The following is a 224,955-nucleotide window of genomic DNA, read 5'->3' on the forward strand; positions in this document are numbered from 1 at the left end:
CTAGGCGTCCAGCTCATGATCCCACATTGCTCCTGGGAGGTGTTTGATGTATTTGACCCGGCTCCGTGTTAACACCGCCCGCGTAGGTGCCAGGCAGCTGCTGTCATCACCACAGCGGCTGCACGCTGCGGTGATGTCGTCATTCGCGGAGATCCCGGTTACCGGAGACGACGGCCCGAGAGTGCTGTGGAGAGTCGACGCCACCAGTCGAGCCGAGACCTATCTCTACATCGTCGGTCCGGCCAAACCTGATCTGACCCACCTGGTCGAGCAGGCCGGCTGGCCGGACACGGGCCGGTGGGAAACCTACGACTACGCGCCCCTCTTGGACCGGCTTTCCACGGGGGATCGTTGGTCGTTTCGGCTGACCGCCAATCCAGTGCACACTGCCCGTCGCCGCGACGACGAGCCCACAAAGATCACACCGCACGTGGGACTACGTCACCAGTCGCGCTGGCTTCTGCAACGTCAGGAGGGCGCGGGATTCAAGGTCATGGAGAAGCCTCAGCAGCAGCGCCTCATCCCGGAAGGTGATGAGTACGAACTGGTGATCCATAACCGGCGTCAGCTCAACTTCGGCAAGGGCGGGCAACAGCAGCGGGTGTCATTGGTTACCGTTACCTTCGACGGGCTCCTGGAAGTAACCGATCCCGACGCCTTTCGGCGTACCCTCACCCGAGGGCTTGGGCGGGCGAAGGCATACGGCTGCGGTTTGATGACACTCGCGGCGGTGTGACCGTGGCTACCATCGGCCAGCGCGGGAACTCCTCACCGCGCGAACTCACGCGCATGGGAGATCGAATCTCCTTCGTCTACCTGGAACGATGCACGCTGCACCGCGAAGACAACGCGCTCACCGCCGAGGACGCGGAGGGCGTCATCCACATCCCGTCCGCCACGATCGGAACGTTGCTGCTCGGCCCCGGCACCCGGGTCACGCACCAGGCGATGAGTGTGCTCGGAGACAGTGGGGCCGGCGTGGTGTGGGTCGGCGAGCAGGGTGTGCGGTTCTACTCAGGCGGCAGATCGCTGACTCGCTCGTCTGCGCTGGTAGAGGCACATGCGACGAAGTGGGCCAACCGTCGCACGCGGCTCGAAGTAGCCCGTGAGATGTATCGGCTTCGATTTCCCGATGAGGACCCGGCCGGTTTCACCCGGCACGAACTCCTCGGGCGGGAAGGCCGACGAGTAAAGGAGTGCTACCGCAGGGAGGCTGCGAGAGTCGGCCTCCCCTGGAACGGCCGGCAGTACCTCCCCGGTGACTTCAACTCGGGCGACCCCGCCAATCAGGCGGTGACCGCGGCCGCCCAGTGCATGTACGGCATCGCCCAGACTGCTGTCGCCGCTCTGGGCTGCGCTCCCGGTCTTGGTTTCATCCACTCAGGGCATGAACTGGCGTTCGTGCTGGACATCGCTGACCTGTACAAGACCGAGATCGCCATCCCCATCGCTTTCGATGTGACAGCACAGAGCCCGGAAGATGTGGGCTCCCGCACCCGTAGAGCGATCAGGGATCGGGTCAACGATGTCGGTCTGCTGAAGCGGTGCGTGAGCGACATCAAGCAGCTTCTTCTGTCGACAGAGACAGAAGAAGATCCCACCGGGGACGACACTGACCGCGTCACGCTTCAGAGTGATCATGGAGTGGAAGTGGCGTCCGGTCGTAACTACGCGGACGAGTACACCTACACCTATCCGGGAAGTGACGAGGTGATCTGGTGACGGTGATCGTGCTCACCCGCTGTCCAGTAGGCCTGCGCGGCTTCCTGACCCGCTGGCTGACTGAGATCTCGCCAGGCGTCTTCATCGGCGGTCCGTCCGCCCGAATCAGGGAAGCGTTGTGGAAGGAAGTCCGGCAGTACGCGGATACCGGTCGTGCCCTCCTCGTGCATAGCACGAACAACGAGCAAGGGTTTACATTCGACACCCATGATCACAAGTGGCATCCAGTCGACCATGAGGGTCTTGTCTTGATCCGTAGGCCGAAGGAGCAACCTGCCATCTCTTCGGCTGCCCCTCCGAGCGGCTGGAGCAAGGTGGCAAAACGTCGCCGATACGGCCGGTGAAGGAAGTGACGAGCGCTGCCCTGAGCCCGTCAATCCGGGCTCCGGATGAAACGCATCACCGGGGGATGCCTGCCCGAAATGTCTGAACCTTTAAAAGTGCTCGAAAACTGCTTCCTGTCCGTCTAAACGTGCAGGTCACGCAGTGTGCTCCCCGCGCACGCGGGGATGGTCCTGTGACCGTCGATCGCCGCCAGGTCGGCAAGGTGTGCTCCCCGCGCACGCGGGGATGGTCCCATCACGCGGCCTCCTTCACGGTCTCGCGGGCGGTGCTCCCCGCGCACGCGGGGATGGTCCCAACACCGGCGTGCCGATCCTGCATCCCGAGGCGTGCTCCCCGCGCACGCGGGGATGGTCCCCATAGGGGAGCGCCGCGCGGCGCTCCCCGCAAGTGCTCCCCGCGCACGCGGGGATGGTCCCCGTCTTGCGTGCTCGGTTGTCCCTGATCAGGGGTGCTCCCCGCGCACGCGGGGATGGTCCCAAGCTGGGCGGGGGTGCGGGCCTCCGGGCCGAGTGCTCCCCGCGCACGCGGGGATGGTCCCAGCTCCCCCGGCAAAAGCGAGAGGGCCGGGCAGTGCTCCCCGCGCACGCGGGGATGGTCCCGGAGCGTCGGGTACGGGGCATGCCGCCTGACCGTGCTCCCCGCGCACGCGGGGATGGTCCCCCTTCCTTGGTCACGTAGGTGTTGGCCGGGTCGTGCTCCCCGCGCACGCGGGGATGGTCCCTACGCCTACACCGTGACCGAGCAGCCCAGCGCGTGCTCCCCGCGCACGCGGGGATGGTCCCCGCCGCAGATCCTCCGACAGGATCGGCCACTCGTGCTCCCCGCGCACGCGGGGATGGTCCCGGTGCCGTTCCCGCGCTGGAGTTCGGCCGCCTGTGCTCCCCGCGCACGCGGGGATGGTCCCGGCGGTGCTTCGTCGGTCGTCCCGGTCCGTTTGTGCTCCCCGCGCACGCGGGGATGGTCCCAGCGACGACAAGCTGTCACAGGCCGAGTGGTCGTGCTCCCCGCGCACGCGGGGATGGTCCCCAACCCCTCGGCGCCCACGAGCGGACGGAGACGTGCTCCCCGCGCACGCGGGGATGGTCCCCCTTCCGATCGACCTTGGCCCAGAACCGCTCAGTGCTCCCCGCGCACGCGGGGATGGTCCCGCCGAGTGGGAGCTGCTCAAGGAGTGGGCCGGTGCTCCCCGCGCACGCGGGGATGGTCCCTCCGAGTCCGTGTCCACGACGTTCGGATCTTTGTGCTCCCCGCGCACGCGGGGATGGTCCCGTCAGCTCCCGCCGGTTCCCCTCAGCGTCCAGGTGCTCCCCGCGCACGCGGGGATGGTCCCGGCCACGACTGCCGGGGATCCCGCAACGACGAGTGCTCCCCGCGCACGCGGGGATGGTCCCCAACCAGCACCACTAGCGATAAAGATTCCCGTGTGCTCCCCGCGCACGCGGGGATGGTCCCAGAGGGATCGCGCAACGAAGGGGGCGGCCATTGTGCTCCCCGCGCACGCGGGGATGGTCCCCTCGGCCTCCTCCTCCAGCCCGGCAGCAGCGGGTGCTCCCCGCGCACGCGGGGATGGTCCCTTGTGGATCGCGGTCCGCAACGCCGGCACCCAGTGCTCCCCGCGCACGCGGGGATGGTCCCTGCCCGATGGGGTGCGGCGAGTCCTTGGTCGTGTGCTCCCCGCGCACGCGGGGATGGTCCCCCTCTACCCGATCCTGCGCCGCCTCGAAACGGGTGCTCCCCGCGCACGCGGGGATGGTCCCCGGGCGGATGCGCTCTCATGATCGGCGACCGTGTGCTCCCCGCGCACGCGGGGATGGTCCCTCCTTGAGCGCGTCGACGAACGCCAGCTCGTCGTGCTCCCCGCGCACGCGGGGATGGTCCCGCGACCCACGAGGCGATCGACGCCGTAGCGTCGTGCTCCCCGCGCACGCGGGGATGGTCCCCGCAGGGCTTTCGCCCGCACCGGCGTGATCCGGTGCTCCCCGCGCACGCGGGGATGGTCCCGCGCCCAGGGCGTCGCCGATCGCCCCCGACAGGTGCTCCCCGCGCACGCGGGGATGGTCCCGTCGCCACGGATACGATCCGGGCGATGCTGCTGTGCTCCCCGCGCACGCGGGGATGGTCCCAATCAGCCGGTGACGATCAACGGCTCGGTCGTGTGCTCCCCGCGCACGCGGGGATGGTCCCGTCAACGACCAACGGAACGCCAACGCCCCCATGTGCTCCCCGCGCACGCGGGGATGGTCCCAGGCGGGTCACGAACTCCTCCTCGGAGTCGACGTGCTCCCCGCGCACGCGGGGATGGTCCCAGGCCGACTACGACGACGACACCGAAGGAGACGTGCTCCCCGCGCACGCGGGGATGGTCCCAAGGCTACCGAGACCTTCCAAGTCGCCGGCCGGTGCTCCCCGCGCACGCGGGGATGGTCCCCACGTCGGCCTATCGGGCGTCGGACTGGGATGGTGCTCCCCGCGCACGCGGGGATGGTCCCGACGCCCCCATGTCCGTGCCTTCCGCCTCGAAGTGCTCCCCGCGCACGCGGGGATGGTCCCACCTCGACCCGCCCATCGGCCGGCTGAACACGGTGCTCCCCGCGCACGCGGGGATGGTCCCCACACTCGGCATGACGAAGAAGGTTGGTGTTTGTGCTCCCCGCGCACGCGGGGATGGTCCCGTCAACGGGAAGCTCGACGGCCGGATCAGAGCGTGCTCCCCGCGCACGCGGGGATGGTCCCCGAACCCTGAGCATTTCTTGGGGTGACAACTGGTGCTCCCCGCGCACGCGGGGATGGTCCCTGCGAGCGGAGCACACGCGGGGCGAGCGTCTTGTGCTCCCCGCGCACGCGGGGATGGTCCCTCGGCCGGGTCGGCAGCGCTATTCTGCGGCCGGTGCTCCCCGCGCACGCGGGGATGGTCCCCGCCCTCCGGACGGGTAGATCCGCAGGACGCGGTGCTCCCCGCGCACGCGGGGATGGTCCCGAGCGGGGCGGCCCGTCCAGCGCCGCCCGCCAGTGCTCCCCGCGCACGCGGGGATGGTCCCCTCGCCCAACGCGCCGAACAGGCACGCGGCGTGTGCTCCCCGCGCACGCGGGGATGGTCCCGGAGGCACCACGACACCCCTGCACGACGGGCAGTGCTCCCCGCGCACGCGGGGATGGTCCCGCTGATCACGAGGAATATCAGTTTCTCGTCAAGTGCTCCCCGCGCACGCGGGGATGGTCCCCTAGAGACCGTTTGGCAGGTCCACGAGTCTCTGTGCTCCCCGCGCACGCGGGGATGGTCCCTGCTCCGCCTTCCGGATCTCCGTCAAGACCTTGTGCTTCCCGCGCACGCGGGGATGGTCCCCGGACGAGGAGACCGGGCTCGGGTGCGGCAAGGTGCTCCCCGCGCACGCGGGGATGGTCCCCATCGGTGCATGAGCGACAACTGGGGATGGTTGTGCTCCCCGCGCACGCGGGGATGGTCCCACCAGACCGATGTACTTCAGCTCGCCGAACATGTGCTCCCCGCGCACGCGGGGATGGTCCCGGTCCGCGATGCCGTCAAGATTGGCGAGGACGGTGCCCCCCGGGCGCAGGAATGAACCCTCTGTTTGTCATTCTGTGTCTGTACGATGACGGATAGTGCTCCCCGTGGACGCGGGGATGGCTCCCATTTGGCGTGGTGCATGGCTCGGGAAATAAAGCCGTACACCACGCCTATAGTCAGGCGAAAAGGCTGTTGCCCCAGTAGTCGCCAGCGTCGGCGAGGCCGGGCGGGCAGGCGAAGATGCCGCTGGAGACGTGCTTGATGTATTCGTTCAGCGAGTCCTTGGCGGCCAGCGCCTGCTGGATCGGGACGAACTGCTTGTGGGGATCGCGCTGGTAGGCCATGAAGAACAGCCCGGCATCGAGGCGGCCCAGTCCGTCGGAGCCGTCGACATAGTTGTAGCCGCGGCGCAGGATGCGGGCGCCGCCGTGGAGGGACGGGTGGGCGAGCCGCACGTGCGAGTCGTCGGCGATGACGGGTTTTCCGTCGGAGCCGGTTTTGGCGAGATCCGGCTCGTCGAACTCATCCCGGCCGGTGAGCGGCGCGCCGACGCCCTTGTCGCGGCCGAAGATGGCCTCCTGCTCCGACAGCGGGGCGCGATCCCAGGTCTCGATGTGCATGCGGATCTTGCGGGTGACCAGATAGGTGCCGCCGTCCATCCAGGCCGGGCCGTCGCCGGGGGCGGCCCACAGGTGCTCACGGAGCATTTCGGTGTCCTCGAGCTTGAGGTTGGCGGTGCCGTCCTTGAAGCCCATCAGGTTGCGCGGCGTCGCCTGGGCGCGGGAGGTGGAGGACGTGCGGCCGAAGCCGAGCTGGGAGTAGCGGACCGCGACCTTCCCGAACCCGAGCCGGGCCAGATTCCGGATCGCGTGGACGGCCACCTGGGGGTCGTGGGCGCAGGCCTGGATGCAGATGTCGCCGCCCGAGATCTCCGGAATCAGCGCGTCGCCGGGGAAGGCCGGCAGGTCGGCGAGCGACGACGGCCTGCGGTCTGCGAGCTCGAATTTGTCGAACAGGGAGGGGCCGAAGCCGATGGTGAGCGTGAGGCCGGAGGCGGGCAGGCCGAGGGCCTCGCCGGTGTCGTCCGGCGGGGCCTCCGGGTCGCCGCCGACCGCGCCGAAGGTGCCGGCATCCTTGCCCTGGGTCATCCGGGCAGCGGCCGCGGTCCACTCCTGGAGCAGCTCGACCAGCTCGGCCTTCTTCTCCGTGGTCACGTCGAGCGCGACGAAGTGCAGCCGGTCCTGGGCGGGGGTGGTGATGCCCGCCTGGTGGGCGCCGTAGAACGGTACAGGGGCGGAAGCCGAGGACTCATCGCTCGTCACGGTGGCCGAGTCGCCGCCCAGGGAGCGCCCGGCCAAGGCGCCCGCGCCGACGGCGCCGGCGGCGGCCACACCCGCCGCTCCCAGGCCGAACAGCTTCCGCCGGCTTATCCCGCTCATTTCGCGACCACCGCGGCGACCTTGCTGATCGGCTCGGACAGGGCGTTGATGGCGTCAGACAGCAGGCGCAGGTCGTCCTTGGACAGCTCGGTGTGCAACTGCCACCCGTCGCCGGACCGGTGCCGCCCGAGAGCCTGCTCGGCCGCGGCGAACTTCGCGTCGAGCGTCTTCACCAGGTCGGGGGCCCGCTCCTCCAGTACCGGGCGCAGGGCCTGGACGGCGGCCTTGCTGCCCTGCAGGTTGGCGTCGAAGTCCCACAGGTCGGTGTGGGAGTAGCGGTCCTCCTCGCCGGTGATCTTCCCGGTGGCGACCTCGTCGAGCAGCTCCTTGGCGCCGTTGGCGAGCTGCACGGGCGACAACTCGGTCGCGTTGGCCTTCTCGACGATCGTGGTGACGTCGGCCATCAGCTTGTCGGCGAGCGGCCCGTCCCCGCTGACGTTCTTCTTGACCCACAGGTCCTTTTCGATGCGGTGGAAGCCGGTCCACTCCTCGCCCTCGGCGACGTCGTTCTCCCGGGCGTCGATGGCCGGGTCGAGGTCGCCGAAGATCTCCGCCACCGGCTCGATGCGCTCCCAGTACGTCCTGGCCACCGGGTAGAGCTGCTTGGCCTTGTCGATGTCGCCGGCCTTGACGGCATCGGCGAACTCCTTCGTCTTGACGAGCAAGACGTCCGACTGGCTCTTGACGTACCGCTTGTAGCCGGCGACGGCCTCGGCGAGCTGTGCGTCGTCCGTCAGCGGCTTGTGCTCGCCGCTGACCTTGAGCGGGTTGCGGATGCCCTTGCCGGTCATGCCCGGCTTGCAGGTCGCCTCGTACATCCCGGGCGGGAGCTCGACGACCATGTCACGGGTCAGGCCGGGGACGATGTTCTCGACCTCGCCCATCACCCGGTCGCCCGCGGCGTAGACGTAGAACTCGGTGACCTTGCTGCCGTTGTTGGTCACGGTGAACGTCGAGGTCCCGGCGGCCAGGTCAGCGGTGGCGACCTTGCACTCGGTGTCGGTGGCCGCGACGGCGATCTTCTTGTCCGCGCCGTCCGTCCCGGAGGACGTCTCCGACGACGAGCAGGCGGTGAGACCGGTGAGGCCGCCGAGGGCGAGCACGGCGACGGCCGCGGTGATGGGGGTGCGCATTGGTGGACTCCGTCAATTCCGGATCAGGAGGCGGGCTGGGCCGAGGCGGGAACGGGGCGGGCGGGCGTCCGGCCGGAGGGCCTCAGGAAGAGGAAGAGGACCGGTGCCGCGTAGGCCACCCAGGCGATGGTCTCCAGCACGCTGGGCTGCGGGGTGATGTTGAACATGCCGCTGAGCAGCGTCGAATACCAGGCTCCCGGGTCGAGGACGCCGCTGATGTCGAACGCGTGGGTGGCGAGGCCGGGCAGCACGCCCGCCTCCTGCAGGTCGTGCACGCCGTACTTGAAGATGCCCGCGGCGACGAGGATCAGCAGCAGCCCGGTCCAGGTGAAGAACTTCGTGAGGTTGATCCGCAGGGCGCTGCGGTACAGTCCCCAGCCGAGCGCGACGGCGGTCAGCAGCCCGAGGCTGATGCCGATCAGCGGGCTGGCGCTGGTGGTCGCGCCCTGGACCGCGGCGAACCACAGCAGCGCGGTCTCCAGCCCTTCCCGGACGACCGCGAGGAAGGCGACCACGGCGACCGCCGTCGCGCCGAGCTGGAGGGCGTCGCTCAGCTTCTCGCGGAGCTCCCCGGACATCCGCCGTGCGGCCGTGCGCATCCAGAACACCATGAAGGTCACGAAGACCGTCGCGGCGAGGGAGGTGACGGCGTCGAACAGCTCCTGCTGCTGCGAGGCGAGGTGCGCGGCGGTGAAGGTGAGCAGCGCGCCGAACCCGATCGACAGCACGACCGCGGAGCCCACCCCGGCCCACACGAGCGGCAATCGGTCGCGGCGCTCGCTCTTGACCAGGAAGGCCACCAGAATGGAGACGACAAGGGCCGCCTCCAGGCCTTCGCGCAGGCCGATCAGGTAGCTCGCGAACACGATGCCCCCCTCCGAGGAGTCGGTAAGCCTAACCTTATTTAGGCCAGGATTACCTTACGCCTAACTTCTCATGGCGATGTAGAGGGGGTAGCCGTTTCTAACTTCCCCCGGGCGGCGCGGCGATAAGCCGGGGGCGCGGTAAATCAGTGGCGTCCCTGGTCGTCGGCCCTCTAACCTGGTTCGCGTCCTGCCGCCTCCTTTCGGAGGGTTCGTTGAAGCTCTGAGGTCACGACACCGCGCTGTTTCCACCGCCTCGTCGGTGGTCGTCGGCGCAGCGACCTCAGGACCCTTCTTCGCGGCGTCCAACCCCGGCCTGTGCCCGCGGTGTCTCCATGCGTATCCGCCGTCACCGTCCACGTCTGGGGAGCCGCCCATGTCTTCTGCGTCTTTTTCTATCGTCTGTACGGAATTGTCCTTCGGCTGGCCTGACGGCACGGCCGTGTTCGAGGACCTCCGTTTCGCATTCGGCGCCGGTCGTATCGGTCTCATCGGGGCCAACGGGTCCGGAAAGTCGACACTGCTCAGGATCATCGCCGGAGAGTTGACCCCCTCGGCAGGCTCCGTCGGCGTGCGCGGCGCGGTCGGCTACCTGCCGCAGAACCTGCCGCTCGGCGCGAGCCGTACGGTCTCTGACCTGCTCGGGATCAGCCCGGCCCGGCAGGCCCTGCACGCGATCGAGCGCGGGGACCTGAGCGAGGCGAACTTCGACGTGGTGGTCTGGGACGTCGAGGAGCGCGCCCGCGCCGAGCTCGACCGCCTCGGCCTCGGCGAGGTGGATCTCGACCGCACGGTCGCCACGCTCTCCGGCGGAGAGACGGTGCTGGTCGGGCTGGCCGCACGGTTCCTCGCCGAGCCGGAGATCCTGCTGCTCGACGAGCCGACCAACAACCTCGACCTGGACGCCCGGCAGCGGCTGTACGACGCCGTCTCGTCCTGGACGAGGACGCTGGTCGTGGTCAGCCACGACCGGGCGCTGCTCGAACGGGTGGACCAGATCGCCGACCTGCCGGCCGGGCGGACGTTCGGTGGCACGCTCAGCGAGTACGAGGAGGTGCTCGCCATCGAGAGGGAGGCCGCCGAGCGGGCGGTCCGGGCCGCCGAGGGCGACGTACGGCGGCAGCGGCGCGAGCTGGCCGAGGCGCAGACCAAGCTGGCCCGCAGGGTGAGGTACGGCAACAAGATGTACGAGAACAAGCGCGAGCCCAAGATCATCATGCAGGAGCGCAAGCGGCAGGCCCAGGTGTCGGCCGGCAAGCACCGCACGATGCACGAGGAGAAGCTGTCGGAGGCACGCGAGCGGCTCACCGAGGCGGAGGACGCGGTCCGCGACGACGCCGAGATCAGGGTTGCGCTGCCCGCCACCGAGGTCCCGGCCGGACGCACGGTCCTCGTCCTCGACGGGGTCCGTACGGACGCGGGCCCCATCGGCGATCTGATCGTCGGCGGACCGGAACGGGTCGCGCTGCTCGGACGCAACGGGGCGGGCAAGTCCACGCTGCTCCGCACGATCACGGGAGAGATCCCTCCGGTGGAGGGGACGGTCAAGGTGGGGGTCCCCATGCGTTACCTGCCGCAGCGGCTCGACGTGCTCGACGACTCACTCAGCCTGGTCGACAACGTGCGGGCCGTCGCCCCGGCCGCGTCGGTGAACGAGATCAGGGCGGGGCTCGCCAGGTTCCTGTTCCGCGGCGACCGGGCCGAGCGGCCGGCCGGGACGCTGTCGGGCGGGGAGCGGTTCCGCGCGGTGCTGGCCGCGCTCCTGCTGGCCGAGCCCGCCCCGCAGCTCCTGCTGCTGGACGAGCCGACCAACAACCTCGACCTGGCGAGCGTCCGGGTGCTCGCGCAGGCGCTGTCGGCCTACCGCGGCGCGCTGATCGTGGCCGCGCACGACCTGCCGTTCCTGGAGTCGATCGGGATCACCAGGTGGCTGACGGCGGGACCGGAGGGGCTGGCCGTGACATAGCCGTTCCTCCGCCCCGCCGGGCTCGCCGAGGTCAGCTGGAGAACAGCATGCCCACCCAGCTGCGGTTGCGGTGGTGGCCGTAATGCCCGTGGTGCGGCGCGCCCCAGGCGGGGCCGCCGGGGGCCGGCGGCGGCGCGTGGTGCTGCTGTGCCCACTGGGACTCCATCCGGGTCAGCGCCTCCAGCTCGCCGTGGTCCAGGAAGATCCCCCGGCAGTTGTCGCACTGCTCGATGTGGACGCCGTTACGCTCGTACGTCCGCATGTGGCCGCGGCACTTGGGACACTCCATCAACTCATCTCCCTACGTCGTTCATGTCCGTGATCGGGCGGTCGCCGCGATCCTCTCGCAGGAGGACAGCATGGCCGTGGCCGCGTCGTCGAGGGGGTCACCCGCCCTCGCCGCCGCCGCCACGGCCGTCGCCGCCAGTTGGACCGTCAACGCCCGGGCGGGCAGGTCGAGTTCCCGCCACGGATCGCGGGCCGACACGGCGGTGCCGCCCGCCGCGAGGTAGGCCGACAGGAACCGGTCCCAGGCATCGGGCTCCAGCAGCCCGGCGGCGAACCACGCGGCGGGGCGGGCCAGGTCCCACGCCGGGTCGCCCACGCCGAGGTCGTCGGGGTCGATGAGCAGCCAGCGACCTCGGTGCTCGACGAGCTGGCCGAGGTGCCAGTCGCCATGCGTCAGCCTCGGCGCCCGCTTCCCCGCCGGAGCGGAGAACGGGAACGGCGGCAGCGTGCCGTACGCCGCCCGGATCGGAGCCAGGACCCGGGAGGGGAGGCCCACCTCGGCGAGTCCGGCCACGGCCCCGGCCACCCTGGCCGGTCCCCCGGCGGGCGGCAGGCCGGTCGGCGGGGGATGGGCGTGCAGCCGGGCGAGCAGCCGGCCGCCCTCCTCCCACGGCGCTCCGCCGCCGTCACGGCCGCCGTCACGGCCGCCGTCACGGCCGTCGGCGCGATCAAGGTCATCGGCCTCGTTCAGGTCATCGGGGCTCAGCGCGACACCGGCCGGCCAGATCGTGACGAGCCGGCCCCCGTGCGGTGAACCGCCGTCCAGCCACTCCAGTGCGAGTGGGGCGAGCATCACCTCCGGCAACTCCTGGGCGACCCCCAGCCGGGCACGCAGCCACGCCTCGTCGGTGCCCGGCTGGTGGGCCTTGACGACGACGTCCCCGACCCGGACCACGAGCACCCGGGTCTCCTTGAGCACGGTCACCGGACCGGCTCGGCGAGCATCTGGCGGCGCGAGCCGTACGAGGTCGTCGAGCAGGGCCGGGGCAGACGCGCGGGAGCCGTTCACGGCTTGAACTCTAAGATCCCGACGGCCGCTACGGCATGCCGTACGCCTTGGCGATCAGCTCGTAGTTGCGCAGGCGCGCGGCTCCGCCGTGCACCTGGGTAGTGATCATGAGTTCGTCCGCGCCGGTGCGCTCACGCAGTTCGTCCAGCCCGGCCCGCACCCGCTCGGCGTCGCCGTACACGACCGTGGACAGCCGTTCGCGGACGAACTCCATCTCCAGCGGGCTGTAGGGGTAGGCCCCGGCCTCCTCGGGGGTGGGCACCCGGCCCGGGCGGCCCGTGCGCAGGCGCAGCCACGACAGCGCGCCCGGCATGGCCTGCCGCAGCGCCTCCTGTTCGGTGTCGGCGGCGACGGCCGCCACGCCGATCATCGCGTACGGCTCGGCGAGCACCGCCGAGGGCTGGAAGCAGGACCGGTAGAGCTCGAGGGCGGGCTCGGTGTTGGCGGCGCTGAAGTGATGGGCGAAGGCGAACGGCAGGCCGAGCAGCCCGGCCAGGCGGGCGCTGAACCCGCTGGAGCCGAGCAGCCAGATCGGCGGCCGGTCGGCCTCCCGCGGCACGGCCTGGATCTTCCCGTACGGGTGGCCGGGCGGGAAGGATCCGTCGAGGAAGCGGGTCAGCTCGTCGAGCTGCTGCGGGAAGTCGTCGGGGTTCACCTCGGCCGAGCGGCGCAGCGCGTTCGCCGTGGCCATGTCGGTGCCGGGGGCGCGGCCGAGGCCGAGGTCGATGCGGCCCGGATGCAGCGCGTGCAGCGTGCCGAACTGCTCGGCGATCACCAGTGGGGCGTGGTTGGGCAGCATGACCCCGCCGGAACCGATCCGGATCGTGCGGGTGGCGGCGGCCAGGTGCGCGATTAGCACGGCCGGCGAGGAGCTCGCCACCCCCGGCATCCCGTGGTGCTCGGCCACCCAGATGCGGTGGTAGCCCCACTCCTCGGCACGCCGGGCCAGTTCGGTGGCGACGCCCAGCGCCTCGGCCGGGGTGCCGCCCTCGCCGACGGTCGCGAGTTCGAGGATCGACAGCGGCACCGTGGCGGTCCCGCGCGGCACGCCGCGGATGGTGTCAACGCTCATGGTTTCGGCAACCCGGGAGGTCAACTGAAAATTCCAACAGGGGTGTTCTGTCTGATTCGTCTGGGATAGGGGGGAGCTGTCATCCTTGGACCCATGAGCGAGCGAAAGCCGATCGAGTCGTGGCTGTCCGACATGGACGGCGTGCTGGTCCACGAGGGGCACCCGGTCCCGGGGGCGGACGAGTTCATCAAGCGGCTGCGCGATTCGGGGAAGCGGTTCCTCGTGCTGACCAACAACTCGATCTACACGCCTCGCGACCTGTCCGTACGGCTGCGCGCGGCGGGCCTGGAGGTGCCGCCGGAGGCGATCTGGACATCCGCACTGGCCACCGCCCAGTTCCTGGCCGACCAGCGGCCGGAGGGGTCGGCCTACGTGATCGGCGAGGCGGGGCTCACCACCGCGCTCCACCAATGCGGATATGTGCTGACAGATCTTGATCCCGACTATGTCGTGCTCGGCGAGACCAGGACCTACAGCTTCACCTCGATAACGCGGGCGATCCGGCTGATCGAGAACGGCGCGCGGTTCATCGCCACCAACCCCGACCCGATCGGGCCCTCGCACGAGGGATCGCTGCCCGCGTGCGGCGCGGTCGCCGCGATGATCACGAAGGCGACCGGAGTGGAGCCGTACTTCGTGGGCAAGCCGAACCCGATGATGATGCGCAGCGCGCTCAACCGGATCGACGCGCACAGCGAGAGCACCGCGATGATCGGCGACCGCATGGACACCGACGTGGTCTGCGGCATGGAGGCGGGCCTGCACACGTTCCTCGTGCTCACCGGGGTGACCCAGAAGGATCAGATCGACCGCTATCCCTTCCGCCCCTCCCAGGTCGTCGACTCCGTGGCCGACCTCGTCGACCTCGTCTGAAGCGTCGGTCAGTCGGTCGTACGGCGCAGGCGTTTGAGGTCGGAGCGGTGCTTCTTGGCGGCGAGGCGCCGTTCGATCGAGCCCTTGGAGGGTGCGGTCGGGCGGCGTTTCCTCGGCGGTGGCGCGATCGCCTCACGCAGCAGGTGTGCCAGCCGCGCCCGTGCGGCCTCACGGTTACGTAGTTGCGAGCGGTGCTCGGAGGCCGCCACGGTCATCACGCCGTCGACGAGACGGGCGGCGAGCCGGTCGAGGGCGCGGGCCTTGAGCGCCGGCCCGAGCGCGGTCGTGGCCGCCACGTCGAAGCTCAGCTCGACCCGGCTGTCGGTGGTGTTGACGCCCTGGCCGCCGGGGCCGGAGGATCGCGAGAAGCGCCAGGCGAGCTCGGCCTCGGGGACGACGACCGAGCCGCGGATGTGCAACGGGCCTGGCATGATCCTCCCTCTCCACTGGGCTGTCAGGTCGACCGGGTAAGTCAATTTATCCCTTGTAAGGCAGCTTTCGCCCGCCATTTAGCGCCTCGCTGGAGGTTGTCGCGGGCCACCGGCTGGTGCAGAGTGGCGCGAGATCGGTACGACCCAGGGAAGGCGGCTGCCGCAACATGATCGTCGGAGTCCACGGCATCGGGAAGTACCGCTACTACGAGGAGGCCGGCGGCTCACCGGGCAGGGCGGCCGAGACCATGCGGCTCAAGTGGAACGGCTACCTGGGCAAGGGGCTGGGCAGGGGAATCGGCCGGGGAAACGGTGAGTACTTCTCTGAGATCGCCTACTACGCCCATCATCTGCGCCCTGCCGCCCAGACGCCGGGCCCGGCACGGTCGGTGAGCCAGCCGGAGTTGAAGCAGATGGAGGCGCCGGCCAGGCTCGTGTTCGCCGACTGGGCGGCCCAGCTGGACGGGCGGCTGCGCGGCGCGGCCGCGGCCGGGGAGTCGCTGACCGGTGTGGTCCACCGGCTGACCGGGTGGCTGCTGGACTCCCTCGGCCCGCGCGCGGTGCGCTTCGCCGAGAGCTTCTGTCCCGAGGTCGCCGCCTATCTCGGCGGTGGCGACCCGCGAAGCCGGGCCCGCGACGCGGTGGCCGACACGATCCGGCGGCGCGCGCCCCGGGTCGTGGTCGCCCATTCGCTCGGCAGCGTGGTGACGTATGAGGCGCTGTGGGCGCAGCCGGAACTGGAGGTCGAGCTGCTGGTCACGCTGGGCAGCCCGCTCGGCATGCGGAACGTCGTCTTCGAGCGGCTGCTGCCCGCCCCCTTGAACGGGTGGGGCACCCGGCCGCCCGGCGTCCGCCGTTGGATCAACGTCGCCGACAAGGACGACATCGCGGCCATCCCGTCGGACCTGGGCGGCTGCTTCGAGGGTGTCGAGCGCGACCTGCCCTGCAATATCGATGCGCTGGACTTCCACACCGTGCGCAACTACCTCGGTTGCGGAGTCGTCAACGATTATCTGAAGCCGTATGTCCCGTGAAACGAACAGAGGTTATGATCGAACAATCATGAAGATTGTTCTTTTCGACTACGGCAATGTCATCTCCCTGCCCCAGGCCGAGGCGGACGTCGCCCGGCTGGCCACACTGCTGGGCGGGCCCGAGACAGAAGGTCCGCCCGGTTTCGAGGAGCGCTACTGGGCGGCCCGCCTCGACTTCGACCGCGCTACCCTCGATCCCGGGGCGTACTGGTCGTTCGTGTACGGCAGGCCGGTGACCGGCGGCGAGCTCGACCAGGCCGTCGCGCTGGACGCGGCGAGCTGGTCGCGCCCCAACGAGGACACCGCGGCGGTGATCGAGGAGTTGGCCGGCCAGGGAGTGCCGATGGCGCTGCTGTCCAACGCCCCGATCTGCATCGCGGACGGGATCGACCCGCTGCCGTTCCTGGCCCCGATCGGTCCGCGCTTCTACAGCGGCCGGATGGGCATGGTGAAGCCCGACGCGGAGATCTATCTCAAGGTGATCGAGGAGCTGGGCGTGCCGGCCGGGGACGTCGTCTTCGTCGACGACCGCACCGAGAACGTCGCCGCCGCCCAGGCCGTGGGCGTCCACGGCGTCCACTTCCGCGACGGGCAGACCCTCCGCGAGGAGCTGAAACCGCTCCTCGCCTGACCGTCGGCCCGCGGGCACGGGGACATCCCCGGTCTCCCGGCTGGACTCGGGGCAGGCCTCGGCCGCCACCCTTGATTACACGATTACGATCGCTCACAGCGAACTGGCGCAAAAGATGGAACACGCCGAGGCTCCTGTTAGTTGAGTCGACATAACTCAACTCATGGGAGTGCTCATGACCCAGATCCTTCCCGTTCTCCCGCTGGACGACGCGGTCGTCCTGCCCGGCATGGTGGTTCCGCTCGACCTGTCGGCCGCCGAGGTGCGCGCGGCCGTGGACGCGGCGCGGGCCGGCGGTGAGAGCACGGTGCTCCTCGTGCCCCGTCTGGACGGCCGGTACGGCGCGATCGGGGTGTCCGCGGTGATCGAACAGGTCGGGCGCTTACCCGGCGGTGAGCCGGCCGCCGTGGTCCGCGCCGTGGACCGGATGCGCGTCGGCACCGGCACCACCGGGCCCGGCGCCGCGCTGTGGGTGGAGGCCGCGGTGCTCGAAGGAGTGGCCTCCGGCCCCAGAGCGGAGGAGCTCGCCAAGGAGTACAAGGCGCTCACCACGACGATCCTGCAGAAACGCGGCGCATGGCAGGTCGTCGACGCGGTGAACCAGATCGACGATCCGGCCGTGCTGGCCGACAGCGCCGGCTACGCCCCCTGGCTGTCCCTGCCGCAGAAGCAGCTCCTGCTGGAGACGGCCGACCCGGCCGAGCGGCTGGACAGGCTCGTCGGCTGGGCTCGCGATCACCTGGCCGAGCTGGACGTCGCCGAGACCATTCGCAAGGACGTCCAGGAAGGCATGGAGAAGCAGCAGCGGGAGTTCCTGCTCCGCCAGCAGCTCGCCGCCGTACGCAAGGAGTTGGCCGAGCTCAACGGCGACCCGTCGGACGAGGAGGAGGACTACCGGTCGCGGATCGAGGCCGCCGACCTGCCGGAGAAGGTCAGGGATGCCGCGCTGGAGGAGGTCGGCAGGCTGGAGCGGACCTCCGACCAGTCTCCCGAGAGCGGCTGGATCCGCACCTGGCTCGACACCGTCCTCGAGATCCCCTGGAACACGCGCACGGACGACGAGTACGACATCGCCGGCGCCCGTGCGGTGCTCGACGCCGATCACACCGGCCTCGACGACGTGAAGGACCGGGTCGTGGAGTACCTCGCGGTCCGCAAGCGCCGGGCCGACCGGGGTCTCGGTGTGGTGGGCGGCCGGCGCAGCGGCGCGGTGCTCGCCCTGGCCGGCCCGCCCGGCGTCGGCAAGACCTCGCTCGGTGAGTCGGTCGCCCGAGCGATGGGGCGGAAGTTCGTCCGGGTCGCGCTCGGCGGCGTGCGCGACGAGGCGGAGATCCGCGGCCACCGGCGCACGTACGTCGGCGCGCTGCCCGGCCGCATCGTCCGGGCCATCCGCGAGGCGGGCTCGATGAACCCGGTCGTGCTGCTCGACGAGATCGACAAGGTCGGGGCCGACTATCGGGGCGATCCGACGGCGGCGCTGCTGGAGGTGCTCGACCCGGCGCAGAACCACACCTTCCGCGACCACTATCTGGAGGTCGAGCTCGACCTCAGCGACGTGCTGTTCCTCGCCACGGCCAACGTGCTGGAGCAGGTGCCCGGCCCGCTGCTGGACCGCATGGAGATCGTCACGCTCGACGGCTACACCGAGGACGAGAAGGTGGCCATCGCCCGCGACCACCTGCTCCCGCGCCAGCTGGAGAAGGCCGGGCTCACCGCCGTGGACGTGTCGGTGGAGGACGCCGCGCTGCGCCGCCTGGCGGGGGAGTACACCCGCGAGGCCGGCGTCCGCTCGCTGGAGCGGTCGATCGCCCGGATCCTGCGCAAGGTGACGGCGAAGGCCGCCCTCGGCGAGGCCGAGCCGCCGGTCGCGGTCACCGCCGACGACCTGGTCTCCTACCTGGGCCGGCCGCGCCACGTGCCCGATTCGTCCCTGCCGGAGGCCCGGCAGCGTACGGCGGTGCCGGGCGTGGCGACCGGCCTCGCCGTCACCGGCGCCGGCGGTGATGTCCTGTATGTGGAGGCCTCGCTGGCCGACCCGGAGACCGGAGGGACCGGGGTCACGCTGACCGGTCAGCTCGGCGACGTGATGAAGGAGTCGGCGCGGATCGCGCTGTCCTACCTGCGGTCACGGGGAGCCGAGCTGGAGCTGCCGGTCGGCTCGCTGAAGGACAGGTCCGTACACGTCCACGTCCCGGCGGGCGCGGTGCCCAAGGACGGGCCCTCGGCGGGCGTCACGATGACCACGGCCCTCGCCTCGCTGCTGTCGGGCCGCGCGGTCCGCGGCGACGTGGCGATGACCGGCGAGGTCTCCCTCACCGGGCGGGTCCTGCCGATCGGCGGGGTCAAGCAGAAGCTGCTGGCGGCGCACCGGGCCGGGATCACGACCGTGCTCATCCCGGCGCGCAACGAGCCCGACCTGGACGACGTGCCCACCGAGGTGCTGGCCGACCTCACCGTCCACGCGGTGAGCGACGTCAGGGAGGTCCTCGAGATCGCGCTGACCCCGGCGTCGGCGGCCCGGCCGGCCGCGGCCTGACCAGCACGGCGGCGCAAATCGGGACAAGATGAGCAAATCATTTATCTGTTTGACTGGATGATTCGGGCGTGCTGTCATGGCGGCATGCTGTACGGCACGCCCGTGCTCGACGGGATCGACGATAAGGTCCTCGCGGAGATCGAGGAGATGCGGACGGACCTGAAGTACCGGCTGGCCGAGCCCCACCGCTGGGACGGCCAGCTGCGCCGCCAACTGCAGGCGCGGGCCATTCAGGGATCGAACTCGATCGAGGGCTACCGGGCCAGCGTCGAGGACATCGAGTCGATCATGTCCGGGGAGGAGCCGCTGGACACCTCCGATTCGGTGGCGAAGGAGATCGCCGGCTGTCAGCGGGCGCTGACGTACGTCAACGTGCTGGCCAAAGCGTGGACGTTCCGGTTCGACGTCGGGCTGCTGCACGGGCTGAACTTCATGATCATCGGTCATCACCTGGAGAAGACGCCGGGCACCGTACGGCCCGGCGGGATCTACATCCGCAACTCGGCCACCGGGCAGGTCGTCTATGAGGGGCCGGATCATCAGGCCGTGCCGGAGCTGCTCGACGAACTGGCGGACTGGCTCGACACCGGCGACCTCGACGCGCCGAGCTACGTCCGCGGCGCGATGGCGCATTTCAACCTCGTGAAGATCCACCCGTGGCGGGACGGCAACGGCCGCACGTCGCGCGCGCTGCAGACGCTCGTCCTTGGCCGCGACGGGATCACCACCCCCGAGTTCTGCTCGATCGAGGAGTGGCTGGGCGAAGCAGAGATCACTTTCGACTACTACAGGGTGCTGGGGGAGGTCGGGCGGGGACGGTGGAGCCCGCACGACGACACCCTGCCGTGGGTGCGGTTCGTGCTGCGCTGCCATCACATGCAGGCCCAGCGGGTGCGGCGCAGGCTCGCCGAGGCCGGTGAGGTGTGGACGCTGCTGGAGGAGCGGACCGACGCCGAGGGGCTGCATCCGCGCACGGTCTCCGCGCTCTACCAGGTGTTCGTGTCCCGGCGGCTGCGCCGCGGCATGTACCAGGCCGACGAGGGGCTCAGCCAGGGCCAGGCCGCCCGCGACCTGCGCGAGCTCGTCGCCAATGGGTGGCTGCGGCCGTACGGCGAGACCAAGGGGCGCTTCTACGCGCCGGGGGCGAAGATGGCGGCCATCAAGGAGGACTTCGCCGCCCGCGTGCAGCCGCTGCGCGACCCGTACCGGGCCCTCGGCGACGGCTGACAGCCGTACGAGAGCCGGGATAAAGCCGGTATGCGGCTTCTGTCCTTTCCCATCGTAGATCGCTTAACGCCGCCTTATCGCTCATTTGCGATGCTGAAGACGTACCGGCGGAGAGCCGGGAGCACCGGCGAATCCATCGAGGGGGATTGACGATGAGCGGACCCAACGACGTTCCCAACGACAGCACCCAGGAGTTCCCGGGCCACGGCTGGAGCCAGTTCGGCAGCACTCCGCCGCGGCACGGGCAGTACGGCGGGGCGTTCGGGGGCGGCGGCCAGGGCTACGCCTCGATCGACCCCATGGGGTTCCCCGCCCCGCCGGCCCGGCCCAGGGGCACGCTGACCGGCAGGCAGAAAGTGGGAGCGGGCCTCGCCCTGGTGGCCGTCGCACTGGGTGGTGGCGCCGCGGGGGCGCTGATCACCAATGCGGCGAACGGTGAGCGGACCGTGATGTCCAGCCCCATCGTCAACCCGGTGTCGAACTCCGCGGGGAACACCATCGCCGAGGTCGCCAGGAACATCATGCCGTCGGTCGTGTCGATCCAGGTGAGGACCCAGATGGGCGGCGGCGAGGGCTCCGGGGTGATCCTGTCGGCCGACGGCCTCATCCTGACCAACAACCACGTCGTGGCGCAGGCGGACCAGTCGGCCACGATAACGGTGAAGTTCAGCGACGGCAGGACGGCATCGGCCGTCGTCAAGGGCACCGACCCCACCACCGACATCGCGGTCATTCAGGCGCAGGGCGTCTCCGACCTGGTCCCGGCCTCGCTCGGTGACAGCGACAAACTCCAGGTCGGCGACTCGGTGCTGGCGATCGGCAGCCCGCTCGGCCTGGAGGGCTCGGTGACGTCGGGGATCGTCAGCGCGCTCGACCGTACGCTGACCGAGAGCGGTGAGGACCAGCAGCAGCCGTTCCCCGGCTGGGGGCAGCAGCGCCGGAGCCGGGGCGCGACGATCGGCGGCATGATCCAGACCGACGCCGCGATCAACCCCGGTAACTCGGGCGGCGCCCTGGTCAACGGGGCCGGTCAGGTCATCGGGATCAACACGGCCATCGCGACCTCCGGCGGCGGCTCGGGCAACATCGGCGTGGGCTTCGCCATCCCGATCAACATGGCCAAGCAGGTCGCCGACCAGCTGATCAAGACCGGCAGGGCCAGCCACGCCTTCCTCGGGGTGAGCGTCGCCGACGCGGTCGGCGGCACCGCCGGGGCGGTGATCGCCTCGATCACCGTCGGCAGCCCGGCCGAGAAGGCCGGCCTCAAGGGCGGCGACCTGATCACCAAGATCAATAACAAGAGGGTGGACAGCGCGGAGGCGCTGGTCGGCACGATCCGCAGCTCCAGGCCGGGCGACAAGGTGACCATCGACTACACGCGCAACGGCAAGGCGTCGACGGTCTCCATCACGCTGGCCGAGCAGACGGCCGCGAGTTGACACCGGGCCGGCGCCGAAAGCCGCGGAGGCGTGCGGAGCCGGCGCCGCGAAGCGCGACTCGGTGAACCAGATCGCCGGTGGGCCTCAGAGGGGGAGGGCCCACCGGCGATCGTCATTCACGGCCGGCCTCCCCCTCTGTCCGCCCGGCCGTGCGCCGCCGTCATCCGCGACGGGTCAGCGCCTCGGACTCCCACAGGTCCCGGTAGTACCCGGGCGCGGCGACCAACTCGGCGTGCGGCCCCCGCTGGATCACCCGCCCGCCCTCGAGGACGACGATCTCGTCCACCTGCTCCAGGCCACGCAGCCGGTGCGTGACCAGCAGCGTGGTGCGGCCCCGGGTCGCGTCGAGCAGGTCGGCCGTCAGCAGGTCGGCCGTCTCCTCGTCCAGCGCCTCGGCGGGTTCGTCCAGCAGCAGCACCGGCGGGTCGAACAGCAGCGCCCGGGCGAGCGCGAGCCGCTGAAGCTGGCCGCCGGAGACGGTGCGCCCGTCCTCGCCGAGCACGGCGTCCCAGCCGGTCCGCTCCACCCACCCGTCCAGCCGGGCCCGCCGTACGGCCAGGGCGAGCTCGGCGTCCGAGGCCTCCGGCCCGGCGAGCCGCAGGTTCTCGCGCAGGCTCGCCTGGAAGACGTACGGATCCTGGGTCAGGCCGGTGATCCGGGACCGTACGGCGTCGGAGGCGACTCGCCGGATGTCGACGCCGTTGATCCGGATTTCGCCCGACTCGATGTCGACCGTCCGCATCAGCGCCGCCAGCAGGGTGCTCTTTCCGGCGCCGCTCGGGCCGACCAGCGCGACGCGCCTGCCGGGCGTCAGCGTCAGGTCCACCCCCTTCAGGGCGGGTTCGCGCTCTCCGTGCCGGACGACCAGGCCCTCGATCTGGATCGTCAGCGGCGGCTCGGGCGGGGGAGCGGGCACCGCCGGCTCGGCCACCGCCGGGGGCGTCGCCGCGATCTCCCGGAGCCTGCCCAGCGCCGCCAGCACCCCGGCGAACCGCTCACCGGCCGCGGCCAGCGGCAGCACCGGCTCGAACGCGACCAGCGAGGTGAGGGCCAACACCGCGCTCGCGACCCGGTCCACGGCCGCGGCCTGGGCGACCATCACCACCGCGATCACGGTGAGCCCCTGCGCGAGCATACCGACGGCGAGGGCGACCGCGTTGATCCGCGCCCGTCCCCGTTCCAGCCGGGCCAGTCGGCCGTCGGAGGCCATCGCCGCGTCGATGGCCCGGTCGCGGGCTCCGCAGGCGGCGAGGTCGGCGGCGCCGTGCACCAGGTCGGCCACCCGCGCGGCCAGTTCGGCCCGGGCGGGTGCGAGCCGCGCCGACCACCGCCGGGCGGCGGTGGCCGTGCCGGCCGGCAGCAGGAGCCCGGCGACGAGCAGCCCGGCGCAGAGCGCGAGCCCGGCCGCGGGGTGCAGGAAGATCGCGACGGTCACCGCCGCGATCCCGGTGAGCAGGGCGGCGACGGCCGGGAGCAGGCAGCGGACGAGCAGGTCCTGAACCGCTTCGGTGTCGTCGACCATCCTGCTGAGCAGGTCGGCCCCCCGCCGCGGCAGCGGCCCGGCGGGGATCAGCGACCGGTAGAGCCGCTCGCGCGTGCCCGTTTGCGCGCGCAGCGCCACGTCGTGCCCGGCGAGGCGCTCGCCGTACCGGAAGAGTCCTTTCGTGGTGGCGAACGCCCGGACGGCCACGATGGCGACCGACAGCGCCGCCAGTGGCGGCTGCTCGGCGGCCCGGGTGATCAGCCAGGCGGCCGCCGCGATCAGCGCGACGCCGGCGAGGTCGGCCGCCGCCCCGGCCAGCGCGGCGAGGACCAGCCGGCGGGAGAGCCCGCGGATCATGAGGTCGTCTCACCCCCTACGAGGGAACCGGCGCCGAGCCGGACGACCCGGTCGGCCAGGTCGATCATGGCGGGACGGTGGGCCACGATGATCGCGGTGCGGCCCTCGCACAGCTTGCGCGTGGCCTCGATCACCGCCGCCTCACTGCGGCCGTCCAGCCGGGCCGTCGGCTCGTCGAGCAGCACCACCTGGGCGGAGGGCCGGCAGAACGCCCTGGCCAGCGCCACCCGCTGCCGCTGGCCGGCCGACAGGTTCGCCCCGCGTTCGCCCAGCGAAGTGTCGTAGCCGTCCGGCAGGGCGGCGACGAACCCGTCCGCCTGGGCCGCGGCCGCGGCCGCCCTGATCTCGGCGGGCGTGGCCGCCGTACCGAGCGCGATGTTGTCGGCCACCGAGGCGGCGAACAGGTGCGGGCGCTGCGGGACGAACGCCAGGCGTCGCCGCCAGGTGTCGAGATGCAGATCGGTGAGGTCGGCGCCGTCGATCAGCGCCCGGCCCTCCGCCGGCGTGACGAACCCGAGCAGGACGTGCAGCAGTGTGCTCTTGCCCGCCCCGCTCGGGCCGACGATCGCGACTCGTTCACCCGGTGTGACGGTGAGCTCGACGCGGTCGAGCGCCGGGGTGTCGCGTCCGGGGTAGCGGACCGTCACGCCCTCCAGCCGGATCTCCGGCGGATCGGCGGGCGCGACCGGGACCGCCCGCGTTCGGGGCCTCTGGGGCGTTCCGGGCTGCTGAGGCTCTTGGGGCATACGGCCGTCGATGACGGCGAAGGCCTCGTCGGCCGCGGCCACGCCCTCCATCGCCGCGTGGAACCGGGTGCCCATCGCGCGCAGCGGAAGGTACGCCTCCGGAGCCAGGAGCAGGACGAGCAGGGCGGTGTGGAGATCGAGCGAACCGGACAGCAGCCGCAGCCCGACGGGCACCGCGACGAGAGCCAGCGACAGCGACGCCACCAGCTCCAGCACCAGTGACGACAGGAACGCCACCCGCAGCGTCCGCATGGTGGCCGCCCGGTGGTCCTCGGCGACACGGCGGATCACCGTGGCCTGGTAACGGGCCCGTCCGAAGGCCCGCAGCGTCGGCAGGCCGCGCATCACGTCGAGGAAATGGCCGCCCAGCCGGGTCAGCGCCCGCCACTGCCGCTCGGTCACGGTCTTGGTGGTCCACCCGACAAGGGCCCCGAAGATCGGGATGAGCGGCAGCGTGAGCACGACGATCACGGCCGTGCCGAGGTCGGCCACCAGCAGCCGGGCGACCACCGCGAGCGGCACCACCCCGGCCACCGCCACGGCGGGTAGATATCCGGTGAGATACGGGTCGAGCGCGTCGAGTCCCCGGCCGGCGAGCGTGACCAGTTCCCCGGACCGGACCCCGGACCCCGCCGCTGATCCGGTGGCGCCGGCCTCCGTATCGTCCCTCGCACTCGCTGTGGTGCCGGCGGCCGTGCCGTCCGGCGCGCCGAGCCGGGGCAGCAGGCGCCGGCGCAGCGCGGACTTCAGCGTGGTGGCCGCGCGGCCCGCGAAGATCCCCTGTGCCCAGCCGAGCAGTCCGCGTGCCGCGACGACGAGCGCCAGCAGGAGCAGGGCCGAGGAGACTCCACCCGTCACCACCCCCTGAGACGCCCCGCCCGACAACACCATGGCGAGCAGTTCGGCCTGGGCGAGCACGAGCAGCCCGGCGGCCACCGCTGCGGCCAGGCATCCGGCCAGATGGAGACGGACCGCCCGCTCGGTGCGGGCCAGCCGCAGGAGATCCTTGTGCACAGATGCCCCAATCAGAAGCCGGCAATCCGGTCGGCAGCCCGCTCAGAAGAACGTCGGCACCGCGCCCCTGCCGAAGGTGCGCCATATCCATAGTTGTGCGCCCACCATGATGGGAACGCACGGCAACACCATGACACTCAGCACACTCAGTGTCGCCGCCGGGGCGGCGTGATCGAGGATCGGGGAGGCCAGGGCGGCGACCGCCACGACGGCCGGTGCCGCGGCCAGGCAGCCGGAGCCCAGCAGGGCCCGTCCGGTCCGCCGCCTGCCGCCGACGGCGGGCTCTCCGGGAAGCCGCCAGGCGGCGAACGTCCAGCCGTGGCAGGCGAACACCGCCGCCACGACGATGCCGCCCGCGATGCCCGGCGGATCGAGCAGGGCGCCCGGCGGCAGCCCGCGGGCGACGGCGGTCAGGGCCGTCCCCCAGGTGATCGCCAGCCCGGCGGAGCCGAGGCACAGCGCCCAGTCCCACAGGGACCGCCAGGCCGCCCCGCCCAGGCGGCGGCGGAACCACAATCCGGCGTCCCGCAGGATCCACGACAGCAGCAGCGCCACCACCAGCGGGTAGAGCCCGCTGATCACCTTGCCCTCCAGCAGCGGGAACGCGCCGAACAGCACACCGGCCAGAGCCACCAGCCACACCTCGTTGGCGAGCACGAACGGCGCCATCGTCCCGACGAGCCGGTCTCGGGCGGCAGGCGTACGGCCCAGCACCGGCAGCAGCATGCCGAGCCCGATGTCGAAACCCTCGAGGGCGAAGTAACCGGTCAGCAGGACGGCGAGCACGCCGAACCACAGGATCTCCATGAGGCCTGTTCCTCTACAGCGAGCGGGCGGGGACGGGGGCGGGTTCGGCCGGGAGGTCCGGCGCGCCGAGGGCGACCTGCTGCGGGCCGCGCCGTACGACCCGGGCGATCAGGACGTAGTCGACCACGGCGAGCAGCCCGAGCAGGCCGGCGAAGGCGGCGAGGGAGACGGTCAGCCCGCCCGTGGTCATGCCCGGGGTCAGCGCGTCGGCCACGCGGAGCCTGCCGTACACGATCCAGGGCTGGCGGCCGACCTCGCGGGCGATCCAGCCGGCGATCGCCGCCACGAACGGCAGCGGCGTCATGAGCATGAGGATCGGGTGGAGCCATCGCCAGCGGGCCAGCAGGTCGCGGAAGAGCAGCGGCAGCAGCACGAACATCACGGCGAACTGCCCGAGCTGCCCTATCATGATCATGATGCCGAGCGCCATGCCCGGAGCCACCCCGTGGAACTTGTCCGGCTGGATGACGCCGACCGGTCCGAACTGGGCGTACCCGAACCCCACGGTGAACAGCGAGCCGACGAACGCGGTCACGACGCCGATCCGCAGCGACCGGACGAAGAACTCACGTTCGGCTGTCCTCCTGAAGAGGTGATAGGCGCTCGCTCCCATGACCACGAAGCCGCCGGTCCACAGCCCGGCGCTGATCACGTGGGGGAGTGAGAAGGCGAGGCTCGGGTTGGTGAGCAGCGCGCCGAAGTCGCGCAGTGCCAGCCTGCCTCCCTGCTCGACCGCGGCGGCGGGATGTTGCAGGAAGGAGTTGGCCACCATGACGAAGAACGCGGAGGCGTAGGCGGTCAGCGTCACCAGCCAGATGCAGGCCAGATGCGCCCTCTTGGGCAGCCGGTGCCAGCCGAAGATCCACAGGCCGAGGAACGTGGATTCGAGGAAGAAGGCCAGCAGCGTCTCCATGGCGAGCGGGGCTCCGAAGACGTCGCCCGCGTAGTGCGACAGGCCGCTCCAGTTCAATCCGAACTGGAACTCCATCACCAGGCCGGTGAAGATGCCGAGTGCGTAATTGATCACGTATATCTGCCCCCAGAAGCGGGTCATCCGCTCGTGCAGGGGGTTACCGCTCAGCACGTGACGGGTGTTCATGATCGCCACGAGGGGGGCCAGTCCCAGCGTGAGCACCACGAACAGGAAGTGGAGGCTTCCCGTCACGGCGAACTGCAGCCGGGCGAGGTCGACGACGTCCATACGACTCCCTGATAAGTAGACAGCCTACATGTAGGTAGCCTACTTATAGACTGGACGTATGGAGGACCGGGATAGGCTGCGAGCGTGAACGCCGACGAACTCCGCGGGCACATGGACGCCCTGCTGCTCTCCGTACTGGAGGGGGAGTCGCTGCACGGCTATGCGATCATCGAGGAATTGCGCGAACGTAGCGGCGGCGAGCTCACCGTGCCGACCGGCACTGTCTATCCGGCGCTGCGGCGGCTTGAGAGTGCGGGACTGCTCGCCGGTGAATGGGTGACCGCGGGAGGTCGCAGGCGCCGCACCTACCGGCTCACCGACGCGGGCCGCAGAGCTCTGGCCGGGGAGCGCTCGGCGTGGCGGTCGTTCACACGTACGATCGGGAGCGTGCTTGATCCGCTGCGCTGAGGGCGGCGGGAGAGGTGAACCGGAGGCAGAGTGTGGCGCTGCGGAGCTGCCACAGCCATATGGCGTAGCTGACGATGGTCAGGGCAATGCCGGGCCATTCGTCCGCGATGTCCGATGTGCCGCGGGTGAGGCTCAGGGCCGCGCACATCGCGACGAGCACCGGCATCCCAAGCCACACCAGAAGCCCCAGCGCCCGAGTGATCAGCGCGGGGCGGTGCAGCCGCCGCAGCCCGCGGCCGAGTGCCAGCAGCGCGAGAGCACCGACCACGCCCGTGAGGAGCTGGCTGTAGTCCACCACCCTGGCCAGCACGCCGAACCAGGCGGGCTTGACCGCCATCACGGAGGGAGGCTCGGGGAAGATCTTCCACATGAGGTTCCACATCAGCGTCATCGGCGGCACGCTGAGGAACAGCAGGAGCGCGGTCCGGCGGCCCTGCCCCACCGCGAGCTCCCGCTGGAACTCCGGCGCGACCTCGGGCACCCGGCCGAAATCCTCGACTGCCAGCCGTTCGGCCTCCGCCCGTGTGAAGCCCTCGGACTGGTAGGCATCTGCGGCGTCCAGCAGGCCGTCGCGTGCCTCGGCGATCAGGTCCCGCTTGGTCCCTCCCGGCCCCCTCAGGGTGGAGCGCAGCGCGGTCACGTACTCATCGATCGGATCCGCTTCGGGCATCATCCTTCCCACCTCGCAAGCGTATTGCGAGGAACGACAGGGCGGCATCAGGGTCAACCCTGATGCCGCCCCGAGCGGGGTGACGAGCCTGCGTCAGATGCGCTGCCAGAGGGCCGGGACGATCGGGGGCTCCCAGCCGACCAGGGCCGTGTGCCCCTGGATGCACCGGTAGGTCGAGCCTCCGTAGGTCACCGTGGCGCCGGCCTGGTAGGTCGTACCGGCCTGCCAGGTGCCCCCGCCGGGCGGCGGGCTGTTGGGCGGCGTGGGGGTCGGGGACGGGCTGTTGGGCGGCGGGGTCGGGCCGGGGCTGGTCGGCGGCGTGCCGACGACGTTGAGCACGAAGTCGAACGTGGCCTCCCTGCCGGAGCCGTTCGCCCGCACGTTCATGAGCAGCCGGGAATCGTAGAGCGAGTCCGTGTTGTTGCGCGGCTCGCCCGGGAAGTAGGTCTGCGTGGTGAGGATCGGCTTGTTCGGGGCCTGGAGCTTGACGTGGAGGTGCCGGGTGCGGCCGGGGTAGAGGCCGGGCACGATCGTGGTGAGCTTGTACCTGCCCTGGGAGTCCGTGAACTGGTGCCCCCGGAAGGTGTAGCCCTGCATGTCGTAGTTGCCGTACGCGTCCGCCTGCCAGAAGTCGAGCAGCACGTTGGCGAGCGGCACGCAGTTGACGCCGAACACGTAACCGCTGACGGTGAGCAGCGTGCCGGAGCCGGGCAGGGTGGAGCGCAACGGTGAGCTGGGCTTGAAGTAGGGGCCCTCCATCTGCGCCGGCGTGTTCCCGCCGCTGTCGCCGCAGAATGGGGTGGGCTCCAACGGCTCACCCTTCTCCACGGCGGCCCGGGCCAGCGGGGTGGCCCCGAGGAGGAGGGGGATCGGGGCGGCCACGAGGGCCGCCTTCATGAAGGACTTGCGGCTGATGCCCTCGGGTTCGTTGGCGCTGTCGGCGGCCATGACTGTGTGTCTCCTTCGACCTGGGGGGATGAGCGCGATCGCAACCTGTCGAACGGTGACGACCCGACGAGGCTGGTCGAGGACAGGCACCGCTCGTGCGTGGGTAGATCGCGGTGCCTGGCGTGATCGATGCTAGCTCCGGGCGGGAAACGTGAATACTAGATAAAGCTCCATAACGCCGTGATATGATCCCATATAGCAAATAGCTTATCTGTGGGCAAATGTCCGATTCTGTGGAAAACGACGGTGGCCCCTGCGTGCGGGGTCCAACGTCCCGCCGGTCTCGTGACCTTGTGACTCTCGATCCAGGGCCGTACAGCAGGCGATGAGCGGGGATCGCCCATGGCAATGTGAGGGCCGTGGGGGACTGGACATCCCCGGAAATTGGGAGATGGCGGGGCGGAACCGGACCGTTGCCCGGATACCCTGGCTGAGAGGAATCCCGGCTTCCCGAACCGTCGCCCGTCCCCCCGGGGCGAGGTGACGGGCAGCCGTCATTGTGGCGGAAGTGGAGAGCGAGGCGGGACGTGGACCAGCCGAAAATCGTCGTGGGCATCAACGGGTCGATGGCATCGCAGGCCGCCCTGCGGTGGGCCGCCGCCGAGGGCCTGCTGCGCGGAGCGCGGGTCGAGGCCGTGTACGCCTGGGAGTGGTCGGGCGGTCTGCACGCCCCCTATGCCCCGCTGTCGAACCGAACCTGCCGGGAGGACGAGCACGCGGCCGCCATCGGCGTCGCCGAGCGGGCCGTCCGGGAACTGGGGGAGAGTCACGTCGCGCCCGCCGTCGTCGAGGGCCCGCCGGCCCAGGTCCTGCTGCGCGCGACTCTCGACGCCGACCTGCTCGTCCTCGGTGCGCACGAGGCCGAGAGCGAGCCGTACCCGGTGATCAATCCGGTGGTCACCGCCTGCCTGCTCAGGGCACACTGCCCGGTCGTCGTGGTGCTGCCGGGCGGAGAGCAGGAGCGCCACGCCGAAGCCGTGCTCGCCGGCGCCCGCTCCTGACCCACAGCCCCCCGGCCGTGATCTTGCGAATACTCGCAGCCGCGGAACCCGCGTCGTCACACGTCGATCGCGTCGCGTTCGGTCTGCGGGGGCTGACCGGGCCCGCCGCCGAGGCGCGGGTAGTGGAGATCGAACGCGGGCCGCTCCGACCGGATCGGCGGGATGGAGACGAAGTTGTGGCGCGGGGGCGGGCATGAGGTGGTCCACTCCAGGGAGTTGCCGGAACCCCAGGGGTCGTCCACGGTGACGCGCTCACCGCGCCGCGCGGTCAGCCAGATGTTGAGCAGGAACGGCAGGTTCGACAGCCCGAGCAGGAAGGCGCCCACGCTGGAGATCTGGTTGAGGGTGGTGAAGCCGTCGACCGGCGAGTAGTCGCCGTACCGCCGTGGCATGCCGATGACGCCCAGCCAGTGCTGTACGAGGAACGTCACCTGGAAGCCGATGAACACCATCCAGAAGTGGACCTGCCCGAGCTTTTCGTTGAGCATCGTGCCGGTGAGCTTCGGCCACCAGAAGTAGAAGCCGGCGAACATCGCGAACACCACGGTGCCGAAGACGACGTAGTGGAAGTGGGCGACGACGAAGTAGGTGTCGGTGACGTGGAAGTCCAGCGGCGGCGACGCCAGGATCACCCCGGTGAGCCCGCCGAACAGGAACGTCACCAGGAACCCGACGGCGAACAGCATCGGCGTCTCGAACGTCAGATGGCCCCGCCACATCGTGCCGACCCAGTTGAAGAACTTCACCCCGGTCGGCACCGCGATCAGGAAGGACATGAGCGAGAAGAACGGCAGCAGGACCTGGCCGGTGGCGAACATGTGGTGCGCCCAGACGGTCGCCGACAGCACGGTGATGGCCATCGTGGCGCCCACCAGGCCGACGTAGCCGAACAGCGGTTTGCGGCTGAACACGGGGATGACCTCGGTGATGATCCCGAAGAACGGCAGCGCGATGATGTAGACCTCGGGATGGCCGAAGAACCAGAACAGGTGCTGCCAGATGATCGGGCCGCCGGTCTGCGCGTCGAAGATGTGCGTCCCGAGCTTGCGGTCGGCCTCCAGGGCGAGCAGTGCGGCGGCCAGCACCGGGAACGCCAGCAGCACGAGGATCCCGGTGAAAAGCACATTCCATGTGAACAGCGGCATCCGGAACATCGTCATGCCGGGGGCGCGCATCCCGACGATCGTGGTGATGAAGTTGACCGAGCCGAGGATCGTGCCGACCCCGGCCAGCGCGAGCCCCATGATCCACAGGTCCCCGCCGATCTGCGGACTGTACGCGGAGGTGGCCAGCGGCGCGTAGGCCGTCCAGCCGAAGGCGGGGGCGCCGCCCATCGCGAAGCCGCTCATGGTGATCAGTCCGCCGAACAGGAACAGCCAGAAGCTCACCATGTTCAGCCGGGGGAACGCCACGTCCGGAGCGCCGATCTGCAACGGCATGATCGCGTTGGCGAAGCCGGCGAACAGCGGTGTCGCGAACAGCAGCAGCATGATCGTGCCGTGCATGGTGAACATCTCGTTGTACGCGCTCAGGTTGACGAACTGCAGCCCCGGCTGGAGTAACTCGGCGCGGATCACCATGGCCATCGCGCCGCCTATCAGGAAGAAGGCGAACGAGGTGATCAGATACATGTGCCCGATCACCTTGTGATCGGTGCTGGACAGCCAGGAGGCGACGACCGAGCCCAGGCGGCGTCCCCGCTCTGGAAGGATGGTGGGCCGAGCGGCCTGCGTGGTCATGTGGCACGGCTCCTTTCGGTGAAGGAGATCCCCCTGCCCAGTGCCCTGCCCCGTCAGGCGTGCGTCACACGAGCCTCACCGGGGTAGGAATGCCCGAATCCTGGGGTTGGTTATGCCCGCTGAAGACCGGATGAAAGGAGTCGCCCGTGGCGACCATTGAGGTGACCGAGAAGAACTTCAACGAAATCACCGAAACGGGCATCGTACTGCTCGACTTCTGGGCCTCCTGGTGCGGACCCTGCCGCTCCTTCGCACCGATCTTCGAGAGCGCATCCGAACAGCACTCGGACATCAAGTTCGGCAAGATCGATACGGATGCGCAGCCTGCGCTGTCTCAGGCGTTCAGCATCCAGGCGATTCCCACGATCATGGCGATCCGGGACGGCATCCAGGTCTTCGCCCAGCCCGGCGCGCTGCCCGCCCCGGCGCTCGAAGACCTGATCAAGCAGCTGCGCGCCCTCGACATGGACGCGGTCCGCGCCGAGGTCGAGGCCCAGAGCGGCGGCAAGTGACGGACCCCTCACCCCCAGGGCGTGATCTTGCGATTGCTCGCAGAAAACGCCCTGACCTGCGCCGTTCACTTCTGTGATCTTGTAGAAACTCGCAGCAAGCCCGCCTGACGTGCGGAAACATCGTTCGTGATCTTGCAGTTAGATCACGGACGATGTTCCGGCGCCTCGGCCGCTAAATTCGGGGTCTCGGCGGCAGCCCGGCCGCCTGGTAGCAGCCGTCGATCAGCCGCATCGTGGCCACCGCGTCGTCGGCGTCCGTCGGCACCGGCGTGCCCTTCCGAACGGCGGCGATGAACGCCTCCAACTGGTAGGCGAAGGACGGACGCGTGCCCGGGCGCTCGATGCGGCGGCCCGCCTCGGTCTCGATCACGATGCGGTCGTCCAGATGCGGCAGGACGTAGTTGGCCGCGGTCGCCTCACCCCGGCTTCCGACGATCCGGCAGCTCATCTCCAGGCTGTCGGCGGCCATGTGGCAGCGCGCCAGGCCGGTCGCGCCGGAGGGGAAGACCAGTTCGGCGTCGAGCCACTCGTCCACTCCCTCGGCTCCGGCGCGCTCACCCGCCCTGGCCGACACCAGGGTGGGCTCGCCACCGCCCCAGGGGGCGAGGACACGCTGGGCGTGCAGGCTGTAGCAGCCGACGTCCATCAGCGCGCCCCCGGCGAGGGCCAGGGACCACCGGGGGTCGTCCTCGGCGGGGGCCTCGATCGCCGTCGTCGTCTCGATCCGGACCAGTTCGCCCAGCTCACCCGACGCCAGCAGTTCGTGGAGCCGCCGCGTCACCGGGTGATAGAGGTAATGGAATCCCTCCATCACCGTCACCCCCGCACGCCGTGCCGCGTCGCGCACCTCGGCGGCCTCCTCCGCGTTCGAGGCGAACGGCTTCTCCGACAGCACGTGCTTGCCGGCCTCGACGGCGGCCAGATTCCACGGGCCGTGCAGGGCGTTGGCCAGCGGGTTGTACACCGCCTCGACCTCGGGATGGGCGAGCAGGTCGGTGTAGGTCTCGACGACGTGCTCCACGCCGTGCTCGGCGGCGAAGGCCTCGGCTCGCCGCCGGTCGCGCGCCGCCACCGCGACCAGGCGGGTGCCGGTCTGCCGCGCCGGAGCGACGATGGCGAGCGCCGAGATCCGGGCCGCGCCGAGAACGCCGAGCCGCAACGGTTCCATGGTGTCCGGTCCCTTTCCCTTCCCTGACCGCAAAAGGATCATATCGGGCCCTTTTCCCCCACGACCCCTAGAGTGAAGGCGCGGCGGAAGGCGCGCAGGGCCGCGGCGCTGTCCCCGGAGGCCCAGCTCTCCAGGCCGATCGTGCCGGTGAAACCCATGTCGGCCAGGGCACGTGCGACGGCCGGATAGTTGATCTCGCCGGTCCCGGGCTCGCATCGCCCGGGTACGTCCGCCACCTGGATCTCACCGATCCACGGCAGAGCCCGGCGGCACAGCTCGATCAGGTTCCCCTCGCCGATCTGCGCGTGATAGAGATCGAGCATCAGCCGCAGATTGCCGCTGCCGACCGACTCCACCAGCGCCAGGCAGTCCCGGGCGCGCCCGAAGGGCACCCCCGGATGGTCGACCTCGGCGTTGAGGTTCTCCAGCACGAAGACGACCCCGTGCTCCTCGCCCAGGCGGGCGATCCGCTCGAGCGTACGCCGGGCGGCCGGCCACATCGCGCCGGTCACCTCCGGGACCGGCGTCACCGGCAGCCCGTCGCCGTCCAGGCCGGTCCCGTGCAGGTTGAGCCGGGGGATCCCCAGTCGCCGCGCCACCGCGACCGACTCCTCCGCCGTCGCGAGCAGTTCGTCCGCGCCGGCCGGATCGATGAGGCTTCCCCGCACATAGCCGGTCATCGACGAGTAAACGGCGCCCTCCTCCCGGAGGGCGGCCAGCGCTTCGATGTCGTGGCGCGTCCAGTCCCAGATCTCCACCTGGAAGTCCAGCTCGGTGATCCGCCGGACCCGCTCGGCCACCGGCAGTTCCCGGAAGACCATCTCCGCGCAGACCGCCAGCGTGAAGGGCCCCTGCGTCCCGCGCGCGCTCATGCCCCGGCTCCGCTCAAGGCGTCGATCTCGGCGAGCCGGACCGGCGCGCCGCGCTCGACCGAGGCGACGCAGGCCAGCGCGATCCGCAGTGCGGCCCGGGCGTCCCGCCCGCCGACCGCCGTCGGTTCGCCCCGCCGTACGGCTCGGCAGAAGGCGGCCAGTTCGGTGGTGTAGGCGTCGGGGAAGAGATCGGTGTCCGCCCGGACGGTCGGACCGGCCACCCCGGCGGCGCTCCAGTGCCGTACGGCAGGCCGCGCGGCGGTCCCGGCCGTCACCATGCCGGCCGAACCGAAGACCTCGCCGCGCACGTCGTAGCCGTACGCCGCCGAGAAGCTGGCCTCGGCCGTCGCCAGGGCGCCGTTGTCGAACCGGATGGTCACCACGGCCGTGTCGAGGAGACCGGAGGCCTTGAACGCGGGCGCGACGAGCGCGTCCGCCATCGCCGTCACCTCCACGGCCGTGGCGCCGGAGTTGAACCAGTTGAGGGTGTCGAAATCGTGGATGAGCGTCTGGGTGAAGATCGTCCAGGGTGGAACGGAAGCGGGATCGGCCAGGCCGGGATCACGGGTCAGCGAGCGGAGGAGCTGCGGCGTGCCGATTCCGCCCGCGTCGACGATCCGCTTGGCCTCGGCGAAGTCGGCCGCGAACCTGCGGTTGAAGCCGACCTGCAGGGGCACGCCCGCCCGTTCGCAGGCCGCGATGGCCGCGTCGGCGTCCTCGAGCGTCATCGCCATCGGCTTCTCGCAGAACACGGCCTTTCCCGCGGCGGCCGCTCGGCTCACCAGGCCGGCGTGCGCGGTCGAGGAACAGGTGATGGCGACGGCCTCGACCCGGTCGTCGGCCAGCACGGCCTCGGGGTCGGCGGTCGCCCCGACGCCGAGCGGGCCGGCCAGGCGCTCGGCCGCCCCGCCCGCCGGGTCGGCGAGGACGAGCAGTTCGGCCTCCGGCAGGCGCCGGGCGAGCGTGGTGGCGTGGAAGGCGCCGATGCGGCCGGCGCCGATGAGCCCGAAGCGCACCGGCTCGGGCAGGGGAGAGGGGAGCGGCACGGGGACTCCTCACTGGCTGGAGCTGACTAGAGCGCTCTAGCAGAAGACTGGCGTGAGCGGCCACACCACGTCAAGGCCGAAACTAGAGCGCTCCAGCTAGAGTTCCCTCATGAGTGCGACCCGCCCGACCATGGAGGACGTCGCCGCCCGCGCCGGCGTCTCCCGCGCTCTGGTCTCCATCGTGTTCCGCGGCGTGGCGGGCGCCTCACCGGCCACCCGGGAGCGGGTGCTCGCCGCCGCCGCCGACCTCGGCTACCAGCCGGACCGCAGAGCCAGCCGCCTGGGCAGGGCCCGCACCCGGATGATCGGCGTGGTCTTCCACCTCGGGCACGCCTTCCACGGCGACCTCGTCGACAGCCTGTACGTCGCGGCGGCCGAGTCCGGGTACGAGCTGGTGCTGAGCGGCGTCACCGCGCGCCGACCGGAGGAGGAGGCCGTCCGCGCCCTGCTCGGCGAGTGCTGCGAGGCGGTCGTTCTGCTGGGCTCGGCGCTGCCGGCCCGCGCGCTCGCCGAGTTGGCGGCGCGGCTGCCGACGGTGAGCGTGCTGCGCGACGTACGCGCCGACGGGGTGGACGTGGTCCGTACCGACGACACGGCAGGCCTGCGCGCGGCGGTGGCCCACCTCCACGGGCTCGGCCACCGGCGCGTCATGCACGCCGACGGCGGTCGCGCCCCCGGCGCCGCCCAGCGCCGCCGCGGCTACCGAGACGCCGTACGGCGGCTCGGCCTGCCGGAACCGCCGCTGCTGCCCGGCGGCCTCACCGAGGAGGACGGCGCGCGGGCCGCCGACACGCTGCTGGCGCTGCCGCCGGGGGAGCGGCCGACGGCGGTGACGGCCTTCAACGACCGCTGTGCGCTCGGCCTCCTCGACGCGGTACGGCGTGCCGGGCTGGAGGTGCCGCACATGCTGTCGGTCGTCGGATTCGACGACATCCGGGCCGCGTCCTACGCCCACATCGGCCTGACGACCATCCGGCAGGACGCGGACGCGCTCGGCCGCCTGGCCGTCGGGCGGGCCGCGGCCCGGCTCGACGAGGGTGAGCCGCCGGGGCGGCCGCTGGTCGTGCCGCCGGCGCTGGTGGTGCGCTCCACCACGGCACCGCCGTAGCGTCAGGTGATGCGCCATCACCGGCTGCTCCCGGGTGCGCCGACGTCGGTACCGGCCGGCGTCGAGGTGATCACGCCCCACAACGTCCCGGCCCGGCTTAGGCCCAACGTAAGCGGAGGGCGTCGCCAACCTCGACCGTGATCAGCCGATCGGGGGCATGGCCCCGCCCACCCAGGCCGAGCTCGTCGCGCGGGCGCTCGCCTCGGGCACGCCCGCGCGGGAACTGGCCGAGCGCCTGGCCGCGCAGACGGCGACCAAGCTGAGCCACTGAGCCGGAGCCGGATCGGCAGGCTGACGGGTGGCGGCCCAATGGGCTTCCGTGCTGTCCGGAACGGCTGGTGCTCGTCGATCGGCTGAGCATTCCTCCCCGCGTTCGGCGGTCATCCTGTTCGCAACTCACGCGTGGTCAGATCCGTTATCTTTCTTGCTAGCGCGTCGAAGTCCATATAGGCAGCGGTTACAGCCGCCGCATGGCCGCCGAACACGCCGTCCGCGGAGCGTAGTGCGAAGACCGGCTTATGGGCCTCATGACTGAGTGGAAGCAGGCTGTGGTAGTGCTTGAGCTGCGCCAGGCAATACGGATCATCGTCCACACTCAGTCTGCTCGCGACGCTTTCGCCGAGGACTGCGGAATGGAACACCCCTGGAATCTGATCCACCCAACGGCGATATGCGAGGACGGGCCGGCTGGAGCGCACTCCATGTCCGAGAACAACATATCCCAGCGGAAGCATGTGGCCCGCCGGCAGATCGAGTTCAGAGACCTTGTTGCGAACCAGGCGATCCTTCCATTCATTCCGCCAGGCAACAAGGGCAGGCCCGAGGTTGCGCAGTCCTTGTAGGCTGAACAAGTCGGGGGCAAGTGGTATGACCACGAAATCGGAGGCGATGAGGGCGGCACGGTTGATCGCGCCGAGATTCGGGCCTACATCGACGAGAATCACATCGGAGCGTTGCCGTTTCGCGGCGGTACGAACCAGGCGACTGAATGAGGAGATAACACGAAATGCCCGTTCCTTGCCATCCAGGCAGGAAGGCCATTCGCTGCTCAGCTCGTCCTCAAATGAGGATAGCTGCAAGTCTCCCGGGATCAGCGCCAGCTCGCCCCGTGCCTCGGGAAGATTCTCCAGCACACGGACCGGTGGGGTGCCGATGTCGCCAAGTCCTCGCTGCAATGGGCTTATGCTGCCGAAGATCGTCGCGCGTGGGCCTTCGTCCGGCCAGAGTTGCTCCAGTTCGTCCTCGGTAAGGAACGCGGCGGTGAGGTTGGCTTGCGGATCAAGGTCGGCCGCGAGAACGCGTTGCCCCTGGAAGGCGAACATCCAGGCCAGGTGGTAGGCCAGCGAGGTCTTGCCCACTCCACCTTTGTTGTTGAAAAATGCGATGACCGGCGCGTTCATGCTCGCGCTCGCAAAGCTACGGCGACGTGGGTGGGGGAGGGAAGTATGTTTCCGTCAGAGCGTATGGCACCCAGCGTTTGCAGCAGTTGGTCCGTGATCGGAAGGCCCTTCGGGCGGCCGTCGTCAGTCGCGCCGATGAAGATGACCCCGGCTTTCTGATAGTCCGGCAGATCGTTTGCAAAGGCACAAACGGCCTCGCATATCTTCTCCTTGTCGGTGAGAGATTCCTTCCGCTCGACCAGGTCGGACTCGACGTCTACGAGCAGCCTGCCAAGTTCGTCTTCGCTCAGTGCCATGCTCGCATACTAGTTCGAGGTGCGATCGTGACAGGCGGTAATCGGCATCCCCGAAACGGCGGCTTGCGCTCGGCCTCGACCACGCGCAGCGACGAGGCGGCGTCCATCGTCGAAGCGGGCGGCCGGCGCGGCGGCCCGGGCTGTGCCGGGGTCGCAGACCGTCACCAGGTCCGCTGCGGCGATCCGGTGGGCGAGTCGTTCGGCGTGGTCGGCGCCCATCAGGCCAACGCCGATGACCCCGACCCGCAGCGGCGAATCGCTCATTTCCTCCGCTCTTCCTGATCGGCTCCGCGCAGCTCGTGGCCGAGCTCGGCCAGCTCCTGGCCGCCGGCCATCTCCGTGGTCAGCTGCTCCAGCGTCAGCTCGTCGCGGCGGGCGTCGAGCACGACCCGGCCCAGCTTGAGGATGACGAAGTGGTCGCCCACCAGATAGGCGTGGTGCGGATTGTGGGTGATGAGGATGACGCCGAGGCCGGCGTCCCGGGCCTTGACGATGTACTTGAGGACGACGCCGGACTGCTTGACGCCGAGCGCGGCGGTCGGCTCGTCGAGGATGATGACCCTGGCCCCGAAGTAGATGGCGCGGGCGATCGCGATGCACTGGCGCTGGCCGCCGGACAGGCTCGCCACCGGCCGGTCGAGATCGGGAATGATCACCCCCATCTTGACCAGCTCCTCGCCGCAGATCCGCTTCATCCGGGCGATGTCGAGGATGCGCAGCGGGCCCCTGCGCAGCTCGTTGCCGAGGAAGAAGTTCCGCCACACCGACATGAGGGGGGCGAGCGCGAGATCCTGGTAGACGGTGGCGATGCCGCGGGACTGGGCGTCGCGCGGCGACCCGAACCGGCACGCGACGCCGTCGAGTCGCATCGTGCCGTCGGTGTGCTCGTGCAGTCCGGCGATGATTTTGATCAGGGTCGACTTGCCCGCGCCGTTGTCCCCCAGCACGCAGGTGACCTCCCCCTGCCGGACGTTGAGGCCGACCCCGCGCAGTGCGTGCACGTTGCCGTAGCTCTTGCCCACATCGTCCAGTTCCAGGATGGGGGCGTCGGCCACGCCGGCGTTGTCCACGACGCTCATCGAAGATCCGCCTTCCGCTTCACGTACACGTTCACGACGGTCGCCAGCAGCAGCATCACGCCGAGGAAGGTCTTGAACCAGTCGGGGTTCCATCCCGCGTAGTTGATGCCGAGCTGGGTCATCCCGAAGATCAGTGCGCCGACCGACGCGCCGACGACCGAGCCGTAGCCGCCGGTGAGCAGGCATCCGCCGATCACCGCGGCGATGATGAAGATGAACTCCTTGCCGATGCCCTCGCCGGACTGGACGGTGTTGAACTGGAACAGCAGGTGCATGCCGGACACCCAGCCGCAGAAACCGACGGCCATGAAAAGGCCGATCTTGGTCGCCCTGACGGGGACGCCCATGGCACGGGCGGCCCCCGCGTCACCGCCGACCGCGAAGATCCAGTTGCCGACCCTGGTGCGCAGCAGGACGTAGGCCGCGACGACGGTCAGCACGACCCAGTACAGAACCGTGACCTTCAGCGTGACCGGCCCCAGCGCCACCTCCGACCCGAAGACCTTCTGGGCGGCGGCGAAGCCGTCCATGTCGCTGATGTCGGCGGTCGCGACGTTGCCGGTGAGCAGCCGCGTCACGCCCAGGTTGACGCCCTGCAGGATGAAGAACGTGCCCAGCGTGACGAGGAAGCTCGGCAGGCCGGTCCTGAGCAGCAGCCACCCGTTGAAGGCGCCGATGGCCAGGGAGACGGCCAGCGCCAGGAGAACGCCCATCCACACGTTCAGGCCGAAGTTCCAGGCGATGAGGGACGCGGACAGGCCGGAGGTGGTGACCGCCACCCCGGCCGACAGGTCGAACTCGCCGCCGATCATGAGCAGCGCCACCGGGACGGCCATGATGCCGATGGCCGAGGCGCCGTAGAGGATGGTCCCGATGTTGGCGACGTTGCGGAACGGCGCCGCCACCGCCATGAAGAGCAGGAAGATCACGACTGCGCCGACGAGCGACCCGACCTCGGGACGGCTCAGCAGCCGCGCCGCCAGGGACCGGCCGGCGACCCGGTCGTCCCGGGTCGCCTCCGTCCTGCCCGGCTCCGTTGCCGCAGCAGTCATGTCAGATCACCTCGTGCCGTTGCCGGCGAACTGCTCGACCGCGGCGACGTTGCTCTTGTCGATGAACGCGGGCCCGGTCAGCGTCGCCTGACCACCGCCGATCATGTTGCCGTTGGTCTTGTAGAGCCACAGGCTGTCGACCGCCAGGTAGCCCTGCAGGTACGGCTGCTGGTCGACCGCCCACTCGACCTGGCCATCCTTGATCGCGCTCACCAGTTCCTTGTTGGTGTCGAAGGTGACGACCTTGGCCGAGGTGCCCGCGTCCTTCACCGACTTGACGGCGGTCATCGCGAACGGCGCGCCGAGCGTCAGCACGTGGTCGATGCCCGGGTCCTGCTGCAGTTTCGAGGTGATGGCCGCCTGGACGCTCGGCATGTCGGTGCCGGTGACGTAGATCTTCTCCATGTCGGAGAAGGCGGACTTGGCGCCGTCGCACCGGGCCTCCAGGCCGACGTGGCCCTGCTCCTGGATGACGCACAGCGCCTTCTTGGCGCCGTCCGCCTTGAGCCGCTCACCGGCCGCCTCACCGGCGATCCGCTCGTCCTGGCCGAAGTAGCCGAGAACGCCCATGCTCTTCCACGCGTCGATGCCGCCGTTGAGCGCGACGACCGGCACCCCGGCCTGGGCGGCCTTCTCCACGTTGGCCTTCATGGCGTCCGGTTTGGCCAGGGTGACCGCGATGCCGTCGACCTTCTTGTCGATCGCCGACTGGACGAGGTTGGCCTGGTTCGCGCCGTCCGGGTCCGACTGGTACTGCAGGTCGATGTTGTCCTTGCGGGCCGCGGCCTCGGCGCCCTTGCGGACCAGGTCCCAGAAGGTGTCGCCGGGGGCGGCGTGGGTGATGAAGGCGACCGTCATCTTCGGGGTGTCCGCGGCCGCCGCAGCGGGCGCGTCCTGGTCGGTGGACTGCTTGCCTCCGCCGGAGCTGCACGCCGCCAGGGCGAGCGCCGCCACGGCGCCGGTCACCAGCATGGTCATACGGGAGGTACGGGCCACTGCTATCTGCCTTTCCTCATCCGTCACCTCGTCGGGACGGATCGGGGGTGTTTCCTGGGTGTTTCCGGGGGTGTTTCCTGGGGTGTTTCGTGCTCGGTTGCTCGTGCTCGTTCGCTCTGGTCGGTTCGGGGGCTCAGGTCGGTTCGGGGCTCAGAGATCGGTCCTCTCGCTCGGCGCCAGGAGGGGGCGCTGGGCCGTCTTGTGCGCGACATACTCCTCGTACGCCCGCCGGGTGCTGTCGAGGTCGCTGACCTGGCTGACCGGGACGTCCCACCAGGCCGCGCTGCCGGGGGCGTGTACGGTGGGGTCGGTCTCGACGTGGATGACGACCGGACCGCCGTCGGCGGGAGCGGCCTTGGCATCCGCGATCGCCTGATCGAGCTCCCCGCGGCCGCGCACCTCGATCACGGTGGCGCCGAGGCTGCGGGCGTTGGCCGCCAGGTCGACGGGCAGCCGTGCCCCCTCCAGACGGCCGGTCACCCGATCACGGAAGCGGTAGCCGGTGCCGAACCGCTGCGACCCGAGCGATTCGGACAGCGATCCGATCGAGTGGAAGCCGTGGTTCTGCACCAGGACAACGATGATCTTGATGTGTTCCTGCACGGCGGTGACCAGCTCGGTCGGCATCATCAGATAGGAGCCGTCGCCCACCAGCACGAACACGTCCCGGTCGGGGTCGGCCAGCCGCACGCCGATGCCGCCGGGGATCTCGTACCCCATGCAGGAGTAGCCGTACTCGACGTGGTAGGCCCTGCGGTCCCGCACCCGCCACAGCTTGTGCAGGTCGCCGGGCATGGAACCGGCGGCGCAGACGACCACGTCACGGGGGTCGGACAGCTCGTTGACCCGGCCGAGCACCGTGCCCTGGGTGAGCACACCGGGGGCGAGCGCCGAGGTCACCTCCTCGGCCGGGTTGTACGCCGCCTCGACCAGCGCGTCCCAGTCGCGCCACAGCCTCGCCTGGAGATCCCGATAAGCCGGCTCCACGGCGTATCCGCCGAGCGCGGCGGCGAGCGAGGTGAGCGCCTCGCGAGCGTCCGCGACGACCGCCAGCCCGGCGAGCTTCCCGGCGTCGAACCGGGCGATGTTGACGTTGACGAACCGGACGCCGGGGTCCCGGAAGGCGCTGCGTGAGGCGGTGGTGAAGTCGCTGTATCGGGTGCCGACGCCGATCACCAGGTCGGCCTCGGCGGCGAGCGCGTTGGCGGCCGTCGTGCCCGTCGAGCCGACCGCGCCCATCGCCTGCGGATGGCCGTGCGGCAACGAGCCCCTGCCCGCCTGCGTCTCGCCGACCGGGATGCCGGTCGCCGCGCAGAACGCGCGCAGCGCGTCCTCGGCGCCCGAGTAGTGCACCCCGCCGCCGGCCACGACGAGCGGCCGCCGCGCGGTGCGGATGAGCGCGGCCGCCGCCGCGATGTCGGGCGCCTCGGGGAGGGGCCGGCCCACCCGCCACACCCGCTCGCCGAACAGCTCCACGGGCCAGTCGTACGCCTCGGCCTGCACGTCCTGCGGCAGCGCGAGAGTGACCGCCCCCGTCTCCACCGGATCGGTGAGCACCCGCATGGCGCCCAGCAGCGCCGCGGGCAGCTGCTCCGGCCGGGCCACCCGGTCGAAGAAGCGCGACACCGGGCGGAAGGCGTCGTTGACGGACACGTCACCGGCGTACGGAACCTCGAGCTCCTGCAGCACGGGCGCGGCCACCCGCGTCGCGAACGTGTCCGAGGGCAGCAGCAGCACCGGCAGCCGGTTGACCGTGGCGAGCGCCGCCCCGGTCAGCATGTTCGTCGAGCCGGGGCCGATTGACGCGGTGCACGCCCACGTCCGCAGGCGGTCCTTCTGCCGTGCGTACGCCACCGCCGTGTGGACCATCGCCTGCTCGTTGCGGGCCAGCACGTACGGCAGCCGCTCGTCGCCGCCGCCGAGCTCGTTCTGCAGCAGCGCCTGGCCGAGACCGGCGACGTTGCCGTGCCCGAAGATCCCCAGGCATCCGGCGAACAGCTGCTGCCGCTCGCCGTCGCGTTCGGTCCACTGGGCGGCCAGGAAACGCACGATCGCCTGGCCCACGGTCAGGCGTGTCGTGTCCGCTCGCGAGGTCATCGGGCTCCTCCCATCGGCAGTCTCGGGTCGGCGTCCTGTCCCGCCCAGGAGTCCCGCACCCACCTGTGGGCGGGATCGTCGCAGATCAGCCAGGCCCGGACCGGGCCGGGACCGGCCATCACGTTGAGGTAGTAGAGGTCGTACCCGGGCGGGGCCATCGCCGGGCCGTGCCAGCCGTGCGGCACGAGCACGACGTCGCCGGAGCGGACCTCGGCGAGCACGTCGATGGGCCGCTCGGCGGTGCCGTACACGCGCTGGTAGCCGACCGGGTCGGCGCCCGGCGGCGCGCCGTCGTCGGCCCGGACCTCGAAGTAGTAGATCTCCTCCAGCTCGGTCTCCACCCCGTCGCGCTCCTCGTCGTGCTTGTGCGGGGGATAGGAGCTCCAGTTCCCGGCCGGGGTGATCACCTCGCAGGCGATGATCGAGTCGGCGTCGAGCACTCCCGGCACGCCGAAGTTGCGCACCTCGCGCGAGGCCCGGCCGGCGCCGCGCAGCTCCACCGGGACGTTCGCCGCGGCCAGGTACCGGAACGGAAGCGGCGCCGGCCGCCTGGCCGCCCTGGCGCCGCAGAGGGCGACCCTGGCCGGGGCGCCGTCGCCGCGCACGCCGATGCCGCGCACCCCGTCGCCGCGCACCGCGCGCACCGTCAGGCTCGCGCCGGGCGGCACGTAGGCGATGTCGGTCGGACTCGCGAAGACGCTCTCCCGCCCGGCGAGCCGGACCTCGTGCCGCTCACCCGCGTGATCGACCACGGTGACGTCGCAGCCGCCCTCCAGCGGCACCACGATGATCTCGTCGTCTCCGGTGGCGAGCTCCACGCTGCCACCCGGCTCCAACGCGGCGACCCGCAGGCGCGTGTGCCGCCATCCGTCGAGGGCGTCGGTGATCGAAACCTGGAAGTCGCCCTCGACGGCCGTGCCGTACGGGTGGACCCATCGCCTGGCGTCGTTCATGACCTGCCCCTCCTGGCCTGCGTACTCATGATTCGGGCCCTCATGACCTGGGCCCGTGCACGAGTCGCGATGCGATGTCGACGGCGGCCGCCACGTCGCCGTCCGGAGGGAAGAGCAGCGCCCGCCCGACCACCAGGCCGCGTACGGCGGGCAGCTCCAGGGCCCGGCCCCACGCGGCGAACGTCTCGTCTGGATGGCCGCTCGGATCACCGCCGAGCAGCAGGGTCGGCAGCGTCGTCGCGTCCATCACCCGCTCCAGCTCGTCGACGACCGGCAGCTTCAGCCAGGTGTGCCGGCTCGTGACCCCGAGCCCGGCGGCGATGTTGATCGACGTGATGGTCGAGTCGGGGTCGAGCAGGTTGCGCACCCGGCCCTCCTGACGAACCGAAAGGAACGGCTCCACCATTGCCATCACACCATGGGACGCCAGCTCGGTGACCGCGCGGGCACTGGCTTCGAGGGTGGCCGCCGTGCCGGGGTCGCCCAGGCAGATCCGGGTGAGCATCTTGCCGCCGTCGAGCCCCCGGCCGGCGATCTCGCCGGCCGTGTAGGCCGTGAAGCGGTCGTCGAACTCGAAGACCGAGCCCTGCAGCCCGCCCCGGTTCATCGAGCCGATGACGAGCTTGTCCTCCAGGGCGCCCATCAGCAGCAGGTCGTCGAGGACGTCGGGCGTGCCGAGCACCCCGTCGACGCCCGGGCGCGACAGCGCGATGGCAAGGCGGCGCAGCAGGTCGCTGCGGGAGGCCATGGCCCGCCGGTCGCCGCGTACGCCGAGCGCGCCCCGGGCCGGATGGTCGGCCGCGACGATGAGCAGCCTGCCGTCCTCACCCGCGAGATCTCGACGTCCCCGGGCGGCCCACCCCTCGGTGATCCGCTGCGGCTCGCGCACCCGGATCTCGGTCAGCTCGGCGATGCCCGCGCGGCCGCGCCCCGGGGCTGTCGGGGTCGTCGGTGTCGTCGGGGTCGTCGGGGTCATCGTCCCCCCTCCTTGTCCTCGCCGGCGAGGACGGCCTCGACCTCCGCCTCGTACGGCATGGCACTCGAGCATTCGAGCCGGGACGCGACGATCGCGCCGGCCACGTTGGCGAACCGCAGCACGCGGTGCAGGTCCCACCCGCTCAGCAGGCCGTGGACGAGGGCGCCGCCGAACGCGTCACCGGCGCCGAGGCCGTTGACGACCTTCACCGGGAACGGCGGCACCTCGACGCACTCGTCGGCGGTCGCGGCGAGCACCCCCCTGGGGCCCTGCTTGACGATCGCGAGCTCGACGCCGCGTTCGAGCAGCGCGTCGGCCGCGCGCCGGGGGTCGGTCTCGCCGACGGCGACCTGGCACTCCTCCCGGTTGCCGACCGCGACCGTGACATGCTCCAGGGCGGCGCCCGTCTGCGTGCCCGCCTCGGCGGGGTCGGGCCAGAACATGGGCCGGTAGTCGAGGTCGAGGACGGTGTGCGCCCGCCGGCCGCGCGCCCGCCAGGCGGCGAAGTGCGCGGCACGCGAGGGCTCCTGCGACAGTCCGGTGCCGGTCGCCCAGAAGACGGCGGCCTCGCGTACGGCGTCGAGCGGGATCTCGTCCGGCTCGATCATCAGGTCCGGGGCGACGGGGTAGCGGTAGAAGTACAGCGGGAAGTCGTCGGGCGGGAAGATCTCGCAGAAGGTCACCGGCGTCGGCGGCCCGTCCACCTCGGTGACGAAGCGGTCGTCGACCCCGAAATCGCGCAGCGCGCGGTGGACATAGCGGCCGAAGGGGTCCCGCCCGGTCCGCGTGATGATCGCGGCTCGGCGCCCGTGGCGGGCCGCGGCCACCGCGACGTTGGTCGCGCTGCCGCCGAGGAACTTCTCGAAGCGTTCGACGTCTTCGAGGCCCACGCCGTGGTCGAGCGGGTAGATGTCCACCCCGCACCGGCCCACGGCCACCAGGTCGTACGCCGTCATCGTCAGGTCCCCATTTCGCCCGTCTCGCCCGCTACGGAGAGCAGGTGCTCCAGGCTCGCCCGCACGTCCCGCGCGGGATCCGCGCCTCCGGGTCCGGTGAGGATGGTGTCCTGTTCCAGGACGTACCAACCCTGATATCCGCCGCCCTCCAGAGCCGACACGATGGCCGCGATGTCGACGTCGCCCCGGCCGAGCGGGACGTACATCCCGCCGGCCACCGCCTCGGTGTAGGTCGCCTCGCCGTCGCGGACCCGCCGCGCCCAGTCGGTGCGGACGTCCTTCAGGTGGACGTGGGCGATCCGGTCGGGATGCCGCCGGGCGACGGCGACGGGGTCGCCGCCGCCGATGAGGAGGTGGCCGGTGTCGAGGCACAGGCCGATGCGGCTGCCGTCGAGCACCCGGGCCGTCTCCTCCCCGCTCTCGATCATCGTGCCGACGTGCGGATGCAGCGTGGCCACGAGCCCGCGGTCGGCGGCCGCGCCGGTGATCCGGTCGAGGTTGCCCAGCAGCGTCGACCAGCCGGAGTCGTCGAGCTCCGGCCGGGCGTCGTAGCCGGCCTGCCCGGTGGCGGCCGCGATGACGACCGTGGACGCCTGGGCGGCGACCAGCCCGCCCATGGCTCGCTCCACCTCGGGCAGCGGATCGTGGGCGGGGTCGTGCAGGACGACGGGGACGAACTGCCCGACCGCCTTCAGGCCGAATCCGGCCAGCGTCGAGGCCTTGGCCTCCGGCGTGTCGGGCAGGAAACCGTCGGGGCCGAACTCGGTCGCGGCCAGGCCCAGCTCGCGCATCTCGCGCAGCACGGTGGCGGGCTCGAGCTGGTGGCCCCACCCCGGCACCTCGCAGACGCCCCACGAGATGGGCGCCCCGGCCACGCGGTTCGCCAGGGGGGCGGCCGCCGCGGTGCCGGTGGTCGTGTCCTCAGCGCTCATGTCCTACATCCCCTCGATCTCGTCGATGCCCGCTGTCCCCGGACCCTCTATCCCCGGGCCGCTTATCTCCGAAAGGGCGACGGGCCTGCGTTCCGCACGTGACAGCTCGCACGCCTCGGCGATGCGGAAGGCCTCGAGGGCGTCCCGTACGGTGCACGGGGACGGCCGCAGGCCGCGGGCGACGTCGGCGAAGGCGGTGAGCTCGGCCTGGTAGGCGGGCAGGAAGCGCTCCATGAACGACCACTTCTGGGGGCCGCGCGGGAAGTCGGCGCCGTCCTCGGCCGATCGCATGGCCAGCGAGTGGTCGAGCCCGACGGCGATGGTGCCCTCGCTGCCGTGGATCTCCATCCGGACGTCGTGGCCGCCGCCGTTGTAGCGGGTGGAGGAGACCAGCGCGATCGTGCCGTCGTCCAGGGTCAGCAGCGCGCCGCCGGTGTCGACGTCCCCGGCCTCGGCGAAGAAGTCCGCGCCCTTGTTGGCGCCCGTGGCGTACACGGTGACGACCTCCCGGCCCGTGACGAACCGGAGGATGTCGAAGTCGTGCACGTTGCAGTCGCGGAAGATGCCGCCGGAGGTCGGGATGTAGGACGCGTGCGGCGGGGCCTGGTCGTGGGTGTTGGCGCGGATGGTGTGAACGAAACCCAGCTCCCCGGACTCGACCGCCTGCCGGGCCCGCCGGTAGCCCGCGTCGAAGCGCCGCTGGAAGCCGACGTGGACCGGCACGCCGGCGTCCGCGACGAGCGTGGTCAGCGCGAGCGTCTCGTCGAGGGTGGCCGCCACCGGCTTCTCGCAGAAGGTCGGCACTCCGGCGGCGATGCCCAGGCGCAGCAGCGGCGCGTGGGCGGGCGTGGCGGTGGCGATCACGAAGCCGTCGACGCCCGACGCCAGCAGCGTCTCGGCGTCCGGCGCGACCTCGGCGCCCAGTTCGTCCCCGACGGCCTTGGCGGCCTCCAGGTCGGCGTCCGTCACCACGAGCTCGTCGACGAAGTCGAGACCGGCCAGTGTCCTGGCGTGGAAGGCGCCTATCCGTCCGACACCCGCAAGCCCGATGCGCATCCGCGTTCCAATCACTCGAGGACGGTGATCCGGCGGCCACCGTGGTCAGCCGGGCCACGGCGGCGATGGGTGAAGCCTGCCCCGCCACCAATGTCGCGTCAAGAGTTTGTCCTAACATGTTTTCATAACGTCGTACGTACATGTTCGAGGTAAACTTTTCGCCGTGGCAATCCAAGTGGGCGTGACGATCGACCGCTCCTCCCCAGTGCCCCTCTACCACCAGCTCGCCGAGCAGCTCAGCTTGGCGATCGCGAGTGGCACGCTGCAGCCCGGCGACCCGTTCGAGAACGAGATCGCGCTCGCCGAGCGGCTCAACCTGTCGCGGCCGACGGTGCGGCGGGCGATCCAGGAGCTGGTGAACCAGGGCCTGCTGGTACGGCGACGCGGCCTCGGCACCACGGTGGCCAATCGCAAGGTGCACCGGCGGGCCGAGCTCACCAGCCTCTACGACGACCTCATGCGCGTCGGCGGCCGGCCGTCCACCGTGGTGCTCAGCCACGAGGTGGTGTGCGACGAACGCGTGGCCGCGGCGCTGGACCTACCGGCCGACGCCGAACTGCTGTCGATCGTGCGGCTGCGGCTCTCCGACGACCGGCCGCTGGCCGTGCTGCGCAACTGGCTGCCCCCGGCCCTCCTGGACGTCACGCCCGCGGAACTCGAGACGGAGGGGCTGTACGCCGTGCTGCGACGCCGGGGCGTGCGCCCCGTCGTCGCGCATCAGACGATCGGCGCACGCACGCCGGCCACGGCGGAGCGGCGCCACCTCAGGCTCAGGCCGACCGAGCCCGTGCTCACGATGACACGTGTCGCCTTCGACGCCGTCGGCAGCCCGGTGGAGTACGGCGACCACTGCTACCGCGCGCAGGACTACAGCATCGAAGTCATGGTCGACCAACGCTGACCGCCGCGCGCGGCCCAGATGTCAGGCCGAGCGGTAGAGCTCGGCCACCCGGAACGCGAGGTCCAGGGACTGGCTGCGGTTGAGCCGCGGGTCGCACGCGGTCTCGTACCGCAGCGCCAGGTCCTCCTCGACGATGCCGTGCCCGCCGCCGACGCACTCGGTCACGTCGTCACCGGTGAACTCGATGTGGATGCCGCCGGGGTGGGTGCCCAGCGAGTGGTGCACCTCGAAGAAACCGGCGACCTCGTCGAGCACGTCGTCCAGGCGCCGCGTCTTGTGCCCGCTCGGAGCCTCGAAGGTGTTGCCGTGCATGGGGTCGCAGATCCAGGCGACGGTGGCGCCGCTCGCCCTGACCTTCTCCACCAGCGTCGGCAGCGCCTCCCTGACCCGGCCGGCGCCCATGCGGCTGATGAAGGTCAGCCGGCCCGGCTCGTTGTCCGGGTTCAGCTTCTCGATGAGCGCGATGGCCTCCTCCGGAGTGGTCGTCGGGCCGAGCTTCACCCCGATCGGATTGCGGATCTTGCTGAAGAACTCCACGTGGGCGCCGTCGAGCTGGCGGGTGCGCTCACCGATCCACACCATGTGCCCCGACACGTCGTACGGCAGGCCGGTGCGGGAGTCGATCCGGGTGAGAGCCCGGTCGTAGTCGAGGATCAGCGCCTCGTGCGAGGAGTAGAACTCCACCGTGTGGAACTCCTCGGGCTGGGCCCCGCAGGCCCGCATGAACGCGAGCGCCTGGTCGATCTCCCGGGCGAGCTGGTCGTAGCGCCGCCCCGCCGGGGACTCGGCCACGAAGTCCTGGTTCCAGGCGTGCACCTGCCGGAGGTCCGCGTAGCCGCCCTTGGTGAACGCCCGGGCGAGGTTGAGCGTGGCCGAGGAGGAGTGGTAGGCCCGCAGCAGACGAGCGGGGTCGGGCCGGCGCGCCTCGGCGGTGAAGTCGAAGCCGTTGACCATGTCGCCACGGTAGGCGGGCAGCTCCACGCCGTCGCGGACCTCGACGGACTTGGAACGCGGCTTGGCGAACTGACCCGCCAGGCGGCCGATCTTCACGACCGGGACGCGTCCCGCGTAGGTGAGCACGATCGCCATCTGCAGCAGGGTCTTGAGCTTGTCGCGCACGTTCTCGGCCGTGGCGCCGGCGAAGGTCTCGGCGCAGTCGCCGCCCTGGAGCACGAAGGCCTCGCCCCTGGCGACGGCGGCCATCTCGGCCTTGAGCCGGTCACACTCGCCCGCGAACACCAGCGGGGGCAGCCCCGCCAGTTCGGCGACGACCCTGTCGAGCTCGCCGCGGTCGGGCCAGTCGGGCTGCTGTGCGGCGGGCAGGTCACGCCACGTGTCGAGGTTGATGCTAGCGCTCACGGCACCCAAGGTTATTGCACGCGGCCCGATGCGGCCGCCAGGCGTCCGCCTAATGAGATCCTGTTTGCCGGGCGGGTAGCCGTACGTGCTCCGGCAGCACGCCGTGACCGATGAAGCGGCGGGCGAGGCCGCTGATCACCGGCAGCCGGGCGATGCCGGGCGGCAGCACCTGCCGCCCGGACCGGCTCAGTGCCGGCCGGATCAGCAGGCGCTGCACCACTCGCTGGGCGGTCTGGGTGACCACGGTGGGCAGGGCGCGGCGGCGCCGCACCCGCGCCAGCAGCGCCTCGGGGACCTCTGGCGGTCTCGGGCCGGGGCCGCGCAGCAGGGCGGGCCCGACGATGTTGGCGGTGGCCACCGCGTCCTGCACCGCGAGGTTGATGCCGACACCGAAAATGGGCGACATGGCGTGCGCGGCGTCCCCGATCAGCAGCAGGCCGGGACGGTGCCAGCGGGCCAGCCGGTCGACCGCCACGCGCAGGAACCCGGCCTCGTCGAAGCCGTGCAGCTCGCCGACCCGGTCGGCCAGGTACGGCAGCAGCCGGGCGACCGTCGCGCGCAGCTCCTCGATGCCCCTCGCCTTGAGCTCGTCGTAGCCGCCCTTCGGGATGACGTAGGCGAGCTGCCAGTAGGTCTCCCGGTTGATCGCCGCCATCAGATGCCCGGCCGAAGCCCGCAGGAACGGCTGGCCGGGATCGCCGGGATCGCGGGGAAGGCGCAGCCAGACGACGTCCATCGGCGCGCCGAACTCCTTGGGCCGCAGCCCGGCGGCCCGCCGTACGTCCGAGTCGCGGCCGTCGGCGCCCACGGTGAGCGCGGCCCTGATCTCGTGCTCGCCGCTCTCGTCCCGGTAGCGCACGCCACGGACGACGCCGCCCTCGACGATCAGGCCGGTCACCCGGGAACGCATGAGCAGCCGGAAGTTGGGGTATCTGCCGGCCTCGGCGGTGACCAGGTTGAGAAAGTCCCACTGCGGAACGAAGGCGATGTAACGGTATTTACCGGAAAGCGCGCTCAGATCGGCGATCGGGATCCGGGCGTCGTCGGCCTCGATGGCCATGCGGTACGCCTTGCGGTGCGGCAGCCGGTGGAAGGCCTCGGCCAGCCCGATCTCGTCGAGCACCTGCAGGGTCGAGGGGTGGATCGTGTCGCCGCGGAAGTCGCGCAGGAAGTCGCCGTGCTTCTCCAGCAGCGTCACGTCCACCCCCGCGCGGGCCAGGAGCAGCGCGAGCATCGCCCCCGCGGGACCGCCGCCCGCGATCACACATGTGGTACGCATAATTCACCACCCGGTGAAATTATCGCATGAGCTTCGTATGAATGGCGATACCCGCAGGCGGCGCCCGGCCCGGACGCGGCGGAGGTTCAGCCGGGGGACCGCCTTGGTCGGGGTGCTGAGGATTCAACTCTCGTTGAAGATCGCGATGGTCCATGTCGCCTCGTGCTTGTCGCCGGGGTTCAGCACGACCAGATCGGCCTCGGAGTTGAACGCGTCCGGCGGGCAGGTCATCGGCTCCACGGCCAGCCCCCGGTGGTCGAGGTAGGTGCCGGTGCAGACCTGGACCCAGGGCAGCACAGCGGGATCCCAGGTGAGCTCCACCCCACCCTCCGGGCCGCGCACCCGCACCCGGCCCACGCCGATGGCGGTGAAGGCGTTGTCGATCGCGACGTCCCCGAGGACCCGCGAGGTCCGGAAGTCGTACGGCGTCGCCGCCACGTCCTCCAGCGCCAGCGGAGCGAGGGATTCGTCGGTGAGCAGCACGCGGGAGGCCGGCAGCTCCAGTTCGCACTCCCGTACGTCGGGGCCGGCCAGCAGCCAGGGGTGCGGCCCGCAGCCGTAGGGCGCGGGGGCGCCGCCGACGTTCTGCGCGGTGAGCGTCGTGGTGAGGCCGTCGGCCGCGACGGCGTGCCGTACCTCCAGCGCGATCCTGAAGGGGTAACCCGGGGTCGGCTCGATCATGTGCGTCAGCCGGACGAAGCAGTGGTCGTCCTCGGCGGAGAACACCTCCGCGCACTCCCACACCTCGTCCGCGACCAGGCCGTGCAGCGCGTGCCCGCGATCGGGCTCGTTCACCGGCAGGTTGTGACGGCGCCCCCCGAAGACGTACGCCCCGCCGATGACCCGGTTCGGCCACGGTGCGAGCACGGTGCCGCTGTAGTAGGGGATCGGGCCCTCCGGCGGCCAACTCGTCACCAGGTCACGGCCGCCATGGCGCAGTACGCGCAGGGCTCCGCCCCGCTCGCTGATCGTGGCGAGGTAGCCGCCGCCGAGGATGGTGTGATCGGGCACGGGGAGTCCTCTCACCGAGAGACGACACGAAACAGGTCAAGTACGCACAGGACTTTAGCCCAGCTCTCCGCCATGGATCCAAGATGGGGACGGAGATGTGGAAGCGCTCCCATGACCTGTCAAGTTAGTCCCTTGTGGCGGAGAGAGTGTGCTTCCGTCCGTCAAGCCGAGGCGCGGATCACCAGGTGCGTGTCGAGGATCACGACCGGCTGCTCCAGCGGATCCCCGTTGATGCGGGCGATCAGCAGCTGAACCATCTGCCTGCCCATCGCCTCGGTCGGCTGGTGCACGCTGGTGAGCGGGGGATCGGTGTGCAGCGCGACCTTGGAGTCCTCGAAACCGATGAGGGCGACGTCGTCGGGCACTCGCATGCCCCGCTCCTTGAGCACGTGCAGCGCGCCCATCGCCATCGGGTCCGACGCCGTGAACACGGCGTCCAGGTCCGGGTGTCGCTCCAGCAGTTCACGCATCGCCGCCTCGCCGCTCTCCTCGGAGAAGTCCCCGTAGGCGACGCGCTCGGTCATGCCGGTGGCGAGCAGGGCGTCGCGATATCCCGCGAGACGGTCGACGCCCACGCCCATGTCCTGCGGGCCCGCGATCGTGGCGATGCGGCCGCGGCCCTTGGAGATCAGATACTTGACCGCCTGCCGCGCGCCCGCCCGGTTGTCCATGTCGACGTAGCTGTACGGGTTCAGCCCGACCGGGCGGCCACCCAGCACGGTCGGCACGCCCATCTTCTCCAGCCGGCCCGGCAGGGGATCGGCGCCGTGGACCGAGGTCAGCAGGACGCCGTCCACGTGCTGGCCGGTCAGGTAGTGCTCCAGCCGGTCGTGCTCCCGGCGGTTCTGTGCCATGGTCAGGATGAGCTGGAGGCCGGTCTCCGCCAACGCCGAGCCGATGCCGCGGATGACCCCGGCGAAGTACGGCTCGTCGAAGACCCGCTGCTCGGACTCGGACACCACCAGTGCGATGGTGTCCGTCCGGTTGGTGACCAGCGTCCGCGCCGCCCGGTTGGGCACGTAGCCGAGCTCCTGGATGGCCTGCAGCACGGCGTCCCGAGCCTTGTCGCTGACCTTGGGTGACCCGTTGATCACGCGCGACACCGTGCCGCGGCCGACCCCGGCGCGAGCGGCGACCGCCTCAAGTGTCGGCCGCCCTCCCGAACGGTGGTCACCGTTCATCTGCGTAGCCCCCTCGTCCTGTTCTGCGCCTATTCTGCCGGACCCGGCAGCCCGCCGTGCCGGATGACGTCGGCGTACCAGAGGGCGCTCGACTTCATTGTCCTGATCTGTGTCTCATAGTCCACGTAGACCAGGCCGAAGCGCTTGCCGTACCCCCAGGCCCACTCGAAGTTGTCCATCAGCGACCAGGCGAAGTAGCCGTTCAGCGGTATGCCCGCCTCGACGGCCTCGTGGCAGACCCGCAGATGCGCGTCGATGTAGGCCGCACGCTCGGGGTCGTGGATCGTGCCGTCCCCGGCGACCACGTCGTCGAAGGCCGCGCCGTTCTCGGAGATGTAGAGGGGGAGCCGCGGATATTCCGCGACCAGCCGGTCGAGCACCTCGCGCAGCCCGGCGCCGTCGATCTCCCAGCCCATCGCGGTGACCGGCCGGCCGCCGTTGACGAAGCCGACGTGCTCGCTGCCCACCCAGGGCGAGCCGGAGTCCGTCGGCGCGGCGGCGGCCGACCGCGCGCCGCCGGGCACACCCGACACCGTGAAGCGGCTGTAGTAGTTGATCAGCAGCATGTCGAGCGGCGCGGCGATCACGCCGAGGTCGCCGTCCGCGATGAAGCCGGGGTCGGTGACCGCGCCGAGGTCCTTCAGCACGTCTTCGGGGTAGGCGCCCTTGAGCAGCGCGTCCAGGAAGAACCGGTTCTGCAGGCCGTCGATGCGCCGGGCCGCGTCCGCGTCCTCCTCGCTGCCGGTGGCCGGGGTGATCGCGTAGAGGTTCACGCACCCGCCGATCCGCGAGTCCGCGTGCTGCGCGCGCATCGCCTGTACGGCGAGGCCGTGGGCGAGGTTGAGGTGGTGCGCCGCGCGGATGGCCGCCGCCGGCTCGCGCCGTCCCGGAGCGTGCTCTCCGGAGGCGTACCCGACGAAGGCCGAGCACCACGGCTCGTTGACCGTGCTCCAGTTGCGCACCCGGTCGCCCAGCTCGGCGTGCACGGTCGCGGCGAAGTCGGCGAAGCGCTTCGACGTGTCCCGTACGGGCCACCCGCCGGCGTCCTCGAGCGCCTGGGGGAGATCCCAGTGGTAGAGGGTCAGCCAGGGGTCGATGCCGTAGCTGAGCAGCTCGTCGACCAGCCGCTTGTAGAAGTCGAGGCCCTTGGCGTTGTACGCCCCCGAGCCGTCGGGCTGGATGCGCGGCCACGAGACGGAGAACCGGTAGGCGGTCAGCCCCAGATCGGCCATCAGCCGGACGTCCTCGGCGTACCGGTTGTAGTGGTCGATCGAGACCTCGGCGTTGTCGCCGCCCACGATCCGGCCGTCCTGACGGCAGAAGGTGTCCCAGATCGAGGTCCCCCGCCCGTCGGCTGAGATCGACCCCTCGACCTGGTAGGCGGAGGTGGCGGCGCCCCAGACGAACCCGGTGGGGAACATCAGGCCCGGGGTCTGCGTCGCGGGTCGTGTGCCTTGCGTGGTCACGCTTTGACTGCACCTTCCATGAGTCCGCCGATGATCTGTCGGCCGAACGCGATGAAAACGACGATGAGCGGGAGGATCGACATCAGCGTGCCGCTGAAGATCAGTACGTAGTCGGTGCCGTACTTCGCGTTCAGCGAGTTGATGGCGACCTGGACCGTCGGGTTGTCCGGGGTCAGCACGAGCAGCGGCCACATGAAGTCGTTCCAGGTGAGCATGAACGTGTTGATGCCGAGCACGGCCATGCCCGGCCGTACGGCCGGCAGGACGACGTTGAACCAGATCCTCAGGGTGGACGCGCCGTCGACCCGGGCGGCCTCCACCAGCTCGTTCGGCACGGCCTGATCGGTGTACTGCGTCATGAGGAAGACACCGAAGCCGTTGAGCAGGTAGGGCATGATCACCGCCTTGATCGAGCCCACCCACCCGAGGCTGACCATCACCCGGTAGAGGGGCACGATGCCCATCTGCTGCAGTGGCACCATCATGGTCACCAGGACCAGCAGCAGCAGGATCTTGCCGCCTTTGAAGCGCAGCCGGGCGAAGGCGAAACCGGCGAACGTGGAGATCAGCACCACAGACGCGGTCACCGCGACGGCGATGATCAAGGAGTTGGTCAGACCGGTCATATAGTGCGCGTCCGGGTTGGACAGCACACGCTGGATGTTCTCGCCGAGGTTGCCGCCGGGCAGGAAGGGCGGCGGGACGTCGGTGGCGTCGCCGTTGGTGCGCGAGGCGATGACGATCATCCAGTAGAGCGGGAACGCCGAGATGACGATCGTGACGGCGAGCACGATCTTCGTGAACGGCGTGGCGGTCCAGATGCCGGCGGGCTGCCCCTTGGTACGGCGCCGCCGCGTGCCGGCGGGCGCGGAGAGCGTGGTCACTTGTTGCCCCCGATCCGGCGGACGAGCAGGAAGTTGATGAGCGATCCGATGAGGATGAGCAGGAACAGCAGCCAGGCCGCGGCGGAGGCGTAGCCGTAGTCGAACTCGCGGAAGCCCTGCTCGAAGATGAACATCGAGACGGTCTGGAACTGGCTGTCGGTGCCGCCGTGGACGTTGCCGTTGTAGAACGTGGTCGGCTCGGCGAACAGCGTGAGGCCGCCGATCGTCGAGTTCAGCACCACGAAGATCATGGTGGGCCGGAGCATCGGCACGGTGATCTGCCAGAACTGGCGCCTCCGGGAGGCGCCGTCGATCGAGGCCGCCTCGTAGAGGTCCCTGGGGATCGTCTGCATGCCGGCCAGGAAGATGATCGCGTTGTAGCCGGTCCACCGCCAGTCGATCATCGTGGCGATGGCGAGCCAGGAGGGGATGCGCTCGGTCTTCCAGGAGACCGGGTCGGCCCCGAACCAGCTGAGCACCCAGTTGATCAGGCCCCAGTCCCGGCCGTAGAGCTGGGTGAACACCACGGCGACCGCGACGACCGAGGTGACCAGGGGGAGCAGGACGCCCATCCGGACGAACAACTGGCCCTTGAACCGCTTGTTCAGCGCGTCGGCGAGCAGCAGCGCCAGCAGCATCTGCGGCACCGTCGCGATGGCGAACATCCCGAGCGTGTTGACGACCGCCTTCCAGAAGGCGGAGTCGGACAGCAGGCCGGTGAAGTTGCCCACGCCGGTCCACTCGACCGTGCCGGTGAGGTCGTAGGTGAAGAAGGCGTAGTAGAGGGTGAAGCCGAGCGGGAAGAGCCCGAAGAGCAGGAAGAGCAGGTAGTACGGAGAGACCAGGAGGTACGGCGCGGCCTTGAGGTCCAGCCAGGTCCTGAACGACCGGGGGGAATTCCGCCGTACGTGCCTCCTGTCGGGTGGGACCGGCGCCCGGGTGGGCTGACCGGCGTCGACGTGCAGGCTCATGGGTTACCTTTCGGTGAAGCAGGCGACCGGTCCGCCGGCGGGGCGCCGCTGCGGCGGGCCGGTTCACCTGACGCGGGCGAGGGACAGCTCAGCCCGCGGCCTTCACGGCGTCGTCGACGAGACGCTTCCAGCCGTCCGCGTACGCCACCGAGCCGTCGTCGATGGCCGAGACCACGGACTCGACCGCGTTCTTCACCTGGGCGTGCTTGACGCCGAGGAAGATCGGCTGGAGCGAGGCGGCGGACTTGGCGAAGATGTCACCGACCGGGGCGTCGTTGAAGTACTCGTTCTTCGCGCCCTGGACCGCCGGGTCCTGCTGAGCCTGGGTGTTGCTCGGCATGTTGCCCGCGTAGTCGAAGACGCTCACCTGGGCGTCCTTGCCGGTCAGGTAGTCGAGGACCTGCGCGGCCTCCTTGGGGTGCTTGGACTGCTTGGGCACCGCGAGCCAGGAGCCGCCCCAGTTGCCGCCGCCGCCGGGCACCGCCGCGACGTCCCACTTGCCCTTGCCCTCCGGGCCGCCGGCGTTGTCGCCGCTGACCACGCCGAGCATCCACGACGGGCAGCCGAGGGTGGCGAACTGCCCCTTCTTCATGCCGGTGAACCACTCTTCGGTGAAGTTGCGCAGCTTGGCGGTGAGGCCCTCCTTGCTGATCTTCTCGGCGAAGTCGTAGGAGGCCTTGACGGCCGGGTTCGAGTCGACGATGAGCTTGTTGCCCTTGCCGAAGTAGGTGACGTTGCCGTTCTTGGCGCCCTCCTGCACCAGGACCACGTTGTAGAGCGTGTTGGTGCCGTCGACGAACTTGGTGTCCTTGATCTTCTCCTGGAACCGGTGACCGACCTTGACGAAGTCGTCCCAGGTAGGCCAGAGCTTGCCGACCTCGTCGCGGTCGCCCGGCAGGCCCGCCTTCTCGAACAGGTCCTTGCGGTAGCACAGGCTCATGCCGCCGACGTCGGTGCCGAGACCGAAGAGCTTGCCGTCGGCGGTGACGCCGTTCTCCCACTTCCAGTCGGGGAAGTCGGCCTTGCGGCCGCTCAGGCCGAGCTCGCCGAGGTCGGCCCACCACTCCGGGTGCGCCTTGGCGAGGCCCATGCCGCCCTCGTCGATGCCGACGACGTCGCCGGCGCCGGTGCCCGACTGCAGCCACTGGATCAACTGCGGCCAGTAGACCTGCTCGAACTGGTCGGTCAGGTTGTCGTTCTTGATCTGGATGTCAGGGTGCTCGGCGTTCCACTTGTCGATCGCCTCCTTGTAACCGAAGTTCTTGCCGCCGCCGAAGGTCTGGACGACGATGGTGACCGGCTCGGAGGCGGCCGTGGAGGCGCTGTCCGACGCGTTGTCCTCGCCGTCGTCGGAGCTGCAGGCGGTGACGACGCTCAGGGCGAGCGCGGACGCCGCGGCGATCGCGAGCATCCTGCCGCGACGTGAGTTGCCAGTCATTTCGGACCCCTCTCAGGTGGTATCCCGAAGTCTCGATGGGAGGGTGTGTCTCAGGCCGGTCCCCGAGTCGACGGCCCGTGTTTGGCCACTGGTCAGTAACTGCTGCGTGGCACTGCCGTACCAGCTGCGATCCCTCGTTGGGAGCGCTCCCACGAAGAGTCCTCCATCGGCACCTCGGGCGTCAATACGCTGAAACCCAACTGTTACTCCGACGGGGATTAGAGCCAGAAAAACGGATATAAGGGGACAAACATCTCTTGGGAGCGCTCCCATTACCATATGGGGAGAAATGTGGGAACGGCCACCGCCCTGGGGACGGTGGCCGTCTGGTGGAGCCTCGATCACTGGAGTGGCGCGGGCGGGGCGCGGGCGCCGTCGGCCGCCACGGCCGCGTCGGCGACCCGGCAGGTGACGCCGGCACAGGTGCGCAGCATCGCCAGTCGAGCCGAGAGCGCGACCATCAGGAAGGGATCGGCCGTCGCGGCGAGGTTGTGCAGCTGCGCCGGATCCTCGCTCAGGTCGTAGAGCTGCCGCTCGCCCGTGGCGTACTCGACGTAGCTGTAGCGGTCGGTGCGCAGCACGCCGTAGTCGGGCGGAGTCCGCGGCGAATAGTCGGCATGGGCGAACTCCACGAGCACGGCGTTGCGCCACGGCACCGTACGGCCCTGCAGGAGCGGGACGAGCGAACGACCCTCGGCGTACGACGGCGTGACGGCCCCGCCGAGCTCGGCGAACGTGGGCGCGAGGTCGACGGTCGAGGCCAGCGCGCCGATCGCGCTGCCGGGGGCGACACCGGGACCCCTGACGATCATCGGAACGCGGATGTCCTCCTCGAACGGTGTCGTCTTGCCCGGTCGCAGCCGATGCTGACCCAGATGGAAGCCGTTGTCGGAGGTGAGGAAGATGTAGGTGTCGTCCAGGCGGCCGGTCCTGGCCAGCGTGGCGACCAGGTCGCCCACCATGTCGTCGACGCCCAGCATGGCGCGCAGCCGGTTCCGATGCACCCGGTCGATCCTGCGCACGTCCTTCGCCGACAGCGGTGCGCGCTCCCGGAGCCACTGCGGCTCGGCCGAGGTGTCCGCCTGGTCGAACGACGCGGTCCTCGGCGCGATCTCGTCGCTGAAAGCGTCGGCGTGCCTGGGCGCGTAGTGGGCCGGCAGGTGCGGTGCGACCGGCGCCAGGTAGAGGAAGAACGGCCCGGTCGTCGAGGTGGCGAACGCGCCGGCCTTGGCGCTGAGCACGTCCTCGAGGTAGTCGTCGGCCGCGTGGCCGTACTGCCGGATGGTTCCGTTCTCGTTCAGCGCGTAGCCGTACTCCTGGTAGAGCCGGGTGACGGGGACCGCCCACTCGTCCCAGCCCGGCGGGATGTACGACCAGCTCGCGCCGGTCGGATACTGGTTGAGGTACTTGCCCATCAGGGCGGTGCGGTAGCCGGCGTCGTGCATCCATGTCCCGACCGTGGACGTCTCCAGCGGCCGGAACTTGGGGAAGCCGCCGGTCGGCGGCCGGTTGCTCAGGACATGGTGGCTGTGCATGTACTGCGAGCGCAGGATCGACGACCGGGAGGGGCAGCACCAGGGGTTGGTGGCGAAGAATCGGGAGAACGTGGCCCCCTGCCGGACCAGCAGGTTCCAGATGTTGGGAAATCGGCTGAGATCGGTGGCATTCAGGTCGTCGACCAGGATGAACACGACGTTCGGCCGGTGGGCCGACACAGGCGCGGCACGCGAGGGCTCCCCGTGTGCGATGCCGGAGAGCGCGACGCACAGGGTGAGCGCGGCGGCGAGCCGGGCCAACCATCTCCTGCTTCTCTCAGGGAACACGGTTCTCTTCGTGGACGGCACGGCAGGGATCTTTACCGCTTGCCTGACAACGGAAACGTACGGAGCGTAACTGGGTCAGCGCAAATAGTGAACATACCGTGCCAAAGATGTGCGAAGCGTCAGCCGGCCTGTGCCCCCGGTCGGCTGATGCCGCCACCACCTGCGTAAACGCCGGCCGCTGAACCGTGAGCTGAACTGTGAGCCGCGTCGGAGCCCGCGTCCGGAGTCATCTCGGGCGACAGCGGAAGCCGGATGACGAACCGGACGCCCGCGTCCTCGCACTCGACCCGGATCGCGCCGCCGTGGGACTCCACGACCTCCCGGGCGATGGCCAGGCCGAGGCCGGTCCCGCCGTGCGTCCTGCTCCTGGCGGTGTCCCTCCGATAGAACCGCTCGAAAATGCGTTCACGGTCCGCCTCGGGGATGGGCTCTCCGTCGTTGAACACCGACAGCATGGCGTGCTCGCCGCTGTCGTCGCCGACCCGGCCGACCTCGGCGTGCACCCGCGTCGCCGCGTGCCGCTCGGCGTTGTCGAGCAGGTTCGCCACCACCCGGGAAAGTTGCCCGCGCAGCCCGCTGACCATCACCCCCCGGCCGGCCAGGACGTGCATCGGCGGACGGCCGCGGACCTCGGCGGTGAGCAGCTCTCCGAGGTCGAGGTGCTCGCGCACGGTGGACGGCGCGGTGCCGATCCTCGCCAGCAGGAGCAGGTCCGCGACGATCGCCTCCAGCCTGCCCGTGTCGCGTAGCGCCGCCTCGACGGCCTCCTCGGTGTCCTCCGGATGCAGGCGGGCGCTCTCCAGCTGGGCGCGGATCCCCGCGATGGGGGTGCGCAGCTCGTGTGAGGCGTCGGCGGCGAACTGCCGCTGCTGCTGGATCGACCGCTCCAGCCGGGCGAGCGCGTCGTTGGCGGTCCTGGCGAGCTTGGCGATCTCGTCGTCTCCCGGCGGTTCGGGCACCCGGCAGCCCGGGTTGGTCGGGGCGACCTCCCTGAGCTCCGACCGGATCGCCTCGACGGGGCGCAGGGCCCGTCCGGAGACCAGCCAGGCGGTCCAGGCCACCCCGCCGCAGAGCAGCAGGATCGCAACGAAGAGCCCCAGCTCCGGCAGGCGAGTGCCCAGGACGGCCGGGGTTACGCGCCCGGCGTAGACCATGTCCGAATCCGCCTCGGGAGACACCTTCACGGCGGTGATGTAGACGCAGTCCCCGTGTGGCGGCGAACACGAGGTGGCCCGGCTGACCTTGATGTCGGAGGCGGGACGCAGGGGGCTGAGTCGGCGCAGCGCTCTGGCCGCCGTGCTGGTGGCCACCACCCGGCCGTCCGAGGTGACCACCTCGATCAGGTTGATGCCGTTTTCGTTCGTCGGGACGGGGTCGGGTAACTGCCCGGCGCGGACCTCGGCGGCGATGCGGCTCGCGGTCGAAAGGCTGTCGTCCCAGATCCGGTCGGTGACGGCATCCCGCACGACGATGTCCGCGATGATTCCCGCCGGGAGCAGGACGAGCGCCGCGGCGGCGGTGGCGATCAATGTCAGGCGCGCCCTGAGGGACGGTACGCGCAGCCAGGGGAGGGACATGACCCGAGGCTACTGATGGTCATCACGCGGAAACTTCGCGACACCGAAAAGTTGGGACCAAAGTTGTTCAAAGTGGCACCAAGAAGCGGGAACCATCGCCGCAAGGGGTTACTGAAACTTGCAGAAGGGATTGCTCTCGACCCGTGCCCGACCCACCGCCGCAACGGCGGCGAAACCTGTGTCGGAGACTGTTGGTGTCGCCCTGTTGGAGGTGGTGGGCATGCTGCTGCGGCTACGGGTCTCACTCCCGGACCGCCCCGGAGTGCTGGGGCAGGTGGCCCGCGCGTTCGGGGTGATGGGCGCCGACATCCTGCAGGTCACCGTGCTCGAACGGCAGGCCGGACGCGCGGTGGACGACTTCACCGTGTTCTGGCCGGGCCTGTTCGAGCCGGGTGAGCTGCGCGACCGGATCTGTGTGGTCCCCGGCGCCCGGGTCGAGTCCGTGTGGCCGACACGTGAGGCTCCCGGCACGAGCCCCGACTACGACCTGCTCGGCCACGTCGCAGCCGAACCGGAACGCGCGGTCGTCACGCTGGTCGACGCGATGCCCGACGTGGTGAGCGCCGAGTGGGCGGTCGCGGTCGACTCCGGCAGCGGGATGGTGCTGCATGGGAGCTGGCAGGCCCCGGAGGACGTGTCGGCCGCGGACCTCACCCCGCTGCGCGCCTCCGCCCTGACCCGGGACGGGCTGCACCTGGCGTGCGTGCCGATGGACGGGGCGCACCTGGTCGTGGCGCGGGAACAGGGGCCGCCGTTCCATCAGGCCGAGCTCGACAAGATCTCCAGGCTCACGGGCATCGTCTGCGCCCTGGTCCGGTCCACCACGGACCGGGAACCCAGGGAGACGCAGCGTAGCAACACTCCTTAGGCCACTCCCGGCCGGCCTTCACGGCCCTTCGCGGCCCTTCGCGGCCCCTAACGGCGGGGTGGGTCGATTCGCGCGCCGTTCTGGGTGAACAGCATCAGGCGGGAGATGTCGATGGCGACCCGGCCGTGTTCCCCGGCCCGCCATACCGGGCGGCTGCCCAGCCGGACGATCAGATCGGCTCGCCGGTGCGTACCGAATCCGGACGGTGGCGACACGTGCTCCTCTTCCTCCTCCTCTCGTGGCCCGCCGCCGCTCAGCAGCCTGCGCACGATCGATCGGGTCTTCCCGTTCGACGCGCCGCCGTTCATGTGCCGGCGGGGGTCCGGCGGCTCGGGCACGGCGACGGAGGGGATGCCGGCCTCCAGGTAGGCCAGCCATTCGTGGCCGTGGTATTCGAGAGTGCGGACCCGGCCGAAGAAGCTCGGTCCCTCCGTCTTCTCCGGTACGGGTGTCAGCCCGTCGGGCCGGATACCCACGATGATCTGTGACCCGGTGTGCTGCGACACCGCGTACGCCCTTGGATCGGTCCACGGCATGGTGATCTGATGCGGGCCGAAATCCAGCATGATGAACTGGTTCTGCGGCGTTCGCACGGTCGCGGCGAGCAGGTTGAGCTGCTGCGAGTTGAGGAACGCGGCGGTGAAGGCGGTGGCCGGGTCGTTGTAGACCTGGGCGGGGGTGCCGATGTCCTGCAGCACGCCCCGATTCATGATCGCGATGCGGTCGGCCAGTGTCAGCGCCTCGACCTGGTCATGTGTCACGTAGATCGTGGTGACTCCCATGGCCCTTACCAGCGACGAGATCTCCATGCGCAGTTCGGTGCGCATGCCGGCGTCCAGGTTGGACAGCGGCTCGTCCATCAGGAAGAGGGACGGCTGCCGTACGATCGCGCGGCCCATGGCGACGCGCTGGCGCTGCCCGCCGGACAGGGTGCCCGGCCGACGGTCCAGGGTCTCCTCGATGTGCAGCGCACGGGACAGTTCCACCACCCGCTCGCGGACGATGTTCGGGTCGCTCTTGGCGATCTCCATCGGGAAGGACAGGTTCCCCCGGACGGATCGGTGCGGATAGAGCGCCCCGTTCTGGAACACCATCGCGACGTCGCGGTCGCGCGGTGCGAAGTCGTTGGCGAGCTGGCCGGAAAGCCATAGATCGCCAGAAGTGATCTCCTCCAGCCCCGCGATCATGCGGAGCAGCGTCGACTTGCCGCAACCCGAGGGCCCGAGCAGGACGAGTAGCTCTCCCTCGTCCGCACGCAGGCTCAGGCGGTCTACCGCGAGGTATCCCCCCGGGTAGACCTTGGTCACGTTGTCAAGGACGACGGTGCTCATCAAAGCTCGTTCCTCCCGGGCGCCGCGCCCGGATCCCCAGCCATCGGTTGTGATTGATGAGGTAGTACATCGCGTACTGGCCTCGGATGTCCATACATAGAGTGAACAATCCGGCAACTACTGGACATTTTCCGTGACTGCAAACCTTCCTATCTGGCAAGTCTTCTGTCAGGTCAGGCCCGAGGAGGACCTGCGGTCGCCCGAATGTAACGAGTTTGCTGAAAATTTCTGCAAGCCCTTTCACTGCGGTTGGCGGGCCGGTACGTTCCGGCGTAAACCCCCCGAACAAGGAGCACAACCAGATGCGGCGAGTCATCTCGGCCGTGGCTACCGCCGCGGCGCATCCTCTGCCGCACGATCGGGATGAACGTCATCCCCGCGACCGACGAGCTCGTGGGGCTGCACGACTACGTCGAGATCCTCACCTCCGCCGCGTTCGTCGCCCGCCTGGCCTGGACCACCGTCGGGACGACGGTGTGCGTCGCCCTGCACGTGGGCATCGGGCTGGGCATGGCGTTGCTGCTCAACCGGCCGATGCGCATGCGGTCGGTCTACCGGGCGCTGCTCGGGCTCGGACTGATCAACCAGCTTCCGTCGCTTGTCATCGCCTACCTCACCTCTGGTCACCGGCCTCACCGCCGGTGCCGCGAAGGCATGAAATCACCATGAGAATCGGGGGATAGAAATGACCGAAGTCGCTCTGCATCCATTGGCCCACCCATCGGCCACCCGCTGGTGGCGTGACGCGGTGATCTACCAGGTGTACGTCCGCAGTTTCGCCGACGGCAACGGCGACGGGATCGGTGACCTGCTCGGTGTGCGCAGCCGGTTGCGCTACCTGGCCGAGTTGGGGGTGGACGCGATCTGGTTGACGCCGTTCTATCCGTCGCCGATGGCCGACTTCGGATACGACGTGGCCGACTACCGCGACGTCGATCCGATCTTCGGGTCGCTGGCGGACGCCCGGGCGCTGATCGACGACGCCCACCGGCTGGGCCTGCGGATCATCGTGGACGTGGTCCCGAACCACACCTCCGACCAGCACTCCTGGTTCACCAAGGCGCTGGCGGCCGGCCCCGGTGCTCCGGAGCGGGAGCGGTACATCTTCCGGGACGGCAGGGGCGTGGCCGGCGAACTGCCGCCCAACGACTGGGAGTCGATCTTCGGTGGCCCGGCCTGGACCCGGGTCGCGGACGGGCAGTGGTACCTCCACCTGTTCGCCCCCCAGCAGCCGGACCTGAACTGGGAGCACCCCGAGGTGCACGAGGAGTTCGCCGACGTGCTGCGGTTCTGGCTCGACCTCGGCGTCGACGGTTTCCGGGTCGACGTGGCGCATGGCATGGTCAAGGCGCCGGGTCTGCCGGACGTCGGGCACGCCGACCAGGTGCGGATGATCGGTGCCGACGTGGTGCCGTACTTCGACCAGGACGGCGTGCACGAGATCCACCGGTCCTGGCGGCGCATCCTCGACTCCTACGAGGGCGAGCGGATCGGCGTCGCCGAGGCGTGGGCGCCGACCCCCGAGCGGCTGGCCGACTACGTCCGGCCCGACGAGCTGCACCAGGCGTTCAACTTCCACTTCCTCACCACTCCCTGGGACGCCGTCAGGTTCCGCGAGGTCATCGACGAGTCGCTCCGTACGGCCGGCCTGGTGGGCGCGCCCTCCACGTGGGTGCTGTCCAACCACGACGTCAAGCGGCACGTCACCCGGTACGGCGGGGGCGAGCGCGGCCTGCGTCGCGCCGGGGCGGCGGCCCTGCTCATGCTCGCGCTGCCCGGCTCGGCCTACATCTACCAGGGGGAGGAGCTGGGCCTGCCGGAAGTGCTCGACCTTCCGGAGGAGTGCCTGCGCGATCCGCAGCGGCTGCGCGACCCCGACAGCGGGCGCGACGGCTGCCGGGTGCCGCTCCCGTGGGCGGCGTCGGAGGAGCCGCCGTACGGCTTCGCCCCGCCGGGGATCTACGAGAGCTGGCTGCCGATGCCCGCGCAGTGGCGGGACCTCAGCGTCGAGGCCCAGCTCAGGGACGGGGCGTCGATGCTCAGCATGTATCGGGCGGCGCTGGCGATCCGGCGCGGCCGCCCCGACCTCGGCGACGGCCCACTGACCTGGCTGGACGGTCCGCCCGGCACGCTGGCGTTCACCCGCGGCGGCTCCTTCGTCTGCGTCCTGAACATGACGCACGAGTGGGTCGGGATCGGCGCGGCCCCGGGAGAACTGCTCCTGGCCAGTGGCGGGCCGGACAGGTCAAGCCCGGTAGAGGTCCGGCTGGCCCCGGACTCCGCTACCTGGTGGGACCTCGGTCGGTAAGGTCTGAGTCCATGAACCACACCACGCGGCTCGCCGACATCGCGGCTCAGGCAGGGGTGAGCGAGGCCACGGTGAGCCGCGTGCTGAACGGCAAGGCGGGGGTCTCCGCGGTCACCCGGCAGGCCGTGCTGACCGTGCTCGACCTCATGGGCTACGAGCGCCCCCAGCGGCTGCGCCAGCGCAGCAACGGCCTGATCGGGCTGGTCATCCCCGAGCTCGGCAACCCGATCTTCCCGGCGTTCGCCCAGGCGGTGGAGAAGTCGCTGACCCAGCACGGCTACACCCCGATCCTGTGCACTCAGGAGCCCGGCGGCGCCCCCGAGGACGAGTTCACCGAGACGCTGCTGGACCGTGGGGTTTCCGGCATCGTCTTCGTGTCGGGACTGCACGCCGACACCATGGCCCGGACGGACCGGTACACCCGTCTCACCGACCGGGGCCTGCCGATCGTGCTGGTGGACGGGTACAACGAGACGATTCCCGCGCCGTTCATCTCGCCCGACGACCGGCTCGCGGCCCGCCTGGCCGTACAGCACCTGGTCGATCTCGGGCACGAGCGCATCGGCCTGGCCCTGGGCCAGCGGCGGTTCGTCCCGGTCATCCGTAAGATTGAGGGTTTCCGGCAGGCGATGTCCCAGCTGCTCGGCCTGACCGCCGTCGACGAACTGATCCAGCACTCACTGTTCTCGGTCGAGGGCGGGCAGGCGGCGGCGGGCGCGCTCCTCGACCGCGGCTGCACCGGCGTCTTCTGCGCGAGCGACCTCATGGCGCTCGGCGCGATCCGCGCGGCACGTGAGCGCGGGTTGTCGGTGCCCGGGGAGGTGTCGGTGGTCGGGTTCGACGACTCGCCGCTCATGGCGTTCACCGACCCGCCGCTGACCACGGTGCGCAAGCCGATCCGCACGATGGCCGCCGCCGCCGTGCAGACGCTCCTGGAGGAGATCGGCGGCACGCCCGCCAAGCATGTGGAGCTCGTCTACCAGCCCGAACTCGTCGTACGCGGCTCCACAGGCTCGGGCCCCCTCGTCCATAGGTGACGCGGTTCATCGCTGACCGGGTGTCCCCCCGGGAAAGGGGCGGGCCCGTGACCGCCGGGTTACAAGGTCACGGGCCCAGGTTTCCATGAACGCGACACCGGGTTACGGGCGCGAGCATGGCCGCCGGCACCGCCGAGGGAGGATGGCTCGGCCGGCGAGGTCTGAGGAAGGTCTACGGAGATGTTCGCAGGCAGGCGGCCTCCGCGGCGAGTTTCTCGATCCGGGCGTAGTCGCCGGCCGCCAGCAGGACGGCCGGGGTGAGCCAGCTCCCGCCGACGCAGCCGACGTTGGACAGGGACAGATAGGACCGCGCGTTCGCCGGTGTGATCCCGCCCGTCGGGCAGAACCGGACATCCGGCAGCGGGCCGGACAGGGCCTTGAGGTAGCCGACCCCGCCCGCCGCCTCGGCGGGGAAGAACTTCATCTCCCGCACGCCCTGCTCGGCCAGCGTCATCGCCTCGGTCGCCGTGGCCACCCCCGGCAGGTACGGCACGCCGGCCGCGACCATCGCGGTGAGCAGCGACGGCGTGGTCCCGGGAGAGACGAGGAACCCCGCGCCCGCGCCGAGGGCGGCGGTCACGTCATCGGGCGTGCGGACCGTGCCGGCGCCGACGACGGCCTCGGGCACCTCGGCGGCGATCCGCCGGATGGCGTCGGCGGCGGCCGGCGTGCGCAGTGTGATCTCGATGACCGGCAGCCCGCCCGCCACCAGGGCCCGGGCGAGGGGCACCGCCGTGCCGGCGTCCTCGATCACGACGACCGGCACCACGGGGGCGAGGTCAAGAAGGCTCATGTCGGCTCCACATTAGATGACTTCCCTGGACGACTTCTGCGCGAGCCAGGCGGCCGCCCCGGCCAGAGCCGGCTGCCCGGCGACGATCAGCGAGGTGGCGACCGAGGAGAGATAGTCGCGCAACGCCGGGGCGCTCGTCTCGAACCGCTTCCGGAACGCGCTCGCCGAGATCCGGCCGGCGATCCTCGGCAGCACGCCGCCGCCCAGATAGACGCCGCCCCGGGCGCCCAGCGTGAGCGCCACGTTCCCGGCGAACCCGCCCAGCAGCGCGAGGAACACCTCGACGGTCTCGACGCACAGCGGGTGCTGCGACGCCACGATCCGCGAAGCGGTCCGCGCCTCCGGGGCGACCCCGCGTACCAGGGCCAGCCCCCGATGGAGCCGCGCCAGCCCGGGGCCGGACAGCAGGTGCTCGGCGTCCACGTACGGCAGGCCGTCGGCGCGCAGCGCCCGGACGACGTCGATCTCCAGGTCGGTCACGGCCGGGACCGACACGTGCCCGCCCTCGCCGGGCAACGGCACCCAACCCCCGCCGGACGGCACCTTGGCGTGCGCGCCGTACGGCACCAGCCCACCGACGCCGAGGCCCGTACCCGGACCGAGCACCGCCTTCGGCAGACCGGCCACCGGGGGCGGGCCGCCGAGCGGCACGAGATCGTCCCCCGCCAGGTGCGGCAGCGAGAACGCGAGCGCCTCGAAGTCGTTGAGCAGCACCGTGTGCGGGATGCCCAGCTCGGTCACCGAACCCGACCATCCCGCGTTGGTCAGCCGGTAGCGGTCGCCCTCGACCGGTCCGGCGATCGCCAGACACGCGGCCCCCGGCCGAACTCCGCCCGCATGTTCTGCGAGATAGGCGGCTACGGCATCGGCAAGGCCGAGATGCTGGGAAACGTTCAGTACGGCTACCGCCTCCGGCTGCCCGCCGGGGTGGGACACCAAACCGAACCGTGCGTTCGTGCCGCCGACGTCGGCGACCAGCCAGGGCAGCTTCATGCCACGTCTCCGAAGGCGTTCCGCGGGGCGTCCGCGGGGGCGTCGGCGCGCGTTTCGGCGAAGCCGGCGCGGGACGCGGACTCCACGACGTTTCCGAAGGCGTACCCGCGGCTGCCCGGCGCGCTCACCGAGAACACGCCGGCTCCGCGGTCGGCCGGCCCGACGGCGTGACGGAAGACGGCGAACAGCTCCCGCCCGGTGCCCTGCCACCGCTCGTCGCTCAGCGGGGCGCCGGCCAGGGTGGTGTCGGCCAGGGGGGCGCCGGGCAGGGTGCGGCCGGACAGGTCGGCGAGGACGGTGAGCGTCCCCGCCGAGGAGTCGAGGCGGATCATGTCGCCGTCGCGGAGCAGGGCGATCGGTCCGCCGTCGGCGGCCTCCGGCGTCAGGTGGATCGCCGAGGGGACCTTGCCCGACGCACCCGACATCCGGCCGTCGGTGACGATCGCCACCTTCCGCCCCCGGTCGAGCAGGACCGCCAGCGGCGGGGTCAGCTTGTGCAGTTCGGGCATGCCGTTGGCGCGCGGGCCCTGGTAGCGGACGACCGCGACGAAGTCCTGGTCGTCGAGCTCGCCGTCCTCGAACGCGCGCAGCAGGTCGAGCTGGTCGTCGAACACCCGGGCCGGGGCCTCGATCACCAGATGTTCGGGCTTGACGGCCGACACCTTGCTGACGGCCCGGCCGAGGTTGCCCGACAGGATGTGGATGCCGCCGTCGGGTGAGAACGGCTCGCTCACCGGGCGCAGCACGTCGCGCACGTCCAGACCGTCGAGACCGTCACCGCCTCTGATCGGGACGGCGGCCCGTTCCTCCCAGAGCAGCTCTCCCTCCTTCAGCACGGGAGCGCTCCGGTAGCGGTCCAGACCCTGACCTGCCACGGTGCGCACGTCGCGGTGGAGCAGCCCGGCGTCGAGCAGGGCCCCGATGAACACGGCCATCCCGCCCGCCGCCTGGAAGTGGTTCACATCCGCCTGCCCGTTGGGGTACATGCGGGCGAGCAGCGGCACGACCTTCGACAGGTCGGCCATGTCGTCCCAGGTCAGCGTGATGCCGGCGGCCGCGGCCACGGAGACCAGGTGCATGGTGTGATTGGTGGAGCCGCCGGAGGCCAGCAGCGCCACGACCGCGTTGACGATCGCCCGCTCGTCGATCACCTCGCCGATGGGGGTGTACTCCCCGCCATGCGGATTGATCTCGACGGCCCGGCGGGCCGCCGCGTCGGTGAGCGCGTGCCGCAGCTCCGTGCGCGGGTTGACGAACGTCGCACCCGGCAGGTGCAGGCCCATCACCTCCATGAGCAGCTGGTTGGAGTTGGCGGTGCCGTAGAACGTGCAGGTGCCGGGGGAGTGGTACGAGGCGGCCTCGGCCTCCAGCATCTCGGCCCGGCTGATCGCGCCTTCGGCGAACCGCTGCCGGGCCCGGGCCTTGATCTTGTTGGGCAGGCCCGAGGGCATCGGCCCGGCCGGGACGAGCAGCGCGGGCAGGTGGCCGAAGCGCAGCGCGCCGATGAGCAGCCCGGGGACGATCTTGTCGCAGACCCCGAGCAGCAGTGCGGCGTCGAACATGTCGTGGGACAGCGCGATCGCGGTCGCCATCGCGATCACGTCGCGGCTGTAGAGCGACAGTTCCATGCCGGCGCGCCCCTGCGTGATGCCGTCGCACATCGCCGGCACGCCCCCGGCGACCTGCGCGACGCCCCCGGCCGCGCGGACCGCCCGCTTCAGCTGCGCCGGATAGGTCTCGTACGGCTGGTGCGCGGAGAGCATGTCGTTGTAGGAGGTGACGATCGCCACCCCGGGCTTGGCCGTACCGCGCAGGTCGAGCTTGTCGGCGGCCGGGGCGGCGGCGAAGCCGTGCGCGAGGTTGGCGCACGCCAGGCGGCCGCGGGCCGGACCCCGCTCGCGAAGCTCCTGTCCCGCCCGTCCGATCCGGTCGAGGTAGTCGGCACGGCTCACCCGGCTGCGACGGCGGATCCGGTCGGTGACCCGGTTGATCACGTGATTCGTCACGGTAGGGAGCGTAGCGGGGAGTTATGTGTTCTTTCAAGCCTACTTTTGTAAGTCATGCTGAATAAGTCATTGAGCTTCGGTCAGTGGGTGTGCTTAACTTCGGGGGTGACGCGACTTGCGACCGCCGGTGAGGTCTTCCAGCTCATCAGGAGCGGGGAGGGGGTCACGCGTGCCGACATCGGCCGCATGACCGGACTGTCACGTCCCGCCGTCACCGCGCGGGTCGCCGAGTTGCTCCAGCGTGGGCTCATCGTGGAGGACGCCGAAGGCCCCTCCACGGGAGGCCGCCCGCCCGCCCGGCTGCGCTTCGCCGCCTCCGGGGGAGTGGTCCCGGTGGCCTCGCTCGGCGCGAGCCGTACCCAGATCGCGCTCTGCGACCTGGCCGGGGAGGTGCTGGTGCGCACCGATCTGGAGATCGACGTCGAGGACGGCCCCGATGTCGTGCTGCCCCTGCTCATGGACACCTGGGACAAGCTGCTCAACGGGTGGGACCTTGACGGGCGGGACACCGTCGTCGGCATCGGGCTCGGCGTCCCCGCGACCGTGGAGTTCGCCGCCGGGCGCACCGAGAGCGCCCGGGTCATGGCGAGCTGGACGGGCGTGGTCATCCCGCCGATCATCGCCGAGCGGTTCCCCGTGCCCGTCCTGGTCGACAACGACGTGAACGTCATCGCGATGGGGGAGCATCGCGCAGTGTACGCGGCCGAGTTCGACGATCTGCTGTTCGTGAAGGTCTCCACCCGGATCGGCGCCGGCGTGATCTCCGGCGGGACCATCCTGCGCGGCGCGCTCGGGGCGGCCGGGGAGATCGGCCACATCCCGGTCAGGGACGGCGGGGGAGTGCTCTGCCGCTGCGGCAACCTCGACTGCGTCGACTCGGTCGCCAGCGGCACCGCCATCCTGCGCGACCTGCGCGCCAAGGGCCGGGCGGTACGGTCACTCGCCGACGTGACCGCTCTCGTGCGGGCGGGCGACGCCGAGACCATGGCGGTGGTACGGCAGGCCGGCCGCCGGCTGGGCGAGGTGATCTCCGGCGCGGTCAACCTGCTCAACCCGTCCGTGGTGGTTCTCGGCGGCGACGTGGCCGAGATGTTCCAGCCGCTGGTGTCCGGCGTCCGCGAAGTGGTCTACCGGCGGTCGACCCAGCTCGCCACCCGCAGCCTGCGCATCGAGCGCAGCCGCCTGGGCGCGGGCGCCGGGATCACCGGCTGCGCGCTCATGGTCCTCGACCGGGTCCTGTCCGCCGACGCCATCGACCGCACCGGCTGAGTGTCGATCCGGGCATTTCCCGGCGCTTCTGACCGAACGTATGTCCACTAAAATCCTGGCGATCTAGACATAAGCTAGGTGTTCGATCTTCAGGAGAACGTGTGCGCGAGCGAGTCCGCCGCGTGGTCGAGTCGCGGCGGTTCCAGCGGCTCATCATCGTGGTGATCCTGATCAACGCGGCGACCCTCGGTCTCGAGACCTCGCCCTGGGTGCTCGCCCGGTACGGCATCGAACTGCACCTCGTCGACCATGTCGCGCTGTACGTCTTCGTGGCCGAGTTGCTCGCCAAGGGCTACGTCTACCGGTTGCGGTTCCTGCGCGACCCGTGGAACGTTTTCGACACGCTCATCATCGGCTTCTCGTTCCTGCCCACCGCGGGCGGGCTGTCGGTGCTGCGAGCGCTGCGCGTGCTGAGGGCCCTGCGGCTGATCTCGGTGGTGCCGTCACTGCGCCGCGTGGTCGCCGCGCTGCTGAGCGCCGTCCCCGGGATGACCTCGATCGTGGTGCTGCTCGGGCTGGTGCTCTACGTCGCCGCGGTCATGGGCACCAAGCTGTACGGCGCGGCCGCGCCGGAGTACTTCGGCGACCTGCCCACCTCGCTCTTCACGCTGTTCCAGGTGATGACCGGAGACGGCTGGTCGGACATCACCCGGGATCTCATGGATACCCACCCGTCGGCCTGGGCGTACTTCGTGGTGTTCGTCCTGGTCTGCACATTCGTGGTGCTCAACCTCTTCATCGCCGTGGTCGTGAGCGCGATGGAGGAGGAGAGCCGGGAGGAGCGTAAGGCGGAGCGCAAGGACGACGCCGCGGTGCTGGCCGAGGTCGCCGCCCTGCGCGCCGAGATCCAGGGGCTACGCCAGGCCCTCGCCGACCGCGTCCCCTCCTGATGCCCGACGGGCGGTTTCATGGTGAAGGAGTCTCGGTCGGTCATCGAGGAGCTTCGCGACCTGCTGCTCCAATGGAATCGCGTCAAGGCGGTCGTCGATCTCGACGATGCCGGCGCCGCCGCCGTCATTCGGGCCGGCCGTACGGTTCCATCGGTTCTATCGGGGGATCGGCGTAGGGTCCTGAGACCTCCGGGTGGTCCCCGGCCGTCCGCCGGCTCGCGTCCTCGGTCACCCGCATCGCGTACAGATCCTTGGCGGGATCGACGGGGATCAGGCCGTAGCCGGCGTCCACCTCGTCCTCGGCCAGATCGAGATGCCGCATCGCGGACTCCAGGCTCGCGCCGCGCGGGAGCCGTACGGTGATGAGTACTTTCCGCAATCTCGCTCCCCGCTGTTCGAGCCCGGGCCGTTGGCGGGACCGGCTCAGGCGGCCTTGGCCGCCCTGCGCCGCAGGGCCGCGATGACGCCCGCGGCGTCCACGACGCCGTACCCGTAGTCGTAGTCATAGCCTACGTCGCTGCGATCATCGGCGGTACGGCGCAGCAGTGTCCTGAGCTGGCTCGCCGACAGCTTGGCGGACGGCCACAGGGTGCGGACCGCGGCGACCAGCCCGGCCGCGACGGGACAGGCGGCGGAGGTGCCGGAGTCTGGTTCGTCGTCACCGAAGGCCTGAGAGCCGGCGAAATGGGTGTACGCGCAGAAGTCCGGCTTGCGTTCCGCGAGCCGGCCGGGCCCCTGAGAGGAGTAGCCGACCCGCTGCCCGTTCGTGTCGACGCCGCCGATCGACAGCACCTTGGGATGGGAGTTGGCCCCCACGATGGGCCGGTCGGGGAAGGCGCAACGGGAGTCCCGGCATTCCCGGCCGCAGTTTCCGGCGGCGAACAGGATGTCGGCCCCGGCCTCGGCGAGGCTGCCGATGATCAGGTTGAACGGGTGGGCGGGATTGTCCGAGTAGTTGCCCGGGTTGCCGGGTGGGAAGTCCCAGCGCGGGGAGAACGACCCCCAGCTGTTGGTGATCACGAGCGCACGTGACTCGGCCGGCTGGGCCTCCAGCACGTTCCGCAGGTGCGCGTACGCGGCGATCGCGTCGGAGAGCAGGCCGTCCAGTGTCGATCCGCCGCGACGGCGCGACAGCAGCACCGGCATGTCGAGGAGGGACGCATTGGGCGCTGAGATGAGCGCGTCGAACGCGCACATCGTGCCGTGGTCGACCGGATGCTCGCCCGGCTTTCCGGACACCCCGGCGGGACTCCAGCTCCGGTCCCTGTCGACGGTGATGTCATGCCCGAGGACGCGTTCGACGTGGGCGGCGTTGATCCCGGTGTCGACGACGGCCAGGGCGACTCCGCTGCCGTCGAGCCCCTCGGCCGCCAGGTCGGTCACGCGCAGCAGCCGCGCCACGTCGTGCCGGTCCCCGACGGCCGGGTCGTCGCCACAGGTGAGGCTGCTCTCGATGACCGGGTCGGAGTAGACGGCGACGACCTCTCCGCGGGTCATGGGCAGCAGCGAGACACGGGTGGAGATCTCGTCGTCGGCGATCTCGCCGCAGACCACGACGGACGCCTCCTCCGGGCGCATCGAGAAGGTCAGCGGCTGGCTGAGGGAGAGCGGGTCGCCACCGGGGGTGGCGGGAACCGGGCGGGGCACCGCGACGGGCGCGAACGAGTGGTCGAGGACGACGCCCGGCAGCCCGTCGGCGACATCGGAGGCGGTGACGGCGACGGTGGGGTCGGCGACCGCCGCGACCAGGTCGGGCGACGGGCGGAGCTGGATGAGAACGCGCATGTCGATTCACTCCGTATCTGTGCCGTGACGTGTTGTCACCACCTTCCTCCACGGGAAAAGCCGCGTCCACTCATTCCGATGATCAACCGGCACGCGTCGCCGCGAAGTCGTCCGGAAACCGCCCATAAGCCGCTCAGACCCGCTCAAAGCGGGCCAGAGCTAGTCGGAGCGGGTCAGAGCTAGTCAGAGCGGGTCAGAGCGGGTCAGGGCGAGTCAGAAACCGCACAGTTCATCGAGGCCCTTGGCCTCCCTGTCGTCGTTCGGCGTCGGGGTCCGCGTCGGCTGCGTGATCAGCCGGCTCCTGGACGGCGAGGGGTTCGCCGAGACCTGTGGCGTGGCCGCGCCCGCCGTCGCAGGGACGCCCGAGGGGGACGCCTTCGCCGCGACCGTGCGACGGTCGGTCATGGACTCGCGGATTGCCTTCAGAGTGAGCGCCCTGATCTTGTCCCAATTCGGGTTGCCCGGCCAGACCAGCGGCGGCACGAACTGCAAGCTGGTGATCTTGGCGTCCTTCGCCTTCAGGCCGAGCGGCACCAGGTGTTCCAGCAAGTCGCGCGGGATGTCCGTACGGAACATGTGCCGGGTCGCACCGGCGATCTTGGTGAAGTTGGTGAGCACGGTCGCCGGGTTGGCCTGCTGGGCGAGCGCGCCGATGACGCAGCGCTGCCGGCTCATCCGGGAGAAGTCGTCGCTGTCCACCCGGGACCGTCCGTACCAGAGCACCTCTTCGCCGGTCAGCCTGCGGTAGCCCGCCTTGATGGTGCCGGCGGTGCCGAAGTGCCCACCCCACTTGATGTCCCGCTCGACGCGCATCCGCAGGCCGCCCATCGCGTCGATCAGCCGGGCGAAGCCGAACATGTCGACCATCGCGTAGTAGTCGATTTTCAGGCCGAGCGTGTACCCGATCGCGTCCTTGAGTGCCTGTGCTCCCCGGTTCTTCCCGCCCATCACCTGCGGATTGTTGTCCGCGTAGTACCAGACGGCGTTGAGCAGGCCCTGCTCGGCGGTGAACCCGTCGGGGAACTGCTTGTGCAGCGGGCTGCTCGGGGGGAAGCGGACGTACTGCAGGTTGCGCGGCAGGCTGAACAGCACGGTGTTGCCGGTGGCGAGGTTGACGCTGGCCACGGTCATGGAGTCGGTGCGCACGCTCTCCCGGTTGCCCGCCGCGTCTCCGCCGATCAGGAGGAAGTTGATCCGCTTGCGCCCGTTCCACGGGTCTTCGGCCCTGATCGGAACGGGCGTCGGTCCGCTGCCGTCCGAGGGGGCCGTGATCGCGTCGAGCGTCTCGCCCACGGCCTTGACCGCGCTCGCGGTCAGCGCGAAGGGCGCCATCACCGACACCGACAGCACTCCGGCGACGATGCCGGACACGATCTGGCCGTTCTGGGACAGACGCCTGGGACGCAGCGTGACGTAGGACAGGACCATCAGGGTGAACCACGCGAGCGCGCACACCCCGGAGCCGATCATGATCGTTGTGAGCGTGCTCGACCTGATGACCGCGCCCGCGTCGCCGGTGAACCGCAGGCCGTACAGCACGATCGCGACCAGTACCACACCGAAGGCGGCCAGCAGCCCGAAACCGAGGCGGCGCCGGCCCGCCCGCAGGTGGGCGGCACCGGGGACCAGCGCGGACAGCGCGGTCCAGCCGATCAGCGAAGCGGTGGTGAGCGGCCGGGCGTAACGGGGACCGCGCGCCGCGGGGCCCTGCCCGGGACCGCGTGATCGGGACCCCTGGCGGGGATCCGGGCTCCGCTGCCCCTGCCCGCGTCGTCCCTGCCCGCGCTGCCCTGGCCCGTGTCGTCCCTGTCCGTCCTGGCCGTCGGTGCGTTGCCCGTGTTGTCGTTGCCCGCGCTGTTCTTGCCCTCGCGGCGGGGATGCCTGCGGTGTCTGCCGGGACTCGCCACCCTGCCCCGTGCCCTGCTGGGGACCCTGGTGGAGGCCCTGTTGGGGTTCCTGCTGGGGCCTCCGACGGGGACGCGGCCGCGGCTGTGTCTGTGACATGTCGCGGGTCTGTGACAGGTCGGAGACCTGTGACGTGTCGGGGGTCTGTGACGTGTCGGGGCCTCCGTCGGCCCGCTCCGCGTTCCTGCCCGCCGTTCGCCTCCTGGCCGATGATCGGCCCGCGCTCCGGCGCGCCGCGCGTTCCGGGCCGTCAGCCGGGTCAGCAGGCCCCTCGCCGCGCATGGTTCACCGCTCTCCATCCCTCCGTGAAACCTGGCTAGGGATTCTAGTCCCCATATCTGGACAAGATTGACATAAGCCAGATAGCTGCGGCGTAACGTCAGGACACGTAGGACGAGCCCATGACCCAGGTGTTGCACTGGTACGCCTTCGGCCGCGTGTCCGACTCCTGGTAGCCCTGGTTCGGCGTCCAGCCGGGTGGCGGCCCGGGCTGTGACGGCGCGGGAGGCGGATACTGCGCGGGCGGGTACGGCGCGGGCGGAGGCTGGGCGGTCGGGTACGGTGCGGCCGGCGGGTGCGGCCCGGCCGGGTACGGCGCACGCCCGCGTGGCGGCGGTGGAGGAGGAGGGTACTGCGACGCCAAGACTTTGCCCCCTTTACTGATTCGAGGCGAAAGCATACTGATTTCCCGATCAGTGGTGGATGACGCACATGTCCGCGTACGATACGTAATCGAGTGAAGTGATCTCGGTAATGTTCCGGAATCGTTTGGCCCATCTGCCTTAGCGTTTTTCGCATGAATCTGCAGCAGCTCCGTTACGTCGTCGCCACAGCGGAGCACCGCACCATGACTGACGCGGCCAGATCCCTTTACATCGCGCAGCCCGCGCTTTCCCGGGCGATCCGGGATCTGGAACGCGAGCTCGGGTTGACGCTTTTCGCGCGCTCGGGCAGAGGAGTCGTCGTGACCGCACAGGGACGCCAGGTGGTCAAACTCGCCCAAGAGGCACTAGGGGCGGTGAAGGAGATCGAGTCGCTCGCCCGGCAGTCCGGGTTGCCAGGGGCTGATCTGCGTATCGCCGCGACCCCGAGTTTGGAGCCGGGCCTCGCCGGACGCCTGCTGCCCGCGTACGTCTCGCAGCATCCGGAGATCCGCGTGCAGATCGTGCGGTGCGAGGGGCGGGAGGACGTGGTGAACGCGGTCCGCGAGCAGCGGGCCGACCTCGGCCTGACCGACCTGCCGGTGCCGGCCGACCTGGTCAGCCGGCCGTTCGAACGGCAGGAGATCGTGCTGATCTCGCCTCCCGGCACGGACCTGCCCGACCCGGTGCCGATGGCCAGGTTGAACGGGATGCGGCTCGTGCTGCCGGCCCGGGGGACCGCCCGGCGCCGGGAGTTCGACCAGATCTTCGTGGCGTACGGCGTCCGTCCCGTGGCGGCGGTGGAGTCGGACGAACGCCGCGGCTGGCTGCGTGCCGTAGGCGAGGGGAGTGCCTCGCTGCTGTGGTATCGAGGCATGGCGGAGCGTGCTGAGCGGGCCGGGCTGGTGGTGCGCTCGCTCGACCCGTCGATCAAGAAGGTCATCGCCATGGTGCACACCCGGCGCAGGCTCCCGGCCATGGCGCAGGACTTCCTGACGATGACAGAGCGGGGATCGGCGGCGTGATTCACCACTTTTGGAGCGCTCCAGAAACAGTGAATCGGTTATCCCTAACCAGCCCCGGCAGTCGCTGATCAGCCGTATATCACGGAAAGGAACCGGACGATCAGCGCCTTCGCCGGGGTGCTGTGTGATCCGACGGCGCTGGACGAGATGGGCCGAGGGCTGCTGACCTTCGGCGTGTACGTGGCGATCTTCGGCGCTGTCGCGTGGTCCCGCTTCACATCCAAGGACATAACGGCCTAAGTTGCTCCCGTTCGCGGGGGTTTGTCGCTAATGTTGCCGCGGACCTCTCACTAGGTGGTGTGCATGCGGCACTTCTTCGGGCTGCTGCTGGGCGTTTTCGTCGCGGCAGCCCTTCTCCTCGGCGGTGGATGGGCCTCCAAGGAGGCGATCCGCGGCGCGGTCCAGAACGTCGATCCGATCAAGGACCCCCGCATGCTGATCGCGATCGGTGTGATGGTGGCGGTGGGTCTGCTGCTCGGGTTGGTCCTGGTGTGCCGGGTGTCCCCGCTGGCGACGTTCATCCCGTCGATGGCGCTGCTCGCCTGGACCGTGGTCTACGCGCTCGACGTCTCGCGGGCCGCGTCGCTCGCCCCCACGGGCGCCTCCGTGCAGCGGGAACTGGCCCAGGCGGCGGACGGGATGCTCACGCTGCTGTCCAGCGGCGTCTACGCCATGCTCGGCCTCGCACTGTTCCTCCCGGTGCTCATGCCGTCCCGCTGGGCGCGCCGGAGCGGGGACGAGGATGTCGAGGAGTACGAGGAGGGCCTCGGCTACTGACGGCCGGCTCGTCGAGCCGCTTCCGGAGCGGCTTATGATCTACTTTGTAAAGAAGCCGGGGAAGATCGTAAATCGTCGCATTGGGCGGCGCACTTGATTGCTGAGCGCTTTCCTGGGCAGCGGCAAGCGCGGGACGATGCCCTGCCTCCAGGGCTCCCACCTGGAGCGTTACCTGACCGTAACTATCCCGTGAGTGGGGTGAAACATACTGAACGGTAGAACCGTTACCTACGTGGGAATGTCCCTTTTGGGAGGTTTGAATGGGTAACGAGCTGAATCGTGATGTTCATCCCGAGTACCCCGTCAGCTGGCAGGCGGCCGCCCTCAACGGGCTGCTCCGGGGGACGATGAAGCCGATGACCAGCCTCCTCCTACGCAACACCACCGGTATGGCGCTCGCCAGCCGGGTGATGGGCCTGGGTGAGCGTGTGCCGGGCATCCTGCCCAACCACGTGACCATCGAGCAGGAGAAGTTCGGCGCCTGCTCCGGCGAGTGGGTACGCGCCGGAGACGGCCTGGACGAGGGCAAGGTCCTGCTCTACTTCCACGGCGGGGCGTACTTCGTCTGCTCGGCGGCCACCCACCGCCCGATCACCTGGCGGCTGTCGCTCACGGCCGACCGGCCGGTGCTCTCCCTCGACTACCGGCAGGGTCCGGTCCACACGCTCGCCGAGTCGCTCTCCGACGCGCTCGCCGCGTACGAGTGCCTCCTCGAGCGTGGTTACGCCCCCGAGGACATCCTGCTGGCCGGCGACTCCGCCGGGGGCCACCTCACCCTGGCCAGCCTGCTCGCCCTGCGCGACAGGGGCATGCCGCTGCCGGCCGCCGGCGTCTGCCTGTCCCCCTGGAGCGACCTGAGCAACTCGCGCAGCCGGGTGAACCACTGGAGCGACCCCATGCTCCCCGCCGGGCGCGTGGACTGGCTCGCCCGCCGCTGGACCGACGGCCTCGACCCCTGCGACCCCCTCGTATCCCCCGTGTACGGCGACTACACCGGCATCCCCCCACTGATGATCGTGACGGGTTCCACGGAGGTGCTGCGCGAGGAGGGCCAACGGGTCGCGCTGAGCGCGCGAGAGAACGGCGTGCCGGTGACCTACGAGGAGTGGCGCCGGATGCCCCACGTCTTCGCGATCCTCGCCGACGTGCTCCCCGAGGCCCGCATGGTGTTCAAGCACATCTCCCGCTTCTTCGACGCCGTCGAGTCCCGCCGGGCCGGCGCCGTCCTCTCCGACGCCGAAGCCGCCGCCTGAGTTCCCGGCCCGGTGAGCGGGCGGCGATCTGATGCATCCTTGGTCGGTGGACGCAGCTCTCGAACTCAACGACGTGACCATCCGCGTGGTCGGCCGGACGCTGGTCTCCGAGGCCGACTGGCGGGTCGAGTACGGCCAGCACTGGGTGATCCTCGGGCCCAACGGCGCGGGGAAGACGACCATGCTGTCGGTGGCGGCAGCCGTACGCCATCCGAGCTCGGGGACCGCCACGGTGCTCGGCCGGCGGCTCGGCCGGGTCGACCTGCGGGAACTGCGGCGGTGCGTCGGTCTGGTCGCGGCCAGTCAGCGGCTCGTCGATGAGGCCCTGCTCGAGGAGGAGGCGGCCACCGCGCTCACGGTCGTACTCACCGGGCATACCGGCACGAGTGCGCCGCTTTGGGACAGGTACGGCGAAGCCGAGCGGGAGCGCGCCGAGCGACTGCTGGCCGACCTCGGCTGCAAGGACCTGGCGGACCGGCCGTTCCATGTGTGCTCACAGGGGGAACGGGCCAGGATCCGGGTGGCCCGGGCGCTGATGGCCGACCCGGCGATCCTGCTGCTTGACGAGCCGTTCGCGGGTCTCGACCTGCCCGCCCGCGAGGATCTGATCGAGGCGCTGGAGGATCTCGCCGCCGTCCGGCCCGGCCTGACGACCGTGCTGGTCACGCACCACCTGGAGGAGGTGCCGGCGACCACCACCCACGCGCTGCTGATGAAGGACACGCGCATCATCGCGGCCGGTCCGGTGGACGAGGTGCTGACCGGGCCCAACCTCTCCGCCTGCTTCGGACGGCGGCTGCGGCTGGACACGATCGACGGCCGGTGGTACGCCCGCGCGCTGCGCCTGTGAGGAGGCCCCGCCGGGGGCCGTCAGATCCGGGAGTGACCTGCGGGTGCCGCGGCGGGGCCGGTTTCGACCTGCTTGTGCGCTTCGTCGCGTGCGAGTTAGTGAGCCTCGGCGAACTGCGACTCCTCGGTTGAGCCCTTGAGGGCCGTGGTCGAGGAGTCCGGCGCGATGGCCGTGCTGACCAGGTCGAAGTATCCGGTGCCGACCTCGCGCTGGTGGCGGGTGGCGGTGTAGCCGCGCCGCTCGGCGGCGAACTCCGCCTCCTGCAGCCCGACGTAGGCCGTCATGCCCTCCTCGGCGTAGCCACTGGCCAGGTCGAACATCGAGTAGTTCAGCGAGTGGAAGCCGGCCAGCGTGATGAACTGGAACTTGTACCCCATGTGACCGAGCTCCCGCTGGAACTTCGCGATCGTGGAGTCGTCGAGGTGCTTCTTCCAGTTGAACGACGGCGAGCAGTTGTAGGCGAGCATCTGGTCGGGGTACCGGGCCTTGATCGCTTCGGCGAACTCCCTGGCCACGTCCAGGTCGGGGGTGGAGGTCTCCATCCACAGCAGGTCGGCGTACGGCGCGTAGGCGAGACCGCGGGCGACGCAGGCCTCCACCCCGCCCCGGACTCGGTAGAAGCCCTCGGCGGTGCGGTCGCCGGTGACGAAGGCCTGGTCACGGGGGTCGACGTCGCTGGTCAACAGCGTCGCGGCCTGGGCGTCGGTCCGCGCGATGACCAGGGTGGAGACGCCCGCGACGTCGGCCGCCAGACGCGCCGCGTTGAGGGTCTTGACGTGCTGGCCGGTCGGGACCAGGACCTTGCCGCCCAGGTGGCCGCACTTCTTCTCGGAGGCGAGCTGGTCCTCCCAGTGGACGCCCGCCGCGCCCGCGGCGATCATCCCCTTCATCAGCTCGAACGCGTTGAGCACGCCGCCGAAGCCGGCCTCGGCGTCGGCCACGATCGGGGCCAGCCAGTGCGGCACGGTCTCGTCGCCCTCCGACCAGCTGATCTGGTCGGCGCGCAGCAACGCGTTGTTGATCCGCCGGACCACGGCGGGGACCGAGTTGGCGGGGTAGAGGCTCTGGTCCGGGTAGGTGTGCCCGCTCAGGTTGGCGTCGGCCGCGACCTGCCAGCCGGACAGGTAGATCGCCTTCAGGCCCGCCTTCACCTGCTGCACTGCCTGGTTGCCGGTCAGCGCGCCGAGCGAGTTGACGTAGTCCTCGGTGTTGAGGAGATGCCAGAGCCGCTCGGCGCCGAGCCGGGCCAGCGTGTGCTCCTCCTGGACGGAGCCCCGCAGCCGGATGACGTCCTCGGCGGTGTAGGTCCGCTCAGTGCCCTTCCACCTGGGGTTGGTGTCCCACTCCTGCTGCAACTGCTGGGCGGCAGCGGCGATGCGATCCGACATGTCCCGGTCACTCCCTTGTTGCGTGTTCTGTCGTCACCTGGGGCTTGCTACCGAGTCTGTTGCCCGGGATAGAGATCGACAAGGACAAACTTCTCGAAAGAATGCAAAAATTTCCTAATCAAGCAATACCAGCCAGTATTCGAGTGAGAAGAAATGAAGAGTTTTCCTAATGGACTAGACCACGCGGAATGGTATGGACCATTACCCGGTGGAAGATCTCGGGTTTTTCCGCCTAGGATCGGTCTATGGCCTCGATTCTTGGCGAAGAACCGCTGTCTTTGACGCAGGAGCTCGACCTCCTGGCCTTCGGCCAGCGGCTCAAGCACCTCCGCAGGCAGCGCGGTCTCACGCTGACCGAGCTCGGCGAGCGGGTCGGCCGGGCGCCGAGCCAGCTCTCACTACTGGAGAACGGCAAGCGCGAGCCGAAGCTGTCGCTGCTGAAGTCGCTGGCGGCCGCGCTGAACGTGCCGGTCGAGGAACTGCTGCGCAGGCAGGCGCCCAACCGCCGGGCCCAGCTCGAGATCGCGCTGGAGGAGGCGCAGCGCGATCCGCTCTACTCCGCCATCGGGCTCAGCCGGCTCAAGGTCTCCGCGCGCGTGCCCAACGACGTCATCGAGCACATCCTCGGGCTCTTTCAGGAGCTCAAGGCCAGGGAGGCCAAGGGCACGGCCACGCCGGAGGAGGCGCGGGCGGCCAACGTCGAACTCCGGCGCAAGCAGCGCGAGCTGGGCAACTACTTCGAGGAGATCGAGAAGGCCGCTGCCGAGGCACTCGCCGCCGTCGGCTACCGCGCGGGCGCGCTGTCGGAGAGCACGGTGCAGGCGCTGGTGTCGCACTTCGGGTTCACCGTGCACACCGTTCAGGACCTGCCGCGCTCGGCCAGGTCGGTGACCGACCTGCGCAACCGGCGGATCTACCTCAAGCGCGAGCATCTCGGCGGCATGCACAGCCCGCGCACCGTCCTGCTGCAGACGCTCGGCCACTTCGCGCTACAGCACCACAGGCCCCGCGACTTCGCCGATTTCCTGCGTCAGCGGGTCGAGGCCAACTACTTCGCGGCCGCCGTGCTCGTGCCGGAGACCGCCGCCGTGCCGTACCTGTGCGAGGCCAAGCAGGACCGGGCGCTGTCGGTGGAGGACCTGCGCGACGTGTTCGCCGTCTCCTATGAGATGGCGGCGCACCGGTTCACCAACCTCGCCACCCGCCACCTCGACCTGGTCTGCCACTTCGTCCGCAACGACGCCGACGGCATCATCTACAAGGCCTACGAGAACGACGGCATCGTCTTCCCCGCGGACGAGCGGGGGGCGATCGAGGGGCAGCGGATGTGCCGGCAGTGGTCGGGACGGCAGGTGTTCCGCTCGCCCGACCGCTTCTCGCTGTACTACCAGTACTCGGACTCGCCCACCGGGACGTATTTCTGCGTCGCCCACGTCGACCCGTCCCAGGAGAAGGACTTCGCCATCACGCTCGGCGTGCCGTACAAGGAGTCGCGCTGGTTCCGCGGCCGGGAGACGACGGCACGGACGCAGTCGAAGTGCCCGGGCGGCGACTGCTGCCGGCGGCCGGCGGCCGAGCTCGCCCAGCGCTGGGAGGGGTACGCCTGGCCGTCGGCGCGGGCCAACTCGCACGTGCTGACCGTGCTGCCGCCGGGGTCGTTCCCGGGTGTGGACGAGGCCGATCTCTACGCCTTCCTGGAGCGGCACGCCGCCATGTGACTGTGATCGGTGGACGAGTGCCCTGGCCGGTCATCCAGGAGGCCGCGCCAAGCTCGGGCCGGCGGTCGCCTTCGAGGAGCTGTCCTGGGAGACGCCGTCACCGGCCTGCCCGTCCGCTGAGCCGTCCGGCATCTCCGCGGTACGCGGGCGCCGGGGCGTGGCCGACACGTAGGATCGACTGGTGACCGAAATGACCGAAACCACGCCTGGTTGGCTTTCTCGAGAAGAGCTGGAGTCGACGCGCGCGCGGATGCCGATCCTGTACGTCGACGCCGTACCGGTGCGAGTCGACGACACTGGGATGGTCACCCGTGTCGGCCTGCTGCTGCGCATCGGATCGGACGGGACGGTCAGCCGGGCCCTCGTGTCCGGACGGGTGCTCCACTACGAGCGGGTCCGCGACGCCCTCCTGCGCCACCTGGAAAAGGACCTCGGCCCGGTGGCGCTGCCCCGCATCCCGGCCTCTCCTCAGCCGTTCACCGTCGCCGAGTACTTTCCGACGGCGGGCGTCACGCCGTACCACGACCCGAGGCAGCACGCGGTGTCCCTGGCGTACGTCGTGCCCGTCGCGGGGGACTGCCGGCCCCGCCAGGACGCGCTCGACCTGGTGTGGTTCACCCCCGAGGAGGCCGCGTCACCGATGGTGCTGGGTGAGATGTCCGGCGGGCAGGACGTCCTGCTGAAGCAGGCCCTCGCCCATGTCGGACGCCTGCCCTGACATCACTGTGAGCCACTCCCCGCGATCCACTGGCCTTGATCTGCTGCTCATGGTCCCGGGCGCCTGGGACTTTCGCCGCTACCCGAACGCGGCGGGGCAGGATGTCATCGACAGACAGACGCCGGTGACGGAGACAGGAGGGGCGTCATGATCGTCGTTGGGATCGACGGCTCGCAGGCCGGACTGGAGGCCACGGCCTGGGCCGCCGGGGAGGCGGTGCTGCGCGGCGTCCCGCTGCGTGTGGTTCACGCGATCCCGCGCTGGGTCCTCGAGAGCGGTGAGAGTGACGAGGGCGGCCGCTACGCCGGGGTCGCCAGGTGGATGCGCGAGGGCGCGGACACGGCGCTTGCCGCGGCCGTCGACCGGGCGCGGCGCGCGTCGCCCGAGGTGGAAGTGGACTCCGCCCATCTACCGGGGGATCCCCGGAGCGCGCTGATCGAGGCCGCGGCCAAGGCCGACCTCCTCGTGGTGGGCGACCACGGACTCGGCGGCTTCCGCGGGCTGCTGCTCGGCTCGGTCGCGTACGGCGTGGCGGGGCAGGCCCCGTGCGACGTCGTGATCGTACGAGACGTGCCCGTGCCGCCGCGCGGTGAGGTGGTGGTCGGCGTGGACGGCTCGCCGATCGGTGCGGCCGCGCTCGACTTCGCCTTCGCCGAGGCCGCGCTGCGGGGGGCGCGCCTGCGCGCGGTGCACGCCTGGACCTGGTTCGAGGCGGGCGGCGGCTTCGTCCCCATGCCCGACGACCTCGATGTCGAGCGGGGCGAGACGCGCCTGCTCAACGAGGCGCTGGCGGGCCGGCGGGGGCGCTACCCGGACGTCGAGGTGGTCGAGGAGGTCGTCCGGGGACATCCCGTCGAGGTGCTCGGCCAGGCCTCGGACGGCGCAGACCTGCTGGTCGTCGGCTCACGCGGGCGCGGGAACCTCGCGGGGCTGCTGCTGGGCTCGGTGAGCCAGGCGGTGCTCCAGCACGCCAGGTGCCCCCTGGTGGTCGTACGCGGACGGTAGCGGATCGGACCGTGTCCCACCTGGGACAGGGGGACGATCACCGGCCGCCTGGTCCGCCGGGGTCGTCCTCCTGCCAGGTCAGCATGTCGATCACGTCGATCACTCCGTTGACCCGCTCGGCCATCCGCATGAGGATCCGCGCGTCGGCGTGACGGGGGATCATCCCGCTGAGCGTCACCACACCGTCGGTCACGCGTACCTCGACCCCCGAGGTGTCGGTCCACAGCGCGTCGTCGAGAATTTCCGCACGGATTTCGCCGACGATGTCGTCGTCGGACCGGGTGAAGATCTTGACCAGGTCGTGCCGACTGACGACGCCCTCCAACCGCCCGTCGTCGTCGACGACCGGCAGGCGTTTGACCCCGCGCTCGGCCATCAGGCGCGCCGCGTTCACCACGCTCGTGTACGGCCTGATCGTGACGGCCGGGGCGGTCATCAGCTCGGCCGCCGTCTCGCCGAGGGCCTTCTCCCCGGCCCCGGCGCCGGGAAGGGCGGTGAGACTCCGCAGCCGCGCACGCAGCGGCGGGCGGTAGCCCTCCTGGTAGTACTGCTCACGGAACTCCTCCTTGCGGAGCAGGTCGGCCTCCGACACCACACCGATGACGTGGCCCTCGCCGTCCACCACCGGCACCGCGCTCACCTCGTGCGCGATGAGCACCTCGGCGATGTCCCGGAACGGCGTGCTGCCGTTGACCGAGGCGACCTCCCGGGTCATCACGTCCCGCACCTTCTTGTGCATGTCGGCTCCCTCCGCCTTCCCGCGTCTGGCCGCTCCAGTTTGAACCGTTCTTTCCCCCGCAAGTGCGGTCGAAAGTCCCGCCCTGTCGGGACCTTCACCGCTGACCAGGCAGCACGCCGACGGAGACGCTGGTACTGACACGGATGGGAGGAAGTCCTGATGGGCATGAAGGTGAAGGACGTCATGGGGAAGGTGGCGATCGCCGTTCGCATGGACGCGTCGTTCGCCGACCTCGTCGACACGATGAGGCGGTTCAAGGTGGGCGCCGTCACAGTGATCGACGCCGACCGGCGGCCGGTTGGCGTGGTGTCTGAGGACGACATCCTCCTCAAGGAGATCGACACCGGTGGGAGCCTGTTCGAGAGCCGGAGGACGCGGACCGAGCACCGCAAGGCGGCGGGCACGACCGCCAGTGAGATCATGAGCACTCCGGCGATCACCGTGACCGGGGGAACCCCTGTCCGTGACGCGGCGAGGCTGATGCACCGCAACCGGATCAAGCAGCTTCCCGTGATCGATCCCATGAGCGGCCGCATCGTCGGGACCGTGCACCAGGGTGACCTGCTGCGCGTGTTCGCCCGGCCGGCGACGGACATGCGGTCCGAGATCGATGAGATCGCCGACCGGATGGCGGTGGACACGGCCGACCTGGAGATCGTCGTCGAGGCCGGGATGGTCACGATGCGGGGAAAGGTCGGCCGGCGATCGCAGATCCGGCCGTTCCTGCACGCGGTTCGCGGAGTCGACGGCGTCATCGAGGTGGATGCGGATCTGGCGTTCGAGATCGACGACCTGCTGATCGCCCCACCGCTCCTCTGACCGGGCGGTAGCGGCCCGGCCACCGAACAGAGGGGGACGCTCATGAACACTCGGACATCTGACGAGACCACCCGCGTGGTACACGAGGCGGTCGAGGAACGGGACTAGGCCGCTTCGCTGTGGAGACCGGCGGTACGGAATGGGAAACTTCCGGTATGAAGGAAGACGAGCCCCGTTCGCTGCTCCCTCACATGCGGCTGGACGACCTGCTCTCCGAGTTGCAGGGCCGGCTGCAGGCGGTGCTGGCCACTCGTGATCGCGTGCACGCCCTGCTGGACGCGGTCGTCTCGGTCGGCAGTGATCTGGACCTGGAGACGGTCCTGCGCAGGATCGTCGAGACCGCCACGACCCTCGTCGACGCCTGCTACGGCGCGATGGGCGTGATCGGCGAGGAGAACACGCTTGTCCAGTTCGTCCCGGTGGGTCTGACCGAGGAGGAGATCACCCGGATCGAGCACTGGCCGCATGGTCTGGGCCTGCTCGGGCTGCTCATCAAGGACCCGCAGATCCTGCGGCTCGCCGACATCTCCGAGCACCCCGAGTCGTACGGCTTCCCGCCCGGCCACCCGCCCATGGGCGGTTTCCTCGGCGTACCGATCAAGGTGCGCGACGAGGTGTTCGGCAACCTCTACCTCACCGAGAAGCGCGGAGGAGAGGAGTTCGACGAGGACGACGAGGCCGTCGTCGTCGCCCTGGCCACCGCCGCCGGTGTCGCCATCGAGAACGCCCGCCTGTACGAGGACACCCGCCGCCGGGAGACCTGGCTCAAGGCGTCGTCCGAGGTCACGACCCGCCTGCTGTCCGGCGCGGAACCGGAGGAGGTGCTCGCGCTGATGGCCCGCCGGACTCGTGAGATGGCGGAGGCCGACGTCGTGACGGTCCTGCTGCCCGGCGACGACGGCGAGACGCTGCGGTGCACCGTCGAGGAGAGCGCGGATCAGGACACCCCCGCCGACGCGAAGGTGATCGGCCGGGAGATTCCGGTCTCCGGCACCCTGGCCGGGCGGGCCTTCCTGAGCGGGGAGCCGCGCATGACGACCGACTCGGCCGATGACGAGGCCGGGACCGACGTGGAAGAGGACCTTCCGGTGGGCCCGGTCGCGGTGGTGCCGATCGGCCGGGCGGGGGCGGTGCGCGGCGTGCTGTGGCTGGGCAAGCGCCACGGGCGCATGCCGTTCAGCCTCTCGGAGGTGGAGATGTTCCACGCCTTCGCAGGGCAGGCCGCTGTCGCGCTGGAACTCGCCGAGACGAGGAAGAACGCCGAGCGGCTGGGACTGCTCGAGGACCGCGACCGCATCGCCAAAGACCTGCACGACGTCGTGATCCAGCGGCTGTTCGCGGTCGCCATGACGCTGATGGGCGCGGTCCGGCTGGTCGAACGGCCGGAGGCCTCATCGAGGGTGCAGAGCGCGATCGACGAGCTGGACACCACCATCCGGCAGATCCGATCGACCATCTTCGCGCTGCAGACGCCCCGGGAGGAGAGCGCGCCGAGCCTTCGGGCGCAGGTCGTCGACCTCGTGGAGGGGGCACGCGGTCACCTTGGCTTCATGCCCGGCCTGAGCCTGGAGGGCAGGCTGGACACCGAGGTGTCCCCGGCCATCGCCGAGCACCTGCTGGCCGTCCTGCGTGAGGCGCTGTCCAACGTCGTCCGCCACGCGAAGGCCTCCCGCGCCGATGTGACCGTACGCAACGAGGCCCGGCTGCTCACCCTGATCGTGACGGACAACGGGGTTGGAGTTCCCGATTCAGGAAGGCGGAGCGGGCTGCGCAACCTGGAGGACCGCGCGCGACGACTGGGCGGATCCTTCGAGGTCACCACCGCAGAAGGCGGAGGAACCCGGCTGCGATGGACCGTGCCCCTGGACTAGATCCAGAAGAGATCCCGTCCGCCACCTGTCCCGTGATCTTGCGATTACTCGCAGATCGCCGCGGGGGCTGTCACCGTTCGCGGTCGGCCTTCAGGCGTGCTGCCAGGGCCGCCGCCTGGGTGCGGCGCTCCATGTTGAGCTTGCTCAACAGGTTGGAGACGTAGTTCTTCACGGTCTTCTCGGCCAGGAACATCCGCTCACCGATCTGGCGGTTGGTCAGCCCCTCGCCGATCAGCTCCAGGATCTGCCGCTCCTGGTCGGACAGTGCGGCGAGCGGGTCCTTCCTGGTCGCCTGATCGCGCAGCCGCTGCAGCATGGCCGCCGTCGTCTGCGGGTCGAGCAGCGACTGGCCGGCCGCCACCGTGCGTACCGCGCCGACCAGGTCCGAGCCGTGGATCTGCTTGAGCACATATCCCGAAGCCCCCGCCATCACCGCGTTGAACAGCGCCTCGTCGTCGGCGAACGAGGTCAGCATCAGGCAGGCCAGTTCTGGCATCTTGGAGCGCAGGTCGCGGCAGACGTCCACGCCGTTGCCGTCGGGCAGCCGGACGTCGAGCACCGCGACGTCCGGCTTGAGGGCGGGGATCCGGGCCAGCGCCGACTCGGCCGTGCCCGCCTCCCCGACGACCTCGATGTCGGCTTCGGACTCCAGCAGCGCCGCGACGCCTCGCCGAACCACCTCATGGTCGTCCACCAGGAACACACGAATCATGCCCATACGCTAACCCGCGACGGGTGTGCTTCGCCGCTGGGGCGAAGGTCCCCTGGGGGAGTGCCTTTCGCCCGGGGTGTCCGGGAAGCCGGAGTGATCTGCTTGAGGGCATGGAGACGGCTGCGCGAGCGATGACAGGACTGACCGAGGATGCCGCTTCCCGGCGGCTGGCCGAGTGCGGGCCCAACGAGTTCCCGCAGCCCCGCCCGCCGCGGCTGCCCGTACGGGTCGCCCGCCAGCTCGCCGACCCGATGTCGGTCCTGCTGCTGATCGCCGGCCTGGTCACCCTGGCCGTCCTCGGCGAGGTGCCCGAGGGCGCGGCCATCTTGATCATTCTCCTGGTCAACGTGGTGATCGGAGTGAGTCAGGAGACGAAGGCGGACCGTGCCGTACGGGCCCTGCGCACCCTCACCGCGCCCCTGGCCAAGGTCGTCCGTGACGGTGTCGTACGGAGGGTCCCCGCCGCCGAGGTCGTGCCGGGCGACATCATGCAGGTGGCGGCAGGAGACCGGGTCCCGGCCGATGCGCGCCTGCTGGAGGCGAGCGCGCTCGGGGTGGACGAGTCCATGCTCACGGGGGAGTCGCTGTCGGCCGACAAGAGGGTGCCCCGAGCGGACGAACAGCCCGGAGAGGATCCGGCGGACGAGCCCGCCGGATCGGCCAGGCCGACTGCGGTGCTCGCCGAGCGTCATGGGGAGTTGTTCGCCGGGACGCTGGTCGTCCGGGGCGCGGGCGTGGCCGAGGTGACCGGGACCGGCGCCCGCACGGAGATGGGGCGCATCGCCTCCGCGCTGGGCGCCGGCGTCAAGGGTCCGCTGGCGGTCGAACTCGCCCGGGTGTCGCGGCGGATCGGCCTGGTCGCCGTCATGGCGGGTGTCGTGATGATCCTGATCGGGCTCACCCGGGTCCAGCGGGGCGAGGCCGCGCTGCTCGACATCATCCTGGCCGGGGTGGCGCTGGCCATCGCCGCGGTGCCGGAGAGCCTGGCCGCCGCCGTCACCACCGCGCTGGCGCTCGGCTCACAGCGCATGGCCAAGCTCGGCGTGATCGTGCGGCGCCTGTCGGCCATCGAGGCCCTGGGCGCGACGACCGTCATCGCCACGGACAAGACCGGCACGCTGACCACCGGGCATCTGACCGTGGTCGACCAGGTGGCGGCATCCGGAGGTGACCTGTGGCGTGCCGCGCTGCGCTGCAACGATGCCCGTGACGGCCTCGGGGACGCCGTCGACGTCGCCCTCGCCGTCGCGGCCGACCGGCACGCGGTACGGCTGCCGCCCGGTGAGGAACGGCTGGCCGCCCGGCCGTTCGAGGCCGAGACGAGGTCCATGGCCGTGATCACGTCGGGGAGCGATCCCGCGGAAGGTCCGCTGCTGACGGTCAAGGGCGCCCCCGAGGTGGTGCTCGGCCGGTGCGTTCCCGGGGAGGAGACCGACCGGCTGGCACAGGCGGTGTCCGGTCTCGCCGATCGTGGCCTGCGGGTGCTCGCGCTCGCCGAGCGGCACACCGGTGATCTGGACGCCGACGGGCTGCGCCCTCTCGGCCTGGTCGCGTTGCGCGATGAGATCCGCCCCTCGGCGCCCCAGGCCGTGGCGGACTGCCGTGCGGCCGGCATCCGGGTCGTGATGGTGACCGGTGACCACGCCGACACCGCCCGCGCGATCGCCGAGGAGGTGGGCATCGAGGCCGACCCGGTGGTGACAGGCGCGTCGCTCGACGCCCTGGACGGTCCCGACAGCGATGATCACGCCGGTAGATCGGCCCGGCTGCGCGAGGCGGGCGTGCTGGCCCGGGTCGACCCGGCCACCAAGCTCGACCTGGTGCGTGCCCTGCGTGCCGGCGGCGATGTCGTGGCGATGACCGGCGACGGCGTGAACGACGCCCCGGCCCTGCGCAACGCCGACGTGGGGGTGGCCATGGCTGGTGAGGAGGGCACCGACGTGGCCCGGGAGGCGGCGGCCGTCGTCGTCACCAACGGCGAGCTCGGCACGATCGTCAGCGGGGTCCGCGAGGGCCGCAGGCTGCATCACAACGTCGCCTCGATGATCGGATATCTGCTGACGGGCAACCTGGCGGAAATCCTGATCGTCCTCACCGGCCTGATCGCCTGGCCGGATCTGGTCGTGCCGCTGCTTCCCGTGCAGCTGCTCTGGATCAACCTGGTGCTGGACGGCATCCCCGCCATCGCGCTCGGCGTCGACCGGCCGGCCGGCGACCCGCTGGCGCTGCGCCCGAGCAGGGACGGCCTGCTGTCGTGGCGGGTCCTGACCCGAATCGCGCTGCGGGCGCTGGTCGTCGGCGCGCTCGTCTTCGCGGCGGTGGAGGCGGCTCGCCGTCTCGGGTGGAGCGAGGAGCAGGTCCGCGGCCAGGCCGTGCTCGCCCTCGTCTTCGCCCGCCTGACCCTCGCCTACGTCGTCCGGGCCCGCCGCCGGACCTTCGAACGCGGGTGGTGGCGTGGCCGTTCCGTGCTCGTCGCGGTGACCGCCACCGCCGCGCTGCAGGTGCTGGTGACGGTGATCCCGCCGTTGGGGGCGCCGCTCGCACTGGTGCCCCTGCCGCCTGCGGGCTGGGCGATGGCGATGGGCGCCGCCGTACTGTCCGTGATCGTGTTCGACATGATCCGCTTCGGCGGCCCGCGCTGATCGACACGTGCCGATCGGAGGCGCTGATCTCCGCGGCTTTCGGGGGATCTCCGATGACGGGTGTCTCCCGAAAACGACGGGTGTCTCCCGAAAACCGTGAGGCCCGCCGGAACCATGTCCGGCGGGCCTCTGCCAAGGTCTCTGCCAAGGTCTCTATCAGGGCTTCTACCCGGGCTGCTGCGAGAGGGGAGCCGCTCGGGGCCGCCTGAGCCGGCGGGATGCCGGGTCAGACGCCCACCCACCGCTGCTGCCGCAGATCGTCCCACTCCCAGCTGAGCCGGTCGACGACGCCGACGACGCCGTTGACCCGGCGCATGAGCCGTACGGCGATGTCCGCGCTGCTCCGCTCGGGGACGCTGCCGGTGACGGAGACGACGCCGTCCCGCACGGTGACCTCGACCTTGGAGGTGTCCGTCCAGATGTTCCGCTCCAGGACGTCCTCGCGGATCTCCCGGGCGATCTCCTCGTCGGGCCGGACGAAGACCCGCAACAGGTCATGTCGGCTCACAATGCCCACCAGGTGACCGTGCTCGTCGACGACGGGAAGCCGCCGCACGCCGTGCCGGTCCATGAGGCGTGCCGCGGACACCACGGAGGTGTCGGGAGTGGTGGTCACCACGGGCGTGCTCATGATCTCGGCCGCACTGTCCCCGCGGGCTCTGGCGGCCACGTTGCCGCCCTCGTGGTCGAGGCGGTGGCGCAGGCGGGCGCGCAGCGGGGGCCGGTAGCCCTCGCGGTAGAACCGCTCCCGGAACTCCTCCTTGCGCAGCAGGTCGGTCTCGGAGACCACGCCGGCGACGCGGCCCTGGCCGTCGACGACGGGAACGGCGCTGACGCGGCGCCCGATCATCAACTCGGCGATCTCCTTGAACGGGGTGCTCCGGTCGACGGCGGCGACGTCACGCGACATGACGTCCTTCACTTTCACCTGCATGATGCCCTCCCGGCACAACGCGATCTACCTTGACGTTAGGCCGGGCCGGGCATCGGGCTCAGAGGCGTTGGCCCACGTCTCCCCGGCCGAAGGTCCCTCGTCGGAGGGCCGTGCGCCCCTGGTCCCGGCATTGATCGGGGCCGACGCTGAGATCGGCAGATGGAGATCGGCAGGGGAGGCATGGTGAGCCGGTGCGGGGAAGAGGTGTCCAGGAAGGGTGACCGGACCGGGCCCGTCGGTGCGGGACCGGCACTGCCCGATGACGACCGATCGACGAATGCCGAAATTGGAGGAGACATGACAGAACCGATCGTGGTCGCGACCGACGGCTCGCCCGCGGCGACCGCCGCCGTCGAATGGGCCGCCGACGACGCCGCCCGCAAGCGCCTGCCCCTGCGCATCGTGCACGTCCTGGACCGCCTGCCGTACGACATCCCCCGCTATCCGATCCCCGACATGTACGATCGCCTGTCCCGGCCCGGCCGGCAGATCCTTCAGGAGGCCGAGCAGACCGCGCGGGAACGGCGGCCGGAGCTCGACGTCACCGTCGAGATGGCCGAGGGAGACCCGGTGCACGCCCTCCGGCGGCAGGCCGAGCACGCCGTCGAACTCGTCGTCGGCAGCCGGGGGCTGGGCGGCTTCACCGGGATGCTGCTCGGCTCGGTCAGCATGCACGTCGCCGGTCACGTGGACGCTCCCGTGGTCGTGGTGCGGCCCGGTCCCACGGACGTCCGCGGTGAGGTCGTCGTGGGGTTCGACGGTTCGCCGGAGTCCGAGGCCGCCCTGGCCTACGCCTTCGAGGAGGCCGGCCTGCGCGGCTGCAGGCTCCGGGTGGTGTACGCCTGGCAGCTCCCGGTGCACATCTACGCTCCGGAGATCGCCTACGACATGGACGAGATGCGGCAGGCGCAGGCGGACTTCGTGACCGGCAGGGTCACCGCATGGCGGGAGAAGTACCCCGGTGTGGAGACCGTGCCGGACACCGTCTCCGCCCACCCGGTCACCGCCCTCGTCGACGCCTCGGCGGATGCGGACCTGCTGGTCGTCGGCTCCAGGGGACGCGGCGCGGTGAGGTCGTTCGTGCTGGGCTCGGTCAGCCGGGCCGTGCTGCACCACGCCCGGTGCCCGGTCGCCGTGGTGCGGTCGAAGACGCCGGTCGCCGAGGAGCCCTCCCACCCCGAGGCGACATTGTGATCCGTCCACCGGTCGCGCGGCGCCCGTCGTCGCGCGACCGGTGTGCTGGCGGGGTTCCCGGTGTCAGTCGAAGAATCGCGCCAGCCGCTGTTCGCCGGCGGGCCCCACCCCCGCCTTCACCGGCAGGAGGTCGGCGAAGACGGTCGCCTCGTCGCGCGTCACGAGCAGGGGGTACCAGCACCGCCCCGCGTGGTCCGGCCGGCACAGGTGCTTGAAGGTCTGCACGTCGAGCAGGCGCACATGGGTGGGGTCGGCGACGGCGTTGACGTGCCGCCACCAGGGCGTGAGGACGTGCAACACCCCACCGGGGCGCAGGATCCGGTGGCACTCGGCGAGCAGCGGCAGATAGTCGGCGAGGTGTTCGATGACGTGGACGGCGAAGACCTGATCCACCGACTCGTCCTGGAACGGGACTCCGGCCACCAGGTCGGCGACGACGTCGACGGTCGGTCCCGGCCGTACGTCGAGGCCGAGGTTGTCCGCATGCTGCTTGGCGCCGCCGCACCCGAGATCCACGACTCTCGGTGCGCCGCCGTCGACGTGGACCCGGTCCCACACCGCCAGCACGCCGCCCAGCCGGCCGAGCGACTCCCGCAGCATCGCGAGGTCGGCCGCGTCCGGGGCCGAGCCCTCGACGTGGGCCACACCGCCGTCGAACCGTACGCGCACGTCGAGAGCGCTCAGCCGCGGATCGTGCTTGAGCAGGTCGGCGGCGACGCATTCGAGATCGCGGTCCAGCAGATCGCGCCGATGCTGGTTCACGCCGGTTCCCCGCGGACGGGGCTCCGGATGAGGCGGCGGGCCACGATCATGGATTCCTCCTCCCGGCGGCGCTGCTCGCCGCTGACGGCGTTCTCGATTGACGCGTTCTCGATTCGCCACTACCCCGGGGACGTCCTCCGATGCCTCTTCGGGAGGGTCTTCACCGTACGGGGATCACCGTACGGGGACCACCGGGCGGGCCACGCCCGCCGGCTCCGCCGCGGGCCGATCCGAGTGCGACAGCGGCAGGCGGACGGCGAACCTGGCGCCTCGCGGCGAGTCTTCGACCCGCAGCGTTCCGTGGTGAGCGCGGACGATCGCCCGGCAGATGGCGAGGCCGAGCCCGCTGCCACCGGGGTCGCGCCGGCGTCCGTCGGCGAGGCGGACGAAGGGCTCGAAGACACGTTCCCGATCCTCGGGGGCGATGCCGTCCCCGTCGTCGGACACGATCACCACGGCCTGGCCGTCGCGGCGTTCCACAGCGACCTCCACGGTGGTCTCCGCGTGCCGCTGTGCGTTGGCCAGGAGATTGTTCACGACCCCGACCAGCTGCAACCGGTTGCCGAGGACCTTCAGCTCACCATCGGCCCGCATCCGCACCGGCGGGCCGTACGCCCGGGAGCCCGCCTCCTCACGGACGAGCGCGATCAGATCGACCGGTTCGAGAGCGGTCACGCCGTTCTTGACCCGGGCGTAGGCCAGCACCTCATCGATGATCGACTGCAGTCGCTCCGTGGTGGACAGCGCGGTCCGGATGGTGTCGAGCGGGTCCACCTCGTCGGGGTACATCAGCGCCTCCTCCAGCCGCACACGCAGACCGGCCACCGGAGACCTGAGCTCGTGCGACACGATCTGGGCGAACTGGCGCTGATGACCGACGGTCTCCTCGATCTCGGCGAAAGTCCGGTTGGCGGTACGCGCGAGCTGCGCGATCTCGTCGTCCCTGGGCGGCTCGGGCACCCGGAGGCTCAGGTCGCCGGGCGTGATCTGGGAGGCGCGCGCGCGGATGGCGGCTACCGGACGCAGCGTGCGACCCACCCCCCACCAGGTGACCCAGGCGGAGAAGGCGGCCACGAGGAGGACTCCGGCGCCGATGAGCATCTCCAAGCGGTTCGTCGCGATGATGCGGGGCTCCGTCTTCCCCGCGTAGATGTAGTGGGGTTCGGCGGACTGCTGGTCGAGCTGGGGAGGGACCCGGATGGCGGTGACCATGACGCACCGGTCGTGTGCCGGGTCGCATACGGTGCGGTTCTGGACGCGCTCGGCGGACGCGGGCGGGGTGACGCTCACCGGCGGCGTGCCCGCCGGCGTCGTGGGCGCCGCCACCACCCGGCCCCGTGAGTCCGTGACCTGCAGCAGGTCGGCCCGGTGCAGCAGGTCGGGCGCCGGCGGCGCACGGTCGGGTGTACGGCCGGGAGTCATCGAGGCGAGCCAGTCAACGGCGATGTGCTGGGTCGTCTGGAAGACGCGGGCCTGGGTCGCGTTCCGGATCGCGAAGTCCAGGCTCACCCCGATGACGGTCAGGACGATCACGGACAGCATCGCCACGATGAGCGTGTAGCGCGCCCGGATCGATCGGGGGCGGGGGAGAAGGCGTCCGCCTGTCACGGGTCCGTCCTTTCCAGGGTGGCCGGGGTGGTACATCTCCGGTGGGAGAATCTGTTAGGTTCCAACCCCATATATGGTTGTTTCAATACCCGTCATGCGTGCCGAAACCAGAGAAGGGCCGAACGATGGGGATGGGATTACCGCGGCTTTGCCGTACCGCCTCGTGGGCGGTTCCCTCTGGTAGATAGATAAGCCATCGTTGCTGGTCAGCTGTTCGGCCGTACGGCATCAGCCGGAACACGGATCTCATGCTCGTCCGCAATCCCGCGTTTCCCGGCCGGGTTCTCCAGTGTCCCGATATACCAAAGCGGCGGGATGGACATTCGGCGCAGGAGACAGAACGACGTCTCTCGGGGGAAGAAACAGGAGGAGCGCCTGTAATCGGGAGGTGATCGGCGTGTCCGTGCTGGAGAGGGCCGCTCCCCATCCGCTTCCGGACGAGGGGGTCCGGCACGGCAGGCTCTGCGCCCGCCCAGCGATCAGCCGTGGCTCTGTCTATCCCGGTCTGCACCGGCTGGACGGTCACGCCCTGCTGCACGTGCCGCGCGATCTGCCTTCCCGCCCGTCCCGGCTGGCCGTGGTCCTGCACGGCGCGGGCGGTACGGCGGAGCAGGCGCTGCGCTGGCTGGCCGACCTGTCGAACGGTTCCGGGATGCTGATCCTCGCCCCCCAGGCGATCTCCTCGACCTGGGACATGATCGTGGGAGGGTACGGTCCCGACGTGGCGCGGATCGACACCGCGCTGCACGAGGTGTTCGCCAGGACGACGGTCGACGCGGACGCGGTCGCGGTGGCCGGATTCTCCGACGGGGCGTCGTATGCCCTTTCCCTCGGGGTGGCCAACGGCGACCTGTTCCGCGCGGTGCTGGCCTTCTCACCGGGGTTCATGGCGCCGATGATCAGGCACGGGTGCCCGAGGATGTTCATCTCGCACGGCATGTCCGACCGCGTGCTGCCGATCGACGTCTGCAGCCGGCGACTGGTTCCCGGCCTGCGGCGAAACGGTTACCCGGTCACCTACAAGGAGTTCGCCGGCGGGCACGAGGTGCCGCCTAGGATCGCCGCGGCGGGGGTGCGGTGGTGGACCGCCGGATGAGCACGCCCGCGCCCATCAGGACCGCCGCCATCATGGCGGTGACGAGGGCGAAGGAGACCGACAGCGTGCTCGCCTGGGCGATCCAGCCGATCGCGCTCGGCGCCAGGAAGCCGGACGAGTAGCTGATCGTCGCCGCCCCTGCCACGCCCTCGCTCGGCGTGTTCGCGGCGTTGCCCGCGGCGGCGAACACCAGCGGAATGATCACTGAGATCCCCAGGCCGATCAGCATGAACCCCGCCACCGCCGGCAAGGGGTCGCGGGCGGTCACGACGAGGATCCCGCCGAGCGTCCCGAGCGCCCCGCCGAGACGTACGACCGCGACGGTGCCCAGCCGGCGGACCACGGCGTCGCCGCAGAACCGCCCGGCCGCCATGGTGAAGGCGAAGGCGCTGTAGCTCGCCGCCGCGACCCCTGGCGAGGCTCCGGCGACCTGGGTCAGGTAGACGGCGCACCAGTCGTGTCCGGCCGCTTCGGCGAACACCGCGCAGAAGCCGACGAGCCCGATGACCAGCACGGTGCGTGACGGCAGCGCGAACCTCGGCGGTTCCGCGGCGTCCGCGTCGGCTCGCACGTCGGGCAGCAGGCCGCCGACGAGGGCGCCCGCCACGGTCAGCGCGAGTGCCATGACCGCCAGGTGGAGGCGGGCGTCGATCCCGGCGTGCGCGGCCACCGAGCCCACGCCGCCGCCCACCAGCCCGCCGAGGCTCCACATCCCGTGCAGCCCGGACATGATCGAACGGCCCATTCGCTGTTCGATCACCACACCCTGTGCGTTCATCGCCACGTCGGACATCCCCGACGCGGCGCCGTACACCGCGAGCGTCGCGAAGAGCACGGGCAGGTTCGGCGCGAGGGCGGGGAGGGCGAGCGCCGCGCACCACAGGCAGATCAGCCACCGGGTGACCGCGCGGCCGCCGTACCGATGGGTGATGCGGCTCGCGGTGGGCATCGTGAGCAGGGAGCCGACGGCGGGCGCGAGCAGGGCCAGGCCGAGCTCGCCGGAACTCGCGTTCAGGTGGTCCTGCAGCCAGGGGATGCGGGTGGCGAAGCTGCCCATCACCGCCCCGTGCAGGGCGAACGTGACCGCCACGGCGACACGAGCCGGTCGCGGCGACTGGTGATCCACCGCCCAACGGTAACAGGGGGAGAGCTTTGCCTGGGATCTGCGATTATCGCCTGGTGCCCGGACGGCTCTGGGGGCAGGGCGAATGGGATGCCCACTGACCAGCGAACTCCGGGATTAGGGGATCATAGTTTCCGATGTGTACCGCGTGTGTCTGCCCCGGAGGAGCCTGAGATGGTCGAGAACATGGTCGACGACGGATCGGGCTTCGCCGATCTGGAGTTGCTTCCGGAGCTGCTGAAGGCGTTGACCGATCTGGGCTACGAGGAGCCCACTCCCATCCAGCGGGAGGCCATCCCACCCCTTCTGGAGGGGCGGGATCTGCTGGGACAGGCCGCCACCGGGACGGGCAAGACGGCCGCCTTCGCGCTTCCCGTGCTGCAGCGGATGCACGACGAGCGGACGCGGCACGGCGAGGGCGGGGACGGCGTCAAGCCGATGGCGCTCGTCCTCCTGCCCACGCGTGAGCTCGCCGTGCAGGTCTCCGAGGCGATGCACCGCTACGGCCGCGGCCTCGGCGCGCGGGTCCTGCCCATCTATGGCGGACAGCCGATCGGGCGGCAGTTGCGGGAGCTCGAGCGCGGGGTGGACGTCGTGGTCGCGACGCCGGGCCGTGCCCTCGACCACATCGGCCGGGGCACGCTCGCCCTGGACGCGCTGAAGATGGTCGTGCTCGACGAGGCCGACGAGATGCTGGACATGGGCTTCGCCGAGGACATCGACGCGATCCTCCAGGACGTCCCGGAAGACCGGCAGACCGTGCTCTTCTCGGCCACCATGCCCCCGCGCATCAACGGGATGGCCCGCAGCCACCTGCGCGAGCCGATCCGCATCAAGATCGAGCGTGAGCAGCCCGCCGCCGGTGAGACGCCGCGGGTACGGCAGAGCGCGTACATCGTGGCGCGCCCGCACAAGCCGGCGGCGCTCGGCCGGGTGCTCGACGTGGAGGCGCCGACGGCCGCGATCGTGTTCTGCCGCACGCGTGAGGAGGTCGACCATCTCACCGAGACCATGAACGGCCGTGGCTACCGGGCCGAGGCGCTGCACGGCGGGATGGGCCAGGAGCAGCGTGACCGCGTGATGGGACGGCTCCGCGCCGGCACCGCCGATCTGCTGGTCGCCACCGACGTCGCGGCGCGCGGGCTCGACATCGAGCAGCTCACCCATGTGATCAACTACGACGTGCCGTCGGCGCCGGAGGCGTACGTCCACCGGATCGGCCGGGTGGGCCGGGCCGGCCGCGAGGGCGTGGCGATCACGCTGGCCGAGCCGCGCGAGCACCGGATGCTCAAGACGATCGAGCGGGTGACCCGCAGCCGGATCGCGGTCGAGAAGGTGCCGACCGTCGCGGACCTGCGGGCGAGACGGCTGGAGCTGACCAGGTCCGCCCTCGAGGAGAGCATGGTGGGCGACGTCGACCTCGACCGGTTCCGCGTCGTGGTCGAGACCCTCGCCGACGAGTTCGACCTCATGGACATCGCGCTCGCGGCGGTCAAGCTCGCCCATGAGTCGACCGGCGCCGCCGCCGACGAGGAGGAGATCCCGGAGGTCGCCCCGAGAGCGCCGCGGCCGGACCGGGGACGCCGCGAGGGCGGCCCGGGACGTGAGGAGCGGCGCGGCCGCGGTCCGTCGGGCGGGATGACCCGGATCTTCGTCGGCGCCGGCCGCAGCGTCGGGGTGCGGCCGCGTGACCTGGTCGGGGCCATCACCGGGGAGACCCGGGTGAGCGGCCGCGAGATCGGGGCGATAGAGATCGCCGACCGCTTCTCGCTCGTGGAGATCCCCGAGTCCGCGGCGCACGAGGTGATAAACGCGCTGCGGAAGACCACCATCAAGGGAAAGAAGCCGCCGGTCCGCCGGGACCGCGACGAGTTCTCCGAGCGCCGCTGAGCCGCCCGGACCAGGCGGTCCCGATGGTCGCTCTCCGTTATAGGTGATCGGTTTCTGTGGGACAATCCCCACGTCATGCGCGCCAACATCCCCTTACGGCTCGCGCGGTCGGCCGCTTTCTCCGCCGTCAGCGTGCTGCTCGCCGTCGGTGCGCACTGGTTCGCCGGGGGAGCCGCCCCCACCCCCCGCGCCCTCCTGGTCGGCGGACTGGCCGTCATGGCGGGAGCGGCCGCTCTGGCGGGCAGGGAACGATCGCCGGTGGCGGTCGTCGGCCTGCTCCTCGCCGCCCAGGGGGCGCTGCACCAACTGCTCGGTCCGGCCGAACAGTCCGGCGGCGTGGCCTACCTGCCCGGGACATACGAGTTCGGTCTCTACGACCCGGCTGTCTACGAGGACTGCCATCCGCTGAGCGTGCGTGCCGGGATGCTGTTCGCTCACCTGACCGCGGCGCTGATCACGGGCTGGTGGCTGTCACGGGGCGAGACACTGGTGTGGTCGATCCTGCACAGGATCGGCGCCCGCGCCGCCAGGTGGTTCAGGCCGCTGCTCGCCGGGCTCACGGCCGCTGACCGCGCCGTGCCCCGGCCGCGCCCGCGTGAGCCGGAGCGCACCCGGCCCCGGTACGCCGGGCTCCTCAGACACACGGTGGTACGGCGTGGGCCGCCCGTTCTTCTCCTTTCGTGACCTGTTCCGAGCTCCGCGCCGGAGCTCGGGCGCGCGCGGCCGTCTTCGGCTGCTCGCGCGTTTTCGACATCCCCACACGACTGGAGAACCTCTCATGGCATTCACCGCCGCCGCGCGCCGCGCCCTGACCGTCGGCGCCGGCGCCCTCGCTCTCACGATCGGCCTCGCCGTACCAGCCCTCGCCCATGTGACCGTCCAGCCGGGGACGGCGACGAAGGGGAGCTGGACCAAGATCGCTTTCAGGGTGCCGAACGAGCGTGACAACGCGTCCACCAGCAAGGTCGAGGTCGAGTTCCCGACCGATCACCCGCTGCCGTTCGTCTCGGTCCGGCCGGTCCAGGGCTGGGATGTGAAGGTGACCCAGGGCAAGCTGCCCACCCCCGTCGTCAACGACGACGGCGACAAGGTCACCGAGTCGGTCCTGAAGATCACCTGGTCCGGAGGGAAGATCGGGCCAGGCCAGTTCCAGGAGTTCGAGGCGTCCCTCGGTCCGCTGCCGAAGTCCGTCGACCAGTTGGCCTTCCCGACGACCCAGACCTACTCCAACGGCGAGGTCGTCAAGTGGGCCGATGAGCCCAAGGCCGACGGCTCCGAGGGGGACCACCCCGTTCCGGTGCTCAAGCTGGTCGCGCCGGCCGAGGGTGAAGGGGAGCACGGCGCCGCGAGTCCCGCGCCGTCCACCGCCACAGCCACCGCGGCCGCCGTCGCCGTCAAGGAGGAATCCGGCGACGACGCGGGCGGGACCGACGGCACGGCCCGGCTGCTGGCCGGGATCGGCATCGCCGTGGGCGTCGCCGGAGCCGCCGTCGGTGTCGCCGGCCTGCGCCGTTCCCGAAGCTAGTGTCGCGGCACCAGTGCCGCGAGGGGCGGGCCGTACGGCGCGTACGGCCCCCCCACCCCCATCCCCCGTGATCTTGTAGTGGAGGTGTGAGTGCAAGATCATAAAGACTGTTTCACCAGGTCGAGGTGGGGTTGTGCGAGAAACTGCAAGATCACGGGGATGGGTGGGGGTGGTGCGGGCACTTCTAACGAGTACGGGGGTTCTGCCTGACCGGCGACTTCTGAGCGGGGGACGAACTCATGGCCGTGAACGCTGATCTCAGCAAGCTGCTCGACCGGGACTATGAGGACCTGAACCTTGAGGAACTCGTCAAGGCGCCGGTCCAGGCGCTGGCCGGTGTGTCCGAAGGCGACGCCGAGCTGCTCAAGAAGGCCTTCAACATCAAGACGGTGGGCGACATGGGACGCAACAAGTTCTTCCGCGCCGCCACCGCGATCGTCGATCTGGCCGAAAGCAAGAAGTAGCTCCGCCGGAGATCGTTATCGAGATTCTCCGCTCACTTGTAGGTTGTCGGAGGGAATCTACGAAGAGTGCGAGGGGCGACCGTGGGGGCTCTGTTCATCGGAGTGGATGGCGGTGGCACCAGCACGCGGTGTGTCGTCGCCGGCGACAACGGGGAGATCACCGGGCGCGGACGCGCGGGGGGCGCGAACGTGGTCTCCGTCGCCGACCCGGCCGCCAACCTGCTCGCCGCGCTGCTCGCCGCGCTGGAGGGCCTCGACCGCTCGCGCGTGGCCGGGGGAGTCTTCGGCCTGGCCGGCGTCGAGGCCATGGGAGGGCTGGCGGAACGGGTCTGGAAGGAGGCCGGGCTGCCCGGACGTCCGACCGTGGTCCCGGACATGCTGGTCGCGTTCACCGGCGCGACCACGGAGCCGGACGGGACCGTCCTGGTGGCCGGCACAGGCGCGGGTGGCGCCCGGATCCAGCACCGGCAGGTCGTACGGCGTGCCGACGGCTGGGGCTGGCTGCTGGGCGACGAGGGCTCCGGGGTGTGGATCGGCAGGCGTGCCGTCGCCGCCGCGCTGACCGCCCTCGACGGCCGCGCCGCTCCGACCGCCCTGGTCGACGACGTCGCGGCCGCGATCCTCGACGATGCCGCCGCCTCCGGGGACGGGGACGGGGACCGGCGGGACGCCCCGGGGCTCGCCCGGGCGATCGTCTCGGCTGTCTACGCCCGCGTAGCCGAGTCCGGCCCGGCCTGGCTCGCCACGCTCGCCCCGGTGGCCGACGCCGCAGCCCGCGACGGGGACCCGGTCGCACGGGAGATCCTCCGGGAGGGCGCCGCGCTGCTGTGCCGTACGGCACTCGCCGTACGCTCACGGGGCTCGTGGGGCTCACGGGGCTCGCAGGGCTCGCGGGACCTGCCGGACACGGCGGACGGCGCCGGTCCCGCGGCGCCGGGTCCGCTCGTGCTGGCCGGATCCCTGCTGACCGAGCGGACCGAACTGGCCGCACTGGTACGCGCCGAGCTGGGGGAGCGGGCCGGCCTCTCAGCCGGCACCGGCTCCCTCGGCGATTGGCTGCTCGCGGGCGACGCCGCCGCGGGGGCCGCCGCGCTGGCGCTCCGGGCCGTCCTGCCCCCCGACGATCCGCGCGCGCTGGAGGGACACCGCAGGCTCATCGCGCAGGGGGCGCGATGAGGGCGGGCGGCCGGAAGACGGGTCTGACAGCCGGGTCCCCGAGATCGACGGACGACCTGGACCGGCTGGCGATGGCCGTGCTCCAGCCCGGCTTCGAAGGTACGGCTCCGCCCGGCTGGCTGTGCCGGGCGCTGGCCGAGGGCCTGGGCGGGGTGGTGCTGTTCGCCCGTAACATCGCCGATCCGGCGCAGACGGCAGCGCTCACCGCGGCGCTGCGCGCGGACAACCCCGAGGTGATCGTCGCGGTCGACGAGGAGGGCGGCACGGTCACCCGGCTGGAGGCGGGCTCCGGCAGCTCCTGGCCGGGCAACCTCGCCCTCGGCGTGGCCGACGACGTCCGGCTGACCGAGCGGGTGGCCCGCCAGATCGGCCGGCTCGTCGCCGCCTCCGGCATCACGCTCGACTACGCCCCCGTGGTGGATGTGAACGCCGACCCGCTCAATCCGGTGATCGGCATCCGCTCCTTCGGAGCGGACCCGGAGGCGGTCTCCCGGCACGCGGTGGCCTGGATCAAGGGGCTACAGGGCAGCGGGGTGGCGGCCTGTGCCAAGCATTTCCCCGGCCACGGCGCCACCCGCAGCGACTCCCACCTGGAGCTGCCGACCGTCGAGGCGCCGCGTGAGGTGCTCGACCTGCGCGACCTGCCGCCGTTCCGCGCCGCCATCGCGGCGGGGGTCCAGGCGATCATGTGCGGTCATCTGCTCGTGCCCGCCCTCGACGAGGTCCCGGCCACGCTGAGCCGGGCCGTGCTGACCGGGCTGCTGCGCGATGAGCTCGGCTTCGACGGCGTGCTGGTGACCGACGCGATCGAGATGCGGGCGGTGGCCGCGCTCCACGAGCCCGGCGAGATCGCCGTACGGGCCCTGGCCGCCGGGGCCGACGCCGTCTGCGTGGGCCGGTCCTCGCCGGGTGGAGAGAGCGTGTACGAACTGCGGGACGCCATCGTCGGGGCGGCCCGGGAGGGCAGGCTCTCCGAGGAACGGCTGGTGGAGGCGGCGGGCCGGGTGCGCCGCCTGGCCCGCTGGCATGAGGCGCGGGCCCGGGTCCGCGCGGCGGCCGCACCCGACGCCGACGAGGGACTGGGAGACGCGGTGGCGGCCGCGGCGCTGCGCATGGCCGGTGCGGCGGCCCGGCCGGTGCTGAGCGCCGCGCCGCTGGTCGTCCAGATATCGGCCCGGCTGAGCCAGGCCGTGGATCCCAGCGCCGGCGGACGCAGGCCGGGCCTCGCCGCGGCGATCGCCGAGCTCCTCCCCGGGACGGAACGTGCCGAGATCGGTGAGGGCGACGGGCTGCCCGATCTCGGGACGGCCGCCGGACGGCCGGTCGTGCTCGCCGTCCACGACGCGGTACGGCACGGCTGGATGCGGCGTCTGATCGCGGAAGCCGTACGGGCCCGCCCGGACGCGGTGGTGGTGGAGACCGGGGTGCCGGGACCGCCCGCCGGCGCCGTGTACCTCGCCACCCATGGCGACTCGGCCGCCTCCATGCGTGCCGCGGCCCGCCGGTTGACCGACGACGCGTCGGCGTCGTGACCGGTCCCCAAACGATCAACGGAAACAGTCCGGCGCGACGTATCCCCAGGTAGACGCGTTAGGTAAAAATTAACTCCATATCTGACTGCACGGGCGGAAAAAATTGACGCCGCTCTGGTGCGCCCGTATCGTCCAGGCATATCGGGAACCAGGAGCAGCCCATGAAGCGACTCGCAGCGATCGTGGCTCTGGCAGCGACGCTCGCCACCGCCACCGCCTGCGGCACTACCGGGACCACCGGCACCACCGGGAACACGGGGGCCGCCCAGACGGCGGGCGGCGGTGTCTTCACCACAATCGACGGCAGCAAACAGATCAACGCCAGCGCGCCGATCAACCCGTTCAACCCCGTGGGGTCCGTCTTCGCCGGGTACAACGGGATGGCGCTCGCCTGGCCGAAGAACGACCCGGTCGACCCCAACCAGTTCTACCCGGGGCTGGCCAGTAGCTGGACGACGACGCCCGACCAGTCGGAGGTCGTCATCCACCTGCAGCCGGACGCCAGGTGGTCCGATGGCAAGCCGGTGACCAGCGAGGACGTCCGGGTGTCGATCGGTCTCGCCTACACCCAGGGCGGCACGGCGTACGCGCTCGATCCCAGGGCGGCGGGCGCCGCGGCCGACATCCACGTCGTCGACGCGAAGACCCTCAAGATCACCCAGGGGGCGAACCGCAGCGGGATGTTCCTCAGCAACCTGCTGTCGACGGTGGTCGTGCCCGCGCACGTCTTCGGCCGGCTGCTGCCCGCCGACTTCTGGCACACCCTGAAGGTCGCCCAGGACGGCGAGGGCCCGGCCGCCGAACAGGCCAAGGCCGAGATCACCGGACTGGCCGAGAAGGTCATCGCCTTCGGGCCGGCGCACGACGTGTCCGCCGGGCCGTTCGTGCTGGAGCGGGTGAACCCCGGCGCGGCGCTGCTGAAGCGCAACCCCTACTTCTACAACAGCAAGGCGATCGCGCCGGACAAGGTGAAGGTACTCAACTACACCGGCAACGAGCAGATCTGGAACTACCTGATCTCCGGCAGGCTCGACAACGCCCCGTTCACGTCGGTGCCCACCGCCGTGATGGAGCGAATCCGCGGGGCCGGCGGCAGCAAGGTGATCAAGGGGTACTCGCCCGTGGCCACGTCGATGGCGTTCAACCAGGCGCACAAGCCGTACGACAACGTGCACGTGCGCCGGGCGCTGGCCTACCTGATCGACCGCGCCCAGGTCACGAAGATCGCATCCCCCGAGGGCGGCACGCCCGCCGTGACCACCTCAGGCATCCACGCCAAGGCCGCCAGGGCCTGGCTGGACGGCGGGTTCGACACGCTCGAGCGTTACCGCGTCGACGCGGCCAAGGCCGACGCCGAGCTGCGGGCCGCCGGGATGACCAAGCGGGACGGCCGGTGGGCCCTGCCCGACGGCAAGCCGTGGCAGGTCCAGATCCACGTCCCCGCGTCGTTCTCCGACTGGGTGGCGGCGGCCAAGTCGATCAGCAGCCAGCTCGGTGACCACGGCATCGACGCGACCGTGGTCACCGCAGCCGACTACACCCTTTATCTTGGAGAACTGGCGGACGGCAAGTACGACGTCGCGTTCTGGCTGATCGGGCTGGGCCCGTCGCCGTACAACATCTTCCAGCGCCTGTACGGCCAGGCGAACGGCTGGCAGATGTTCGGCGGGCGGCTGTCGCACGTGGCGCCGGGCACCCAGGGCAACTGGATGGGCGGCCCGGAGACCGTCGACGCCGGAGCCGACGGCCGAGTCAACCCCGGCGAGCTGACCAGCAGGCTCAGCTACGCCACCCCGGAGGAGCGCAAGCGCGTCGTCGGCGTCCTCGCCAGGCTGACCAACGAGCAACTGCCGGTCATCCAGCTCTGGGACTACGTCAACACCCAGTTCGTGAACACCTCCCGGTACACGGCGTTCCCGCCGGACGACCACGACGCGCTGCGGCTGTCGTCGGGCGTGTGGATGCAACTCGGGATGATCAAGAAGAGGCAGGCATGACGCCAACGCTCCGGGGACGCGCCCGGTCCAAGACCTCGAAGACTTCGCCGACATCGCCGACCTCGTCGGCGTCGCCGAAGGCGGTCGCGAGGCGCGTGGCGGGCCACGTCGCACGTGGCCTGGCCATGATCTGGGTCGTCGCCACGATCAGCTTCGTCATCATCCGGGAGATCCCCGGAGACCCGGTCAAGGGTCAGTACGAGAGCCTGATCCAGAAGGGCATGTCGCCCGAGCAGGCCGAGCGGGCCACCGCCGTGCTGTACGGCTTCCTGCCCACCGGCAGCCTCTGGGAGCAGTACACCGGCTACATCAACTCGCTGCTCCACCTCGACCTCGGCCGGTCGCTCAGCACGCCGGGCGTGGAGGTGACCACGCTGATCGGTTCGGCGGCCCGCTGGACCGTGCTGCCGGTGCTGGCCGGCACGCTGCTGAGCTTCCTGCTCGGCGTCATCATGGGCGTCTACGCGGCGATCAAGCGATCGGGCCGGCTCGGCGACGTGCTCGCGCTGTCGGGCTCGCTGCTGCACGGCGTGCCGGTGTACGTCATCGGCCTGCTGCTCACCGCGATCTTCGCGACGCTGTGGCCGATCATGCCGTCCGGCGGCCCGGTCGACGTCGAGCACGTCCCCGGCCTCAACCCCGGCTATCTCGGCTCGCTGGCGCACCACGCGGTGCTGCCGGTCGTGACGTACACACTGGCCAGCTACGGCGGGTGGATCCTCGCGATGAAGTCGAACGTGGTCGCCGTGCTCGGCGACGACTTCATCCTCGCGGCCGAGCTCCGCGGGCTCAAACGCGGCATCGTGTTCCGCTACATCGCGCGCAACGCGATCCTCCCGCTGTTCACGGTCCTCGCCCTGTCGATCGGCATGCTGTTCGGCGGGTCGATCTTCATCGAGCAGATCTTCAACTACCCCGGGCTCGGGCTGCTGCTGGTGGGCAGCATCAGCAGCCGTGACTACGCGCTCATGGGCGGCACGTTCCTGGTGATCACGATCGGCATCGTCGTCGCCAACATCGTCGCCGACCTGCTCTACACGGCGATCGACCCCCGGGTCAGGAGCGGAGGCGCGGCATGAGCATCATGACCAACGCCCAGGAGACGACCGACCCGCGGTCGGCCCCCGGCGGCACGCCGGGCGTCACCCGGGCCACGCTCCGGCGCAACTTCTGGCGCGGGGTGTGGCGGGTGCTGCGCCGCAAGCCGAGCCGGATGGTCGGCGTCGTCATCGTCGCCGGCTTCGCCGTGATGGGCGTGGCCGGGCCGCTGCTCTACCCCGACCACCTGCCCAGGGACGACGACGCCCTCTACGCGCCGCCCAGCCTGCGGCACCCGTTCGGCACCGACTTCGAGGGCACCGACGTGCTCGCACTGGTGATCACCGGGGCGCGCTACGTGCTGCTCACCGGCCTGGCGACCGCGGTCATCACGGTCGCGCTCGGCACCCTGATCGGGTTGTTCGCCGGGTTCCGCCGCGGCCGGTGGGACACCGTGCTCATGCGGGTCACCGACGTCAACCTGGCGATCCCCGGCCTGCCGCTGCTGCTCGTGCTGTCCACCGTGTGGAAGTTCGAGAGCCCGCTGGAGATGGGCCTGGTGCTCGGCCTGCTGGGCTGGGGCGGCATCGCCCGGGCCGTACGGTCCCAGACGCTGTCGCTGCGCGAGCGGGGGTTCATCGAGGCGGCCAGGGGGCTCGGCCTGCCGACCACCCACATCATCGGCCGCGAGTTGCTGCCGAGCATGGCCCCCTACATCGCGATGAACATGCTGATCGCCGTCACCGGCGCCGTCTACGCCCAGGTCGGCCTGTTCTTCCTCGGCGTCCTGCCGTTCGAGTCCAACAACTGGGGCGTGATGCTCAACCTGGCCGTCTTCAACGGCGGCGCGCTCACCACCGCGGCGGCGCTGCCGTACCTGATGGCTCCGCTGCTCGCGATCCTGCTGCTGACGCTGGGCATCGTGCTCATCGTCGACGCCATGGACGAGATCTTCAACCCCCGCCTGCGGGAGGAGTAGCCGAATGACCGCCAACCCAACGGCGCCGGCCGTGCGCGTGCGCGGGCTCACCGTCGTCTACAAGACCCCGGTGGGTGAGCTGCCCGCCGTCTCGAACGTCGATCTCACCCTCGCTCCCGGCACGATCACCGGTGTCGTCGGCGAGTCCGGCTCGGGCAAGTCGACGCTCGCGCTGTGCCTGCTCAACGCCGTGCAGTCGCCGGGCCGGATCGCGGCGGGCAGCGTCGAGATCGACGGCCTCGGCGACGTGGTCGAGCTCGGCGGCGAGGAGCTGCGGCGGGCCCGCGGCCGGCACGTCGGGTACGTCTTCCAGGCGGCGCAGAACTCGCTCAACCCGCTCAAGACGATCGGCAAGCAGCTGCTCGACCTCGGCCGCTCCCACGGCGTCGAGGACCTGCGCGCGCTCGTGCGCGACGCGAAGGACCTGCTGGCCCGCATGGGCATGGACGGCGCCCGCGTGCTCGACTCCTACCAGCACGAGCTGTCGGGCGGCATGCGCCAGCGCGTCGGCATCATGCTCGCGCTCGTGCTCAACGCCAAGGTCGTCGTGCTCGACGAGCCGACCACGGCCCTCGACATGATCACCCAGGCGACCATCCTGCGGATCGTCCGCGAGGTCCACGACGAGCGGGGGCTCACCACGCTCGTCATCACCCACGACGTCGGCGCGGTCGCCGAGGTCGCCGACAACCTCGCCGTGATGTACGGCGGGCGGGTGGTCGAGCACGGCCCGGTCATGGAGGTGCTCGGCTCGCCCCGGCACCCGTACACCCGCGGCCTGATCCGGGCGATCCCGCGCCTGTCCGGCGACATCTCGCTGGCCCGGGCGCTGCCGGGGCGGCCCCCCACCCTCGGGACCCTCCCGGCCGCCGGGTGTGTGTTCCGCGAGCGCTGCGACCGGCGGATGGACGTCTGCGACACCGTCGAGCCCGTCCCGCTGACCCGCGACGGGCGGACGGTCGCCTGCCACGCGGTCGATGCCGCCGCCGATGTCGATGCCAATGCCGCTCCCGGCGTGGCCGCCGGCGCCGCCGACCGCACGCCCACGACCGCCCGGCGTAAGGAGTACGCTTGATCACCGGAACCGGCATCACCAAGACCTTCAAGCAGCGCGGGAGCGTGCTCGGCGCCCGCGAGGTGCGGGCGCTGCGCGAGGTGGACTTCGCCATCGAGCCGGGTGGCGCGGTGTCGTTCATCGGAGAGTCGGGCTGCGGCAAGACCACGCTCGGCCGGATCATCGCCGGACTGGAGACCTACGACTCCGGCGAGATCGTCATCGACGGCGTGCCGATGTCCGGGCTCGGCCACCGGCGGCGTCAGCCGCACTTCCGCAGGATCCAGCTCATCCACCAGGACCCCTACTCCGCGCTGAACCCCACCAGGACCATCCACCAGACGCTGGAGGCGCCGCTGGCGCTGCGTGCCAAGCAGACCGGCAGGTCGAGGTCGTGGGTGGACGCGCGGGCGGAGGAGCTGCTCGGCCTGGTCGGCATCGACCCCGGTTACGTGCTGCCGAGGTATCCGCACCAGCTGTCGGGCGGCATGCGCCAGCGCGTGGTGATCGCCCGGGCGCTGACGATGGACCCGGAGGTGCTCGTGGCCGACGAGGCCGTGTCGATGATCGACGTGTCGCTGCGGCTGGGCATCCTCGGGCTGCTCAAGGACCTGCGGGTACGGCTCGGCGTCGGCGTGCTGTTCATCACCCACGACATCGCCACCGCACGCTACCTCGGCGACGACAGCGAGCTCTACGTGCTCTACCGGGGTCAGGTCGTGGAGCACGGGCCGACCGAGACGGTCATCACCCGGCCGGTGCATCCGTACACCCAGTCGCTGCTGTCGGCCACCCCGGTTCTGCACGGGCTGGAGAAGCCCGGGGCGGAGCGGGTGGTGCCGACCGAGGCCCTCGACCCCAGCAGGACCGACGAGGGCTGCCTGTTCGCGCCCCGGTGCCAGTTCGCCACGCAGCTGTGCACCGAGCAGCGGCCGCGGCTGAGCCACGACGGCACGACCCTCCAGGAGCACGCCTGCTTCCACCCCCGGACCCGGAGCGTGATCCCGACCGGGACGGGCACGGAGACGGAGATGGGGGCTGACACGCTCGCGGACACCGGCGCGGACATGGGGGCACGCGGGTGAGCGGGCCGGCGGTACGGATCGATCCGGTACGGCCGGAGGCCACCGGGGTGGCCGAGACGGCCGCGGACGCGCTGTGGGCGGACGCCGCCGAGGCGCCGCTCGTCGTGCGACGGCTGGCCGACCCGCCCGAGGGCCGCCGGTGGACCGCCCTGGCCACCCCGGATCTGGACGGCGTGGTGCTCGCCTCCCTGAGCGGCGCAGCCGACGGAGGCGGCGTGGCGGGCCACGTGGACCTGCTCGCCGTCCACCCCCGCGCGCAGGGCCGGGGCATCGGCCGGGCGCTCGTGACCGCCGCCGAGGAGTGGCTGCGGGCACAGGGCGCGACCGAGGCGCGCTTCGCCGGGAACCCGCCCTGCTACGGCTGGCCGGGCATCGACGTGCGCTACACCCCGGCGGCCTGCCTCGCCGAGCGCCTCGGCTACGAGCGGTACCGCATCGCCTGGAACATGACCGCCGACCTGCCGTCCTCCTCGGCTGAGGAGGACGCCGCCGACCTGGCCCGGCTCGCCGCCGCCGGCGTCGCCGTACACCCGGCCCCGGCGGGGGAGCGGGCGGCGGTCGTCGAGTTCGTGCGGCGGCAGTGGAACGACGCGTGGGCCTGGGAGGCCGGACAGGCGACCGGCTGCCACTACGCCGAGCGGGACGGGGAGATCCTCGGGTTCGCCGCGTGGGGAAGCCGGCCGCTGTGGTTCGGCCCGATGGGCACGGCCGAGGCGGCGCGGGGGCTCGGTGTGGGCAGGGTGCTGCTGCGACGCTGCCTGGCCGATCAGGCGGCCGCCGGGCTGCGCAGCGCGCAGATCGGCTGGGTGGGCCCGATCCGCTTCTACTCGCGGGCGGTGGACGCGCGGGTCGAGCGGGTCTTCTGGCTCTACCGCCGCCCGCTCGGCTGACCTCGCAGGGCGAAAAGCCGTGACGCTACACGTACAGCTGCTCGGCGTGATCACCTGGTCGTCCGGGGGAGCCGCACAGGTCGCGCGGATCCCGTCCGGAGGCCAGGGCCAGGCGCAGGGAGTCGGAACCCCACAGCAGGTCAAGGAACGGCTCGCAGGCGAAGTCGCCGGAGTAGAGCGCGCGCAGCACGTACAGCATGGACACGCCCGTGAACACGGGCCGCAGCGCCGTCCGGTCGGTGACGTGCAGTTGGACGCCGCGCACCGGCGTCCCCGCGTGCTTGCCGAAGACCGGGGCGAACCACGTGTCGCGAAATCGGACACCCGGCAGGCCGAGCGCGTCGAGATCCTCGGCGAACCGCCCGTCCACGTACGGGGCGCCGATCAGCTCGAACGGCCGGGTGGTGCCGCGGCCCTCCGACACGTTCGTCCCCTCGAACAGGCCGGTGCCGGGATAGACCAGCGCGGTGTCCAGCGTCGGCATGTTCACCGAGGGCATCACCCACGGCAGCCCGGTCTCGTCGAAGTACCGCTCGCGACGCCAGCCCAGCAGGGGGACCACGTCCAGCTCGGCGCCGATCTCGCGGTTGACGAACCGGGCGATCTCCCCGGTGGTGAGGCCGTGCCGTACGGGGAGGGGGGCACGGCCGACGAAGCTCGCGAAGGCGGGGTCGAGCGGCGGGCCCTCGCACACCGCACCCCCGACGGGGTTCGGGCGGTCGAGCACGGTGAAGGGCAGCCCGAGGCGGGCCGCCGTGCCCATCAGGTCGTACATCGTCCATACGTAGGTGTAGAAGCGGGCGCCGACGTCGCTCACGTCGAACACGAGCACATCCACCCCGGCCGATGCCACCAGCTCGTCGAGTGCCCCGCCCGTCCGCAGGTAGGTCTCGAACACCGGCAGCCCCGTGGCGGGATCGGTCGCCGGGCCGCCCCCTCTATCACCCCCTCCTTCGTCTTCGCTTTCGCCGGAGCCCGCCTGGCCGGTGCCGCGCAGCCCGTGCTCGGGGCTGAACAGCGCGGTCACCCGGAAACCCGAACGCAGCAGCGCTGTTGCCGACGGGGTGAGATCGGGCAGGACTCCGGTGGGGTTGGTGACGAGCCCGACCCGCGTCCGCTCGCCACGGGGGCGGCCTGCGACCAGTTGCTCCAGGCCGGTACGAACGCCAGTCATCTGAACAGTCATCTGAACAGAGCTCTCCGAATCCGAGGTCATCATCATGACGGAACCAACGACGGAACCAACGACGGAAACACTCGCAGCTCTCGCCACCGAACAGAGCGATCCCCGCTACAGCGGGATCGACACGCTGCCCACGCAGGACATCGCCCGGCTCATGAACACGGCCGACGCCACCGTGCCGGCCGCGGTGGGCCGTGCCGTACCGGCGATCTCCGCCGCGATCGACGGCGTCGCCGAACGCATGGCACGCGGCGGCCGGCTGTTCTACGTCGGCGCCGGGACCTCGGGGCGGATCGCGGTGCTCGACGCCTCGGAATGCCCGCCGACCTTCGGCACCGATCCCGAACTGGTGCAGGGCATCATCGCGGGCGGCGAGGCCGCGCTGATGCGGGCCGTGGAGGGAGCCGAGGATGACGCGCGGGCAGGCGCCGCGGTGATCCGGGACCGGGGCGTCGGTCCGCTCGACTCGGTCGTCGGGATCTCGGCGAGCGGACGCGCGCCGTACGTCGTGGCGGCCGTACAGGAGGCCCGCCGCCTCGGTGCGCTGACAGTGGGCCTGGCCTGCAACGCGGGGGCTCCGCTCGCCGACGCGGCCGAGCACGCCATCGAGGTGATCGTCGGGCCCGAGGTGGTCACCGGATCGACCCGGCTGAAGGCCGGCACGGCCCAGAAGCTGGTCCTCAACATGATCTCCACGATCACGATGATCAGGTCCGGCCGGACGTACGGCAACTACATGATCGACGTGGTGGCGACCAACGCCAAGCTCGTCGACCGGGCCGCACGCATCGTCGCCGATATCACCGGCGCCGGCGTTCCCGCCGCCCGCGAGGCACTGGAGGACGCGGGACGCGACGTGAAGACCGCGGTGGTGATGATCAAGTGTGGGCTGGGCCGCGACGACGCCCGGGCGCTGCTCGCGGCGCACGGCGACCGGCTGGCGACAGCCCTGGGCAATGCTTGAGGACGTCCTGCGGGCCGCGGTGCCCGAGGTCGCGTCGGCAGCGGTCGCCATGATCGCCGTGGGTGGGCGGACGGCGGCGGCCTGCGCGGTCGGTGAGGCGGTCCGCTACGCCGACGCCTCCGAGCGGGTGCTGGCGGACCGGCCGCCGGTCACGCTCGGCTCCGTCTTCGACATCGCCTCGATCACCAAGCCGTTCACCACGCTGGTGCTGCTGTCACTGGCCGCTGACGGGCGGGTGGGCCTGGACGAACCGGTCGCCACATGGCTGCCGAGGCATTACGGCGGCCGCCCGGAGATCACCCTCCGGCACCTGCTCACCCACACCTCGGGCCTGCCGGCGGGCCGCCGGGTGGAGAAGGAGCCCGCCCGGCTCCGCTGGGAACTCGTGCTGTCCACGCCCGCCGAGCGGCCGCCCGGGGCGCATCTCTACTCGGACGTCGGGATGATCACCGCCGGGCGGGTAGCCGAGATCGCCGGGGCAGCGCCGCTGGACGTCCTCGTCCGGGAGCGGATCACCGGTCCGCTCGGACTCACCGACACCCTCTACCACCCCGGTCCGTCGCTGCTGCCCAGGATCGTCGCCACCGAGTGCAAGACCGGGCGGGGGAGCGGCTGCGTCAGGGGACAGGTGCACGACGAGACCGCGTACGCGCTCGGCGGTGTCACCGGCCATGCCGGGCTGTTCTCGACCGCCGACGACCTGCTGCGGTTCGGCGAGGCGCTGCGGACCGGGGGCGCCGGGGCGGTGCCACCGGCCGCGATCGTCGAGATGATCCGCGACCAGGGCGTGGGCCCCGACACCGACGCCGACACCGACGCCCCCGGCCACCGGCAGGGGCTGGGCTATCGGCAGGGGCTTGGCGTCAGGATCGGCGACCCCGCGATCGTCGGACCGCTGACCGGCGCCTTCGGCCACTCCGGCTTCACCGGAACGTCGCTGGTCGTCGACCCTGTGCGTCGTCTCACCGTCGTGCTGCTCACCAACAATGTCCACCCGGTCCGGGGACGGCCCGGCATCCGGGAGTTGCGCACCGCCGTGGCCGCCGAAGCCCTCCGGCTCACCTAACCCCCCCTCCGGGTTGACGGGATGGGGGGAGGGCTTCCCTGCCGGGTGGGGCGGTCCAGTCGACCAGGGGGCCGGCCGGGATGATCCGTGCTGGGTTGATTCGCGGGTGCGTGCCGTAGTAGTGGCGTTTGATGTGGTCGAAGTCGGTCGTGCCGCCGAACGCCGGATTTCGGTAGAGATCGCGAGCGTAGGCCCACAGGTTCGGGTAGTCCACCAGGCGGCGGATGATGAGCCGAGGCTACCTCGCCGGACTGTCAGGAGTCCTTCTGCCAGGTCACGGCCAGTTCGTTGCGCTGGCCGAACCGCTCGAGGTGGCGGCCGACCACGTCCTCCACGACGGCGAGGGACGCGGCGTCCTCCGCGTCGGCCCGCATGACGAGCCGCTCCGGCTCCGGGGTCAGCACCGCATCGCCCTTGGCGAAGACCAGCCGCCGGACCCCGTCCGGCAGCTCCTCGACCTCGATCTTCCGGCCCAGGTGGGAAGCGAGCTGCTTCGCGTATCGCTCGGCGGCGTCGGTGACGACGAAAGCAGTGGAGCTGGGCAAGGGACCCCCATCTGTCGGCATTTCGGCCAGACATATCCGTCTAACTGGTACGACTGAATCCGACCGTACGCCATGTTCGGGGATTTGTCCTGTTGGCTGACCGGGAACCGGCCGCCAGGCGCTCCTGGCAGCCGGCTCCGTCCTGCTGCGTCAGTCGGCGATGGCGGCGGCGAACGTGCCGGCGCCGCCGACGAAGGGCAGCGTGACCGTGCTCTTCGTCGTGTCCAGGCGCAGCCTCGCGCCGGGAGCCGGCCGGATCGTGTACTCGTAGTCGCTCGACAGCAGCACAATGCCGATCCGGTGCCCTGCCGCGAACACGTAGTCGTGCGGCTGCATGTCGAGGTCGAGACGGTACGGCGTGCCCGGCTTGACCGGCTCGGTCCGCGATATCGACTTGCGGTTCTGCGGGTCCGTCCAGCCCCTGGTGACGATCTTCGCCTTGCCGTTCTGGTCGTAGTCGACGAGCAGCGCCGTGACGTTCGCCGCCGGCTGGCCGAAGGACATCCGCAGCGACAGTCGCGGCGTGCCGCTGAGCCGTACCGGGCCGGTCAGCGTCCCCGACTTGTAGGCCAGACGGTTCGGTGAGGTCGCGGCGTCGGCGAGGGCCTGCGCCCGCTTCGACGCGTCGTCGACGATCGTCTCGGTCACCGGGCGGCCCCGGCGCGTCCTGCCGAGGGTGAGCCCGCCGGCTGCGCCGTTCGCACCGGGCGCCAGGTTGAGCGTGGTGGCCGCGCTCGCCGGGTCGGGCCACTCGGCGTACTCGACCAGCCTGCGGTCCTCACGCTGGACCAGCGCCCGCGGGTCGTTCTCCACGCCGTTCTCCTGACCCCACAGGTAACGGGTGAACCAGCGGTTCAGCACGTCGAGGCTGGGGGAGCCGCCGTGCCCGCCCTGGTGCAGGTAGATCTTGTGCGGGACCCCGCGCTCCTTGAGCGCCCCGTACCACTGCGCGGCGTGCTTGGTCTTGACGTTCCAGTCGTTGAGCCCGTGTGCCACCAGAACGGCGGCGTGGACGTTGCCGACGTCGTTCATGTAGTTGCGCTCGTCCCAGAAGGCGCTGTAGTCGCCGGTGACCCGGTCCTGTTCCTGCGCGAGCCGCTCGATGAGGCTGCGGCAGATCTGCTTGTCCGAGCGGGTGTAGACGTACTCGGCGAGCACGTCGGCGTCCTCGCCCTGGTAGCCGCCCGGGGCGACCACGGCGCCGTTCGCCCGGTAGTAGTCGTACCAGTTGGAGATCGCCGAGATCGGCACGATCGCCTCGAGCCCTTCGACGCCGGTGCTCGCGACCGCGTTCGGCAGGGTGCCGTTGTACGACGTGCCGATCATGCCGACCTTGCCGGTCGTCCAGGTCGGGTTCACCTCCCGGCCGGCCGCGTCGTACGCCCTGGCGCGGCCGTTCAGCCAGTCGACGACGGCCTTCGCGCCGAGGGTCTCGTTGCGCCCCCCGGTGGTCGGGCAGCCGTCGGACCTGCCGCTGCCCAGGGACTCGGCGTGGACCACCGCGAAACCGCGCGGCAGCCAGTTGGCCTCGTGGCTGGTGCTGATGATCGGTTGCGGCCCGGTGCCCGCGGCGGCCATCTCGTCAGCGGCCGCCTCGTCAGCGGTCGCGGCGGCCAGGCGCTCGTCCTTGGCCGGGTCGGTGGTCTTGCCGCCCCGGTTCAGCCAGCCCTTGCCCGGGCGCCGCGCCTGGTGGAGCTCGTGATCGACGTTGTGGTTGGTGACCGGGTTGCCGCCGGCGTAGTAGGGGCTGACCTCGTACACAACGGGGGACTTCAGGCCCGCGGTCTCGGTCTCCCGGAGCCGGGTGACCTCGGCGTGCACCCGGTCGTTACGACCATCCCCGTCGCTGTCGACCGGGACCTCGATCCACACCTCCTCGCGGATCCAGTCGGCCCGGTTCGACGAGAACACCGGCTGGGCCATGCCGTTCGAGAAGACCGGCCCGATCGGGCCGTCGGCGGCCGCCCCGGCGGGGGCGAGGGGGGCGGCAAGCCCGCTGAGGGTCGTCGCGGCGGCGAGACCCAGCGCGGCGGCGGCTCGACGGGCAGGTCTCCCGCGACGGGACTCGGTCAGGTCGGCAAGGGGCGTCCGCGGGCGCGGCAAAGGCATCGGCGGTCCTTCCTCAAGAAATCGGCCCGATTCAGGAGCCGTCTCAGGGTGGACTCGATGCTAGGGACACGTGTACGAAAAGTCTTCGTACACGTGTCCTGTCTCGTTAAGCGAGAATTCCTACGATTGTCGCGAGATGCGACTCTGTAGAAGCGGCACCTTCCGCAGCGCCGGGATCGCCGCCTCGTTAGGCAGATGGGTGAGTGTCGCCGTTCAGTGCTCGGGGGGAGCGTGGAATCCGGCGGGCCGGCCGCGCCCGATCATGCTGAAACGCACGGTCGTCAGGCCGAGAGCCAGGAGAATCGCGCCGGTGACGACGTTGTTCGCGATCGTCCCCGCGGTGTTCGTCCCTCCTCGGATCACCCATGGCGCGATGATGGTCCACAGCCCGAGCACGGGCGCTATCCAGGAGATGCCGTGGGTGCGGCCGAACGCCGAGCTGTAGCAGAGCGCCAGCACCGCGATCGCGAGACCCGTGACCAGGTTGTTGACGGCGATCGGGCGGTTCTGGAATCCGACGACCCAGGGTGAGAGCGCGAGGTACAGCCCGCTCAACAGGGTGAGGCCGTCGGTCAGCTGTGCCGCGGGGTTCGCGCCCGCGGCCTCGTACCGCGCACGTAGCTCCAGGATGTCGGGATGTGTCCCCATGTCGGCGCTGTACGGCATATGTCGCACCACCCTCCCGAGATATGGACTTGTAGTCAGGTTACTCCTGGTTCGTCCCTTCTTCCCGGTTTGGGGGTTTCTGATTAGAAAGGAGAGCGCAACCCGGCGTACCTCAGCGGTCGCCGGGTTCAAGGGGGCGACGGATGAACCGGATGAAGGGGAGAGTGAGGGACGCCGGCGACGGGAGGCGTTCCTGTCCGAATGGCCTTTCTCCTGGTGCTGTGTGGCTTGGGGCGGGGGCGCCGCGATCCGGGAAGGCGGTTCAGACCGCCGGGGCGAAGTTGATCCGGAAGCTGGACGTCGCCAGAGCCTGGACGAGTCGCATGATCAGTGCTTCCAGGAGCATCAGAGCCGCCTTGGCGAGAACGGCGGCGATGAAGTCAGTCATGAGACACCTTATCGGGACGAAGCAACGTGCTATGGCAGCATGACGCATAAACCTCGCATGTAGGCGTAAAAGAGGTTACCGTGCGGTGAACAGCGCATGACCAGACGGAGACCTACCGCCGTGCATCGCGTCCCGGTGCGGCGGGGAAGCCATCGGTGCGGACGTGGTCGCCCTCCCCGCCGCCGGTCGGTGCGCGCTTCATCCGGCAAGACCCGGGAACGCGCGGATGGACCAGACAAACCGAAGCGGCCTGGTCCATCTGAGGCTGGTGCCTTACTTGCCGGTGGTCCTGGTACGCCCTGTCGTCGACGCCGGCTTGGTCTTCGGCTCGGCCTTCGCCGACGCCTGCTGAGCCGCCCGTGCGGCGGCTTCCCTGACCGCCTGCTCGCCTGCGGCCGACGGGCTCGGGGTAGCGGCGGCGCCCGGAGTGGAGACAGGTGTGGCGCGGGTTTCGTGACGTGGCGCACGCAGCGGAGACCACCGCTGCTCCTGCGCACGGGTCCGCTGCGCGATCATCGTTCCGGCGCCGATCGCGGCCGCCACCGGCCAGTCGATCAGTCCGAGCACCGCCAGCGCACCGAGCCCGCCGTAATATGCGAGCCGCTCGGGTGGCGGAAGGAACGTCCGGGCGATGTCCACGGCCTGGCCCACGTCGTGGCGGCTCACATGCGGCAGTCCGATGTGCGGGAGGTGCAGTTCCGGCGGCCGTACCTGGATGCGCACGAACGGCAGGTTCAGATTGAACTGACGGCCGGGCTCCTCCGCCGCCGCGGGAGTCGTGGTCGCGGCGGACGTGCCGCGAGACGTCTGGGTCGCCGCCTGGGGCGTCGTCTGGGTCACGGTCATGCTTCCTCCCCCGTATCGCCAAGGCTCCGATGGCGGGTCGGGGCCGACCGACCCGTGAGGCCCACAGCGCAAAATGACCTTTCTATCCTCCACCGCCGCTGCTTGGGTTGCTCGTGGCAATAACGGTTATTTGCCCACTTTTGCAGATACTGTTTCGCCTCCGTGCCTCATGGACCGTCCCCGGCGAGGCGGGAACTCCGGTCCCGCGTGGCGCGTTCTCGGCGGTAAGGAATCAGAACCACGTGAGGAGTGATCGGTGTTCCGCAGGCTGATGGCCGCCTTCGGCGCCGGAGTCGAGGTCGACACGGTGCTGCACGCCCCGCAGGTCCGGCCGGGGGAGACCCTGCGAGGGGAGGTGCGCTTCCGTGGCGGTTCTGACGACCACAAGGTCGACGGGATCACCATCGACTTCACCGCGGTGGTGGAGGTCGAGCGTGGTGACGGCGAGCACCACGCGACCTACGTTTTCCAGCGCGCGCAGGTCAGCGGACCGTTCGAGCTGCGGGCCGGTGAGTCCCGATCGCTCCCGTTCGCGATCCCCGTGCCCTGGGAGACGCCGATCAGCGCGATCGGGGACCGTCCCCTGCCCGGCATGCGGCTCGGTGTGGCGACAGAGCTGGCTCTCGCCGGCGCACTCGATAAGGGCGATCTCGACCCGCTGTTCGTCCAGCCGCTGCCCGCACAGGAGCACCTGCTTCACGCGCTGGATCGCATGGGCTTCGGCTTCAAACGCACCGATCTCGAGCGCGGCACGCTCAGGGGGTCGACCATGCCCTTCTACCAGGAGATCGAATACTACGCCGGCCCGGAGTGGCGCCGTCACTTCAACGAGCTCGAGCTGACCTTCATCGCCGGGCCGTCGTCCATGGAGGTCATCCTCGAAGCCGACAGACGGGGCGGCTTGCTGACGTCCGGGCATGACGTCTACAACCGCTTCCACGTTCGGTACGGTGACCATCCGGCGGCCGCCGAGCACGCGCTGCGCGACGGCCTGTCGGCCATGGCACGCCACCGCGGCTGGTTCTAGCGACAAGCGCTCAGTGGCAACCCGCCTAGGGAACGCGCCTCGCGGCACGCTCGCGGCTCAGCAGGTGACGATCAGCGTGTTGTGATCTCGGAGATCTCGGCGAGGGCGGCGAGAGCCGCGCCGCGCGCCCCCGCCATGTCGCGATCCTCCACCAGCGCCACGGTGGCCACCTGACGCTGCTCGTCCCGCAGCAGGGTGTGCTCGCGGACCTTGCCGAGGAACCACTCCCGGAAGTGCGGCGCGGCCTCCACCACGCCGCCGCCCAGGAAGTACGCACCGGGGTCGGTGAAGTTGGCCGCGATCGTGAACAGCCGTCCGATGGCCATCGCCTGCTGCTCGAAGACCTTGAGCGCGAGCGGGTCGCCGTTCTCGCCGTACCCGCGTAGCAGCTTGGCCGCCTTGCCGATCGGCTCGACCCGGGCGAGCTCGTGGTCGGGGAACCGGGTGAGCCAGAACGGCAGCAGGCTCTTCTCGATCCCCGTCAGCGAGGCGACACTCTCGGCGTCACCCGTGAAGCCGCAGTTGCAGGCGGGGATCGGCTGTCCTTCCTCCAGTAAGCCCTGCATCGGGATGTGGACGTGGCCGAGTTCGCCGGCCATCCCGGCGGCCCCCTTGACCACGCGCCCGGCCTCGATGACGCCGCCGCCGAGACCCGTACCGACGATGGCCGACACCGACGCGTGGCGCCAGGCGTCGGGGCCGAAGTGGACATGGTGGGCGTACAGGGCGGCGGCGTTGCCGTCGTTGTTGTACACGACCGGCAGGCCGAGCCGATGCTCCAGCGCTCCCCGGAAGTCGAAGCCGTACCACCCGGGGTCGAGGAAGTTGGTCGCGCCCTTCGTGGAGATCACTCCGTCGGCGCTGGCCGGGCCGGGTGTGTCCAGACCGACCGCGCGGACTCGGGACCTCGCGACGCCGGTGAGCTCCAGCACGTTGTCAAGGGCGTGGAGGAGCCGGCCGACCGCGACCTCGGGGCCCTGCCGCACCAGGCTGGGCGTCTCGACCATGCGGTCCACGAGGAAGGCGCCCGAGGCGTCGAGGACCGTGGCGTTGTTGCTGGTGCCGCCGTTGTCGAGGCCGACGACGACCCAGGACCCGGGATCTGCCATGGGGATCCTTCCTCTGTCCGATCGTGTCCAGAGCGAAGACTACGAGAGTTCGGCCGCAGGAGCACCAGCGGGCGACCCCGCGCGGGAGGCCGCCTCATGTCACGGCGGGTGCCGCCGGGAGGAACTTCCTCACCCGGACGTGTGTCCTCGGCGTGGAGGGTATGGAGATTAGTTCTTCACCAAGGACAGGAGGTTTCCGATGGCACAGACCGTGGCGGACGTGATGACGGCCAATCCGGCGACGGTGGAGGCGAATGACACGGTGTCGACCGCCGCCCGGCTCATGCGCGAAAAGGACGCCGGTGGCATCGTCGTCACCGACGGCGGACATGTGCGCGGCATCATCACCGACCGTGACATAGCCATCCGCGTCATGGCCGACGGGAAAGGGCCGGACACCCCGGTGAGGGAGGCCAGCAGCGAGGAGCTCACGACGGTGTCTCCGGACGCCACCGTGGACGAGGTCGTCCGGCTCATGCGTGAGCGGGCCATCCGCCGGGTGCCGGTCGTACGGGACGACCAGGCCGTCGGCATCGTCAGCCTCGGGGATCTCGCGATGGAACGGGACTCCCGGTCGGCTCTGGGAGGCATCTCGGCCGCGCCGCCCAACCAGTGAAACCGACGCCACCGAACAGGAAACGGGCGGACCTCCGCCCGTTTTCGCTCCCCCTCTCCCCATGATCTTGCAGGCGTGATGCCGAACGCGGGAGGGTACGGATTCCACGGTGCCTGTTCGCGGGCCTGGTTCAGGTGCCTGATTCGCGGGCGCGCGGGGGCATCGCGGCCCGAATCGGGTTGGGTACGGGCATGGCGTCGGACCCGAAGGGAGAGTCCCATGACCGATGTACAACATCCGGTTCCTGAGCTGATGAGGGAGAACGACGTCGTCGATCTGCTCATTCATCAGCATTCGATGATCAGGGACATGCTCGACGAGGTGGCGAAGGCGCCGGAAGACGGGCGGGCGGAGGCGTTCCGGCGGCTGGTGCGGATGCTCGCGGTGCACGAGACGGCCGAGGAGGAGATCGTGCACCCCTACGCGCGGCGCAAGCTGGACGGCGGAAACGCGGTGGTCGCCGATCGTCTTGCGGAGGAACGCGAGGCCAAGCGGCTGGTCGTGGTGATGGACCGGAACGGGCCGCGGCATCCGGACTTCCTCGCCAACCTCGACATGCTGCGGGTCGCCGTGCTGGCGCACGCGCGCGCGGAGGAACGGTACGAGTTCCCGCGACTCCGGGCCCGCACCTCGGCGATGGAACGCCGGGCGATGGCGCTGGGCGTGCGGGCGGCGGAGGCGATGGCACCCACCCGTCCACGCCCCGGGGTGGAGTCGGCGATGCGGAACCTGCTGCTCGGACCGCCGGTAGCGATCATGGACAGGGCCCGCGACCTGATCGCGATGGCGGTCGGCAGGAAGGACTGACGGGCCGACGGCCACCGCTCGGCGGTACGGCCCACGCCCCGGGGCGTGGGCCGTACCGCCGGCGGGGTGCTCAATGGGTCCGCAGGCTGTACATCGGGTGGGCGCCCTCGGTCTCCAGGCGGTATTCCCGGCCGGACTTGGCGCGGTTCTCGTCGATGACGCGTTCGCTCGGCGGCTCCTGGTCTCCGTGGATCTGTTCCTGCCAGCGCTGGAAGCGCTCATGGGCCTCCTGGACGTACCCGGTGCCCAGCGTGGTGTAGTCGATCTGGGTGGCGATCACCTCGCGGATGTAGCTCTTGTTCGGCTCGAACCTCACCGGTGCGGGCAGCCGTGGGGCGAGGATCTCCTGCGGTTCCCGCCCGTCGTGCCGGCGCATCATGTCCGCCGCGATACGCAGGTGTTCGAGTTCCATGTTCAGATGCAGCTCCCAGATCGCCCGCACCTTCGGATCGGTCTCGGTCTCCATGAACGAGTGGTAGAGGTAGCACTCGTTGTACTCGTGGTTGACCAGTTGCTCCCACCACGTCTCGCCCGGATCCACCAGGGACTCGTAATGCGTGACGTGCTCCTCCTCGATCAGACTGATCTCCTGGTAGAGCTGCCGGGCGATCGGCTCCATGTACATCGGCCCGACGTTCATGTAGAAGTTCATCGTCTGCTGCTCGGCCGACATGATGGTCAGCGCGTGCAGTTTGGAGATCGGAGCGGCGGTGTTCCGGTCGTAGGGCTCGCGCACGTTGTCGACCGGGTGCCGCTGGTGCAGCCTGGTCGGCCGGGCCGGGATCACCTCGGTGAGCTGGTCGACGATCTTCTCGGCCTTCCGGTGCTCGATCATCTCGAACAGGTTGGCGTATCGATACAGGTGATCGAAGTCCTCCAGCAGCCCGAACTGGTAGGCCTGCTTGAGGTAGGGATCGGGTTCCATCCGGGCGACCCACGCGGTCAGGTCGGTCGCCACCTGCTCGTAGGCCAGCGTGGTCTCCAGCACCGAGGCCAGCCCCGGCAGCAGCCAGTTGACCACCCTCTGCTGCTGCGCTTCGATGAACCGCGTCTCTGCCAGCTGCTGCCTGTCCTCCAGGTCGGGGCAGTGCCGGGCGAGATGACGATTGAACATGATCGCTTCACTCTCGATGCCGTTCATCGTGATGATCCGGCACCGGGTGTACGGATCGGCGTGATCCGGGTCGATCGGGGTCACGTTCAGCTCGCGCCAGTTGCGCAGCTGACGGTCCAGAGGAATCCCCCGTTCCTCCAGCGGATTGAACGTCATCTCGCCTGCTCCTTCCCCCGATTCCGCTGAGCGTCGCGCAGGGCTTACCCAGCGGCGAAAGGACAGCAAACGTCCGCCTTCCATGCTCATGGCCGCAGCTGGTCAGGCTTTACGCCCGATGTCACCCCCCGTCGTCGTTGTCCGGGGCGTACATGGCAACGGCCGGCGAAGCCCGCGGGCGCGCGCCCAGGGCGCCCCCAGCGGTACGGCGTCACCGGCGGCACCGGCGGAACCAGCCGGTGCCGCCCGCAGGACACCGGCCCGCCCGCAGGACACCGGCCCGTCAGCGGGAGTCGGCCAGTCAGCAGGAGTCGGCCAGTCAGCGGGAGTCGGGGCCTGCGAGGCCGGCGCGGCGCAGGGCCTCGGCCATCGCGCCGCCCGCCGGGGCGCCGCCCGAACCGCGACCGCCCTGCCGCTGTCCCTGCTTCTGGCCGCCCTGTCGCTGTCCCTGGCCCTGTCTGCCCCGGCCCTGCTGCTGCGCGCTCCCGCCGGCGCCCGGACGACCCTTCGGGGAGTTCTGGGCGCTCGGCCCGTTCTGACCGTTTTGGCTGTTCTGACCTCGGCCGATGACCTCGTCGTCGAGGCGCAGGGTGAGTGAGATCCGCTTGCGCGGAATGTCGACGTCCAGCACCTTCACCCGCACGATGTCGCCGGGCTTGACCACGTCGCGCGGATCCTTGACGAACGAGTTCGACATCGCCGAAACGTGGACCAGGCCGTCCTGGTGCACGCCGACGTCGACGAAGGCGCCGAACGCGGCGACGTTGGTCACCACGCCCTCCAGCACCATCCCCGGGGTCAGATCGGCGAGCGTCTCCACGCCCTCCTTGAAGGTGGCGGTCTTGAAGGCCGGGCGGGGGTCGCGTCCCGGCTTCTCCAACTCCTTCAGGATGTCGGTGACGGTCGGCAGCCCGAAGGTGTCGTCGACGAAGTCGGCCGGCCTGAGCGAGCGGAGCACCGAGGCGTCGCCGATCAGGGCGCGAAGGTCGCCGGTCGTGGCGTCGAGGATGCGGCGGACCACCGGGTACGCCTCAGGATGCACGCTGGAGGCGTCCAGCGGGTCGTCGCCGCCGGGGATGCGCAGGAAGCCCGCGCACTGCTCGAACGCCTTCGGGCCGAGCCGGGGGACGTCCTTGAGGCCCTTACGCGACCGGAACGGTCCGTTCGCGTCCCGGTGGGCCACGATGTTCTCCGCCAGCGTGGCGCCGATGCCCGACACGCGGGTCAGCAGCGGGGCGGACGCGGTGTTCACGTCCACGCCGACGCCGTTCACGCAGTCCTCGACCACCGCGTCGAGCGAGCGCGACAGCTTCAGCTCGGACAGGTCGTGCTGGTACTGCCCCACGCCGATCGACTTGGGGTCGATCTTCACCAGCTCGGCCAGCGGGTCCTGGAGGCGGCGCGCGATCGAGACGGCCCCGCGCAGCGACACGTCGAGACCGGGCAGTTCCTGCGAGGCGTAGGCCGAGGCCGAGTACACCGAGGCGCCCGCCTCCGAGACGACGACCTTGGTGAGCTGCGGCATGTGCCGTACCAGCTCGCCGGCGAGCTTGTCGGTCTCCCGTGAGGCCGTGCCGTTGCCGATCGCGATCAAATCGACACTGTGCTCGGCGGCGAGCCGGGCGAGCACGGCCAGCGACTGGTCCCACTGCCGCTTCGGCTCATGGGGGTAGATGGTGTCGGTCGCGACCACCTTGCCGGTCGCGTCGACCACCGCGACCTTCACCCCGGTACGCAGCCCCGGGTCGAGGCCCATGGTCGCCCGGGTGCCGGCGGGCGCGGCCAGCAGCAGGTCGCGCAGGTTGGCGGCGAAGACGCGGACCGCCTCCTCCTCGGCGGCCTGCCACAGCCGGGTGCGCAGATCGATGCCGAGGTGCACGAGGATCCGGGTGCGCCAGGACCACCGGACGGTGTCGGCGAGCCAGCGGTCGGCGGGGCGGCCCCGATCCGAGACGCCGAACCGCTGGGCGATCCGCAGCTCGTAGTCGTTCGGCTCCTCGGCCTCGGGGTCGAGCGTGAGAGTGAGGACCTCCTCCTTCTCACCCCGGAACATCGCGAGGATCCGGTGGGACGGCAGCGACGTGAACGGCTCGGAGAAGTCGAAGTAGTCGGCGAACTTCGCCCCGGCCTCCTGCTTGTCCTCCCGCACCTGGGATACCAGCCTGCCGCGAGCCCACATCCGCTCGCGCAGATCGCCGATCAGGTCGGCGTCCTCGGCGAAGCGCTCGACCAGGATGGCCCTGGCCCCCTCCAGCGCCGCCGCCGCGTCTGCCACGCACTCTCCGACGAACGCCTCCGCCGTGGCATGCGGATCGAGCTCCGGCTGGGCCAGCAGCTTGTCGGCCAGCGGCTCCAGCCCCGCCTCCCGGGCGATCTGGGCCTTGGTGCGGCGCTTGGGCTTGAAGGGGAGATAGATGTCCTCCAGCCGGGCCTTCGAATCCGCCGCCATGATCTGCGCTTCCAGGGCGTCGTCGAGCTTGCCCTGGGAGCGGATGGAGTCGAGGATGGCCGCTCGCCGTTCCTCCAGCTCCCGCAGGTAGCGCAGCCGCTCTTCGAGCGTGCGCAGTTGCGCGTCGTCCAGCGTGCCCGTCGCCTCCTTGCGGTAACGGGCGATGAACGGCACCGTGGCCCCGCCGTCGAGCAGGTCGACGGCCGCGGTCACCTGGCTTTCGCGCACGCCGAGCTCCTCGGCGATCCGCTGCTGAATGGACGTCGTCACGATCCTGATCCGCCTTCACGTTGAGGTTCGGGGAAAGATTGTGCACGCTGCGCGCTCCGAGTGTCGCGCCCATCCCCTCAGTTGCTTCGATCAGGCGACGCCCGGGTCGGCCGTACGGCTGCCGCGACCCCTCGCGCTCGCCGTACGGATGCACAGGAGACTATGCCGTGTCTGACTGACAAATGGCCGCCAACTGGGAGGACGGCCGTCGGTGAAAGCGCATCGCGATGCCGGGCCGGGCGGGGACGATGTGCTCGGGGCCTGGCGACCGTGCCCGGGACGGGCGGAATGCCGAGATTCCGCGCCGTCGAAGGCACGGACGCCGCCGACGCACGGAGATCTACGCCTCCGCGGGCAGCCCGGATGCGGCGGAGGCGGATTCGGCCGGAACCCGCGTGAACGGGACGGGCACGGCCGGTTCGGCCCTGCGGACGATCTCGGCGTGATGGCCGAGGTAGCCCGTGGGGAAGGTGGTGACACTGCCGCAGCCGCAGGAGGGGCAGCTCATCCCCGACCACGGGGGCTGGACGGGTGTGCCCTCACGAGTCCACACCACCATGTCGTTACCGTGACCGTCCGACAGACGCCGGACCAGGTACTCCTCCTCCCAGACGAGCAGGCAGCGCAGGCATTCGAACGGCCACGTCTCGTAGGTGCTGAACCCTTCCTGCACCCGACTCACCCCCTAGAGTGTGATAAATCCCCCTTTTGAGTGTCCTCCCAGGTGGGAACGCCCGCAAGACGGACAGATGTCACGGTCCGTAATGTTTGCATTGCGCAGCGGAATCGGATCGCCGGCTGTTCAGGCCGGGGGGAACACCGGGCCACCGCCGAAGGCGGCGCGGTGCGAGGCGGGACGGCGGCCGTCCTTCTCCGTCACGCCGTATTCGAGCGCGACCTCGGCCGAGATGAGCGTCTGCCCGCTGCGGGAGCCGATCTCGGGGTCGGCGGCGAGCGCGGCGATCACCCGGCCCTCGAACTCGGGGGTCTCGGCCTGGGCGATGGGGAAGCCGGCGATGTTGTCGATCCCCTTGGACAGCACTTTCTCGGTCTGCACGAGCCCCAGCCAGAGCGACAGGACCGTTACGTCGTGTCCGGCCAGTTCATGGGCCATGTCACAGGTCATCTTGTCGAGCGCCGCCTTGGACATGCCGTACAGCACAGAGTGCAGATGACGCCGGGTGCCGAAGGAGGAGATGTTGACGATCAGGCCGCTGTCGCGCTCGACCATCCGCGACGTCGCGGCGGCACTGGCGACGAAGTGCGCCCGCAGCCCCACGTCGATGAGGGTCTCCCAGTCGCTGAGCGGCCGCTTCCAGAACGGATCGGCCGCGTTGTCGTAATTCGGCCCGGCCCACACGTTGTTGACCAGCAGATCGATCCGCCCGTGCCCGGTGTCGACGCGATCGAACAGCGCCATGATCTGGGCGTCGTCCCGGTGGTCGCACACGACGGCGATCCCGGTGCCGCCGCGTTCGGTCACCCCCTCGGCCGTACGCGTCAGCGGACTGGCGTCGTCGGCCGGGCCGCGCCCGGTGACGTACACGGTCCAGCCCTCCTCGCCGAGAGCGAGCGCGACGCCCTTGCCCACCCCTCTGCTCGCGCCGGTGACGACCGCGACCTTCCCGGTGCCGCGCCCCATGTCAGAACCCCTCCTTGACGACGGTTCCCTCAGGCAGTGGCCGTACCATCGACCAGAGCTCGCGGACGTGGCAGCTGGACTTCTTCCAGCGTCCGTCCTCGATGACGTACGTGTCGTCGTACTCGACGCTCGCGAGCCTCTCGGTGTTGTCGAGCAGGTTGATCTGCCGGAAGCGGAGCGTCCACTGGCCGACGGCCTCGGCGTCGGACAGCAGCGTGATCACGGGATGGATGCCGTGGTGCATGTCCAGGATCACGTGCCGCCCGTCCTCCTCGCGGAGCGCGATCTTCGTGAAGATCTCCACCAGCCCCGAGACGTCGTCGTAGTCGCCCATCCGGCCGAAACGGATCGACGCGCCCTCCCGGATGAAGCAGTCGCGGAACGCCTCCGGGTCCTTGTTGTCGCAGGCCCGCCAGTAGCGGTACTTCAGCGTCTTGATCGCCTCCACCCGCTCCAGATCGGCGATCCGCTGCTCGGGGGTGCGCTGCGCCCCGGCCATGATCATCAGTCCCTTCCTGTCGCGACACAGGCGAACCGGAGTCGCGCGGTCGCCGCTGATCGTAAGAACAGGCGGCGGAGGGGCGGCACCGCGGTTCCCGGTCACCGGGACGGGCCCGGAGGGACGCGCGGCGGCAGCGGGTCAGGCGAGGCCGAGGATGCCCTCCACCGCGCCGAGCGCCAGGGTCTTGTAGCCCACCGAGTCGAACAGCACGGTGATCCGGTCCGGCTCGCGGCTCATCACGATCCCGGGGCCCCACTCGGCGTGCCGTACGCCCGCGTGCAGCGGGTAGGGCCCCTCGTCGCCGGTGACGGCGGGGGCGGTCGCCTCGCCAGAACGGCAGGTGTCGCACGCGCCGCACACCCGCTCGTACGGCTCGCCGAAGTACTCCAGCAGGAAACGGCGGCGGCAGCCGGTGGTCTCGGCGTAGCCCCGCATCATCTCCAGACGGGAGTCGTCGAGACGGTGCCGCATGTCGTCGAGCTCCATCGCGCGGTCGGCCGCCTCGTCCGGCGGCGGGCCGTCCGGCGCGTAGCTGAGCCCGCCGCCGTGGGCGACCGCCACGGCGCCGGCCCGCTCCAGGAGGTTCACCTGCGAGGCCAGCTTGACCGGGCCGACCTCCAGCAGCTCGCGCAGCCGCGCCGGGGGCACCTCGCCGCCGTCGTCCAGTTCGCGGACGATCTCGGCGATGCGCTCCATCGTGGCCCGGTCGGCCCGTCCGCCGCCGAAGAACTTCCGCAGGCCGAGATCCTCGGGCCGGTAGAACAGCACCGCGGCGGCCGGCTCGCCGTCCCGGCCGGCCCGCCCGATCTCCTGGTAGTAGGCGTCCAGGGACTCCGGCGGGGCGGCGTGCAGTACGAACCGGACGTCCGGCTTGTCGATGCCCATTCCGAAGGCCGACGTCGCGACGACGACGTCCAGGCCGTCACCCTGGAACAGCTCGTGGATCCTGCGGCGGTCCTTCGCCTTCATCCCCGCGTGGTACGGCTCGGCCCGGCGGCCGCCGTCCGACAGCAGCGCGGCGTACTCCTCGGCCTGGCGCCGAGTGGCGACGTAGACCAGGCCGAGGCCGTCCATCGGGTGCTCCGCGAGCGCCCGGCGCTTGTCGTCCTCACAGGTGAACCGGCGGACCTCGAGATAGATGCCGGGCCGGTCGAAGCCCCGGACGAGCTGCTGGGCGGAGGTCATCCCCAGCGACCGGACGATCTCGTCGCGCACGGTCGGCGCGGCCGTCGCCGTCATCGCGATCACGGGCGGATGGCCGAGCCGCTCGATCACCTTGCCGAGCCGCAGATACTCGGGACGGAAGTCGTGACCCCAGGCGGAGACGCAGTGCGCCTCGTCCACCGCGATCAGCGAGGGCCGGGCCTCGGCCAGCCGGTCGACGACCTCAGGCTTGGCGAGCTGCTCGGGCGACAGGAACACGTATTCGGCCCGGCCCGCGATGACCTGATCGAGGCCCGCCTCGACCGACCCCGCCGAGTTCACCGCCACCGCCCCGCCCGCGTCGGCGGTCAGCAGGCTCATGACCTGGTCGCGCTGGAGCGCGATGAGCGGCGAGATCACGACGGTCGGGCCGTCCAGGAGGAGACCGGGCACCTGGTAGACGGCCGACTTCCCGCCGCCGGTCGGCATCACCAGCAGCACGTCGCGCCCGGCCAGCAGGTGCTCCATCGCCTCCCGCTGGCCCGGCCGCAGCCGCTCCCAGCCGAAGGCGTCGCGGGCGGTGGCGCGCAGCCGTCCACCCCGCGCGCGCGGCCTGCGTCGTGGTCCACGCCATGGCCGCCCGCCGAGCTGACAGCCGGGCCGGCGCACCGACCAGCGCGCCGCCCGGTGTGCCGACCAGTACCCGGACCGGCGGCGGCCCGATCCGCTTCTGAAGATCATGAGCCCACCGCTTCCTCGGCTTCCTCAGCAGATCAGCCCAGCCGTACCCGGGGTGCGGGGGTCGAATCCGCGCGAATGCGAGAGAGTGCCCGCGAAGCCCCGGGCGGTAGAGTATGACTCTTTTACGGCAAGGCACTCATATCCGGCAATCTCCCATGGCGAGGGGCGATCTCGGGAGGGCATGTGGCGGAGCTGCTGGGAGCAGCCGTCTCCCTGGCGGCCATGGCGGTGCTCGTGACGCTGGCGCTGCTGGCGATCTCGATCGTCGTGCTGGCCGGGCTGGGCACGATGGTCGCCGTGACGGCATTGGAACGACGTTCCCATCGAAGGACGATCGGCGGGCGGACGATCGGCGACCGTCCGGCCCCCGGCATCCGGACACTGACCACTCCGCGATCACCACAATGACGTACGGCAATGACGTACGGCAATGACGTACGGCCCGCCGGAGGGTTGCGGCGAGCCGTACGGGGATGCTCTGTTAGGGCCTGGGTCGGCGGGCTCCGTCTGCTCCCGTCAGACCGGCACCTCGGGCTGCCGTGCCTCCTCGTCCACCTCCGCCGGCCCCTTGCGCGGCGACCGTTGCGGGTGCTTCCTGGAGTGCCGTCCGGTCAGCCGCTCCAGGCCGGAGCGCAGCCGCTCCTGGACGCCGGCGATCGCGCCGTGCATGGTCTCGGCCCGCGCCTCGGCGTGCAGGGCGTACCCGTTGACGTCGAGGACGGCCCGGGCCCGGCAGCGCTCCTCCGGAATGCGGGAGGGCGAGTCGCCCAGGACGACCCTGGCGTAGAGGATCGGCCTGCCGGTGAAGCGGGTCAGCGCCGAGATGCGCTCCCGCGCCTCCGTCACGGCCCCCGCCGGGACCTTTCCGTTCGTCTCCACCAGGACTGCTTCCGGCTTGAGTGTCTCGTTCATGAGGCCAGTCTGGTGATCACCGCCATCCCACTGCCAGGGCCGTACGTCCCGCCCGGAAGGTCCTTCCTCGAGGGGGAGCGGGGACCCAGGACCCTGGCGGAGAGAATGGAAATGTGAAAGTGGTCGTGCTGGCGGACACACACGCGCCACGCCGGTGGAAGTCGTGCCCGCCCAGAGTGGCCGAGCAGCTCCGGCAGGCGGACGTGATCCTCCACGCGGGAGACGTCTGCACGGCCGACGTCCTGGTCGAACTGTCGGCCTACGCGCCCGTCCACGCGGTGCTCGGCAACAACGACGGCCCCGACGTGGCGGACTGGGGCGCCCCGGAGACCCTGGAGCTCAATCTGGACGGCCTCAAGGTCGCCATGATCCACGATAGCGGCCCGAAGGAGGGCAGGACCGCCCGGATGCGCCGCCGGTTCCCCGAGGCCGACCTGGTCGTGTTCGGCCACTCCCACATCCCGATGGATCTGACGGGCGACGGGGTGCGCGTCTTCAACCCCGGATCGCCCACCGATCGCCGTCGCCAGCCCCACGGCACCCTCGGCGTACTGGAAATCGAGAACGGCCGCCTGCGAGAGGCCCGGATCATCCCGGTGACCTGACCACGAAACCCCCAGCCGTGATCTTGCGAATTCTCACAGCAGAGCGCCGTGAGCAGGGATTTCTCGCGCCGTGATCTTGCAGTTTCTCGCAGATGTGTGCCCTGACCAGCGAAAACGTTGTTCATGATCTTGCGGTTCACAGTAAGTGCAAGATCATGAAACCCGTATACCAGGTCGGGTGGCTTAGGTGTGAGAAACTGCAAGATCACGGGGGTGGGGGTGGGGTGCGGTGGGTTACGGTTCCAGGCTGCTGGGGATGGAGTCGGACCGGCCGGTGGGGTGCTGGGTGCGGCCGAAGCGGTCGTAGATCTTCACCCAGCGGATGCCGGGGAACTGCTTGAGGGTGGGGGTGATCTGGTCGGCGATCGTGTACGTGGATCCTCCGCTCGTGATCTTCCCGGTGAGGCGGACCCGGGCGACCCCGTCACGTACGGTCAGCGAACTGAAACCGGTGGCCTTGGAGTTGACGAAGCGCAGCCCCCTGGCGTATTCGGCCCGGGTCGGTCCGGCGAACAGCCGCTGGAGGGCGCCGCGTGCGGTGGCGGGCGGGATCACCGGGCGGCGCACCGCCACCGTGTACGGCTCACGCCCCGCCGCGTAGGCGCGCGAGTTGTGCAGGAAGGTCTTCACCGGCACGGTCCGGAACGGCGTCTTGATGTCGATGACGACCCGGTTGGGGTGGGTGAGGGTGTACATCCGGTACGGCGTGCGCCGCGACAGCCCGACGCCGAAGCTGAGCACCCCCTCGAAGTCGCCCGCGTTGACGACCTGGATCACCCCGGGGAGGGGATAGGTCTCGCGGGTGGGCCCGTAGGTGCCCGCACCGCGGCTGTCGTGCCCCACCGCGTGGCCGAAGCGGACCTGCAGGATCGCGTCGCCGGCCACCTGGACCCGATTGCCCGAGCCGTCGGCGATCAGGGAGGAGACGTAGGAAGCGCGGCGGGTGGCCGGAAGCGGCCCGCGGAACTCGAAGACCAGGCGGTCCAGCCCGCGATGGTGGGCGGCTCGGATGTCGACCAGGGTCGACACGGGACGGGCGGCGCCGGTCCGCGCCGTGCTGGGAATCGGGACGGCGGCGGGGACGGGAGCCGCGGCGGCGGGTGCCGCCAGGATCGTGGCGGTCATCAGCGGGACGGCCAGCGCGGCCAGGGGGCGTGCTCGGGACATCGTTACTCCTCGGAGGTTTCCCTGCGGGCGAGGGCGTCCCGCGAGGGTGGCGCCGGTCTGGCACCTGTTTCGATAGTGCGCCCAGAGGCGGGCCGTGTTGGAGCGGTCCAGGGTCACATTCCGGTGACTGAAGGTCCCCCCGGTGGTAACCGTCGGAGGCGCGGAGGATCGGAACACGGACGGCGTCGTGACGCTCTGGGCGTTGTTACGCTGCCACCGTGGCTGCTGTTGAGGGGCCGCGGCACGAATGGCGGGTGCCGCGACAGGTCGTCATGGCCAAGATCGCCGGAGCCGTCCTGTTCGGAGTGCTGGCGACGATCGGCGATCATCACCAGCTCTTCCTCGCCGGGGTCGTGGCCCTCGGGCTCGCCGTGGTGGCGATGCGCGATTTGGTCATCCCCGTACGACTGTCCGCGAGCGCCGACGGGCTGGTCGTCGCCGGCCTGGCCGGCAGGGAACGGATCTCCTGGAACGACGTGGACCGCATCCGGGTGGACTCCCGCCGCCGCTACGGACTGACCACTGAACTGCTGGAGATCGAGGCGGGGGATCAGGTACACCTTTTCAGCCGGTTCGACCTCGGCTCCTCGGTGTTCGACGTCGCCGACGCGCTGATGAAGCTGCGCCCCTGATCGGCGGCAGGGCCCATCGGCCATGCCCATCGGCCATGCCCATCGGCCGAGCAGGCCGTGCCGTTCAGGGTGAACGATGTTCCAGGGCGGTGTCCGGGCGGTTTCGGGGCAGTTTGTAGGCATGGGACAGCAGCTCAGCCCGTTCGACGCACAGTTCCTCAACTTCGAGACCGTCACCAACCTCGCGCACATCGCGGGGCTGACGATCCTCGACCCGTCCGACGCACCCGGCGGCACGATCAACCGGGAGCACCTGGTGACGCTGCTGCGCGGCCGGCTCCACCTCGCCCCGCCCCTGCGCCGCCGTCTGGTCGGGGTGCCGCTGGGACTCGACCATCCGTACTGGGCGGAGGATCGGGAGGTCGACTTCGACTACCACGTCCGCGAGCTCGCGCTGCCGCCGCCCGGTGACGACCACAAGCTCGCCGAGCAGGTCGCCCGGTTGCACGGCAGAGCCCTCGACCGGCGGCGGCCGCTGTGGGAGCTGTACGTGATCCAGGGAGTGGCCGGCGGTCTGGTCGCCCTGTACACCAAGGTCCACCACGCCGCGATCGACGGGGTGACCGGGGTCGAGGTGATGGCGGCGCTGATGGACTTCGAGTCGCGGCCGTGCGACGCCCCGGCCGCCGAGCCGCCGAAGCCCGATGAGGCGGCGACGGCCCCCGGCCCGCTGGAGATGACCGTCAGGGGCGTCACCCGGGTCCTGGACAACCCGCTGGCCCTGCTGCGCTTCCTCGCCGACGCGGTGCCGAGGCTGGACGAGATGCCGGTGATCTCCCAGGTTTCGGGCGCCGGGCTGGTCTCGCGGCTGATCCGTGGAATCGGCGTCCGGGGGATCGGCGCCGAGCGGCTGCCCGGCCTGCCCCGCATGCCGGTGCCGCGTACCCCGCTGTCCGGTCCGGTCTCCCAGCACCGCCGGTTCGCGTTCGGGACGCTGCCGCTCGACGAGATCAAACACGTGAAGAACGCCTTCGGCCGTACGGTGAACGACGTGGTGCTGACGCTGTGCGCGGCCGCGCTGCGGCGGTGGCTGGCCAAGCGGGACGAGCTGCCGCGCCTGCCGCTCGTCGTCGGCATCCCGATATCCACCAGGGGCCGATCACCTGGGGGCGGACCGGCCAACGAGGTGATCCCGGCGATCACCACGCTGCCGACGCACCTCGCCGACCCGCTGGACCGGCTGCGCGCCGTCGGCGACTCGATGACCCTGGTCAAGGAGCGGTTCTCCGCCGCGCCGGCGACCTGGCTGATCGAGTTCAGCCAGGCCATGCCCGCCGCGCTGAACGCGCTGGCCGCCCGGTCCGGGTTCCGGCTGGCCTCGCGCCGGGCCCCCGCCATGAATCTGCTGATCTCCAACGTGCCGGGGCCGCAGATCCCGCTGTACGTCTGCGGCGCGCGTGTCGTCGCCCAGTATCCGATCTCGGTGATCACCGATGTCAGCGGCGGCATCAACATCACCGTCTTCTCGTACGACGGCCGCGTCGACTTCGGGATCATCGCCGACCGCGACATGGTCCCCGATGTGTGGGACCTGATCGACTACCTGCGTGACGCGCTGGACGAGCTGATGAAGCTCGCCGGGTGAGCGCGGTCCGCCCATGGGCGGCGGCCCGCCCGGGGCCGCGTGGGGCCGCCGGGCGGGATTCGCACCCGCCGGGCAGGGCGGGTGCAGCGGGCCGGCTCCCGGGGGATCCGGCTCCTGGAGGATGCGGCTCCTGGGGGATCAGGTGGAGCCGGAGGTCTCCACTTCGTGGACGCGGGGGTCGTCCTTGTCCGCCGTGTAGTCGTCCGGACGGGTCGCGTCCGGTCCGTCGGCCGCCCTGAGCGCGCGGGCGAGGAACGTCCCGAGCACGGCGACGACCAGGTTGACGATCAGCGCCAGGAACCCGGCGTAGATCGTCATCTTGGTGTCCAGGCCGAGCTGGGACAGCGGGAATCCCGACCCGGCGAAGTGGGCGTGGGTGGGGCTGGAGATGTTGTAGAGCATCACCATGCCCGCGCCCATTCCGCCGACCCACCCGGCGATCAGGCCGGCCCGGTGGAACCAGCGGGTGAACAGCCCGAGCGCGACCGACGGGAGCGTCTGCAGGATGATCACACCGCCGATGAGCTGCAGGTCGATGGAGAACTGCGGATCGATGAGCAGGATGCACAGCACGGCGCCGACCTTCACGACCAGGGATGTGATCTTGCTGACCCTGGCCTCCTGGGCGTCGGTCGCGTCCCGCCGCAGATATTCGCGGTAGATGTTGCGGGTGAACAGGTTGGCCGCGGCGATCGACATGATCGCGGCGGGCACCAGCGCGCCGATCCCGATCGCGGCGAAGGCCACCCCGGCGAACCAGTCGGGGAACATCTTGTCGAACAGCAGCGGAACGACCGTGTTGGAGTCCTTGCCGATCGGGGTGACCCCGGCCGCGATCGCCATGTAGCCGAGCAGCGCGATCAGGCCCAGCAGGAAGCTGTAGGCGGGCAGCGCCGACATGTTGCGCTTGATCACGTTGCGGTCCCGCGACGCCAGCACGCCGGTGACGCTGTGCGGGTAGAGGAACAGCGCCAGCGCCGAGCCGAGCGCGAGCGTGACGTACTGCAGTTGGTTGCCGGCGTTCAGTAGAACGCCGTCGCCGGGCGCGGGCGTGGCCTCGAACTTGGCCTGGGCCGCAGCGAAGATCGAGCTCCAGCCGCCGAGCTTCGCCGGGATGTAGATGACCGCCGCGAGGATCACGATGTAGATCAGTGAGTCCTTGACGAAGGCGATCAGCGCCGGCGCACGCAGGCCGGACTGGTAGGTGTAGGCCGCGAGGATCGCGAAGGCGATGATCAGCGGCAGGTCGCCGGTCACGCCCATCGTCTTGAGCACCGCCTCGATGCCGACGAGCTGCAGCGCGATGTACGGCATGGTCGCGACGATGCCGGTGATCGCGACCAGCAGCGCCAGCGTCGGCGAGCCGAACCTGGCCCGCACGAAGTCGGCGGGCGTGACCAGCCCGTGCACGTGCGAGACCGACCACAGCCGGATCAGCACGAGCATCACCAGGGGATAGACGACCACCGTGTACGGCACGGCGAAGAAGCCCATGGCGCCGGCGCCGAACAGCAGGGCCGGGACGGCCACGAACGTGTAGGCGGTGTAGAGGTCGCCGCCCACCAGGAACCAGGTGATCCAGGAGCCGAAGCTGCGCCCGCCGAGACCCCACTCGTGCAGGCTGGCGAGGTCGTCGGCGCGCCGCCAGCGGGCCGCGACGAAGCCCATGCCGCTGACGAGTAGGAACAGGATCGTGAAGATGACGATCTCGGTGGTCATCGGCCCCTCCGCGTCATGCGGTAGACGACCGTCGTGGTCGTGACGCCGAGGACGATGAAGGCGAGTTGCAGCCAGTAGAAGAGCGGGATGCCGAAAAGGCGGGGTTCGACGGCGTTGAACAGGGGTGTGATCAGCGGGATCACGATGGGGATCGGAAGCAGCCAGTACCAGTTGCTGCGGTCGGTGCGGGGCGTGGTCAACGACTCTCCAAACCGATCAGACACCTTGTGTGTCACCCGGTTGAGTGACGTGGATCACAGTAAATACGCGTAGATCACAGCGTCGTCACCGATCGCTGAACGGTCGGGTCGGCGCGCCGAACGACGGCTATCGCGCCGCGATGTGGGGGAGCACGACGGCCGAGGGGTGCCCGGGGTCGTGCAGGACCTCATGGTCCGACGGCACCATCGGGCTGCCCGCGGTCAGCGCCGCCCCGGTGCCCGGATTGCGGGCGATCCGGGGATAGGCCCCGCTCGCCACATGCACCCGGATCCGGTGGCCCCGGCGGAAGCGGTGCCCCATCGGCCACAGTTCGACCTCCACCCGGCGCACGCCGTCGGCGCCGACCGGCAGGGCCGGGGTGAGCCGGCGGACGCCCTCGCAGACGTTCATCGACGCGCCGCCGGGGTGGACGTCGCACACCCGCACGACCACGTCGGCGTGGTCGTTGGTCGACCGCAGGAACAGGTCGGCGGTGACCGGCCCGATCATCTCGATGTCCTCGGCCAGGGCGTCGGAGGTGTAGACGAGCACGTCCCGCCGGGCCTCCAGCCGCCTGTTGTCCCGCGGGGAGGAGTCGCCGATCAGCACCGGGCCGCCGAGGACCGGGGTGGGATGCGCGGGATCGTAGCGGTACCGGTCCGGCTCGGAGGGGGCCGGGTTGCCGGTGGACAGCGCGAAGCCCGGCTGCAGGTGCCAGCGCACCGGCCGCGTCCCCGGCGGCGGCCAGTCGGGGTGGTCGCGCCACTCGTCGGCGCCGGTCACGAACAGCCGTACGGGGGAGGCACGCAGCCCGGACGGGTCGTCGAGCAGGTGCGCACGGAACCAGGCCAGCGCGTCGTTGTTGGCGGCCCGCCCGTGCCGTACGTCGGTGTGATGCCACGGCCCGATCGTCAGGTACGGCTGCCGCCCGGCGGCGCGCATCGCGGCGTAGTCCTTCAGCTGCCACGGCAGGAACACGTCGTACCAGCCGCCGGTCATCGTGACCTCGGCCGTCACCCTGTCGACCGTGCCGGAGAAGTCCCTCTTCTGCCAGTACGACGAGGCCGGGTCGGCGTGATTGGCGAGCAGTTCGCGGAAGAAGGGCAGCGGGCGGCCCGCCGCCAGCAGGTCGAGCTCGGTGATCGGCCCTCCCCACGACTCCGGCGCCCCGTCGGGTCCGGCCGGTCCCGGCAGTGCGGACAGCGCGGAAAGTAAGGCCCGGCGTGCCCTGCGCGGGACGAACAGCGGGGCCATCCCGGGCAGCCGCCCGTCCAGGTGGGCGGTGAGCGTAGTCCAGATCAGCGACGACTCCAGGGCGAACGCGCCGCCGACGTAGGCCGCGTCGCGGAAGCAGGAGGCGGTGACCTGCGTCGCCATCGCCTTCAGGTCCGGCGTCTCGGCCGCGATGGCCCACTGGGTGTAGCCGAGGTAGGAGGGCCCGTGCATGGCGAGGCTTCCGCCGTACCACGGCTGCCGGCGCAGCCACTCGACCGTGGCCAGGCCGTCGGCGTGCTCGTCGGCGAGCGGGTCGAGCAGGCCGCCGGAGCCGAATCCGCCGCGACAGCTCTGCAGGACGACCTGGAAGCCGTGCCGCGCGAACGCCCAGCCGTACATCCAGCCGAAGGGGCCGCCCCGGCCGTAGGGCGTGCGGATCAGGATGATGGGCGGGCGGGTGGCGCCGAGCGGGATGTAGTGGTCGGCCAGGAGGATCACGCCGTCCGGCATGGGCACGGGAAGGTTGCGCCTGACCCGCACCCGGTGGGCGGGGCGGCGTCCCGGCCGCTGGACTGTCCAGGAAATCGGCAGCCGGACCGGCAGATCGACCATGCGGACTCCTTCGCGCTCCTCCTTTTTACCTACTGGTAACAGAATATCTATCCGCACGGCCATTCGGCCAGCGTGTCCCGTTGCATGATCGCGGTCACCGCCGCTACCCTTCATTCCATGCGAGTTCCCGCGACCCTTCAGTGGTGGCGCCGCTAACAGGCGGCGTGGGTTTCGCATTCGTAAGCGTAAACGGACCGGCCGCCCCGAGAGGCGGCCTTCTGCGTTGTCCGCCCTGGGGCATTCGACGGGCTTCGGCCAAAAGGGGCATGGACAAGTGGAGATCAGCCGATATACCACCGCAGGCGGCGTCACCGTGGAACGCGGGGTGCGCGACGTGTCGGAGGCGGCGCTCGAGGAGATCGTGACGGCGCTCGGCGAGCACCGCGGCGGCGCCTTCTCCTCCGGCATGGACTACCCCGGCCGCTACAGCCGATGGGCCTTCGGATACGTCGATCCCTGCCTGGAGTTCGTCGTCAGAGGGCGGCGGATCTCCGCCCGGGCGCTGAACGACCGCGGCCTGGTCGTCCTCCCCGTGGTCGCGTCCTGCCTGCTCGCCGCGGGCAAGCCGGTCACCGAGCCCAGCGACGGGTTCGTCGAGGTGCACGTGCCGGAGTCCGAGGACCTGCTGCCGGAGGAGCAGCGCACCCGCCGGCCGACCGTCTTCACCGCGATTCGTGAGGTGATCGCGGCCTTCCGCGGCGACGACCCGCACCTCGGCCTGTACGGCGCGTTCGGCTACGACCTGGCCTTCCAGTTCGAGCCGATCCGCTACCGGCTGACCCGGCCGGACGACCAGCGCGACCTGGTCCTCCACCTGCCCGATCGGCTCGTCGTGATCGACCGGGTGCGCGAGACCAGCGTGGAGCACCTCTACGAGTTCACCGTCGACGGGGCCTCCACCCACGGCCTGCCGCGCACCGGCGAGGCGATCCCGCTCGTCACGCCGGACCGGATCCCGGACGATCCGCGCCGGGGCGGGTACGCGGAGGTCGTCGCGAAGGCCAAGGAGAAGTTCACCCGGGGAGACCTGTTCGAGGTCGTCCCCGGCCAGGTCTTCCACGGGGCCTGCACCGACCCCGCCGCCTTCTACCGCATGCTCCGCACGAGCAACCCCGCGCCGTACGAGTTCCTGCTCAACCTCGGCGGCGAGCACCTGGTCGGAGCGTCGCCCGAGATGTACGTGCGGGTGACCGGCGACCGGGTGGAGACCTGTCCGATCTCCGGCACGATCGCCCGCGGGGCCGACCCGGTCGAGGACGCCGAGGCGATCCGGACGCTCCTGTCCAGCGTCAAGGAGGAGTCCGAGCTCACCATGTGCACCGACGTGGACCGCAACGACAAGTCGCGCGTCTGCGTCCCCGGCAGCGTCCGCGTCATCGGCCGTCGCCAGATCGAGATGTACTCCCGGCTGATCCACACCGTCGACCACATCGAGGGCAGGCTGCGCCCCGAGTTCGACGCGCTGGACGCCTTCCTCACCCACATGTGGGCCGTCACCGTCACCGGCGCCCCGAAAACCTGGGCGATGCAGTTCATCGAGGACCACGAGGAGACGACCCGGCGCTGGTACGGCGGGGCCGTCGGCTTCATCGGCTTCGACGGCTCGATGAACACCGGCCTGACGCTGCGCACCGCCCAGATCCGCGACGGCGTCGCCGCCGTGCGGGCCGGGGCGACCCTGCTGTTCGACTCCGACCCCGAGGCCGAGGAACGGGAGACAGAGCTCAAGGCCAGCGCGCTGCTCGGCGCCCTCGCCGCGGCCGGCCGCACGCAGGAGCAGACGGAGCCCGCCCGGGCCGCCGACCTGCCCGGTGAGGGCCACACCGTGCTGCTGGTCGACCACGAGGACTCGTTCGTCAACACCCTCGCCGACTACTTCCGCAGGCAGGGCGCCTCGGTGGTGACGCTGCGGCACGGCTTCCCGCTGGAGATGATCGACGACATCGCGCCCACGCTGGTCGTGCTCTCGCCCGGCCCCGGCTGGCCGTCCGACTTCGGCTGCGCGGCCCTGCTCGACGCGGTGTACGCGAAGGGGCTGCCGGTGTTCGGCGTCTGCCTGGGACTGCAGGCCATGGTCGAGCAGGCGGGAGGCACACTCGAGCTGCTGCCGTACCCGGAGCACGGCAAGCGCGGCCGGGTCCGCCGCGAGGGGGACAGCGGCCTGCTCGACGGCCTGCCCGGCGAGTTCGTCGCCGCGCGGTACCACTCGCTGCACGCCAAGCGGCCGGGCGTGCCGGGCGGCTTCACGGTCACCGCGTGCACTCCGGACGGGGCGGTGATGGCGATCGAGGACATCGACAACCGGCGCTTCGCCGTGCAGTTCCACCCCGAGTCGATCCTCACCACCCAGGGTGGCTCCGGCGAAATGATCATCGCGAACATCCTGCGCCTCACCTCGGCGTAGCTCCCCTGCGAAATCCCGCACGGGACACCGAAATCCCGCATGGGACGCCCGTGCGGGATTTCGCATCTCCGCAGGCTGAGAGGTTGAGAGATCCTCCTCCCAGGGGGAGTGCCTAAGATCCTCATAAAGGATGAGAAAAGGGCAGTTCTTGGGGCGAGATAATCAGACCTGATGACTGCCATAGAGATCAAAAATCTAGTTAAGTCGTTCGGGGCCGTGAAGGCCGTCGACGACGTGTCGTTCAGCGTGGAGGCGGGATCCGTCACCGGATTCCTCGGCCCCAACGGGGCCGGCAAGACGACCACGCTCCGCAGCCTGCTCGGCCTGGTCACGCCCGACTCGGGCGAGGCGCTGGTCAACGGCAGGCCCTACACCTCACTCGCCGCGCCCCTGACCGAGGTCGGGGCCGTGCTCGAGGCCACCAGCTTCCACCCCGGCCGCACCGCCCGCAACCATCTGCGGATCATGTGCACCGCCGCCGGGCTGCCCGCGAAGCGGGCCGACGAGGCACTCGACCAGGTCGGCCTCGCCGATGCCGCCAACAAGCGGGTGCTCGGTTTCTCGCTGGGCATGCGGCAGCGGCTCGCGCTCGCCTCCGCGCTGCTCGGCAGCCCGAAGGTGTACATCCTCGACGAGCCGGCCAACGGCCTCGACCCCGCGGGGATCGAATGGCTCCGCGGCTTCCTGCGCCACCTCGCGCACGACGATGGCGCGGCGGTGCTGGTCTCCAGCCATGTCCTGTCCGAGGTCGAGCAGACCGTCGACAACGTGGTGATCATCGCCAAGGGCCGTCTCGTACGGCAGGGCAGCCTGGCCGAGCTGACCACGAACGGCGGGGAGGTGATCAGGGTCCGCACGGTGAAGGCGGCGGAGCTCGCCCCCGCCCTCGAGGCGGCCGGAGCCCAGGTCGAGAGCGTCGACGACGGGGTGCTGCGCGTGCGCGGCCTGGACACCGAGGCCATCGGGCAGGTGGCGCTCGACCAGCGCATCGTGCTGACCGAGGTCGCACAGGAGCGGTCGGACCTTCAGAAGGTCTTCCTTGAGCTGACGGAGGGACGATGACCAATCTCGTCAAGGCGGAGCTGCAGAAGCTGTTCACCACCAGGCTCTGGTGGATCCTGCTGATCGTGCTGCTCCTGCTGACCGGGGTGTTCCTGGCCTTCTTCATCGGGTTCGCCGGAGTCGAGAACAACGGCGCCGCGGGCATCCCCGCCACGGATGACCCGAAGTGGGCGCAGCTCGCCTGGACCACCGGCGCGCAGATGAGCTGGATCATGGTGATGATCCTCGGAGTCATCATGATGACCTCCGAGTTCCGCTACCAGACGATCACCGGCACCTTCCTGACCACCCCGCGCCGCAGCCAGGTGATCGTCGCCAAGCTCGTCTCCGGTCTGGTGGTCGGCGCGCTGTACGCCCTGGCCGTGCTGGTGTTCCAGGCGCTGGTGGTGATTCCCACGGTGCTGATCTCGGGGGGAGAGCTCTCCCTGGCCGAATCCCGCATCCCGCAGATCAGCCTCGGCATCCTGGTGTCCACGGCCCTCTACGCGGTGTTCGGCATCGGCCTGGGCGCTCTGGTGCGCAACCAGATCGCCGGCATTGTCGGCGCGATCGTGTGGACGTACATCATCGAGTCGATCTTCACCGCGATCCCCGCCCTGCAGGGCGTCGGCAAGTGGCTGCCCGGCGGTGCCTCGAACGCGCTGATGAGCATCGACATCGACACCGGGCTCGGCGTGCCCCACTGGCTCCCCGCCTGGGGTGGGGCACTGGTCCTGGTCGGGTACGGCCTGCTGTTCGCGGCCGTGGCCTCGGCCACGACAGTCCGCCGCGACATCACCTGAACCCGCACTTCGCCTACCGGGCCGGGGCGTGCGTCCCGGCCCGGTAACGTGTGCAGGAACGGTCACCCAAGCACCGAACAACGGGGAAAAGGTACATGCGCAGCGTCGAACCCGAGGTCTTCCTCGTCGCCAGGCCCGAGCTGGACTACGACGAACTCGCCCGCTATCTCCAGGAGATCGGCGGCGAGCGCTGGCTGGATCGGCTGGAGCGGGGCGAGTTCGACGCGCAGAACCTCGCCGAGTTCGCCGGCCGCCTGTGCTACCGGTCGTACGAGCCCGGGCTGAACCCGAACGTGGTCCGCGTGCGCAAGGACCAGGACACCTACCTGCGCAACATCCTGGCCAGCGCCCACGGCTCGGTCCTCGAACACCTCAACTTCAGCTTCGTCCTGCACAACGTCAGCCGGGTGTTCACCCATGAGCTGGCGAGGCACCGCCCCGGGGTGGCGATCTCGCAGGAGTCGCTGCGGTTCGTCCGGCTCACCGAGATCCCGTTCTGGTTCCCCGAATGGGCACGCGAGGACGCCGAGTTGATGAAGCGGGCCACCGAACTGCTCGACCGGATGGAGGAGTTCCAGACCTGGGCAGCCGGGCATTTCCAGCTGGACGCGGACGGCGTGCCGTTCGCCGAGAAGAAGCACCGCACCTCGTTCATGCGCCGGTTCGCCCCCGAGGGCGTCGCGACCGGCCTGGTGTGGACGGCCAACGTGCGCACGCTCCGCCACACGATCGAGGCCCGTACGGCCGCGGGCGCGGAGGAGGAGATCCGCCTGGTCTTCGGCAAGATCGGTGAGATCATGCGGACGGAGGCCCCGGCCCTGTTCGGCGACTACGCGATCGAGGACGGCGCCTGGATCCCCAGCTGGCGCAAGGTCTGATCGTCGGCCGGCCGCGCGGGTGGGCCGCCCACACCCGCACGGCGGCCCCGAACCACGTCCCGGTCAGGGAACGTAGATCTCCTGGAACTTGACGATCTTTCCCCGATACACGGTGATGAGCGCCGGATGCCGGTCCTTGAGGCGGGAGAAGAACTCCTTGCGGGAGCAACGCTTGTCGCCCACGCCACGGTTGTCCACCGTCACGCCGCCGTCGCCGCCCCTGCAGCCGTAGGAGCTGTAGAACGCGACGTTCTTGGAGATGGGCGAGGCGTAACGGGTGACGTCGCCCTCGGGCGGGCCGACGAAACGCCCCTGCGTGTGCTTGCCCTTCGCCCATTTGATGGGCTCGTACTCCGCGATCCCACCGCGGTGATGCGTGATCCAGCCGCGCAGCACGCCGTCATGCCGCGGGCTGATCCTCTTGGTGAAGTCGTGCTTGGGGTCCTTCTGGAAGGACGTGCCGAAAACCTTGGGCTGTTTGAACTTCGGGATGGCGGCGGCGTTCGCGGGGGATGTCGTCGCGGCGGTCAGCGTAACGGCGACCGCGGTGGCGGAGAGAAGGGCGGTGAGCGAGGTCCTGAGTCTCATGCCCTATAAGAGTGCGGGCCACGCCGGTTGGTTCGCGCTCCTTCGCGAATTCCGCGGGATACCGACCTGGCGGTGCCACGGTGCGGACCGCCGGTCGGTGAACTGACAGGAGGCCGCGGCTCAGATCACGGCGGCGCGGACGCACAGGACGTCGGGCAGGTGCCCGGCGATCCGCGTCCAGGTCTCGCCGCCGTCGCGGGAGCCGTACACCTCGCCGTCGCGCGTGCCGAAGAAGACGCCCGCCTCGCCGGCGCACATCGCGTCCCTGAGCACCGACGAGTACACGGGCTCGTTCGGCAGCCCCACCGGAAGTCCCTGCCAGGTGGCTCCGGCGTCGTCGCTGCGGTACACGGTGTACTCGTGGCCGACGGGCGTGCGGTCCATGTCCGCGTGCAGCGGGAACACGTACACCGTGTCCGGACGCTCCGGATGGACGGCGACCGGGAAGCCGAAGTCGGACGGCAGGCCGGCGCCGATGTCGGTCCAGGTCCCGCCGAAGTCGTCCGACCGGTACACGCCGAAATGGTGCTGGAGGTAGAGCCGCTCGGGCCGCGCCGGATGCTGGGCGACCTTGTGCACGCACTGCCCGAACTCGGGATACTGAGCCCCTTCGGGCAGGAACGGCGCCCGGATGTTCTTGTTGGCGGGCTCCCAGGAGGCCCCGGCGTCGAAGCTGCGGAAGAAGCCGACCGCCGAGGCGGCGATCGCGATCCGCGCCGGGTCCACCGGGTGCGGGAGGATCGTGTGGAGGCACAGCCCGCCCCCGCCCGGCTGCCACCGCGGCCGCGTCGGGTGGTCCCACAGCCCCTCGACCAGCGAGTAGGTGATCCCGCCGTCCTCCGATCGGAACAGCGCGGCGGGCTCGGCCCCGGCCCAGACGACGTCCGGTTCGGACGGCGAGGGCTGGAGTTGCCAGACCCGGGTCAGCGAGGCGCCCGTGTGCTCGGGGAAGGCCACCGGCGGCGCCTCGGCCTCCTCCCAGGTCTTCCCCAGGTCGTCGGACCACATGACGCCCGGCCCGAAGTGGCCGTACTCGATGCCGGCCAGCAGCCGCGGCGTCTCCGTCCTGGTGTCGACGGCCACGGACGGCACCGCGATGGTCGAGAACCGCACGGACTCCACCTCGAACGGGCCGCCCCCGACGGAGCGGGCGAGGAAGAGCCCCTTGCGGGTCCCGATCGCGAGCAGGGCTTCCATCGTGTCTCCCTCACTGTCGGTTGCTGTCGGCTGTGGTCATGGTGTCAGGCTGACGGCAGGTGCGCCCGGAGTTCCGGAAGGGTGTCCCAGATCACCTGGGGTCCCATCGCAGTGGATGCGGGACGGCGGCACGCCCGCCGTCCGCAGGCGCCGTACGGCCTCGTTCACCATCGCGGCGGGCCCGCACACGTAGGCCTCGTGATCCGGCCAGGACTCGAGCCGCTCCATGATCTCCGGCAGCCTGCCCCGGGTCCCGGAGAAGCCGGGATCGTCGGAGACCACGGGGAGCACCCGCAGCCGCGGGAAGTCCGAGGCCATGCGGGCGAGGTCCGGCAGGTCGTACAGATCTCCGGCGTGGCGGGCGCCGAACAGCAGATGGATGCGCGGACGGCGACCCGAGCCGATGACGTGCTCGATGACGGCCTTGATCGGTGCCAGACCGGTGCCGCCCGCGACGCACAGCATGTCCCTGTCGGTGTCGGCCGGGGTCATCGTGCCCGACGGCGGGCCGAGCATGACCTGGTCGCCGACCCGGGTGTGCCGCACCAGCGCCGAGCTCACCCAGCCGCCGGGGACCGCGCGCACGTGCAGGCACAGGGTGCCGTCCTCGCGCGGGGCGTTGGCGATCGAGAACGGGCGCCACACTCGCGGCCACCGCGGCGTCTGCACCGTCACGTGCTGCCCGGGGGTGAAGTCCAGCCGCTGCGCCGGGCGCAGGGTGACGACCGCGATGTCAGGGGCGCGCAGCTCGTGGCCGACGACCTCGGCGAGCCACCACGGGGGACGGGTCCTCGCCTCGGCCCGCGCGGCGTTGATCATCGCGTCCGCCACCATGGCGTACGCCTCGGTCCAGGCGGCCTCGACCTCGGAGGTCCAGGCGTCCGCGGCGAAGTGCCGGATCGTGGCGAGCAGGGCGCTGCCGACGGCCTCATAGTGCTCGGCGACGACGCCGTACCTGCGGTGGCCGCGGCCGAGCCGCGCGAGGAAGACGGAGAGCCCGGCGGGGTCGTCGAGCATCCGGACGATCGTCGCGAGAGCCTCGAAGACGCGATCGTCGTGTATGCCCATGGTGGCCGGGAACAGTGCCCGCAGGCTCGGATGCTCGGCGAACAGCCGTCCGTGGAAGTACGCCGCGGCCTTCCCGGCGACGGGCTCGACGAGCGAGAAGCTCTCCTTGACGAGGCGCGCGTTCGGCGACATGAGATCGTGTCCCACCCCTGGTCGTGTTCGGTACACCTCCCTGACGTTCCGGGTGACGAGCGTCGGCGGCCCCGGCCCGCTCCAACGCTCACGGTGAGTGTGACATCCGCGACGTGGGGTCACAACCGGTTCGCCCTAATTGCTCGGCGAATATCCATTGATTGCCCGCAAATCAATATTTCCCCGTGTGCCTGGACAGGTGCCTGGACAGGTGCCCGGAGAGGCGTGGAACCGGCGGAAAGGTAGGGTCTGGGGCGTGAACGCTGCCGAGGACCGGATCTGGACGCTGCCCAACCTGCTGAGCGCGCTCAGGCTGCTCGGTGTTCCCGTCTTCCTCTGGCTCGTGCTGGGCCCCAGGGCCGACGGCTGGGCCATCGGGCTGCTCATCCTCGCCGGGTTCAGCGACTGGCTCGACGGCAAGATCGCCCGGGCCTGGAACCAGATGAGCAGGCTCGGCCGGCTGATCGACCCGCTCGCCGACCGGCTCTACATCCTCGCCACCCTCGTCGGGCTGGTCCTGCGCGATGCCGTCCCCTGGTGGCTGGCGCTGGCCGTGCCGCTGCGGGACGTGCTGCTGCTGTGGGTCCCGCCGGTGCTGCGCCGCCACGGGTACGGCCCGGCCCTGCCGGTGCACTTCCTCGGCAAGGCCGGCACAGCGGCCCTCATGTACGCGTTTCCGCTGCTGTTCCTCGCCTCCCACGAGGGTTGGTACGCCGATATCTGCGCGATCTCCGGATGGGCTTTCGCCATCTGGGGAACTGGTCTGTATTGGTGGGCGGGGGTGTTGTACGTCGTCCAGGTTCGCCAGCTGATCAGCCCGCGCGTCAGCCGACCGGTTGGGCGCGCCGGCTGGAAGGGGTGAGGCGTGAAGGCCGTCGTGATGGCGGGCGGGGAGGGGACTCGGCTGCGGCCGATGACCGCCAACCAGCCCAAGCCGATGCTCCCCATCATCAACCGGCCAATCATGGAGCATGTGCTGCGGCTGCTGAAACGGCACGGCTTCACCGAGACCGTGGTCACCGTGCAGTTCCTGGCCGCGCTCATCCGCAACTACTTCGGCGACGGCGACGAGCTGGGCATGACCCTGCACTACGCCACCGAGGAGGTGCCGCTCGGCACCGCCGGGAGCGTGAAGAACGCCGCGGACAGGCTGCGCGACGAGCGGTTCCTGGTGATCTCCGGCGACGCGCTCACCGACATCGACCTGACCGACATGCTCCGCTTCCACCGGGAGAACCGCGCACTGGTCACGATCGGGCTCAAGCGGGTGCCCAACCCGCTCGAGTTCGGGATCATCATCGTGGACGAGGACGGGCGGATCCAGCGCTTCCTGGAGAAGCCCACCTGGGGGCAGGTGTTCTCCGACACCGTGAACACCGGCATCTACATCATGGAGCCGTCGGTGCTCGACGAGATCGCCCCCGGGCAGCCCGTCGACTGGTCGGCCGAGGTCTTCCCCAAGCTGCTCGACCGGGGCAGCCGGCTGTTCGGCTACGTCGCCGAGGGCTACTGGGAGGACGTGGGCACCCATGAGAGCTACCTGAAGGCGCACGCCGACGTCCTGGAAGGCAAGGTCAAGGTCGACTTCGACGCGTTCGAACTGGCGCCCGGAGTGTGGGCGGCCGAGGGCGCCTCGGTCGACCCGGAGGCGGTGCTCAAGGGGCCGCTCTACATCGGCGGCTACGCGAAGGTCGAGGCCGGCGCCGAGCTGCGGGAGTACACCGTGCTCGGCAGCAACGCGGTCGTCAAGGAGGGCGCGTTCCTGCACCGCGCGGTCGTCAGCGACAACGTCTACGTCGGTCCCGCCGCCCACCTGCGCGGATGCGTGATCGGCAAGAACACCGACGTGATGACCGGGGCCCGCATCGAGGAGAACGCCGTCGTCGGAGACGAGTGCGTCATCGAGGCGGAGGCGTACGTCTCCTCCGGTGTGAAGATCTACCCGTTCAAGACGATCGAGGCGGGCACGGTCGTCAACACCAGCGTCATCTGGGAGTCGCGCGGCCAGCGCAGCCTGTTCGGCCCGCGTGGCGTCTCCGGGCTGGTCAACGTGGAGATCACTCCCGAGCTGTGCGTACGGCTGGCCGGCGCCTACGCCACCACGCTGCGCAAGGGCGACACGGTCGTCACGTCCCGTGACGTCTCCCGCGCGGCCCGGGCGCTGAAGCGGGCGGTGATCAGCGCGCTCAACTCCAGCGCGATCAACGTGATCGACCTGGAGGCCGCGGCCCTGCCGGTCGCCCGCTTCCACACCTCGCGCGAGCACGTCAAGGGCGGGGTGGCCCTGCGGACCACGCCGGGCGACCCGCAGAGCGTCGACATCGTGTTCATGGACGAGGCGGGGGCCGACCTGTCCCAGGCCGCCCAGCGGAAGCTGGAGCGGGTCTTCTCGCGGCAGGAGTACCGCAGGGCGTTCCCCGGCGAGATCGCCGAGCTCACCTTCCCGGCCAGGACCGTCGACACCTACACCCGGGAACTGCTGCGCTGCGTCGACATGAGCGGGGTCAAGGACGCCGAGATGAAGGTCGTGGTCGACTGCGCCGGCGGCACGGCCTCGCTCGTGCTGCCCAGCCTGCTCGGCCGGGCGGGCGTCGACGTGCTGACCGTCAACGGCCGGCTCGACGACGCCTCGCCGACCGAGACCCTCGCCGAGCGCCGCCGGGACCTGCAGCGCCTCGCCGAACTGGTGGCCTCGTCCCGGGCCGCCTTCGGCGTGCGGTTCGACCCGGTGGGCGAGCGGATCTCCCTGGTGGACGAGCTGGGCCGGCTGATCAGCGAGGAGCGGGCGCTGCTGGTGGTCCTCGATCTGGTCGCCGCCGAGCGCCGGGGCGGCCGGGTGGCCCTGCCGGTCACCACGACCCGGGTGGCCGAGATGGTCTGCCGGTTCCACGGAGTCCAGGTCGACTGGACGGCGACCAGCCTGGACACGCTGACCCGTGCGGCGCGCCATCCCGACACGGTCTTCGCCGGCGACGGCCGCGGCGGTTTCATCGTCCCCGAGTTCGCCCCCACGCTGGACGGCCCGGCGGTGTTCCTGCGCCTGCTCGGCCTGGTCGCGCGGACCCGGCTGTCGCTCAGCCAGATCGACGCCCGCATCCCGGAGGCCAGGTTGCTCAAGCGCACGGTCCCCACCCCGTGGGCGCACAAGGGGACCGTGATGCGCTCGGTGGTCGAGGCGGCCGAGGACCGGAGCCTGGACACCACGGACGGCGTGCGGATCGTGGAGGACGACGGGAGCTGGGCCCTCGTGCTGCCCGACCCGGCCGAGGCCGTCACCCACCTGTGGGCCGAGAGCCACGACATGGACACCGCCCAGGCTCTGCTGGAGCGCTGGGCCGCCGTCGTCGAGCGGGCGGCCGGCGCCCCGTGAGGGAGGGCGGGCGGGTGGTCCGTGTGTGGCGGGATGGACCTTGAACGTATGCTGGCTGTAGCGTTGGTCAGTCCACGCCCCAGCCATGCTTCTTGACCTTGATCCTTGATCAGCGTAAGTTGCGGCATTCGCAGTCCGAGCAAGTCGTGAGAGAGGCCGAGCCGATCGATGCCCAGCGTCTACTGCACGCAGTGCGGTCATGCCAACCCCGAGGATGCCCGTTTCTGTTCACGATGCGGTTCGCCGCTGAGCGCACCGGCGCCCGTCGCAGCCGACACCACCTCCACGATCTCGCTTGAGGCGCTGGAGGCCGAGGCGGGGCAGACCCTGCTGCCGGACAGGACGGCGGTGGAACGGCTCCCGCCGGGCACCGCGCTGCTCGTCGTCATGCGCGGGCCCAACGCGGGGAGTCGTTTTCTGCTGGACAGCGATCTCACTACGGCGGGTCGTCACCCGGAAAGCGACATTTTCCTGGACGATGTAACCGTGTCCAGGAGGCACGTGGAGTTCTACCGGCGCGGCGGCCAGTTCACCGTGCGTGACGTCGGCAGCCTCAACGGCACCTACGTCAACCGGGAGCGCATCGAGGAGTCCCCGCTCACGGGCGGCGACGAGGTGCAGATCGGCAAGTTCCGGCTGGTGTTCCTCACGCGTGGCTCTGGAGGGCTGTGATCGCTGAGGAGGGGGGATCATGGGCGCGCAGGCCATAAGGGCGTTCATGAGCATCGGGGAGGTGCTCGCCCTGCTGCAGGGGGAGTTCCCCGACATCACCATCTCCAAGATCCGCTTCCTGGAGGGTGAGGGGCTCATCGAGCCGCAGCGGAGCCCGTCGGGCTACCGCAAGTTCACGCGTCTCGACGTCGAGCGGCTGCGCTACATCCTCACCGCGCAGCGCGACCACTACCTGCCCCTCCGCGTGATCAAGGATCATCTGGACGAGCAGGCCGCCCGCCCGCGCCCGGTGCCCGCCGGGACCGCCGGGGCGCCTCCCGTACGGCTGAGCCGGGAGGAACTGATCGAGGCGGCGGGCATCGACGAGGAGACGCTCGCCGAGATGGAGAGCTTCGGTCTCGTCGCCTCCGTCGCCCGTCACTACGACGGGGAGGCGCTGGAGGTGGCCCGCAGCGTGGCGGCGCTGGCGAAGTTCGGCCTGCACCCCAGGCACCTTCGGGCCGTCAGAGCCGCGGTGGAGCGGGAGGCGGGCCTGATCGAGCAGGCGGTGGCCCCGTTGATGCGCCGCCGGGCGCCCGGCGCGATCGCGCAGGCGGACGAGACCGCCAGGGAGATCTCCGGACTTCTTCAAGAATTACACAACGCGTTACTTCGTGGCAGTGTTCGCGGCATTCAGGGGCGGTGACCGGCATATGCGGTCGGTCCCGGGTGTTACGTTGAATGCCTGGTGATATGTCGCGACGCTTGAGACGGAGCCGCCCGTGTTGCAGATGGAGGTCGTGGGGGTTCGCGTTGAGATGCCCACCAACCAGCCGATTGTCCTGTTGAAGGAGACGAGCGGCGATCGGTATCTACCGATCTGGATAGGCATGACCGAGGCGACCGCCATCGCATTGGCTCAGGCGGAGGAGCCGCCGCCGAGGCCGCTCACCCATGACTTGTTCCGTGACGTGCTCGAGGCCCTGGGGGTGCGGCTGCGCACCGTCAACATCGTCGCGCTCCGTGACGGGATCTTCTTCGCCGATCTGGTGTTCTCCAACGGCGTGGAGGTGAGCGCCCGGCCGTCGGACTCGATCGCGCTGGCGCTGCGCACGGGGGCGACGATCTACGCCAGCGAGGACGTGGTTCAGGAGGCGGGTGTGAGCATGCCCGACGACCAGGAGGACGAGGTCGAGAAGTTCCGCCAGTTCCTGGACAAAATCACTCCCGAAGACTTCGGCCGGGCGGGCTGACGTGCCGGTCGATTTCGGGAGATTACGCTTTACGACGCGCCGGACGGGGTCGTTGACTGACGATGCCCCCAGTCCTACGGTGCAAGGGAAACCACGGTTGTAATTCACGAACCCCCAGATCAGACCGTGGGATGAGAGAAAGCCGGAGGTCCGCAGTGGCGGTCAGCAGCGGCGAGGGTAAGTCGGCCGGCCAGCACGACCCGGTCCGGCAGTCGGCGCGGGAGCGCGCCGGCGAGCAGGGTCTGCTGTTCGACGAGCGGCCGACCGCGCTGCCCGATGACATCGGATACCGCGGTCCCACGGCATGCGCCGCGGCCGGGATCACCTACCGGCAACTCGACTACTGGGCGCGTACCGAGCTCGTCCTGCCGACGATAAGAGCCGCCCAGGGATCGGGGTCGCAGCGACTGTACAGCTTCCGCGACATCCTCGTCCTGAAAGTCGTCAAACGCCTCCTCGACACCGGCGTCTCGCTGCAGCAGATACGCACCGCCGTACGGCACCTGCGGGACCGGGGGGTCAACGACCTGGCCCAGATCACGTTGATGAGCGACGGGGTGAGCGTCTATGAGTGCACCTCGGCCGACGAGGTGATCGACCTGCTGCAGGGCGGGCAGGGCGTGTTCGGCATCGCGCTGGGCCGGGTCTGGCGTGAGGTGGAGGGGTCGCTCGCCGAGCTGCCGGGCGAGCGGGCGGAAGCCGCCTCCGATGCGGAGGGTGACCATCCGGCGGACGAACTGGCCCGGCGTCGTAAGGCTCGCAAGACCGGATGAACAAGACCGGATAACAAGATCGGATAAAGGGACCGCGGATGGTGGTCCGGATTCCGGGTAACGGTAGAGTGAATACGGCCGACGACCACGTGCGGGAGAGACCCCTGGCGGCAGGGGCGCCGAAGGAGCAACCTCCCCGGAATCTCTCAGGCATCCGTACCGCACGGACGAGGCGACTCTGAAAAGCGGGCGCACCAGCCAGGTGGGCCTCACCGAAGGGGAAAGCCGGGACCGGATCGGCCCGGTGAAGCTCTCAGGTCCGATGACAGAGGGGGAGACCGCACACGCCTGGTCTCGACCCGCCCGGGAGGCCCCTGTCATGACTGATAGGTCACCACTTCGCGATCTTTCCGCTCCCTCCTTCGTCACCCGCCATATCGGACCCTCCGCCGCGGACCGCGTGCGCATGCTGGCGGCCGTCGGCCACGAGTCGATGGCCGGCCTGGTGGCGGCGGCCGTACCGGAGGCGATCCGCGCCCGCACGCCACTCGACCTGCCCGAGGCGGTGAGCGAGGCCGGGGCGCTGGCCGAGCTGAGGACCCTCGCCGGCCGCAACCGGGTGCTCACCTCGATGATCGGCCTGGGCTACCACGACACCATCACCCCCGGCGTCATCCTGCGCAACGTGCTGGAGAACCCGGGCTGGTACACCGCCTACACGCCGTACCAGCCGGAGATCTCCCAGGGGCGGCTCGAGGCGCTGCTCAACTTCCAGACTATGGTGGCCGACCTGGCCGGGCTCGACGTCGCCGGGGCCTCCCTGCTGGACGAGGCGACGGCGGCGGCCGAGGCCATGACGCTGGCCCGGCGGGCGGGCCGGTCGAAGTCCGCCGTCTTCGTGGTCGACGTGGACGCACTGCCGCAGACCAAGGCCGTGCTGGCGACCCGGGCGCAGCCCCTGGGGATCACGCTGGTGGAGTCGGACCTCACCGGCGACCTGCCCGAGTGCTTCGGCGTCCTGGTGCAGTACCCGGGTGCGAGCGGCCGGGCGGCGGGCTTCGCCGCCCTGGCCGATCGGGCGCACGCCGCGGGCGCGCTCGTCGTCGCAGCCGCCGACCTGCTGGCGCTGACGCTGCTGGCCGCCCCGGGCGAGCAGGGCGCGGACATCGCGGTCGGCTCCACCCAGCGGTTCGGGGTGCCACTCGGCTTCGGCGGCCCGCACGCCGCCTACATGGCGGTCAGGCAGGGGCTGCAGCGGCAGATGCCGGGCCGTCTGGTCGGGGTCTCCGTCGACGCCGACGGCCGACCCGCCTACCGGCTCGCCCTGCAGACCCGGGAGCAGCACATCCGCCGGGAGAAGGCCACCAGCAACATCTGCACGGCGCAGGTCCTGCTGGCCGTCATCGCCTCGATGTACGCGGTCTACCACGGCCCCGAGGGACTGCGGCGGATCGCGCAGCGGGTCCACCGGCACGCGGCCGTCCTCGCCGCCGGGCTGCGCGAGCGCGGGGTGACGATCGTCCACGAGGAGTTCTTCGACACCGTGCTCGCCCGGGTGCCCGACCGGGTGCCCGGCCGCGCCGGCGAGGTCGTCGCCGCGGCCGAGGCGGCGGGGATCAACCTGCGTCACGTGGACGCCGACCACGTCGCCATCGCCTGTGACGAGAAGACCACCACCGGCCATCTGCGTGCCGTGTGGCGGGCCTTCGGCGGCGATCCGCTGGACGACACGCTGGGCGGCCCGCTGGACGACATCGACCGGGTGACACCGGACGCGCTGCCGGCCGGCCTGCTGCGCACCTCGGCCTACCTCACGCACCCGGTGTTCCACGCCCATCGCTCCGAGACGGCGATGCTGCGCTATCTGCGCCGGCTCCAGGACAAGGACATCGCACTCGATCGCTCGATGATCCCGCTGGGCTCCTGCACGATGAAGCTCAACGCCACCACCGAGATGGAGCCGATCACCTGGCCGGAGTTCGCCGACATCCACCCCTTCGCGCCGATCGGCCAGGCCGCGGGGTACGTCGAGCTGATCGAGACCCTGGAGGCCTGGCTCGCCGAGGTCACCGGGTACGACAAGGTCTCCGTGCAGCCCAACGCCGGCTCACAGGGAGAGTTCGCCGGACTGCTGGCCATCCGGGGCTACCACCAGGCCCGGGGCGAGGCCGGACGGGACGTCTGTCTCATCCCGGCGTCGGCACATGGGACCAACGCCGCCAGCGCCGTCATGGCGGGGATGCGGGTGGTCGTGGTGGCCTGCGACGGCGACGGCAACGTCGACATCGGCGACCTCGCCGCGAAGATCGGCAAGCATCGTGACGCGCTGGCCGCGATCATGGTGACCTACCCCTCCACCCACGGGGTGTACGAGGAGACGATCGTCGAGATCTGCGAGCGGGTCCACGAGGCCGGGGGTCAGGTCTACGTGGACGGGGCGAACCTCAACGCGCTGGTCGGGCTGGCCAAGCTCGGCGAGTTCGGCGCCGACGTCTCCCACCTCAACCTGCACAAGACGTTCTGCATCCCGCACGGCGGCGGAGGCCCGGGCGTCGGCCCGGTGGCGGTCAAGGCCCACCTCGCCCCCCACCTGCCCGGGCACGTGTCGGCGGCGCCGTACGGCTCGGCGGGCATCCTGCCGATCTCCTGGGCGTACATCAGGATGATGGGCGGCGAAGGGCTGCGCCAGGCCACCGAGCAGGCGATCCTGTCGGCCAACTACCTCGCCCGGCGCCTCGCGGCGCACTATCCGGTGCTCTACACGGGCCGCGACGGGCTGGTGGCGCACGAGTGCATCATCGACCTACGGCAGATCACCAAGGAGACCGGGGTCACGGTCGACGACGTGGCCAAGCGGCTGATCGACTACGGCTTCCACGCGCCGACCATGTCGTTCCCGGTCGCCGGCACACTGATGATCGAGCCGACCGAGAGTGAGGACCTGGCCGAACTCGACCGCTTCGCCGACGCGATGATCGCCATCAGGGAGGAGATCGCCCGCGTGGCGTCGGGAGAGTACGACAAGACGGACAACCCGCTGCGGAACGCCCCGCACACCGCGGACTGCCTGACCGCGGACGAGTGGCCGCACCCGTACCCCAGGAGTGTGGCCGCCTACCCGATGCCGGGACTGCGGGAGGGCAAGTACTGGCCGCCCGTCCGGCGGATCGACCAGGCGCACGGCGACCGCAACCTCGTCTGCTCCTGCCCGCCCCTGGACGCCTACCAGGCCGCTGACGACTGAGTCCGTACGGCTTGGCGCATGTCGGTCCCGCCCGGTGGTCGCCCGCACTAGGATCCTGGTGATCGTTTCCTGTCCCCAGATCCGATGCGAGGCCCCTCGATGACGGCCATCGACCCCGGGCGGCTCGACCATGCCCACCGGCTTGCCCAGGCCCACCAGTTGACGCGGTCCGGCGACCTGGACGGCGCCGCCGCGATCTTCGCGGAGCTGGCCGAGGACGAGGCGTCGCCGGACCGGACTGAGGCGGGCGCCGGACTGTCGGCCGTCGCCGAGCGGATGGCGGAGCTGCTGCTGGAGGAGGGCGATCCGGGGCAGGCGGCGGACGTTCTGGTCCGGGCGCTGTCCGTCGACGCCGTGGCCGACGTGGCCGACGCGGCACGCCTGCGGGTGCTGCTCGGCATAGCCCACCTCGAACTGGCGTGTGCCGAGTTCGCCGCCGCGGTCGAGGACGGCCGCGGCGAGGGCGCCGACGCCGACACCGGCGCCCTCGCCATCGAACTGCTGGCCAGGACGCTGCCGCTGCGCGGCCGCGACGCCGACGCCGAGACCGTCTGGCGCTACGGCCTGGACCACCCGGACCAGGCCCTGGCCGAGCAGGTGCGGCTCCGCCTCGGCCGGGACGTCCGGCCCGCCGTGTCGGCGACCCCGAAATCCCCCGAGAGCACTCCCTGAGTCAGCGCTGCCTGCGCCGGCCCAGGGCGTAGGCCAGGTTGACGGCGACGATGCCGCCCCAGGCCAGCAGCAGCCCGGGGGTCCCGGCGCTGCCCACGGCGATCCCCGTGAGCGGGATCCCCAGGGCGAGTGACCCCATCGCCACGCCCACCCCACTGTCCTTCTTCTGGGGAGGCGGCGTCTGCTGCTGGTGAGGCCCCAGCTGATAGTGCGCCTGGGCCGCCACCTCGTTGCGTACCCGTGCCCCGATCTCCACGTCGAGCTTGTCGAGGAACGAGTCGACCAGGGCGTCCTCGTACTCCGGCCCCAGGTCCCGCCGCGCGGCCAGGACGGCGCGAAGATCCTCGCGCGTCGACGGGGCGACGGGCTGCGGCGGGTGGGCCTGCGGGGGGTAGGGCTGCTGAGGCTGCGGCCAGGCGGGCGTGGGCTGGGCCGTCGTGGGATGGCCAGCGTTGGGGTGGCCCGTTCCGGGCGGCTGCGATGCTGTTTCCGGCACCTTCACATTCTGCCTCTTGCGCGGGCGGGGCGGTGTCCTCCGTTGGTAGGGGCGGTCGTTCCTGCTGAAGGCGGAGGCGATACGGTCATCCTCGTGGAGATCGAGACCCCGTACGGCCCGGCGCTGGCCGAGGTGGACGAGGTGCCCGATCCCAGGCTGCTGCTGGTGCTGACCCACGGCTCGGCCGGCGGGGTCGACGCCCCCGACCTGGTGGCCGTACGGGACGCCGTGCTGGAGATCGGCGGCACCGTGGCCCGGGTCGTCCAGCCGTTCCGGATGCGCGGCGCCCGGGCTCCCGGCTCGGCGGCCAAGCAGGATGAGGCGTGGCTGGCGGTCGTGGCCGCGCTGCGCGAGCGCCACCCCGGACTGACGCTTGTCCAGGGCGGGCGGAGCAACGGGGCGAGGGTGGCCTGCCGTACGGCACGGGCCGCCGGAGCGGCAGGGGTGATCGCATTGGCGTTCCCGCTGCACCCCCCGGGCAGGCCGGAACGCTCACGTGCGGAGGAGCTCAGGCAGGCGGGAACACCCGTACTGGTGATCAATGGAGATCGCGACCCGTTCGGCGTCCCGGACGAGGCGGACGCCGAACGTCTGGTGATCCTGCCGGGGGAGGCGCACGATCTGAAGAAGGACCCCGCGCGGGTGGGCGCTGAGGCCGCGCGGTGGCTGCTGGGGCTGCGGGAACCGCTGAGGCTGCCGGGGGAGCGGCCGTGAGGGGCTCAGGCGGCGTTGGCGGTCATGTCGGTGGGGCGATGCGGGGCGATGACGCCGCCGTCGGGCAGCAGCTCACCGGTGTCCTCGAACAGCACGACACCGTTGCAGAGCAGGCTCCAACCCTGCTCCGGATGGATCGCTATCGTACGCGCGGCTTCGCGGTCCTTCGCTTCAGCGCTGGGACAGGCCGGTTCATGAGGGCACATCGCCGGGGCTCCGTGTCTTTCTCGTTCGCTCGCTGGTTCGGGAGAACGAGCGTATGGGGTTGACGTTGTGACAGCCGAACACTGGACTACACCAGTCTGCGGCGTGGCCGCATCAAAGTGACATAGTCCGTTCGGGCGGTTTCCGCCGGTCGGGGGCTCGCGCCGCTACCGGATCGCGACCCGAGCAGACGGATGACTGGCCCCGTCTGGCCGGACCGCTCCCGAACAGGCTGTGGCACACCTGATGTGACCCAGTACGCAAGAGTGCCTCACGGACGATAACGGTCCAACTTCGACACGCCGACCGTCCGGTAACTGAGTTGTTATCCGCCGAGCCCGGCGATGAGGGCGTCGAGACCCTGCTCGAACTCCCGCTCGCCCTCGGCCGTACGCGCGTCCCTGACGTCGGCGTCGGGGTCGGCCCAGCCGGACTGCTGGACCTCGACGGCGACGCTGCCGAAGACGTAGGCGCGCAGGGCACGCACCGCGGCCGGCGCCGCGTCGCCGAGCCCGGCCTCCCGCAACTGCTCGATCTGCTCGCCGATGGAGAGCAGCGCCGCCCCCTTTGGCGGTTTGACCAGGGCCAGCGACAGAACCCCCGGATGCGCCAGCAGTGCCGTACGGCTCGCGCCGGCCCAGGCCCGGGCCAGCTCCTGCCAGGAGAACGCGGCGCTGGATCCGTCGGCGCCGGATCCGTCCGGGCCGGGCGCGACCTGAACGGCGGTGACGTGCTCGGCGAGCGCGTCCATCAGTGCCTCCTTGCCGCGGGGGAGGTGATGGTAGATGGCCATGGCCTCCACCTGGAGGGCGTCGCCGAGTCTGCGCATGGTCAGCCTGCGCAGCCCCTGTCCGTCGGCGATGTGCAGGGCGGCGTCGATGATGCGTTCCCGGGACAGCGGGACGGGAGGGCGTTTGGCGGGCATGAGCCCCACGCTGCCACAGGTGACCTTACTTTGTAAACAGGGTGGGCTCGGTGTCCGCGATGTGCGGTGTCCACCGGGCAGCGCGTACCCTACCCAAGGGCGATGCGTTCGCCGGATCTGGAGGAGCTGACGATGGCGTTTTTCCGTCCGCGGGTGAGCCGGGAGGCGGAAGTCCGCTACCACGCGGACCAGGAGATCGGGAAGGGCTTCACCGCCCTGCTGGAGAAGGCCCGGGAGGCCCAGAGGCACCTGCGTGCCGTGGAGGCCGCGGGCGGGTCCGTGGCGGAGCGGCGTGCAGCCGGGCTGGCGCTCGACCACGCACTCACCGCGGCGCTGCGGGCCGCCGAGGCCGGACAGCGGGCCACGCTCGGGATCAGGGGCTACGACAACCGCATCGCGCGGCGCAAGGCCAGGGCCACTCCTGACGGGGCGCTGTGGACGACGGAGGTCAGCCGCCTGCGCACGCTGCGGGAGGAGAACAAGCTGAACCTCCCGAGGATTCCCCAGGTCTACGCGGTGGCCCGCTGAGCGCGCATACCTAGACGCGTACGGCCCGCGCCGGGATGGCGCGGGCCGTACGTTCGACGTCGTTCCCGGGGATCAGCTCGCCCAGTCGAGGAGGGGGCGCGTGTTGCTCGGGTGGCGGAGCTTGGACAGCGACTCCTTCTCGAGCTGGCGGATCCGCTCCCGGGTGAGGCCCAGGTGCTTGCCGATCTCGTCGAGCGTGTGCGGCTTGCCGTCGGTCAGCCCGAAGCGCAGGCTCATGATCTTCGCCTCGCGCGGCGACAGGTTGCCCAGCACACCCTTGAGCTGCTCGGCCAGCAGCTGCCGGTCCACGACCTCGGAGGCCTCGGGGGAGTCCACGTCCTCGATCAGGTCGCCGATTCGCGTCTCGCCGTCCTCGCCGATCGTGGAGTCGAGGCTGATCGGCTGCCTGCTCGTACGCAGCAGCTCCTCGATCTGGTCCGGAGTCTTGTCCAGCTCGACCGCCAGCTCCTCCGGGGTGGGTTCCCGGCCGAGCCGCTGGTGCATGTCGCGCTCGACACGCGACAGCTTCGACAGCATCTCCAGCACGTGGACGGGCAGGCGGATCGTACGAGCCGAGTCGGCGAAGCCGCGCTGGATGGCCTGCCTGATCCACCACATGGCGTACGTGGAGAACTTGTAGCCCTTGGTGTAGTCGAACTTCTCCACCGCGCGGATCAGGCCGAGGTTGCCCTCCTGCACGACGTCGAGCAGGGACATGCCGCGGTCGGTGTACTTCTTGGCCACCGACACGACCAGACGGAGGTTCGCCTCCAGCATGTGGTCCTTGGCCCGCCTGCCGTCCTCGATGACCCACTCGAGGTCGTCGCGCACGCCCGGCGGCATCCGCCGGCCGTCCTCCAGGGCGGTCTCCAGCTTGTACTCGGCGTACAGCCCGGCCTCTATGCGCTTGGCCAGCTCGACTTCCTGCGCGGCGGTCAGCAGCGTCCGGCGGCCGATCGACTTCAGGTAGGTGTGGACGGAGTCGCCCATCACCGAGGTGTTGTCGTCGAGGTCCATGCCGTCGGCGTCCTCGGCCCCGGTGTCGATGCCGGCGGCGGCTTCGGCGGCCGTCTCCGGGTCGAGGTCGGTCGGCGGCTCGGCCTCCTCCGGCCCGGCGCTCAGGTCGGCTTCGGCGGCCTTGCGGGTCTTACGTGCCTTGGTGGTCTTCGTGGCCTTGACGGTTTCACCGTCGGCCTTCGTCGACGTGGTGGTCTGCGCTGCCGAGGGCTGCGTTGTCGAGGGCTGTGCTGTCGAGGGCTGGGGGCTCTCCTCGGCCGGTTGCGCCGAGGCCTTGGTCCTGCGGGTCTTCCCGGCGGGAGCCGCCTTCTTGGCGGAGGTCATCCGCGCGGGCGCCGTCTTCGGTCCCTCCTCGGCGGCCAGTTCGACACCCGCCTCGGCCAGCTCTCGGAGAATCGTACGGCCCTCGGCAGGGCCGACGCCGGCCTTCGTGAATGCCTCGCGCAGCTCCGGCAGGGAAAGGTGACCCTGAGCGCGCCCCCGCTCCAGCAGCTGGTCGAGAGTCGTCGGGATCACCTCGCGCCCGAGCGAGGTCGCCACGGAGGTCCGGGGCATAGGACACCTCCTCCTTGACGGAGTTCGTTGTTGTGGGTGCTGACGATGGGGCGCGGCGGTCTCTCGGCGGCTCAGCGCACCAGTAGCAATAACGCCACCGCGCCCAGTTTGTTCCCTCCCCCCACCCCCTCCCGCGCGTGATCTTGCGAAAACTCGCAGGCATAGCCGCTGACCAGGCATGACATTGTCGGTGATCTTGCAGTTGCTCGCAGGTGTGCCTGGTCAGAGCGGACGGCTGTGAGTTTCTGCGAGATCACAAACGGAAGAAGGGCAGGTGGGCGGGCATCTCTGCGAGAAACTGCAAGATCACGCGCGGTGGGGTGGGGGAGGGGAGGGGTCAGTCGGTGGGGGTGGGGATGATGAGGCTGACCTGCGGGCCGGGCATGGGGTCGGCGTCCTGCATGCGTTGCGTGGTCCAGTAGTCGGACGCGTCCTCGGGATCGATGTCGAGATCCTTCGACACCACGTCCGGGTCCGGGTCGATTGGCGTGATCGTACGCGGGCTCGCCGGGTTCTCGGTCTCCCCGCGGGGGGCCGACGGAGCGGGGTCGCCGAGGCCGGGGTGGCGGGCGGTCATCTGGGTCGCGGCCTCCTGCAACCGGTTCGCCGAGGCGGCCGCGGTGACGGTGACCCCACCGATGAGGACGGCGCCGACGACGCCTGTGGAGATCAGCATCTTCCGGGTCGGCTTCATCGACATCCCCCTTTCCCGGGTCCGTTCCTGGGTCTGCGGTTCAGAAGTCATCCGGACGGCTCTCTTGAACCACTCCCTGACCCTATAGACGCGCTATGGTCATTTTTGGTTCCGCAGGGCGACCATATCCGGTTTTCCGTTCGGCAGCAGCGGAATGCGGGGCAAAACGCGCATCGCGCGTGGCGCGGCGTACGCCGGCAACCGCTCCTTGGCGAAGGCCCGCAGGTCGGCGAGCGTCACCTCCCCGGCTCCGCCGTCCCGGCCGACCACCACCGCCTCGACGATCTCGCCCCATTCCGGATCGGGGCGGCCGACCACCACGACGTCCCTCACCCCGGGATGACCGGACAGGACCTCGGCGACCGCACCCGCGACCACCTTCCGGCCCCCGGTGTTGATCACGTCGTCGGCGCGGCCCAGCACCCTCAGCCGGCCGTCCTCCATCGTTCCCAGATCCGAGGTGACGAACCAGCCGTCATCGAACGGCCGTTCGTCGCGCAGCCGATATCCGGCGAAGAGTACCGGCCCGCGGACCCGCACCCGGCCGTCCTCCCCGATCTCGAGATCTACATTGTCAAGGGGCATGCCGTCGTACACACAACCGCCACTCGTCTCGCTCATGCCGTACGTCGTGACGACCCGCGCGCCGGCGGCGCGGACCTCGTCGAGCAGGCCCGGGGGAGCGGCGGCGCCGCCCAGCAGGATGGTACGGAACGCCGCGACGTCGGCCCCCGCGTCGACCATGCGGCGGATCTGGGTCGGGACCAGCGACACGTGGTCCGCGCCGGAGGCGGCGACGTCATCGGGGGAGAAGCGCGGGTGGATCACCGGCTCGGTCCCGCACAGCAGGGATCGTACGAGCACCTGCATGCCGGAGATGTGCGACGGCGGCAGGCAGCACAGCCACCGATCGCCCTCCCGGGCGTCGAGGCGGGTCAGCGAGGCACGAGCCGATGCGGTCAGCGCCTCAGCCGGCAGCTCGACGCCCTTGGGCACGCCGGTGGACCCGGATGTGGCGATGATCACAGCGGCGGAGGTGGGCTCCCCGTGCGGCAGGTGCCGTACGCCGTCGGGGGTCACGACGTGGGTCGGGCGCAGCGCGGCGAGCGCCGCGTCGAGGGCGGGCCGGGGCAGATCGGGCGACAGCGGCAGCACGGCCGGCCCCTCGCCCGACAGCGCGAGCCGTACGGCGTCGAACAGAGCCGGTCCGGGCGGGACGAGCAGGGCGTGCACGGGCCGCTGATCCGGCCGCTGGTCGGGCCGCTGATCCCTGCGATGCGCCGGGTGATGTCCGGGACGGGTGAGCACGGTCGTAAGGTTAGTGCGGGCATGGCCACCCGACGGTGACCGGCCGGTAGGTGACGCGACTGAGGAGCGAGTGTGACGAGCGGGGTCGAGTGGAAGCGGTCGGGCGAGTACGAGGACATCATCTACGAGACCGCCGAGGGCATCGCGAAAATCACGATCAACCGGCCGGAGCGGCACAACGCGTTCCGCCCCACGACCCTGTTCGAGCTGCGTGAGGCGTTCAACCTCGCGCAGGAGGACACCGAGATCGGCGTGATCATCTTCACCGGTGCCGGTGACAAGGCGTTCTGCTCCGGAGGCGACCAGAAGATCCGCGGCGACGACGGCTACGTCGACGACAAGACCCACGGCATCGGCCGGCTGAACGTGCTCGACCTGCAGGTGCAGATGCGGCGCTGCCCCAAGCCGATCATCGCGATGGTCGCGGGATACGCGATCGGCGGCGGCCACGTCCTGCACGTGTGCTGCGACCTGACGATCGCCGCCGACAACGCCAGGTTCGGCCAGACCGGCCCCAAGGTCGGCTCGTTCGACGGCGGCTACGGCTCCTGGCTGCTGGCCGAGACGGTCGGGCTCAAGCGGGCCAGGGAGATCTGGTACCTGTGCCGCCAGTACGACGCGCAGACCGCCCTGCAGTGGGGGCTCGTCAACGCCGTCGTCCCGCTGGAGCGGCTGGAGGAGGAGACCGTCCAGTGGGCCCGCGAGCTGCTGGAGAAGTCGCCGATCGCGCTGCGCATGCTCAAGGGCGCGCTCAACGCGGTCACCGACGGCGCGGCCGGCATGCAGCAGTTCGCCGGTGACGCCACGCTCATCTACTACATGAGCGAGGAGGCACAGGAGGGCCGCGACGCGTTCAAGGAGAAGCGCAAGCCGGACTTCGCGAAGTTCCCCCGCCGCCCGTGAACCCCGCCACCGCGCTGGCGACCGTCCTGGTCGACGAGCTGGTGCGCTGCGGGATGACCGATCTGGTGCTCGCCCCCGGCTCCCGTTCCGCGCCGCTCGCGCTCGCCGCGCACGCGCAGCCCAGGCTGCGCCTGCACGTCCGCATCGACGAGCGGTCCGCCTCCTACCTCGCGCTCGGGCTCGCCAAGCGCTCCGAGCGGCCGGTCGCCCTCGTCTGCACGTCGGGCACGGCGGCCGCCAACTTCCATCCCGCCGTCATCGAGGCGTCGGAGTCAGGCGTTCCGCTGCTCGTGCTGACGGCCGACCGGCCGCCGGAACTGCGCGACACCGGCGCCAACCAGACGATCGACCAGATCAAGCTGTACGGCTCGGCCGTGCGGTGGTTCACCGAGATCGGGACCCCGGAGGAGCGGCCCGGCCAGGTGGCGTACTGGCGGTCGCTCGTCTGCCGGGCCTACCAGCGGGCGGCCGGGCCGTACGACCCGGGGCCCGTGCACCTGAACGCGGCCTTCCGCGAGCCGCTCATCCCGGACGGGGACGCGCACTGGTGCGAGCCGCTGCCCGCCGTCGACGAGGGCCGCCCCAAGGTCAGGGCGAGGGTCGCGCCGCCGGCGCCGGCGTTGCACATCCCGCCGACCCGCCGCGGCGTGCTCGTGGTGGGCGACGGCGCGGTCAACGTCAGGAGGTACGTCGCCGCGGCCGGGATGGCCGGCTGGCCGGTGCTGTCGGAGCCCAACGGCGGCGGCAGGTACGGCGACCACGCCATCTCGACCTACCACTTCCTGCTGGGCGACGAGGAGTTCGCCGCCGCCCACCGGCCGGACGTCGTGGTCACCCTCGGCCGTCCCGGGCTGTCACGGCCGCTGCTGTCGTGGCTGGGCCGGACAGCGGAGCACATCGTGGTCGCGGGTGACCTGACCCGCTGGCCCGACCCCACCCGCTCGGCCACCCAGGTCGCCCAGGCCGTGGAGATCCCGATCGCCTCGGGCGACGACACCTGGCTGCGCTCCTGGCGACACGCGGACCACCTGGCCCGTGAGGCGATCGACCGGGTGCTCGACTCGTCCGGGCTGAGCGAGCCCCGGCTGGCCCGGGACCTCGCCGAGGCCCTGCCCAACGGCGCGCTGCTGCTGTGCGGGTCGTCGATGCCGGTCAGGGACCTCGACCAGGCCATGCGGCCGCGCCGCGGCCTGCGGCTGATGGCCTCCAGGGGCGCCTCGGGGATCGACGGCCTGGTCTCCACGGCCGTCGGCGCCGCGCTCGCCCACAACGGCCCCGCCTACGCGCTGATCGGCGACCTGACGCTGCTGCACGACCAGAACGGGCTGATCCTCGGCCCGCGCGAGCCCCGGCCGGACCTGTGCCTGGTCGTGGTGAACAACGACGGCGGCGGGATCTTCTCGATGCTGCCCCAGGCCGCGCTGGCCGAGCCGTTCGAGCGGGTCTTCGGCACGCCGCACGGTGTGGACCTGGGCTACCTCGCGGCCGCCGCCGGCGTGCCGTATACGCTGCTAGAAGACACCGATGAGCTACCGAAGGCCATCAATGGGGCCATCAGGGGGGACGGTCTGCGGATGGTCGAGGTCCGCACCGACCGCGAGCGCAATGCCGAGGTGCACGCCGCGATGCGCGACGCCGTACGTGCGACGATGCGGAAGTGACCCTCCGGGGACCTCCGTCTTGATGCGGGGTCATCCCGTGGTCGTCCTGTGGTCCGGCTGTAGTCCGACTGTGGTCCGACTGCGGTCCGACCCGGCCTGGTCCTGAAGGGGGATGTCGCGTGCCCGGGGCGACGGCACAATAGGTCTTGTTTACCCCCGGCAGAGGAGTGGCATGCACGTCGAGGAGTGGTTGCAGACGATCCCCGCGCTGTGGGTCTACGTGCTCGTGGGCGCGGTCGTCGGCCTCGAGAGCCTGGGGATCCCCCTTCCCGGGGAGATCGTCCTGGTCAGCTCGGCCCTGCTGTCGGCCAAGGGCGTGGTGAGTCCGCTCATCGTCGGCGTCTGCGCGAGCACCGGGGCCATCGTGGGGGACTCGATCGGTTACCTCATCGGGCGTAAGGGTGGCAGGCCGCTGTTCGACCGGCTCGGGCGGCGCTTCCCCAAGCATTTCGGCCCCCATCACATCGCCAGGGCCGAGCGATTGTTCCAGCGCTGGGGAGTATGGGCCGTTTTCTTCGGCCGGTTCGTGGCCCTGCTGCGCATCCTCGCCGGCCCGCTCGCGGGGGCGCTGCACATGTCGTACTGGCGGTTCCTGGTGGCCAACGTGTCGGGCGGCATCGTCTGGGCGGGCGGCACCACCGCGGCCGTCTACTACCTGGGCATGGTGGCCGAGCGGTGGCTGAAGGGCTTTTCCTGGGTGGGGCTCGTGATCGCCGTCCTGTTCGGCGTCGGCGGCACGATCTGGCTGAAGCGCAGAGCCGCCAAGGCCTTCGCCGAGGAGGAGACGCCCGAGACGGTCAGCGCCCGCTGACCCTCGGATCTCAAGTCGGATCTCAAGCCTCCTGAATCTACAAGGTAAAGGCCGCCGGTTGGTGCGCATCCGAGTCCCAGTAGCCTGGGCGTCGTGGCCGCGCCGTACCTGACGATCAAAGACATCACCGAACACGAGACCGAGGTCCGCCGCTCGCGGTTCATCTGCGCGATGGCGCCGGTGGGCACCGAGGAGGCCGCGCGGGAGTTCATCGCCGGGCGCAGGCGACTTCACGCGGATGCCACGCACAACTGCACCGCATACGTCATCGGCACAGATCTGCGCAAGGCCGACGACGACGGCGAGCCCGGGGGGACGGCGGGCACACCGATGCTCGAGATGCTCACCCGGCGCGGCTTCGCCGACGTCGTGGCCGTGGTCACCCGCTACTTCGGCGGGGTGCTGCTGGGCGCCGGGGGACTGGCCCGCGCGTACGGCGGTGCGGTCGGGGAGACGCTCGACCGGGCCGAGACCGTCGAGATGATTCCGGCGACCATCGCGAAGGTGACGATCGACCACGCGCACGCCGGCCGGCTGGAGAACGATCTGCGCGCTTCGCATTACCCGCTGCGCGGCGTGGACTACGGCGCGCGCGTCACCTTCGAGGTCGCCGTGGCCTGCGACGCGGCGTCCGGCTTCGAGGAGTGGCTGGCCACCGCGACCGCCGGCCGTGCCACCACCCGTTTCGGCGGCACGACCTACCTGAGCCGCTGACCCGTGGGCCGCTTGAGCCGTCGCCCGCCGAACCGTGGGCCGCTCCTCGCCGGCGCCGCGATCGCGCCGCTCACCCCTCGGGTCACCCCTCGAGGGCGTACTGCATGACGCGGAACTTCGCCTGAGCCTCGGCGAGCTCGGCGACGGGGTCGGACCCGGCCATGATGCCGCACCCGGCGAACAGCCGGGCGCGGCGGCCGGAGATCTGGGCGCAGCGCAGCGCGATGCCCCACTCGCCGTCGCCTCGGGAGTCGATCCAGCCGACCGGACCGGCGTAGCCGCCGCGCGCCATGCCCTCCAACTCCCGGATGACACGCAGGGCCGTGCCCGTGGGGGTGCCGCCGACGGCCGCGGTCGGGTGCATGGCGGCCACCACGTCGAGCACGGACGCGCCGTCCGACAGCCGCCCGCTGACCCGGCTGGCCAGGTGCTGCACGTTCGGCAGCACCAGCAGCTCCGGCCGGGCGGGCACGTCCAGCGTCGAACACAGGGGAGCCAGGGCCTCCTGGACGGAGGCGACGGCGCAGGCGTGCTCGTGGCGGTCCTTGCCCGAGGCGTACAGCGCGACGCCGCGGGCGGCGTCCTCGGCCGGTCCGGCGCCGCGTGGCGTCGTGCCCGCCAGGACCAGCGACTCGATCGACCGGCCGGTGTGCCGGACCAGCAGTTCGGGGGTCGCCCCGGTCAGTCCGTCCACGGAGAACGTGTAGCACTCGGGATAGCGGACGGCCAGCCGGGACAGCAGCACCCGCGTGTCGATGTCACGCTCGGCGGTGGCTGTGAGATCACGGGCGAGCACGACCTTGTCCAGGGTGCCGCTCCTGATCCTGCGTACGGCCCTGGCCACGGCCTGCTCCCACTCCGGAGCGGTCAGCGTGCCGTCGCCGTACCGGATGCGCCCGGGCTCGACGGGCGAGGTCACCGGAACGGATCCGGCCTCACCGATCGTGGTGAGCCAGGCCCGGCCACCTCTACGGGCGAGCACGGTGCGCGGGACGACCAGCGTGGAACCGGCGGCGTCGCCGTCGAAGGTGAACGAGCCGAACGCGACCGGTCCCGAGCCGGGCGCCTCGACCTCGTCGTCGATGCGCGCCCCGTCGAAGAGTGAGCCGAGCCACTCCCGGGCCCGGTCGAAACGGTCCGGGCCGGGCGGAATGACGATGCGCGCCGCCTCTCCCCAGCCCACCAGGCCCTCGCCGTGCCTGATCCAGGCGTACGGCATCGCATCCGGCAGGCGCGACAGGAGATCGCCGGGGTCGCTCACCGCGACCGTGCGAACCGCGAGGGGGCGGATAAGAACGACACTCACTCAATTCACTTTACGCAAGATCCGTACCTGGTTCGGCAGGGACCCCCGTTGCCCGGACCGCAGGCGGTAGCTGATGCCCTTCTGTCAAGCGGCGATAGGAACTTGGTCAGGGAAGCGGCGCATTCCGCCGTGGAGATGGAGCTCGCCCCCGGGTGATCCCTACCTTTGGTCACCCGGAGGTGTTCATGATCAAGAAGATCACGTCGGTCCTGGCCTTTTCCGTTCTGCTCACACCCGGGACGCTGCTCGCGGCCGGACCGGCCCGCGCGCACCGTCTGACGGCGGCGCCGCGCGCACTGCCAACCGTGCTGGCGGCGCTGGGCGACTCGATCAGCGCCGGGTTCAACGCGTGCGGCTGGTACGTCTCGTGCACCTCGAGATCATGGTCGGCCGGGGACAACCCCGAAGTGAGCAGCCACTATCTGCGCCTGCTGGCGCTCGCGCCGGCCCTGAAGGGGCACAACCTCAACTTCGCGGTCCCCGGCGCGACCAGCGCCGACCTGGCCGCACAGGCCCGGCAGGCCGTCGAGGGCGGGGCCGACTACGTCACGATCCTCGTGGGAGCTCAGGACGCGTGCACCCGGTCGCCGAAGCTCATGACTCCGGTGGTCACCTATCGGCGCCGGATCGAGGCCGCCCTCGACGTGCTCCGGCCGACGGGCGCGAGGGTCTTCGTCGCCAGCATTCCCGATCTGAAGCGGCTCTGGCGGATCGGGAAGGACAACCGCTGGGCCCGCGCGTTCTGGACGATCGGCCGCACCTGCCAGTCGATGCTGGCCAACCCCGGGTCCACGGCGAAGGCGGACGAGACCAGGCGTGTGGAGGTCCGCGAGCGGGTGATGGACTACAACGAGCAACTCCGGACGGCCTGCCTACGGTACGGCCCGGCCTGCCGTTATGACGGCGGTGCGGTCTTCGGCTACCCCTTCTCGCTGAAGATGGTCAGCCCGTGGGACTTCTTCCACCCCAACGAGGCCGGCCAGCGGGCCCTCGCCCAGGTCACCTTCGCCGCCGGATTCTTCGCCGAGACACAGCCGTGACGGCCCGATTCAGACCCGATTCAGACCCGATTCAGGCCGGTGAGTGCGCGTCGGGGCGGATCGTGAAGATCTCGACGAAGCGGTCCAGCAGGCCGGCGTCGCCGGTGAGACGCACCATGCCTTCGGCGACGGCCTCGGCCGGACTGACCTCGCCCGACATCAGGGACGTGAGCACGGGGCCCGGCTCGATGACGAGGTCGGCGCCGGGAAGGTGCCCGGCGGCCACCTTGACCGTGCCGTCGTCGACCTGTGCGTTGAGGACGATCTCGCCGATGCGCACCTCGAAGCTCGCCCGGAGGTCGCGGGCCGCCTCGGGACGGAACGTTGTGCGAAGCGCCATGATCATGGAGTCGACGGTGACGATGTCCTCCGGCCGGGGCTGGTCGAGGACCTGCGCACCCCAGCGGGAGAGCTGGATGACCGCGTCCTCGATGCGGCTGCCGTACTCGGTGAGCTCGTACACCACCACCTCGGCGCCGGGCCCCCGCACGAGCCGGTGGCTGACCACCCCGGTCCGTTCGAGCTCCTTGAGGCGGGCGGCCAGCGTGTCGGCGGGGATCCGGGGCAGGCCCTCGCGCAGGTCGGCGAAGCTCTTGGGGCCGACAAGAAGGTCACGGATGATGAACAGGGCCCAGCGTTCGCCGACCATCTCGAGCGCACGCGCCAGGCCGCAGAACTGCCCGTAGGTCCGCCTGGTAACGCTGTGCAGCTCGGAGAGGATGGCCTCCATTTCGCCGGAGTCCATTGCGTCCAGCAACGTCCTCTCCGGAAACAGGTCGTCGTCCTCGGCGTGCGATCCGACGGCCGTGAGCCGGAAACGGTCGCTGGCGATTGTCACGCCTTCGTGATCGACGATCAGCTTCCATCGGGCCTCGATGCCCGCCGAGTCGTGCGGACGGTCGTCCGGCATGGTCCCCTGGGTCAGTGTGTCCACGATCTGGTGCCCGGTCACGGTTTTCATCACCTTGCCCTTGCCGAAGTCGGTCCCTTGTCGCCGGCGGCTCGCCCGGTGTTCCCGGTCGACGATCCGGAGCAGGTGTCGCTGCTGTTCATGGTGCTGTCCCACCAGGGCGGGCCGCATCTCCCGTATTGCGACACCGGGAACAGCCAGCCCGTTGCCCCGGGCTCCGCCCTGGCCAGGGGCAGGCCCGACGGCCGCGCCGTCGTCGCGGATCTCCAGTACGAGACCGTCGCCCTCGCGTAGTTCGACTTCACCGTTGACGCCGCCGCTGTGCCGGATGACATTGGTGACGCCCTCCCGTACGGCCCAGCCCAGCAGGGCGTCGGTCTCCGGCGCGAGCCGTACGGAAGGGACGCGGAGGGCGGCGGCGATGCCGGCGTCGGCGAGCGCCGTGCGGGCGGTCTCGAGCTCGATGGCCAGGCCACGCCCCCGGTAGCCGGTGACCGCGGCCCGGACCTCGGTGAGGGCCTGCCGTCCGATCCGCACGATGTCCCACACCGGACCGGCCGCGAGAACCGCCAGCCAGTACATGCCCTTGGCGTCCGGGCCCTGCTCGCCCTCCCGCAGGGGATTCATCCGTCCGTCGTGATCCATCGTCTGCGAGGATCTCACGCCGGGTACGCACCCATTGCCCGATCTTCAGGAGTTCGGTTGAACTATCTTGAATCTTGATCGGTGGCCCATGCCCGCTCGATGATTTCAGGGCCTGCCGCATCTTCGCCAGATCGCCGTCGCCCTTGGGAGGGCCCGTGACCGCTGCGCTGGAAATAACGGGATTGGTCAAGAGGTTCGGAGAAAAGGTCGCCGTCGACGGGGTCGATCTGAACGTTCCGCAAGGTTCGTTCTATGGTCTGGTCGGACAGAACGGCGCGGGCAAGACCACGACGCTGTCGATGGCCGTGGGCCTGCTCCGGCCCGATGGCGGGACCGCCCAGATCTTCGGCGCCGACGTCTGGGCGGACCCGACGCGGGCCAAGGCGCTGGTCGGAGTGCTTCCCGACGGCCTGGCCATGCCGGAGCGGCTGACGGGCCGGGAGGTGCTGACCTATCTCGGCCTGTTACGCGGGCTGCCGCCGGAGGTGGTGGCCGAGCGGGCCGAGGAGCTCCTGGCGGTGCTCGAGCTGGACCAGGCGGAGAAGACCCTGGTGATCGAGTATTCGACCGGCATGCGCAAGAAGATCGGCCTGGCCACCGCCTTGCTGCACGCCCCCCGGCTGCTCGTGCTGGACGAGCCGTTCGAAGCCGTCGACCCGGTGTCCGCGGCGACGATCAAGACGATCCTGCGGGGATTCGTCGCGGGCGGGGGATCCATCGTGCTGTCCAGCCACGTGATGGCGCTGGTGGAGCAGCTCTGCGACCACGTCGCGGTGATCGACAAGGGCGGGGTCGCGGCTGCCGGGACCCTGTCGCAGGTGCGGGGTTCGCAGACGCTGGAGGACAGGTTCGTTGAGCTGGTCGGCGCGGACGACGGCGAGGCGAAGGAGCTGTCGTGGCTGTCGCGCTGACCATGGCGCGGATGAAGATCGCTATCATCCGCAACTCGATGACCGGCCAGCGGGCCGGCCTGATCACCCTCGGCGGCCTGCTCGGCGTGGCGCTGGCGGTCGGCACGATCGCGCTGTCGCTGACCGGGCCGGAGCTGCTCGGCCCCGCCTACGCGGTGTGGATGCTCGGGTGGATCCTCGGCCCGGTCTTCGCGGGCGGCGGCGACGAGACGATCAGGCCGGAGTTCTTCGCACCGCTGGGCCTGCCGCCCCGGCGGTTGGCCGCCGGGCTGCTGGCGGCCGCGTTCGTCGGAATCGCGCCCGTGATCAGTCTGCTGGCGCTGACGGGGCTGGCGGTTTTCGGGATACGGCAGGGCGTCGCGGCCGGCCTGGTGGCGCTGCCCGCCCTGCTGCTGCAGTTGGTGGTGTTCGTCCTGCTGTCGAAGGTCGCGGTCGCGGTGTTCGGCCTCGCGCTGCGCTCGCGGGTGAGTGCGATCGCCGCCGGACTGATCAACGGCATGGTGCTGGCGCTGCTCGGGCAGGGCTGGGTGTTCGCCGTCGCCTACAGCGAAGCAGGCGGGGTGCCGCCCGTGGTGGCCGACGTGGTGCGCGCCGTCCCGTCCGGGTGGGGCCTCGTCGCGGTCGAGTCCGCGGCCGCTGGCAGGTGGGGACGGGTCGCCGCCGCACTCGCCGCCCTGGCCCTACTGGCCGTGCTGCTGCTCGCGGCGTGGGCGGTGCTGCTGACCCGGCGAGTGGGACGCGCACGGGCCGCCACCGGAGGGCGCAGGCCGATGCGCGCCACCACGGCGACCGGCGCCGTGCTGGGCAAGGAGACACGCACCTGGTCACGTGATCTGGTCCGGACCCACCAGCTGACGTTCGCCCTGGCCTACGGGGTGTTCTTCGCGGCGATCCCACTGCTGATGGGCTGGGACCAGATGCTGCCGTGGGCGGGTCCGATCTTCATCCTGATGGCCGCCGCGATGTCGGCCAACATCTACGGCACCGACGGGACCGCGCTCTGGCTCACGCTGCTCACCCCGCGAGCCGGCGACGTGCGCGGCCGCCAGCTCGCCTGGCTGCTGTTCGTCACACCCGTGGCGCTCGCGCTGACGCTCCCGCTCACCGCGCTCGTCGACGGTCCGTGGCCGCTGGTGCTGTCGATCATGTTCGCGCTGCTCGGCGGCGGAGCCGGGCTGGTGCCGCTGGTCTCGGTGTATGGGCTCGTGCCGGGAATCGATCCGCACAAGCGCGGCGGCAACCCCCTGCGCACCACGGAAGACGACGGCTCGGCGACGGGCATGATGTACGCCATGCTGGCGCTGGGGCTGCTCACGGCGCTGCCCGCCGGCATCGTGGCGCTCCGGTACGGCTGGGCCGGGGTGCCCGTCGGCCTGGCGACGGGGGTGCTGTGCTGGTGGGGCCTGGGCGCGTTGGCCGCGCGCAGGTTGCGCGGTCACGGCCCGGAGTTGCTTCACCTGATGCGCACGGGCCGACGCGACACCGGCGCCGGCACGATGGCCAGGTACGAAGATCTGCCCAGGCGCGACCAGGCCATCGTCGGCCTGTGCATGACGCTCTGCCCGATCGCGCTGTTCCCCCAGGGCATCGTGCCGGGCGTCTTCAAGATCACAGGGGTGGACAGCCGAGCGTGGTTCCTCGCCCTGTACCTGCCGTCGTGGGCGCAGTGGCCGACGATCATCCTCATGGTCCTGCTGGGCGTCGCCCTGGGCGCGGCCTCGATCCACCTCCTCCAGAAGTACCGGCGACGCCCGGATCACGCCGAGATGATCGAACGTGCGCGGCATTCGCCCGATTAGTCTTGGGTCGTGACAGATCATCGTGGTGTATGGGGGGAGCTGCGCGGCATGGGTGGGACAGTGACGGCGGTCAGCAGCAACGGCGAATACTCCTTCACCAAGCCGAACCGGAGCAGCATCACCTTGCTCGCGGGGCTCGGCGTGGAGGGGGACGTGCACGCCGGCGTCACGGTCAAGCACCGCTCGCGCGTGGCGCAGGACCCCACCCGGCCCAACCTCCGTCAGGTCCACCTCATTCATGAGGAGCTCTTCGCGGAGGTCGGCCAGAAGGGCTTCCGGGTGGCACCCGGCGAGCTCGGGGAGAACATCACCACCAGCGGGATCGACCTGCTCGGCCTGCCCGTGGGCACGCTGCTGCGCTTCGGGGACGGCGCGATCGTGGAGGTCACGGGTCTGCGCAATCCCTGCGTGCAGATCGACAATTTCCAGGACGGACTGCTGAAGGAGGTCGTCGCCCGGGACGAGGACGGCAACCTCGTGCGCAAAGCCGGGATCATGGGCGTCGTGAAGGAAGGCGGCGTGGTACGGCCCGGTGATCCGATCAAGGTTGAGCTGCCGCCGGAACCGCATCGGCCCCTCGACCGGGTCTGACCGGCACCCGTCACGCCGTACGGCCGGCGCGGCGGTAGCCGTACCCGGCGTAGAGGCCGAAGGCCAGCAGCCAGGCGGTGAGCACGAAATCTACATTGTAAAGACGGACGCTGGAAGGTCATTCACGCTTGATGGATGACGGCGAAGCCGGTTCCTCCGTCCGTCGACTCGTAAACCGTGCCGTCCATGGCGGCGGCGAGCAGGTGCCGGGCGGAGACGGCGGTGAAGGCGACGGCGTGCGCGGGCAGGCGACCCCGGGCGCGCCAGGTCGCACCGCCGTCCGCGCTGGCGTGGACCCCGCCGTCGGGAGCCACGCCGATGAGTTCGCCCTCATCCGTCACGTCGAGGAACGACAGCAGGGGAGCGCCGGTCAGCGGCCGGAACGTCTCGCCCCCGTCCACGCTGACCTTCACCCCCTCAGGCGTGGTGGCATAGACGGTGTCCGGGGTGCGCGCTCCGGCGGCGAGGTCGAGTAGGTCGAGCCGGGCCGCCGAGGTGAGCTTTCCGCTCTCGCCCCGCCAGACCCGGCCGGTCTGCGCGTCGTAGCCGTAGACCCTGGCCCCCGCGACCTGCAGGGCGTGGAAGTCGGCCTTACCGGCCAGGGCCACCTGTTCCCAGGTCGTGCCCGCGTCCGTGGAGCGGATCAGGCCCAGGTGCGGGGCCTGACCGGCGGCGATGTCGGCGGCCGAGGGATGGCCGCTGGCGTAGAACGTGCCGGGCCCGGCGACCGTGAAGCCCATGTGGTCGGCGTCGCGGTCGCCGACGCGGACCAGTTGGCCGCCCTCGACGGTGAACAGCCCGAAGTGTCCCGCCACGTAAACCTTGCCGGTGGCGGGGTCGACGCCCAGCCCGTGCACGTGGCCGACGCCCTGATCGGCCGGCACAGCGGAGGTGGTCGGGCCGGTGCCGTACGGCACGGCAGCCTCGTCGGCGCTCCCGCCGCAGGCGGCCAGGGTGGTCGTCAGCAGGAGCCCGCCGACCACCCGCATTCCTCGCCTGCCGAGCCTTCCGAACCTGCCGTGGCGATCCCGGACCGGGCCGAAGATGTCCGTCATCTGAGCTCCTCCTTCAGGCCCGGTAGCCGAGCAGGGTCATCATCCCGGCCGCCCCGTGGTAGATGTTGTGGCAGTGGATCATCCAGATGCCGGGGTTGTCGGCGTCGAAGTCGGCGTTCACCGTCGCTCCGGGCAGCACGATCGCGGTGTCCTTGCGTAGGCCGCTCGCCCCGAGGGCGAAGGTGTGGCCGTGCAGATGCATGGGATGCCACATGAGGGTCCGGTTGACGAAGGACAGCCGCACCCGTTCGCCGGACTTCACGGGTTCGATCACCTCGGGGTCGTACTTTCTGCCGTTGATCGCCCAGTCATACCTAGCCATGCTCCCGGTGAGCATCAGCTTGATCGTGCGATCCGGCGCCCTGGCCGGCAGCCGTACGGCGTCCGCGGGGGTGAGCCGGTCATAGGAGGCGAGACGGCCGTCCAGCTCGGCCGGCCAGACGTCTGCCTTCGGCGCGCGGGCGCCGGGGGCGGTGCGGACCAGGGCCCGGGCCACGGCACGCTTGCCCTCGGCCAGTGCCGCCAGGGGGAACACCCCATCTTTGAGGGTGACCAGCACGTCGTACCGCTCGCCCATGCCGAGCAGCAGCGCGTCGGTCTCGACCGGCACGACGGGGAAGCCGTCGGCGTGGGTCACGGTCATGGCGTGACCGGCCAGTGCGACCCGGAACGCGGTGTCGCCGCCGGCGTTGATGATCCTGATCCGCAGCCGGGCGCCCGGATTGGCGGCGAAGGTCTGCGGGGCCGTCGCGGTCCTGCCGTTGACCAGGAAGTGGGGGTAGTAGACGTCTCCGGCGTCGCCGCCGAGGAGGTCGCTTTCCGCGTTCATCATCATGTGCGGCCACGAGGCCCCCGGGGATGCCGTCGAGTCCGGCATCGACATCCCCTCATGGCCGTGACCACCGCCATGGCCGCCGCCCCCCGACATCGACGTGATCTCGGCCAGCACCTCATCCGGTGTGCCGGTGACGCCGTCCAGCCAGTCGTCGAGGACGACGGTCCACTCGTCGTCATAGTCATACGGCTCGGCCGGATCCTCCACGATGATCGGCGCGTACAGTCCGCGATCCAGTTGCGTGCCGTGATGGGGATGGAACCAGTACGTCCCGGGATGGGACGCGGTGAACTCGTAGACCATCTCCCCACCCGGGGGGATGGGCGGCTGGGTGACCCCCGGTACGCCGTCGGCGTCGTTGCGCAGGGCGAGGCCGTGCCAGTGGACGGTGGTCTCCTGAGGGAGCCGGTTGGTCAGCCGGGCCCGGACGACCTCGCCGGCCCGGACGCGGATCGGCTCCCCGGGCAGGCGGTCGCCGTACATCCAGGTCCGGACCACGGGACCGCCGAGGTCGGCGCGGCCTTCCCGGGCGATCAGGTGGAACTCGCGCACCTGGCCGGGCCGGCGCGCCGCCTCCGCGGCGCCGACCTCGGGGCCCGACGGCCGTACAAGGGCGCCGCTCCCGGGCCGGGGATCCGCTGATCGGCGTGCTGATTCACTCCGGGCGGGGGAGCAGGCGGTGGCGAGGGCGCCTCCGGCGGCGGCCAGACCGGCGCGCAGGAAGAGCCGTCGATCGATCGATGACATGATGATTCGCTCACAGTTCACGTACGGAAAGGGCACACGGAGAACCGGGTGAGGCGAAGACGTGCCTGACCTGGCCGGGAGCCTCTATACGCGCAGAACCGCGACGCGTCGTAGCGACAGCGCGAACGGCGGAGCCGGCGAACCGCGCGCCGGAGGAAGGCGGGTCGGCCGCTCACCTGGGCCGCGTACGCCTTTGGGGAGGCGGCCGGCCCCCAGCAGACGCAGCACCAAGGTCACAAGGATCGCGGCGACCGCGGTCAGGCAGAAGACGATCGGGTTCGGCTGATCCGAATCCGGGCCGGAAGCCGTGACCGGCGGCGCCAGGTCCGCCGCCGTGTGCCCGGCCGGTGTGCCGTGCCCGGCGAGCCCGTCCTCCCCGTTGCCGCCGGGTGCGGCATCGCAGTGGGCGCACAGCGCGGGCATCGAGGGGGCGGGGCCGCAGAGGTGGGCGGCGATGTGACCGAGGCTCACGGCCAGCAGCGCGGCCACGAGCAGCAGGAGCCGCGGCAGCATCGCCTCCGTCGCGATCCCTCTGATCTTTCTGGGCGTCGCGGTCCCCGCGATCGCCGCGCTCCCCATGCGCACGGCATCACCCTATCGGCGGCGCCTCCCGGTCGGTCCTCCAGTGGGCGCCGCCGGTCGCTGTCAGAGCTCGGCCGGGAAATCAGCGAGATCCGTGGAACGGGGAGAGTGCCTGTCGGTGAGCCGGTCGGGGGAGAGCCCGCGGCGGAGCGCGCCCAGATCGGCGAGGAGCCGCTCCCACCGTGGGCCGATCACGTCGATGTCATAGCGGGCGGCGGTCGGCGGCCCCTGGGCGGCCAGCCTGGCGCGCAGCTCCTCGTCCTCGATGACCGCGCAGATCGCGTCGGCCAGAGCGTGGATCTTCTCGGGCTTGACCAGCAGCCCGTTCACGCCGTCGGTGATCAGCTCGGGCGGTCCGGTAGGGCAGGCGTAGCTGACGACCGGGAGCCCCTTGCTCATCGCCTCCAGGACCACCATGGGCCCGCCCTCGCGGCGTGAGCTGAGCACGAACATCGACGCCTTGACCAGGTCGGCGCCGACGTCCTGGACAGGCCCCGCCAACAGCACCTGATCGGTCAGGCCGCGCTTGTCGATGGCGGCCTGCAACTTCTCCTGGCGCGGTCCGGAGCCGAAGATCAGCAGCGTCCAGTCCGGGTGCCGGGCCGCGACGTGCGCCCAGGCGCGGATCAGCAGGTCATAGCCCTTGACATGGGTGAGGCGGCCGACCGTGACCGCCGTCTTCGCGGTGAGCGGAGACAGACCGCCCTCCAGCCGGGGCACCGCGTTCGGAATCCGGGCCAGCACGCCCGGTCGCGGCCTGCCGGCGCGCTCGAAGGCGCGTTCGTAGGCCTTGAGATCGGCCTCGGTGAGCGTGACGACCGCGTCGAGCCTGCCGTACCCCCGGGTGATCCGGGAGCGTACCGAGGGCCGGTGCCCGACGAGATTGCCATGCTCCTGCCCGATCGTGATGATCTCCGGAGGGGCGAACCTGGCGGCGATCAGGTTGAGGCCCGGCCGGGTGCCGATGAGCACGCCGCCGCGCCGCGACCGGAGGTAGCGGACCAGCTTGAGATCGGTCCTCAGCGTGAACCAGTGATAGGCCGCCTCGTCCTTGGGGACCAGCCGACTCGGGAATCGGGACAGCAGGCCCCGGCGCCGCGGCAGCCGATCGTCCAGATAGCGGATGCGGACGCCGGGGGGAACCGGGAAGAACGGCGCCTCGCGTTGCCTGACCACGCTGACGATCTCGACGTCGTGCGTGCGGGCCAGGTGCCCGGCGAGGTTGAACGCCGTACGGATCGTGCCGCCCATGCCGTTGGCGTGCAGCAGCAGAATGCGCACCTCGTGGACGTCGGGCGGCGAAGCCGATCGGGAACGCTGCCGGTCACGCGCCTCGATCGCCTTCACCATCGCCTTGGCGGCGGTGCGGCGTAATGAAGATCCGCGTAACGAAAATCCGCGTAACAAGGACAAGACATGCCCCGTTCATGTCGACTGATGATCCCCTCTTCCCTGAGACGTATCCGACAGCGCCGATGGTTGATGTGATTCAGGTCACATCACCGTGGTTTCCTCGATCGTCAGGCCCTTGATCGTCAAGGCGCAGATTGTCCCAGCGCACGACTACATTAGAACAGAATTTCGAGACCTGTCGCAACTTTCAACGCGCGGTAAATACCGGCCCTGGAAACGGCTAACGATCTTGATCGATGGGCAGAAAGTCGGCACACACCTCGCGTTCTGGAGAGTTGCGCCATGGCCTGGTCGCAGGACGAAGAGCGAATGCTTACGATGATCGAGCGGCATCTCACCGACGAAGACCCCAAGCTGGCTGCCAGGATCGAGTCCTTCAACCAGAGGGTGGAGCGGAGGGAGCACGGCCGGCGGCGGACGGCCGATCGTGCCGCCGGCGGGGCAGGGGCCCGCTGGCCACGCCGATCCACCATGATCATCACGTTGAGCTGGATGCTGATCGTGGTGCTGATCACGGCTCTGCTGATCATGGCTCTCCAGCACAACGCGGCCGCCCTCCCGATCTGAGCACGAGCTGTTACGCAGCCAGGCACCGACCACGATGACCGGTTTCCGCCAGCGTCCGTCGGGGACGGGGGCCGACGATTGGAGGCATGGCTTACGAGATCCGGGCTATCGAGCCCGCTGTAGTGGATCAACTCAGGAGAGTGGACGACGCGGGCCGGGAGCCGCGACAGGTCGCCGACACCGAGGGCGGCAGCCCGCTGCGCTGCTGTCTGCGGCGGTCGGAGCCGGGGGAGGATACCCTGCTGGTCTCCTATTCGCCGCTGCGCCGCTGGATGGCCGAGACCGGCGCCGATCCCGGTCCGTATGAGGAACTGGGGCCGGTGTTCATCCACGCGGGACCGTGTGCGGGGCCGCGACCGGGCTACCCGGAGGCGATGGGTGGGCCTCGGCGCGTGTTCCGCGCCTACCGGGCCGACGGCTCCATCCTCGGTGGGCACCTGCTTGAGGAGCACCGCTCGACCGATCCCGCGATGGCGTCCGCGCTGCTGGAATCACTCCTGGACAACCCGGAGGTCGCGTTGATCCACGTTCGCGCGGTGGAGTTCGGCTGCTTCCTGTTCGAAGCACGTCGCCCCGCCCCCACTCCGTGATCTTGCGAATTCTCGCACGAAAGCCTCCCGACCTGCGCGGATCCATTCCGTGATCTTGCAGATAATCGCAGGCACGCCGTACGACCTGCGTCTATGTATTAGCTGATCTTGCGGTCGCCGGGAAGTGCAAGATCACCGACAGTGTTTTCGCTGGTCAGTGGGTAGGCCTGCGAGAAACTGCAAGAACATGGACGTGAAGTGCCTGCTCATGGCGCCGACTGCGAGAATTCGCAAGATCACGGCAGGGGGAGGCTCTGGGCTCGTCTTGGTCTGGCTCTGTCCGATGGCCTTATCCGAGGGCCTTGAGGAAGGTGGCCGCGATCGGGGCGGCGACCGCGCCACCTCCGCCGCCGCCCTCGACCACGACGGCGAAGGCGAGATCGCCTCGGTAGCCGACGAACCAGGCATGCGAGTCGAGCTCGGGGCCGGTGCCGAACTCGGCGGTCCCGGTCTTGCCCGCGGTCCCGGCCGGCAGGCCGGCGGTGCGTGCCGTGCCCTTGGTCACCACGGCCTTCATCATCGCGCGGAGCTGCTCGGCCACCCCGTCGGGCAGCGGCGCGGGCGAGGCCTTCTGCTTGAGAGACGGCACCAGCGTGGGCGGGCGCCACGACCCGTCGGCCACGGTGGCGGCGACCCCCGCCATCACCAGCGGGCTGGCGGTGATCTCGGCCTGACCGAAGGACTCGGCCGCCAGCTCGGCGTCGCTGGTCGCCTTGGGCATGCTGCCCGTCGTCGCCGGCACGCCGATGTTGAGCGGCCGGTTGAACCCGAAATCGCCCGCCAGGTCGTACAGCTTCTGCGCACCCAGCTTCTCGGCGGTCATCGGAGCGAACGTGGTGTTGCAGGAATGGGCGTAGGAGTCCAGGAACGACAGCGAACCGAACGACTCGTGGTCGGAGTTTCGGATCTTCAGGCCGCCGACGTTCGCTTCCGGAGGGCAGGTCACCGTCGAGGACGGGGTGACGCCGGTGGCCAGCAGCCCGGCGGCGGTGATGGTCTTGAACGTCGAACCCGGCGGATAGCGGCCGTCCAGGGCCCGGTTGAAGCCGCCCTGGCTGTTGACGACCGCGAGGATCTCACCGGACGAGGGCCGGACGGCCACCAGGGAGGTGGGTTTGGGCAGGTCGCGTACGGCATCGGCCGCGGCCTTCTGCACCCGCGGATCGAGGCTGGTCCGCACGTCCTCGCCCCGCTTGCCCTTGATCGTGTGCAGTGTCTCGCTCTCGCTGCCGACGACCTGGATCTCGGTGGTCGGGGTGCCGGCGAGCCGCCTCTCGAAGGTCTCCTGCAGGCCACCGCGTCCCACCGCGCCGCCCACACGATAGGCCGCGCCCAGCTTCTTGACGTCCTTGGCGGTGGCCTTGTCCAGAAATCCGACGAGTTGCTGCACCGAACCGCCGTCGTCGCCGTCATCGATGCGGGCGCCGCCGGCATCCATGATCGCGGCCCTGGCCGGCCAGGTCGTCTTGATCGCCAAATGGTTGGCACCGCTCAGCGCGGGATGGACGGCGGCCGGAGACCAGTCCACCTTCCAGTGACGGTCCTTGACCACGAGCTGCAACTTGCCCTTATAGGTCCACTCGCCCACGTTCTTGAGGGACGCGGTCGCGGTGTAGGAGGCGGTGGAGCGGTCGTCGACAGGGTCGCTCACGCGCATGCCGGTGACGGTGACCTTGGTCGCGCCCAGGTTCTTCGTGAGCTCGGCATAGGCCGCCTCGAAGCCGGCGGCCGGGGCCGCGAGTTCGGCTTTCATGGCCGTGAGGTCCCCGCGTGACCATGCGGCCGTGAAGCGCTGGGCCGTCTCCAGCGGCGTTCCCCTGGTGTGCAGCAGGTAGTAGGCACCCCCCGCCCCGGCCGCCGCGGCCACCACGACCGCGGCAGATATGATCACGACCGTACGTCCTCGCGGCACCGTGTGACACCCCCTGAGGTCCGGATCGATCCCAGAGCCTAACGTGATCAGATGGAGATCCGCATCCCGGCTGCGTGCCGGCCCCCACAGCGATCAGGTGGCCGCTTTGACGCTCGCCGCGTACTTCGGGACGTACTCCTGGCCTGACAGCCGCTGGACGGCCTCCATCACCTGATCGGTGACCTCGCGCCGGTCGCGCGCCCGCCCGGGATCGCCGGCGAACGTCATCGGCTCGCCGATCCGGATGCCGATCCGGTACAGGCGCGGCACCGTGGCCCCCGGCGGCAGCACCTTGTCGACGCCCATCATCGCGACCGGGATCACCGGCGCGTGGGTGGTCAGCGCGAGCCAGGCGACACCGATCTTGCCGCGGTACAGGCGGCCGTCGGGAGAGCGGGTGCCCTCGGGGTAGATGCCGAACAGTTCGCCGGCCTTCAGCACCTCCACGGCCGAGTCGAGCATGGCCTGGGCGGCCGACGCGTTCTCCCGGTCGATCGACACCGTCCCCATGCCGCGCATCCACAGGGCGGTCAGCGGGTTGCCGGTGAAGTACTCGTTCTTGGCCACGAACCGCACCGGCCGGGGCAGCACCGCGGGCAGGATGAAGGAGTCGAGCACGGACAGGTGGTTGGAGGCGAGGATCGCCGGCCCGCTCGCGGGGACGTTGCCCCTGCCCTCGACCTTCGGTCGCCACAGCAGGCGCATCAACGGAACACTGATGATCTTGCTGGCGCGGTAAAGCACGGACTCTCCTCCATCGGGCACGTGCGATCAACCTTAGGCCGCCGCGCACGTGATTGTGCCGTCGCCACGTGTGGCGTGCTCAGGTTTTGTACGGCACAGCCAACCGGGTGGAGGTGATACGCGGACGCCCCACGAGAACGAGTCTCGCGGGGCGCCCACGCGAAGGCCGATGTGGCGGTCGCCTCCTCGGCGAGAGGCACAACACGGCTCCAGCCGAACGGTATTCCGTGAAGGCGATAATTGCGGCCCGGGGGACACAGACCACATCGACCGGTACCGACTCTAACCGACTCTCGGCCCTTGTTATTCCATCGGTCCCCCATGTCCTGGCATAGCCCCGGAACAGGGATCAGCCTGGCCGGGCCGTACGGCAGGTCAGGCGATGTGCCGTCCAGCCCACGCCTGCGCCGATGGCGTACCAGAACAGGTCGGGCGGGTTGAACGAGGTGCCGAACACCAGGCGGGCGAGCACGCTGCGCGCGGCGAGTTCCTCCGGGACGCCGGTCAGCTGGAAGAACTCCACCGCCCAGCTCGCCGCGAGCGCCACCGAGGCGGCGCGGGCGGGCCGCGTACGGGGAGCGGCCGCCAGGACCAGCGCGTACAGCAGCAGCGTGTAAAGGGCGTCCCCGCCGTACTTGGCGACCGGCCCGTCGGCCACGGCCCGGATCCCGAGCCCGGCGGCGACGGTGAGCAGGGCGGCGAGCACCGCGACCGGGCGAGCGACCGGGCGTGGCTCCGAAGCAGACATGACCGCCATTTTCCCCACGATCATGCCCGGCGGCGCCGTCCGGCATGATCGGGTCAGCGTAGCTTCTGGAAGAACTCGCGGACGTCGCAGACCAGTAGATCGGGGGCCTCCATCGCGAGGAAGTGGCCGCCCCTGTCGAGTTCGGTCCAGCGTGCGACGTCGTGGTCGCGCTCGGCCCATCGGCGGATGGTCACGTCATGGGCGGAGACCAGCACGCCGGTCGGCACCGTCCGGCGCTGGACCACCGCCCAGTCGCCCGCGCCCCATTCCCCACCGTCCTCGGCGCCAGTCTGGCCCCAGTCGTTCGCGGAGATCTCCTCGTAGTAGATCTGTGCGGCCGATCCGGCCGTGCCGGTCAGCCAGTACAGCGAGACGTCGGTCAGGATGCGGTCGCGATCGATGCTGTCCTCGGGCAGCCCCTCCTCCGGGTCGGTGAGCTCCTTGAACTTCTCCACGATCCAGGCGAGCTGGCCGACGGGCGAGTCGTGCAGGCCGTACGTCACGGTCTGCGGCCGTTTGGAGTTGCACTGCAGGTAGCCGTCGTTGAAGTTCTGCATCCGGTCCCAGCGTCTCTGCTCCACATCCGACAGGCCGTCCATCTCGCCTTCCTCACCGACCGGGAAGGTGAGCAGGGCGTTGATGTGGACGCCGATGACATGATCCGGGGCCTGCCGGCCCATCTGCGGGGCCACCCACGCGCCGGTGTCGTAGCCCTGCACGCCGTACCGCTCGTAACCGAGCAGCGCCATCAGTCGCGTGAGCACAGCGGCCATCTTGGCCGCGTTCATGCCCGGGCCGGCCAGCGGTGTGGAGAATCCGAATCCCGGAAGTGACGGGATCACCAGGTGGAAGGCGGTGGCGGGGTCGGCGCCGTGCCCGCGGGGGTCGCTGAGCGGGCCGATGACGTCGAGGAAGTCCACTACGCCGCCCGGCCAGCCGTGCAGCAGCAGCAACGGCGTGGCGTCGGGCTCGGGAGAGCGTATGTGCAGGAAGTGGACGCTCTGCCCATCGATGGCGGTGAGGTACTGCGGGTGCTCGTTGAGCGCGGCCTCGTGCGCCCGCCAGTCGTAGCCCGTACGCCAGTATTCGGCGAGCTCCCTCAGGTAGTCCAGCGGAACTCCGCGGCTCCAGCCCACGCCGGGAAGCTCGTCCGGCCAGCGGGTGCCGGCCAGCCGGGCTGCCAGGTCGTCGAGCTCGGACTGGGGGATATCGATACGGAAGGGGCGGATGCCCTGCTGGGAATCGGTCATGACTGCGACGTTAGGAGCCGGTTAGGACGGCTTCGGTCCTAAGGCCGGGCAATCTTGGTGACATGTTGGAGACTTCCGCACGGTTGCTCAGGCTGCTGTCGCTCCTGCAGACCCATCGCGAATGGTCCGGCTCCGAGCTCGCCGCCCGCCTGGGCGTCACCACGCGCACCGTGCGCAGGGACGTGGAGCGGCTGCGCGACCTCGGTTATCCGGTGCACGCCACCCGGGGCACCGCCTGTTATCAACTCGGGGCGGGCGCGTCGCTGCCGCCGCTGCTGCTCGACGACGAGGCGGTGGCCGTGGCGCTCGGGCTGCATACGGCCGCTGGCGGGTCGATCGCAGGCATCGAGGAGACGTCTCTGCGGGCACTCGTCAAGCTGGAACAGCTCCTGCCGCCTCGGCTGCGCCATCGGGTGAACACGCTGCAGACGGCGACCGTCCGGGTCGGCGGCCCCGGGCCCAGGGTGGACGCGGACACGCTGATGACGATCGCCGGCGCCTGCCGCCGCCGCGAACGGCTGCGCTTCGACTACACGGGCGCCCGCGGCGGAGAATCACTGCGGTCCGTCGAGCCGCACAGCCTGGTGAGCTTCCATCGGCGCTGGTACCTCGTCGCCTGGGACACCGAACGCGACGACTGGCGCACCTTCCGGGTGGACCGCATGGTTCCCCGCACGCCCACCGGCCCTCGGTTCGCACCCAGGCAACCCCCCGACGGCGACGTCGCGACCTATCTGGCGAGGAGGCTCTCGGCGGGGGCCTGGCCGTTCCAGGCGACAGTTACCCTGCATGAGTCCGCGGCGGCGGTGGCCGACCGGGTGTGGCCGGGCATGGGGGCCGTCGAAGCGGTGGACGACCACAGTTGTCTGCTGCACGTCGGCGCCGAAACTCCGTCGGCACTGGTCTGGATGATCACCTCGGTGGACGCCGACTTCACGCTCGTCAGCGGCCCGGCCGAGCTCGCCGACGCACTCCGCGCCCAGGCCGGACGCTGCGCCCGGGCCGTACGCCCTGCATCGCCTCGTTGATCGGTACGATCACAGCGCTGTCGGCGGTGTCGGTTCCCGCCGACGCCGCGGCGAGCACGCTGGGCGCGGCGGCCGCGCAGAGCGGCCGGTACTTCGGTACCGCGATCAGCGCGGGCAAGCTGAACGACTCGGTCTACACCACGATCGCCAACCGTGAGTTCACCATGGTGACGGCCGAGAACGAGATGAAGATCGACGCCACCGAGCCCAACCGGGGTCAGTTCAACTTCACCAGCGCCGACCGGGTCTACACTGGGCCGTGCAGAACGGCAAGCAGGTCCGCGGTCACACCCTGGCCGGGCACTCCCAGCAGCCCGGCTGGATGCAGTCCCTGTCGGGCAGCGCGCTGCGCCAGGCCATGATCGACCACATCAACGGGGTCATGGCCCATTACAAGGGCGAGATCCCCTACTGGGACGTGGTCAACGAGGCCTTCGACGACGGCACCGGCGGCCGCCGCGACTCCAACCTCCAGCGCACCGGCAACGACTGGATCGAGGTCGCCTTCCGCACCGCCCGCGCCGCCGACCCGGCGGCCAAGCTCTGCTACAACGACTACAACATCGACAACTGGACCTGGGCCAAGACGCAGGGCGTCTACAACATGGTCAAGGACTTCAAGCAGCGCGGCGTGCCGATCGACTGCGTGGGCCTGCAGGGCCACTTCAACAGCGGCAGTGCCTACAACAGCAACTTCCGCACCACCCTGTCGAGCTTCGCCGCCCTCGGCGTCGACGTCGCCATCACCGAGCTCGACGTCGAAGGCGCCTCCGCCACGACCTACGCCAACATCGTCAACGACTGCCTGGCCGTCTCCCGCTGCGTCGGCATCACCGTGTGGGGCGTCCGCGACAGCGACTCCTGGCGCTCCAGTCAGAACCCACTCCTGTTCGACGGCGGCGGCAACAAGAAGCCCGCCTACACCTCGGTGCTCAACGCCCTCAACGGCGGCAGTTCGAACCCGCCGACCAGCCCCTGCCCGTCTCACCGACGCCGAATCCGCCGGTTTCGCCGTCCCCGAACCCGCCGGGTGGTGACGGGGCCTGTACGGCGACGGTGAAGACGGTCACAGCTGGCCGGGTGGGTTCCAGTCGGAGGTGACGGTGCGGGCGGGCGGCTCGGCGGTGAACGGCTGGACCGTGAAGTGGACCTGGCCAGGCGGACAGTCCATCACCCAACTGTGGAACGGCAAGCTGAGCGCGTCCGGCTCCAGCGTGACCGTCCGCAACGAGTCGTACAACGGCAACATCGCGGCCGGCTCGTCCACCACCTTCGGCTTCACCGGTAGCGGCAGCGCGGCCACCCCCACTGCCACCTGCACCAGCCCCTGATTCGGGTGGGCCGGGCGGTGGTTCCCCGTCGCTCGGCCCACGCACGATGACCTACCGCCGGGCGGCCACCTCACGCGCTCATCACCCGAACCGTGCTCACCGAGACCGGTCGGCGGGCGGGATGTTCAGCCTGTCGACGGCCTCGCGGCGTCGGCGCTCCGGGCGGCGGTCGTAGCGTGCGGTGGTGGCGGGGGAGGCATGGCCGACCAGGGCCTGGGCGGTCGCGAGGTCGACTCCGGCGTCGAGGAGCTCACCGATGAACGTGCGGCGGAAGTCGTGCGGGGTTCGCTTCGACGCGCCGGCCGAGGCCAGGCGGCGGGAGACGATGTCGGCTACGGCCTGCCCGGTCATGTGGGCCGGCCGTAGCCGTCCCGCCTTGTTGATGGGGCAGAACAGCGGACCCGACGACCTGCCCCGCACGTCCAGCCACAGCTCGAGCCGTTCGACCGCCTCCGCTGTGAGGTAGACCAGACGCTCCTTGTCGCCCTTGCCGCGCACACGCAGGGACCTGGCGTCCAAATCGAGGTCGGCCAGTGTGAGACCGGCGATTTCCGCCCGCCGGCAGCCGGTCGAGTACAGCGCCGCGAGCATGGCCCCGTCCCGCCTTCCGGCGGGGGAGGGGTCCTCGTCGCACGCGGCGAGCGTCGCGGTGAGGATCTCGGCCTGGACATGCCGCCCCGCCGGCACCCGCGTGTGTGCGTAGGCCGGAAGGTCGGCGGCCCGCTGGTAGTCCTCGCCGCTCATCAACCCGAGCCGCCAGGCCTCCTTCAGCACCCGGCGCAGCGCGACCAGGTGCTTGTTCACGTGGGCTGGAGACCACCCCTGCTCACGCATCAGCGTGCGCAGCTTGACCGTGTGCTCGTACCGCAGCAGTTCCCAGGGCTGGCCCGCACCGGTGGCCTGGGGGTCGCCGGTGATGAGACGGGCGATGCGATCGAGACAGCCCCGCATGGTGCGCCGGGACTCAGAGCTGGGGAGGCCGTCGAGGTACACGTGGTAGGGGTCGGGTGCGGCCTGCTCGGGCAGCTTACGCTCGGGCGGGGCGGGCGGCATGGCAGGCACGTTCACACCCGCTGATCATAGTATGAATCTACAATGTAAAGAACGCGGGAAGGGGCAGAACCTCAGCGATCTCTGCCTCGTCGGCCGAACACCACCAACAACCTCACCGAGAGGAGCCCCCGGGTTTGCGGGCGGCGAAGCGTTCGATGATGCCGAGCTTGAACCGGTCGTGCCGCTCTATGTCGAATCCCATCGTGCGCACGTCACGCAGTGGACGGCGGCGCCAGTGCTCCCCGTACATGGGCACGCTGAAGGCGTCGATCAGCCACTGCAGCCCGCGTACCGGCCAGGCGGACGACTCCACGTGATCGGCCAGGAGCAGCCGGCCGCCCGGGCGGAGCACCCGCGCCATCTCGGCGAGTGCCTTACGTTCGTCCTCGATCGCGCACAGTGAGAACGTGCAGACGACCGTGTCGAAGCGGCCGTCGGTGAAGCCCAGTGTCCGTGCGTCACCCTGCTGGAGATCGACCCGGCGTCCGGTCTCGTCCGCGCGGCGCCGGGCGACCGCCAGCATGGAGGGGCTCCACTCCACGCCGGTCAGCCGGACGTCATGCGAGTAGTGATTGAGATTAAGTCCGGTGCCCACGGCCACTTCCAGGACGTCGCCGGTTGCCTGCCCGCACACCCATGCGCGGGTGTCGGCGAAGAAGCGGCGCTCGGCGAAGACCATCTGCCGGTCGTACGACTCTGCCTGGCGGTCCCAGTATCGGCGCAACCGCCCATCCCGGGGGGAGGAATCGGACATGCGGTCACCGTATCCGCCGTGAGGAGCGGGATCAACGTCGCGATACACCAGGAACCGCCGTGAAGTCGTGGCGGCGCTGCCACCTGGCTAGTAGGACCGGCCGATGTGAAGGTCAGGAGCAGCCCGACGGCCGGGAAGCCGGCCGGGGCGTACGGAGATCGCCGCGCAGAGCCGGCGCGACGGCGCGGATGGCGAGAGGCGGCGACCATCGGCTTCGGCTCGGGGGGCGTGGCCTGATGTTCATCCCGAGCGTGTTCGGTCAGGTGCTGGGGGCCTGTTTCTCTGAGGCGTGGCCGAATGTGAGCCTGGCCGGTACCGGTCAGGGGTGAAGGCTCAGAGGCTTGTCTCTTCCCGCGTATCGAAAGCGTCGCGCGCGCGTTCGATGGTGGGCATGTGCTCCGAGGCCCACGCCAGCAATACGTCGATGGGCTGCCGCAGGGTCTTGCCGAGCGGCGTGATCCGGTACCTGACCGCCACCGGACGGGTGGAGACAACCTCGCGTTCGATCACCCCGTTGCGCTCGAGTCGGCGAAGGGTGGCGGTCAGCGACTTCTGCGTGACCGCGGGAATGGCCCGGCGGAGCTCGTTGAAGCGGCAGGGGCGTTCGCAGAGCTCGTTGAGTACACCGAGGGACCACTTGTCGAGCACCTGATCGAGGAGCTCGCGGTGCGGGGCGTCGATGCGGAGTTCGCCGTCGGTATCCATGGTGAAACCTGGTCTCGTTGAAGTGTCCTTCTTCTACTAGATATCTTATGGATACTTACTTTGAGAAGGAGAAACGGCCATGACTGTCCAGCATTTCACGCCGGAAGGCATGATGCAGCCCACCCCCTACCACCACGTGGCCGTCGGCAGGGGCACGACTCAGGTACATGTCAGCGGGCAGGTCGCCCGCCTGGCCGACGGAACCCCGGTGGCCCCCGGCGATCTTGCCGGGCAGGTCGCCCAGGCCCTGCGGAACGCCGCCCTCGGCCTGGCGGGCGCGGGTGCCTCGTTCGCGGACGTGCTGCGCCTGACGTTCTACGTGACCCAGTGGAACCCGGAGAAGATCGGCGACTTCATGGCCGGCGTAGAGGCGGTCGCCGAAGAGATCAGCCTCCCGCTTCCCATGCCGCCGGCCAGCCTCATCGGTGTCGACTACCTCTTCGAGCCGGATGTGCTCGTTGAGGTCGAGGCAACCGCACTGCTCGACTGATTCGGCGCACATGGGCCGGGTCGCGAAGGCGGCGAACTGGTGCCGGTGTCAGCTCTTGATGAACTGGTTGGTGGTTCCCTCGAAGGTTCCTACGCGGGCTACCAGGGCAGTACCCCGTTCTCGTCCTGGAAGGTTCCCGTCGGTCCGTCCGTGTCGAGGGTCGCCAGACCCACTACAGCCTTGGCGCTCTCTTCGGGTGGTCTTCCGATCCCGAAGGCCGCAGTCATGTCCGTGGCGGTGGGGCCGGGCTCCAGCGCGTTGAACTTGATGCCCGGCTGGGACTTGGCGTACTGGACCGTCAGCATGGTGGCCGCCGCCTTGGACGCAGAGTAGAGAGCGAGAGACAGGTGGAACTCGGGCCGGTCGGGGTTGGTTACCGCCCAGAACGACCCGGCGCTGCTCGAAACGGTGACGACGGTGGGGTTGGAGGACTTGCGCAGCAGGGGGAGCGCCGCCTCCGTGACGCGCACGATCCCCACCGCGTTGGTGTCGAAGGCACGCAGCGCCAAGGGGCCGTCGACGTCTCCGGCCGGCAGGATGCCCGCGTTGTTCACCAAGACGTCGAGCCGGCCCTCGGCTGCACCAATCGTCGCCAGCGCGTTGTTCACCGATGCATCGTCGGTCACGTCGAGCCGACGGCTCGATCACCCACAGGTCGGAGAACTCACCCTCAACAGAGAGCGGCTGAGCGTGGGTGGGGCCGAGAGCCTGAAACTCGTCATCTACCACCCGGACCCCGAATCAGACGACGCGGACAAGCTGGCCCTCCTGGCCTCGGCGGACCTGCCCACACGGACACGGGACGGCAAGGGTTCGGCCGCTCCGATACGTGAGGCGCGCGGTGCCGCGTTCGGGTGAACCCGTTCGGGCGCCAGGTGCGACGCACGGCGCGATCGCGCAGCGAGCAGCATTTCTCATCGAAGCTCCGAGGTGAAGGCACCTGTGACCGAGACCCTGAAAGACCTCATCGACGAACTCGGCCCGTCAGCCCGTGCCGCCTATGCCGCGGAAGCCGCGGCCGCGGGTGATTTGGTGGTCATCGCCGTTCCCCTCAAACTCGTCAACGACATGCCCGTCGAGGAACTCGCGGGCAAGGTCGTGCTGGACACGAACAACTACATGAGCTGGCGCGACGGCCACTTCCCGGTGATCGACTCCGGCGAGAAGACGGTGCACGAACTTCGCCAGGAGCAGCTCCCTACGTCGAAGGTCGCCAAGGCGTTCACCCACATCCAGGCCCCGCGCTTGTTCAGCGCCGCCCGCCCGGCAGGCGACCCGAAGCGGTTGGCGCTGTCGGTTTCGAGCGACTACCCCGAGGCCGTGGAAATCGTCACGCGGTTATACGACCAATTCGGGTTCGACACCGTGGACAACGCCCGCTGAGCGAATCCTGGCGTACCGCCTCCGGCCAGCCCGCGTGGGTCCGTCACGCGTGGCAGAACCGTGAGGAGTTGGCTCTCAACCTGAGACGGGCGAAGCCCATCATTTCGATGTGAACTTGCGCTGCGGCCCGGGCTGTACCGGCTGCTGTGTGATGGCCGGCGGGTGGCGTTCCCTGTCACATCGGGTTGTTCGACGCTTGGGCAGAGCAACGGAAACCGAAGGAGAGTCTGATGCGCTACCTGATGATGTCCAAGGTCACTGACACGACTCCCGAGCCGGACGAGCGGCTGTACGCGGAGATGGCCAAGTTCGTCGAGGAACTGAGCGCGGCGGGCGTTCTGCTGGCCACCGGCGGCCTCGAACCGGGCGGCGTGCGCGTGACGTCCCGCGGCGATGAGATCACCGTGACCGACGGGCCGTTCGCCGAGGCGAAGGAGGCCGTGGCCGGCTTCGCGCTGATCGAGGTCCGTTCCCGGGAGGAGGCGATCGAGTTCACCCGCCGGTTCCGCGGGATCGTCGGCGACGGTGAGACCGTGATCCAGCAGGTCTTCGGGCCCTGAGCCCGCGGCGCCGAGCCGACGTCGAGACCACCGGGAGCGCCGCCCCGCGCTTGCGAGCGGGCCGGGGCGGTGCTGTCATCGTCCGGTGACGGACGTCCATCGCACAATCGACGCGGTCTGGAAGCTCGAGTCGGCCAAGATCATCGCTGGCCTCGCGCGGATGGTGAACGACGTCGGCCTCGCTGAGGAGCTGGCCCAGGACGCGCTCGTCGCCGCGCTGGAGCAGTGGCCCGGCTCGGGCGTCCCCGACAATCCCGGCGCCTGGCTGACGACCGCGGCCAAACGCCGCGCCATCGATCACATCCGTCGCTCCCAGCGGGCCGAGCGCAAGCACGAACAGCTCGCCCATGAGCTGGAGCGGCAGCAGGATCCCGAGCCGCCGGTCGAGTCCGAGCAGGACGACGTCCTGCGGCTGATGTTCATCTCCTGCCACCCGGTGCTGCCGACCGAGGCGCGGGTCGCGCTGACGCTTCGCCTCCTCGGCGGGCTGACCGCCGCGGAGATCGCCAGAGCGTTCCTCGCCGACGAGCCGGCGATCACCCGGCGCATCGCGCAGGCGAAGCGGACGCTGGCCGAGGAGCGGGTGCCGTTCGAGCTGCCGGACGGCGCCGAGCCGGCCGGTCGCCTGTCGTCGGTGCTCGAGGTCATCTACCTGATCTTCAATGAGGGGTATTCGGCGACCTCGGGGGACGATCTGATGCGGCCGGGGCTGTGCCTGGAGGCGCTGCGGCTGGGGCGGCTGCTGGCGGAGCTGGCGCCGTACGAGGCCGAGGTGCACGGGCTGGTCGCGCTGATGGAGATCCAGGCGTCCCGCTCGGCCGCGCGGACCGGGCCCTCGGGCGAGCCCGTCCAGTTGCATGAGCAGAACCGCGGCCGCTGGGACCAGTTGCTGATCCGCCGCGGGTTCGCCGCGATGCTGCGTGCCCGGGAGGTCGGCGGCGCGCCGGGGCCGTACGTGCTGCAGGCGGCGATCGCGGTGTGCCACGCCCGGGCGCGGACCGCTGAGGAGACCGACTGGGCGCGGATCGCGGCGCTGTACGACACGCTGGTCCGGCTGGTACCGACGCCGGTCGTGCAGCTCAACCGGGCTGTGGCCGTCGGGATGGCGCGCGGGCCGCAGGCGGGCCTCGCCCTGGTCGACCTTCTGGCCGACGACCCGGCATTGCGGGATTATCACCTCCTGCCGAGTGTCCGGGGTGATCTCCTGCTGCGGGCGGGACGGCATGAGGAGGCGCGGCGGGAGTTCGAGCGAGCCGCGTCACTCACCAGGAACGACGCCGAGCGCGTGTTCCTGCGGCGCCGCGCCGATGAGATCACCGGCGAGATCGGCGGGGAGGCGGCCGGCGACACGCTTGGACGGGCGGCACGCGCGTTCCTGGATCGCGACGACCTCGATGCCGCTACCGTCCGCTCGTACGGGCAGACGCTGCGTCGCCTGTGCCTGGCGTTGGGGGAGGGGGCGCCGCTGGCGTCGGTGACTTCCGAGCAGGTGGCGCGGGTGTTCGCGGCGGCGTGGGGAGGGGCGGCTGCCAGGACGTGGAACCGGCACCGGTCGGCTGTGCGGTCCTTCTGCGTCTGGGCGTCGCTGGGTGATCTCGCGGCGGGCCTGGACCGCCGTGCCGAGACCCGCTCTCCGGTCAAGGGCATCGACCCTGCGCGGTTGGAGGCGCTGTGGAGCCGCGCCGACGTGCCGCTGCGCGAGCGGACCCTGTGGCGGCTGCTGCACGAGTCGGCTGCCGGGGTGCGAACTGTTCTGTCGCTGAACGTCGAGCATCTGGACCTGGAGGATCGCCGGGCCCGGGTGGGCGGCGCCTGGGTGAGCTGGCGGTCGGGCACGGCCCGGTTGCTGCCCCAACTGGTGGCCGGCCGGGCCAGGGGCCCGGTGTTCCTGGCCGACCGGCGGCCGGGGCCGTCGCGGACGCCGCGGGAGGCCGACCTGTGCCCGGAGACGGGCCGCCGGCGGCTGTCCTACGAGCGGGCGGAATACCTGTTCAAGCAGGCCACCAGGCCTCTGGATCCGGCGGGCGACGGCTACACCCTGCGGCAGTTGAGGACGTGCCGGTGAGCTGCCGTCTTCGCCGGCGCTATGAGTGCTGGGCGATCTGGATGAGGTTGCCGCAGGTGTCGTCGAGCACCGCGGTGGTCACCGGTCCCATTTCGAGCGGCTCCTGGGTGAACCGTACGCCGAGCCGGCGCAGCCGTTCGAACTCCGCGCGGACGTCGTCGACGGCGAACGAGGTGAAAGGTATGCCGTCTTCCATCAGCGCTTCCTTGAAGGGCTTGACGGCGGGGTGCCCGTCGGGTTCGAGAACGAGCTCGACACCGTCGGGGTCATCAGGTGAGACCACGGTCAGCCATCGGGCTTCGCCGAGCGGGATCTCGGTCTTCTTCACGAAGCCCAGCACCTCGGTGTAGAAGCGCAGGGCCTTGTCCTGGTCGTCGACGAGGACGCTTGCGAGGTTGATTCTCATGGGGTCTCCGGTGGTTCCTGCCTGAGCCATCGGTCGGCGATGTGCTCAAGTGGTCGTCTGTCGAAGTCGTGGAACTTGTACCGGCCCTGCCGCCGGGTCTTCACCAGACCGGCGGCTTCGAGCACGGCGAGGTGCTGTGAGATCGCCTGGCGGGACGATCCCAGCCCGTGCCTGGCCACCAGCCTCGAGCAGATCTCGAACAGCGTCTGGCCGTTCCGCTCGGCCAGCTCGTCGAGGATCTTCCTGCGGGTGGGGTCGGCCAATGCCTTGAAGACATCTTCCGCCATGCCCCGATAATAGGCAAGCACCTGCTTGCATGACAATGTCCACCTGGGAATGTGGCCGGTTCCCCCGGCTGTTTCACCGACCGACGGCCCGGCGGCCGGTGACGAAGGTCCCTGCCCGCGGCCGTGCCGTACGAGGGAGACTTCGCGTGGGCGGCCTGTTGGGATGGAGGCCGCGCATGGAGGCCGCGCAAGGGGGGGTGCGAATGTGCGAGTACTGCGGTTGCCAGGCGCTGGCGACCATTGACGAGCTGACGCGTGAGCACGATGCCGTCGTCGATCTGATCGGAGAGGTGCGGACCGCGCACCGGAACGGGGACGTGGGTCTCATGGCCGAGCTGGCCCGGCGGATCGCGGCCATTCTGGAGCCGCACACGCAGGTCGAGGAGCACGGCCTGTTCCCGGCGCTCGCCGCCGACTTCCCCGACCAGATCGCGGCGCTGGAGGCCGAGCACCGGCGGGTCGAGGCGGTGCTCGGCGAGGCCGGAGACGCCGCATCGGGCGTCCCCGGCGACCCGGCCTGGCCACGGCGGCTCCTGGACGTCCTCGACGTCCTGCGCCGCCACATCCTCAAAGAGCAGGACGGGGTGTTCCCCGCCGCCCTGGCCGGTCTGAGCACGGGCGACTGGGAGGCCATCGAGGCGGTCCGCGAAAGCGCCGGGTGCCTGCTGCCGCGTGCCGCGGCCTGATCATCCTGCTTGCGAGCCCACAGCTGACCGCGCCTCCTCGGCGTCGTCCAGAGCATCGCCCAGAGCATGGTCATGGCGTGTTCATGGTGTGGTCACAGCGCGAACTTGCGGTGCCGCTGGGTGCGCCATTCGACCAGCAGCACCGTCGCGTCGTCCTGCAGGACGCCCTGCTGGTGGTCCAGGACGCTGACGATCAGCCGGCGGACGGTCTCCGGGGCGGACACGCCGTCGGCTTCGCGGCGGATCACGAAGCTGGTGAAGCGTTCCATGCCGAACGGCTCTCCCTCGGGGTTACGCGCCTCGATGATGCCGTCCGTGTAGAACAGCAGCCGGTCGCCGGGTTCGAGCTGGTAGCGGGCGAGCTCGCCGGACAGCCCGAGTGCCATGCCCATCGGCGGCGCCGGCGGCGCCTCGTCCAAGGTGGCGACCCGCCGCCCCTGCCGCAGGACCAGCGGCGGGTGGTGGCCCCGGTTGATCCACGTCAGCCAGCCCGTGTCGATGTCGAGCGTGGCCAGGATGCCGGTGGCGAAACGGTCACCGCCGAGCTGGTCGGCGATGGCCTCGTCGACCGCCTCACTGGCCGCGACCAGGTCCAGGCCATGGCGACGGCTGTTGCGGTAGGAGCCCACGGCGATCGTCGCGGTGAGCGCGGCGGCGGCGTCGTGGCCCATCGCGTCGAAGACGGACAGGTGTGCGGTGTTCTCCTCGATGGCGTAGTCGAAGACGTCTCCGCCCACGTTGTAGGCCGGTTCCAACGCGACACTGATCACCACGCGGTCGTTGACCAGGGTCTCGGGGGGCACCAGGTTCCACAGCACCTCGGCCGACAGGGCCATCGGGCAGGTACGCACCAGGCGGGCGTGGCTGTCGCTGCGGTCGCGCTTACTCTCGACCAGCAGGGCCACCATCGTTCCCAGCCATTGGGCCCGCGACCGGTTGATCTCATCGTCCATCGGCACGGTGACCCCGAGCACGCCGATCCGCTCGGCCCCGTCCAGCATGGGCACCCACAGCCGGCGGGGGCCGGCGGGCGAGCCCGGCTCCACCGGCTCGCCCTCGCCGGGGTCGGCGGCGAGCCGGGCCGCGACGACCTCGAGATCCCGGAAGGCCCTCCCGGCCAGGGTGGTCTCGATGCGGATGGGGGAGAGCCCCTCACCGTGCTCGTCCCGCTGGCCCGTCATCGGCAGCAGGACCTTCATCTGCAGGTCGATCAGGTAGATCATGGTGTGGGAGAAGCCGACCAGCGCGGCATGCTCGGCGACCAGCCGTGGCAGATCCTCCATCGTGGTCAGATGGCTGGCACGCAGCAGACCGCCCAACATCCGCTCGCCGTCGCTCTGCATGTCGGGCTTACTACCCGTGTCACCCCAGATCAGGCACCGGCAGGTACGCCCGCGCGGTCGGGACCGGTGCCGATGACCACGGTGGCGTCCAGGTCGTCGGATCCGGCCAGGCGGGCGGTGAGCCCGCTGCGGGCTGCCGCTTCGACGGTGGGCCGCGCCTGGCTCCGGCTCGTCTCGACCAGCAGGTGGCCGCCCGGCGCCAGCCAGGCCGGCGCCTCGGCGATCACGCGCCGTACGATGTCCAGGCCGTCCGCTCCGCCGTCCAGCGCCACCGGCGGCTCGTGCAGGCGGGCCTCCGGCGGCAGCAGTCCGATCGCCTCGGTGGGCACGTAGGGAGCGCTGGCGACCAGGAGGTCGACCCGGCCACGCAGTGTCACGGGCAGCGGGTCGTACAGGTCGCCCTGGTACACCCGGCCGCCCATGGCGGCGATGTTGCGGCGGGCGCACCGCACCGCTGCGGGATCGACGTCGACCGCGTGCAACTCGACCGCGTGCAACTCGACCGCGTGTGCCGTGCCCACCGCCGCTGCCAGTGCCGCGCCTATCGCGCCGGAGCCGCAGCACAGGTCGACCACCAGTGGCCGAGCGCGGGCGGGAAACCGGCGGATGAGTTCGACGGCCTGGTGTGCGAGGAGCTCGGTGCGGCGGCGGGGCACGAACACTCCCGGATCCACCGCCATCCGCAGGCCGCAGAACTCCGCCCAGCCCAGCACGTGTTCAAGGGGAAGGCCGGACACTCGCCGCGCCACCATGGCGGCCAGCTCGTCCGGCGTATGCGCGGCGCGGACGAGCAGGCCCGCCTCGTCCTCGGCGAAGACGCAGCCGGCGGACCGGAGCCTGCCGACGACCTCGGACAGGGGAAACAACGGGAAAGGGGATGAGAAGCCCGACATGGGAGCCTTTCGGGATGCCGTGGGGCTCCTGCCGATCGCCTATGCGAGGCGGGGAGAGGGGAGCACCCAACCTGATCTGGCGGTAATGGGTCTCACCTCCTCGGGACGATCACTTGCGGGCTGCATATGGTACCAGAGGCGGTCGCGGCATCGACGGCCGGCCCCGCCGTACGGCTCGGCAACCGGGCCGGGCCGTACGGCGGGCGAAGCCGGCGACCGGGCTCAGGGGAGGTCGGCGATCGGCACGTACACGGCGCCGCCCTGGTCGAGGAACTGGGCGGACTTCTCCGCCATCCCCGCCGTGAGCGCCTCCGACTCCGTCAGCCCCCGCTCGGCGGCGAACCGCCGCACATCGTGGCTGATCTTCATGGAGCAGAACTTCGGGCCGCACATGGAGCAGAAGTGCGCCGTCTTGGCCGGTGCGGCCGGCAGCGTCTCGTCGTGGAACGAGCGGGCGGTGTCGGGGTCGAGCGACAGATCGAACTGGTCCTCCCAGCGGAACTCGAACCTCGCCTCCGACAATGCGTCGTCCCACGCCTGGGCCAGTGGGTGCCCCTTGGCCAGATCGGCGGCGTGAGCCGCGATCTTGTAGGTGATCACGCCGGTCTTCACGTCGTCCCGGTTCGGCAGTCCGAGGTGCTCCTTCGGCGTGACGTAGCACAGCATGGCCGTGCCGTACCAGCCGATCATGGCGGCGCCGATGCCGGAGGTGATGTGGTCGTAGCCGGGTGCGATGTCGGTGACCAGCGGCCCGAGGGTGTAGAAGGGGGCGTCGTCGCACAGCTCGCGCTGCAGTTCGACGTTCTGTTTGATCTTGTGCATGGGCACGTGGCCCGGTCCCTCGATCATCACCTGCACCTCGTGCTCTCGGGCGATCTCGGTCAGCTCGCCCAGCGTGCGCAGTTCGGCGAACTGGGCCTCGTCGTTGGCGTCGGCGATCGAGCCGGGCCGCAGCCCGTCGCCGAGGGAGAACGCCACGTCGTAGGCGGCGAAGATCTCGCACATGTCCGCGAAATGCTCATACAGGAAGCTCTCCCGGTGATGCGCCAGGCACCACGCCGCCATGATCGACCCACCGCGGGAGACGATGCCGGTCTTGCGGCGGGCGGTCAGCGGCACGTACGCCAGGCGGACCCCGGCGTGCACGGTCATGTAGTCGACGCCCTGCTCGCACTGTTCGATCAGGGTGTCGCGGTAGACCTCCCACGACAGGTCGGCGGCCACCCCGCCCACCTTCTCCAGCGCCTGGTAGATGGGTACGGTTCCGACCGGCACGGGGGAGTTGCGGATGATCCACTCGCGGGTGGTGTGGATGTCTCGTCCGGTGGACAGGTCCATGACGGTGTCGGCTCCCCATCGGGTGGCCCAGGTCATCTTCTCCACCTCCTCCTCGATCGAGGAGGAGACCGCCGAGTTGCCGATGTTGGCATTGATCTTCACGAGGAAGTCTCGACCGATGATCATCGGTTCGCTCTCGGGGTGGTTGACGTTGACCGGGATGATGGCCCGCCCGGCGGCCACCGCGTCCCGGACGGACTCCGGGCTCACCCCCTCCCTGGTCGCGACGAATTCCATCTCCCGGGTGATCACGCCGCGCCGGGCGTAGGCCAGCTGCGTCACCGGCGCCCCGGTGGCCCGCATCGCCCGGCCCGGGCCGCTGGGGGCCACGTCGCCGCGATCGCGGATCCACTCCTCCCGCAGCCGCGGCAGACCGCGGGTGAGGTCGGTGGTCGCGGCCGGGTCGGTGTACGGCCCGGAGGTGTCGTAGAGCCGTACCCGTTCGCCGTTGGACAGCAGGACCTCGCGCATCGGCACCCGGAGATCCCCGATGTGGACCTTGGCAGAGCGGATCCCGGAAGATCGGGTTTCGGAAAAACGCGCGTCGCTCATCTGCGCAACTCCCTTCGCCGGCATTATCCGGAGCAGGTTCTGGCGGTCGGCGGCTGATCGATAGCCGTCCTCTCAGCCCGGTCGCACCGGGCTCCCGCGTCGGTCGGCGTCAACGTAACCCGGCCCAGCAAGACGCGCAAGGTGGCAGTTGTCTTCCCTATCCCCGGGTCGTCGGGGTCTGGTCGAGGTCGACGGCCTGGGCGATGTAGTCGCGCAGGGCGGCCTCGTTCACCGCTTCCAAAGTTTTGATCTTGATGTGGCGGGTCTTCTTGCCGACGCCCTCCAGCAGCCCGTGGGCGTCCTCGAACTCCGCGCCGCGCTCGAAGGCGAAGGTGAGATGGGTCTTGCTCTGACTGATGACCGCCAAGATCTTTGCCGCACGCCAGGCGGGGGAGCCGTACACCAGGCATTCGGCGGCGGCCGGAGCGCACTCCGCCATCAGGGCGCGCAGCATCGCCACGATCTCCTGGTACTTGGGCTGAAGTTTGGTCGCGACGTAGGCGTCCACATCGGTGCCGGCCATGTTCTGGTCTCCGTTCGCTCCTCCATCAATTAAAAGAATCTTGTATGTAAAAATTATCTTTGTCAATAGCCTCTGCCGGGGTAGGGCCGACAGGGGGACCGAGCGTCGCCCTGGCCGGTCAGTCTCGCCGCGCGTGGTTCGCGGGCCCGGCCCGGCCATCGACGACGTCAACGACCTCAACGGGGACCGGCAGGGCCGCGGCCAGCCGGTCGATCTTCTCATTGAGCGCCCGGATCTCGTTCATCACCGCGATGTGCTGCGTCAACTCCAGCGCCTGGTCCTCCTTCCATCGGATGGAGTGGACCTCCTGCTCCATGGCGGAGACGATCACGCCGATGAGCAGGTTCAGGACGAAGAACGCGGAGACCACGATGAACCCCGCGAAGAAGATCCAGGCCATCGGCTCGGTGGCCATCACGTCCTCGGCGATCTGCGGCCAGTTCTCCACGGTGAGCACCGTGAACATCGTGAACAGCGACTTTCCGAGGTTCCCGAAGTGCTGCGGGGCCACCTCGTGGTAGAGCCGTTCGCCGATGACCGCTGAGACGTACAGCAACAGCAACTGGAGGACCAGGATGGAGGCCAGTCCCGGAATCGCGGTGAACAGCGCCGAGACCACCCGGCGCATGCTGGGGATCACCGAGACCAGCCGCAGGACGCGCAGGAACCGGAACAGCCGCAGGATCGACAGTGATTGCGAGGCCGGCACGAGCGCGGCCCCGACGACGATCAGGTCGAACCAGTTCCACGGGTCGCGGAAGAACGCCCTCCCCTTTCCGCAGATCCGCAGGAGCATCTCCACCACAAAGATCGCCGTGATGCTGTGGTCGACCAGGAGGAAGGCCGTCGAATATCGGCCGGCCGGGTCGGCCGTGGTCTCCAACCCGAGCGTGACCCCGTTCAGCGTGATGACGGCGATGACGGTGCGCTGGAACGCCGGAGCGTCCACCACGGTGCGAAGCCGTTCACGAGAGAAGGCGGGCAAGCCGAAACTCCAGGGGGCGAGATACGGTGATCACCCGAAATCCTACGTTGCCTGTGCCGCCGGGCGCGGCATCGGCCCAAGCCGGGGCAAGGGAGCGGACGGCACCGGCCGCGCAGGCCTACCGCGACGCCGCCCGCCACGCCATCAGCGGGCCCGAGCGGTGTCATCTCACCGCGCGGGCGGCCCGGCTCGCCGCCCCGGAGGAAAACGCGGCGCTCAGTTCAGAGTCTGGGTGAGTTCGTCGCGGTGCCCGCCGTAGCGCAGGCGGCCGCGGGCGCCGTTCACGATCGGCAGGTACGGCGGCACGTGCCCGCACTCGACGTCCGCGATGATCGGTACGGCGAGGCCGCCCAGCGCGTCGAGCACCGCCTCGTGCTGGCTGAGGGAGTCGATGCCGGGGGCCCGGGTGCGGCCGACGAGCACGGCGACCGCCCCGGAGAAGAATCCGGCGAGGCGCATCCCGTGCAGGTTGCGGCAGATGGCCGCCGCGTCGTGTCCGTCGGCCTCGACGTAGACGATCAGCCCCTCGGGGGCCATGGCCCGGGCGAAGGCCGCGATGTCGCCGTACGGCGTTCCGGCGATGTTGCACACCGTCTCGATGCAGCCGCCGATCAGGCGGCCTTCCACCTCGACGTCGCCGTCGCCGTCCAGCCGCGTCCAGCGTCCCGGGGTGTCGAGGGTGAACTCGCACGCCTCGGGGACGGTCCGGTAGTCATCCCACCCTCGCGCCCGATAACGGCCGGGCGGGATCTGGGTGAACGTCGTGCCCGGCGCCATCTCCACGATGTCCAGCCAGGTGGCGAGCCCTTCGGGAGCGTGGTAGGGCGTGTCCATCAGGTTGTTGCCGTGCACGGTCGCCACCCCGGTCAGCAGCGTCAGCGGCGTGATGATCGTCGACATGTCGGAATAGCCCACCAGCCACGTCGGCTCCGCCTCGCGCAGGGCGTCCCAGTCGAGCAGCGGGAGCAGGTCGATCGCCGTCTCCCCGCCCCACGGCGGGACGACCGCCCTGATGCCGGGATCGGTGAGCATGGCCGTCAGTTCGCGTGCCCGGTCGGCCGCGGGCGCGCTGACGTGGCCGGCGCCGTCCAGGCACTCTCCGACGACCACCTGATATCCGCGCTCTTCCACCATGCGGATCGCCACCCGGAGGCGATCGCGCAGACTCTCGTCGATGCCGCTGGAGGGGGCGGTGACGCCGACCCGGTCACCGGGGCGTAGCGGAGCGGGGTAACGAATCTTCATACCCAAGATCCTTGCGTGCTCCCCGACCGGGAGAGCCAAGTCATCCGATCGCCGGTCGTTCACGAGCTCCGGCGGCCCGGGCGTTCGGCCTGCCGTGGCAGCGAACGCCCGGGCCGCCGATCTGACGAGCCGCCGATGATCGGAGGTCAGGCCGCGCGGGTCAGGCCGCGTCGGCCAGCAGGACCGGCCGCCAGCCGGCCAACTCGTGGAAGCGGCGCAGCTCGGCCACGCCGGCCAGCCAGCCGCCCCAGGCGGCGTACGGCGGGCGGGCCTCGTCGAAACCGCTCGACACGAACGTGAGCCTGGTCTTGCCCTCCGAGCCCTCCAGCTCCCAGGACATGACACCCGCGGGGCCCCAGTCGACCGAGATCGAGCGGCCGGGGACGAGGTCGATGATCTTGGCGGGTTGCGGGTTGTTGTCGATGCCGCCCATCGCGAAGCGGCCGCCGACGTGCGGCTCGATCTCGATCGGGTATCCGAACCACGCGCTGACCTCACCGGAGTCGACCAGGGAGTGGAAGACCTTCTCGACGGGGGATGCGATGACGACCTCGCCCCGCAGGACCGGGTCGGTGAAGTCGCACCGGGGGCCGACCTCGCGGCCCTGGACGTAGTCGGCGAGGTTGGCGACGGCCTGGCACCAGAACGTCTGCAGGACCCCGCGGATGCTGCTTCCGGTGATCATCTCCTGGTAGTCGAAGTGGCTCTGCGACAACGACAGGATGGTCGACTCGGCGCCGTCCTCCTCCAGTGTGATCTCCACCGTGGTCTCCACGCCGTCCAGGGACCAGGCCAGCCGCAGCGTGCGGTCGTCGGCGTGCAGCAGTCGCTGGCGAGGGGCGTCGCCCTCCGGGGTGTAGCGGCCCCAGAACTCGTACCGCTCCGGCAGGTCCACCTCCGTGTGCTCGGCCAGCCAGACCCGCAGCGCGGCGGGGTCGGTGAGGGCCTGGTGGACGTCCTTGACCGGGGCGGCAAGGCGGGCGCGGAGCGTCATCGGCTCAGTCATGGGTCTCTCCCTTGGAATGGGGGGTGGGCGTCGGGTAGCAGGCCACGGCGAGCTTGAAGGGGTCGCCTTCGGCTCCGCCGTAGCGGGTGAAGATCGCCTGCAGTGCGGACCGCAGGTCGTCCAGGAACTCCTGGCGGCGCTCGGCCGGGACGCGGATCTCGCCGGACACGCCGATGGAGGGCAGCTCCGGGGCGTTGCGGTCGAGCGCCGCGATGTCGGACTGGACCTCCTCCACGAGATCGAGCAGGTAGCCCAGGCTCAACTCGTCCTGTGGCCGGCGCAGCCCGCCGACCCGGCCGACCAGCCGGGGCGACAGCCAGTACGAGCGGGCGCTGGCCTGGTAGATGCCCTCGTGGATGCCGCGCACCCGCCGCTCGGACACCTGCTCGACCAGTCCCGCCTCTACCAGGCGTTTGACGTGGTAGTAGACGCGCTGCGGCGTCTGGTCCAGCCGGGCCGCGACCTCGGTGCAGGTGCGCGGCTCGGCCAGTTGCCGCAGCACCTCGATGCGCTGCGGCTTGAGCAGTGCCTCGGCCTGCTCGATCTGCTCCAGGTACAGAACGTCTCTCATGGCAAAAACAAGCTTGTACGTAAAAACTGATTTTGTCAATCAACGGCGTCACGGAACTGGAAGCGGCCGGGGCGCCGGCCGTCATCGGGGCGAACGGATCTCAGGCCAGGCTGTGCCGTACCCAGACGTTGGGCTCGACATAGGTGGCGAAGTCGTGCTCCAGCACGCACCGCACGGGCACCAGGGCCCCCGGTACCTCCACCCAGCCGTCGGAGTCGAACGGCAGGCCGGTCCACTCCCGCCACTGCGCGAGCGACCCGGGCACCGCCATCGATGCGGGGGCCACACAGACGATCACCCCACCGGCGCGCACATGGGTGCGCAGCCACGGATCGACCGGCAACCCGTCCACGCGCGTGCGGCGGGCGTACTCCGCCATCGGTGTCGCGGGCTCGAGGAGCTTCCCACTGGGACGTACGGGCGCGACCACCTCGGTGAACCCCCGCGACCGGGCGTTCGCCCGCATCGCGGCCAGCATCTTCCCGGACAATCCCTTGCCCCGCAGGTCGGGCCGGACCGTGATGTCGAGCGCGCTCACCGTGTCAACGCGCGCCCCGCGGCGGTGGTCGGAGAAAGCCCACATCAGCACCTGGTCCCACCCGGTGGGCGGCAGCTTTCCGCGGCCCGGCGCGCCGAGCTGGAACGGCACGGCGTGCGCCCGGGCGACCACCTCGCCGCCCTCGTCCGTGGCGACGAGCGTGAACTCCGGGAAGGCGTCGGCGAGCTGCCCGAAATAGGCCCAGCCGACCGGGTCGTTCAGGACGAACACCGGCCAGTCGTCCGGCATCTCCCACAGTGGGCCGCGCAGCTCGGGGCGCTCCGCCAGCGTAGTGATCTTCATGTCCATGTCCGCAGGCTATCCAGCCGCTGTCGCCGCCCCAACCGGATTTCCGCCGCGATATCCGGAATTGCCCATATCACCCCGAGCCGGATGGCGGCCGGGGCCGCGTTCGGGGGGAGACCGCCTGCTCGGTCGCTTCGCTCGTCCCGGCCCGTGTGGGAGCGGAGCCACGGAAGCGGACGACCAGGATCACCGCCACGATCACCGCCATGGCGAGCAGGACGACCGCGATATCGGGAATCCCGGCGGAAATCCGTCCGACCCACTGCTCTGCCGCGTACTCGGCGTCCACCCCCATCAGCCCGGGAAGCGCGGAGGTCCCGTCGAAGAGCAGGAAGATCACCCCGAGAAGGACGAAGAAGACCCCCGACAGCAGTGAGTTGGTGTGCAGGTGCAGCGGCCCCAGGTGGAAGCCCCGCCCCCGCAGCCAGCGCCTGCCCCCCAGCCGGAACCGGTCCCACATCAGGGCGAGCAGGAACATCGGGAAGGCCATGCCGAGCGCGTAGACGGCCAGCAGCGCACCCCCGTAGACAGGGTTGCCGCCCATCGCGGACACGGTCAGCACGCCGCCGAGGACGGGACCCGCGCAGAAGCCGGCCAGGCCGTAGACCGTGCCGAGCGCGTAGACCGATCCCGCCGACCCCGGACGGATGCCGGCCGCCTTCTCCTGCATGCGGCGCGAGGCGAAGCCGATCCCCAGCACCTGGGCGATGCCGAGGGCGATGACCGTCCAGCCGCCGATGGTCACGAGCAGGTCCCGGTGGCCGTAGAACAGCCGCCCGGCGAGCGAGCCGGCCGCGCCCAGGGGCACGAGCGTGGTGCACAGCCCGGCGTAGAAGAGCAGGGTACGGCTGAGCAGCCGCGCGGTGGTGCCGAACGCGTAGGCGAAGAAGGCCGGCAGCAGGAGGGCGCTGCACGGGCTGACCAGCGCGAGCAGCCCGCCGAGGAACGCGGCGAGATAACCGATGTCAATCATTTCCCCGTCACCTCCGGCGAGGATGTCACCCGGGGCTTCCCGGCGGTCAGCCTGGCCTTCTCGATGGCGGCCTCGAAGGCTTCAAACGGCTGCGCCCCCAGGATGGGCTGCGTGTTCACCAGGAAGGTGGGAGTGCTGGTCACACCGATCCCGTATCCCTCCTCACTGTCGCGGTCGATGGAGTCCTGGGCCGCCTTGCTCTTCATGTCCGCGCGGAAGCGGTCGAGATCCGGCACGCCCGCCTCGCGGGCCATCTTCTCGAGCTTGTCGGGGGCGAAGGCGCCGCTGTTGCGCGTGCGCTCCTTGGAGAAGGCGACGTTGTAGAACTCCCAGAACCTGCCCTGCTGCGCGGCGGCGTATCCGGCACGGGCGGCGGCCGTCGACTCCTCACCGAAGATCGGGAAGTTGCGCCATTCGATCCGCAGGGTGCCGTCTTCCACGTACTTCATCAACTGAGGTTTGGTGTCCCTCGCGAACTTTCCGCAGTACGGGCACTGGAAGTCGGCGTACTCGATCAAGACCACGGGCGCGTCCACGCGTCCCATGGCACTGCCGTCGTCGACGACACGCCGGGCCAGGGCGAGCAACGCCCGTTCCAACTCCGGCGGCATCTGCGTTCCGGCACTGCCGTTGGCCGATGAGGCCGATGCGGACGGGGTGGCGACCGGCGCGCTCGGACTACCGCCGGGGGTTGCGGTGAGTGACGCGAGGCCCAGGATGACAACGGCGACGAGGACTGCCGCGGCGACGACCGTGCCGCGGGTTCGGCCGCGGCCGGAGGTGGTGCTGGACACAGGATGCTCCTGATGAGACGAAAAGAGAAAACGAAGGTCAGTCGCCAGACCGGCGATCAAGGTCGGTAGCGTGCGGCGTCGGCACGGCAGGTGGCACCGGGCTTACCGGGCAGTCCACTTCGCCGGACAGGCGGCGAACCGCCGCCACCGCCAGCAGGAGTACCGAAGCCACCGCCGCCACCGGCTGGATGGGCGCCCATACGGTCATCGCCCCGGAGGCACCGAGCAGTAGCAGCGCGAGTTTGTTGCACACCGGGCAGCCCACAGCGAGGAATGACAGCACCGTGCCGGCAGCGCCCAACCGGGAGGCGCCCCGATCAGTGCGCACCCGGGCCCCGGAGGTGTCGACAAAGGTGGCGATCACCAAGCCGCCCAGTACGGCGGTGGCGGCCAGTGCCGGATAGTTCCACCACTGAACCGGTACCTCACGGCTGAAGAGCGGGTTGGGGATCACCACGGTGGGCACTCCGACGACCAGTACGGTCAGGAGCGCGCCACCGGCAGCGGTCGCCCATCGGGCGACGCCCCAGCTCCGCAGTGCGGTCAGCGCGGAACGCTGCTCGTTCAGTACGGCGACGACCAGTCGTTTGAGGAAATGCCGAACGGTTGAAGAACCCATGAAGATGTCCTGTTCTGGTCGGATCATTCGACCTGCCACGAGCGCCGAGCGGGCGCGGGCAGGTCTAGATCCGCAGAACGGACAGCAGGATCGGAGTGGGGGCCGGAGGGGCCGGGCCGGCGCACCCGGCCCTGTGCCTGTCCGCCGGAAGCCGAGTTGCGGCCTGCGGCCTGGCGATGCTCAGGAAGCCGCTCCCGTAGGAGTCGGTCCGGAGGGACGGTGATCCCTCGGTCACGCTCGGCTTCTTCGAGCAGCCGTGGCCCGAAGCGCCATCGTCGCCGTCCGCGGTGGCGTGGGCCACGAGGAGGCCGGTTGCGTCAGGCGATCCCTGGGCGGTCACGGCAGCGGGGGACGCGATCCGCTCGAGCCCGGCGGTGACGCTCACTGTGGAGATCAGCCCGCAGGCGAAGACCGCGAAGGCGAGCAGGGTGAGCACCAACCCCGGCACGGAGAGCCTCAGCACCGCAGGCGTCGGCACCATTCGGGCGGTGCGGCTGCGGTGCATGGAAAGGCGTCCCTTCGTGACGACGTGCGACAGCAGCCAGCCTATGAGAGGGGATGCCGACGCGGCAAAGCGCCCTCACCGAGCCGCGACCTCGACAACGCCCCTGGCAGCGCCGTCGAGCCTCCGGACGCCGCCTCCACGCTCATTCGAGTTCGTGCCCTGCCGTCGCATCGATGTGATCGGGGATCTCCGCATGGCGGTCTCCGACCGTCGGTGTCCCGGTCGGCTCGAACAGGAGGATCGACGCGCCGGACGGCGAGTACGGTTTGTGCTCTGTGCCACGAGTGACGGTGAACACCGATCCCCGCGGGAGCCGGACCGTGCGTTCCCCGCCGGGCTCCCGCAGGGATATGTGCAGTTCTCCGTCGAGCACCAGGAAGAACTCATCGGTGTCGTCGTGGACGTGCCAGATGTGCTCGCCCTGGACTTTGGCGACGCGTACGTCGTAGTCGTTGACGCGTGTGACGATGCGGGGGCTCCACAGGGTGTCGAAGGAGCTCAAAGCCCTGCTCAGGGCGATGGGTTCGTTGTTCATGGGTGAATCCTCGCCCGTTGAGTATGATCGGTGGGAGTGCTAGAAATCGCACATGGCGCAAGAATTCTCGCATGCCGGCGGTGCGGCGGGCCCGCACAGGGTCGTCGTGATCGTGGATGAGAACTCCAACCCGTTCGAGCTCGGCTGTGCGACCGAGATCTTCGGAGAGGTCATCCCGTCCAGGGGATGAGGGCGGTGGATTTGCCGACCAGGGCGGCGGCCAGGTACCGGTCGAGGAGGGGAAGCCTGGCCAGTTTGAGCGCCGCGCGCCGGACGCCGAGCTGCCAGGCGGACGCGGGGACGAACCAGCGTGCCGCGTTCCTCGCCGCCTGCTGCTTTTCGGTGACCACCGGCCGCAGCGTCCGCTCGTAGCGCTCCAGCGCGACGTCGATGTCGCCGGCCCGGGACAGCTGCTCGGCCAGGACGTAGGCGCCGGTCATGCCCAGGGAGGCGCCCTGCCCGGCCAGCAGGGACACCGCGTAGGCGGCGTCGCCGATCAGCATGACCCGGCCCCGGCGCCACGTCGGCATGTCTATCTGGGCCACCTGGTCGTAGTACACCTGCTCGGATGGCGGGCAGGCGGCCAGGGCGCGCGGCACCATCCAGCCCAGCGTCGCGTACTCGCGGCGGATGGCCGCGCGTGGATCGGCCGGTAACGCCGGGTCGGGGGAGCGGTGCACGGTGAACACCGCCACCCGATCGCCGGGCAGTCCGTAGAAGCCCATCTCCCGGCTGGCGGTGTCGGTCAGGCAGAACCGGCCGGCGACCTGGGCGTGCACGTCGGCGTCCTCGAAGCTGTAGGCGGCGGTGTGGTACCCCAGGTACCGCAGGAACTCGCGCTCCGGCCCGAACACCCGGCCGCGGACGGCCGAGTGGATGCCGTCGGCGCCCACCAGCAGATCGGCGTCGACGGCGCCGCCGTCGGTGAGGGTGATCGTGACGCCGTCGGGGCGGCTGTCGATGCGGGTGAGACTCGTGGCGTAGCGCAGGTCGACGCCGGGGGAGAGGTTCTCGCGCAGTGCGCGTTCCAGGTCGGGGCGCATGATGCTGATCAGCCGGCCGTCGACGATCTTGGCGAACTGGGCGAAGCTCATCCGGGCGCGCGGGCGCCCGGCCCGGTCCCGGTAGGTCAGCTCCTCGACCCGGTGGCCGAGCTCGCGGATGCGGGGCAGCACCCCCAGGGCCTCGGCGGCGTCGTAGCCTGGCCCGAAAAAGTCGATCATGTAGCCCTGGGTCCGGGGGGCGGGCGCCTTCTCCAGCACCACGACCTCGGCGCCGAGGCCGTGGAGGTGCTGGGCGAGGGCCAGCCCGGCGATCCCGGCTCCGCAGATGACTACCTTCATGCCGATTCACCGGCCTTTCGTGGAGGTGGGCGGTCGTCGTCGGGGGCGTGACGATCGAGGGGCGTGACCAGCCGATGCAGGACGGGCGCCACGTCGGAGGCCTCCAGGCCGGGGCCGAGCGCGCGATGCAGCACGATGCCGTCGATCGCGGCGGCCAGGACGGCCGCGGTCGCCTCGGGGAAGGGCACCGCGTGCTCGGTCAGGTGGCCGGCGAGCCGTCGCCGGAACCCGGTCATGACCTCGGCCAGCGAGCGGCGCAGGCCCTCGTCGCGGGTGGCGGCCAGATATGCCTCGGTGAACAGCAGCGAGGTGGCGTCCCGGCCGTCGTGGTCCTCCAGCAGGCCCATCATCAGCCCGAGCGCCTCACCGGGCGTGGCGGCCCGGGCCAGCGCAGGTCCCGCCTGCTCCACCACGTCGCCGATCACACCGAGTGCCGCCTCGGCCAGCAGCGCCCGCACCGAGCTGAAGTGGTAGTGCACCACCCCCGGGGCGACGCCGGCCCGCTCGGCCAGCATCCGGGTGCTGACCGCCGTCCAGCCCCGCTCGGCGATCAGCTCGGCCGCCACCCGCAACAGCCGGCGGCGCACCTCCCGTCCCCGATCCGCGGCCGTAGATCCTGCCACGCACTCCTCCTGCTTCGATGTCTGGTCACTCACCCTGGACGACCGTCCTGGACGATTGACCAAATTCTACCGCATGGGCGTACCTTCTGGGGGATTCGTCAAGCCGATGTAGTCGCCGTCGAACTCCCACCGGTCGGCCGGCACGCGATCAGCCGCGCCGCGGAGTGACGAGGCCGGATTCGTAGGCGAACACCACGAGCTGGGCGCGGTCCCTGGCCTGCAGCTTGGTCATCGCCCTGCTGACGTGCGTCTTGGCGGTGGTCGGGCTGATCAACCCGCCACGTCACCGCATTGGACTGCCGCCGCAGTTCCGTCGCCGCCCGGTTGTGAAAGCGGCCGACCAGTGCGCCCAGCACCGTTCGGGGCGTGCGGCTGTGAATGTCACTCCTACACAGTCTTGAGGAACCGTGTGTTTATCGCACCGCTGTGACCACCGGCACTGTGGCGTTCAGCAGGGCGACCGCGGCCGCGTCCTCGATGACTGCGACCGCCGGATCGGGCAGACCGGTTGCCTCGTCTGCCGCCGTGCGGAAGTAGTAGCCGCCGAGGTTGCCGAGGATCGCGCCGAGGGCGGCGAAGAGCGCTCCTTTGGCCACGGAGTACTTCCCCCCGTATTCGCTTCCGAGTGCCGCCCCGGCGAGAGCGACGAGGGCGACGCGCCCGAACAGCCCCGTGTCGAGCGTCGACCACTGGATGCGCGGAGCGAGCCGGGACTGGGTCCAGGGAAGCTTGTCGGCGACGAATTCGGCCGCTCCCGCCCCGATCAGTAGCTTTCGCCCTACTTCGCTGCGAAACACCGGCCAGCTTCTCCACCCGCCCATGCTCGCGTCCGCGTGGTAATTCAGCGCCAGCGCCCCAAGCGGGGGTGCCGTTAACGAGCGGCGAACCAGGTGACAAGTAACCCGTCAGTAGCCTTTGATACGCAGGTCGGCTGCCCGCCAAGGCGGGGCCCTTACGCCGTTCCCTCGAACTGTCGGGGGATCTTGCCAAGGTGACGGTAGATGGTGGGGCGGGTGACGCCGAACTCGTCGGCGATCTGCTGGACGGTGTAGGCGCGCTTGCCGTCGGAGCCTATTTCCTCGTACATCGCCTGCGCTAGCTTCACCTGGCGTGGGCCGAGTTTGGGTTTCTGGCCGCCGGTGCGGCCGCGGGCGCGGGCGGCGGCGAGGCCGTCCATGGTCCGTTCCGACATTAGGGCGTGTTCGAACTCGGCAATGGCGCCGAGGATCTGGAAGAACATGCGACCCACGGCCGTGGAGGTGTCGACGCCCTGATCGAGGACAACGAGGTCGACACCGCGCTCCTGGAGAGTGTTGGAGAGCTCGATGAGGTTCTCCAGGGAGCGGCCGAGGCGGTCGAGTTTAGTGACGACGATCTGGTCGCCTTCGCGGGCGACGAGGAGGGCCTTGTCGAGCTCGGGTCGGCGGGCGAGCTTGCCGGACGCCTTGTCAGTGAAGACCTGTTCGCATCCTGCGGCTTTCAGGGCGTCTTGTTGTGCTTCGGGGTGTTGGTCTCGGGTTGATACGCGCGCCACGCCGATTCGCATGCCTAGAACCGTATCGCGAAGGGGGGTGTGCGTGGCATAGGTGCGTACGCGGGAATCGTTACAGTGTTGATCTGCGGGAACGCGGTCGCGCGCGGCATGTATCGCGAACGAACGTTTCCGTACGCCATTCCAGGGTCGCGCTCGTAGACCGGTGGTGACCGTCTTGTCGTTCAGTGCGGCGGTCTCCAAGGTTGCCACGGTGCAGACATAACTTCAGCCGCCTGGATACCAAGATCCCGTACAAACATCAAGTGCGCGGGCCGCTTGCGCCTGTCATACCCGCCCGTAAATATTGATTTACCAGGGTCCGGCCAGCAACCGGGAGGAACACGTGAGAGCGTCACTCGACTCGATCGCAGACTTACCCGAAGCCGCAAGACTGCGGTTGAGCTTCGACCCCGACAAGCTACAGCGCGACGTAGATCAGCTCAGTGAACGTACATGGGGTTCCCAGCGATCAGTGGTGGACGGGTGCGAGTTGACCCCCTCCACGGAGATCGACTGGCGTTGCCTCGCACTGCGCAGTCCCGGCGGGGACCCCGATCGAACAGATCCGGGTGGTCCCGGCATCGAGGGCTTCGCGGACACCCCATGGATCAGGCACACACCGTACCTGGCCGAGGTTCTCACATCGTTGCCCGCCGAACTGCGCAGTGTTCGCCTGATGTCGCTGGCGCCAGGCGTCCGGGTGCCGGAACACCGCGATACCCCGACCGGGCTGCCGTACGGATTCATACGCTTGCACGTGCCAGTCCGTACGAACCCGGGTGCGGTCCTGTCGATCGACAAGGTGGAGCACCGCTGGCAGCCGGGCACGTTGTGGTACGGGGACTTCAGCCGACTGCACAGCGTGATCAACACCGGTGACCAGGTGCGGATCCACCTCGTCATCGACTGCTCGATCAGTCCGGAACTGCTCTCCCTGTTCCCAGAGCATTTCCAGAGCCGTGTCCCGATGAGCGAGGTGGCGTACAGCCGCCCCGAGGTTCCCCTGCAAACGTTCGAACTCGCCGATTTCCGCTGCGAGGTGCTGGCCCCTCCGTGCGTGCTGCGACTCGATGATCAGGCCAGCGAATCCGCAGAGCCAGATCTGCCCGCGCAAGTAATCGATCACGAGGGGACTCTCGTACTCAAGGTCAGTGGCGGCCCCAGCATTGCCCTGGTCCACGTCGGGGGCGGAGACTTCCGCTTCCAGGGGTGGATCGAGGAGCGCGGGCTTCACCTTGACCTCTTCGGCGACTCCCCCCGCGCAGTCTTCTACACACGCCGTGGACGCCGACGCCAGCAGATCACGCGCACCGCTGCGCTTCCGCAGTCCTGACGCGCTGGTCGTCCAGCTCGTCTCCCGGGTGCGCCCGCAAGACCGCCGGCGCACCACTCTGATCGCGTGGGAGATCCGCGCTGTGCTTCACAGGGTGACCCACGCCTGCACTCCCACCGCCGCTCCCAAGCGGCCTGGCACGAGGAGGTTCACCATGCGCTACCTCCACTGATCCACCAGCAGACAGCGGGTGCCCCGCCAGAATTCGGGGGCACCCGCTGTCCGCGCACGGCCCTCGTACGAGAGCTCACCCCGACCGGCTCCCCAGGCAAGCTGCCTGTCATACACGGCAGAAAGGCAAGTGATGGAACTCTTCCGACCGCTGGACGACGCTACCATCCGCGATCCACACCCCATGTACCACCACCTGCGCTCCGCCGACCCGGTCCACTGGTACGAGCCGCTCAACGCCTGGGTCATCAGCGGATACGAGGACTGTCTGCTCGCACTGCGCCGTACCGAGATATTCTCCTCCGATCTACGGGCGGCCGGCATCGACGTCCCGGACAACCTGCTCAGCATCCAGACCCTGAACCCGCCGGAACACGGCAGCGTTCACCGCGTCCTCATGGACGCCTACCGTCGCCAGGACTTCTCGGCGATCCGAGCCAGACTGGAGGACCGGGCCGACCAGCTACTGCGCGGGCTGTCAGGGCGGAGCAGATTCGAACTGGTCACGGACTTCACCGCGCCGCTGGCCTTCACGGCCGTGGCCGACCTCTTCGGCGTTCCGGACGCCGACGAGAAGAGCATCGTTGCCTGGTCGGAAGCCATCGTCGCGGCCATGGACTCGGGTCTCACCCCGGAGGCCGCTGCTCCGGGCACCCTGGCCCGTGACAACCTCAGCGCCGTGATCTCCAACTGGCTCGATCAGAAGCCGCAGAATGGGCTGCTCGGAAATCTCCTCCGCGCAGAATCCGCCTCGGCGATCTCCCGCGACATGGTCCTGAACACGCTGCGTGCCACGCTCCACGCCGGTTACGCCCCCACCAGCAGGTTCATCGCGGCCTCCGTTCTCTCCTTGCTGCGGACTCCGGACAAGTGGCAGGAACTCCTCACAGCAGGGGTGAGCGAGACAGCGATCAAGGAACTACTGCGCCATTCCGGCCCCGTGCAGGCAGTTGCCCGTGTATGCGCCTCCGACTACGAACTCGGCGGCAGACTGCTCCGCCGTGGGAGCGACGTCATCGTGTTGATCGCCGCAGCCAATCGGGATCCACAGCAATTCCCGAACCCTGACGAACTGGACCTCAAGCGGACCCCGAACCACAACCTGGGGTTCGGGTGGGGCACACACGCCTGTGCCGGTGCGTCTCTGGCCCGGCTCACCTGTTCTGTCGCGCTGACCACGCTGCTTCGGTACACTCCCGACCTGCAACTGGCCGGCGAGCCCGTCCACTGGCGCCACGCCACCTTGCGCGGGCTCCAAGAGCTTCCGGTGAGCGGAATACCGGCATGAGTCCCCTGGGACGAGGCACCGCATCCGACGGAAGCCCTGTTGCTCCAGACGGAAGCCCGGTCGGCCTCTACAGAGCCTTCCCGGCAGGCCGCGAACCGGAGATCATCCACAGAGCAGTTCCTCCCGCCGCGCCCATTCTCGAGCTCGGATGCGGCGCAGGCAGGATCACTCACGAGCTGACCGCACTCGGCCATCACGTGGTCGCAGTTGATCAGAGTGCTGAGATGCTGGCCCACGTTCACACCGGAACACGAGTCCATGCGGATATCGAAACGCTGGCGCTGCCCGAGCGCTTTCCCGCCGTGGTGCTCGCCAGCTACCTGGTGAACACGATCGTCCCCGGCCAGAGGGATGCCTTCCTTAAGACGTGCCACCGTCACGTCACGGACGAGGGGCTTGTCCTCGTCCAGCGCACCTCGCCTACCTGGGCAACTGCCCTGAAGGCGGGGCACACCGTGCGGTCCGACCGGATGGTTCTGACCATAACCGAGGCCCGCCTCGAATCCGGGGTGCTGTACGCGGCGCAGGAATGCCGCCACGGTGACACCACATGGACGCATGCGTGGACCGATGTCGTCTACTCCGATCGGGAGTTCGAGGAAGTGGTTAGGGCAGCCGGTTTCGCTCTGCTGCGATGGCTCGACCAAGACCAGGAATGGGCCGCGCTCCAGCCGCTGCCCCGCTGACAATCCCGCCCCGCCGGTACCGTGGAGGGGCTCGGCCGGACACACCCTCCCGCCGAGCCCCAGCTCCGCCTACGCTGCCTGATCCTCCGCAGGCAGCCGGGTTGCCTGCCCGTCCTCGCGGGGGCGCATGGACGCCCCGCACCACGCCAGGGTCAGCAGGCCGAGGGAGCCCACGATCACGATCACGATGTGGGGCGGCAAGAACTCCGCGACCGCGCCGGCAGCGGCGAACCCCAGCCCCTGGGTGATCATCAGACCCGCCAGCGTGATGGTCAGCGCCCGTCCGCGCAGTTCCTCGGGGGTCGCGTCGAGGACCCGCTGGTCCAGCCCCATAGCGTAGGTGAAGCCGAGACCGCACACCGCCAGCAGGGCCCCTGACGTCCACAGACCGGGGCGGAAGGCGAACCCCAGCAGCGGGAGGAACATCAGCGTGGCGGTTGGCAGCACCATCCGGACCCGGGTTCCTGCGGTAAGCAAGGTGCCGGCCAGCAACTCGCCGACCACCGAGCCCGCCGGCGCGGCACACAGCAGCAACCCCACGGCAGCCGGGCCGCCGCCGAACTCGTCCGCGTAAGGAGAGGCCAGAGCTTCGGGGGCGACGGCGAAAGCGGGCGGCAGCCAGGTCAGCAACAGCAGCGGACGGAGCCCGGGGACAGCCAGCACCTGCCGTACGCCCGACAAGGACGCACGGGCCACCGAACCGTGCGCACCGTTTTCCGGCTGGCGGGCCGGCCGACGGCGGGTCCCGAACCGGAGGAGCAAGACCGCCAGGCCGAATCCCGCCGCGGCCGCGAGCAGGGCCTGCGAGGAGGTCATCACGAGGAGCAGCAGCCCGCCGACCGCGAAGCCGATGATCTGGGTGCTCTGCGAGACGAGCCGCAGCAGGGATCGGCCGAGCGCGTACCCTGAGCCGGACAGCAGGTCCGGCAGGCTCGCCGCGCGGGCCCCTTGGAACACCGGGGCGACGGTGCCGAGCACCAGCAGCAGGACGAGCAGGACGGGAATGGGAATGCCGGGAAGTGCCATGGTGCCGACCACCACGCAACTGACCGCCTGACAGGCCACCATGACGTCCTGGGCGGGATGCCGGTCAGCCACTGCCGACAGCAATGTTGCCCCGAAGACGTAGGGGGCAAAGCCAAGCGCGAACGTCAGCGAGGACAGCAGCGGCGACTGCGTCCGCTGGTACACCGTGATCGAGAGCGTGATCTGTGCGACGACATTGCCCAGAGTCGCGATGACCTGCGCGAGGAAGATCATGCGGAACTCGCGTACAGCCAGGACCGTACGGTACGTGGCGGGCGCGGTGGAAGTGGAAGGGGCGGCGGAGTCGCTCTGCTGAGGGACGCGGGAGCTGTGCTGAGACATGGAACGCAGCATCCAGACCACCCCGGTCGCGGTTCAATGGATTTGGAAATAGCCGAATCCACCGGCCTGTTGCGGCCATGAGAGACAAGGTGCGGTCATGGCGGTGCAGTTGCTCGTGGAGACAGCGGACCTGCTGAAATGCCGCTTCGCGCTCTCCCCACTGTGGGAGACCGTCGCCGCCGTACGGACCCTCACTGATCCCCGTCGCCAGGCATACCACCTGCCCTGGCTGAGGAATCTCCGCCCCCAGCTCGACGAGAAACAACTCTCCCCGCTCCTGACCCTCCTCCCGCATACCGGGTACACACCGGACTTCCTGACCCCGCCCCCGACCGGCCCGCTCTCAGAGATCGAGGACGAACTGGCCCGGGTCGCAGACACCCCCACCACCCATGTGAGGGAGGAACTCGACCGCTGTCTCCACGGGCCCGAACGGAACACGCCTCCGCCCCCCGAAGTCGCCGACCGTCTCCTCGCCGACCCCGCTCGCACCCTCGCTCAGCTCGTCACCCTGATCCGTGCCTGCTGGAACTGGCTCATCGCCCCGCAATGGACCCAGCTCCGGGATTTGCTCGATGCCGACATCGCCGTCAGATCTCGGCAATTGACCGAGGGCGGGCTCCATCGCATGCTCACCGAGTTGCACCCCACCATCACCTGGCACGAACTCGGCGCACTCCACATCGCGGCTCCGCACCAGACCCGGCACCCCCTCAACGGGCAAGGGCTCCTACTCCTACCGAGCGCCTTCGTATGGCCGGCGCTCACCGTGGTGGTCGAAGCACCCTGGCAGCCCACCCTGATCTACCCGGCGCGCGGAGTCGGTGACCTCTGGCAGTCCTCACCCCACCCGCCAGCGCCACGAAGCCTCCAGCGCCTCATCGGACGCACCCGCGCCAAGGTGCTGACCAGCCTGAGCAAGCCCACCTCGACCAGCACCTTGGCCCGAAACCTCGGCCTGAGCCCCGCCACCGTCTCCGAGCACCTCGCCACGCTCCGTGACGCAGGTCTGGTTTCTCGCTACCGCGTGGGTCGCACGGTTTACTACGCACCCACCGCCTTGGGCACGGCGCTGGGCCAGGACCCCGCCCACGGAACCGACACCGCCGGAGGACGGGCAGATGACGCACCCATCGTGCTGAAGCCCTGAGGAACAAAAGCATCCGCCCCGCTGGCCAGAACCGCTACTCTGGTGGCCGGACGGTGATCCCGGTAACCGAGGGACGACTTCTTCGTCTGCTCCGAGCCCCGGGCCCGGATGAGGAAGTGATCGCCTACACCGGCGACGTGGACTCCGTCCTGCGGTAGAGCCGGTACCGGTACTACGTCATCCCGTCCCTTCGGGCACTTCGCCGATACTTGCGCCCGCTTTACACCGGCGCCCCTACCGTCCAGTCCGAGATGGAAGGGGCTGTGGAGTGGGGCGGGATCTGGGACTGGACGGGGTGGTGGACCACTTCACCCTGTCCGGCGACGAGACGGGATGGCTACGCAACAAGACCGGGGCGACGAGGCTGGGCTTCGCCGTCCAGCTCAAGTTCTTGACCTGGCGCGGCCGGTTTCCCCGGATGCGCATGGAGCTGCCGCCCGATGCGGTCGAGCACGTCGCCAAGCAGGTCGGCGTTGCCGCGTCCGAGCTGGGGTTTTACGACTTCACCTCGCGTGCCGCGAAGCGGCACCGCAGCGAGCTGAGGGATCTGACGGGCTGGCACGAGTGCACCAAGACCGACCTGGTCAAGCTCGTCTCGCACCTGGTGGACGTGATCTGGCACGACGAGCGCCGTGAGGAGCAGGTGCGGGCAGAGCTACTGCGGCAGATGCGCGTGGACCTGATTGAGCCGCCCACCGCGGCCCAGGTCAACACGGTCATCCGGTCCGCGCTGCACCAGGCCGACGAGCGGGCCGTCGCCGAGGTCGCCGCCCGGCTCGCGCGGGCGAAGGACTGCACGCGGCGGCTGGACGCGCTGGCCTTCACGGACCCGATCGGCACCGGCACCGAGCCGGGCGACAGCGCGACCGTGGACGGCGACGATACGACGGACGAGGAGAATGTCGAGTCGGTGCTGGCCGACATCAAGGCGCATCCGGGCAACGTCAGCCTCAACTCGCTGCTGGACGAGATCTCCAAGCTGGGGCAAGTCCGCGCCGTCGGCGTCCCAGCCAAGGCGTTCGCCGGCATCGGCGTGCAGGTCATCAACGCCTGGCGGGCCCGTGCCTCCGCGTCCTCGCCCAGCCACCTGCGGCGCTTCGACGCCTCCATACGGCACGTGCTGCTAGCCGCGTTGCTGTTCCAGCGGCAGCGGGAGATCACCGACACCTTGGTGGAGTTGCTGAACTCCACCGTGCACCGCATCAACGCGCGCGCCGAGAAGAAGGTGACCGAGGCGTTCGTCGCAGAGTTCACCAAGGTCCGGGGCAAGGCCGGACTCCTCGGGAAGATCGCCGCCGCTTCCCTCGGCGCCCCCGAGGGAAGCGTGCGGGAGGTGATCTACCCAGCTGTCGGCGGGGAGAAGACGCTCAAGGACCTGGTCGCCGAGATGAAGGCGACCAACGCCGAGTTCGCCCGCTCGAAGCGGGAGGTGTTCAAGTCCTCGTATAGCAACCACTACCGCAGCGGGCTGATGAAGCTCCTGGGCGTGCTGGATTTCCGCTCCTCCAACGACAGGCACAAGCCCGTCATCGAGGCGCTGAAGCTGATCAAGCGGCACAAGGACTCCTCCACCACCTACCTCCCGCTTGGCGAGACCATCCCACTGGAGGGGGTGGTACGCAAGGACTGGATGGAGTTCGCGATCTTCACTCCCGACAAGGGGCCCCAGCGCGTCATGCGCACCGTCTACGAAGCGTGCGTCTTCCAGGCCCTGCGCGACCGGCTGCGCTGCAAGGAGATCTGGGTGGTCGGCGCCGACAAGTGGCGTAACCCCGACGACGACCTGCCCGACGACTTCGAGGTCCGGCGCGCGGAGTACTACGAGAAGCTGAACAAGCCACGCGACGCGAAGATGTTCATAGCCCAGCTCCAGAGCGAGATGCGCGCCGAGCTCGGCGCCCTGGACACCAAGCTGCCGAAGCTGCCCTGGGTGACGATCAGCGGCAAGCACCGCAACGGGATGATCAAGTTCAGCGAGCCCGAACCGCAAAAGGAACCCAAGAACCTGCGCAAACTCAAGAAGGCGATCCGCAAGAAGTGGGGCACCGTCGCTCTCATCGACATCCTCAAAGAGGCCGCCCTGCGCACCGGGATGCTCAAGGCCCTCGCCCCGGTCGGCACCCGGGAGGCGATCGGCGAGGCGAAGCTCCTGGAACGCCTGCTCCTGATCGCGTACGCGTACGGCACTAACTCAGGGATCAGCGCGGTCGCCGCCGGTGAGCACGGGCACAGCGAGGAGGAGCTCCGCTACACCGCGCGGCGCTATCTGACTGCGGTCGGCCTCAAGGCCGCTGGGGTGGAGATTGCCAACGCCACCTTCGCCGCCCGCCAGGAAACCGTCTGGGGGCAGGGCACCACCACCGTCGCCTCCGACTCCACACACTTCAAGGCATGGGACCGCAACATCTTCACCGAGTGGCACTCCCGGTACGGGGGCCGCGGCGTGCTCGTGTACTGGCACATCGAGAAAGGTTCGATGGCCATTCACAGCCAGCTTCTCAACTGCACCGCCTCCGAGGTCGCCGCCGCGATCGAGGGGATCATGCGCCACGCCACGACCATGCAGGCCGAAGGCAACTATGTCGATTCACACGGCCAGTCGGAAATCGGGTTCGGACTGACCCGGCTCCTGGGCTACGACCTGCTGCCCCGCATCAAGCAGATCAACAAGGTCAAGCTCTACCGACCCGGCCGCGAGGACGAGGAAGCCTACGACAACCTCGCCGACGCGATGACCCGCCCGATCCGCTGGGACGTCATCAAGAACAACTACGACCAGCTCATCAAGTACGCCACCGCCATCCGGGTCGGCACTGCCACCACCGAGGCGATCCTTCGGCGCTTCACCCGCACCGCCTCCCACCCCGTCTACCAGGCCATGCTCGAAGTCGGCCGCGCGCAGAAGACCATCTTCGTCGCCCGCTACCTACGCGACCGCGATCTCCAGCGCGAGATCCAGGAAGGGCTCAACGTCGTCGAGGGCTGGAACGGCGCCAACGACATCATCTTTTTCGGCAAGAGCGGCGAACTTTCCTCCAATCGCCGTGACCAGCAAGAACTGTCCGTTCTCGCACTCCATCTCCTGCAAACGGCGCTCGTCTTCGTGAACACCCTGATGATCCAGGACATGCTTGCCGACCCCGAATGGGCCGACGTCCTCACCGACGAGGACAAACGCGCCCTGACCCCGCTGTTCTGGATGCACATCCAGCCGTACGGCGAGGTGCGGCTGAATATGTGCAGCCGCCTCCAGTTCGCCACCCCCGTCCCCCAGGCCCCGGTTCCCGACCCCGCTGCAGCCTGATGCGGTGTCCGATACCCCCCACCACACTGGCCTCCTCGCCGACCAGCAGGGAACCAGCGTGGCGCTCAGGGCTGGCGCCTTCGATCCGAAGGCTACTGGCGGGTTACTTGTCACCTGGTTCGCCGCTCGTTAACGGCACCCCAAGCGGGGGCCACGATCGAAGGCCGCCGGCGACGCCCAGACACGCGGCCCGCGCCGACAACCGCTGGTTGCCATCGTCAACTGTCATGGGCGTACTCCTTGCTCCTCCGACACAGCGATGGACGCGAGCCTCGATCTCATTGATTGGGGTGTGCGCGAGCCTGATCTGTGCGGCGTCGTCAGCCGCCGAGGTCCGAGACCCGGCGGAGCGCAGTTTCTCTTCATGGAATTCGCCTGCGCGGCGACGCCCTGGGGGCTACCCCGCAAGCCTTGGCCCAAACCGTCCGACATCGGCACTGCGCCGGACCGTAGGCGTTCAACCTCTCCGCCGGCATGTGAGACAGGACAGGTGTCTCGCCGGGCCGGGTCTCCG

The 224,955-nt window shown here is 70.3% G+C and carries 207 protein-coding genes, 4 pseudogenes, 1 CRISPR repeat array and 2 riboswitches; of the genes and pseudogenes, 94 read left to right on the plus strand and 117 right to left on the minus strand.

Translation table 11 applies throughout. The annotated features are described in order from the left end of the window. Positions 1 to 46: 46 nt before the first annotated feature. Genes cas6e through cas2e form a run of 3 tightly spaced genes read left to right on the plus strand, consistent with a single transcriptional unit; the run spans position 47 to position 2,066 of the window. Complete coding sequence (gene cas6e / locus Mth01_RS03175) at positions 47 to 736, plus strand: type I-E CRISPR-associated protein Cas6/Cse3/CasE (protein WP_204010972.1); 690 nt, start codon at positions 47 to 49, stop codon at positions 734 to 736. 2 nt (positions 737 to 738) lie between these two features. Continuing rightward, positions 739 to 1,722: a type I-E CRISPR-associated endonuclease Cas1e gene (gene cas1e, locus Mth01_RS03180; RefSeq protein ID WP_204010974.1), complete on the plus strand. Its 984-nt coding sequence runs from the start codon at positions 739 to 741 to the stop codon at positions 1,720 to 1,722. Next, positions 1,719 to 2,066, plus strand: coding sequence for a type I-E CRISPR-associated endoribonuclease Cas2e (gene cas2e / locus Mth01_RS03185; RefSeq protein WP_204010977.1), 348 nt, complete (start codon positions 1,719 to 1,721; stop codon positions 2,064 to 2,066). Before cas1e ends, cas2e begins: the two co-directional genes overlap by 4 nt. A gap of 144 nt (positions 2,067 to 2,210) precedes the next feature. Further along, positions 2,211 to 5,593: a CRISPR direct-repeat array (repeat unit 29 nt; unit sequence GTGCTCCCCGCGCACGCGGGGATGGTCCC). Positions 5,594 to 5,769: 176 nt separating this feature from the next. Here the strand turns inward: cas2e and efeB are convergent. The 3 genes from efeB to efeU are packed head-to-tail and all read right to left on the minus strand — an operon-like array spanning position 5,770 to position 9,031. Beyond that, positions 5,770 to 7,032: an iron uptake transporter deferrochelatase/peroxidase subunit gene (gene efeB / locus Mth01_RS03190; RefSeq protein WP_204010979.1), complete on the minus strand. Its 1,263-nt coding sequence runs from the start codon at positions 7,030 to 7,032 to the stop codon at positions 5,770 to 5,772. Beyond that, positions 7,029 to 8,165, minus strand: coding sequence for an iron uptake system protein EfeO (efeO, locus tag Mth01_RS03195; protein ID WP_204010980.1), 1,137 nt, complete (start codon positions 8,163 to 8,165; stop codon positions 7,029 to 7,031). The genes efeB and efeO overlap by 4 nt, the downstream gene beginning before the upstream one ends. A 23-nt stretch (positions 8,166 to 8,188) precedes the next feature. Next, entirely contained in the window at positions 8,189 to 9,031 is an 843-nt protein-coding gene (gene efeU, locus Mth01_RS03200) for an iron uptake transporter permease EfeU (protein WP_204010981.1), read from the minus strand. A 373-nt stretch (positions 9,032 to 9,404) separates the two neighbouring features. On the opposite strand from efeU, the gene Mth01_RS03205 reads away from it, so the two are divergent. After that, positions 9,405 to 10,994 (plus strand): ABC-F family ATP-binding cassette domain-containing protein, encoded by a 1,590-nt coding sequence (locus Mth01_RS03205; RefSeq protein WP_204010982.1) that lies wholly within the window; start codon positions 9,405 to 9,407, stop codon positions 10,992 to 10,994. A gap of 31 nt (positions 10,995 to 11,025) precedes the next feature. Here the strand turns inward: Mth01_RS03205 and Mth01_RS03210 are convergent, their stop codons facing one another. From Mth01_RS03210 to Mth01_RS03220, 3 genes are read right to left on the minus strand one after another with little or no spacing between them, the layout of a single operon-like run. Further along, on the minus strand, positions 11,026 to 11,283 hold the full coding sequence (locus tag Mth01_RS03210) for a TFIIB-type zinc ribbon-containing protein (RefSeq protein WP_204010983.1): 258 nt from the start codon (positions 11,281 to 11,283) through the stop codon (positions 11,026 to 11,028). Between the two features lie 21 nt (positions 11,284 to 11,304). Beyond that, positions 11,305 to 12,291 carry a phosphotransferase family protein gene (locus Mth01_RS03215; protein WP_239089312.1) on the minus strand — a complete coding sequence of 329 codons (987 nt, stop codon included), beginning with the start codon at positions 12,289 to 12,291 and terminating at the stop codon, positions 11,305 to 11,307. Positions 12,292 to 12,319: 28 nt separating this feature from the next. Then, entirely contained in the window at positions 12,320 to 13,363 is a 1,044-nt protein-coding gene (locus Mth01_RS03220) for an LLM class flavin-dependent oxidoreductase (protein WP_204010984.1), read from the minus strand. Between the two features lie 93 nt (positions 13,364 to 13,456). Between Mth01_RS03220 and Mth01_RS03225 the strand changes: the two genes are divergently transcribed. After that, positions 13,457 to 14,236: an HAD-IIA family hydrolase gene (locus tag Mth01_RS03225; protein WP_204010985.1), complete on the plus strand. Its 780-nt coding sequence runs from the start codon at positions 13,457 to 13,459 to the stop codon at positions 14,234 to 14,236. 8 nt (positions 14,237 to 14,244) lie between these two features. On the opposite strand, the gene arfB is transcribed toward Mth01_RS03225, so the two are convergent. Next, the gene (gene arfB / locus Mth01_RS03230; RefSeq protein WP_204010987.1) at positions 14,245 to 14,667 is read right to left on the minus strand and encodes an alternative ribosome rescue aminoacyl-tRNA hydrolase ArfB; all 423 of its coding nucleotides are present in this window, start codon (positions 14,665 to 14,667) and stop codon (positions 14,245 to 14,247) included. A 167-nt stretch (positions 14,668 to 14,834) separates the two neighbouring features. Between arfB and Mth01_RS03235 the strand changes: the two genes are divergently transcribed. From Mth01_RS03235 to Mth01_RS03255, 5 genes are all read left to right on the plus strand, one after another. Beyond that, complete coding sequence (locus Mth01_RS03235) at positions 14,835 to 15,701, plus strand: hypothetical protein (protein WP_204010989.1); 867 nt, start codon at positions 14,835 to 14,837, stop codon at positions 15,699 to 15,701. A 28-nt stretch (positions 15,702 to 15,729) separates the two neighbouring features. Beyond that, positions 15,730 to 16,332: an HAD family hydrolase gene (locus tag Mth01_RS03240; protein ID WP_204010992.1), complete on the plus strand. Its 603-nt coding sequence runs from the start codon at positions 15,730 to 15,732 to the stop codon at positions 16,330 to 16,332. A gap of 175 nt (positions 16,333 to 16,507) precedes the next feature. Next, the gene (gene lon / locus Mth01_RS03245; protein ID WP_204010994.1) at positions 16,508 to 18,868 is read left to right on the plus strand and encodes an endopeptidase La; all 2,361 of its coding nucleotides are present in this window, start codon (positions 16,508 to 16,510) and stop codon (positions 18,866 to 18,868) included. Positions 18,869 to 18,952: 84 nt separating this feature from the next. Continuing rightward, on the plus strand, positions 18,953 to 20,095 hold the full coding sequence (locus Mth01_RS03250) for a Fic family protein (protein WP_204010996.1): 1,143 nt from the start codon (positions 18,953 to 18,955) through the stop codon (positions 20,093 to 20,095). Between the two features lie 152 nt (positions 20,096 to 20,247). Next, positions 20,248 to 21,534: a S1C family serine protease gene (locus tag Mth01_RS03255; RefSeq protein WP_204010997.1), complete on the plus strand. Its 1,287-nt coding sequence runs from the start codon at positions 20,248 to 20,250 to the stop codon at positions 21,532 to 21,534. Between the two features lie 160 nt (positions 21,535 to 21,694). On the opposite strand, the gene cydC is transcribed toward Mth01_RS03255, so the two are convergent. From cydC to Mth01_RS03275, 4 genes are read right to left on the minus strand one after another with little or no spacing between them, the layout of a single operon-like run. Then, positions 21,695 to 23,374 (minus strand): thiol reductant ABC exporter subunit CydC, encoded by a 1,680-nt coding sequence (gene cydC / locus Mth01_RS03260; protein ID WP_204011003.1) that lies wholly within the window; start codon positions 23,372 to 23,374, stop codon positions 21,695 to 21,697. Continuing rightward, the gene (gene cydD, locus Mth01_RS03265) at positions 23,371 to 25,134 is read right to left on the minus strand and encodes a thiol reductant ABC exporter subunit CydD (protein ID WP_204011016.1); all 1,764 of its coding nucleotides are present in this window, start codon (positions 25,132 to 25,134) and stop codon (positions 23,371 to 23,373) included. Before cydD ends, cydC begins: the two co-directional genes overlap by 4 nt. A 42-nt stretch (positions 25,135 to 25,176) precedes the next feature. Next, a complete protein-coding gene (locus Mth01_RS03270; protein ID WP_204011018.1) occupies positions 25,177 to 25,941 on the minus strand; it encodes a cytochrome d ubiquinol oxidase subunit II in 765 nt (254 codons plus the stop codon). Positions 25,942 to 25,954: 13 nt separating this feature from the next. Beyond that, a complete protein-coding gene (locus tag Mth01_RS03275; RefSeq protein WP_204011021.1) occupies positions 25,955 to 27,142 on the minus strand; it encodes a cytochrome ubiquinol oxidase subunit I in 1,188 nt (395 codons plus the stop codon). Positions 27,143 to 27,226: 84 nt separating this feature from the next. Here Mth01_RS03275 and Mth01_RS03280 point away from each other — a divergent pair, with 84 nt between their 5' ends. Next, the gene (locus Mth01_RS03280; protein ID WP_204011025.1) at positions 27,227 to 27,550 is read left to right on the plus strand and encodes a PadR family transcriptional regulator; all 324 of its coding nucleotides are present in this window, start codon (positions 27,227 to 27,229) and stop codon (positions 27,548 to 27,550) included. On the opposite strand, the gene Mth01_RS03285 is transcribed toward Mth01_RS03280, so the two are convergent. Both Mth01_RS03285 and Mth01_RS03290 read right to left on the minus strand, forming a co-directional pair. Then, positions 27,510 to 28,223 (minus strand): permease prefix domain 1-containing protein, encoded by a 714-nt coding sequence (locus tag Mth01_RS03285; RefSeq protein WP_204011027.1) that lies wholly within the window; start codon positions 28,221 to 28,223, stop codon positions 27,510 to 27,512. The two genes, Mth01_RS03280 and Mth01_RS03285, sit on opposite strands and share 41 nt — an antisense overlap. Positions 28,224 to 28,313: 90 nt before the next feature. Then, entirely contained in the window at positions 28,314 to 29,168 is an 855-nt protein-coding gene (locus Mth01_RS03290) for a dioxygenase family protein (RefSeq protein WP_204011029.1), read from the minus strand. A 527-nt stretch (positions 29,169 to 29,695) separates the two neighbouring features. Here Mth01_RS03290 and Mth01_RS03295 point away from each other — a divergent pair. Then, the gene (locus tag Mth01_RS03295) at positions 29,696 to 30,169 is read left to right on the plus strand and encodes a universal stress protein (protein WP_204011035.1); all 474 of its coding nucleotides are present in this window, start codon (positions 29,696 to 29,698) and stop codon (positions 30,167 to 30,169) included. Between the two features lie 56 nt (positions 30,170 to 30,225). Here Mth01_RS03295 and ctaD read toward each other — a convergent pair whose 3' ends face one another. Further along, positions 30,226 to 31,908, minus strand: a complete 1,683-nt coding sequence (gene ctaD / locus Mth01_RS03300; RefSeq protein WP_204011037.1) for an aa3-type cytochrome oxidase subunit I — start codon at positions 31,906 to 31,908, stop codon at positions 30,226 to 30,228. Positions 31,909 to 32,054: 146 nt separating this feature from the next. Between ctaD and trxA the strand changes: the two genes are divergently transcribed. Further along, a complete protein-coding gene (gene trxA, locus Mth01_RS03305; protein ID WP_204011040.1) occupies positions 32,055 to 32,420 on the plus strand; it encodes a thioredoxin in 366 nt (121 codons plus the stop codon). A gap of 172 nt (positions 32,421 to 32,592) precedes the next feature. Here trxA and Mth01_RS03310 read toward each other — a convergent pair whose 3' ends face one another. Genes Mth01_RS03310 through Mth01_RS03320 form a run of 3 tightly spaced genes read right to left on the minus strand, consistent with a single transcriptional unit; the run spans position 32,593 to position 35,506 of the window. Further along, positions 32,593 to 33,588, minus strand: a complete 996-nt coding sequence (locus Mth01_RS03310) for a Gfo/Idh/MocA family protein (protein WP_204011043.1) — start codon at positions 33,586 to 33,588, stop codon at positions 32,593 to 32,595. A gap of 38 nt (positions 33,589 to 33,626) precedes the next feature. Then, positions 33,627 to 34,460 (minus strand): TIM barrel protein, encoded by an 834-nt coding sequence (locus Mth01_RS03315; protein WP_204011046.1) that lies wholly within the window; start codon positions 34,458 to 34,460, stop codon positions 33,627 to 33,629. Further along, complete coding sequence (locus Mth01_RS03320; RefSeq protein ID WP_204011048.1) at positions 34,457 to 35,506, minus strand: Gfo/Idh/MocA family oxidoreductase; 1,050 nt, start codon at positions 35,504 to 35,506, stop codon at positions 34,457 to 34,459. The genes Mth01_RS03315 and Mth01_RS03320 overlap by 4 nt, the downstream gene beginning before the upstream one ends. Positions 35,507 to 35,615: 109 nt before the next feature. On the opposite strand from Mth01_RS03320, the gene Mth01_RS03325 reads away from it, so the two are divergent. After that, positions 35,616 to 36,614, plus strand: a complete 999-nt coding sequence (locus Mth01_RS03325) for a LacI family DNA-binding transcriptional regulator (protein WP_239089313.1) — start codon at positions 35,616 to 35,618, stop codon at positions 36,612 to 36,614. A gap of 380 nt (positions 36,615 to 36,994) precedes the next feature. Here Mth01_RS03325 and Mth01_RS03330 read toward each other — a convergent pair whose 3' ends face one another. The 12 genes from Mth01_RS03330 to Mth01_RS03385 all read right to left on the minus strand — a co-directional run bounded on the left by Mth01_RS03330 (position 36,995) and on the right by Mth01_RS03385 (position 48,407). Continuing rightward, entirely contained in the window at positions 36,995 to 38,014 is a 1,020-nt protein-coding gene (locus Mth01_RS03330; protein ID WP_204011051.1) for a ParA family protein, read from the minus strand. Continuing rightward, complete coding sequence (locus Mth01_RS03335) at positions 38,011 to 38,310, minus strand: AlbA family DNA-binding domain-containing protein (protein ID WP_204011054.1); 300 nt, start codon at positions 38,308 to 38,310, stop codon at positions 38,011 to 38,013. Before Mth01_RS03335 ends, Mth01_RS03330 begins: the two co-directional genes overlap by 4 nt. Positions 38,311 to 38,319: 9 nt before the next feature. Next, positions 38,320 to 38,574: a Gfo/Idh/MocA family oxidoreductase gene (locus Mth01_RS30330; protein ID WP_407695914.1), complete on the minus strand. Its 255-nt coding sequence runs from the start codon at positions 38,572 to 38,574 to the stop codon at positions 38,320 to 38,322. Then, positions 38,571 to 39,389 (minus strand): ATP-binding cassette domain-containing protein, encoded by an 819-nt coding sequence (locus Mth01_RS03345; protein ID WP_204011060.1) that lies wholly within the window; start codon positions 39,387 to 39,389, stop codon positions 38,571 to 38,573. Before Mth01_RS03345 ends, Mth01_RS30330 begins: the two co-directional genes overlap by 4 nt. Then, positions 39,386 to 40,441: an ABC transporter permease gene (locus Mth01_RS03350; RefSeq protein ID WP_204011063.1), complete on the minus strand. Its 1,056-nt coding sequence runs from the start codon at positions 40,439 to 40,441 to the stop codon at positions 39,386 to 39,388. Before Mth01_RS03350 ends, Mth01_RS03345 begins: the two co-directional genes overlap by 4 nt. Before the next feature lie 6 nt (positions 40,442 to 40,447). Beyond that, on the minus strand, positions 40,448 to 41,413 hold the full coding sequence (locus Mth01_RS03355) for a sugar ABC transporter substrate-binding protein (protein ID WP_239089314.1): 966 nt from the start codon (positions 41,411 to 41,413) through the stop codon (positions 40,448 to 40,450). A 174-nt stretch (positions 41,414 to 41,587) separates the two neighbouring features. Then, positions 41,588 to 43,534, minus strand: a complete 1,947-nt coding sequence (gene iolD, locus Mth01_RS03360; RefSeq protein ID WP_204011069.1) for a 3D-(3,5/4)-trihydroxycyclohexane-1,2-dione acylhydrolase (decyclizing) — start codon at positions 43,532 to 43,534, stop codon at positions 41,588 to 41,590. Further along, entirely contained in the window at positions 43,531 to 44,487 is a 957-nt protein-coding gene (gene iolB, locus Mth01_RS03365) for a 5-deoxy-glucuronate isomerase (protein WP_204011078.1), read from the minus strand. Before iolB ends, iolD begins: the two co-directional genes overlap by 4 nt. A gap of 40 nt (positions 44,488 to 44,527) precedes the next feature. Beyond that, entirely contained in the window at positions 44,528 to 45,463 is a 936-nt protein-coding gene (locus Mth01_RS03370; protein WP_239089315.1) for a Cgl0159 family (beta/alpha)8-fold protein, read from the minus strand. Beyond that, complete coding sequence (gene iolC, locus Mth01_RS03375) at positions 45,460 to 46,419, minus strand: 5-dehydro-2-deoxygluconokinase (protein WP_204011082.1); 960 nt, start codon at positions 46,417 to 46,419, stop codon at positions 45,460 to 45,462. Before iolC ends, Mth01_RS03370 begins: the two co-directional genes overlap by 4 nt. Before the next feature lie 2 nt (positions 46,420 to 46,421). Beyond that, positions 46,422 to 47,351, minus strand: a complete 930-nt coding sequence (locus tag Mth01_RS03380; protein WP_204011085.1) for a TIM barrel protein — start codon at positions 47,349 to 47,351, stop codon at positions 46,422 to 46,424. Positions 47,352 to 47,354: 3 nt separating this feature from the next. Continuing rightward, a complete protein-coding gene (locus Mth01_RS03385; RefSeq protein ID WP_204011088.1) occupies positions 47,355 to 48,407 on the minus strand; it encodes a Gfo/Idh/MocA family protein in 1,053 nt (350 codons plus the stop codon). A 163-nt stretch (positions 48,408 to 48,570) separates the two neighbouring features. On the opposite strand from Mth01_RS03385, the gene Mth01_RS03390 reads away from it, so the two are divergent. Next, positions 48,571 to 49,308, plus strand: a complete 738-nt coding sequence (locus Mth01_RS03390) for a GntR family transcriptional regulator (protein ID WP_275408881.1) — start codon at positions 48,571 to 48,573, stop codon at positions 49,306 to 49,308. Between the two features lie 21 nt (positions 49,309 to 49,329). Here the strand turns inward: Mth01_RS03390 and Mth01_RS03395 are convergent, their stop codons facing one another. The 10 genes from Mth01_RS03395 to Mth01_RS03440 all read right to left on the minus strand — a co-directional run bounded on the left by Mth01_RS03395 (position 49,330) and on the right by Mth01_RS03440 (position 62,297). Next, positions 49,330 to 50,667, minus strand: coding sequence for a class II 3-deoxy-7-phosphoheptulonate synthase (locus Mth01_RS03395; RefSeq protein WP_204011091.1), 1,338 nt, complete (start codon positions 50,665 to 50,667; stop codon positions 49,330 to 49,332). Positions 50,668 to 50,716: 49 nt separating this feature from the next. Then, on the minus strand, positions 50,717 to 51,946 hold the full coding sequence (locus tag Mth01_RS03400) for an FAD-dependent oxidoreductase (protein ID WP_239089316.1): 1,230 nt from the start codon (positions 51,944 to 51,946) through the stop codon (positions 50,717 to 50,719). 123 nt (positions 51,947 to 52,069) lie between these two features. Then, positions 52,070 to 52,957, minus strand: a complete 888-nt coding sequence (locus tag Mth01_RS03405; RefSeq protein ID WP_204011094.1) for an aldose 1-epimerase family protein — start codon at positions 52,955 to 52,957, stop codon at positions 52,070 to 52,072. A 161-nt stretch (positions 52,958 to 53,118) separates the two neighbouring features. Beyond that, positions 53,119 to 54,138: a LacI family DNA-binding transcriptional regulator gene (locus Mth01_RS03410; RefSeq protein ID WP_204011096.1), complete on the minus strand. Its 1,020-nt coding sequence runs from the start codon at positions 54,136 to 54,138 to the stop codon at positions 53,119 to 53,121. A 29-nt stretch (positions 54,139 to 54,167) separates the two neighbouring features. Then, positions 54,168 to 55,559: a GH1 family beta-glucosidase gene (locus tag Mth01_RS03415; protein ID WP_204011539.1), complete on the minus strand. Its 1,392-nt coding sequence runs from the start codon at positions 55,557 to 55,559 to the stop codon at positions 54,168 to 54,170. Between the two features lie 41 nt (positions 55,560 to 55,600). Then, positions 55,601 to 56,488 (minus strand): carbohydrate ABC transporter permease, encoded by an 888-nt coding sequence (locus Mth01_RS03420; RefSeq protein WP_239089317.1) that lies wholly within the window; start codon positions 56,486 to 56,488, stop codon positions 55,601 to 55,603. Beyond that, on the minus strand, positions 56,485 to 57,459 hold the full coding sequence (locus Mth01_RS03425; protein WP_204011098.1) for a carbohydrate ABC transporter permease: 975 nt from the start codon (positions 57,457 to 57,459) through the stop codon (positions 56,485 to 56,487). The genes Mth01_RS03420 and Mth01_RS03425 overlap by 4 nt, the downstream gene beginning before the upstream one ends. 88 nt (positions 57,460 to 57,547) lie before the next feature. Next, positions 57,548 to 58,897 (minus strand): ABC transporter substrate-binding protein, encoded by a 1,350-nt coding sequence (locus Mth01_RS03430; protein ID WP_204011100.1) that lies wholly within the window; start codon positions 58,895 to 58,897, stop codon positions 57,548 to 57,550. Between the two features lie 341 nt (positions 58,898 to 59,238). Continuing rightward, positions 59,239 to 60,720 carry a sulfatase family protein gene (locus tag Mth01_RS03435; protein WP_239089318.1) on the minus strand — a complete coding sequence of 494 codons (1,482 nt, stop codon included), beginning with the start codon at positions 60,718 to 60,720 and terminating at the stop codon, positions 59,239 to 59,241. Positions 60,721 to 60,839: 119 nt separating this feature from the next. Further along, on the minus strand, positions 60,840 to 62,297 hold the full coding sequence (locus Mth01_RS03440; protein ID WP_204011102.1) for a sensor histidine kinase: 1,458 nt from the start codon (positions 62,295 to 62,297) through the stop codon (positions 60,840 to 60,842). 178 nt (positions 62,298 to 62,475) lie between these two features. Here Mth01_RS03440 and Mth01_RS03445 point away from each other — a divergent pair, with 178 nt between their 5' ends. Continuing rightward, on the plus strand, positions 62,476 to 63,165 hold the full coding sequence (locus Mth01_RS03445) for an ACT domain-containing protein (RefSeq protein WP_239089319.1): 690 nt from the start codon (positions 62,476 to 62,478) through the stop codon (positions 63,163 to 63,165). Between the two features lie 47 nt (positions 63,166 to 63,212). On the opposite strand, the gene Mth01_RS03450 is transcribed toward Mth01_RS03445, so the two are convergent. Next, a complete protein-coding gene (locus tag Mth01_RS03450) occupies positions 63,213 to 64,496 on the minus strand; it encodes an ABC transporter ATP-binding protein (RefSeq protein WP_204011110.1) in 1,284 nt (427 codons plus the stop codon). A gap of 363 nt (positions 64,497 to 64,859) precedes the next feature. On the opposite strand from Mth01_RS03450, the gene Mth01_RS03455 reads away from it, so the two are divergent. The 3 genes from Mth01_RS03455 to Mth01_RS03465 are packed head-to-tail and all read left to right on the plus strand — an operon-like array spanning position 64,860 to position 67,841. Beyond that, positions 64,860 to 65,165, plus strand: coding sequence for a sugar ABC transporter permease (locus Mth01_RS03455; protein ID WP_204011112.1), 306 nt, complete (start codon positions 64,860 to 64,862; stop codon positions 65,163 to 65,165). 16 nt (positions 65,166 to 65,181) lie between these two features. Beyond that, positions 65,182 to 66,804 (plus strand): glycoside hydrolase family 13 protein, encoded by a 1,623-nt coding sequence (locus Mth01_RS03460; RefSeq protein WP_204011114.1) that lies wholly within the window; start codon positions 65,182 to 65,184, stop codon positions 66,802 to 66,804. A gap of 11 nt (positions 66,805 to 66,815) precedes the next feature. Continuing rightward, the gene (locus Mth01_RS03465; protein WP_204011116.1) at positions 66,816 to 67,841 is read left to right on the plus strand and encodes a LacI family DNA-binding transcriptional regulator; all 1,026 of its coding nucleotides are present in this window, start codon (positions 66,816 to 66,818) and stop codon (positions 67,839 to 67,841) included. 172 nt (positions 67,842 to 68,013) lie between these two features. Here the strand turns inward: Mth01_RS03465 and eda are convergent, their stop codons facing one another. Genes eda through edd form a run of 3 tightly spaced genes read right to left on the minus strand, consistent with a single transcriptional unit; the run spans position 68,014 to position 71,633 of the window. Further along, positions 68,014 to 68,634 (minus strand): bifunctional 4-hydroxy-2-oxoglutarate aldolase/2-dehydro-3-deoxy-phosphogluconate aldolase, encoded by a 621-nt coding sequence (gene eda, locus Mth01_RS03470; protein ID WP_204011118.1) that lies wholly within the window; start codon positions 68,632 to 68,634, stop codon positions 68,014 to 68,016. Between the two features lie 12 nt (positions 68,635 to 68,646). Continuing rightward, positions 68,647 to 69,627 carry a glucokinase gene (locus Mth01_RS03475; RefSeq protein WP_204011120.1) on the minus strand — a complete coding sequence of 327 codons (981 nt, stop codon included), beginning with the start codon at positions 69,625 to 69,627 and terminating at the stop codon, positions 68,647 to 68,649. Next, the gene (edd, locus tag Mth01_RS03480) at positions 69,624 to 71,633 is read right to left on the minus strand and encodes a phosphogluconate dehydratase (protein WP_204011122.1); all 2,010 of its coding nucleotides are present in this window, start codon (positions 71,631 to 71,633) and stop codon (positions 69,624 to 69,626) included. Before edd ends, Mth01_RS03475 begins: the two co-directional genes overlap by 4 nt. A 54-nt stretch (positions 71,634 to 71,687) precedes the next feature. Here edd and Mth01_RS03485 point away from each other — a divergent pair, with 54 nt between their 5' ends. Both Mth01_RS03485 and Mth01_RS03490 read left to right on the plus strand, forming a co-directional pair. Beyond that, positions 71,688 to 72,902, plus strand: coding sequence for an ROK family transcriptional regulator (locus Mth01_RS03485; RefSeq protein WP_204011125.1), 1,215 nt, complete (start codon positions 71,688 to 71,690; stop codon positions 72,900 to 72,902). A gap of 101 nt (positions 72,903 to 73,003) precedes the next feature. Then, positions 73,004 to 73,792 carry an ion transporter gene (locus Mth01_RS03490; protein WP_204011127.1) on the plus strand — a complete coding sequence of 263 codons (789 nt, stop codon included), beginning with the start codon at positions 73,004 to 73,006 and terminating at the stop codon, positions 73,790 to 73,792. Between the two features lie 124 nt (positions 73,793 to 73,916). On the opposite strand, the gene Mth01_RS03495 is transcribed toward Mth01_RS03490, so the two are convergent. The 4 genes from Mth01_RS03495 to Mth01_RS03510 form a co-directional block, all read right to left on the minus strand. Continuing rightward, positions 73,917 to 74,171: a hypothetical protein gene (locus Mth01_RS03495; protein WP_239089320.1), complete on the minus strand. Its 255-nt coding sequence runs from the start codon at positions 74,169 to 74,171 to the stop codon at positions 73,917 to 73,919. Between the two features lie 44 nt (positions 74,172 to 74,215). Continuing rightward, complete coding sequence (locus Mth01_RS03500) at positions 74,216 to 75,577, minus strand: S8 family peptidase (RefSeq protein WP_204011131.1); 1,362 nt, start codon at positions 75,575 to 75,577, stop codon at positions 74,216 to 74,218. Positions 75,578 to 75,790: 213 nt separating this feature from the next. After that, complete coding sequence (locus tag Mth01_RS03505) at positions 75,791 to 77,581, minus strand: LCP family protein (protein WP_204011134.1); 1,791 nt, start codon at positions 77,579 to 77,581, stop codon at positions 75,791 to 75,793. A 280-nt stretch (positions 77,582 to 77,861) separates the two neighbouring features. After that, on the minus strand, positions 77,862 to 78,125 hold the full coding sequence (locus tag Mth01_RS03510; protein WP_204011137.1) for a hypothetical protein: 264 nt from the start codon (positions 78,123 to 78,125) through the stop codon (positions 77,862 to 77,864). 153 nt (positions 78,126 to 78,278) lie between these two features. On the opposite strand from Mth01_RS03510, the gene Mth01_RS03515 reads away from it, so the two are divergent. The 4 genes from Mth01_RS03515 (at position 78,279) to Mth01_RS03530 (ending at position 82,028) form a co-directional block, all read left to right on the plus strand. Next, on the plus strand, positions 78,279 to 79,148 hold the full coding sequence (locus tag Mth01_RS03515) for a LysR family transcriptional regulator (protein WP_204011140.1): 870 nt from the start codon (positions 78,279 to 78,281) through the stop codon (positions 79,146 to 79,148). Between the two features lie 303 nt (positions 79,149 to 79,451). Further along, positions 79,452 to 79,925, plus strand: coding sequence for a hypothetical protein (locus Mth01_RS03520; protein WP_204011143.1), 474 nt, complete (start codon positions 79,452 to 79,454; stop codon positions 79,923 to 79,925). Positions 79,926 to 80,185: 260 nt separating this feature from the next. Beyond that, positions 80,186 to 81,178: an alpha/beta hydrolase gene (locus Mth01_RS03525; RefSeq protein WP_204011145.1), complete on the plus strand. Its 993-nt coding sequence runs from the start codon at positions 80,186 to 80,188 to the stop codon at positions 81,176 to 81,178. Positions 81,179 to 81,224: 46 nt separating this feature from the next. Continuing rightward, positions 81,225 to 82,028 carry an ABC transporter ATP-binding protein gene (locus Mth01_RS03530; protein ID WP_239089321.1) on the plus strand — a complete coding sequence of 268 codons (804 nt, stop codon included), beginning with the start codon at positions 81,225 to 81,227 and terminating at the stop codon, positions 82,026 to 82,028. A gap of 95 nt (positions 82,029 to 82,123) precedes the next feature. Here Mth01_RS03530 and aceA read toward each other — a convergent pair whose 3' ends face one another. Beyond that, complete coding sequence (gene aceA / locus Mth01_RS03535) at positions 82,124 to 83,416, minus strand: isocitrate lyase (protein ID WP_204011153.1); 1,293 nt, start codon at positions 83,414 to 83,416, stop codon at positions 82,124 to 82,126. Between the two features lie 245 nt (positions 83,417 to 83,661). Here aceA and Mth01_RS03540 point away from each other — a divergent pair, with 245 nt between their 5' ends. The 3 genes from Mth01_RS03540 (at position 83,662) to Mth01_RS03550 (ending at position 86,857) form a co-directional block, all read left to right on the plus strand. Beyond that, a complete protein-coding gene (locus Mth01_RS03540; RefSeq protein WP_407695915.1) occupies positions 83,662 to 85,134 on the plus strand; it encodes a helix-turn-helix domain-containing protein in 1,473 nt (490 codons plus the stop codon). Between the two features lie 181 nt (positions 85,135 to 85,315). Continuing rightward, complete coding sequence (locus Mth01_RS03545) at positions 85,316 to 85,852, plus strand: NUDIX hydrolase family protein (protein WP_275408882.1); 537 nt, start codon at positions 85,316 to 85,318, stop codon at positions 85,850 to 85,852. A 147-nt stretch (positions 85,853 to 85,999) separates the two neighbouring features. After that, a complete protein-coding gene (locus Mth01_RS03550; protein WP_204011154.1) occupies positions 86,000 to 86,857 on the plus strand; it encodes a universal stress protein in 858 nt (285 codons plus the stop codon). 37 nt (positions 86,858 to 86,894) lie between these two features. On the opposite strand, the gene Mth01_RS03555 is transcribed toward Mth01_RS03550, so the two are convergent. Beyond that, positions 86,895 to 87,596 (minus strand): CBS domain-containing protein, encoded by a 702-nt coding sequence (locus Mth01_RS03555; RefSeq protein ID WP_204011157.1) that lies wholly within the window; start codon positions 87,594 to 87,596, stop codon positions 86,895 to 86,897. A 159-nt stretch (positions 87,597 to 87,755) separates the two neighbouring features. Between Mth01_RS03555 and Mth01_RS03560 the strand changes: the two genes are divergently transcribed. Both Mth01_RS03560 and Mth01_RS03565 read left to right on the plus strand, forming a co-directional pair. After that, positions 87,756 to 88,415 carry a CBS domain-containing protein gene (locus tag Mth01_RS03560; RefSeq protein WP_239089322.1) on the plus strand — a complete coding sequence of 220 codons (660 nt, stop codon included), beginning with the start codon at positions 87,756 to 87,758 and terminating at the stop codon, positions 88,413 to 88,415. 155 nt (positions 88,416 to 88,570) lie between these two features. Continuing rightward, positions 88,571 to 90,286 carry a sensor histidine kinase gene (locus Mth01_RS03565; RefSeq protein ID WP_204011159.1) on the plus strand — a complete coding sequence of 572 codons (1,716 nt, stop codon included), beginning with the start codon at positions 88,571 to 88,573 and terminating at the stop codon, positions 90,284 to 90,286. Positions 90,287 to 90,356: 70 nt separating this feature from the next. On the opposite strand, the gene Mth01_RS03570 is transcribed toward Mth01_RS03565, so the two are convergent. Then, positions 90,357 to 90,998 (minus strand): response regulator, encoded by a 642-nt coding sequence (locus tag Mth01_RS03570; protein ID WP_204011161.1) that lies wholly within the window; start codon positions 90,996 to 90,998, stop codon positions 90,357 to 90,359. A gap of 110 nt (positions 90,999 to 91,108) precedes the next feature. Between Mth01_RS03570 and Mth01_RS03575 the strand changes: the two genes are divergently transcribed. After that, positions 91,109 to 93,640 carry a cation-translocating P-type ATPase gene (locus Mth01_RS03575; protein WP_204011164.1) on the plus strand — a complete coding sequence of 844 codons (2,532 nt, stop codon included), beginning with the start codon at positions 91,109 to 91,111 and terminating at the stop codon, positions 93,638 to 93,640. 226 nt (positions 93,641 to 93,866) lie between these two features. Here the strand turns inward: Mth01_RS03575 and Mth01_RS03580 are convergent, their stop codons facing one another. Further along, positions 93,867 to 94,574, minus strand: coding sequence for a CBS domain-containing protein (locus Mth01_RS03580; RefSeq protein ID WP_204011170.1), 708 nt, complete (start codon positions 94,572 to 94,574; stop codon positions 93,867 to 93,869). A 297-nt stretch (positions 94,575 to 94,871) separates the two neighbouring features. Here Mth01_RS03580 and Mth01_RS03585 point away from each other — a divergent pair, with 297 nt between their 5' ends. Beyond that, positions 94,872 to 95,768 carry a universal stress protein gene (locus Mth01_RS03585; RefSeq protein WP_204011171.1) on the plus strand — a complete coding sequence of 299 codons (897 nt, stop codon included), beginning with the start codon at positions 94,872 to 94,874 and terminating at the stop codon, positions 95,766 to 95,768. A 63-nt stretch (positions 95,769 to 95,831) separates the two neighbouring features. Here Mth01_RS03585 and Mth01_RS03590 read toward each other — a convergent pair whose 3' ends face one another. Then, positions 95,832 to 96,530, minus strand: coding sequence for a methyltransferase domain-containing protein (locus Mth01_RS03590; protein WP_204011172.1), 699 nt, complete (start codon positions 96,528 to 96,530; stop codon positions 95,832 to 95,834). Positions 96,531 to 96,704: 174 nt separating this feature from the next. Next, positions 96,705 to 98,138, minus strand: a complete 1,434-nt coding sequence (locus Mth01_RS03595; RefSeq protein ID WP_204011174.1) for a sensor histidine kinase — start codon at positions 98,136 to 98,138, stop codon at positions 96,705 to 96,707. A 397-nt stretch (positions 98,139 to 98,535) separates the two neighbouring features. Between Mth01_RS03595 and Mth01_RS03600 the strand changes: the two genes are divergently transcribed. Next, positions 98,536 to 99,234 carry an alpha/beta hydrolase gene (locus Mth01_RS03600; RefSeq protein WP_204011179.1) on the plus strand — a complete coding sequence of 233 codons (699 nt, stop codon included), beginning with the start codon at positions 98,536 to 98,538 and terminating at the stop codon, positions 99,232 to 99,234. Here Mth01_RS03600 and Mth01_RS03605 read toward each other — a convergent pair. Continuing rightward, the gene (locus Mth01_RS03605; protein ID WP_204011182.1) at positions 99,191 to 100,360 is read right to left on the minus strand and encodes an MFS transporter; all 1,170 of its coding nucleotides are present in this window, start codon (positions 100,358 to 100,360) and stop codon (positions 99,191 to 99,193) included. The two genes, Mth01_RS03600 and Mth01_RS03605, sit on opposite strands and share 44 nt — an antisense overlap. A gap of 171 nt (positions 100,361 to 100,531) precedes the next feature. On the opposite strand from Mth01_RS03605, the gene Mth01_RS03610 reads away from it, so the two are divergent. The 12 genes from Mth01_RS03610 (at position 100,532) to Mth01_RS03665 (ending at position 113,987) form a co-directional block, all read left to right on the plus strand. Beyond that, a complete protein-coding gene (locus Mth01_RS03610) occupies positions 100,532 to 102,247 on the plus strand; it encodes a DEAD/DEAH box helicase (RefSeq protein ID WP_204011185.1) in 1,716 nt (571 codons plus the stop codon). 75 nt (positions 102,248 to 102,322) lie between these two features. Then, positions 102,323 to 102,931 carry an MFS transporter gene (locus Mth01_RS03615; RefSeq protein ID WP_204011187.1) on the plus strand — a complete coding sequence of 203 codons (609 nt, stop codon included), beginning with the start codon at positions 102,323 to 102,325 and terminating at the stop codon, positions 102,929 to 102,931. A gap of 94 nt (positions 102,932 to 103,025) precedes the next feature. Continuing rightward, complete coding sequence (locus Mth01_RS03620; protein ID WP_204011189.1) at positions 103,026 to 103,772, plus strand: YcnI family copper-binding membrane protein; 747 nt, start codon at positions 103,026 to 103,028, stop codon at positions 103,770 to 103,772. Positions 103,773 to 104,011: 239 nt separating this feature from the next. Then, on the plus strand, positions 104,012 to 104,236 hold the full coding sequence (locus Mth01_RS03625) for a hypothetical protein (protein ID WP_204011191.1): 225 nt from the start codon (positions 104,012 to 104,014) through the stop codon (positions 104,234 to 104,236). An 81-nt stretch (positions 104,237 to 104,317) separates the two neighbouring features. Further along, a complete protein-coding gene (locus Mth01_RS03630; protein WP_239089323.1) occupies positions 104,318 to 105,412 on the plus strand; it encodes an N-acetylglucosamine kinase in 1,095 nt (364 codons plus the stop codon). After that, on the plus strand, positions 105,409 to 106,944 hold the full coding sequence (gene nagZ / locus Mth01_RS03635) for a beta-N-acetylhexosaminidase (protein ID WP_204011200.1): 1,536 nt from the start codon (positions 105,409 to 105,411) through the stop codon (positions 106,942 to 106,944). Before Mth01_RS03630 ends, nagZ begins: the two co-directional genes overlap by 4 nt. Positions 106,945 to 107,105: 161 nt before the next feature. Further along, entirely contained in the window at positions 107,106 to 108,941 is a 1,836-nt protein-coding gene (locus Mth01_RS03640; RefSeq protein WP_204011202.1) for an ABC transporter substrate-binding protein, read from the plus strand. Then, a complete protein-coding gene (locus tag Mth01_RS03645; RefSeq protein ID WP_204011205.1) occupies positions 108,938 to 110,020 on the plus strand; it encodes an ABC transporter permease in 1,083 nt (360 codons plus the stop codon). Before Mth01_RS03640 ends, Mth01_RS03645 begins: the two co-directional genes overlap by 4 nt. Further along, positions 110,017 to 110,958: an ABC transporter permease gene (locus Mth01_RS03650; RefSeq protein WP_239089324.1), complete on the plus strand. Its 942-nt coding sequence runs from the start codon at positions 110,017 to 110,019 to the stop codon at positions 110,956 to 110,958. The genes Mth01_RS03645 and Mth01_RS03650 overlap by 4 nt, the downstream gene beginning before the upstream one ends. A 4-nt stretch (positions 110,959 to 110,962) precedes the next feature. Further along, positions 110,963 to 112,033: an ABC transporter ATP-binding protein gene (locus tag Mth01_RS03655; protein ID WP_239089325.1), complete on the plus strand. Its 1,071-nt coding sequence runs from the start codon at positions 110,963 to 110,965 to the stop codon at positions 112,031 to 112,033. Next, positions 112,030 to 113,097: an ABC transporter ATP-binding protein gene (locus tag Mth01_RS03660; protein WP_204011207.1), complete on the plus strand. Its 1,068-nt coding sequence runs from the start codon at positions 112,030 to 112,032 to the stop codon at positions 113,095 to 113,097. Before Mth01_RS03655 ends, Mth01_RS03660 begins: the two co-directional genes overlap by 4 nt. After that, the gene (locus Mth01_RS03665; RefSeq protein ID WP_239089326.1) at positions 113,094 to 113,987 is read left to right on the plus strand and encodes a GNAT family N-acetyltransferase; all 894 of its coding nucleotides are present in this window, start codon (positions 113,094 to 113,096) and stop codon (positions 113,985 to 113,987) included. Before Mth01_RS03660 ends, Mth01_RS03665 begins: the two co-directional genes overlap by 4 nt. Before the next feature lie 25 nt (positions 113,988 to 114,012). Here Mth01_RS03665 and Mth01_RS03670 read toward each other — a convergent pair whose 3' ends face one another. After that, positions 114,013 to 115,161, minus strand: coding sequence for an exo-beta-N-acetylmuramidase NamZ family protein (locus tag Mth01_RS03670; protein WP_204011209.1), 1,149 nt, complete (start codon positions 115,159 to 115,161; stop codon positions 114,013 to 114,015). Positions 115,162 to 115,207: 46 nt separating this feature from the next. On the opposite strand from Mth01_RS03670, the gene murQ reads away from it, so the two are divergent. Further along, positions 115,208 to 116,134: an N-acetylmuramic acid 6-phosphate etherase gene (gene murQ / locus Mth01_RS03675; RefSeq protein WP_204011220.1), complete on the plus strand. Its 927-nt coding sequence runs from the start codon at positions 115,208 to 115,210 to the stop codon at positions 116,132 to 116,134. Then, positions 116,127 to 117,200, plus strand: a complete 1,074-nt coding sequence (locus tag Mth01_RS03680) for a serine hydrolase domain-containing protein (RefSeq protein WP_204011223.1) — start codon at positions 116,127 to 116,129, stop codon at positions 117,198 to 117,200. The genes murQ and Mth01_RS03680 overlap by 8 nt, the downstream gene beginning before the upstream one ends. A gap of 254 nt (positions 117,201 to 117,454) precedes the next feature. Here the strand turns inward: Mth01_RS03680 and Mth01_RS03685 are convergent, their stop codons facing one another. The 5 genes from Mth01_RS03685 to Mth01_RS03700 all read right to left on the minus strand — a co-directional run bounded on the left by Mth01_RS03685 (position 117,455) and on the right by Mth01_RS03700 (position 121,754). Then, on the minus strand, positions 117,455 to 117,745 hold the full coding sequence (locus Mth01_RS03685) for a DUF2218 domain-containing protein (protein ID WP_204011226.1): 291 nt from the start codon (positions 117,743 to 117,745) through the stop codon (positions 117,455 to 117,457). Between the two features lie 150 nt (positions 117,746 to 117,895). Continuing rightward, a complete protein-coding gene (locus Mth01_RS03690; protein ID WP_204011227.1) occupies positions 117,896 to 119,854 on the minus strand; it encodes a Xaa-Pro dipeptidyl-peptidase in 1,959 nt (652 codons plus the stop codon). A 213-nt stretch (positions 119,855 to 120,067) separates the two neighbouring features. Beyond that, on the minus strand, positions 120,068 to 120,502 hold the full coding sequence (locus Mth01_RS03695; protein WP_204011228.1) for an SPW repeat protein: 435 nt from the start codon (positions 120,500 to 120,502) through the stop codon (positions 120,068 to 120,070). Between the two features lie 280 nt (positions 120,503 to 120,782). Further along, positions 120,783 to 120,908, minus strand: coding sequence for a hypothetical protein (locus tag Mth01_RS30085; RefSeq protein WP_275408883.1), 126 nt, complete (start codon positions 120,906 to 120,908; stop codon positions 120,783 to 120,785). 273 nt (positions 120,909 to 121,181) lie between these two features. Continuing rightward, a complete protein-coding gene (locus tag Mth01_RS03700) occupies positions 121,182 to 121,754 on the minus strand; it encodes a hypothetical protein (protein WP_204011229.1) in 573 nt (190 codons plus the stop codon). Positions 121,755 to 122,010: 256 nt separating this feature from the next. Between Mth01_RS03700 and Mth01_RS03705 the strand changes: the two genes are divergently transcribed. Next, positions 122,011 to 122,781 carry a sporulation protein gene (locus tag Mth01_RS03705; protein WP_239089327.1) on the plus strand — a complete coding sequence of 257 codons (771 nt, stop codon included), beginning with the start codon at positions 122,011 to 122,013 and terminating at the stop codon, positions 122,779 to 122,781. A gap of 71 nt (positions 122,782 to 122,852) precedes the next feature. Here the strand turns inward: Mth01_RS03705 and Mth01_RS03710 are convergent, their stop codons facing one another. Beyond that, positions 122,853 to 123,890, minus strand: coding sequence for an ROK family protein (locus Mth01_RS03710; RefSeq protein WP_204011230.1), 1,038 nt, complete (start codon positions 123,888 to 123,890; stop codon positions 122,853 to 122,855). Between the two features lie 199 nt (positions 123,891 to 124,089). On the opposite strand from Mth01_RS03710, the gene Mth01_RS03715 reads away from it, so the two are divergent. Both Mth01_RS03715 and Mth01_RS03720 read left to right on the plus strand, forming a co-directional pair. Then, entirely contained in the window at positions 124,090 to 124,506 is a 417-nt protein-coding gene (locus Mth01_RS03715; RefSeq protein ID WP_204011231.1) for a CBS domain-containing protein, read from the plus strand. A 219-nt stretch (positions 124,507 to 124,725) separates the two neighbouring features. After that, positions 124,726 to 125,313: a hemerythrin domain-containing protein gene (locus Mth01_RS03720; RefSeq protein ID WP_239089328.1), complete on the plus strand. Its 588-nt coding sequence runs from the start codon at positions 124,726 to 124,728 to the stop codon at positions 125,311 to 125,313. Between the two features lie 70 nt (positions 125,314 to 125,383). Here the strand turns inward: Mth01_RS03720 and Mth01_RS03725 are convergent, their stop codons facing one another. The 6 genes from Mth01_RS03725 to Mth01_RS03750 form a co-directional block, all read right to left on the minus strand. After that, positions 125,384 to 126,583 (minus strand): hypothetical protein, encoded by a 1,200-nt coding sequence (locus Mth01_RS03725; protein ID WP_204011232.1) that lies wholly within the window; start codon positions 126,581 to 126,583, stop codon positions 125,384 to 125,386. 319 nt (positions 126,584 to 126,902) lie between these two features. Continuing rightward, positions 126,903 to 129,302, minus strand: a complete 2,400-nt coding sequence (locus Mth01_RS03730; RefSeq protein ID WP_204011234.1) for a Tex family protein — start codon at positions 129,300 to 129,302, stop codon at positions 126,903 to 126,905. A gap of 340 nt (positions 129,303 to 129,642) precedes the next feature. Then, on the minus strand, positions 129,643 to 129,984 hold the full coding sequence (locus Mth01_RS03735) for a hypothetical protein (protein WP_204011236.1): 342 nt from the start codon (positions 129,982 to 129,984) through the stop codon (positions 129,643 to 129,645). A gap of 120 nt (positions 129,985 to 130,104) precedes the next feature. Next, positions 130,105 to 130,944 (minus strand): SDR family NAD(P)-dependent oxidoreductase, encoded by an 840-nt coding sequence (locus Mth01_RS03740; protein WP_204011245.1) that lies wholly within the window; start codon positions 130,942 to 130,944, stop codon positions 130,105 to 130,107. A 1-nt stretch (position 130,945) separates the two neighbouring features. Continuing rightward, the gene (locus tag Mth01_RS03745; RefSeq protein ID WP_204011248.1) at positions 130,946 to 131,449 is read right to left on the minus strand and encodes a nuclear transport factor 2 family protein; all 504 of its coding nucleotides are present in this window, start codon (positions 131,447 to 131,449) and stop codon (positions 130,946 to 130,948) included. A gap of 135 nt (positions 131,450 to 131,584) precedes the next feature. Continuing rightward, positions 131,585 to 133,330: a RecQ family ATP-dependent DNA helicase gene (locus tag Mth01_RS03750; RefSeq protein WP_204011250.1), complete on the minus strand. Its 1,746-nt coding sequence runs from the start codon at positions 133,328 to 133,330 to the stop codon at positions 131,585 to 131,587. A gap of 183 nt (positions 133,331 to 133,513) precedes the next feature. On the opposite strand from Mth01_RS03750, the gene Mth01_RS03755 reads away from it, so the two are divergent. Continuing rightward, positions 133,514 to 133,738: a hypothetical protein gene (locus Mth01_RS03755; protein WP_204011252.1), complete on the plus strand. Its 225-nt coding sequence runs from the start codon at positions 133,514 to 133,516 to the stop codon at positions 133,736 to 133,738. A 108-nt stretch (positions 133,739 to 133,846) separates the two neighbouring features. On the opposite strand, the gene Mth01_RS03760 is transcribed toward Mth01_RS03755, so the two are convergent. Further along, a complete protein-coding gene (locus tag Mth01_RS03760) occupies positions 133,847 to 134,242 on the minus strand; it encodes an HPF/RaiA family ribosome-associated protein (RefSeq protein ID WP_204011254.1) in 396 nt (131 codons plus the stop codon). A gap of 113 nt (positions 134,243 to 134,355) precedes the next feature. On the opposite strand from Mth01_RS03760, the gene Mth01_RS03765 reads away from it, so the two are divergent. Further along, positions 134,356 to 134,847 carry a metallophosphoesterase family protein gene (locus Mth01_RS03765; protein WP_204011256.1) on the plus strand — a complete coding sequence of 164 codons (492 nt, stop codon included), beginning with the start codon at positions 134,356 to 134,358 and terminating at the stop codon, positions 134,845 to 134,847. Positions 134,848 to 135,081: 234 nt separating this feature from the next. Here the strand turns inward: Mth01_RS03765 and Mth01_RS03770 are convergent, their stop codons facing one another. After that, positions 135,082 to 136,014 (minus strand): GerMN domain-containing protein, encoded by a 933-nt coding sequence (locus Mth01_RS03770; RefSeq protein WP_204011257.1) that lies wholly within the window; start codon positions 136,012 to 136,014, stop codon positions 135,082 to 135,084. Positions 136,015 to 136,232: 218 nt separating this feature from the next. On the opposite strand from Mth01_RS03770, the gene Mth01_RS03775 reads away from it, so the two are divergent. Together Mth01_RS03775 and Mth01_RS03780 are read left to right on the plus strand one after the other, a co-directional pair. Further along, positions 136,233 to 136,646 carry a PH domain-containing protein gene (locus tag Mth01_RS03775; RefSeq protein ID WP_239089329.1) on the plus strand — a complete coding sequence of 138 codons (414 nt, stop codon included), beginning with the start codon at positions 136,233 to 136,235 and terminating at the stop codon, positions 136,644 to 136,646. Positions 136,647 to 136,767: 121 nt separating this feature from the next. Continuing rightward, positions 136,768 to 138,231: a WS/DGAT/MGAT family O-acyltransferase gene (locus Mth01_RS03780; protein WP_204011258.1), complete on the plus strand. Its 1,464-nt coding sequence runs from the start codon at positions 136,768 to 136,770 to the stop codon at positions 138,229 to 138,231. Between the two features lie 138 nt (positions 138,232 to 138,369). On the opposite strand, the gene mctP is transcribed toward Mth01_RS03780, so the two are convergent. The 3 genes from mctP to Mth01_RS03795 all read right to left on the minus strand — a co-directional run bounded on the left by mctP (position 138,370) and on the right by Mth01_RS03795 (position 141,978). Beyond that, a complete protein-coding gene (gene mctP, locus Mth01_RS03785) occupies positions 138,370 to 139,950 on the minus strand; it encodes a monocarboxylate uptake permease MctP (RefSeq protein ID WP_204011260.1) in 1,581 nt (526 codons plus the stop codon). Next, complete coding sequence (locus Mth01_RS03790) at positions 139,947 to 140,150, minus strand: DUF3311 domain-containing protein (RefSeq protein WP_204011262.1); 204 nt, start codon at positions 140,148 to 140,150, stop codon at positions 139,947 to 139,949. The genes mctP and Mth01_RS03790 overlap by 4 nt, the downstream gene beginning before the upstream one ends. A 127-nt stretch (positions 140,151 to 140,277) precedes the next feature. Beyond that, the gene (locus Mth01_RS03795; protein ID WP_204011276.1) at positions 140,278 to 141,978 is read right to left on the minus strand and encodes a CocE/NonD family hydrolase; all 1,701 of its coding nucleotides are present in this window, start codon (positions 141,976 to 141,978) and stop codon (positions 140,278 to 140,280) included. 274 nt (positions 141,979 to 142,252) lie between these two features. Here Mth01_RS03795 and Mth01_RS03800 point away from each other — a divergent pair, with 274 nt between their 5' ends. From Mth01_RS03800 to thyX, 4 genes are all read left to right on the plus strand, one after another. Beyond that, positions 142,253 to 144,382, plus strand: coding sequence for an anthranilate synthase component I (locus tag Mth01_RS03800; RefSeq protein WP_204011279.1), 2,130 nt, complete (start codon positions 142,253 to 142,255; stop codon positions 144,380 to 144,382). Positions 144,383 to 144,553: 171 nt separating this feature from the next. Then, entirely contained in the window at positions 144,554 to 145,444 is an 891-nt protein-coding gene (locus tag Mth01_RS03805) for an ABC transporter ATP-binding protein (RefSeq protein WP_204011295.1), read from the plus strand. Next, positions 145,441 to 146,226, plus strand: coding sequence for an ABC transporter permease (locus tag Mth01_RS03810; RefSeq protein ID WP_204011297.1), 786 nt, complete (start codon positions 145,441 to 145,443; stop codon positions 146,224 to 146,226). Before Mth01_RS03805 ends, Mth01_RS03810 begins: the two co-directional genes overlap by 4 nt. A gap of 95 nt (positions 146,227 to 146,321) precedes the next feature. After that, positions 146,322 to 147,104 (plus strand): FAD-dependent thymidylate synthase, encoded by a 783-nt coding sequence (gene thyX, locus Mth01_RS03815; RefSeq protein WP_204011299.1) that lies wholly within the window; start codon positions 146,322 to 146,324, stop codon positions 147,102 to 147,104. A gap of 63 nt (positions 147,105 to 147,167) precedes the next feature. Here thyX and Mth01_RS03820 read toward each other — a convergent pair whose 3' ends face one another. The 3 genes from Mth01_RS03820 to Mth01_RS03830 all read right to left on the minus strand — a co-directional run bounded on the left by Mth01_RS03820 (position 147,168) and on the right by Mth01_RS03830 (position 150,089). Continuing rightward, a complete protein-coding gene (locus tag Mth01_RS03820; protein WP_204011301.1) occupies positions 147,168 to 147,692 on the minus strand; it encodes a hypothetical protein in 525 nt (174 codons plus the stop codon). A 120-nt stretch (positions 147,693 to 147,812) separates the two neighbouring features. Continuing rightward, complete coding sequence (locus Mth01_RS03825; protein WP_204011304.1) at positions 147,813 to 148,889, minus strand: WD40/YVTN/BNR-like repeat-containing protein; 1,077 nt, start codon at positions 148,887 to 148,889, stop codon at positions 147,813 to 147,815. A 36-nt stretch (positions 148,890 to 148,925) separates the two neighbouring features. Then, positions 148,926 to 150,089 (minus strand): globin domain-containing protein, encoded by a 1,164-nt coding sequence (locus Mth01_RS03830; protein ID WP_204011306.1) that lies wholly within the window; start codon positions 150,087 to 150,089, stop codon positions 148,926 to 148,928. Positions 150,090 to 150,345: 256 nt separating this feature from the next. On the opposite strand from Mth01_RS03830, the gene Mth01_RS03835 reads away from it, so the two are divergent. The 8 genes from Mth01_RS03835 to Mth01_RS03870 all read left to right on the plus strand — a co-directional run bounded on the left by Mth01_RS03835 (position 150,346) and on the right by Mth01_RS03870 (position 159,992). Further along, positions 150,346 to 150,951, plus strand: a complete 606-nt coding sequence (locus Mth01_RS03835; protein WP_204011308.1) for a CDP-alcohol phosphatidyltransferase family protein — start codon at positions 150,346 to 150,348, stop codon at positions 150,949 to 150,951. A 3-nt stretch (positions 150,952 to 150,954) separates the two neighbouring features. Beyond that, positions 150,955 to 153,459: a mannose-1-phosphate guanyltransferase gene (locus Mth01_RS03840; protein ID WP_204011312.1), complete on the plus strand. Its 2,505-nt coding sequence runs from the start codon at positions 150,955 to 150,957 to the stop codon at positions 153,457 to 153,459. A 168-nt stretch (positions 153,460 to 153,627) separates the two neighbouring features. Continuing rightward, positions 153,628 to 154,131, plus strand: a complete 504-nt coding sequence (locus tag Mth01_RS03845; RefSeq protein ID WP_204011315.1) for an FHA domain-containing protein — start codon at positions 153,628 to 153,630, stop codon at positions 154,129 to 154,131. Between the two features lie 19 nt (positions 154,132 to 154,150). Further along, positions 154,151 to 154,816 (plus strand): transcriptional regulator FtsR, encoded by a 666-nt coding sequence (ftsR, locus tag Mth01_RS03850; RefSeq protein WP_204011318.1) that lies wholly within the window; start codon positions 154,151 to 154,153, stop codon positions 154,814 to 154,816. Positions 154,817 to 154,892: 76 nt separating this feature from the next. Next, positions 154,893 to 155,363 (plus strand): bifunctional nuclease family protein, encoded by a 471-nt coding sequence (locus Mth01_RS03855; RefSeq protein ID WP_152990269.1) that lies wholly within the window; start codon positions 154,893 to 154,895, stop codon positions 155,361 to 155,363. Positions 155,364 to 155,518: 155 nt separating this feature from the next. Further along, positions 155,519 to 156,136, plus strand: coding sequence for a MerR family transcriptional regulator (locus tag Mth01_RS03860; protein ID WP_239089330.1), 618 nt, complete (start codon positions 155,519 to 155,521; stop codon positions 156,134 to 156,136). 82 nt (positions 156,137 to 156,218) lie between these two features. Further along, a riboswitch (glycine riboswitch) is annotated at positions 156,219 to 156,308 on the plus strand. A 147-nt stretch (positions 156,309 to 156,455) separates the two neighbouring features. After that, positions 156,456 to 159,320 (plus strand): aminomethyl-transferring glycine dehydrogenase, encoded by a 2,865-nt coding sequence (gene gcvP, locus Mth01_RS03865; RefSeq protein ID WP_204011322.1) that lies wholly within the window; start codon positions 156,456 to 156,458, stop codon positions 159,318 to 159,320. A gap of 99 nt (positions 159,321 to 159,419) precedes the next feature. Beyond that, positions 159,420 to 159,992 (plus strand): hypothetical protein, encoded by a 573-nt coding sequence (locus Mth01_RS03870; RefSeq protein ID WP_204011324.1) that lies wholly within the window; start codon positions 159,420 to 159,422, stop codon positions 159,990 to 159,992. A gap of 1 nt (position 159,993) precedes the next feature. Here Mth01_RS03870 and Mth01_RS03875 read toward each other — a convergent pair whose 3' ends face one another. Beyond that, on the minus strand, positions 159,994 to 160,488 hold the full coding sequence (locus tag Mth01_RS03875) for a hypothetical protein (protein ID WP_204011327.1): 495 nt from the start codon (positions 160,486 to 160,488) through the stop codon (positions 159,994 to 159,996). 87 nt (positions 160,489 to 160,575) lie between these two features. On the opposite strand from Mth01_RS03875, the gene Mth01_RS03880 reads away from it, so the two are divergent. Next, positions 160,576 to 161,202: an alpha/beta hydrolase family protein gene (locus Mth01_RS03880; protein ID WP_204011582.1), complete on the plus strand. Its 627-nt coding sequence runs from the start codon at positions 160,576 to 160,578 to the stop codon at positions 161,200 to 161,202. 5 nt (positions 161,203 to 161,207) lie between these two features. Here Mth01_RS03880 and Mth01_RS03885 read toward each other — a convergent pair whose 3' ends face one another. Together Mth01_RS03885 and Mth01_RS03890 are read right to left on the minus strand one after the other, a co-directional pair. Continuing rightward, a complete protein-coding gene (locus Mth01_RS03885) occupies positions 161,208 to 161,408 on the minus strand; it encodes a DUF5999 family protein (RefSeq protein WP_204011329.1) in 201 nt (66 codons plus the stop codon). A gap of 323 nt (positions 161,409 to 161,731) precedes the next feature. Continuing rightward, a complete protein-coding gene (locus Mth01_RS03890; protein WP_204011331.1) occupies positions 161,732 to 162,331 on the minus strand; it encodes a TetR family transcriptional regulator in 600 nt (199 codons plus the stop codon). Between the two features lie 132 nt (positions 162,332 to 162,463). On the opposite strand from Mth01_RS03890, the gene Mth01_RS03895 reads away from it, so the two are divergent. Next, positions 162,464 to 162,859: a hypothetical protein gene (locus tag Mth01_RS03895; RefSeq protein WP_204011333.1), complete on the plus strand. Its 396-nt coding sequence runs from the start codon at positions 162,464 to 162,466 to the stop codon at positions 162,857 to 162,859. Between the two features lie 72 nt (positions 162,860 to 162,931). On the opposite strand, the gene Mth01_RS03900 is transcribed toward Mth01_RS03895, so the two are convergent. The 3 genes from Mth01_RS03900 to Mth01_RS03910 form a co-directional block, all read right to left on the minus strand. Continuing rightward, on the minus strand, positions 162,932 to 164,431 hold the full coding sequence (locus Mth01_RS03900) for an RNA polymerase sigma factor (protein WP_204011335.1): 1,500 nt from the start codon (positions 164,429 to 164,431) through the stop codon (positions 162,932 to 162,934). A 337-nt stretch (positions 164,432 to 164,768) separates the two neighbouring features. Beyond that, entirely contained in the window at positions 164,769 to 165,125 is a 357-nt protein-coding gene (locus Mth01_RS03905; protein WP_204011337.1) for a hypothetical protein, read from the minus strand. Between the two features lie 99 nt (positions 165,126 to 165,224). After that, positions 165,225 to 166,358 carry an AMP-binding protein gene (locus tag Mth01_RS03910; protein WP_204011585.1) on the minus strand — a complete coding sequence of 378 codons (1,134 nt, stop codon included), beginning with the start codon at positions 166,356 to 166,358 and terminating at the stop codon, positions 165,225 to 165,227. A gap of 147 nt (positions 166,359 to 166,505) precedes the next feature. Here Mth01_RS03910 and menB point away from each other — a divergent pair, with 147 nt between their 5' ends. From menB to Mth01_RS03930, 4 genes are all read left to right on the plus strand, one after another. Next, the gene (gene menB, locus Mth01_RS03915) at positions 166,506 to 167,336 is read left to right on the plus strand and encodes a 1,4-dihydroxy-2-naphthoyl-CoA synthase (RefSeq protein WP_204011340.1); all 831 of its coding nucleotides are present in this window, start codon (positions 166,506 to 166,508) and stop codon (positions 167,334 to 167,336) included. Beyond that, positions 167,333 to 168,997 carry a 2-succinyl-5-enolpyruvyl-6-hydroxy-3-cyclohexene-1-carboxylic-acid synthase gene (gene menD, locus Mth01_RS03920; protein WP_204011344.1) on the plus strand — a complete coding sequence of 555 codons (1,665 nt, stop codon included), beginning with the start codon at positions 167,333 to 167,335 and terminating at the stop codon, positions 168,995 to 168,997. The genes menB and menD overlap by 4 nt, the downstream gene beginning before the upstream one ends. A gap of 172 nt (positions 168,998 to 169,169) precedes the next feature. Then, complete coding sequence (locus Mth01_RS03925) at positions 169,170 to 169,808, plus strand: DedA family protein (protein ID WP_204011347.1); 639 nt, start codon at positions 169,170 to 169,172, stop codon at positions 169,806 to 169,808. Positions 169,809 to 169,901: 93 nt separating this feature from the next. Next, positions 169,902 to 170,522: a YigZ family protein gene (locus tag Mth01_RS03930; protein WP_204011349.1), complete on the plus strand. Its 621-nt coding sequence runs from the start codon at positions 169,902 to 169,904 to the stop codon at positions 170,520 to 170,522. 82 nt (positions 170,523 to 170,604) lie between these two features. On the opposite strand, the gene Mth01_RS03935 is transcribed toward Mth01_RS03930, so the two are convergent. Then, positions 170,605 to 171,828, minus strand: a complete 1,224-nt coding sequence (locus Mth01_RS03935) for an isochorismate synthase (protein WP_239089332.1) — start codon at positions 171,826 to 171,828, stop codon at positions 170,605 to 170,607. A 185-nt stretch (positions 171,829 to 172,013) separates the two neighbouring features. Here Mth01_RS03935 and Mth01_RS03940 point away from each other — a divergent pair, with 185 nt between their 5' ends. Beyond that, the gene (locus Mth01_RS03940) at positions 172,014 to 172,868 is read left to right on the plus strand and encodes a GDSL-type esterase/lipase family protein (protein ID WP_204011351.1); all 855 of its coding nucleotides are present in this window, start codon (positions 172,014 to 172,016) and stop codon (positions 172,866 to 172,868) included. Positions 172,869 to 172,899: 31 nt separating this feature from the next. On the opposite strand, the gene Mth01_RS03945 is transcribed toward Mth01_RS03940, so the two are convergent. After that, positions 172,900 to 174,423: a winged helix-turn-helix transcriptional regulator gene (locus tag Mth01_RS03945; protein ID WP_204011352.1), complete on the minus strand. Its 1,524-nt coding sequence runs from the start codon at positions 174,421 to 174,423 to the stop codon at positions 172,900 to 172,902. A 155-nt stretch (positions 174,424 to 174,578) separates the two neighbouring features. Between Mth01_RS03945 and Mth01_RS03950 the strand changes: the two genes are divergently transcribed. From Mth01_RS03950 to Mth01_RS03960, 3 genes are read left to right on the plus strand one after another with little or no spacing between them, the layout of a single operon-like run. After that, positions 174,579 to 175,334, plus strand: a complete 756-nt coding sequence (locus tag Mth01_RS03950) for an ABC transporter ATP-binding protein (protein ID WP_204011353.1) — start codon at positions 174,579 to 174,581, stop codon at positions 175,332 to 175,334. Then, positions 175,319 to 177,133: a hypothetical protein gene (locus Mth01_RS03955; RefSeq protein WP_204011354.1), complete on the plus strand. Its 1,815-nt coding sequence runs from the start codon at positions 175,319 to 175,321 to the stop codon at positions 177,131 to 177,133. Before Mth01_RS03950 ends, Mth01_RS03955 begins: the two co-directional genes overlap by 16 nt. Before the next feature lie 48 nt (positions 177,134 to 177,181). Next, complete coding sequence (locus Mth01_RS03960; protein ID WP_204011599.1) at positions 177,182 to 177,724, plus strand: MOSC domain-containing protein; 543 nt, start codon at positions 177,182 to 177,184, stop codon at positions 177,722 to 177,724. Positions 177,725 to 177,846: 122 nt separating this feature from the next. Here Mth01_RS03960 and Mth01_RS03965 read toward each other — a convergent pair whose 3' ends face one another. The 4 genes from Mth01_RS03965 to Mth01_RS03980 all read right to left on the minus strand — a co-directional run bounded on the left by Mth01_RS03965 (position 177,847) and on the right by Mth01_RS03980 (position 182,293). After that, positions 177,847 to 178,779, minus strand: a complete 933-nt coding sequence (locus tag Mth01_RS03965) for a F510_1955 family glycosylhydrolase (protein WP_204011355.1) — start codon at positions 178,777 to 178,779, stop codon at positions 177,847 to 177,849. 13 nt (positions 178,780 to 178,792) lie between these two features. Further along, entirely contained in the window at positions 178,793 to 180,361 is a 1,569-nt protein-coding gene (locus Mth01_RS03970; RefSeq protein ID WP_204011356.1) for a multicopper oxidase family protein, read from the minus strand. An 84-nt stretch (positions 180,362 to 180,445) separates the two neighbouring features. Further along, on the minus strand, positions 180,446 to 180,946 hold the full coding sequence (locus tag Mth01_RS03975; RefSeq protein WP_204011358.1) for a hypothetical protein: 501 nt from the start codon (positions 180,944 to 180,946) through the stop codon (positions 180,446 to 180,448). 60 nt (positions 180,947 to 181,006) lie between these two features. After that, positions 181,007 to 182,293, minus strand: a complete 1,287-nt coding sequence (locus tag Mth01_RS03980) for a glycosyltransferase family 4 protein (protein WP_204011360.1) — start codon at positions 182,291 to 182,293, stop codon at positions 181,007 to 181,009. A gap of 345 nt (positions 182,294 to 182,638) precedes the next feature. Between Mth01_RS03980 and Mth01_RS03985 the strand changes: the two genes are divergently transcribed. Together Mth01_RS03985 and Mth01_RS03990 are read left to right on the plus strand one after the other, a co-directional pair. Continuing rightward, positions 182,639 to 182,923 carry a DUF3040 domain-containing protein gene (locus tag Mth01_RS03985; protein ID WP_204011362.1) on the plus strand — a complete coding sequence of 95 codons (285 nt, stop codon included), beginning with the start codon at positions 182,639 to 182,641 and terminating at the stop codon, positions 182,921 to 182,923. An 86-nt stretch (positions 182,924 to 183,009) separates the two neighbouring features. After that, complete coding sequence (locus Mth01_RS03990; RefSeq protein ID WP_204011365.1) at positions 183,010 to 183,513, plus strand: DUF1203 domain-containing protein; 504 nt, start codon at positions 183,010 to 183,012, stop codon at positions 183,511 to 183,513. Positions 183,514 to 183,802: 289 nt separating this feature from the next. On the opposite strand, the gene Mth01_RS03995 is transcribed toward Mth01_RS03990, so the two are convergent. The 4 genes from Mth01_RS03995 to Mth01_RS04010 form a co-directional block, all read right to left on the minus strand. After that, positions 183,803 to 185,404, minus strand: coding sequence for a penicillin-binding transpeptidase domain-containing protein (locus tag Mth01_RS03995; protein ID WP_239089334.1), 1,602 nt, complete (start codon positions 185,402 to 185,404; stop codon positions 183,803 to 183,805). 114 nt (positions 185,405 to 185,518) lie between these two features. Continuing rightward, the gene (locus Mth01_RS04000) at positions 185,519 to 186,169 is read right to left on the minus strand and encodes a lysophospholipid acyltransferase family protein (RefSeq protein WP_239089335.1); all 651 of its coding nucleotides are present in this window, start codon (positions 186,167 to 186,169) and stop codon (positions 185,519 to 185,521) included. 349 nt (positions 186,170 to 186,518) lie between these two features. Continuing rightward, entirely contained in the window at positions 186,519 to 186,917 is a 399-nt protein-coding gene (locus tag Mth01_RS04005) for a DUF2809 domain-containing protein (protein WP_204011369.1), read from the minus strand. A 53-nt stretch (positions 186,918 to 186,970) separates the two neighbouring features. Beyond that, positions 186,971 to 188,167, minus strand: coding sequence for an epoxide hydrolase family protein (locus Mth01_RS04010; protein WP_204011371.1), 1,197 nt, complete (start codon positions 188,165 to 188,167; stop codon positions 186,971 to 186,973). Between the two features lie 62 nt (positions 188,168 to 188,229). Between Mth01_RS04010 and Mth01_RS04015 the strand changes: the two genes are divergently transcribed. The 3 genes and pseudogenes from Mth01_RS04015 to Mth01_RS04030 all read left to right on the plus strand — a co-directional run bounded on the left by Mth01_RS04015 (position 188,230) and on the right by Mth01_RS04030 (position 190,526). Then, entirely contained in the window at positions 188,230 to 189,195 is a 966-nt protein-coding gene (locus Mth01_RS04015; RefSeq protein WP_204011373.1) for a helix-turn-helix transcriptional regulator, read from the plus strand. 26 nt (positions 189,196 to 189,221) lie between these two features. Further along, positions 189,222 to 190,255, plus strand: a pseudogene (locus tag Mth01_RS04025) (endo-1,4-beta-xylanase). A gap of 64 nt (positions 190,256 to 190,319) precedes the next feature. After that, a complete protein-coding gene (locus Mth01_RS04030) occupies positions 190,320 to 190,526 on the plus strand; it encodes a cellulose binding domain-containing protein (RefSeq protein WP_239089344.1) in 207 nt (68 codons plus the stop codon). A gap of 96 nt (positions 190,527 to 190,622) precedes the next feature. Here the strand turns inward: Mth01_RS04030 and Mth01_RS04035 are convergent, their stop codons facing one another. From Mth01_RS04035 to Mth01_RS04045, 3 genes are all read right to left on the minus strand, one after another. Further along, positions 190,623 to 191,594: a tyrosine-type recombinase/integrase gene (locus tag Mth01_RS04035; RefSeq protein WP_204011387.1), complete on the minus strand. Its 972-nt coding sequence runs from the start codon at positions 191,592 to 191,594 to the stop codon at positions 190,623 to 190,625. 97 nt (positions 191,595 to 191,691) lie between these two features. Then, entirely contained in the window at positions 191,692 to 192,333 is a 642-nt protein-coding gene (locus Mth01_RS04040) for a class I SAM-dependent methyltransferase (RefSeq protein WP_204011389.1), read from the minus strand. A 333-nt stretch (positions 192,334 to 192,666) separates the two neighbouring features. After that, complete coding sequence (locus Mth01_RS04045; protein ID WP_204011391.1) at positions 192,667 to 193,038, minus strand: winged helix-turn-helix transcriptional regulator; 372 nt, start codon at positions 193,036 to 193,038, stop codon at positions 192,667 to 192,669. A 79-nt stretch (positions 193,039 to 193,117) separates the two neighbouring features. Between Mth01_RS04045 and Mth01_RS04050 the strand changes: the two genes are divergently transcribed. Continuing rightward, complete coding sequence (locus Mth01_RS04050; protein WP_204011393.1) at positions 193,118 to 193,528, plus strand: RidA family protein; 411 nt, start codon at positions 193,118 to 193,120, stop codon at positions 193,526 to 193,528. Between the two features lie 98 nt (positions 193,529 to 193,626). Here the strand turns inward: Mth01_RS04050 and Mth01_RS04055 are convergent, their stop codons facing one another. Continuing rightward, positions 193,627 to 194,136: an SDR family NAD(P)-dependent oxidoreductase gene (locus tag Mth01_RS04055; protein ID WP_239089336.1), complete on the minus strand. Its 510-nt coding sequence runs from the start codon at positions 194,134 to 194,136 to the stop codon at positions 193,627 to 193,629. Between Mth01_RS04055 and Mth01_RS04060 the strand changes: the two genes are divergently transcribed. The 5 genes and pseudogenes from Mth01_RS04060 to Mth01_RS30340 form a co-directional block, all read left to right on the plus strand. Next, a complete protein-coding gene (locus Mth01_RS04060; RefSeq protein WP_204011400.1) occupies positions 194,066 to 194,386 on the plus strand; it encodes an MmyB family transcriptional regulator in 321 nt (106 codons plus the stop codon). The genes Mth01_RS04055 and Mth01_RS04060 overlap by 71 nt on opposite strands. 84 nt (positions 194,387 to 194,470) lie before the next feature. Beyond that, positions 194,471 to 194,911 carry an NADPH-dependent F420 reductase gene (locus tag Mth01_RS04065; RefSeq protein WP_204011402.1) on the plus strand — a complete coding sequence of 147 codons (441 nt, stop codon included), beginning with the start codon at positions 194,471 to 194,473 and terminating at the stop codon, positions 194,909 to 194,911. A gap of 230 nt (positions 194,912 to 195,141) precedes the next feature. Next, complete coding sequence (locus Mth01_RS04070; RefSeq protein WP_204011404.1) at positions 195,142 to 195,471, plus strand: YciI family protein; 330 nt, start codon at positions 195,142 to 195,144, stop codon at positions 195,469 to 195,471. 160 nt (positions 195,472 to 195,631) lie between these two features. Then, positions 195,632 to 196,777: pseudogene (locus Mth01_RS30335) on the plus strand (RNA polymerase sigma factor); the annotation flags it as partial. 153 nt (positions 196,778 to 196,930) lie between these two features. Beyond that, positions 196,931 to 197,536: pseudogene (locus Mth01_RS30340) on the plus strand (RNA polymerase subunit sigma); the annotation flags it as partial. Positions 197,537 to 197,555: 19 nt separating this feature from the next. Here Mth01_RS30340 and Mth01_RS04080 read toward each other — a convergent pair. Both Mth01_RS04080 and Mth01_RS04085 read right to left on the minus strand, forming a co-directional pair. Next, positions 197,556 to 197,942: a VOC family protein gene (locus Mth01_RS04080; protein ID WP_204011406.1), complete on the minus strand. Its 387-nt coding sequence runs from the start codon at positions 197,940 to 197,942 to the stop codon at positions 197,556 to 197,558. After that, a complete protein-coding gene (locus Mth01_RS04085; protein WP_204011408.1) occupies positions 197,939 to 198,229 on the minus strand; it encodes an ArsR/SmtB family transcription factor in 291 nt (96 codons plus the stop codon). The genes Mth01_RS04080 and Mth01_RS04085 overlap by 4 nt, the downstream gene beginning before the upstream one ends. A 176-nt stretch (positions 198,230 to 198,405) precedes the next feature. On the opposite strand from Mth01_RS04085, the gene Mth01_RS04090 reads away from it, so the two are divergent. Next, on the plus strand, positions 198,406 to 198,915 hold the full coding sequence (locus tag Mth01_RS04090) for a hemerythrin domain-containing protein (protein WP_204011412.1): 510 nt from the start codon (positions 198,406 to 198,408) through the stop codon (positions 198,913 to 198,915). Between the two features lie 92 nt (positions 198,916 to 199,007). Here Mth01_RS04090 and Mth01_RS04095 read toward each other — a convergent pair whose 3' ends face one another. The 14 genes from Mth01_RS04095 to Mth01_RS04160 all read right to left on the minus strand — a co-directional run bounded on the left by Mth01_RS04095 (position 199,008) and on the right by Mth01_RS04160 (position 211,641). Next, the gene (locus tag Mth01_RS04095) at positions 199,008 to 200,258 is read right to left on the minus strand and encodes a PP2C family protein-serine/threonine phosphatase (RefSeq protein ID WP_204011414.1); all 1,251 of its coding nucleotides are present in this window, start codon (positions 200,256 to 200,258) and stop codon (positions 199,008 to 199,010) included. 29 nt (positions 200,259 to 200,287) lie between these two features. Further along, complete coding sequence (locus Mth01_RS04100) at positions 200,288 to 201,151, minus strand: putative protein N(5)-glutamine methyltransferase (RefSeq protein WP_204011417.1); 864 nt, start codon at positions 201,149 to 201,151, stop codon at positions 200,288 to 200,290. Between the two features lie 222 nt (positions 201,152 to 201,373). Next, entirely contained in the window at positions 201,374 to 203,041 is a 1,668-nt protein-coding gene (gene thiC, locus Mth01_RS04105) for a phosphomethylpyrimidine synthase ThiC (RefSeq protein ID WP_204011420.1), read from the minus strand. Then, a riboswitch (TPP riboswitch) is annotated at positions 203,034 to 203,149 on the minus strand. (Overlaps the previous gene by 8 nt.) A gap of 49 nt (positions 203,150 to 203,198) precedes the next feature. After that, a complete protein-coding gene (locus Mth01_RS04110; RefSeq protein WP_204011423.1) occupies positions 203,199 to 203,564 on the minus strand; it encodes a DUF1801 domain-containing protein in 366 nt (121 codons plus the stop codon). A 118-nt stretch (positions 203,565 to 203,682) separates the two neighbouring features. Further along, a complete protein-coding gene (locus Mth01_RS04115) occupies positions 203,683 to 204,549 on the minus strand; it encodes an ion transporter (protein ID WP_204011426.1) in 867 nt (288 codons plus the stop codon). 216 nt (positions 204,550 to 204,765) lie between these two features. Further along, the gene (locus Mth01_RS04120) at positions 204,766 to 205,794 is read right to left on the minus strand and encodes a S66 family peptidase (RefSeq protein WP_204011429.1); all 1,029 of its coding nucleotides are present in this window, start codon (positions 205,792 to 205,794) and stop codon (positions 204,766 to 204,768) included. Positions 205,795 to 205,954: 160 nt separating this feature from the next. Continuing rightward, the gene (locus Mth01_RS04125; RefSeq protein ID WP_239089337.1) at positions 205,955 to 206,800 is read right to left on the minus strand and encodes an SRPBCC family protein; all 846 of its coding nucleotides are present in this window, start codon (positions 206,798 to 206,800) and stop codon (positions 205,955 to 205,957) included. Next, the gene (locus tag Mth01_RS04130; protein WP_204011432.1) at positions 206,793 to 207,371 is read right to left on the minus strand and encodes an ArsR/SmtB family transcription factor; all 579 of its coding nucleotides are present in this window, start codon (positions 207,369 to 207,371) and stop codon (positions 206,793 to 206,795) included. Before Mth01_RS04130 ends, Mth01_RS04125 begins: the two co-directional genes overlap by 8 nt. A 100-nt stretch (positions 207,372 to 207,471) precedes the next feature. Then, on the minus strand, positions 207,472 to 208,218 hold the full coding sequence (locus tag Mth01_RS04135) for a GNAT family N-acetyltransferase (protein ID WP_204011435.1): 747 nt from the start codon (positions 208,216 to 208,218) through the stop codon (positions 207,472 to 207,474). 70 nt (positions 208,219 to 208,288) lie between these two features. After that, positions 208,289 to 209,185: a cytochrome c biogenesis CcdA family protein gene (locus Mth01_RS04140; protein WP_407695917.1), complete on the minus strand. Its 897-nt coding sequence runs from the start codon at positions 209,183 to 209,185 to the stop codon at positions 208,289 to 208,291. After that, a complete protein-coding gene (locus Mth01_RS04145; protein ID WP_239089338.1) occupies positions 209,185 to 209,982 on the minus strand; it encodes a DsbA family protein in 798 nt (265 codons plus the stop codon). The genes Mth01_RS04140 and Mth01_RS04145 overlap by 1 nt, the downstream gene beginning before the upstream one ends. 37 nt (positions 209,983 to 210,019) lie before the next feature. Then, positions 210,020 to 210,601 carry a hypothetical protein gene (locus Mth01_RS04150; protein WP_308440767.1) on the minus strand — a complete coding sequence of 194 codons (582 nt, stop codon included), beginning with the start codon at positions 210,599 to 210,601 and terminating at the stop codon, positions 210,020 to 210,022. Between the two features lie 64 nt (positions 210,602 to 210,665). Beyond that, on the minus strand, positions 210,666 to 211,106 hold the full coding sequence (locus Mth01_RS04155) for a hypothetical protein (protein WP_204011440.1): 441 nt from the start codon (positions 211,104 to 211,106) through the stop codon (positions 210,666 to 210,668). Between the two features lie 142 nt (positions 211,107 to 211,248). Further along, positions 211,249 to 211,641: a cupin domain-containing protein gene (locus tag Mth01_RS04160; protein ID WP_204011443.1), complete on the minus strand. Its 393-nt coding sequence runs from the start codon at positions 211,639 to 211,641 to the stop codon at positions 211,249 to 211,251. Between the two features lie 52 nt (positions 211,642 to 211,693). Here Mth01_RS04160 and Mth01_RS04165 point away from each other — a divergent pair, with 52 nt between their 5' ends. Continuing rightward, positions 211,694 to 211,831, plus strand: coding sequence for a hypothetical protein (locus Mth01_RS04165; RefSeq protein WP_204011446.1), 138 nt, complete (start codon positions 211,694 to 211,696; stop codon positions 211,829 to 211,831). Here the strand turns inward: Mth01_RS04165 and Mth01_RS04170 are convergent. The 5 genes and pseudogenes from Mth01_RS04170 to Mth01_RS04190 all read right to left on the minus strand — a co-directional run bounded on the left by Mth01_RS04170 (position 211,812) and on the right by Mth01_RS04190 (position 215,153). Next, positions 211,812 to 212,984 (minus strand): FAD-dependent oxidoreductase, encoded by a 1,173-nt coding sequence (locus tag Mth01_RS04170; protein ID WP_204011448.1) that lies wholly within the window; start codon positions 212,982 to 212,984, stop codon positions 211,812 to 211,814. The two genes, Mth01_RS04165 and Mth01_RS04170, sit on opposite strands and share 20 nt — an antisense overlap. Then, on the minus strand, positions 212,981 to 213,607 hold the full coding sequence (locus Mth01_RS04175; RefSeq protein WP_204011451.1) for a TetR/AcrR family transcriptional regulator: 627 nt from the start codon (positions 213,605 to 213,607) through the stop codon (positions 212,981 to 212,983). Before Mth01_RS04175 ends, Mth01_RS04170 begins: the two co-directional genes overlap by 4 nt. 148 nt (positions 213,608 to 213,755) lie before the next feature. Beyond that, positions 213,756 to 213,881, minus strand: a pseudogene (locus Mth01_RS04180) (response regulator transcription factor); the annotation flags it as partial. 139 nt (positions 213,882 to 214,020) lie between these two features. After that, the gene (locus tag Mth01_RS04185) at positions 214,021 to 214,404 is read right to left on the minus strand and encodes a hypothetical protein (protein WP_204011453.1); all 384 of its coding nucleotides are present in this window, start codon (positions 214,402 to 214,404) and stop codon (positions 214,021 to 214,023) included. A 155-nt stretch (positions 214,405 to 214,559) separates the two neighbouring features. Next, on the minus strand, positions 214,560 to 215,153 hold the full coding sequence (locus Mth01_RS04190; protein WP_204011456.1) for a recombinase family protein: 594 nt from the start codon (positions 215,151 to 215,153) through the stop codon (positions 214,560 to 214,562). Positions 215,154 to 215,631: 478 nt separating this feature from the next. Between Mth01_RS04190 and Mth01_RS04195 the strand changes: the two genes are divergently transcribed. The 3 genes from Mth01_RS04195 (at position 215,632) to Mth01_RS04205 (ending at position 218,619) form a co-directional block, all read left to right on the plus strand. Continuing rightward, positions 215,632 to 216,474: an aspartyl/asparaginyl beta-hydroxylase domain-containing protein gene (locus tag Mth01_RS04195; RefSeq protein ID WP_204011458.1), complete on the plus strand. Its 843-nt coding sequence runs from the start codon at positions 215,632 to 215,634 to the stop codon at positions 216,472 to 216,474. A 304-nt stretch (positions 216,475 to 216,778) separates the two neighbouring features. Next, a complete protein-coding gene (locus Mth01_RS04200; RefSeq protein ID WP_204011461.1) occupies positions 216,779 to 217,933 on the plus strand; it encodes a cytochrome P450 in 1,155 nt (384 codons plus the stop codon). Beyond that, entirely contained in the window at positions 217,930 to 218,619 is a 690-nt protein-coding gene (locus Mth01_RS04205) for a class I SAM-dependent methyltransferase (protein ID WP_204011464.1), read from the plus strand. Before Mth01_RS04200 ends, Mth01_RS04205 begins: the two co-directional genes overlap by 4 nt. Positions 218,620 to 218,688: 69 nt before the next feature. On the opposite strand, the gene Mth01_RS04210 is transcribed toward Mth01_RS04205, so the two are convergent. Further along, positions 218,689 to 219,987, minus strand: coding sequence for an MFS transporter (locus tag Mth01_RS04210; protein WP_204011466.1), 1,299 nt, complete (start codon positions 219,985 to 219,987; stop codon positions 218,689 to 218,691). Positions 219,988 to 220,084: 97 nt separating this feature from the next. Between Mth01_RS04210 and Mth01_RS04215 the strand changes: the two genes are divergently transcribed. Next, positions 220,085 to 221,137 carry a DUF5937 family protein gene (locus tag Mth01_RS04215; RefSeq protein ID WP_204011468.1) on the plus strand — a complete coding sequence of 351 codons (1,053 nt, stop codon included), beginning with the start codon at positions 220,085 to 220,087 and terminating at the stop codon, positions 221,135 to 221,137. 268 nt (positions 221,138 to 221,405) lie between these two features. Beyond that, positions 221,406 to 224,441, plus strand: a complete 3,036-nt coding sequence (locus Mth01_RS04220) for a Tn3 family transposase (protein WP_204011469.1) — start codon at positions 221,406 to 221,408, stop codon at positions 224,439 to 224,441. The last annotated feature ends 514 nt before the right edge of the window (positions 224,442 to 224,955 follow it).

The sequence above is a fragment of the Sphaerimonospora thailandensis genome (assembly GCF_016863115.1).
GTDB classification, from domain to species: domain Bacteria; phylum Actinomycetota; class Actinomycetes; order Streptosporangiales; family Streptosporangiaceae; genus Sphaerimonospora; species Sphaerimonospora cavernae.

What these genes read in the sequence shown, in the direction of transcription:
- Mth01_RS04010 (WP_204011371.1), bottom strand. Translation starts at nt 188,167, where the DNA reads ATGACCGATTCCCAGCAGGGCATCCGCCCCTTCCGTATCGATATCCCC.
- Mth01_RS03520 (WP_204011143.1), top strand. Translation starts at nt 79,452, where the DNA reads ATGCGGCACTTCTTCGGGCTGCTGCTGGGCGTTTTCGTCGCGGCAGCC.
- Mth01_RS04205 (WP_204011464.1), top strand. Translation starts at nt 217,930, where the DNA reads ATGAGTCCCCTGGGACGAGGCACCGCATCCGACGGAAGCCCTGTTGCT.
- Mth01_RS04165 (WP_204011446.1), top strand. Translation starts at nt 211,694, where the DNA reads ATGGCGCAAGAATTCTCGCATGCCGGCGGTGCGGCGGGCCCGCACAGG.
- Mth01_RS03475 (WP_204011120.1), bottom strand. Translation starts at nt 69,627, where the DNA reads ATGAAGCTGCCCTGGCTGGTCGCCGACGTCGGCGGCACGAACGCACGG.
- Mth01_RS03225 (WP_204010985.1), top strand. Translation starts at nt 13,457, where the DNA reads ATGAGCGAGCGAAAGCCGATCGAGTCGTGGCTGTCCGACATGGACGGC.
- Mth01_RS04170 (WP_204011448.1), bottom strand. Translation starts at nt 212,984, where the DNA reads ATGAAGGTAGTCATCTGCGGAGCCGGGATCGCCGGGCTGGCCCTCGCC.
- Mth01_RS04100 (WP_204011417.1), bottom strand. Translation starts at nt 201,151, where the DNA reads ATGTCGGGCTTCTCATCCCCTTTCCCGTTGTTTCCCCTGTCCGAGGTC.
- murQ (WP_204011220.1), top strand. Translation starts at nt 115,208, where the DNA reads ATGACGGAACCAACGACGGAACCAACGACGGAAACACTCGCAGCTCTC.
- Mth01_RS03690 (WP_204011227.1), bottom strand. Translation starts at nt 119,854, where the DNA reads ATGCCTTTGCCGCGCCCGCGGACGCCCCTTGCCGACCTGACCGAGTCC.
- Mth01_RS03770 (WP_204011257.1), bottom strand. Translation starts at nt 136,014, where the DNA reads ATGTCCCGAGCACGCCCCCTGGCCGCGCTGGCCGTCCCGCTGATGACC.
- Mth01_RS03720 (WP_239089328.1), top strand. Translation starts at nt 124,726, where the DNA reads ATGACCGATGTACAACATCCGGTTCCTGAGCTGATGAGGGAGAACGAC.
- Mth01_RS03970 (WP_204011356.1), bottom strand. Translation starts at nt 180,361, where the DNA reads ATGTCATCGATCGATCGACGGCTCTTCCTGCGCGCCGGTCTGGCCGCC.
- Mth01_RS03235 (WP_204010989.1), top strand. Translation starts at nt 14,835, where the DNA reads ATGATCGTCGGAGTCCACGGCATCGGGAAGTACCGCTACTACGAGGAG.
- thyX (WP_204011299.1), top strand. Translation starts at nt 146,322, where the DNA reads ATGCGCAGCGTCGAACCCGAGGTCTTCCTCGTCGCCAGGCCCGAGCTG.
- Mth01_RS04040 (WP_204011389.1), bottom strand. Translation starts at nt 192,333, where the DNA reads ATGTCCGATTCCTCCCCCCGGGATGGGCGGTTGCGCCGATACTGGGAC.
- ctaD (WP_204011037.1), bottom strand. Translation starts at nt 31,908, where the DNA reads ATGACCACGCAGGCCGCTCGGCCCACCATCCTTCCAGAGCGGGGACGC.
- Mth01_RS03830 (WP_204011306.1), bottom strand. Translation starts at nt 150,089, where the DNA reads ATGTCGCCGAACGCGCGCCTCGTCAAGGAGAGCTTCTCGCTCGTCGAG.
- Mth01_RS03315 (WP_204011046.1), bottom strand. Translation starts at nt 34,460, where the DNA reads ATGAGCGCGCGCGGGACGCAGGGGCCCTTCACGCTGGCGGTCTGCGCG.
- Mth01_RS03460 (WP_204011114.1), top strand. Translation starts at nt 65,182, where the DNA reads ATGACCGAAGTCGCTCTGCATCCATTGGCCCACCCATCGGCCACCCGC.
- Mth01_RS04045 (WP_204011391.1), bottom strand. Translation starts at nt 193,038, where the DNA reads ATGGATACCGACGGCGAACTCCGCATCGACGCCCCGCACCGCGAGCTC.
- Mth01_RS03750 (WP_204011250.1), bottom strand. Translation starts at nt 133,330, where the DNA reads ATGATCTTCAGAAGCGGATCGGGCCGCCGCCGGTCCGGGTACTGGTCG.
- Mth01_RS03565 (WP_204011159.1), top strand. Translation starts at nt 88,571, where the DNA reads ATGAAGGAAGACGAGCCCCGTTCGCTGCTCCCTCACATGCGGCTGGAC.
- Mth01_RS03455 (WP_204011112.1), top strand. Translation starts at nt 64,860, where the DNA reads ATGAACGTCATCCCCGCGACCGACGAGCTCGTGGGGCTGCACGACTAC.
- Mth01_RS04130 (WP_204011432.1), bottom strand. Translation starts at nt 207,371, where the DNA reads ATGAGAGACGTTCTGTACCTGGAGCAGATCGAGCAGGCCGAGGCACTG.
- Mth01_RS04070 (WP_204011404.1), top strand. Translation starts at nt 195,142, where the DNA reads ATGCGCTACCTGATGATGTCCAAGGTCACTGACACGACTCCCGAGCCG.
- arfB (WP_204010987.1), bottom strand. Translation starts at nt 14,667, where the DNA reads ATGCCAGGCCCGTTGCACATCCGCGGCTCGGTCGTCGTCCCCGAGGCC.
- Mth01_RS03335 (WP_204011054.1), bottom strand. Translation starts at nt 38,310, where the DNA reads ATGGCACTGAGCGAAGACGAACTTGGCAGGCTGCTCGTAGACGTCGAG.
- Mth01_RS04120 (WP_204011429.1), bottom strand. Translation starts at nt 205,794, where the DNA reads ATGAAGATTCGTTACCCCGCTCCGCTACGCCCCGGTGACCGGGTCGGC.
- Mth01_RS03585 (WP_204011171.1), top strand. Translation starts at nt 94,872, where the DNA reads ATGACAGAACCGATCGTGGTCGCGACCGACGGCTCGCCCGCGGCGACC.
- Mth01_RS03515 (WP_204011140.1), top strand. Translation starts at nt 78,279, where the DNA reads ATGAATCTGCAGCAGCTCCGTTACGTCGTCGCCACAGCGGAGCACCGC.
- Mth01_RS03290 (WP_204011029.1), bottom strand. Translation starts at nt 29,168, where the DNA reads ATGGCCGCCGACAGCGCCAACGAACCCGAGGGCATCAGCCGCAAGTCC.
- Mth01_RS03550 (WP_204011154.1), top strand. Translation starts at nt 86,000, where the DNA reads ATGATCGTCGTTGGGATCGACGGCTCGCAGGCCGGACTGGAGGCCACG.
- Mth01_RS03620 (WP_204011189.1), top strand. Translation starts at nt 103,026, where the DNA reads ATGGCATTCACCGCCGCCGCGCGCCGCGCCCTGACCGTCGGCGCCGGC.
- Mth01_RS03575 (WP_204011164.1), top strand. Translation starts at nt 91,109, where the DNA reads ATGGAGACGGCTGCGCGAGCGATGACAGGACTGACCGAGGATGCCGCT.
- Mth01_RS03350 (WP_204011063.1), bottom strand. Translation starts at nt 40,441, where the DNA reads ATGACTGCTGCGGCAACGGAGCCGGGCAGGACGGAGGCGACCCGGGAC.
- Mth01_RS03985 (WP_204011362.1), top strand. Translation starts at nt 182,639, where the DNA reads ATGGCCTGGTCGCAGGACGAAGAGCGAATGCTTACGATGATCGAGCGG.
- Mth01_RS03385 (WP_204011088.1), bottom strand. Translation starts at nt 48,407, where the DNA reads ATGCGCATCGGGCTTGCGGGTGTCGGACGGATAGGCGCCTTCCACGCC.
- Mth01_RS03680 (WP_204011223.1), top strand. Translation starts at nt 116,127, where the DNA reads ATGCTTGAGGACGTCCTGCGGGCCGCGGTGCCCGAGGTCGCGTCGGCA.
- aceA (WP_204011153.1), bottom strand. Translation starts at nt 83,416, where the DNA reads ATGTCGGATCGCATCGCCGCTGCCGCCCAGCAGTTGCAGCAGGAGTGG.
- Mth01_RS03695 (WP_204011228.1), bottom strand. Translation starts at nt 120,502, where the DNA reads ATGGGGACACATCCCGACATCCTGGAGCTACGTGCGCGGTACGAGGCC.
- Mth01_RS03500 (WP_204011131.1), bottom strand. Translation starts at nt 75,577, where the DNA reads ATGCGCGTTCTCATCCAGCTCCGCCCGTCGCCCGACCTGGTCGCGGCG.
- Mth01_RS03670 (WP_204011209.1), bottom strand. Translation starts at nt 115,161, where the DNA reads ATGACTGGCGTTCGTACCGGCCTGGAGCAACTGGTCGCAGGCCGCCCC.
- Mth01_RS03410 (WP_204011096.1), bottom strand. Translation starts at nt 54,138, where the DNA reads ATGAACGGTGACCACCGTTCGGGAGGGCGGCCGACACTTGAGGCGGTC.
- Mth01_RS03965 (WP_204011355.1), bottom strand. Translation starts at nt 178,779, where the DNA reads ATGACGGACATCTTCGGCCCGGTCCGGGATCGCCACGGCAGGTTCGGA.
- Mth01_RS03655 (WP_239089325.1), top strand. Translation starts at nt 110,963, where the DNA reads ATGACCGCCAACCCAACGGCGCCGGCCGTGCGCGTGCGCGGGCTCACC.
- Mth01_RS03740 (WP_204011245.1), bottom strand. Translation starts at nt 130,944, where the DNA reads ATGGGGCGCGGCACCGGGAAGGTCGCGGTCGTCACCGGCGCGAGCAGA.
- Mth01_RS03540 (WP_407695915.1), top strand. Translation starts at nt 83,662, where the DNA reads ATGGCCTCGATTCTTGGCGAAGAACCGCTGTCTTTGACGCAGGAGCTC.
- Mth01_RS03905 (WP_204011337.1), bottom strand. Translation starts at nt 165,125, where the DNA reads ATGAAGCCGACCCGGAAGATGCTGATCTCCACAGGCGTCGTCGGCGCC.
- Mth01_RS03430 (WP_204011100.1), bottom strand. Translation starts at nt 58,897, where the DNA reads ATGACTGGCAACTCACGTCGCGGCAGGATGCTCGCGATCGCCGCGGCG.
- Mth01_RS03940 (WP_204011351.1), top strand. Translation starts at nt 172,014, where the DNA reads ATGATCAAGAAGATCACGTCGGTCCTGGCCTTTTCCGTTCTGCTCACA.
- efeB (WP_204010979.1), bottom strand. Translation starts at nt 7,032, where the DNA reads ATGAGCGGGATAAGCCGGCGGAAGCTGTTCGGCCTGGGAGCGGCGGGT.
- Mth01_RS04085 (WP_204011408.1), bottom strand. Translation starts at nt 198,229, where the DNA reads ATGGCGGAAGATGTCTTCAAGGCATTGGCCGACCCCACCCGCAGGAAG.
- cas6e (WP_204010972.1), top strand. Translation starts at nt 47, where the DNA reads ATGTATTTGACCCGGCTCCGTGTTAACACCGCCCGCGTAGGTGCCAGG.
- Mth01_RS03890 (WP_204011331.1), bottom strand. Translation starts at nt 162,331, where the DNA reads ATGCCCGCCAAACGCCCTCCCGTCCCGCTGTCCCGGGAACGCATCATC.
- Mth01_RS03795 (WP_204011276.1), bottom strand. Translation starts at nt 141,978, where the DNA reads ATGGTCGATCTGCCGGTCCGGCTGCCGATTTCCTGGACAGTCCAGCGG.
- Mth01_RS03805 (WP_204011295.1), top strand. Translation starts at nt 144,554, where the DNA reads ATGACTGCCATAGAGATCAAAAATCTAGTTAAGTCGTTCGGGGCCGTG.
- iolC (WP_204011082.1), bottom strand. Translation starts at nt 46,419, where the DNA reads ATGACGGCGTACGACCTGGTGGCCGTGGGCCGGTGCGGGGTGGACATC.
- Mth01_RS04125 (WP_239089337.1), bottom strand. Translation starts at nt 206,800, where the DNA reads ATGACTGAGCCGATGACGCTCCGCGCCCGCCTTGCCGCCCCGGTCAAG.
- Mth01_RS03450 (WP_204011110.1), bottom strand. Translation starts at nt 64,496, where the DNA reads ATGAGCACCGTCGTCCTTGACAACGTGACCAAGGTCTACCCGGGGGGA.
- Mth01_RS03285 (WP_204011027.1), bottom strand. Translation starts at nt 28,223, where the DNA reads ATGATGCCCGAAGCGGATCCGATCGATGAGTACGTGACCGCGCTGCGC.
- thiC (WP_204011420.1), bottom strand. Translation starts at nt 203,041, where the DNA reads ATGAGCGACGCGCGTTTTTCCGAAACCCGATCTTCCGGGATCCGCTCT.
- Mth01_RS04190 (WP_204011456.1), bottom strand. Translation starts at nt 215,153, where the DNA reads ATGCGAATCGGCGTGGCGCGCGTATCAACCCGAGACCAACACCCCGAA.
- Mth01_RS03715 (WP_204011231.1), top strand. Translation starts at nt 124,090, where the DNA reads ATGGCACAGACCGTGGCGGACGTGATGACGGCCAATCCGGCGACGGTG.
- mctP (WP_204011260.1), bottom strand. Translation starts at nt 139,950, where the DNA reads ATGACCACCGAGATCGTCATCTTCACGATCCTGTTCCTACTCGTCAGC.
- Mth01_RS03845 (WP_204011315.1), top strand. Translation starts at nt 153,628, where the DNA reads ATGCCCAGCGTCTACTGCACGCAGTGCGGTCATGCCAACCCCGAGGAT.
- Mth01_RS03415 (WP_204011539.1), bottom strand. Translation starts at nt 55,559, where the DNA reads ATGTTCCCCACCGGGTTCGTCTGGGGCGCCGCCACCTCCGCCTACCAG.
- Mth01_RS03990 (WP_204011365.1), top strand. Translation starts at nt 183,010, where the DNA reads ATGGCTTACGAGATCCGGGCTATCGAGCCCGCTGTAGTGGATCAACTC.
- Mth01_RS03275 (WP_204011021.1), bottom strand. Translation starts at nt 27,142, where the DNA reads ATGGACGTCGTCGACCTCGCCCGGCTGCAGTTCGCCGTGACGGGAAGC.
- Mth01_RS03250 (WP_204010996.1), top strand. Translation starts at nt 18,953, where the DNA reads ATGCTGTACGGCACGCCCGTGCTCGACGGGATCGACGATAAGGTCCTC.
- Mth01_RS03640 (WP_204011202.1), top strand. Translation starts at nt 107,106, where the DNA reads ATGAAGCGACTCGCAGCGATCGTGGCTCTGGCAGCGACGCTCGCCACC.
- Mth01_RS03710 (WP_204011230.1), bottom strand. Translation starts at nt 123,890, where the DNA reads ATGGCAGATCCCGGGTCCTGGGTCGTCGTCGGCCTCGACAACGGCGGC.
- gcvP (WP_204011322.1), top strand. Translation starts at nt 156,456, where the DNA reads ATGACTGATAGGTCACCACTTCGCGATCTTTCCGCTCCCTCCTTCGTC.
- Mth01_RS04110 (WP_204011423.1), bottom strand. Translation starts at nt 203,564, where the DNA reads ATGGCCGGCACCGATGTGGACGCCTACGTCGCGACCAAACTTCAGCCC.
- Mth01_RS03925 (WP_204011347.1), top strand. Translation starts at nt 169,170, where the DNA reads ATGCACGTCGAGGAGTGGTTGCAGACGATCCCCGCGCTGTGGGTCTAC.
- Mth01_RS03780 (WP_204011258.1), top strand. Translation starts at nt 136,768, where the DNA reads ATGGGACAGCAGCTCAGCCCGTTCGACGCACAGTTCCTCAACTTCGAG.
- cydC (WP_204011003.1), bottom strand. Translation starts at nt 23,374, where the DNA reads ATGATCCGCGGGCTCTCCCGCCGGCTGGTCCTCGCCGCGCTGGCCGGG.
- eda (WP_204011118.1), bottom strand. Translation starts at nt 68,634, where the DNA reads ATGAGCCTTCTTGACCTCGCCCCCGTGGTGCCGGTCGTCGTGATCGAG.
- Mth01_RS04095 (WP_204011414.1), bottom strand. Translation starts at nt 200,258, where the DNA reads ATGCAGAGCGACGGCGAGCGGATGTTGGGCGGTCTGCTGCGTGCCAGC.
- Mth01_RS03870 (WP_204011324.1), top strand. Translation starts at nt 159,420, where the DNA reads ATGACGGCCATCGACCCCGGGCGGCTCGACCATGCCCACCGGCTTGCC.
- Mth01_RS04060 (WP_204011400.1), top strand. Translation starts at nt 194,066, where the DNA reads ATGCCCGCGTTGTTCACCAAGACGTCGAGCCGGCCCTCGGCTGCACCA.
- Mth01_RS03615 (WP_204011187.1), top strand. Translation starts at nt 102,323, where the DNA reads ATGCGCGCCAACATCCCCTTACGGCTCGCGCGGTCGGCCGCTTTCTCC.
- Mth01_RS03980 (WP_204011360.1), bottom strand. Translation starts at nt 182,293, where the DNA reads ATGGTGAAGGCGATCGAGGCGCGTGACCGGCAGCGTTCCCGATCGGCT.
- Mth01_RS03610 (WP_204011185.1), top strand. Translation starts at nt 100,532, where the DNA reads ATGGTCGAGAACATGGTCGACGACGGATCGGGCTTCGCCGATCTGGAG.
- Mth01_RS03885 (WP_204011329.1), bottom strand. Translation starts at nt 161,408, where the DNA reads ATGTGCCCTCATGAACCGGCCTGTCCCAGCGCTGAAGCGAAGGACCGC.
- Mth01_RS03650 (WP_239089324.1), top strand. Translation starts at nt 110,017, where the DNA reads ATGAGCATCATGACCAACGCCCAGGAGACGACCGACCCGCGGTCGGCC.
- Mth01_RS03625 (WP_204011191.1), top strand. Translation starts at nt 104,012, where the DNA reads ATGGCCGTGAACGCTGATCTCAGCAAGCTGCTCGACCGGGACTATGAG.
- Mth01_RS03380 (WP_204011085.1), bottom strand. Translation starts at nt 47,351, where the DNA reads ATGAGCGCTGAGGACACGACCACCGGCACCGCGGCGGCCGCCCCCCTG.
- Mth01_RS03355 (WP_239089314.1), bottom strand. Translation starts at nt 41,413, where the DNA reads ATGCTGGTGACCGGCGCCGTGGCGGCGCTCGCCCTGGCGGCGTGCAGC.
- Mth01_RS03810 (WP_204011297.1), top strand. Translation starts at nt 145,441, where the DNA reads ATGACCAATCTCGTCAAGGCGGAGCTGCAGAAGCTGTTCACCACCAGG.
- Mth01_RS03370 (WP_239089315.1), bottom strand. Translation starts at nt 45,463, where the DNA reads ATGACCCCGACGACCCCGACGACACCGACGACCCCGACAGCCCCGGGG.
- Mth01_RS03960 (WP_204011599.1), top strand. Translation starts at nt 177,182, where the DNA reads ATGGGTGGGACAGTGACGGCGGTCAGCAGCAACGGCGAATACTCCTTC.
- Mth01_RS03525 (WP_204011145.1), top strand. Translation starts at nt 80,186, where the DNA reads ATGGGTAACGAGCTGAATCGTGATGTTCATCCCGAGTACCCCGTCAGC.
- Mth01_RS03485 (WP_204011125.1), top strand. Translation starts at nt 71,688, where the DNA reads ATGCTGAATAAGTCATTGAGCTTCGGTCAGTGGGTGTGCTTAACTTCG.
- Mth01_RS03555 (WP_204011157.1), bottom strand. Translation starts at nt 87,596, where the DNA reads ATGCACAAGAAGGTGCGGGACGTGATGACCCGGGAGGTCGCCTCGGTC.
- Mth01_RS04200 (WP_204011461.1), top strand. Translation starts at nt 216,779, where the DNA reads ATGGAACTCTTCCGACCGCTGGACGACGCTACCATCCGCGATCCACAC.
- Mth01_RS04080 (WP_204011406.1), bottom strand. Translation starts at nt 197,942, where the DNA reads ATGAGAATCAACCTCGCAAGCGTCCTCGTCGACGACCAGGACAAGGCC.
- Mth01_RS03900 (WP_204011335.1), bottom strand. Translation starts at nt 164,431, where the DNA reads ATGCCCCGGACCTCCGTGGCGACCTCGCTCGGGCGCGAGGTGATCCCG.
- Mth01_RS03210 (WP_204010983.1), bottom strand. Translation starts at nt 11,283, where the DNA reads ATGGAGTGTCCCAAGTGCCGCGGCCACATGCGGACGTACGAGCGTAAC.
- Mth01_RS04155 (WP_204011440.1), bottom strand. Translation starts at nt 211,106, where the DNA reads ATGCACCGCAGCCGCACCGCCCGAATGGTGCCGACGCCTGCGGTGCTG.
- ftsR (WP_204011318.1), top strand. Translation starts at nt 154,151, where the DNA reads ATGGGCGCGCAGGCCATAAGGGCGTTCATGAGCATCGGGGAGGTGCTC.
- Mth01_RS03560 (WP_239089322.1), top strand. Translation starts at nt 87,756, where the DNA reads ATGGGCATGAAGGTGAAGGACGTCATGGGGAAGGTGGCGATCGCCGTT.
- Mth01_RS03645 (WP_204011205.1), top strand. Translation starts at nt 108,938, where the DNA reads ATGACGCCAACGCTCCGGGGACGCGCCCGGTCCAAGACCTCGAAGACT.
- Mth01_RS03255 (WP_204010997.1), top strand. Translation starts at nt 20,248, where the DNA reads ATGAGCGGACCCAACGACGTTCCCAACGACAGCACCCAGGAGTTCCCG.
- Mth01_RS03570 (WP_204011161.1), bottom strand. Translation starts at nt 90,998, where the DNA reads ATGATTCGTGTGTTCCTGGTGGACGACCATGAGGTGGTTCGGCGAGGC.
- Mth01_RS04090 (WP_204011412.1), top strand. Translation starts at nt 198,406, where the DNA reads ATGGAGGCCGCGCAAGGGGGGGTGCGAATGTGCGAGTACTGCGGTTGC.
- Mth01_RS03465 (WP_204011116.1), top strand. Translation starts at nt 66,816, where the DNA reads ATGAACCACACCACGCGGCTCGCCGACATCGCGGCTCAGGCAGGGGTG.
- Mth01_RS03895 (WP_204011333.1), top strand. Translation starts at nt 162,464, where the DNA reads ATGGCGTTTTTCCGTCCGCGGGTGAGCCGGGAGGCGGAAGTCCGCTAC.
- Mth01_RS03240 (WP_204010992.1), top strand. Translation starts at nt 15,730, where the DNA reads ATGAAGATTGTTCTTTTCGACTACGGCAATGTCATCTCCCTGCCCCAG.
- Mth01_RS30085 (WP_275408883.1), bottom strand. Translation starts at nt 120,908, where the DNA reads ATGACTGACTTCATCGCCGCCGTTCTCGCCAAGGCGGCTCTGATGCTC.
- iolD (WP_204011069.1), bottom strand. Translation starts at nt 43,534, where the DNA reads ATGACCTCGCGAGCGGACACGACACGCCTGACCGTGGGCCAGGCGATC.
- Mth01_RS03745 (WP_204011248.1), bottom strand. Translation starts at nt 131,449, where the DNA reads ATGATCATGGCCGGGGCGCAGCGCACCCCCGAGCAGCGGATCGCCGAT.
- Mth01_RS04210 (WP_204011466.1), bottom strand. Translation starts at nt 219,987, where the DNA reads ATGTCTCAGCACAGCTCCCGCGTCCCTCAGCAGAGCGACTCCGCCGCC.
- Mth01_RS03400 (WP_239089316.1), bottom strand. Translation starts at nt 51,946, where the DNA reads ATGCGTACCACATGTGTGATCGCGGGCGGCGGTCCCGCGGGGGCGATG.
- lon (WP_204010994.1), top strand. Translation starts at nt 16,508, where the DNA reads ATGACCCAGATCCTTCCCGTTCTCCCGCTGGACGACGCGGTCGTCCTG.
- Mth01_RS04160 (WP_204011443.1), bottom strand. Translation starts at nt 211,641, where the DNA reads ATGAACAACGAACCCATCGCCCTGAGCAGGGCTTTGAGCTCCTTCGAC.
- iolB (WP_204011078.1), bottom strand. Translation starts at nt 44,487, where the DNA reads ATGAACGACGCCAGGCGATGGGTCCACCCGTACGGCACGGCCGTCGAG.
- Mth01_RS03270 (WP_204011018.1), bottom strand. Translation starts at nt 25,941, where the DNA reads ATGGAGATCCTGTGGTTCGGCGTGCTCGCCGTCCTGCTGACCGGTTAC.
- Mth01_RS03440 (WP_204011102.1), bottom strand. Translation starts at nt 62,297, where the DNA reads ATGTCCCTCCCCTGGCTGCGCGTACCGTCCCTCAGGGCGCGCCTGACA.
- efeO (WP_204010980.1), bottom strand. Translation starts at nt 8,165, where the DNA reads ATGCGCACCCCCATCACCGCGGCCGTCGCCGTGCTCGCCCTCGGCGGC.
- Mth01_RS03945 (WP_204011352.1), bottom strand. Translation starts at nt 174,423, where the DNA reads ATGGATCACGACGGACGGATGAATCCCCTGCGGGAGGGCGAGCAGGGC.
- Mth01_RS03580 (WP_204011170.1), bottom strand. Translation starts at nt 94,574, where the DNA reads ATGCAGGTGAAAGTGAAGGACGTCATGTCGCGTGACGTCGCCGCCGTC.
- nagZ (WP_204011200.1), top strand. Translation starts at nt 105,409, where the DNA reads ATGAGGGCGGGCGGCCGGAAGACGGGTCTGACAGCCGGGTCCCCGAGA.
- Mth01_RS03700 (WP_204011229.1), bottom strand. Translation starts at nt 121,754, where the DNA reads ATGACCGTGACCCAGACGACGCCCCAGGCGGCGACCCAGACGTCTCGC.
- Mth01_RS04050 (WP_204011393.1), top strand. Translation starts at nt 193,118, where the DNA reads ATGACTGTCCAGCATTTCACGCCGGAAGGCATGATGCAGCCCACCCCC.
- Mth01_RS03425 (WP_204011098.1), bottom strand. Translation starts at nt 57,459, where the DNA reads ATGAGCCTGCACGTCGACGCCGGTCAGCCCACCCGGGCGCCGGTCCCA.
- Mth01_RS04015 (WP_204011373.1), top strand. Translation starts at nt 188,230, where the DNA reads ATGTTGGAGACTTCCGCACGGTTGCTCAGGCTGCTGTCGCTCCTGCAG.
- Mth01_RS03220 (WP_204010984.1), bottom strand. Translation starts at nt 13,363, where the DNA reads ATGAGCGTTGACACCATCCGCGGCGTGCCGCGCGGGACCGCCACGGTG.
- Mth01_RS04150 (WP_308440767.1), bottom strand. Translation starts at nt 210,601, where the DNA reads ATGGGTTCTTCAACCGTTCGGCATTTCCTCAAACGACTGGTCGTCGCC.
- Mth01_RS30330 (WP_407695914.1), bottom strand. Translation starts at nt 38,574, where the DNA reads ATGAGCGATTCGCCGCTGCGGGTCGGGGTCATCGGCGTTGGCCTGATG.
- Mth01_RS03330 (WP_204011051.1), bottom strand. Translation starts at nt 38,014, where the DNA reads ATGAACGCGCCGGTCATCGCATTTTTCAACAACAAAGGTGGAGTGGGC.
- Mth01_RS03205 (WP_204010982.1), top strand. Translation starts at nt 9,405, where the DNA reads ATGTCTTCTGCGTCTTTTTCTATCGTCTGTACGGAATTGTCCTTCGGC.
- Mth01_RS03760 (WP_204011254.1), bottom strand. Translation starts at nt 134,242, where the DNA reads ATGAACGAGACACTCAAGCCGGAAGCAGTCCTGGTGGAGACGAACGGA.
- Mth01_RS03725 (WP_204011232.1), bottom strand. Translation starts at nt 126,583, where the DNA reads ATGACGTTCAATCCGCTGGAGGAACGGGGGATTCCTCTGGACCGTCAG.
- Mth01_RS04005 (WP_204011369.1), bottom strand. Translation starts at nt 186,917, where the DNA reads ATGTCTGCTTCGGAGCCACGCCCGGTCGCTCGCCCGGTCGCGGTGCTC.
- Mth01_RS03325 (WP_239089313.1), top strand. Translation starts at nt 35,616, where the DNA reads ATGAGTGCGACCCGCCCGACCATGGAGGACGTCGCCGCCCGCGCCGGC.
- Mth01_RS04135 (WP_204011435.1), bottom strand. Translation starts at nt 208,218, where the DNA reads ATGGACATGAAGATCACTACGCTGGCGGAGCGCCCCGAGCTGCGCGGC.
- Mth01_RS03825 (WP_204011304.1), bottom strand. Translation starts at nt 148,889, where the DNA reads ATGGAAGCCCTGCTCGCGATCGGGACCCGCAAGGGGCTCTTCCTCGCC.
- Mth01_RS03505 (WP_204011134.1), bottom strand. Translation starts at nt 77,581, where the DNA reads ATGTCACAGACACAGCCGCGGCCGCGTCCCCGTCGGAGGCCCCAGCAG.
- Mth01_RS03310 (WP_204011043.1), bottom strand. Translation starts at nt 33,588, where the DNA reads ATGGAACCGTTGCGGCTCGGCGTTCTCGGCGCGGCCCGGATCTCGGCG.
- Mth01_RS03345 (WP_204011060.1), bottom strand. Translation starts at nt 39,389, where the DNA reads ATGAGCGTCGTGGACAACGCCGGCGTGGCCGACGCCCCCATCCTGGAA.
- Mth01_RS04215 (WP_204011468.1), top strand. Translation starts at nt 220,085, where the DNA reads ATGGCGGTGCAGTTGCTCGTGGAGACAGCGGACCTGCTGAAATGCCGC.
- Mth01_RS03820 (WP_204011301.1), bottom strand. Translation starts at nt 147,692, where the DNA reads ATGAGACTCAGGACCTCGCTCACCGCCCTTCTCTCCGCCACCGCGGTC.